The organism is Novosphingobium silvae (assembly GCF_009856825.1).
Taxonomy (GTDB): Bacteria; Pseudomonadota; Alphaproteobacteria; order Sphingomonadales; family Sphingomonadaceae; genus Novosphingobium; species Novosphingobium silvae.
In genome coordinates, this window is the sequence record NZ_WVTD01000006.1 from 1 (window position 1) to 227,473 (window position 227,473).

Sequence of the window (227,473 nt, forward strand, 5' to 3'; positions counted from 1 at the left end):
AAAACGCGCTGATCTTCGCCCTCGTCGGCCAAGTCGCAGCCGAAGCCGGCGTGCTGCTGATCATCATGTCTGCGGGGCCGGGCTGAGCGCCGTCCCGAAAAATCGACTTCGGCAGCGGGCTGTTAAGGGCCGATGATCGACAGCTGGAACAAGCGTGACAAGAGCCGGAATCGCATGCTCAGTTGCCGTTCTGTCACTCGGGAACTGCTGAGCCGTGCGTGTCCCCGATTGGGCGAGGCGTGGTTGCACCCTTGTCGCAGCAGCGCTATATATGTCCCTCCGGGCAGCGTCAGCCGAGCTTCCACTCCCACCCGAGCGAATCGCCGTCCATCACCTCCACGCCCTTGCCCGCAAGCTCGTCCCGCAGGTGATCCGATGTGGCGAAGTCCTTGTCGGCTCTTGCCTGCCGGCGCCGCGCGAGCACGTCCTCGATCTCGCGTTCTTGCACACTCGCAGTGGTGGGACGCAGGCGCAAGTCGGCCCGGGAGGTTCCGAAAAGATCGAGCCCCAACACCGCGTCCATCGCCTCGACAGCCGCCCGTTTCGCCGCCGGGTCCACTTTCTTGGCCCCCAGCACGTCTTCCAGCGCCGTAAGCGCGATGGCCGTGTTCAGATCGTCGCCGATCGCCTTCTCGAATGTTTCGAGCATGGGCGCCAGCTTAGGATGCGCCGGGTCCCCGGGTTCCACGTCCTGAAGACGTTCGGCCACGATGATCATCCGCTTGAGGCGCACCAGCGCGGCCGCCAGGCCTTCCCAGCTGAATTCCAGCTCGCTGCGGTAATGCGCCTGCAGGCACATCATGCGATAGCCCAGCGGATGATACCCCCTGTCGATCAGGAGCTGAAGGCGCAGGAACTCACCCGAGGACTTGCTCATCTTGCCCGAGCGCTCGACAAGAAAGTTGTTGTGCATCCATATCTTAGCGCCGGAATTTGCGGGCGCATCGAGGCCGTTGGTGCAGCAGAACGCCTGGTTCTGCGCAATCTCGTTGGGGTGATGGATTTCCCGGTGATCGATGCCGCCGGTATGGATGTCGAAGGGGAAGCCGAGGAGATCCCCGGACATCACCGAACATTCAAGATGCCATCCCGGAGCGCCCCTTCCCCATGGCGAATCCCACTCCATCTGCCGCGTCTCGCCCGCGGGGGTCTTTCGCCAGATTGCAAAGTCCGCAGCGTTGCGCTTGCCTTCCACCGCTTCGATCCGGCCCTCGCCCTCCTCTGTCACGGCACGCGCAAGGCGCCCGTAGTCCGAGACGGTGGAGACATCGAAGTATAGGCCGCTTTCCAGTTCGTAGCAGTGCCGGGCGGCGATCTTCTCGGCGAACGCGATCATCTGCGGCACGTAATCGGTGGCGATCGACCATCTGGCGGGCTGGCGGATGTTAAGCGCCTTGATATCCGCCCAGTAGGCGTGCGTGTAATGCGCGGCGATGTCCCAGATGGATTGCGCCTGCGCCCTCGCCATCTTCTCCATCTTGTCCTCGCCCGCATCGGCATCGTCGGTCAGATGGCCGACATCGGTGATGTTGATGACGTGGGTGAGCTTGTAGCCCTTGTGGCTCAGCGTGCGGCCGAGGACATCGGCGAAGACATAGGCACGCATATTGCCGATATGCGGGTAGTTGTAGACCGTCGGCCCGCACGTATAGACCCGCGCCTCGCCGGGATGGACCGGCTCGAACGGTTCGAGCCGGCGAGTGAGGCTGTTGAAAAGCGTGAGATGCGGTGCGTCGGTCATGGGCTGCGGAATAGGCGGCGGACTGCGGCAGTCAAGCCGCGCCGCGCCGCGCCTCGACTCACTCTTCCTCGAACAGACCTGCCAGTTGCTCGATCATCGTGCCGCCAAGCTGCTCCGCGTCCATGATCGTGACGGCACGGCGGTAGTAGCGTGTGACATCGTGACCGATGCCGATGGCGACAAGCTGGACCGGCGACTTGCTTTCGATCCACTCGATCACGCGGCGAAGATGTGCCTCCAGGTAGCCTGCGGAGTTCACCGAGAGGGTCGAATCGTCCACCGGTGCACCGTCCGAGATGACCATGAGGATACGCCGGTCCTCGGGACGCGCCAGCATCCGCTGGTGTGCCCACATCAGCGCTTCGCCGTCGATGTTCTCCTTGAGAAGCCCTTCGCGCATCATCAGGCCCAGGTTCTTGCGAGCGCGCCGCCAGGGTTCGTCTGCCTTCTTGTAGATGATGTGGCGAAGATCGTTGAGGCGGCCCGGATGCTGCGGTTTCCCGCTTGCAAGCCATGCCTCCCGGCTCTGCCCGCCCTTCCAGGCCCGCGTGGTGAAGCCCAGGATCTCAACCTTGACCCCGCACCGCTCGAGCGTGCGCGCAAGAACGTCTGCGCTGATCGCCGCGATGGAAATTGGCCGCCCGCGCATGGAACCGGAGTTATCGAGAAGGAGCGTGACGACGGTGTCCTTGAACTCGACATCCCGCTCGACCTTGTAGGACAGCGACTGCCCGGGCGAGACGACCACGCGGGCAAGCCTCGCCGCATCGAGGAGGCCCTCTTCCTGGTCGAAGTCCCATGACCGGTTCTGCTGCGCCATCAGCCGGCGCTGCAACCGATTGGCGAGACGCGTCACCACGCCCTGCAGCCCTTTCAGCTGCGCGTCGAGATAGGCGCGAAGGCGCGTGAGTTCCTCCTCGTCGCACAGTTCCGAAGCGACCACGACTTCGTCGAACGTCTCGGTGAAGACCTTGTAGTCGAAGCTGTCGGGGATGTCGGTCCAAGGGCGGTTCGGACGGACCGGGAGCATGCCCTCGTCCCCTTCCTGGCCCTCCTCGCCTTCCTCCATGTCGTCGGAGGTCTCGCCTTCGGCTTCGCTCTCGCCTTCGTCGTCGCCCTGCGCAGGCTCCGCCGCCATTTCGGCAGGCTGCTGGTCCTGCCCTTCGTCGCCGCCTTCCTCCTGCTCCTCGGTTTCCTCGTCGCCGTCCATGTCATCGGCGTCGTTGGGTTCCTGCGGCATTTCCTCGGCACGGGTAAGTTCGAGGTGCTGCAGCATGTCGAGCGAAAGCGACTGGAAGGCCTGCTGATCGTCCAGCGAAGTCGCCAGCGCGTCGAAGTCGGCACCGGCCTTGCGTTCAATCCACTGACGGACCAGCTCGACACCGGGCAGCGCAACATCGGGGATCGGTTGCCCGGTCAGCCGTTCACGCAGCAGCAGCGCGAGCGCGGCCGGGATTGGAACGGCGTCGGGTGTATCGGCGCGGGAGATCGGGTCGGATGCGATGCGCGCCATGAGCGCCGCATCCAGGTTTGCCGCCATTCCCGAATAGGCGTTGGCCCCCAGCGCCTCGTAGCGCACCGCCTCTACGGCGTCGTAGGCCGCGCGTGCAGACGGTTCGGAAGGAGCCTTGCGCATGTGCAGGCGATCGTCGTGGTGGCGCAGCTTGAGCGCGAAGCTATCGGCGTAACCGCGCGCCTGCATGGCAGCGGCATGAGGCAGGCTGCGGCCCGGCATCGGCACACGGAAGGTCCCGCCGGTGGAACTGGGCGCATCGGCGGTCCAGTTGACCTCGATCTCCCTTTCCTGCGCGATCGCGCGCGAGGCGCCGGCCAGGACGGACTTGAAGCGATCTGCAGGGGATTCGTCGGACATGCTCTCCGCCTAGCGCATCGGCGGGACATGCTCAAATAGGCTATGGCGCGGAAAAACCGTGCTCGCCCCTGCCCCCTCCCCTACAGCGGGAGGAGGCGGAGGCTTTCCCGGATCAGATCGACTGGCCGGTCTTCGCCCAGTCGGCCATGAAGCCTTCGATGCCCTTTTCGGTAAGGACGTGCTTGAACAGGCCCTTGATGACGGCGGGAGGCGCGGTCATCACGTCGGCACCGATTTTTGCGGCCTGCAGGACGTGCACACCATGACGGATCGAAGCCGCCAGGATTTCCGTCTCGAATGCATAGTTGTCGTAGATCAGACGAATGTCGCTGATCAGGTCCATGCCATCGAGGCCATTGTCGTCGTGCCGGCCGATGAAGGGTGACACGAAGGTCGCGCCGGCCTTGGCGGCAAGCAGGGCCTGATTGGCGGAGAAGCATAGCGTCACGTTGACCATCGTGCCCTCGCCGGAGAGCGCCTTGCAGGTCTTCAGACCGTCGATGGTGAGCGGCACCTTTATGCAGACGTTATCGGCGATCCTGCGCAGGATTTCAGCCTCGCGCATCATGCCGGCGTGATCGAGCGCCACCACTTCGGCGCTGACCGGCCCATCGACGATCCCGCAGATCTCGCGAGTCACTTCCATGAAGTCGCGGCCGGATTTGGCGATGAGCGAAGGATTGGTGGTGACACCGTCGAGCAGGCCCGTTTCGGCGAGCTCGCGGATGTCGGCGATTTCTGCGGTGTCGACGAAGAACTTCATGGCGATATGATCCTGCAATACCGGCTCGCCCGGCGATTCTGGCCGCCCCTATAGGGAAGGCGCAGCGCCGGGGCCAGCACGCGTTTCTCCGCGTTAGAGAGCCTTGAGCGCTCCGATCAGCATGGGATCGTTGGTGGACTCCGGGTTTCTCCGGATTTCACCTTCCTGCGCTCCGATCTCGTACCAGATGGCATTGTCCGCGGCGAGCGCGAGAGCATGTGCGGCATCGCCGATGTTCACGCCGGCAAGCGCGGATATTGCCTGATTGAGCAAGGGATCTTCCGTGGCCTGCATGACCCGGCCGAGCTCCGGGATCATGGCATTGACGAGCGATGCGCCCATCGACTGGCGCAGGAAAGTCGTCGCAGCCGTATCGCCGCCGCGCAGGATAGCAAGCGCGTCCGAGACGGTCATCCCGCGAACGGCGTCGTAGACCAGCGGAGCGGCGACACGGGCGCCGTCCTCGGCAATGGTGTTGAGTTCGTGCTGCAGCCTTTCCCGGAAGAGGGGTGACTTGAGCACTTTGGCCACGCGCGACCCCGGCTTGCCGAACAGCACGGGCAGGTCGATCCGGGCGACGGTGCTGTCCCAGAAGCCGTCCGGTTGCGTCAGGCGGGCAAAGGCGCGCTGCGTGGAAACGAGCATGAGGCGTTCGATGACGTCGGTTTCGCTCGGGCGACCCAGCGTTGCGCAACCAGGCAGCGCAAGCGCGGCGGAAGCCATGATTCCCCCCAGGAACGTGCGGCGCCCCAACCCGCTCTTGAAAGCTTCATCCACGCACGATCCCCAATTGCCCATCTCGAACTCCTTCACGAGCCATTCCGCCAGTGCCTATATGGCGCCAGATGAACCGCGTCCGACTCCTCGTCTTCAACGCCGCCCTTGGCGTCCTCGACTATCGCGTGCCACCGGGAATGACGATTGAATTCGGATCGATCGTCATGGCCCCGCTCGGCCCGCGACAGGTGCTGGGCATTGTCTGGGAGCCTGAACGCCTCAATGCGCAGGAAGTGCCTGAATCGAAACTGCGAGCCCTGCTCGACGTCATGCCGGTCCCTTCCATCCCGGAACGCCTGCGACGGCTGATCGAATGGACGGCGGATTACTACTGCGCGCCGCTCTCGGCAGTGGCTCGCATGGCGCTGGGGAGCATGGCCGCCCTCCGGGGCGGCGGCACCACTACCGAGTACCGCCTTACGGGCGCGGAGCCTGCCCGCATGACGCCGCGGCGCGCTGCGGCGCTGGATGCGCTTCAAGGCGAGCAGGCATCCATCCGCGAACTGGCGGAGCTTGCCAGCGTTTCCGAAGGCGTTCTGCGCGGCATGGTGGGAGCAGGGCTGCTGGAGCCGGTGACGGTGGACCTTGATCGGCCCTACCCTGCCGCCTGGGCCGACTTTGCCGCTCCTGACCTGAGCGCCGAGCAACGCGCGGCCGCGGACACTTTCGTGACGGCTGTCCGCGATGGGGAATTCGCGCCGTTCCTCCTCGATGGCGTCACCGGCTCGGGAAAGACGGAGTGCTATTTCGAAGCGGTTGCCGAAGCGCTTCAGCTGGAACGGCAGATACTTGTTCTCCTTCCCGAGATCGCGCTCACCGAGAACTTCCTTAGGCGTTTCGAGCATCGATTCGGCGTTCCCCCGCTTCTTTGGCACTCATCGCTCAAGTCGAGCGAAAGGCGGCGGGCGTGGCGTGCGATCGTCCGCGGAGAAGCGCAGGTGGTCGTGGGCGCACGTTCCGCGCTGTTCCTGCCATACGCAAGGCTCGGCCTCATAGTCGTCGACGAGGCCCACGAAGTCTCGTTCAAGCAGGACGACGGCGTGCGCTACAACGCGCGCGACGTGGCGGTGATGCGAGCCAAGTTCGAGAGCATCCCTGTGATCCTCGCGAGCGCCACTCCCGCCCTCGAATCGATGCAGCTTGCCGAGGCCGGAGTGTACCGGAAGCTGGAACTGCCGAGCCGTTTCGGCGGCGCCCAGCTGCCCGATATTCAGATACTCGACTTGCGCAGCGAAGCGCCGGAACGAGGACGGTGGCTGGCTCCGCGACTTGTCGAGCAGATGAAGGACCGGCTCGCCAAGGGAGAGCAGTCCCTGCTGTTCCTGAATCGGAGAGGCTATGCCCCGCTCACGCTCTGCCGGCATTGCGGCTATCGCTTCCAGTGCCCCAACTGCACGGCCTGGCTCGTCGAGCACAGGTTCAGCAAGCGCCTGGCCTGCCACCATTGCGGCCACGAGGTCCCTGTGCCCGAGGCATGCCCCGAATGCGGCACCGGAGACTGTCTCGTCGCCTGCGGCCCCGGCGTGGAGCGCATCGCCGACGAGGTGGCGGAAATCCTGCCTGAAGCGCGCACCGCGCTGGTGACTTCCGATACCATGAACACGCCCGAGGCGATCGGCGATTTCGTCGCCATGGCGGAAGGGCGTGCCATCGACGTGATCATCGGCACCCAGTTGGTGACGAAAGGTTATCACTTTCCGGAACTGACTCTGGTCGGCGTGGTCGACGCGGACCTGGGTCTTGAGGGTGGCGACCTGAGAGCCGCCGAGCGGACCTACCAGCAGGTCGCGCAGGTCGCAGGGCGAGCCGGGCGCGGCGAGAAGCCGGGAGTCGTCCTGATCCAGACCCGGCACCCCGAGGCCGCTGTCATCGAAGCGCTGGCGAACGGCGACCGTGATGCCTTCTACGCGGCGGAGACAGAGGCTCGCCGGGATGCCGGTGCGCCTCCCTTCGGGCGTTGGGCCGCCATAATCGTCAGCTCGGAAGACCAGGCGGAAGCCCTTGCCGCCGCGCGAGCGATCGGCGGAACCGCGCCCAACCTGCCGGACATGATGGTGCTGGGCCCGGCCCCTGCCCCGCTATCCCTGCTGCGTGGACGTCACCGCTTCCGGCTGCTCATCAATGCCCGCCGCTCCGCGGAATTGCAGAAGACGCTGCGCGAGTGGCTGGCCCCGCTCGAGTTCCCTCGCGGCGTAAGGGTCAACATCGACATCGATCCCTATTCATTCGTCTAGCCGCGACCGGTCGCCCCCCTGCTCCCGGCGCAGGAGGTCGCGCTTGAGCGCCTCTCCATAAGCATAGCCGCCAAGGGTGCCGTCGGAGCGCACGACCCTGTGACAGGGGATCAGGACCGCCACGTTGTTGGCCGCGTTCGCCGAGCCTGCGGCGCGCACCGCACCCGGGCGTCCCACTGCAGCGGCCAGCTGCGCATAGCTGCGGGTCTCGCCCGCAGGAATGCGCTGCAGTTCGCGCCAGATCGCTTCCTGGAAGACGGTCCCCTGCACGTCGAGAGGTATGGTCCGTGAACATCCGGGCTGCTCCACCGCGCTCACGACGTCCTGCAGCAAGCCCTCGAAGGCCTCGCCTCCTTCGACGAGATCGGCCCGGGGAAAGCGCGCGCGCAGATGGTCCGGCTCCTCCGAGAACGACAGGCGACAGATCCCCTTCTCCGTCGCGGCGACGAGCATCCTGCCAAGAGTGGTCTCGACGACCGCCCATCGGATAGTGACGCCCGAACCGCCGTCGCGCCATGCAGAGGGCGTCATGCCCAGCCTGTCTCGGCTGTTCTCGTAGAAACGGGACGGTGCGCCAAAACCCGCTTCGTAGATCGCTTTCGTCACGCTGTTACCGCCACTGAGGACCTCGCCCGCCCGCGCCATGCGCTGCGTGCGGACATATTGTGCGGGAGTGACCCCGACCGCGCGCTTGAACACTCGCTGGAAGTGCGCCGGGCTGTAACCCACCTCGCTGGAAAGCTGCGCCAGCGTCGGCGCGTCTGAGCCATCGCCAATGCGCGCGAGCGCCCGGGCCACCGCTTCTTCCTCGCGGGAGACACTGCGGGGAGAGCAGCGAAGGCAGGCGCGCAGTCTCGCCTCTTCCGCAGCATCCGGCCCCGCAAAGAAGCGCACGTTCTCTCGCCGGGGGTGGCGCGCCGCGCACGAGGGGCGACAGTATATGCCCGTGGAAAGCACTCCGGTGACGAACCGCCCGTCGAACGTTCCGTCACGCGCGAGCACAGCCTGCCAGGCTGCTTCCTCGGACACCTGCTCATCAGACATCATCATTTTCGCCCTTCCCGATTGCTGGCAGCACGATCCCTGTCCTGTTTCCTCGAGTATCGTTGCCGTCGTCTCGGCCCGGCCGGACGGATTGGTCTTTTCGAAGCGCTGCCACATATCGCGTCTGCGCTACGTGGCTACGTGGCTCGGTTTCTGCAAACACCTATCTTGGGGCACCTGTTTTCACCGCTCCGGAAAGTACCCGGCTTCATATTTCACCACCCTCGAGACCAAGGCCCAGCGCGGCAGGACCGTTCATCCGGCGAAGTTCCCGCCCTCAGGACAACGGCATGGCACTGCCCTTGCCCGGGCGCTTCCCGCATCTTGCGGTCAAACCAAATACCGGCCCTTTACCCCGGATCACCAAGCCGCACCTTGCATCGTAACAGTATCGTCGCTATGCGCGCCCCGTCTGCGGGCCGGGGGAGCGCGCTGTCGCGTCGTACCCCCAGTGCCTCAGCCCACCCGATGTAAGGATAGGACGCGCGTGGAGAATTCCGGGGGCATCAAGGCCAGCTTGCAAGGACGCTACGCTTCGGCGCTGTTTGATCTTGCCAGCGAAAATGGCACCGTTTCGGCGGTGGAGACCGACCTCGACAATATCGGCCAGGCAATCCGCGAGAGCGACGAGTTTGCAGCGCTGATTCGCAATCCGCAGGTCAGCCGCGAAGCCGCGGCAGCAGCGATGGATTCGGTCGCCGGCGTACTGGGGCTTTCGCAGCTCACCCGAAACTTCCTGGGCGTCCTGGCCGGCAACCGCCGCCTTTCGGCCCTGCCCCAGATCATCCGCGCTTTCGCGGCCATCGCAGCCGCCCAGCGCGGCGAGGCGACCGCTGAAGTCACTTCGGCCCACGCCCTCAACGACGAACAGGTCGAACAGCTGCGCCAGAAGCTCGAGGCGCGAGAGGGCCGTTCCGTCAAGATCAGGACCAGCGTCGATCCCGAGCTGCTCGGTGGCCTCGTCGTCACCATCGGCTCCAAGCGCATCGACAGCTCGATCCGCACCCGTCTCAATTCGCTCGCCCAGGCCATGAAGGGCTAAGAAAGGCAGAACAATGGATATCCGCGCAGCAGAAATCTCGAAGGTCATCAAGGACCAGATCGCCAGCTTCGGCACCGAGGCCCAGGTTTCCGAGGTCGGTTCGGTTCTGTCGGTCGGCGACGGCATCGCCCGCATCCATGGGCTCGACAATGTTCAGGCCGGTGAAATGGTGCGCTTCGCCAACGGCGTGCAGGGCATGGCTCTCAACCTCGAAGCGGACAACGTCGGCGTCGTGATCTTCGGCTCGGACGCCGAGATCAAGGAAGGCGACAGCGTCAGCCGCACCAACACCATCGTCGACGTACCCGTAGGCAAGGGCCTGCTCGGCCGCGTGGTGGACGCACTCGGCAATCCGATCGACGGCAAGGGCCCGATCGTCGCCGAGAAGCGCGCCCGCGTCGAAGCGAAGGCTCCCGGCATCATCCCGCGCAAGTCGGTGCACGAGCCCGTTCAGACCGGCCTGAAGGCGATCGACGCCCTCGTCCCCGTGGGTCGCGGCCAGCGCGAGCTGATCATCGGTGACCGCCAGACCGGCAAGTCGGCCGTTGCCATCGACACCTTCATCAACCAGAAGGAAGCGAACAAGGGCGACGACGAGAGCAAGAAGCTTTACTGCATCTACGTCGCCGTCGGCCAGAAGCGCTCGACCGTGGCGCAGATCGTGCGCCAGCTGGAAGAGAACGGCGCGATGGAATATTCCATCGTCGTCGCCGCGACCGCTTCTGAGCCCGCACCGCTGCAGTACCTCGCGCCCTACACCGGCGCTGCCATCGGCGAATTCTTCCGCGACAACGCCATGCATGCCGTGATCGTCTATGACGATCTCTCCAAGCAGGCGGTCGCCTATCGCCAGATGTCGCTCCTGCTGCGCCGCCCGCCGGGCCGCGAAGCCTACCCCGGCGACGTCTTCTATCTCCACAGCCGCCTGCTGGAGCGCGCCGCCAAGCTTAACGACGAGAACGGCTCGGGCTCGCTGACCGCGCTGCCGATTATCGAGACGCAGGCGGGCGACGTGTCGGCCTACATCCCGACCAACGTGATCTCGATCACTGACGGCCAGATCTTCCTTGAGACCGGCCTGTTCTACCAGGGCATCCGCCCCGCCATCAACGTCGGCCTGTCGGTCTCGCGCGTCGGCGGCTCGGCCCAGACCAAGGCGATGAAGAAGGTTGCCGGCTCGATCAAGCTGGAGCTCGCGCAGTACCGCGAGATGGCGGCTTTCGCGCAGTTCGGCTCCGACCTCGACGCCTCGACCCAGAAGCTGCTCAACCGCGGCGCGCGCCTGACCGAGCTGCTCAAGCAGAAGCAGTTCTCGCCGCTCGCTTTCGAGGAGCAGACCGTGTCGATCTTCGCGGGCACCAACGGCTACCTCGATGCCCTGCCGGTGGACCGTGTCACGACCTACGAGACCGAAATGCTGACCTACATGCATTCGGAGCACCAGGACGTGCTGGACCTGATCCGCACCACCAAGGACTTCGGCGACGAAGCGAAGAGCAAGACCAAGGCCGCGCTCGACGCCTTCGCCAAGCAGTTCGCCTGATGAGCTATACGGTGTTCGCAACCATCCCGGTCAAGCCCGAGCATCTCGACGATGCCCGGGACGCCGTCGCCGCAATCGTGCCGCAAACGCGCGACGAGGCAGGTTGCGAGCACTTCGAGCCCTATCGGGCGGCTGATGGAACGTCGAACCTCTACATCTTCGAACGCTGGGCCGATCGCGCGGCGTTCGATTTCCACCACGCCCAAGACTACACCAAGGCCGTGTTCGCTCAGTACGAAGACTGGCTGCGAGATGCTCCCACGCTGGTGGAAGTGAAGGAATTGAAGGACTGACATGGCCAGCCTTAAAGAACTCAAGGGCCGCATCAACTCGGTCAAGTCGACCCAGAAGATCACCAAGGCCAAGCAGATGGTCGCCGCGGCCAAGCTGCGCAAGGCGCAGGCCGCCGCCGAGGCCGCGCGCCCTTACGCCGCACGTCTCGCCGAAGTGATGGGCTCGCTCGCCTCGAAGATCACCGTCTCCGAGAACAGCCCGAGGCTGCTCGCAGGGACCGGCAGCGACAAGGTTCACCTCCTCGTCGTCGCCAACTCGGACAAGGGCCTGGCCGGCGCGTTCAACTCGAACATCGTCAAGGCCGCCCGCGTCAAGGCGCAGGAACTGGAAGCGCAGGGCAAGACCGTCCTGTTCTACCTGATCGGCCGCAAGGGCCGCGCGGTGATCCGCCGCGAGTACCCCAGCCAGATCGCCCACATGTTCGACACCACCGATGTGCGCGATCCCGGCTTCAACGAGGCTGAGCGCATCGCTGACGAACTCGTCGCCATGTACGAGGCGGGCAAGTTCGACGTGGCGCACCTGTTCTACTCGAAGTTCCGCTCTGCGCTTCTGCAGGAACCCACGGACCAGCAGATCATCCCGGTTCCGGCTCCCAAGGCTGCTGCACCGGTCGCCGATGCCGTCACCGAGTACGAGCCGGACGAGGAGGAAATCCTCGCTGCGCTGCTGCCGCGCTACCTGAAGACGCAGATCTTCGGCGCACTGCTCGAGAACGCCGCGTCCGAACAGGGCGCATCGATGACGGCGATGGACAACGCCACGCGCAACGCTGGCGACCTGATCCGCAAGCTGACCATCGTCTACAACCGCACCCGTCAGGCTGCGATCACCACCGAACTCGTCGAAATCATCGCGGGCGCGGAAGCGCTCTAAGTCATCGCAGGCAAGGAAACCGAAATGGCCACTGCACCCGTGCTCAACCTCACCACTACCGGCAAGATCAGCCAGGTCATCGGCGCCGTCGTCGACGTGACCTTCGAAGGCGAACTGCCTGCCATCCTCTCCGCTCTGGAGACCGAGAACAACGGCCAGAAGCTGGTTCTCGAAGTCGCACAGCACCTCGGCGAGAACACCGTCCGCACCATCGCCATGGACGGGACCGACGGCCTGACCCGCGGCCAGGACGTGCGCAGCACCGGCCAGCAGATCTCGGTGCCGGTCGGCCCCAAGACCCTTGGCCGCATCATGAACGTCGTGGGTGATCCCATCGACGAGCGCGGTCCGATCGGCGCCGACCAGTTCGCCCCCATCCACGCCAAGGCTCCCGAGTTCGTCGATCAGTCGACCGAAGCGGCGATCCTCGTCACCGGCATCAAGGTCATCGACCTCCTCGCTCCTTACGCCAAGGGCGGCAAGATCGGCCTGTTCGGCGGCGCGGGCGTGGGCAAGACGGTTCTGATTCAGGAACTGATCAACAACATCGCCAAGGGCCACGGCGGCGTCTCCGTCTTCGCCGGCGTCGGCGAGCGCACCCGCGAGGGTAACGACCTCTACCACGAGTTCCTCGACGCGGGCGTCATCGCGAAGGACGCCGAGGGCAACGCCACCTCGGACGGTTCGAAGGTCGCGCTCGTTTTCGGCCAGATGAACGAGCCCCCGGGCGCGCGTGCACGCGTCGCTCTCTCGGGCCTGACCATGGCCGAGTACTTCCGCGACCAGGAAGGCCAGGACGTCCTGTTCTTCGTCGACAACATCTTCCGCTTCACGCAGGCGGGCGCGGAGGTGTCGGCGCTGCTCGGCCGTATTCCTTCGGCAGTGGGCTACCAGCCGACCCTGTCGACGGACATGGGCGCGCTGCAGGAGCGCATTACGTCGACCACCAAGGGTTCGATCACCTCGGTCCAGGCGATCTACGTTCCCGCGGACGACCTTACCGACCCTGCGCCGGCGACTTCGTTCGCGCACCTTGACGCAACGACGACTCTGAACCGCGCCATCTCGGAACTGGGCATCTACCCGGCGGTCGACCCGCTCGACTCGACCTCGCGCGTGCTGGAGCCCCGCATCGTCGGCGCCGAGCACTACGAGACCGCGCGCCGCGTTCAGGAAACCCTGCAAAAGTACAAGTCGCTGCAGGACATCATCGCGATCCTGGGCATGGATGAGCTCTCGGAAGAGGACAAGCTCACCGTCGCCCGTGCGCGCAAGATCCAGAAGTTCCTTTCGCAGCCCTTCCACGTTGCCGAGGTCTTCACTGGCATCTCGGGCAAGTTCGTGCAGCTGGAAGACACCGTAAAGTCCTTCAAGGCCGTTGTCGACGGCGAGTACGACCACCTGCCGGAAGCGGCTTTCTACATGGTCGGCGGCATCGACGAGGCGGTCGAGAAGGCCAAGAAGCTGGCCGCGGAGGCCTGATCCATGCCGCTGCACTTCGAACTCGTCACGCCTGCGAAGCTGGTCCGTTCCGAGGATGTCCACATGGTGGTCGTCCCCGGCACGGAAGGCGAGTTCGGCGTGCTCGCGGGCCATGCGCCTTTCATGTCGACCATCGCCGACGGTGCGCTGAAGGTCTATCGAACCGAAAACGGCGCGCCTGAGGAAATCCGCATCACCGGCGGCTTCGCCGAAGTGGGCGATGCGGGCCTCACCGTTCTGGCCGAGCACGTAGAGGGCTGATCGGCAGGCCCGCCGGGCTGATGGTCCGATGCGGCCTGGAAGATCGAAAGAGCGTCACCGGGAGACCGGCGGCGCTCTTTTCATGTCCGCCGCTGGCCCCCATCCCGATCGTTCGCAATGCCGTTCGCCCGATCGTAACACCTGCTGACTTAGCGTGCGGACCGTCTGGAGGTCGTGATGAAGGTACTGCTGGCGGATGACAGGCGGGACCGCCTTGCGCAGATCATCGCGCTTCTCGCCTTTGCGACTCTCATCCGCAGCCCGGCTTTCGGCGAGTGGAATTTCGGCATCGACGATCAGTTCTACGCGCTCGTGGGTGATCGCCTGCGTGGCGGCGATCTTCTTTACGTCGATATATGGGATCGCAAGGGTCCCCTCCTCTACCTGATCTTTGCGGGTATTGGGATGGTCTGGCCGTCCATGCTGGCCTACCAGCTCGCAGCGACGGTTTCGGCGGGACTTGGTGCTTATGGCGTCAGCCGCATCGCCCGCAGGATCGCCGATCCTGTTCCTGCCTTTCTGGCCGGGATCGTCTATCTCGCGCTCCTCGACCGCTTCGAGGGCGGCAATCTCGAGGCAGGCGTCTTCTTCAACTCGCTGACGATCGGCGCTGCGGCGCTGATAATCGCGCGCTTCGATCTGCTGCGCAGTGGCCGGATCGATGCCGGCCTGGTCCTGGCCTTCTTCTGTGCCGGACTGGCGATAGCCATCAAGCAGACGGCGGCATTCGAAGGCATCCTGTTCGGCTCGACGGCTCTCGTGCTGCTGTGCCGGTCACCCCTGCCCGCTTCCGGCGTGGCGTGGAGAGCGATGCTGCTTGCCCTTGCCGGTATGCTGCCGATGATCGCGACAGGGGGATTCTACTGGCTGCACGGGCACTTCGCCGAACTGTGGAACGCCATGGTCACTTCCAACTTCAGCCGCAGCTATGCCGATCCCGAAATTCGCGGCAGGCGCGTGCTGATCATGGCAGGCATGATGGCCATTCCGCTGATCTTTGCAGCGATGGGATGGCACACGCTGCGCAACGACGCACCCGAACGAGGCCCCATCCTGCGTTTCCTGGTCCTGTGGGCGGCAGTCGCGCTGGCTCTTCTCTTCCTGTTCCCGAACATCTTCGTGCACTATGCGCAGGCGGCCCTGCCTCCGCTCGCGATCCTGTGCACCGGGTACTTTGCGGGCCGTCGCAGGATCCTTCCGGGACTCGTCGCGCTCGTCGCATTGAGCCTGCTGCTGTCCGGAAGCTTTCATCTGCAGGACAGATGGCGTGCACGGCCGGCCGCGCAGGCTCTGCTCGACCATGTCCGCGAAGTGACGCCATCGCGCAGGCTCCTTGTCTGGGGCGCACCGAGCTACCTCTACTCTCTCGTCGGTGCCGAGCCGGTCACTCCCCTCGCCTTCGCTCCGCACCTGTACGAATCGCGTGAGTGGACCGGCTTCGATCCGGTGACGGAGGTGCGCCGCGTGCTCGCCTCCCGCCCCGAAAGCGTGATCGTTCAGGTTCCGCTTCCGTCTTCTCCGTTGAACCCGGCAACCGTACGCATGGTGGACGAATATGTGAGCGCGTGTGGACGCAAGCGCGGCTTCACCATCTACGACCACAATGGGCCCCAGCGTCAGCTTGTGTTCAGCGCATGTGCTCCTGATTGAGGCGAACCGTCCTGTTGCGTCTGCAGCAGGCAACGCTAGGTTGGCGGTTCAGCACTGGAGACCATGATGACTCTTCCCGCAAAGTCCTTCGTCGCCTCTTCCCTGTTGGCCATGGCGCTTGGCGCTTGCACGGGTGCGCAGCCCGAGGCGTCTCTGCCGGCTCCGCCGATGGAAGAGCCCGCCTGCGGCGCAGATCAGCTTGGCTCCTACCTTGGCCGGAAAGCCACCGATGAGGTCATCGCCGCCATCCAGGCGTGGCGCGGTAAAAGCCCGGTCCGGGTCCTGAAGCCCGGCTCTGTCATGACGATGGACTATCGACCCGATCGGCTGAACATCGAGGTCGATGCACAGGGGACCATCACCCGCTTCCGCTGCACGTGAAGACCGATCAGGGCAGGTGGGGCCTCCGCTAAGGTCTGGCCCCGCCAGAACCGAAGGTCTTCGTCTTGCGAACCCTGCACCTGAGTAGAGCGGATCGGCCGGACCTGGCTGATCCGTCTCTGGCCTTCGGACTGCCTTTGCGCCCAGGGCCGCCCTGCAAGGTGCAAGCGCTCCCGATTGTCTCTTTACAAGCTCGCCGCCGGTGACCATACGCTGGCCCCATGAAGCTCCTTCTCGGCCTTGCTCTGCGACTTACCCGCCCTTGGGCGTGAGGTGACGCGTCGGCCTGCGGCGCGCTCGGCGCTCAAGGGGACCTGACCTGAAGCATCCGGCCGTTGCGGCCTGTCACGCAGACACCATACCGAGCGAGTTTCCCTTCATGACCATGCTGAAAGACCCTTCGGTCAAGTACCGCCCTTTCCCGCAGATCCGGCTGCAGGATCGCCAATGGCCCTCGCGCGTCATCACCAAGGCGCCGCGCTGGCTTTCCACCGATCTTCGTGACGGGAACCAGGCGCTGATCGATCCGATGGGCGCTGAGAAGAAGAGTCGGTTCTTCGACCTGCTGGTGAAAGTGGGCCTGAAGGAAATCGAGGTCGGTTTTCCCAGCGCCGGTGCAACCGAGTTCGACTTCATCCGCGGCCTTGTCGATCAGGGCCGCATTCCCGAAGACGTCCTCGTGCAGGTACTGACCCAGTCGCGACAGGACCTGATCGAGCGCTCGTTCGAGAGCCTGGCGGGGGTGCATGCGGCCATCGTCCACTTGTACAACGCGGTCTCGCCGCTGTGGCGCACGGTGGTGTTCGGCATGGAACAGCACGAGATCCGCGCTATTGCCGAGAACGGCGCGAAAGTCCTGCGCGACCAGGCCGCGCGTTACCCGCAGACCAAGTGGCATTTCGAATATTCGCCGGAGACCTTCTCCACCGCCGAGCTCGATTTCTCGATCGAGTGCTGCGAAGCGGTAATGAATATCCTCCAGCCCACGCCCGAGCATCCGATCATCCTCAACCTGCCGGCCACCGTGGAAGCGGCAACGCCCAACATCTACGCCGACCAGATCGAGTACTTCTGCCGCAACCTGCCCAATCGCGCCTCGGCAGTGATCTCGCTGCACACCCACAACGACCGCGGAACGGGCGTGGCGGCGGCCGAGCTGGGCTTGATGGCCGGAGCCGATCGCGTGGAAGGCTGCCTCTTCGGCAATGGCGAACGCACCGGCAACTGCTGCCTGGTGACCGTGGCACTCAACATGTACACGCAAGGCGTGGACCCCGAGCTAGACTTCTCCGACATCGACGAAGTCATCCAGACGGTGGAATACTGCAACCAGCTGAAGGTGCCTGAACGCCACCCCTACGGCGGCGAGCTGGTCTTCACCGCATTCTCGGGTTCGCATCAGGACGCCATCAAGAAGGGCTTCGCGGCGCAGGAAAAGCGCAACGACGAGCTCTGGGCCGTGCCTTACCTGCCGATCGATCCCGCCGATCTTGGACGCGACTACGAAGCCGTGATCCGGGTCAACTCGCAGTCCGGCAAGGGCGGCTTTGCCTGGGTAATTGAACAGGACCAGGGCCTGAAGCTGCCCAAGCGCATGCAGGCACACTTCTCCAAGCATGTCCAGGAACTGGCCGACGAACTCGGCCGCGAGTTGCAGGCGACGGACATTTGGGACGTGTTCCAGAAGGCCTATCGCCTGAACGCGGGCCAGCGTTTCCAGCTGATCGACTGGGACGAGGCCAAGGGTCCGGACGGCACGCGTGTCTTCGCCGGCAAGATCGGCGTCGATGGCAAGGAACAGTCCGTATCCGGGCGGGGCAACGGCCTCATCTCCTCGGTTACAGCAACGCTGGCGGAGAGCTTCGGCGTCAATCTCGACGTGCGTGATTATGCGGAGCACTCGATGGGCAAGAGCAGCGATGCGCAGGCCGCCGCCTATGTGGAGTGCGTCCTTCCTGATGGCCGCACGGTCTGGGGCGTGGGTATCGACGAGGACGTCGCCACTGCCAGCGTCCGGGCCGTGCTGAGCGCCGCGAACGCAGCCTGAGCCGGAGCGCGAAACAAGCGAAAGGGCGGTCCGCTGGGCCGCCCTTTTTCATTCGTGCAAACACCAGTCGGTAGCCGGCGGAGGCAACCGCATCGGCTTCGGCACGTTCCTGATCGCTGCGGCCTGCAGCATTGGGGAGCTTCCGAAGTGACGATGACGACGGCAAAGAGCCATCTTGGAAGGCTGAGCCTTCTCGCCTCCAGCCTCGCCATCGCTCTGCTGTCGACAGGTGCGGAGAGCAAGGAACCCTCATCCAGCGTTGCGAGCAGGATTGCGGCGGATACGCCGGCGGACCTGTTTGGTGAATTGTTCGTCGCGGTACAGCAATCGCGCATTTTCGATGACGGCAAGACTTTCGTCGATGCCGTGCCGAGGCGTGATCCAGCCGTCATCATGGCCGATTATCGCCGCACTCGCCCCGCGACGCCAGATGCGCTGAGAAACTTCGTGCTGGCGAGCTTCGTCGTTCCCGGCGTCAACGACACAGATCCGGGTTCCCTGCGCGCCCATATCCGCAAACTCTGGCCGACACTGGCCCGCGATGGCGACGGTGAGCCAACGGCGCCGGGATCACGCATCACCCTGCCCCGACCCTATGTCGTACCGGGCGGGCGGTTCCGGGAAATCTACTACTGGGATTCGTACTTCACGATGCTGGGCCTGGTGGCGGACGGCCGCGACGATCTCGTCGAAGGCATGATCGACGATTTCGTCAGCCTGATCGAACGCTTCGGCCACATACCAAACGGCACCCGGACATACTACCTCAGCCGCTCGCAGCCGCCCTTCTTCGCATTGATGCTCGACCTGTCGAAAACGACGGAACCTGCTGTGCACGCCCGGCGACTGGCGGCACTCCGGCGCGAACATGCATTCTGGATGGCGGGCGAGCGCTGCGCAGGCGCCGCATTCGCGTGCGAGCGAATCGTGCGCATGCCCGATGGAAGCCTGCTCAACCGCTACTGGGACGGGCGCGACACGCCTCGCGATGAATCGTTCGCGGAGGATCGGGCCACCGCCGAAAAGGTCTCGTCCCGCCCACCCGCCGAGGTTTACCGCGATCTTCGCGCCGGAGCCGAAAGCGGCTGGGATTTCAGTTCGCGCTGGCTTTCCAATCCCCAGGACCTCGGCTCCATCCAGACGGGCAATGTCGTGCCCGTCGATCTCAACGCACTTATGTGGGCGATGGAGCGTCGCATCGAAACAGGCTGCAGAAAGGCGCAGGACCTTGCCTGCGAGCGGGAGTTCGCGGGTCGCGCAAAGGCCCGGCATAGCGCGATGGATCGTTACATGTGGGTCGCCCGGGAACGTCGCTTTGCAGACTGGCTCCTGCGCGAAGGCCGACCCGGCCCGGTGCTTTCGAGCGCCACGCTCTACCCGCTGTTCGTCGGCATGGCGAACTCGGCGCAGGCGCGAGCGGTGGCGGGAACGACGCGCCAGAACCTTGTCGCGCGCGGCGGCCTGCGCACCACCACCTTACGCACCGGTCAGCAATGGGACGCGCCCAACGGCTGGGCGCCGCTCCAGTGGGTCGGGATCGCGGGCCTGCGTCGCTATGGCGAGCACGCGCTTTCCCGTGAGGTCGCGTCGCGCTGGCTGAACACGGTCCATCGCACTTACCTTGAAACCGGAAAGATGCTGGAGAAGTACGACGTGGAGGACGTGCGGCCGGGAGGTGGAGGAGAATATCCGCTGCAGGATGGCTTCGGTTGGACCAACGGCGTCACGAGCGCCATCCTCGAGCAGTATACGCAGCTGATCGAGCGTTCAAACGGGCCCGGAACCGTCACCACACCTTAGCGCGAGGGAGGCCCTACAGAGCCTCCCTCGCGCTTTCTACCGTGTCATCAGGCCGGCTTTTTGGGCAGTTCGACTTCCGCCACGCCAAGGCACATCTTAACACCCTTCTGGTTCTCCATTAGATGCTTGACTTGAACGAGATGGCGGCCACCAGCGTCGACCATCTTGTCGACCACTTCCGCGGACTGAATGGTGACGTCACCTGAAAGCGCCGGGCCGCGGTAGTTTGCGGTGGAATGCACGACCATCCCCCACTCGCCTGCCCAGCCCGCTAGATAGTCCGTCACCCAGGCACCCATCGATGCCCCGTACCCATAGGCGCGCGGCATGCCGATCTTGCGGGCGTAGCGGGGGAACAGATGCCCGCGAGACGGCCCGAAGTAAGCCCCATCCGTCAGCTCGGGGTTGATACGCTCCATATGGGGATCGTTCTCGTGGCCTGCCATTTCCCTTGTGAAGCCCAGCGCTTCAAGGTCCAGCTCGCGCCGGTCCAGCGTTCCCCAGGTCGTGAACAGGAACGAGCGCCACTCGGTGGTGAAACTCGCTACGGTGTGCGGCCCGAAGACCCGCTCCGGCAGTTGGTCTCCCACAGTCACATCGTCCCACCAGCGCTCGCCATGGCCGAGATCGTGAAGCATCTGAATCCAGGTGAACTTGCGTTCCTCCAGGCGCTCCAGCTCTGCATCGGTCCATTCCGGCTCCTCGAACTCGGCGGTGTTCACGGTGTCGCCGCCCGCCGATGCGCGATACCGGATCGCGGTCGAGCGCTGTTTGGCGATGAGTTCCCCGTTCTGGTTACGGTAGTAGTTGTCTCCGCGCTGGAAGCAGGTAGGGCCGAAACCGGTCTGCTTGACGACGTAATCGAAAGGCACGCGCTCGTTCGTCACCGTGTCGCCGCCGAAAATGCGCGGCCCATAGTGCCAGAACTCGTCCCCGCCGAAGAGCAGGTGCGAATTCTCGATCCTGCCGACGCATGAGGGCGCGGTGCCATGGCCGTCATCCATCACGATCGGAAAGCTCTGCGGCGCCACCAGCTTACCCCAGCGCCCGGCTGCGGCGTAGGCAGGATCGAAATGCGCGAGATTGGGATAGTGCATCGCTTGCACCCAGCGGCGGATGTCGTTGTTCCCCAACGGCTCACGCAAAGGCGATGAGTCGATCACGTTGCCCAGATATTGATCGATGTCCGAACAATCGAACGATTCCACCGCCTGATCGGGGGCCGCTTGTGACATGGATTGATCCTCTTCCCGAAGGACGCTACCGCCCTATTTAATCGACAGTGATGTCTATTAAGGGGAAGTCGAGACGTCACGTTCAATCGCCGTACTCGATAACATCAACGCTCCAGCGCTATGCTCCCCTGCTCGACAGCCTTGCTTCGGAAGACTATGCGAGCCTTTAATCGTACGATTAAATGGAGCCGTGATGCCACTCCCCACGCTATTCTCCTCGCTGCGACTGCCGGTGATCGCAGCACCGATGTTCATCGTCTCGAACCCGGAACTGGTGATCGCGCAGGTGCGCGCCGGGATCGTGGGCAGCTTTCCGGCGCTCAACGCCCGGCCTGCCAGCCAGCTGGACGAATGGCTCGCCCGAATCACCGAGGAGACCCGCGGCTGCGGCGCACCCTTCGCAGTCAACATGATCGTCCACCGCACCAACGCGAGGCTGGAAGAGGACCTCGCCATTCTGGAGAAATGGAAAGTCCCGCTGGTCATCACCTCACTGGGCGCAAACACCGAGGTGAACGACGCTGTCCATTCCTGGGGCGGCATCGTGTTGCACGACGTCATCGACGATGCATTCGCCCGCAAGGCTGTCGACAAGGGAGCGGACGGGCTGATCGCCGTCGCGGCGGGAGCAGGAGGTCATGCCGGCCAACAATCCCCCTTCGCGCTCATGCAGGAAGTCCGGAGTTGGTTCGATGGCCCGGTCGCGCTTTCGGGCGCCATCGCGAGCGGTCGCTCGATCCTGGCGGCGCAGGCCATGGGCGCCGATTTCGCCTATATCGGCACTCCCTGGATCGCGACCGCAGAGGCGAACGCCGTCGAGGCCTACAAGCAGGCGATCGTGGAGAGTCGCGCGGCCGACATCGTCAATTCCAGTCTCTTCACCGGAATCCACGGCAATTACCTGCGCGCATCGATCATTGCGGCCGGCATGGACCCCGACAGCCTTCCGGAAGGCGACAAGAGCCAGATGAACTTCGGCTCGGGCGGGAACATGGACGCGAAAGCCTGGAAAGACATCTGGGGAGCCGGACAAGGTATCGGCGCGATCGAGACGGTCGAACCGGTCGAAAGCCGCGTGGCAACGCTGCTGGCGCAGTATCAGTCAGCCAGGAACGAACTGCTGCGCCGCACCGGCATGGGCTGAAGCGAGGGCGGCATGGGCCCAGCAGGAGCCGTGGCGCTCCACAGACCGTCCGCCACTTCGTCAAGCGCGGCGAAGCTTGCCGGCGCAAGGAACGGATCGTTGCGGTTGAGCCGCATGTTCCGTCGCTCCGCTGCAAGAAGATACCGCTTCAGGGCACGCTGCAGCAGGTCGAGCCGCATGTGCGCGGCTACTGCCGCAGCGCCGGCGTCATGGCGGCGTGCCCGCGCCCAGGCCGCCTCGATCTGACCCACGCGCTCCATGACGAGCTTGGTGTAGAGCGGGTGCGGCCCGCGATGGAGCGGCAGCGCCATGCGCAAGGCCGCCGCCTCGTCGCATGGCAGCAGCAGGCCGTTCTCGCGGAAGTCCTCGAACCGGGTGCGCTCGCGCCCGAGGCTCGAGAACATGCGTGCGAAGGCGGTATGGCCCAGCAACTGGCGCGGCAGGACATGGTGCCGCTGCAACCCCGGATCATACCCGGGCAGACCATTGCGGTTGACTGCGCGAAACGGCAGCCTGCTGCGCGCCTGCCGTTCCTCCGCAGCACTCAGCCGCCGCGCCAGACCAGCACCAGCTTGCCTACCTTTGAAGGCTCGAGAAGCAGCGCGTCGGACCACTGCCCGATCGTCTGCGCCTGCGCGATGCCGCCATGTCGCACCAGATGGTCGATCACCCGCACGGCCAGCCTGGCGGTATCGCTGTCGCTCTCGTGCAGGCTCGCCTCCAGCTGCATCTCCTGGCCTGTGAAGTGGGCAAGTCCGCGCGTGCCGATGCTTCCGTCCGGCGCCCGGGAGAATGCCGTCAGCCCCAGCGAAGGAAAGGCCCCGCCCGCAAGCCAGTTCAGCATCAGGCGCGAGAAGTAGCGCGGCTCCATCAGCGTCTGTGCCGCACCCCAGTGAACTGCCGCCACCGGCAGGTGCAGCACCAGGTTCGCGGCCAGGCCCATCATGGTACGCATGACCGGCAGCAGCCCCGCTCCGGACAGGATGTGCCCCGAGGGAACGAGTTGCACCGCCTCCAGCTCCGCCACGGCACAGGGCCGGTCGAACCCGAACGCCTGGTAAACCTCCACCGCAGGAGCGGGCCCGAGCGGAGACAGGCCCGCGAGATCGAAGGTCAGTCCGCTGGCGAGGAGTTCAAGCCATCCGGCGGCCGGATCGGGTCGATAGCTCACGCTGGCGACGAGGCCGCCCTCGCGCGCGGTTTCGACCGTGCGGGCAATCGCCTCGGCTTCCGGCCGCTCCCCTTTGCGGAACAGCAGCGAGAGACAAGCACCCGAACTCGTGCCGCTTCCTACATGCACATCGTCGTGCTGGCCGGCAGCGCCGGGTTCTTGGTCCACGCTCAGAATACCCCCAGCTCCAGACCTTCCGCAAAGGTCGCACCCAGATCCCTGCATGCCAGAATTTGAGGCGCCGGGACATGCTTTTCGCCAAGGATGGCCTCGGCCGTCTGTGCGCCGGTGTTCACGATCAGCGGCTCCGCCACGCGCCTCAGCCGCCAGCCTGCTGCGATGCGATCGATTTGCGCCTGCGCTCCCCGGCCATCTGATCCCGCGGCGATCGCCGTTGCATATGGGCGTCCTTCAAGGCGCCCGAGAAGCGGATAATACAACAGGTCGAACATCTCCTTCATCATGCCCGTCATCGTGCCGAGGTTTTCCGGGCACACGAAGACATACCCTTGCGCCGCGAGCAGATCGGGCGGAAGCGCATAGGCCGCGCGGATGAGGCGTGCGCGGCGCTCGCCGGCGCCGGCATGGACCGCCTCTGCCATGGCCCGGGCCGCGCCTGTGCGGCTGTGCCACAGGACTGCCAGCGAGACACCCTTCTCCTCAAGCAAGAACCTGACCTCCACCACGATCTCCGATGAGCGCCAGCGCGCCTGCCGTGCTCGGGCTCGTACGGGAGACAGCCCTTTCCGTCGCAGTACGCCTCGGGTATCGAGCTTGAATTATGGAATCACGATCCGCAAACGTCTTCGGGATCGATCGCTCGCTCACCGGCAAGGCCTGGCGCTGGCGCGGTGGCAACATGGACCTCAGCGATGGTCCGGGCGGCCTTGAAGACGACATCATCACCCAGTTGCTCCTCTCGCGCGGCGTTCGTCGCGACGATCTGGAACGCCACCGTAACCCGAGCCTGCGGGCCTTCCTTCCCGATCCCTCCGCCTTCCGGGACATGGACGTCGCGGCAGACCGGCTCGCGCAGGCCATCATGACCGACGAGACGATCACCGTCTACGGCGACTACGACGTGGATGGCGCCACCAGCGCGGCCCTGCTGATCCTGCTGGTTCGCGCGCTCGGCCATGATGCCCGCTACTACATCCCCGACCGCCTGCTCGAAGGCTACGGCCCATCGGGTGAGGCGCTCGTCAGGATCGCCGGTGAAGGCTCCAGCCTGATCGTCACCGTCGATTGCGGCGCAATGGCCCACGAGGCGCTGGACATGGCGCACCAGGCGGGCGTGGACGTCATCGTGGTGGACCACCACAAGTGCTCGCCCGAACTTCCGCGCGCGGCCGCGCTGGTCAACCCGAACCGCCTTGACGAGGACGTCATCGCCGCAGGCCACGGCCATCTGGCGGCGGTGGGCGTTGCCTTCCTGCTGGCGGTGGCGACCGTGCGGACCTTGCGCCGGCGCGGCTATTTCGAAACCCGGCGCGAGCCAGACCTGTTCGCCCTTCTCGACCTCGTGGCACTTGGCACAGTGGCCGATGTCGCAGCGCTGCACGGCCTCAACCGTGCCCTGGTGGCGCAGGGGCTGAAGGTCATGGCTCGGCGTGAGAACATCGGCATGTCGGCCCTGATCGACGCAAGCCGCCTTGGCCGTGCGCCCACCTGCAGCGACCTCGGCTTTGCTCTTGGCCCCCGGATCAACGCTGGCGGACGCGTGGGCGAATCGACGCTGGGCGTGCGCCTCCTCACCACCACCGACGCCGACGAGGCGCGGGAGATCGCCGCCCAGCTTTCGCGCCTCAACGACGAGCGGCGTGCGATCGAGCAGGCCGTGCAGGAGATGGCGGAAGCGCAGATCGAACGGCAGCACAACCGCTCCGTGATCGTGGCGGCGGGAGCCGGGTGGCACCCGGGCGTAATCGGCATCGTCGCCGGTCGCCTCAAGGAAAAGACCGGGAAGCCCACTCTCGTCATTGCGCTGGATGCCGACGATGCGGGCCATGGCAAGGGCTCCGGGCGGTCGATCTCCGGCGTCGACCTGGGCGCGGCGATCATCGCGGCGCGCGAGAACGGGCTTCTGGTGGCGGGCGGCGGTCATGCCATGGCGGCTGGCCTGACGATCGCACCGGGCAAGCTGGACGCGCTTTCGGACTGGCTGGATTCGCATCTCGCTGCGGACGTCACGCGCGCCAGTGCGAGCCAGTCTATGCAACTCGACCTGGCGCTTTCTCCCGGAGGGCTGACGCCCGGCCTTGTCGAGACGCTGGAAAGCGCCGGACCTTATGGAATGGGCTGGCCGGGCCCCCGCGTCGCTGTCGGGCCTGTAAGGATCGTGAAGGCAGATGTCGTGGGAGCGGATCACCTGCGCCTGATCGTCAGCGGACCCGATGGCGGCCGCTTCAAGGCCATGGCGTTCCGGTCGGCCGAGACGGAGATGGGCCAAGCCCTGCTCCACGCCAGCCAGGGCCGCCGCCTGTGGCTTGCAGGACGCGCTCGCATCGATGACTGGGGCAGCCGCCCGCAGGCGGAACTGCACCTGGACGATGCCGCTTTCTGCGATTGAATCTTCGAGTGAAAAAGGATTTTCATTTTTTCTCGTTCGAGGGGTTGACCCCCCTGCGGACCACCGCTAGAGGGCCGGTCCTGCCTCCGGCGCAACCCGGTACGGCCCCTTCGTCTAGCGGTTAGGACGCGGCCCTTTCACGGCTGAAACACGGGTTCGATTCCCGTAGGGGTCACCACCGAATGGTTGGTGAGGCACATCTGAAATGGCCTTCTGGCCCCTTCGTCTAGCGGTCTAGGACGTCGCCCTCTCACGGCGAAAACACGGGTTCGAGTCCCGTAGGGGTCACCATTTCCTTCATCCACCAATCGATCTTTGTCGATCAGCGGCATGCCGTCCACCCTCCTGTGCGTCTGGCCTGATCCAGGTGCAGGTGATCGGCATGGGCGGCGTTGTAGTCGGGTGAGAGCACCGTGGCGAAGGCGGTGCAGGCACTGTCGCGCACCATGTGCAGGAACGCCGACGCGTCCTGCGCCTCGCCACTTTCACCGGCCCAGTCGCGCCTCACGCTGATCCGCCTGCCGTCCTCCAGCACGAAGCCCGCGATGTCGATGGCATTGCCGGTCGCGTGCTCACTCCAGTTGCCATCGTCACCCCCGCCGATCCTGCGGCAGTTGGCGGTCCCCAGATGCTCCACGGCGATGACAGGCGATCCGAGCGCCGCCTGTGCGGCAGGTTGCACGCCGTGGCGCAGCCACCATCCAAGGGCAGCATCGATCCCGCAAGTCCCCTGAGCGCCTTCAGGACGCAGGGAAACATCGAGGCGGGCAGGAGAGGCCAGAACCTTGCGATCCTCGCGCCTGCAAGCCCCTGCCCCAGTCGGCGTCAGCGCAGTCGCGGAGATGCCGCTGCGATCCAGAAAGGCGCGGCACTCGGCCGCATTCGCGCGAAGATCCGCCAGCTTGCGCGATGTTGTCCATCCGGGCGGGTCGTCGAGCGCCAGCGGTGTCCAGGGATCGTGCTGGGGATGATCGCGAAGCCATGCCCTCGCGGACACGAACAGGCACGCCAGGATCAGCAACGTGAGGCCAAGGCGATCAAACGCGGAGAAAACCATAGAAGGGTAAGCCACGGCCCCTTTCTTCGTTGCGCGCGGCGGATCAAGGCACCTCTAAGCTTGGTCCGGGAGTGCACAGGTCTGTGGATAAGCCCGGGAGGGCTTGGGGACAGCACGTGAAAAAGGGGAGCGCCGCGAAGCGCTCCCCTTTGCATTTTCCGGAACGGAGTAGGGTCAGTTGATCGGTGGCACCGGCTGCGGCGGCGCGTCCGGGTCCTCTTCGTGGACTTCGACGAGGCCCCGTCCAACATGGCTCTGGCGGTATCCATAGGCGAAGTAGAACACGAGCCCGATGGCGCCCCAGATGGGCAGCACCAGCATGGCTTCCATGGGCAGGTTGAAGAACAGGATAACGCAGCCAAGCGCCGCGATCGGCGCCACGATCCAGACGAGCGGCGTGCGGAACGGACGGACCCGCTGCGGATCGCGCAGACGCAGGATCATCACCGCCACCGAGACCATGAAGAACGCGAACAGCGTTCCCGAGTTCGAGATGTCGGCGAGCTGGCCCACCGGCAGCAGCGCGGCGGCGATCGCCACAAACACGCCCGTCATCAAAGTAACGACGTGCGGAGTCTTCCACTTGGGATGGATAGTCGCCAGCTTCTCGGGCAAGAGGCCGTCACGGGCCATCACGAAGAAGATGCGCGTCTGGCCGTAAAGCATCATCAGGATGACCGAAGGCAGCGCGAGATTGGCGGCCAGGCCGATGAGATCTCCCGCCCGTGTGTAGTTGATCGAGCGAAGGACGTGGGCGAGCGCCTCGTTCGAACAGACGAGCGGGGTTTCGCCCTTGGCTGCGAGCGCGGCGCACTGCGCGGTGAACTCCGCCGAGCCGGGCTGCACGCCCAGCGCCGTCGGCTGCGCGCCGATCGCACCGATCGCGCCGCCTGCCACCAGAAGGTAGAACACGGTGCACAGGGCAAGGCTGCCGATGAGCCCGATGGGCACGTTGCGCTGCGGGTTCCGTGTTTCCTCCGCTGCGGTCGAAACGGCGTCGAAGCCCACGTAGGCGAAGAAGATCGAGGATGCCGCGCCGACGATGCCCATGCCGCTCGATCCGGCCGGGCCGAACCAGCCGTTGGGAGCGAATGGCGCGAAATGCTCGCCGTCCATTGCAGGCAGGGCGAGCGCGATGAACATCGTGAGCGCCGCGACCTTGATCGCCACCAGAATGGCGTTGAACGTGGCGCTTTCCTTGGTGCCGCGCATCAGCAGCAGGGTTACCGCGAGCGCCACGACGACGGCGGGCACGTTGATGATCCCGCTCGAGAAATCCACGCCGCTCAGCGACCAGGTCGGGCCTGCGGCCAGCGCCTGTGGTAATTCGAACCCCGTCAGACTTTTCAGAAGGCCCATGAAGTAGCCGGACCAACCGACCGACACCGCCGATGCGGCAACGGCATACTCGAGGATCAGCGCCCAGCCGACCATCCAGGCGAGCAGTTCGCCCACCACGGCGTATGAATAGGTATAGGCAGAACCGGATACCGGCACCATCGACGCCAGTTCCGAGTAGCACAGGGCCGCCACGGCGCAGACGAAGCCGGCGATGACGAAGCTCCACATCATGCCCGGGCCCGCCTTCTGCGCCGCCGCAGCGGTCAGCACGAAGATGCCGGTGCCGATGATGGCCCCGACGCCCAGGAGAGTCAGCTGCACGGGCCCCAGAGATCGGTGAAGAGATTTCTTTTCCGCCGTCGCCAGAATGGCATCCAGCGGCTTTACGCGTCCGAACATTTGGACCCCCGAATTGCGAATGGACGGACGCTAACGACAGACAAGCGCTTGGCAAGAGCTCTGTGCACCGGATTCCCCAGGTTCGTAATAAAATTGCCGCTCTGTGATAAGAAAGTCGCGGGTTGGCATGTGAGCGGGAGACGAGAATTGTCTGGCGCCGTCCACGGCGCTAGAAGGCCCGGCATGTCCACGACCTTCCAGCTCGACACCGCGACCAGCCGCGCCAATCCGACGCCCGCTCCCATGAAGCGTCTGACGATTCCCGCCATCCGGCGGCGCAAGCAGGATGGCGTCACCGCTGAGCCGATCGTCATGCTCACGGCCTACACGGCGCGTCAGGCGCAGTTGCTCGACGCGCACTGCGACCTGCTGCTGGTGGGCGACAGCCTGGGCCAAGTCATCTACGGGCTTCCCTCCAGCGTGCCCGTCACGCTCGAGATGATGATCGCGCACGGCGCCGCCGTCGTTCGCGGCAGCTATCACGCCGCGGTGGTGGTCGACATGCCTTTCGGCACGTACGAGCAGTCGCCCCAGCAGGCCTTCGCGAATGCCGCGCGCCTGCTTAAGGAAACCGGCTGCGCCGCCGTGAAGCTGGAAGGCGGAGCCGCCATGGCCGAAACCGTCGCATTCCTTGCCGAGCGCGGCATCCCGGTGATGGGCCACATCGGCCTTACTCCGCAGGCAGTGAACGTGCTGGGCGGCTACAACGCGCGGGGCCGCAGCGATGCCGAGGCGCAGAAGATCGTGTCCGATGCCGTCGCGCTCGACAAGGCGGGTGCCTTCTCGATCGTGATCGAAGGCGTGGTCGAGCCCATCGCCATCGCCGCGACGCAGGCGATCGCCTGCCCCAGCATCGGCATCGGCGGCTCGGCCCAGTGCGACGGGCAGGTCCTCGTCACCGAGGACATGCTCGGCATGTTCGAGCGCGTTCCCCGCTTCGTGAAGCGCTACGCCGATATGGCGACCGTGGTTTCCGAAGCGGCCGGGCAGTATGCTGCCCAGGTCCGCGATCGCAGCTTCCCAGGCGTGGAACAGACCTACCAGCCCAAGTAGCCGGGGTGGGACGACGGGGCTTGTTGATGAAACACAGGCGCTGGAGACGTTCCTTATAGCAATACGGAAGACAGGGGGCGGTCGGCCGAAAAGAACCTGCGCGAACGTAACGTGGCGGGTGGATGTAGGAAACGGGCGCTCAACGGGTCTCGCGCGGCATCGGGGGAAGCGGCATCCGCGCCTTGATCGCCCGTACCTTCTCCAGAAGCGCCCGTTCCTGCGCCAGGTGCCCGCCCGATGCGGCATAGCCGATGGCGAGCGCCTGCGTCGCCACAGGACTGGAGCGCTGCAGACGGTAGGCAGCGCGGGCGGCATCGACCGCCCTGGCACTGTCGCCGCCATGCGCTTCGAGGATCGCAAGGTCGGAGAGAAGCGCCACGTCGCGGTCTTGTCCGTTGTCGCGCAGCCAGCGCAGGATGGTGCGTGCGCGCACAGGATCACCGTCTTGGAGCGCCAGCCCGGCGGCTGCGCGCAAGGCGGGTCGGCTGGTCGGGTTCTGCCGCAGATAGCCCTCGACGAGTTCGCGTGCCCCTTTTGCGTCGCGGGCCATGGCGAAAGCCGCGAGCCGCCGCTCGAACAGGCTTTCCGACAAGCGGATTCGGGAGGCGAGGACATAGTGCTCCTGGGCCTCGACGGGATGGCCCATCGCCAGCTGGACATCGCCGGCAAGCGCCTGTGCGTCATAAGATCCAAGGTTGGAACGCCTCGCCTCTGCCGACGTCACTGGCGCCGCCTCGACTTCCGACTGCCCCTGCTCCAGCATTCGGCCAACAGGCCTCGACCGGCCGAGCGCCCAGAGCGAAGGCTCCGGGGGGCGGGCCGCGCGGTCGAGCAGTTCGCCCGCGCGCTGGCGGTCTCCGAGCAGTTCCCAGCCCCTTGCCACGGATAGCAGCAGGCCCGGCGACGCCTGTCCGGCGGCGATCTCTGGCGCAAAGCGCAGCGTGGCGTAGCGATACTGCCCCGCCATCAGGATGGCGCGCGCCAGCAGTTCGCGCGCGGTTTCGTTTTCAGGCCGCAGCCGCAGCACCGCCTCGAAAGCTTCGGCGGCAGCCGAAGGATTGCGCGCGGCCAGTTCCACCACGCCGCGCACCATCTGCACGCCAGGCAACGCGTCGAGCTTGCCACGGGTGCGCTCCAGCAGGCTGCGCGCAAGCGCGTGGTTCCCGGCACGCGCGGCGAGCACCGCCTGCAGGTAGTACGCCTTCGGGTTCGCTGGGCTGAGCTGCAGGACCCGGCGCGTCACCGTCACGCATTCGCTCGCACGGCCGAGTTCGCCCAGGGTCGCGGCATATTCCAGCAGCACCGGCACGTCCGCAGGATCGTTGACGATCGCGCGCTCGAACCAGGGCAGCGCCGCAAGCAGACCATACCGGTCGCGCACCAGCTGGCCACGGAACTCCAGCGCCCGTACGCTTGCCGGGTTGAGCGCCAGGGCATGCTCGGCCGCCTCGATTGCCAGAACGTGCTCGCCGCCTGCATAGCGCAGCCGCCCGATCTCCACCCAGAGCGCCGCATCGCGGGGGATGATCGCCAGCGCCCGGTCATAGGCCCGGCCGGACGCGGCAAGGTTGCCGTCCTGCCGCTCCAGCGAGGCCAGCGTGCGCCACCCCATCGCCGCCGTCGCGGGCGAGAACCGGCCGGTCTGCAGCCATGGCCGCGCGCGGTCGCGCCGGTGCTGGATCATGAGTGCCCTGCCCATGAGCGCGTTGACATCGGTCACCGGCACTCCGGCATTGAGCGCGGCCCTCAGCTTCACCTCCGCATCGATGCCGTCGCCGCGCGCGAGAGCGCCGCGCGCCTGATCCATCAACGCATCCGGACGCGCGCTTTCCCCATGTGCCGACTGAGCCCCCAGCGCGGAGAACAGCGCGGCAAGACACAGGACCGGCACGAGCGCGCAGGCCAGCAGCCAAGCCGTCCTGCTTCCCTCCCCCCTCTCGCGCCCTTCCCGCGACCGGGCCGGATCAGGACTGCAGGTCGTACTGCTTGAGGAGGTCATACAGCGTCGGGCGACTGATCCCGAGCATCCTTGCAGTGTTGGAGATGTTGCCTTCGCTGCGCGCCAGCGCGTGCCTGATGACCCGACGGTCGGCCTGCTCGCGCGCGGTCTTGAGGTTGAGAGCGTTGACCGTCTGCTCGTCAGGGTCGGCCAGGTCGAGGTCGGCGGCGCTCACCACCTTCTCGTCGGCCATGATGACCGCCCGCTTCACGCGGTTTTCCAGTTCGCGCACGTTGCCCGGCCATCCCCAAGCATCGATCGCGGCGAGCGCATCGGCGGCAAAGCCCCGCACGCGCGGGTTCATCTCCTTGGCGTAGCGGGTGAGGAATGCCTTGGCGAGAAGCGTGGGGTCACCCGGGCGCTCGGCAAGCGCGGGAATGCGCACGACGATCTCGGCGAGGCGGTAGTACAGGTCTTCGCGGAAACGCCCGTCGGCGATCATCGCCTCGAGGTCCTGGTGCGTCGCGCAAACGATCCGGGTGTCCACAGGGATGGACTCCCGGCTGCCCACGCGTTCGATCACCCGCTCCTGCAGGAAGCGCAGCAGCTTGACCTGCAGCTGGAGAGGGATGTCTCCCACTTCGTCGAGGAACAGCGTGCCGCCCGCCGCCTGCTCGATCTTGCCCGGCGTCGTCTTGATGGCGCCCGTGAACGCGCCCTTCTCGTGGCCGAAAAGCTCGCTTTCGAGAAGGTTTTCGGGGATCGCGGCGCAGTTGATCGCCACGAACTCGCGCTTGGCGCGGCCGCTGGCGTCGTGAAGTCCGCGCGCCAGCAGTTCCTTGCCGGTGCCACTCGCGCCAAGCAGCATGACCGAGACGTTGGCATTCGCCACGCGCTCGATCGTGCGGGCGACCCGTACCATCTCGGGGGCCGCCGTTATCATCCGGCCGAGAACCCGCTCGTCTTTCTCGACCCGGCCGGCGAGCCGCCGGTTCTCCTCCTCCAGCCGGTGCAGGTGCAGCGCCCGCCGCACGATGAGGCCGAGCGTGTCGATGTCGACAGGCTTCTGGTAAAAGTCGTAGGCTCCGCGCGCGATCGCCTGCAGAGCGCTCTCCCGGGCGCCATGGCCGGATGCCACGATGACCTTGGTATCGGGCTTGAGCGCCATGATCTCGTCGAGCACGGCGAAGCCTTCCGTCGTTCCGTCGGGATCGGGAGGCAGGCCAAGGTCGAGCGTGACCACGTCCGGCATTTCCGAACGCAGGAGGGCGATAGCCCCGGCCCTGTCCCCCGCCACGAAAACCTCGAAGTCCTCGTAGGCCCACTTGAGCTGCGCCTGAAGCCCTGCATCGTCCTCGACGATCAGGAGCTTCGGCAGTTTCCGGGCGGTTTCGGTCATCACGCTACCTTCTGGTCGGGGCGGGCTGGTGTGTCGTTGAGTGCCGGGGCGGCGGCGAGCGGCAGGCGCACCACGAAGCGCGAGCCGAACCCTTCGCGCGATTCGACCTCGAGCCGCCCGCGCATCGCGCGCACCAGTTCGCGTGCCTCGAACGCACCGATGCCGAAGCCGCCGGACTTGGTCGAGACGAAGGGCTTGAACAGGCGCGTGCGCACGAAGTCAGCGGTCATGCCGCAGCCGGAATCCAGCACGTCGAAGCGCGCGCTTGCCCCCTCCCGCGTGAGCGAGAGGAAGACCGGCACATCGGGGCGGCTCGCGTCGATGGCGTTCTGGACGAGGTGCATGAGCACCTGCTCCAGCGAATGGCGATGGGCCATGACCGTAAGATCGCAGCTTTGCGCCACGGTCACTTGCGGGCTCGCGCGGAAGCGCTCCATGACGACCGACAGCACTTGCCCCGCCGGCACCTGCTCCAGCTTCTCCACCGCGCCGGTGCCATAGCGCGAGAGACGCTGCAGCAGAGCGTTGAGCTTGTCCGACGAATTGCGCAGCGTCACCAGCATGTCTGCGCGAAAGGCTGGCTTTTCGGCGTGAAGCTCGGCGTTTCGTGCCAGCAGGCTGAACTGGCTGGCAAGGTTCTTGATGTCGTGCATCACGAAGGCGATGCGACGGTGGAAGTCGTCGAAGCGCGCGCTTTCGGCAAGCGCCTCCTGGCTGGAGTTCTCGGCCAGGTAGCTGGCAACCTGCTGGCCGATGACGCGCAGGAGATCGAAATCTTCCCAGTCGAACTTGCGGGCAAGTTGCGGCCGGGCGAGCACGACCATCCCCACCAGCCGTTCGTAGTGGATCAGCGGGATCATCGCCCAGGCGCGCGGATGGTCCAGCAGCCAGGCGGGCACGTCCTCGCGGTCCATGCCGGGGCCGATGGAGCGGCCGGCCCGCACGTCGTCGAGGTCGGCGATGTAGCCGGAGCGCTCGAAATGAGCCAGGCTGGGCGCGCCGAGAGCATCGGCGGGAACTTCGATCTCGGGCCAGTTCCACCGGGCGGCGAGCGTCAGCTCACCCTGGTCGCCAGGGGTCAGCAGCAGGCCGGCGGGACTGTCGAACACGTCGGCCACGGACTGGACGACCCGCTCGGCAAGCGGCGCGGACTGGTCGCCCCCGCTGCCGATCGTGCGGGTGAAGCGCAGCCACTCCTCGCGGTAGTCATAGCGGTGCTGGAAGAAGTGCTTGGCCAGCGTGACCTTGAGCCAGCCGCGAACGCGCCGCGAAGGCAGGACCACCAGCGCACCGGCCGTGGCGAGCGTAAGGAAAACCAGCTCGATAAGCCGCGCGAAATTGCCGCCGGCATACGAAAGCCACTGCGCCACCGCGACCATCGAGACAAGGTAGACGCCGATCACCAGCAGCGAGAAGGTCTGGAACGTCACCGCCCGCGAAGGGCGCAGGCGCACGTCGTCGCGGTTGCCGAAGGCGCCGATGGCTACGCAGGCCGCCAAGGCCCCGCTCGAGAGGCCGCGAAGCGCCGCGATCTCGTGCGGCCAGTTCCCTGCGAGATAGGCGATGGTGTAAAGGTTAAGGTCGAACGCCCAAAGCGCGGCCAGCCCTCCGGCAGGCCAGCGCAGCGCCGCCCGCGCCTCGCGAGGGGCGCCCGCGTAGAGGTTGTGGACCAGCACAAGGCCGCCCACGGTGACCAGCAGGCGGAACATGACGTTGAACTCGAACGCGATCCGCAGGATCTCGCCTTCCATCGTGAGGCGCGACAGGACGTAGTCCACGCCAAGGTGAAGGACCTCGACGAAGGCGAGTGCAACGATCACGGGGCGGATCGGCGCAAGGCTCGCATGGCGGCCGTCGCTGGCGAACAGGCGGTAGATGACGAAGAGCCAGCCGAGGTTGCGGGAACTTTCCGCAAGCGATGGAGCGAAGCTGACCGAGGCCGAGGCGGTCGCGGCCGCTTCGGCAAGGCTCCACAGCGCGGTCACGAACAGGGCAATGACCACCGCGCCGCCCGCCGTGCCGAAGCGTTCGCGCCGCGGCAGAAGCCACATGGCCACGGTTGCCAGCGCAATGGCTCCGCTCAGGTCGAGACCGACCCCGACGGTGGTCCAGACCGCAGCCGTGCCCAGCACCATCAGCGCGCGCCCTCGCTCCACAGCACCACGCGCAGCGTCTGCAGGATGATCAGGAAATCGAGGAACGGCGTGTAGTTCTTGGCGTAGTAGAGGTCGTACTCCAGCTTGTGGCGGGCATCCTCGATCGAGGCACCGTAGGGGTAGTTGATCTGCGCCCAGCCGGTGATCCCCGGCTTCACCATGTGCCGCTCCGCATAGTAGCGCAGCTGCTCCTCAAGGTCGGCCACGAACTCGGGACGTTCGGGACGCGGGCCCACGAAGCTCATCTCGCCCTTGAGAACGGTCCAGGCCTGGGGCAGCTCGTCGATCCGGACCTTGCGGATGAACCTGCCGACGCGGGTGACGCGCGGGTCGTCCTTGGTGGCCCACTGGGCCCCTGCGGCCTCGGCGTCGGTGCGCATGGAGCGCAGCTTGATGACGTCGAAGTTCTGCCCGAACAGGCCCACGCGCGGCTGCCGGTAGAAGGCCGGGCCACGGCTGTCGATCTTCACCAGCAGGGCGAACAGGGCGATCACGGGCGCCATGAAGAGCAGCAGCGTTGCCGCCACCACGATGTCGAACAGCCGCTTGGCGGCGCTCGAGAGCGCGCGGCCGGACGAGAACCCGTCGGAAAAGATCAGCCAGCTGGGGTTGACCGTGTCGAGATCGACGCGGCCGGTCTCTCGCTCGAGGAAGCTGGAGAACTCGTTGACGTGGACGCCGGCCGTCTTGATGCGCAGAAGGTCCTTCAGCGGCAAGGCGTTGCGCCGCTCCTCGAGCGCGAGGACGACTTCGCTGACGCCCAGGTTCTCGACATAGCGGGTAAGATTGCTGATGGCCCCGCGCGAGATCGCTTCCTCAACGACGGGCGTCGCTTCGCTCATGGCGACATAGCCCACGATCGCGAAACCGCTTTCGGGGCGTTCGCCCAGCGTGCGCAGGCGCTGCGCCCGGGCACCGGCGCCGAGCACGAGAACCCGCCGGCGAAACGCGTTGGTGCCCAGAAACGCACCCAGCAGCAGCCGGTTTGCGATCAGGAGGACGATGGCAAAGGCCATGGAATAGGCCAGGGTCGAGCGCCAGAAGTTCTGCCCGCCCACCAGGAAGTCCACGAAGGCCAGCGCGATGATGCCCAGCGATATGGCGACCAGCAGCCGCGCCGCGGCGAAACGGTTCGATCGCAGCGCATCGGCGCCGTAGACGCCCACCGAGATCATCGAGAGGGAGATGACGAAGGCGAAGGCCGCATGCGCGCCGAGCCTTTGCCCGAGCGCGCCGGGGTCGATGCCGATCTGGTCGGCCCGCAGGCGCCACGAGATCTCGTTCGCCAGCGCAAGCAGCGCCACGTCCACCAGCCAGAGCAGGATGACGGCATGCGGAATGTAGTGCTTGAACAGACGAATCATCGTCGTTTACGCCATCCTTCGCAGCCGGGAACCGGCTCTTGGCCGCTGCTTACGGCAAGAGCGTAAACCGTCGGTTACCTTAACAGTTGTCTGGACGACACGGGAATTTTGGGCGGCCCCGCACTCTGGCAGCCTGTCGCCGCCGCTTACAGTCAGGACGCTTACAGTCAGTGGCGCGGCATCAGGCGCAGGGAGGTCAGCGTCAGGGCCTCGGCGGCGGAGCCTATGACCTTGTCCGCGACCGGTGCCCAGAACGGGCTGTGAAGCGAAGGCATCGAAGGGCCGCCCGCCTTCGCCTGCGCCAGCTTGGCCGGGTCCGAACCGCCGACCCAGAGGATCAGCGACTTCACGCGATCCTCGTCGGCACGGCGAAACTCGCCGAAGTCCTCGCCGCCCATCACCGCCGGCGTGAAGACCACGCCGTCCGATCCCATCTTCGCCTTGAGATCGGCAATCGCCTCTTCGGTGAAGTCGGGCGTGTTCCAGGTCGCGCGGGTATAGGGTTCCTTGACGCTGACCTGCGGCATCCGGTCCTCCGGGATGTCCGCGGCGATCGCCTCGCCCCGCGCGATGCGGGCGATGCCTTCGAGCAGGCGTGCGCGAGTCTCGTCCGAATAGCTGCGAACGGTAAGCTCCAGCTTCGCCTCGGCGGGGATGATGTTGTGCTTGGCGCCTGCGTGAAACGAGCCGACGGTCACGACGGCAGGGTCCTGAGGGTTGTTCTCGCGGCTGACCAGCGTCTGCAGCTTCATCACGATCGCACTCGCCAGCACGATCGGATCGCGAGTGGTGTGCGGATACGCACCGTGACCCCCGGTGCCCCGCACGAGAAGATCGACGCTGTCTACATTGGCGAGCGCCCAGCCCTTTGCCGCACCCACGGTTCCCGCCGGCAGTTCGGGCGTGTCATGGAAGGCGAGCGCGTAGTCGGGCTTGGGGAAACGGGTGTAGAGCCCATCGTCCAGCATCGCCCGGGCGCCAAGACCCAGTTCCTCCGCAGGCTGTCCGATCATCACCAGCGTGCCCGACCATTCGGCCTTTCGCGCGGCCATCAGCCGGGCGGTCTCGATCCACGCGGTCATGTGGGTATCGTGCCCGCAGGCGTGCATGATCCCGCTTTCGACGCCCGCCGTCGAGGTTCCGCGCCGGGTGGATGCGAACGGCAGCCCGGTCTGCTCCGTCACCGGCAGGCCATCCATGTCGGCCCGGATGAGGACGGTAGGCCCCTGCCCGTTCTTCAGGACGGCCACCACTCCGGTGCGGCCCACCTTCTCCGTCACCGTAAAGCCGGCCTTGCGGGCGGCCTCGGCCATGATCCTGGCGCTGCGCACTTCCTGAAAGCTGAGTTCGGGATTTGCATGCAGGTCGCGGTAGATCTCCATCAGCCCCGGCATGTCGCGGGCGATGACCGAGCGTACCTCCTGCGCATGGACCGGCAGCGGGAACGAGACGAGGGCGAGAGCGGTGAGAAAGCGGCGCATGTCCGCAGGCTACGCGAAGGAAATGCGCCCGGCAATCGCATGCTTGCAAGGCGAGCCGGGCCTTTCTCCGTACGGTGAAGTTTTTCTCGCCCGCCGGATAGTATCGCCTGTGTGGACATTCTCTACTCGGTACGTAGATTGTCTATCGAGCGAAGGGTTCGCCTCTCGCTCCGCGGCATTTGATGGCTGTCAGCTTGCTCCGCGTCACCAACCGCTAAAGCGCACGAAACCCAGGCGACAACGCCGGCTTCGTGCCTCCCGTCATGGAGATACGAAATGCTCGATACCCTTCCCACCGACAGGTCCGCTCCACAGACACGCTCGAAAGTCCTGCGCGCCCATTCCGCGCCGGGAACGCGCCTTGCGCATCCATCCTGGCGCGCCGGCTTCGGGCCGCTCCCGGCCGATGGAAGCACCGCGATCCGCAGTGCAGGAGACTTCTGGTCCCGCCTCGGGCTGTAACCATGCCGCCGCCCGGTTCGAAGGCGCACGCTTTGCCGCCAGCGCCTTCGAACTCCACCGTTCAGACAGTTTGTGCCAGACAGGATTCGTGAAGACCGCTCTCATCATCCGCCACGTTCCCCACGAAGGGGTCGCCGGCTATCGCAAGCCTATCGAAGATGCAGGCTACCGTGTCTCGCGCATCGACGTGACGGACCCGCAGTTCTCGAGCCTCGACCTACGCGAGCCGGACCTGCTCATCATGATGGGCGGCCCGATGGGCGTCTACGAACAGGACCGCCACCCCTGGATCGCCTGTCAGCTCCGCCGCCTCGCCCTCAGGCTGGAGGCCGACCGTCCGACGCTGGGGGTATGCTTCGGGGCGCAGATGATTGCCGGGGCGCTTGGCGCCGAGGTTTACGCCGGACCGGCCAAGGAAGTCGGCTTCCATCCTGTCGAGATCCACGACCATGCCGCGCAAGGACCGCTGCGTCACTTGCGCGGCGTGCCCGTGCTCCACTGGCACGGCGATACCTTCACCCGCCCCGAAGGCGTGGAGATGCTGGCGTCCAGTGCACTTTACGCCCATCAGGCATTTCGACGCGGCAGGAACCTTCTCGCCGTCCAGTTCCATGCGGAGATGGGAGAGGACCCGCGCTTCGAGGCATGGATGGAGCAATGGCCCGAGGCCGTCCGCGAGGCGGGAGGCTGCCCCCAAGCTCTTCGGGAGGCGCACGACCGGCTGGGCCCGGGCGCCGTCGCCGCAGGACGAGCGATGATCGCGGACTGGCTCTCCGCCCTTTAGCGAGCACAGTAGCCGGGCCGGAGAAGCGCTCTTCCAGCTGCTTCAATCCCGGCGGATAGCCTCGCGGCGAAGGTCGTGGATCCGGCCGTCGCGATGCGCGATCACCGGCGTATCGTCGACCGGTTCGTTGACGAGATCGTCGAACAGCGTGCGATAATGGATCATCGCCTGGCGCAGTTCCTCGGTTCGTACCTCGCCGCGGGCATGACTCTCGGCGATGGCGTGAGCCGTGCGGTAATGCGCGACGACCTCGCCGTGATCGACCGAGAGATACTCATAGCGCTGCTCGAACTGCGCCATCGGGTAGCCGCGCGCCAGCATGACATCGGTCAGCAGGACGTCGGCGCGTGCGACCGCTCCTGCCGGATCGATGACGAAGAGCGCCTGCACGTCCAGCCAGTGATCGATGAAGTCATGGCGCTGCGCCGGGACCAGTGGATGAATGTCGAAGGCGGCGACCTGCTTTTCGCGCTCGCGCAGTTGCCGCTCCGCCTTGTGAGTGTCGCCGGCGCGCGCGACGGTGCGGGAGTATTCCGCTCGGTACCTGCCTTTGAGGCCCGCGCTGCGACGATTGCGCCGGAACGTGATCGCCGCGCCGACGAGTACGGCCACAAGCAGGAGGACGATAGTGACGATCGCGAGTGGACCCATGTCGTTCAAGATGCTTCTCCCGCACGTTGTCGCAGTGTTCGTGAGAGACAACCGGTGGTGACTTCCAGGGTTTCGCATGCCCGAACCGTCCGCCGCATCTGCCGCAACACTCACCTTTCGCCTCGGGTGGACGACCTGCGGGCGCGGATCCTACCCGCGCGGGTGATAGAAGTCGTAGATCGTCTGCGCGACCGTGCCGCTCACCCCCGGTGCCCGCTGGAGATCCTCCAGACTGGCCGCGCGCACCTTGCCCGCAGTCCCGAAATGCAGCAGCAGCGCCCGCTTGCGAGCGGGGCCGATGCCGGGGATCTCGTCAAGCGGGCTGGCGCTGATCGCCCGACTGCGCTTGGCCCGGTGTGCTCCGATTGCAAAGCGGTGGACCTCGTCGCGCAGGCGCTGGAGATAGAACAGCAGGGGTGAGTTGACGGGCAGCATCTTTTCCCGGCCGTCCGGGAAGTGGAACACCTCGCGCCCCTCGCGCCCGTGGTGCGGGCCCTTGGCGATAGCGATCAGCGGTACGTCCTCGATGCCCAGTTCCTCGAGCGCATCCTTCACCGCGCTCATCTGCCCCTTGCCGCCGTCGATCAGCACAAGGTCGGGCCACGTGCCGCCGGTACGCTCGGGGTCTTCCTCCTGCACCCGCCCGAAGCGGCGCGTCATCACCTCGCGCATCATCGCGAAATCGTCGTCAGTTTGCGCGGTCTTGATGTTGAACTTGCGGTACTGGTTCTTGATGAAGCCTTCGGGCCCCGCGACCACCATAGCGCCAAGCGCCTTGGTGCCCTGGATGTGGCTGTTGTCGTAGACCTCGATGCGCTGGGGCACGTCCGCCAGTTCCAGAAAGTCGGTCAACTCGCGAAGCGTCTTCGCCTGCGTTCCGCGCTCGGCGAGGCGACGGTCGAGCGCCTCCACGGCGTTGCGGGTGGCCTGCGCGATCAGGCGCCTGCGACTGCCGCGCTGGGGCACCGAAATCTCGACCTTGCCGCCCGCGCCTTCGCGCAGAGCCTCGGAAATCAGCTCGGCTTCGGGCAGCGCGCGGTCCACCAGGATGCAGCGGGCGGGCGGCACTTCCTCGTAGAACTGGGCAAGGAAGCTTTGCATCACCTCCTCTTCGCTCAGGCCCTCGGTGTGGGTCGGGAAGAAGGCCCGGTGCCCCCAGTTCTGTCCCCCGCGGATGAAGAACGCCTGCACGCCGATCTGCCCGCCCTTGCTCGCCATCGCGAAGATGTCGGCATTGTCGAGCCCTTCGGAGTTGATCGCCTGGCTACCCTGGATGAACGTCGCCGCACGCAGACGGTCGCGCAGCATGGCCGCCCGCTCGAAATCGAGGTTCTGCGCCGCCTGCGCCATCTGCGCCTCGATCTTGCGTTGGACCGCGCTCGACCGGCCGCCCAGAAAGTCCTTCGCCTCCTGCACGAGTTCGGCATACCCCGCCTCGTCGATACGCCCGACGCACGGCGCCGAGCAGCGCTTGATCTGGTAGAGGAGGCAAGGCCGGTCGCGCCGCGCGAAGAAGCTGTCGGTGCAGCTGCGCAGCAGGAACAGCTTCTGCAGCGCGTTGACGGTCGTGTTGACCGAGCCCGCACTGGCGAAGGGGCCATAGTAGTTGCCCTTGGCCTTGCGCGCGCCCCGGTGCTTCATGATGCGCGGGAAATCATGGTCGGCGCGCAGCAGGATGAAGGGGAACGACTTATCGTCGCGCAGCAGCACATTGTACGGCGGGCGGAATCGCTTGATCAGCTGCGCTTCCAGCAGCAGCGCCTCTGCCTCGGAATTGGTGGTGACGATGGTCATCGAGCGCGTCTGGCTGACCATCCTCTGCAGCCTTCCGGGCAGGCGCTCCCACTGTGTGTAGTTGGCGACGCGGTTCTTCAGCGCGCGCGCCTTGCCCACGTAGAGCACGTCGCCGCGCGCATCCTGCATCCGGTAGACGCCCGGCTTGGGCGGCAGCGTACGCACGGTGTCGCGGATCACCTGCACCCCGGCCTGGAGATCCGGCTGTTCGGAGCCGCGCATGGTCTGGGTCGCCCGATCCTCGAGGAATCGCTCGTTGCCCTGTGGATTGTCGGGAGTGCCGGCAGGAGTTCGCGCCATGCGCCTGCAGATAGGGAATGAAGCGCCGGATCGGTAGCCCCCCGACCCGGCGTATCCTCAGAACATCTTGCGGAAGTCTATCCCCAGCACCCGGCCCTGCGGATTGCGATAGGCCCGCTGGTAGGCGATCGGCGTGGCGCCGGTTCCGTCCGTCACCCTCTGGCGCGAATCGAGGAGGTTGTCGGCGACCAGCGACAGGCGGGCGCCCTTGAGGAACGGCATCCTGGCGACGAGCGCCTCGTTGCGGCCAAGGTCGGCGAATATGCGCAGCGACACGTCGAACGTGCTGCCGAAGCGCAGGTCCGAACTTCCCGGCTGGCCCGAACCGTTCACGCGTGCCGGCGCTTCCCATTCGGCCTTCAGGCGAAGGCCATAGCCGTTCTTGAACAGGCCCCCTTCGGCCTCGATCGCGTGGCGCGGCGTGCCGCCGGCCCCGATCGCGTCGCCGCCGAGCTGGTCGAGCGTCGGTACCCCCGGCGCGATGGTGACCGTGTCGGAGAACCGCCAGGTATGATAGACCGCAAGGTTCCACCGGCTTCCTCCGGGGCGTCCCCCCGGTCCGCCCGGGCCCATCGGCGGGCCGCCGGCTCCCGGCCCCATGCCCGGCGCTCCGGGACGGCGTTCGCCTGGACCGGTGCCTTCCGCGCGCGTTCCCCCGGGGCCACTTGCCGGTGCGGTCGCCCCGCCGCCTGCGAAACGCATCTCGCGCGCAGGGTCGCCGCTTGGCTGCCCGCCCGCGCCGGCACCCGGAGCGGCATCGGCACGGCAGAAGCGCTCGCGCAGGTCCGCAAGCTTGGCTGGATCGACCTTTCCGTCGGTCCCCATGATGCGCTCGCGCATGCGGTCGGGCAGGCTTGCGACATCAGGCGGCCCGCTGCCGCCCGCGCAAAGTGCGGTGCGGATGCGCTCGAAACGCTCCGGGTCGAAGCCGCCGCCCGGACCCGCGCCTTGCTGGGGCGACGCGCCCTCGGCGGAACATGCGCGCTGCTTGAACTCGGCGAGCTTCGCCGGATCGATCCTGCCATCCGTGCCGGTCATCCGCTGGCGCATGCCTTCGGGCAGCGAAGCGAGGTCCGGTTCGGCGGCGCCGGGCGCGCAAAGCTTTTCCCGGAGCGCCGCGAAACGCGAAGGATCGAAGCCGCGCCGCGTGGGCTGCCCGTCTGCCGAAGGCGCGCTCCCGGTTCCCGGCATCGGCCCGTTCGGTCCCGTGACCGGCGCGACGGGAGCGGAAGAACCCTGCGCCGCCCCCGACGAGGACGCACCGGAGCCGCCCCCCGGGGAAGCGGAGGAGGAGCCGCCAAGGCTGCCGGAGAGGTTCAGGCCCCAGCGAAGCGACGAAGTGCGAACCTCGTCGAAAGTCACCGGGCGACGGTCGATCGCGATGAGATTGCCTGCATCGTCACGGGTCACGCGCCCGGGGAACGCCGTCTCGATCTGCGGCGTGAGCAGCGGGAACGACTGCGTCACGTCGCTGGAGTGGTTGCGGAAATACTCGACCACGAGGTTCGAGCGCTGCATGAACGGAAGCTGCCACTGCGCCGAGATCTTCCAGTCACGCTGGGTCTCCTTGCGCAGGTCGGGGTTGCCGCCGCTCGTGACCGTCACCAACGAGGTCACGGAATTGGTGAAGTCGTAGACGGGCACGTTGTAGGTCACGATGTTCGGCGCGGCGAGCTGGGTGAGCTGCGGCGCCGCTTCATCGACGATATAGCTGGCCTGCAGCGTCAGCGTGTCGGTCGGAGACCAGGTGAGACCCGCGCTCCTGTCCTTGAGCGTGCCGAAATCCGAAAGATGGTCGATCCCGCCGCTGAAGTTCAGCGTGATGTCGCCCACGGCTCCCAGGAAGTCCTCGGCCTTGCTGGTCACCGGAAGCGCCAGGTTCACGCCGCCCAGAACGTCGCCGCGCTTGAGCGTGATCGAGCCGAGGGACGTGCGCGTATCCTCGCTGATCGAGCGGTCGAAGTCGTAGCCCGCCTTGACCGTCAGGTTCGCCTCGCCTGCCGGCGTGCGGAACGGCTTGCCCGAAATCGTCGCCAGGTTGCTGATCGTGAACTGGCGCGTGCGCGCCACGTCGACCCCGGCGCCCGGCACGGCAGGCAGCGCCCCGTCGATCGCCAGCGTTCCCGCTTCTGCGGCGTCGACCAGTGCCGAGGTGTCGCGCTCACGATCGACGCGGGTGTTGCTGTCGACGTAAGTGGCGTTGGCCGTCGCGCTCAGCTGCCATTCGCCCACCATGGTGCTGTAGCCCAGCCCGCCCTCGAAGGTGTCCGAGACGGCGCGCGTGGTCAGCGGATCAGGCAAGGTGCGGATCTCGCTCTCACCCTCCGGATTGGTAAGCGTCAGGGTGTCGAGGCCCGAAAGCGAGGTGGTCTGCGAGCGGGTGTAGCCGCCCGTCACGGTAATCGAGCCGCCCAGCCCGTTCTCTCCCACGCCCTGCGTCATCGTGCCTTCGAGCGTGAACTCGGAGTCCTTCGCCGCCAGACTGCGGTAACGTGCGGGATCAGGGTCGCCGGCCACCGTGGGAACACGCGATTCCTGCTGGATGACGTCACGCTCGCTCTCGGTGAGGATGCTCGTCTCGTCGAGCTTGACGTTGACGTTGTAGCGGCGCGGCCCGGCGATCCGGAAAAGCCCGCCTTCCAGCTCGTAGTTGTCATAGCCGCCATCGGTCGGCCGATTGTATTCACCCGATGCGGTGACCGCGGCGAACTGGTCCTTGAGGATGATGTTCACCACGCGCTGGTTCGCCGAATAACCGAAGCGCAGGGCCACTTCCTCGGGCAGCACCTCGAGCTTGCGGATCGCCTCGGGCGGGATGTTGCGCATTTCGCGGAAGCTGCTGATGCGCTGCCCGTTGAGAAGCATCACCGGCCGCCCGTCGCCGCGCCCGCGACCGCTGCCGGTCTGCGGGCTGATCGCGTCGAGCAGTTCCTCGATCGAGTTGACGCCATAGGAAGCAATGTCCTCTTCCGAGAACACTTCGATCGGCTTTTGCGGTGCGTCGATCTGGCCGATGATCCGGGGCGCGGTGACGATGATCTCGTCTCCTTGCACTTCGAGCGGATCGTCGTTGTCGTCGCTCACGACGATCGCGGAATCCTGCGCGTATGCGGCCGACGGCAGGGCCAGGCTCGCGACCAGGCTGATCAAGGGTAAGGAACGCAAATGCAATCTCCGCCTAAAAGCATCAGTGACAGACGTGTTGTTCCTTCCCCGAGGCTCCATTGCCCTCCCCGTCGAAGGACGACAAGCCGCACCGAGGTATCATTTTGTCGCAACCGTCTTGCGCGGTCATGAACGTCGGAGGCTTCCATTTGTGGCGAGTCGTGGCTATGTCGCGCCGCGACAGCCAACCAGAACATGGGTAAGATCGCCGATGGCGAAGGAAGAACTTCTTGAGATGCGCGGAAGGGTGGTCGAACTCCTGCCCAACGCGATGTTCCGCGTCGAACTCGAGAACGGCCACGAAATCCTCGGCCACACGGCGGGCAAGATGCGCAAGAACCGCATCCGCGTTCTCGTAGGCGACGAAGTCCTCGTGGAACTGACGCCCTACGACCTGACCAAGGGCCGCATCACCTACCGCTTCATGCCCGGCCGTGGCGGCCCAGGTCAGTTTGGCGGCTGATCCCCGGCTCATTCTCGCCTCCGCCAGTCCGCGCCGCCGCGAACTGATCGGACGCTTGAGCATCGAACCCGCCGCCATCCACGCGGCGGATATCGACGAGACGCCGCATCCGCGCGAGATCCCGCGTGAGTACGCAGCGCGCATGGCCCGCGAAAAGGCGCTGGCGGTCTCCACCCCGGATGCCCACGTGCTGGCGGGGGACACGGTGGTCGCCTGCGGCCGCCGGATCCTTCCCAAGGCGGAGGACGAGGCAACCGCGCGCGCCTGCCTTGCGCTGCTGTCCGGCCGGCGACACCGGGTGCTCTCCGCCATCGCCCTGCTTTCCCCCGACGGCACGCTGCGCGAGCGGCTGAGCGAAACCGTCGTGCGCTTCAAGCAACTCGACCATGACGAGGTGGAGGCCTACATCGCCGGCGGCGAGTGGGCGGGCAAGGCTGGAGGCTATGCCATCCAGGGCAGTGCCGAAGGGCTGATCGCGTGGATTTCCGGCAGTCACTCGGGCGTGGTGGGGCTTCCCCTGTTCGAGACGCGCGCGCTGCTGCGTTCGGCCGGGTTCGCCCTTGGCTGAATGGCTCGTAGAGGACGGGATTGGCGAGACACGCGCCATCCTCGTCGACAACGGCCGCGTCCTTGCGGCACGTCTGGAATGGCCCGGCGGCCTTGCGGCGGGGCAGATCGGCGATGCGGTGCTCGTCGCCCGCCGGCCCGGCTCAGCGCGGGGAACCGTCCGCTTCGATACGGGAGAAGAGGCCCTTGTCGACGGGTTGCCGCTCTCCGCGAGCCAGGGCGCGATGCAGCGCGTCATGGTGACCCGTTCGGCAATGGCGGAAACCGGACGGCTCAAGCGCGCGCAGGTTCGACCAAGCGAGCTTGACGTCCGCCCCGCGCCCGGCTTGGCGCAGGTCCTTGCAGCCGAGGGTCTTCCGGTTCGAGGCGTCCGCCGCTTTCCCCTCGACCCCTGGCCCGACATCGTCGCCGAGGCGCTCGACGGGGTTGTAGCCTTTCCCGGCGGCTCGCTGGTGGTGACCCCCACGCCCGCGATGACGCTGATCGACGTGGACGGCGCGCTCACCCCGGGCGCGCTCGCGCTTGCCGCGGTTCCCGCAATCGCGGAGGTGATCGGCCGGCTCGACCTTGCCGGCTCGATCGGGATCGACTTTCCCTCGCTGGAAGGCAAGGCCGACAGGCGCGCGGTGGACGAGGCGCTTGCCGCCGCCCTTGGCGACTGGCCGCACCAGCGCACCGCGATGAACGGCTTCGGCTTCGTCCAGATCGTGTCGCGGCTCGAGCGTCCATCCATCGCGCAGCGGATCCGTTCGGCTCCCGCCGGAGCCTCGGCCCGCCTGCTGCTCCGCCAGGCGGAAGCGGTCGCAGAGCCGGGCGCGCTGCTGCTCACCGCGCACCCCGCGGTCCATGCGGCAATCGCCGAGGAATGGCTTGCGCAACTGGCGCGGCGCACGGGGCGCACCATCCGCCTGCATGAGGAGCGGACGCTTGCGCTCTCAGCGGGATTCGCGCAGGCGGTGCCTCTATGACTTTTTCCGAACGCAAGTGCCCCATCTGCCGCAAGCCCCGCGTCGCGGAGCATGCGCCCTTCTGCTCCAAGCGCTGCCGCGACCGCGACCTGCTGCAGTGGCTCGATGACGGCTACGCCCTCCCCGGCCAGCCCCATGATCCTGAGGACTTCGCGGGCGCGCCGCAGAACAATCCACAGGACGATTGAAATTTGTTCGTCATTTAGGGGTTGCCAAGGTCTGCGCGCTTCGCCATAGGCCCGCCCACACCGCTCGCCGGTCTCTTCGCAGACCGCCGCCGATCGGATGCCCGAGTAGCTCAGTTGGTAGAGCATGCGACTGAAAATCGCAGTGTCGGTGGTTCGAATCCGCCCTCGGGCACCATCACCTCTCTTGCAGAGCCTGATGCGGTGCTTCTCCGGAAAATAGCTGGTTCTCAACCTTGACCCGCTCGGGCGGCTTGGATCGCATTTGCGTGCCGAGAGCTGCCTGCTCGCCGCGACCGCTTTTCTCCTTGCCGTCCTGAACCTTGCAGGCCGCTTGTCAGCATGGTCGCAAATTGTCGCACCTGCGAAATGCGCCCTTGCGAGGCTGCCGTATTGCTCGGATAGGGCAAGGCAGGATCAAGAAGGCGTGCGAATTGAAGATTCTCCCCCCCAGTGCCCTCCGCCTGCGGCCGCGCAGGTCCTTGCCCTTCGTCCTGATTGCGGCGGCTGCGCTTTCCGCCTGCTCGGGAGAGCCTGACCAGAGCCAGACCCAACGGCCCGGGGGAACCGTCGGCTACATCGTCGCGCAGACGAGCACCGTACCCGTTGGCGTCACGCTGAGCGGCCGCACGGTGGCGTTCGAAACTTCGGAAGTCCGGCCGCAGGTCACCGGCGTCATCCGCAAGCGCCTCTTCACCGAGGGAAGCTATGTGAAGGCCGGGCAGCCGCTCTTCGAGATTGATCCCAGCCTTTACCGTGCGGCCGTCAACCAGGCCGAGGCCAACCTTGCCAGTGCCCGGGCCACGGCCGAGGCAGCCACGGTGAAGGCGGACCGCTACCGTCCGCTTGCCGATATGGAGGCAATCGCCCGGCAGGACTATACCGACGCGCTCTCCGAAGCGCGGGTGGCCAAGGCCGCGATCGCGCAGAACGCAGCCACGCTCGACACCGCGCGCATCAACCTGAGGTTCACCAGCGTGCCCGCGCCCATCAGTGGCCGGATCGGCCGTTCGCTGGCCACCGTCGGCGCGCTTGCCAGCGCCACGCAGGCAGATCCTCTCGCCGTGATCCAGCGCATGGACCCGATCTTCGTCGACATGCAGCAGTCGGCCACCGAGTTGACCGCGCTGCGCCGCAGGCTTGCCGAGGGAGGCGTGATGCCCGGCAGCACCGCCGTGCGCCTGCAGCTCGACGGCGGCACGACCTATCCGATCACCGGCACCGTGCAGTTCTCGGAAGTGACCGTGGACCAGACCACGGGTACCGTCACCTTGCGCGCCCGCTTCCTCAATCCGAATGGCGTGCTGCTGCCCGGCATGTTCGTGACGGCCATGTTCGACCAGGCTTCCGATCCCAACGCGTTCCTGGTTCCCCAGAACGCCGTGCAGCGTGACTTCGACGGTACGGCCTTCCTCATGCTCGTCAGCGCGGATGGAAAGGCGGTCCGCCGCAAGGTCACCTCTGAGCGGACCTATGGGACCAATGCGGTCGTCACCTCAGGCCTGAAGCGCGGCGACAAGGTTATCGTCCAGGGCCTGAACGGCCTGCGACAAGGCACGCCGATCAAGGCCGTGCCAAGCACCGCGCCGCAAAAGGTGGTGCCGCCGCGCGAAGATGCCGGCGAAGGTTCGGGCCAAGGTTCCGGCGGTCGTCCCGGCACGAAGACGGGCGGCTGATACACGCATGTCGCGCATCTTCATCGACCGTCCGATCTTCGCCTGGGTCCTTGCGATCATCGTCATGCTTGCGGGCCTTGGCGCGCTGAACTTCCTGCCGAACGAACAGTACCCGGACATCGCGCCCGCGCAGGTCAACATCCGCGCGACCTACCAGGGCGCCTCGGCACAGACGATCGAGAACTCGGTCACGCAGATCATCGAGCAGCAGCTGACCGGCATCGACGGCCTGCTTTATTTCAGCTCCTCGTCCAGCAACCGCGGTCAGGCGACGATCAGCGCTGTCTTCGCGAAAGGCACCGATCCCGATATTGCCCAGGTGCAGGTCCAGAACAAGGTCCAGTCCGCCCTGCCCCGCCTGCCGCAGACGGTGCAGGCGCAGGGCGTGACGGTCACCAAGTCCAACCCCGACCAGCTGCTGCTGGTGGCCGTCTACGACGCGACCGATACGCGATCGAACATGGACGTGTCGGACTATCTGGCCTCAAACATCCAGGACCCCCTCTCGCGCGTGGAGGGCGTGGGCGAAGTCAACGTGTTCGGCGCGCCGCACGCGATGCGGATCTGGCTCGATCCGCGCAAGCTGGCAGCCGTGGCGCTCATGCCCGGTGACGTCACTTCGGCCATCCAGGCGCAGAACACCGAAGTTGCGGCCGGCGAAATCGGCGGCGTGCCCGCGCCCGAGGACCAGGCCATCAACGCCGTCGTCACCGCCGGATCGCGCCTGCAGACGGAGGAGCAGTTCCGCCAGATCGTGGTCAAGACCAATCCCGATGGCTCCACCGTCACCATCGGAGACGTCGCACGGGTAGAGATCGGGGCGCAGAGCTACACCACGGTGAGCCGCGTCAACGGCCATCCCGGCGCCGGTATCTCGATCTCCCTGTCGCCCGGCGCCGACGCGCTGCGCACGGCAGAGGCCGTGAAAGGCAAGATGAAGGAACTTGCGGCCGGAATGCCCGACGGGCTCGAATACATCTACGGCAGCGATTCGACCGAGTTCATCAAGCTTTCCGTCGAGGAGGTGGAGAAGGCGCTTTTCGAGGCGATCATCCTCGTCGTCATCGTCATGTTCGTGTTCCTGCAAAGCTGGCGCGCAACACTCATCCCGGCGATCGCGGTTCCGGTCGTGCTGCTCGGCACGTTCGCGGTGTTCTATGTCGCGGGTTTCTCGATCAACACGCTGACACTCTTCGGGCTCGTGCTCGCCATCGGCCTGCTTGTCGACGACGCCATCGTCGTGGTCGAGAACGTCGAGCGCCTGCTCGAGGAAAACCCCGGCATGTCCCCGCGCGAGGCGACGATCCGCTCCATGGAGGAGATCCAGGTCGCGCTCATCGCGATCGCACTCGTCCTTTCGGCCGTGTTCCTGCCGATGGCTTTCTTCGGCGGTTCCACCGGCGTCATCTATCGCCAGTTCGCGCTGACGATCGTCACGGCCATGGTGCTCTCGGTCTTCGTCGCGCTGGTCCTCAGCCCGGCGCTGACGGCGACGCTGCTCAAGCCCCGCGTACCCGAGCACGAGCGCCAGCCCACCTGGGTGGAGCGCCGCCTCCCCTGGCTGGCGCGCCTGTCGCACAAGGCGGCGACGAAGTTCAACAACGGCTTCGAGAAGACCACCCTCGCCTATGAACGGCAGGTCGGCCGCGTGGTCGAGCGCAAGTGGCGCTGGCTCGCGCTGTTTCTGGTCTGCTGCGCCGGAACTTTCCTGCTGTTCCAGCGCCTACCCACCGGCTTCCTTCCCAACGAGGACCAGGGCAACGTCATGATCCAGTGGCGGCTTCCCGCCGGCACTCCGCGGGCGCAGACCGAGGAAGTGCAGAAGCAGGTCGAGACGTACTTCAACACGCACGAGAAGAACAACGTAGCCGGCATGTTCACGCTCTCGGGCGGCGGCCAGGGAGCGTCCGGCCAGAACAGCGGTCAGGCGTTCATCAACCTGACCGACTGGAAAGAGCGCGAGGAAGACAGGGACGGCGCCGAAGGGATTGTCCAGCGCGCGAGCGGCGCATTCCGCAATCTGCGCGACGCCCAGGTCTTCGCGCTGGTCCCCGGCGCCGTTCGCGGGCTTGGCAGTTCGTCGGGCTTCACTCTCGAACTGCAGAACGCCAACGGCATGAGCGCCGAGGATTTCGCCGCCGCGCGCGACAAGCTGCTTGCTGCGGCCACCGCCAATCCGCAACTCGAAGGCGTGCGCCTGAGCAACCTTCCGGACGTGTCCACCCTCAAGATCGACACCGACACGCGCGCCCTCACCGCATTCGGCCTGAACCCGGGCGACGTGAACTCCACCCTCTCGACGGCGTGGGGCGGCAACTATGTCAACGACTTCATCGAGAAGGGCCGCGTCAAGCGCGTCTACGTGCAGGGCGATGCGCCGTTCCGCTCGCGTCCAGAGGACCTTGCCCAGTGGTTCGTACGCGGCTCCGACGGGCAGATGTCGCCCTTCTCCGCCTTCTCCACCGTGGGATGGTCAACGGCGCCAAGCTCCACCTCGCGGTTCAACGGCCTGCCGGCCTACGAGTTCTCTGGCGAGGCTGCCTCGGGCGTAAGCTCGGGCACCGCGATGAACGTGATGGAGCAGCTGGCTTCCGAGATCCCCGGCGTCAGTGTGGCGTGGGCCGGCTCCTCCTATCAGGAGCGCCTGTCTTCGGGCCAGGGGCCGGTGCTTTACGCGCTCTCGCTGCTGGTCGTCTTCCTGTGCCTTGCCGCCCTGTACGAGAGCTGGTCGATCCCGGTCGCCGTGATCCTGGTGATCCCGCTGGGCCTGCTCGGCGCTATCGCCTTCGTGACGCTGCGCGGGCTGGAGAACGACGTTTACATGCAGATCGGCCTTCTCACCACCATGGGCCTCGCCGCGAAGAACGCCATCCTGATGATCGAGTTCGCCGAACAGGCGGAACGGCAAGGCAAGCGCGTGATCGACGCCGCACTCGAAGCCGCGCGCATCCGTCTTCGCCCGATCCTGATGACCAGCTTCGCGTTCATCTTCGGCGTCCTTCCCCTTGCACTGGCAACAGGGGCCGGTGCCAACAGCCGCATCGCCATCGGCACCGCCGTTGTCGGCGGCATGCTGACGGCAACCCTCCTGGCGATCTTCTATATCCCGCTGTTCTTCGTTCTGGTTCGCCGGGGCGTGCGCGATGGCCTGGCGGCCGCGCGGCAGAAGCTGCAGAAGCGACGCCAGGCTGCGGGAGACCCGGCATGAAGTGCGGGCGGACAATGGCGCGCCTTGTCGCCGCGGCGCTTCCCGCCGTCGCTCTGGCCGCCTGTTCGCTGGCACCGAAGTACGTGGCTCCCGCGCCGCCGATGCCGGCCTCCTGGCCTGTTAGCGATGCCTATCTCGCCCGGAGCGAGGCTGCCCTGCCGCTCGTCAGCTATCGTGAGATATTCCGCGATCCCCGGTTGCAGGCCCTGGTGGAGCAAGCGCTCGACACGAACCGCGACTTGCGCGTGGCCGCTGCAAACCTCGCGGCGGCCCGGGCGCAGGTCCGCGTGACGCGCGCCAACCAGTTCCCGGCCGTCGACATCGGCGGATCGGCCACCGACAATGAAACCGGAGGCGGCTTCGGCCGCAACGGGATGCAGTATTCCCTGCAAGGCGGGATCTCGAGCTTCGAGGTCGACCTGTTCGGAAGGCTTGCGAATGCGACCGAGTCCCAGCGCAACACCGCGCTGGCGACGGAGGCGGCGGCCCGAACCGTGCGCCTCGGCCTTGTTGCAGACATCGCTCTCGCATGGGCGACCTACGCGGCGGACCGCGACCTTCTGAAGATCGCGCAGTCCACCGCGGCCAACGCGCGCGACAGTGTTCGACTGTCGAACGCACGGCTGAAGGGCGGCGTGGCGGCGCGTACGGAACTGCGCCAGGCCGAACAGGTGCTGGAGACCGCGAACGGCGACGTCGCCTTGCAGACTGCGCTGCTGGCGCAGGATGTCAACCTGCTGCGTCTCCTCGTCGGCGCGGACTTCGACCAGGCCCTGCTCCCCGGCGGGATCGACGAGGTCAATGCCAGCCTTGGCGAGGCCCGCGCGGGGCTCGACACGCAGATCCTGCTGCGCCGTCCGGACGTGGTCCAGGCGGAGTACCAGCTTCGCGCCGCGAATGCCGACATCGGCGTCGCGCGAGCCCAGCTCTTCCCGACCATATCGCTGAGCGCGCTGGTGGGTTTCGCCAGCACTTCGCTGTCTTCGCTGTTCGACGGCGCCTCGCGCACGACCACACTTGGCGCGGACGGCAGCTGGTCGATCTTCAATGCCGGCGGTCGCACCGCCGCCGTCGAGGTCACCAGGGCCCAGCGCGACGCGGCGCTGGCGACCTACGAAAGCGCGATCCAGACCGCCTTTCGCGAAGTGGCGGATGCGCTTGCAAACCAGGGCACGATCGGCGAACGGCTGCGCGCCGCCTCGGCGTTCACCGCCTCGGCGCAGGATACCGCGAACCTTACCGAGGCAACGTATCGGCGCGGCATCACCGGTTCGCTTGAAAATCTCGACGCCCAGCGAAGCCTCTATTCGGCCCGTCAGGCAGAGATCAACGTCCGGCTGCAACAGGCGACGAACCGCGTCACGCTCTACCGCGTACTCGGCGGCGACCAGGCGAGCATTCCTGCCGCACATTAGGTCGGGGGCCGCCTTCAGCCGAAAAGCGGCACGACCTGCGGAAGGTCCACGGTCGTCCGGATCCCGGGTTCGGCAACGCAGACGGCGGGGACCGCATTGATCGGTCGATGCGCCGTCAGACCTGGCGTATAGGCGGCGTAATTCTCCTCCGAGATCGGGAAGTAGATGTCGAGCTTTACCGGGGTGTCTCCCTCGGTAGAGCTGCGCCAGCCGGATTCGCGCAAGTTCCACTCGTGCTCGATATCGGGAGTGACGTACCAGTTCGCCCGGAACTGCAGGATGGGCCGGCCCCGGTGCTTGCAGGTGATAGTCGTGCGCATGGCGCCGACGGTGCCTGCCGGAACCCTGCCCGCGGCGATCTCGACATCGGTCCTTGCAGCGGAGAGTTCTCCCGCGGCCTCGATCTCGTCGGCGGGTAAGCCAATGGCGGCCGCGAGTTGTGCAAGGGAGCTTCCGAAGTCGCCCTTCAGGTGCTCGGCGCGGCGATGGTCGAAGGGTGCCATGGGCGCGGCGAACCCCATGATCCGGAACAGCATGTCCGGCGAGTCGCGGCTGGAGACATCGGCGTATTCGTCGATCGTCAGCAGGTCGTGCCGGCGCTGCAGCGAAAGCAGCGGGATCGCAAGCGCCTCGGTGACAAAGCCCGGGCTGGAACCCGTGGAGTAGATCGAAGTCCCGCCGCGCGCACATGCCTCCTCGATGCGTTCCCGGCGAGCAGGGTCCATCATCGGCGGATGATGGAAGTCCCCGCGCGTGGTGACCACGTTCTTGCCTGATGCGAGCAGCGCGCAGAGCGCGTCATAGTCGGTGCCTTGCGGCATGTACAACACGCAGTCCGCGTCGAGGGCGAGGATGGCCTCGATCGCGTTCGTCGCCTTGACGCCGGTGTCGGCGAGCCCGCAAAGCTCACCTGCATCCCTGCCCACCTTGTCCGGCGAGCTCACCCACAGACCGACGAGCTCCATGCGCGGATGCTTCGCCACCATCCGCAAGGCGCGGCTGCCAACGTTGCCGGTCGCCCACTGGACGACCTTCCATACCTTGTCCTGCGCCATCCTTGTCCCTACCTCCCGTTGCAATCCCTTCCGGCCAGGCTCGCCGACGCAGTGCCTTGATTCATCGGTCCGCCCCGGCATGGCCCGAACAACCCCCGGATGGGGACCCGAAGGCTCAGAACCGCACGCCCACTTCCAGGCCGTAGGTCGCTGGCTTGCTCCAGTTCGCGCCGATGCCGAAGCTGGAGTACTGGGCTTGGGTACGAAAGCGGCTGTCGGTGACGTTGTCGCCGTAGGCTGCGACGTGGAAGCGCTCGTCCGGCGCGGTCCACTGCGCACGCAGGGCCAGGGTCGCGTAGTCGCCCTGCTCGAACTGAATGCCCGAGGGGCCGAAAAAGAAACGGGACGAGTAGAACAGGTTGCCCGAAAGCGCGACCTGGCCGCCCGCCAATTCCGTTTCGTAGCGCCCGCCTAGGAAGCCGGTGAACTCAGGCGTGCGCTGCATCGTCACGTTCTCGAGCGTGGTAGGCACGACCACAAAGGTGACGCCGTTCGCCGCGCAGTCGGCGGCCGCTGCGCCCCCCAGTTCGGCACAGCGCACGTAGACGGGCGCCTCGTTGAACCGCTTGTACCGCGCATGGACCCACGAGGCACCGGCGGAAAGCTGGAACTCGGGCGTTATCTCGTAGCGCATCGAACCTTCGAGGCCGTAGATTTCGGACGTCGCTGCGTTGATGATCTCGGCGGTGCCGGTGCGGAAGATCGATACCTGCAGGTTCTTGTAATCGTAGTAGAACGCCGCAGCCTCGAACGAGAGACCCCGTTCCTCGTACTTGAACCCCACTTCGTAGGCGTTGATGTCCTCTGGCCTCACGTCGTTGCAGGTATAGTTGGTCAACGCGATCTGGCACGAGCCACCAACGTCGAGCACGGCCGCCTTGTAACCCTTGGTGAACGAGGCATAGATGCTCGTCCGGTCGGTAGGCTTGTAGCGCAGGACCACGCGGGGTGTCAGCTTATCGTTCGAGATGTCGGGGACCGGCACCTCTACCGCGGTAAGCTGGTGGTTCCAGTAGGCATCGACGATCTTGTCCTTCGAATAACGCGCGCCCACCGTGAGGAAGAGCTGCTGCGTGAATTCATAGGTAGCGTCGAGGAATGCCGCGTAGCTCTTCACCGTCGTGCTCGATCCTCCAAGCCGAACGCGCGAATTCCAGTCGTTGCCGGCATTGTCGAGATAGGTGAGGTAGGTGTCGGTGTTCTCGAAATAGAACAGCCCCGCCGTCCACTGCAGCCGCGGGCCAGCCTTGGAAGTGAGGAGAAGTTCCTGACTCCAGGTCTCGTTTACGTTGGGAAGACCGAGTTGGAAGATATCGGCGCCGGAGTAGTCGAGATCCTGCGACATGTCCGACTTTTCGCTGCGGTACTGGCTGTAGGAGGTCAGGTCTGCAAAGCCGATGTCGGCCCGGATGGTACCCTGCACCACGTCGCTGTTCGAACGGAACACCTCATCGACCGAGCCGGTGGCGATCCTGTTCCTGGCGGTGGTGTATGGCCCTGCGAGTCCGCCGAACGGAGCGCCGAGACCGAAGTCGCTTGTGTCGAGCGAGGCAGCCAGCATGGTCGAAGGGTCGTCCGTCTCGCCATGCTTGTAGCGCACCAGCAGTTCCACGCTGTCGGACAGTTCGGCCATCATGCTCAGGCGGAACGACCAGTTCTCGTAGTCGCCCACCCTTTCGCCGGTGGCGATCTCGCGCTGCCATCCATCGCCTCGCCGGTACTGCCCCTCGACGCCGAGGGCCACACGGTCCGAAACGACGTAATTCGCGATGGCCTCGGCGCGGGCCTCGTTATAGCGCCCGTATCTGACGCGTCCCTCGAAGGCGTTGGCGCTGGTCGAAGGCTCACGCGTGGAAACAAGGATCGCGCCACCGGTCGTGTTGCGCCCGAAGAGCGTTCCCTGGGGCCCTTTCAGGACCTGGATGCTGTCGACGCTGATGAGATCGAAATCGGCGGCCAGCGGATTGGGCGAGTAGAACCCGTCGATGTAGATGCCGACATTGCCGCCGCCGCCCGAGGTTGTCACGGCCGTGCCGATGCCCCGGATGGTGGGCTGGAAGAAGCCTCCGGCGAAGTCGAACCGCAGCGCAGGCGTGACTTTGCCGATGTCGGCGAGTTGCTGGATGCTGGCCGTTTCAAGCGCGGCGCTGGAAAGATTGGTGATCGAGATCGGCACGTCGACCTGGGCCTCGGCGCGGCGCTGCGCGGTCACGATGATGGCGCCTTCCCCGGCCGCTGCCGAATCCTGCTGGCCGGCAGCCCCATCGACCTGCGCCGCCGCGGGCAAGGATGCGAGCGCTGCGGCTCCGGCAAGCGCGAATACGGACGTACGGGTCCTAAGGTTCTTCACGGCACTCCTCCCCTGGCTTTTGCCCTGTCCTACATCCCGCCAGACAGGCTGGGCCAGTGCGCCGCCGCATACCCGTCGAGATATCGCGGCGGCAGATTTGCCTTGGGGGAACGTGACGCCAGAAAGCACCAAGTCAGGGTGCGATATAGCCGATCGTCTCCTGACGCGGGTCGTAGGACTCCGCTTTCCAGCGGACCGAGCCGAAAGGCCGCTCCAGCCGGCGGCGCACGCGGCGGCCGTGATCACTGCGGTTGAATGCGTCGGCCTGTGCCTGGATGTCGTAGTCGGCCTGGGTGTAGCGGTCGCGCATCCGCAGATAGTCGCCCCATGTGGGGCAGTGGTATCGCTCGGTCCAGAGCGCGAGGTTCTCGATGTCTCGCGCTATGCTCCAGTCGAACGCGCCGATGCGCTTGCGCACGCGTTGCATGGTCATCATGACGGCATAGAATTCCCGCGCGAGACCGGGATCGACGTCGTATTCCACTTCCACCACCACCGGCCCCGACCGAAGTGTGAGGGGAAGCGTGGCCTCGGGCTCGTAGCCGATCTCCACGGTGTCCAGATCGGCGTCGGAGTCTTGTCCGATGGGAAGCAGCACGCCCAGCAGCGAAGTCGCCCCGACTGCGATGCCCGAGGCGACGAGCGCGAAGGCCACGTCTTGCGCGGAGGCCACCATGCCCCAGGCCCAGGCACCGATCCCGATGCCCGCAGTGATGGCCGAGGAGAAGAGCGAGAGCGCCCGCGCCGTCACCCACCGGGGAGCCGACATCTGCACCGAGACGTTGAGCATCGCAATCGTCAGGATGTTGCAGGCCCCCACGACGAGGAACGCCGCGCAGGTGAGCACGAGCGAATGGCTCAGGCCGGTGATCACCAGCGCGATTCCGGTGCCGACGGCAAAGAGGCGCACCGCCCATTCCGTCGGAAGCGCCGCGCGGAGCTGGCTCACGAACAAGGCGCCCGCCACCGCTCCCACGCCCTGAGCGCCGAGCAGGATGCCGAAGGTCGCCGCGTTGCCTGCCAGCAGGTCCTTGGCGATCAGGGGGGCGAGCGCGGATGCCGTCGCGGTGGACAGGCCGAAGACCAGCACGCGCAACAGGGCGGTGCGCACAGCCGGCGCATGAAGCGCGTACCGCGCGCCTGTGAGGATCGCGCGGTCGATCCGCTCGGGCGGCAGGCGGGAGGGAACGTGCCGGCGCTTCCAGAAGAAGAATGCGGCTAGAAGCGGCAGGTAGAGCAGCGAGGTCATTCCGAACACCGCCTTGACGCCGTAGACCACCACGATCAGGCCACCCAGCGCCGGACCGAAGCTGCGCGCGACGTTGTAGCTGATCGTGCCCAGCGCCACAGCCGCCGGCAGGTGCGCGCGCGACACCTGTTCCGGGATCGAGGCCTGCCAAGAGGGCGAGAAAAGCGCCACGCCTCCGCCGATCAGCACACAGAACGCCAGCAGCACCCATGGCGTGGTGAGCCCCAGAAAGGTGATGGCAGCGAGCACCGCGGCACTCACCGCGCTGAATGCGAGCCCGGTCATCGCGATGCGGCGGCGGTCGAACATGTCGGCGATAGCGCCTGCGGGCAAGGTCACCAGCATGAGCGGGATCATCAACGCGGTCTGTACCAGCGCGACCATGCTGGCCGAAGTGCTCAGCCGGGTCATTTCCCATTGCGCCCCCACGCCAAGGAACAGCTGGCCGAAGTTCGAGAAAAGGCTGGCTATCCAGATATTGCGGAACGTGGGCTCCCTCAACGGGGCGAACGATCCGCCGCCGGTGTCCTCCGTCGCCGGCGACTGCCCGCCCCCTGCACTGCCAGCCATGACCATCCGTCCTTTTTTCCTTGTCAGGCACGATCTTGTCCGCATCGGCCTGGCCGTCAACCCGCCCGTTGCCCACGTGCCCCGCGCAGACCGCGCAGCGCACGCCAATATACTAACCAATATTAGCAATCGCTAGGGCGATAGCGATCCGCTCTCGATTGCAATCGCCCGGGTGCCCTAGCATGACCGCCGATGGAGCGACGCCGTTGACGTCGGACCGCCGCGAAATCAGGGAGATCACGTGTGAGCGAAGCCTACATCATCGACGCGGTGCGCACGCCTCGCGGCCTCGGCAAGATGGGCAAGGGCGCGTTGTCGCACATGCATCCCGAACATCTCTCCGCATCGGTGCTGGCAGCGCTCAAGGAACGGAACGACTTCGACACGGCAGAAGTGGACGACGTGATCTGGGGCGTTTCCGCCGCCCTCGGCTTGCAGAGCGGAGATATCGGCCGCATGGCAGCACTGGATGCAGGCTATGACGTGAAAGCGGGGGGCGTCACGCTCAACAGGTTCTGCGGTTCGAGCATCACCTCCACCAGCCTTGCCGCCGCGATGATCAAATCGGGCATGGCCGACCTTATGGTCGCGGGCGGGATGGACATGCTCTCCTATGCCAACATGTACGGCATGAAGATGCGCGAGGCGGGCCTTGGCAGCGCCGGGATGGGCGCGGCCAACGCTCGCCTGCAGGCCCGGCATCCGCAATCGAACCAGGGCATCGCGGCCGACGCCATCGCCGCCATGGAGGGCATTACCCGCGAGGAACTCGAGGCGCTGGGGGTAGAGAGCCAGCGCCGGGCAGCCCAAGCCATAGCTGAGGGTCGCTTCGACAAGTCTACGATCGTGGTGAAGGACGAAGAGGGCAACGTGATCCTCGATCATGAGGAATATCCCCGGCCCGAAACGACGGCGCAAAGCCTGGCCCAGCTCAAACCCGCGTTCGAGATGTTCTACGACATGCCCTCGGCGCCGGGCGGAAAGACCTATGTGGAGCTGATCAACCAGGTCTATCCCGATGTGGAGATCAGGCCGGTCCACCATGTCGGCATATCCTCGGGGGTGGTGGACGGCGCCTCCGCCATTCTCCTCGCATCGAAGGAGTACGCCGAGGCCCATGGCCTGCGGCCCCGCGCCCGCATCGTGGCCATGGCGGAGACCGGCGACTGCCCGACGCTCATGCTCAACGGTCCGGTTCCCGCAGCGCGCAAGGTGCTGGCAAAAGCAGGCCTTTCGATCGAGGACATAGACGTCTTCGAGGTCAACGAGGCCTTTGCCGTGGTCGTCGAGAAATTCATACGGGATCTTGACCTCGACCGCGCCAGGGTTAACCCGAATGGAGGTGCGATGGCGCTGGGCCATCCCATCGGAGGGACCGGCGCGATGCTCATCGGAACCGCGCTCGATGAACTCGAACGGACCGGCGGGCGTTACGGTCTCATCACGATGTGCGCGGCGGGCGGGATGGCCCCGGCCATCATCATCGAGCGCGTCTGACGACGCCCGGCATCATCAGGCGCGCCCGACCGCGCCCGGCAAGGAGCAATGCGTGGCCACCGAGGCGGAAGCGACATCCACGGGCAAGATCACCGACCCCTTCATCATGCGCGACGACACCCCGACGCGGCAGGTAGGTCTGCGCATGACCGTTATTGCCCGTCTGCAGCGCAACAACTTCGACCGCAAGGTTGCTGCCCTCAACGTTACGCGCTCGCAATGGGCGATGATCGCCACGGTCGCCCGCTATCCGGGGTCGACCCAGCGGACGATCGCCGAATACCTCGAGATGTCGGAGGCGTCGGCCGGTCGCCTGATCGATCGTCTTTGCGCCGACGGTCTGCTGGAGAGGCGCGATCGCCGCGACGACCGCCGGGCCAGAGCCGTCTACCTGACGGAATCCGCCAAGCCCCTCCTCGACCAGCTCGGCGTGATCGCGTCCGAAAGCGAGAAGCGCATGTTCGCGGGCTTCTCCGACGAGGAAGTGGGGCAGCTCCTCGATTTCATGACCCGTATCTACGATAACGTCAGCCGCGGCTGAGACGGCTGGCCGGCTACCCTGCATAGCCGTCCGAAACGCCCGCTTCTACAAGCCGAAACACGACCCCGGGACTGCCCTCTTCAACACTGCACGAACGAAAAGGGCGACGCCACAGGCGCCGCCCTTCTTCTTGAGAGCTCTCGTACGGCTTACTTGGCCGCGGCGATTTCCTTCTTTGACAGCGACGAAGTCACCTTGCCGGCCACGTCGCTCAGGCTCGAAGCAGGGACGGTGACCAGGCGGCCATTGAGGATGACCTGCGGGTTGCCCTCGGCAGTGACGCGGTAGATCGGTGCCAGGCGGTGGCCGTCCGCTGCATAGAGCATCTTTCCGGCGTTGAGCGCGAGGGGCGATGCCGCTTGCGCAGTGGCTTCACTAACCTGAGTCGTCTCGGCGAACGCTCCGGCAGGAACAGCCGCAACGGTTGCGAGAGCTACGAGCGAGGCGAACTTCTTCATCGAGTGTCTCCGGAAAATGCATCAACATGCTGCAGGAGCGCCTGCAATTACTAAGCTGAGTTAGTATTATTTGAACACCCGGTCAATTGCGATTTACGCATCTGATCCCTCCGGTTTGTCAACATCATCGCTCGTGCGAAAACGTGTTTGTTACGGCGTCTCTGCCGACGCTGGATCTGCCATGAGAGGCCTGATCGCAGGTCATGATCGTCCGCACGATGGGGTGGGCAGTTGATCCTCCATCCCTTTGCGCGCACATCGAAGAGCCTCGCGGAAACGGCTGAAACCCGGCCATCGTCCGTACTTCACAAGATAACGGCAGGGACTGGCAGCAGATGTCGACAAAGGTCATGGAGGGTGTGCGCGTCCTCGAGGTGGCGCAGTTCACCTTCACTCCGGCCGCGGGCGGAGTACTGGCGGACTGGGGCGCGGACGTCATCAAGATCGAGCATCCCGTGCGCGGCGACACGCAGCGCGGGTTCCTCAACATGGGCGGCGTCACCCTCGATCCGCTGCGGCACACCCTGTTCGAACACCCAAACCGCGGCAAGCGCAGCGTCGGGATCGACCTGTCCACCCCCGAGGGCCAGGAAGTCCTGTACGAGATCGCCCGTGAGTGCGACGTGTTCCTCACCAACTACCTTCCCCAGGTCCGCCAGAAGAACAAGTTCGACATCGAGCATATTCGCGCGGTCAACCCGCGGATCATCTATGCCCGCGGCTCCGCGCTCGGCAACAAGGGGCCGGAGCGCGAAGTCGGCGGCTTCGACGGCACCTGTTTTTGGTCTCGCAGCGGCATCGCATACTCGATGACGCCCGAGGAACTGCCGGGCCCGCTCTCCCAAGGCATCCCGGCCTTCGGCGATTCGATCGGCGGGATGTTCATCGCCGGCGGCATCTCGGCAGCGCTCTATCACCGGGAGAAGACCGGGGAGGCTACCGAACTGGACGTCTCGCTGCTGAGCACGGCCGCGTGGGCCTCGGGCGCGGTGATCGCGCAGGTTGCCGAGACGGGCGTGCTGACCCGCAACCCGATGCCGGGCTCCGGCGGCGCGGCGCGCAACCCCTTCATGGGCAACTACGAGGCGAGCGACGGCGGCACGATCAACTTGTGCACGATCTCGCCGACGGGGCACATCCGCAGCCTGTTCGAGCATGTCGGCGTGCCAGAAGCCGCAGACGACCCGCGCTTTTCCGAACCGCGTGCCCTGTTCGAGAACGCGGGCGCGGCAAGCGACATCCTGGTGAAGGCTTTCGCCGAAAAGCCGTTCGAATACTGGCGCCAGCATCTCAAGACCTTCTCCGGCCAGTGGGCTCCGATTCAGAGCTTCCACGACCTGCTTACCGACGGGCAGGCGCTCGCCAACGACATGATCCTCGAGGTCGAGGGGGCCGATGGCGGCGCGCCGCTCAAGCTCGTGCGCGGCCCCGTGCAATGGAACGGCGAGCCAGTGGAAACCACCCGCTCGCCCCAGGCGTCCGAGCATACCGAAATCGTGCTCATGGAAATGGGTGTCGAGTGGGACCGCATCGAGGAGTGGAAGGCAAAGGGCGCGATCGCCTGAGGCGCTCCGCCACGATCGACGGAAGCCGGCTGCCTCATCACGCGGCGGCTGAACGCAGGTCGATCCGGAACAACGACGCACACACGAGAGACGAGGACTGACAATGAAGCCTGGAACCCGCCTGAAGAGCGCTGCCTGCGACACCGAAGTCATGGTGATCCGCGCCGCCGAGGGCTTGATCGAGTGCGGCGGATCGCCCATGGAGGAGGCAAAGCCTACCCAGGCCGCCCCTCTCGCCGCCGATTTCTCCGCCGGAACGCTGATGGGCAAACGCTACGTCGATGCGGACGGCAGATATGAACTGCTCTGCGTCAAGCCCGGCAAGGGATCGCTCTCGGTCGATGGCATTGCGCTCGTCGTCAAGGATGCGAAGCCGCTCCCCGCGTCCGACTGAGCCCTTCCCTCCTTCCAAAAGGCGTCTTGCCCGAACGATGAATATCGCGCTTCTTCTCGAGATGGCCGCCGAGGCCGCGCCCGGGCGCACTGCCCTCGTTTGCGATGGCAAGCGCTGGACTTACGGCGACCTCCTCGCCGCCGCGCGCGGCGCTTTCGAGCTGATCCAGCAAAGCGGCGCCGAGTACGTGGCGCTGCTTGACGAGAGCAGCGAAGCGGCCGTGATCGCTGTCTTCGGCGCGGCCCTTGCAGGCGTGCCCTATTGCCCGCTCAACTATCGCCTTCCGGACGCTGACCTCGCCGCGCTGCTTGGCCGGATCGCCCCCGCCCTCGTTATCGGTGATGAGGAGCGGGTGCTGCGCATTGCAGGCGACCAGGACCACACCGTCCTCTCGCGCGAGGATTTTACGCTGAAGGCTCAGGAGACCGTGCCCGCGGACGACGCGCGCGAGTACGATCCCGGAGAGGGCGTCGCGATCCAGCTCTTCACCAGCGGCACGACGGCGGCGCCCAAAGCGGCGATCCTGCGCCATTCCAACCTGCTAGGCTACATCCTGGGCACCGTCGAATTCGCCAGCGCGGATGAGGCGGACGCGGCGCTCGTCGTCGTGCCGCCCTATCACATCGCGGGCATCTCGGCCCTGCTCTCCTCCATCTACGCGCAGCGCCGGATCGTAATGCTGCCCGGCTTTTCGCCCGAGCGCTGGCTGTCGCTCGTCGAGGAGGAGGCGATCACCAACGCTTTCGTAGTTCCCACCATGCTGGCGCGCATCGTCGATGCGATGGACAGGGGAGCGAGCGCCGCCATCGAGACGCTTCGCGCCATCGCCTACGGCGGGGGGAAGATGCCGCTCGAGGTGATCCACAAGGCGTTGGAGCGCTTCCCGCGCGCAGGCTTCACCAACGCCTATGGCCTGACCGAGACCAGTTCCACCGTCGCGCTGCTCGGCCCTGACGACCACCGCGCGGCGCTTGCCTCGAGCGATCCGCGCATCCGCGCCCGCCTGACCTCGCTCGGCAAGCCGATCCCGACGGTGGTGATGGAGATCCGGGGCGAGAACGGCGAGGTCCTTCCGCCCGGCGAAGCAGGCGAGATCTACGTGCGCGGCGAACAGGTCTCCGGAGAATACAAGGAGAAGAGCGCGCTCGATCCGGAAGGCTGGTTCCCCACGCGGGATGCGGGATACATGGACGAGGATGGCTATCTGTTCCTGTCCGGCCGGGCCGACGACGTGATCGTGCGCGGCGGAGAGAACATGTCCCCTGGCGAAATCGAGGACGTGCTACTCACCCATCCCGCCATCGCCGATGCCTGTGCCTATGCCATTCCCTCGGTCGAGTGGGGCGAGGCGGTCGGCGTCGCGGTGGTCACCCGCGAAGATCATGTCGCCCCGGACGAGGGCGAATTGAGGGAACTCGTGCGCGCGCGCCTGCGCTCCTCGCGCGTGCCGGAGAAGATCGCGTTCCTGCCCGAGCTGCCATATAACGAGATGGGCAAACTGCTGCGCCGCAAGGTCAAGGACGTCCTTGCCGGCTGAGCGGGCCAGCCGGGCGTCCACGTCCCCCGCTCCCGCGATCCCCCTTGCGCGCTGGGCAGATCGCCAGCTCAAGGCCATGGCCCGGGCCCACGCCAGCGCCGCGCTTTCTGCTCTGGACGGAGCGGCCATCATGGGAGAGCGTGCGTCAAACGGGGGCTTTTCCATTGCGGGCAGGATTTCGGCCGGGCCCGGTGGCAGCCGTCTCATGCCGACGCGAGACGGGGGATGGTTCGCGCTCACCCTTATCCGCGAGGTCGACCGCGAACTTCTCCCCGCCCTCTTCGGCAATGCGGAGATCGACCCGTCCGACTGGAATGCCATCGAAGCCGCCGCCGCCCGCCGAGATTGCATCGAGCTTGTCGCCAGAGGCCGGTTGCTGGGCCTCCCGGTCGCATCGGCCGACGAGCTTCCCGTGTCGCAGCCAGTGCAGGTCATGACGCGCGGACCACGGCGCGAACGCTCGCCCGGCCATCGGCCGCTGGTGGTGGACCTTTCCGCCATCTGGGCCGGACCGCTGGCCGGGCACCTGCTGTGGCAGGCCGGCATGGAGGTCGTGAAGGTGGAAAGCCCCAGCCGTCCCGACCTGATCCGCCGCGATGATCCCGACACGTTCGACCGGATCAACCAGGGCAAGGCGAGCGTCCTTGTCGATTTCACCTGCGCCGAGCAGAAGGCCGCGCTGGTGGCGCTCATCCGCCGTGCCGACGTGGTGATCGAATCCTCGCGGCCAAGAGCGCTTCTCCAGCTCGGGATCGACGCGGACCAGCTGGTGCGGGATGTTCCGGGGCTCGTCTGGCTCTCGGTCACCGGACACGGAGCCCTGGGCGAAGCCGCGCAGTGGGTGGGGATCGGCAACGACTGCGGCGTCGCGGGCGGCCTCTCGCGCGCGATGGCCGACCTCACCGGCGAGATCGGCTATGTCGGAGACGCCATCGCCGATCCCCTGACCGGCATCACCGCTGCCCGCGAAGGGCTTGCCGCCTACCGCAGCGGTGCCGCGCAGCGCATCGGCCTGTCGATGAGCGCAATCGTCTCCATGGCTCTTGCGGAGGAACGCGCGCACGACCGCGCCGCCGTCGACGACGAACTGCACGCATGGGGCTGCTCGGTCGGAAGCGCCTTTCGTCATGTCGCTCCGCGTCCACTGCAGGCGCCCGTGCACCCGCCGGGCGCCGACAACGAGAGCTACCTGCCATGCTGATCCGCGGAGCCGAGGTGAGCGGCGTGCTCTGCGACGTGCGCATCGCAGGCACTCGCATCGCGGAGATGGGCCAGCTTGCCCAGCGCGCGGGCGAGCCGCTGATCGAAGCGGGCGGCGGCGCCCTGCTGCCGGGCCTGCACGACCACCACATCCACCTTGCCGCCACAGCCGCGCGGCGGGCATCGATCCCTTGCGGCCCGCCCGGCGTCATGTCCTCCGAAGCCTTCGTGCGCTCGCTGCAGGTTCCGGGGAGCGGATGGCTCCGCGGCACCGGCTTCCACGAAAGCGTGCTCGGGGGCACTTTGCCGGACGCGTGCATGCTCGACCGCATCGTCGCCGACCGCCCTGTGCGCATCCAGCACGCGACCGGGCGCATGTGGCTGCTCAACTCGCTTGCGCTGGAGAAACTCCTCGCCGCCGCTCCGCCGCCGCCCGGCCTCGAGCGAAAGCATGGCCGCTTCACCGGCCGCCTGTTCGACGAGGACGCATGGCTGCAGAAGGCGCTCGGCAGCGTTCCACCCGATTTCATGGACGTGAGCGCCGAGCTTGCGCGCTACGGCGTCACCGGCATCACCGACATGTCGCCCGCGAACGGCACGGTGATGGCCCGCCACTTCACAGGCCAGGTGGAAGCCGGCCGATTGCTGCAGTCGGTCGTTCTGGCAGGCAGCCCGGCTCTTTCGCAGGCACCGCAGGAGCATTGGCGGATCGGCCCGCTGAAGCTGCACCTGCACGAAGCGGCCCTGCCGGACTTCGATGTTGCACTGGCGCTTGTCCAGAGCGCCCGCGCGCAGGGGCGTACCGTCGCGGTGCACTGCGTGACCGAGGTGGAACTGGTCTTCGCTCTCGCGCTTCTGGAGGCGGGAGAAGCGCGTCGCGGAGACCGTATCGAACACGTGTCCGTCGCCTCTCCCGATCTTGTCGAGCGCATGGCCCGGCTTGGCCTGGCTGCCTGCGTGCAACCGCATTTCATCGCAGAGCGGGGCGAGCGCTACCTTGCCGAGGTCGATGCCCGCCACATTCCGGATCTCTATCGCGTCAACACCCTGATCGAGGCAGGGATCGCGGTGGCCGGGGGAAGCGACGCGCCCTACGGCAGCGTGGATCCATGGGCGGCGATGGCTGCCGCCTTGCGGCGAATGACGTCGAACGGCACCGTTGTCGGCGCGGGAGAAGCCATCAGCCCCGAAGCCGCTCTCGACCTGTACCTGGCTGACCCGCTGGACTTTCGCCGGATACGCCGCGTCGCGCCTGGAGAGCCTGCCGACCTGTGCCTCCTCGCCCAGCCGTGGTCCCGCGCGCGCCAGCGGCTCGACAGCAGCGACGTGGCCGCGACGATCGCGAAAGGCCGGTTAATCCACCAGGCTGTCGACCAGTCCCCATTCGAGCGCCTGCCGCGCGCCGACGCGGCGGCCGGATAGGGCCAGGAAGGCCGTTCGCTGGCGGCCGATCCGCCGCGTCAGCGACACGCAGCCGCCAGCTCCCGGAAGAATGCCCATCGCAAGCTCGGGCAACTGGAACCACGAGCGCCGCGTCGCGCGAACGTGCCCGGCAAAGGCGGCAAGCTCCAGCCCCGCGCCCACACAGGCACCGTCGATCTCCGCCACGAACCGCTCCGCGCAGCGCGCAGCTTCCCACGCCGGCAGCGTCCGGCAGCGGATCATGTGGGCGGTGGCGGGATCGGTCGTGGTGCCGAACTCGGCAAGGTCGGCACCAAGGCTGAAAGCCTTGCCGCGTCCCCGCAGCGTTATGCGCGTGATGCTCGGGTCAAGGTTGACCAGCGCGAATGCTTCGTAAAGCGCATCGCGAAGCGGTCGGTCGATGGCATTGCCGGCCTCCGGCCGGTCGAGCATTGCGACCACTTCGTCGCCATTGCGCGAAAGCTTGAGCCTGCCGGGCGGCTGTTGCGCGGGCGTTGGGCGGTGCCCTGCGATCCAGGCGCGATGCCCCGCGCTGCCCTGAAGCGTTGCGTATGCCAGCGACTCGGCCGCAAGCCCGTCGTCTACGGAGAGACCCGGCAGCATCCGCAGCAGGTGAACCAGCGTCGCTGCGGCCAGAGGTTGTGCACGGATGGCCTCGACCAGCTGCTCCGCGTGGAATGCATCTTCGACGAGCACATCCAACCGCGAAGCCAGCGAATGCGAGGGATTGCCGATGCCGACGATGGGCCACGGGGGCAGCCGCAGGTCTTCCCAGCTCTCGCGCCGGGTATCGAGATCGATCACGGCGACCGGCTCGTGCCATGCGGCACCTGCGACTTCCGACTGCTCGCGCCGAAATGGGAGGCCCGTCAAATGCGCCGCTTCCATGCTGCCTCTCCCCTTCCGTTGGTCGTTCTCACCCATGCGACAGGACCGGGGAAGCGGAAATAGATCACTTAGTAGCGTGCAGCTCAAGTGCTGTCGGCGCACGAAAGAGGCGCTTGATGAACACCACTGTTGATGCTAACCCAAGTGAGCAAAAAACGAGAAAGACTCAGTTATCTGGGCAGCGACTCGGGGATTGAGGCGAACTCAAAGAAGCGAGTTCAACCACCAAGCAGAGGGAGGAGAGACCTCATGTCTGGCAAGACGTCGTCATCATCGAACAAGGCCAAGATCGCGCGGCGGGTCATCGAAGTTCTTGAGTACTTCGACGATGCCCACCGGGAAGCGACTGTGATGGATATCGTCAGGCGCTACAACCGGCCGCAGTCCAGCACTTCGGAACTGCTGTCGAGCCTGGTGGAACTTGGGCTGCTTCACAAGGACCCCTATTCGCGCGCCTACAGCCTGACGCCCCGGGCTGCCCTTATCGGCACTTCCGGCCAGCCCGAACTTGTTCGCGACGGCCGGATCGTGCGTCTAATGGACCGATTGGTGGCGCAGACCGGCCTTTCGGTCGCGCTGCATTCGATGGTCGGAATGGATGTGCAGATCGTCAACTGGCGTCACGGGCCAAGGGCGCTTGCCGCCACGCGCGAACTGGCAGGCGGCGTGAAGGAGCCGCTCGCCCGCAGCGCCGCGGGCTGGCTGATGTTGTCCACTATCGCGCGCCAGCGCTGCGAAGGCATGGTGCGCCGCCTCAACGCCGAAGCGGAAGAGCAGGCCAAGTTCGCCTTCCCGGAGATGATGGCGCGCATCGACGCTTGCCGCGAACCGCGCCACGCTTTCGGCCCGGCCGGTTTCGGCACAGGCGCGGAGGCGCTGTGCGGCCTTGTCCCACGCCAGCCTGACGGCCACCCGCTCGTCATCAGCCTGGTCTATGGCAAGGACGACAAGGTCAATCCCGAGGCGCTGTTCCAGTGCCTCCGCGATGCCATGGTCGCCTGCCTCCCGGATCCGGCACCGCAGCACCCGCAAGCATCCGTGGAGCATTTCTCCCACGCCGCCTGATTGCCTGAATGGTTTCGAACCATCTCACATGGCCTTGCGGGATCGCCCCGCAAGGCCATGCAGCGCACCTCTTCCCCGGCGAAAGGCCCGCACTCGCCAGCGGGCGACTTCGTGCGTCCGCACTCCTCCTCGGCAGGCTTGCAGGAGGCCTCCGGCAACGCGGCGAGGTGCCGGGCCCAAGCCTTCTGGCCCTTCTCCAGGCGCTAGCGGGGTCTTTCCCGTGCCATTGCAACGCGCCTTCCCGAATGGGAACTTGCCCAGCGCCCTCTCCACCCCCGTGGTCACGAACAAGGCGTGCGCATCGCGCCCGCGATTGCCTCGTGCGGTGGATTGAACGGCTCTAGCCGCTGTGTTCAGGACCTAGCATGAAGCCCTCAGGGCCGTCCGATCGCCACGGCTGCACCGACAACGATAAGCTCCGGGAAAGTCTGCCATGAACTTCGACCTGACCGATGAACAGGAAATGCTGCGCGACACTTTCGCGCGTTTCCTCGACGAGAACTCCAGTACCGCACGGGTGCGCCAGGCGCAGGAGACGGACGGTTTCGATCCGGCGCTGTGGAGCGAACTGGCGGAACTTGGTGCTTTCTCCATGCGCGTGCCCGCAGATGCGGGCGGCATGGACCTTGGCCTTTTCGACGCCGCCCTGCTGATGGAGGAAGCCGGGCGCACGCTCGTCTCGGGACCGCTCGCAGAAGCCCTCGTCGCCGCGCGGCTGCTCGGCCAGCTGGGTGGTCAGGATGAACTGCTGAGAACGGTGATCGCGGGCGAGGCGGTGGTGACCATCGCCGCCTTCGACATGGCGGAAAAGCCGCTCCAGTGGATCGCCGGCGGCGCGGTGGCGAAAGCGGTCATCGCACGGCGGGGGCTCGAAGTCGTGCTTGTCGCGCCGGCAGGCGGCACCGGCAAGGCGGAAGCCAACCTCGCGTCCACGCCGATCGCCGAGATCGACCTGACCGCCGGCGACATCGCCGTGCTCGGCGCGGGAGAGAAGTCTGTCTCCCTCTTCGCCGCCGCGCTGGAAGAGTGGAAGCTCTACATGGCTGCCGCCCTGTCCGGCATGGGGCGCCAAGCACTGAAGATGGCGAGCGACTACGCGGCCGAGCGCAAGGCGTTCGGCCAGCTCATCGGCACGTTCCAGGGCATCTCCCATCCGCTGGCCGATCTGCTCTGCGACGTCGACGGCGCCAAGTTCCTGGCCTGGAAGGCCATCCGCGACATTCACGATGCCTCCGACGAGGCCGGGCCGACGATCTCGCTTGCCTACTGGTACGCCTGCGATACCGCCGCGCGCGCGGTGGCGCAATCGCTTCACACCTTTGGCGGGTACGGTCTTTCGAACGAGTACGACATTCACCTCTACAACCTGCGGGCAAAGGCATGGCCGCTCATCGTTGGCGACCCCCAGCTTGCACTCGAGGAAGCGGGCCGGCGCCTCTACGCGGGCGAGGCAGCAACACTGCCGGATTCAGGCGACGTCCCGCTCGATTTTGATCTCGGGGACGAGGCTCGCCAGGTCTGCGCCGAGATCGCGGAGATCTTCGCCACCAAAGTCACGGCCGAGCAGAAGGCGATGTTCCACTATTCGTGGGAGGGGTACGTCCCCGAGGTACACAAGCTGCTTGCCGAGCACAGCCTCCTCTTCCCCGGTCTTCCCGAGCATCTCTCCGGCCGCAACATCACCCCCTACGCCCGGATCGCCGCGATGGGCGAGATGGAGCGGCAGGGCTACAACACGCCCGGCGCGAACGTGGCGGCGATGGTCGCCATGATGATCGACAAATACGGCTCGGACGAGCTCAAGGCCGAAGTGCTGCCCGGGATCGTCGGCGGTGATGTCCTCTGCTCGCTCGGCTACTCCGAGCCTTCCTGCGGGTCGGACGTATTCGCGGCGCAGTGCAAAGCGGTGCAGCAGGCGGACGGGTCTTGGCGGATCGACGGTACCAAGATGTGGACCAGCGGGGCCAACCTTGCCAGCTACGTCCTGATGCTCGCGCGGACGAACACCGAAGTGCCCAAGCATAAGGGGCTGACAATGTTCATCGTCCCGCTCAAAACCGAGCGGGTGACGGTGCAGGCCGTGCACACCTTCCAGGACGAGCGGACCAACATCACGTTCTACGACGGTGTGGTCATTCCTGATTCGTGGCGTCTGGGCGAGATCGACGGGGGCGTCAGAACAATGAGCGCCGCGCTCGAACTGGAGCATGGGGGTGGCTTCTCCAAGGTGATGAAGGCGATGATCGAGGCCGCAGAGGAATTGACCCGCGAACTCGGCATCGCGGGCGAGGTGCGCACGCAGTGCCGCCTTGCACGCAGTGTCGCTCATCTGTGGATATCCGACATGCTGGCGTACCGCTCGCAATGGGCCAGCGTCGAGAAGAAGCCGAACCACGGCTTCGGTCCGATGGCGAAGATGTATTCCTCGGAGAAGTTCCTGAGCGACAGCCGTGACCTGCTCGACCTTACCGCCCCTGCCTCGCTCTCCAAGCGCGAAGGGCCGGCGGGCTTCCTCAACCAGTGCTATCGCCACGCGGCAGGCACGACGATCTACGGCGGCACCAGCGAGGTTCACCGCTCGATGGTGGCCGAGCGCGGGCTTGGCCTGCCCCGCACGCGTGGCTGAAAGGAACGCCATGACCGAAGAAGCACCTCACCTGCTGACCGAGGAAATGGACGGGATCCTCGTCACCACGCTGAACCGACCGGACAAGCTGAACGCCATCAGCCGCGAGATGATGGACCTTCTCACCGAGGCGGTCCTTCGCCTGCGCGACAAAGCCGACCTGAATGTCATGCTGATCCGCTCGCAGGGGCGCTACTTCAGCTCGGGAGCGGACCTGCGCGGCGGAAGCCGCAACATCGCCTCGGAGGCGAACGTCGCCGCGAACACGGCTAGCAAGGTGCGCGAAAACCATCGCCTCAATCTCAACAATATGCAGCAGCTGTGGGACGAGATGGAGCATGTGGAGAAGCCCATTGTGGTCGCCCACCATGCCATGTGCGTGGGCGGCGGGCTGGAGATGAGCCTCTCGTGCGACTTCCGCCTTGCCTCCAGAAGCGCGGCCTATGCTTTCCCGGAGGGGCTCTTCGGCGTTCTCCCGGCCTCGGGCGGCGTGTCGCGTCTCACGCGGCTCTGCGGTCCGCACTGGGCCCGGTGGCTGATCATGGCGAACAAGCCGGCCAGCGCCGAAATGGCCTTCACCATGGGTCTCGTGCACCAGGTCTACGAGGACGGGGATTTCGAGGCCGAGGTCATGGACTTCTGTCGCCATCTCGCCAAGCAGAACGGCGAGCAGATGGGCGCCGCCAAAGTCGCGATAGAGCTCTGCGCCGAGGTGGGCCGCGATTCCGCCCGCCACGTCGAGCGCATGGCGAACAGCGCGCTCATGCTGAACCCGGACTACATCATGGGCATGGAAGCTTACCTGAAGGGGGTGGGCGGCAAAGGCGGGTAGCGGCCGGCGCCCCTTGCCAAGAGCAGATCATCGGGGCACTCCTGCCCTTGATGAGAGGTTACCTGACTGCAATGCTCCTGGCGCTGGCGACGGCTTCGCTGGGGGCGGCTCCGCTGGCGGCGAAGGAGCGGCCCGCGCGCGACGATACGAGCTGGGCTTTCGAGCACAGCGACATCCCGGTCGACGAGGCGTACCGTTTCGGGCGGCTCGGCAATGGCATGCGCTACATCATCCGGCGCAACGCGACACCTGCCGGCATCGGCGTGGTGCGCATGGACGTGAAGGCCGGATCGCTTGACGAGGCCGACCACGAGCAGGGCTTCGCGCATTTTGTCGAGCACATGGCCTTCAACGGCTCCGCCCGAGTGCCCGAAGGACAGATGATTCCCCTTCTCGAGCGCGAAGGGCTCGCCTTCGGCGCCGATACCAACGCCTCGACCGGGCTCGACCGGACGCTTTACAAGCTCGACCTGCCCCGCTCCGATCCCGCGCTTCTCGACACCGCGCTGATGCTGATGCGCGAGACCGCGAGCAACCTCACGATCTCGCAGGAAGCGCTGGAGCGCGAGCGGGGCGTCGTGCTGGCGGAAATGCGCGACCGCAACACCTGGTCGCTGCGCAACACGGTGGCGGCAACGCTCTTCTTCTATCCGCGCGCACGGTACGGGCAACGCTTCCCGATCGGCACGGCCGAGACCCTGAACGCCGCCAATGCCGAGGCGCTGCGCACCTTCTACGAGCGCGAATACGTTCCCGCCCATGTCACTCTCGTCGTCGTCGGGGATTTCGACGTGGCGGCGGTCGAGGCGGGCATCGTGCGCCACTTCAACGACTGGCGCGCAAAAGCGGCCGAGCCGCAACCCGGCGCAGGACCCGTCGATCCACGCGACCACGACCGTGCGGCCATCCACCTCGACCCCGCGCTGGCCGAGCGCGTCACCGTGCAGCGCAACGGCAAGTGGCTGGACCAGCCCGACAGCGTGGTGCGGCGCCGGGAAGGACTGCTGCGCTCGATCGGCTACGACATCGTCAACCGCCGCCTGCAGCGCCTGTCGCACACCGCCGATCCGCCGTTCCGCGGGGCGGGCTTCGGGACGGGCGACGTCTTCGAAGCCGCTCGCTCGACGCGGCTGATCGTGGACACCGTCGATGGCAAGTGGCGCGCCGGGCTGGATGCGGCGGGCCGGGAGTATCGCCGCGCCCTCTCCTACGGCTTCGAGCCTGTGGAAGTGGCCGAGCAGGTGGCGCAGATCCGCACCGCGCTCACCAACGCCGAAGCGTCCGCCGCAACGCGCAGCAATGCCGTGCTGGCGCAGCTCGCCCTCGCCCTTGTCGACGACGAGCTCGTGCCCTCCACGCCCCGGTCCGCGCGCGAGCGTTTCGATGCCTTCGCGCAAGAGATCACCCCGGCGGCCGTGCTCGCCGCCATGAAGCGCGAGGCGCTGGCGCTGGAAAAGCCGCTCATCCGCTTCCAGGGGCGGCAGGCGCCCGAAGGCGGCGAGCAGGCGCTGCGGGAGACCTGGCGCAAGGTCATGCGCGCGAAGATCGAGCCGCCGAAATCCGGAACTTTCGCCCGGTTCGGGTACACCGATTTCGGTACGCCCGGCACGGTGGCGAGCGACCGGACGGTTCCCGGGCTCGGCATCCGCGAGATCCGCTTCGCCAACGGGGTCATGCTGAACCTCAAGAAGACCGACCTCGAGAACGACCGTGTCAGGGTGAGCCTTGCCATCGATGGCGGCGACATGCTTGCCACCCGCTCGAACCCGCTGGCCGCCGAGATGACCGCGTACCTCGACGAGGGCGGGCTTGCCCTGCACAGCCGGGACGACCTCGAGACGATCCTGGCCGGGCGAACGGTCGGCTTCGGTCTGTCGCGCTCGGAGGCGAGCTTCGATTCGCGCGTGGCCACCACCCCGCGCGATCTGGAGCTGCAGCTGCAACTGCTGACCGCCCTCATCACCGCGCCCGGCTACAGGCCCGAGGGCGAAGTCCAGTATCGCCAGCAGATCAACAACTACTTCGCGCAGGCCCGCTCCACCCCCGCCTCCGCACTGCAGATGGAACTGGGCGCGATCCTTTCAGACCATGACCCGCGCTTCAGCCTGCAGAAGGTCGAGGACTATCGCCAGCTCACCTATGCCCGCCTGCAGGAGGACATCGGCGACCGGCTGGAGCACGGCGCCATCGAGGTCGGCGTGGTCGGAGACATCGACGAGGAGCGCACGATCGCCCTCGTCGCGGCAACGCTGGGCGCGCTGCCCGCGCGTGAGCCCGCGTTCCGCTCCCATGGCGAGCAGCCGCCCCGCACGTTCGCGAAGGATCGCAGGCCCCGCGTCATTCGCCACGCCGGGCCCGACGACCAGGCGTTGCTGCGGATCACCTGGCCTACGCGCGACGATGGCGATCCCGTGGAAGCGCTCGCCCTCGAGCTGTTGGAGCGCGTCATGCGCGTGGAGCTTACCGACCAGCTTCGCGAAGCGCTGGGCAAGGCCTACTCGCCATCGGCCAGCAGCTATCTGTCGCACGAATGGAAAGGCTACGGCGTCTTTGCGGTCAACGTGTCTGCCGAGGTGTCGGAAGTGCCGGCGGTGCGGGCAGCCGTTGCGCAGGTCGCGGCAGACCTGCGCAAGGCTCCGGTCAGCGACGATATCCTGCAGCGCGCGCGTCAGCCGCTGGTCGAGGGACTGCAGAATGCCCTCAAGAGCAACAGCGGCTGGATGGCGCTGGTCGACAGGGCGCAGACCCGGCCCGACACCATCGAGCGTTTCGAAAAGGCCAGGGCCCGCGTCCTTGCCCTCACTGCGGCCGACGTCCAGGCAATGGCGGCCCGCTACCTGGCGCCCGAGGCCGGCCTTGAAGTGCTGGTCCTGCCCGAAGGCGCATCGCAGGCCCGCTGACCGGCCACGTCACCGCGCGTGGTTTGGACGCGTCGGCCTGCCCGTCCGTTCGGCCCAGCCGGTGACGAGATCGTCGTAGAGGCTCTGGTCGACCAGGTCGTACTTTTCGGGGAAGCTGGTGAACGCCTCCATCGCGCTCGCCACCCTGCCGGTTTTCATCAATTCGCGCGCCATTCGCAGATGGTTCACCGCGGCTGACACCCAGCCCCATCCGGTGGACAGCGTAAACCGCGTGCCGGGCAGGTCGAAGCCGAGCGTGCAGACCGGGATCCTCACGTGCGGGATAACCTGCGCCTGTTGTTCGGGAGGAGCGCTGGCGAAGACGATGGCGTCGGCGCCCGCCTCGGCATAGGCGTGCGCGCGGCGGATGGTCTCCTCTGTGGAACCGCCGCCGCCGCCGCCGTTCGCACTGGTGTAGAGCTCGTCGCAGCGCGCGATGATGACAAGGCCTGAATCGCCCCGCCCCTTCACCCCCGCATCGATGCGGCACTGCATCTCCTCAATCGAGCAGAGGCCATTCACATGCTTCGAGTGCTTTGGGTTTACCTCGTCCTCGACGTGATACCCCGCGATCCCCGCCGCCACGTACATCCGGGTCAGGCGATAGGCATCGGCCACCGTTTCGCCCAGCGTATCGGCATCGGCGACAAGCGGTATGTCCATGGCCTGCGCGATGCGACCGGCCTGTTCGATCTGCTCGATCTGGCTGAAGCTGCCGTTGTCCGGGATGGCATAGTGGAAGGCGGAGCACGCGTGGCCGCCCAGGTACGCGGCCTTGAAGCCCACGTGCTCGACGATCCGGCCGGTCAGCGCGCTGTAGGCTTCCGCGGCGACGAAATGGTCGCCTCCCTCGATAAGGGCGCGCAGCTTCTCACCCGGTGTCGGCATCGCACTCTCCCTTTTCCCGCACACCTGTGCAGGACACGCCTGCGCAGGAGGGACTCGCACGGAAGCGCCGGGCCGCGCAAGCTTGGGCGCGCCGCCAAAAGTCTTATCGGCGGGGCGTTACGATCCGATCCGCTGGAGCGCGGGAACGAGTTCGTCGAAGTGGCCGATGACGGCGGCGGCGCCAAGCTCATCGGGCGCAAGGTCGTTGAACCCGAAAGCGACCGCGACGCACGGCAAACCTGCCGCCGCCGCTGCCCGCGTGTCGTAGCTGGTATCGCCCACATAGGCCGCGCGCCCGCCGCCGCCGCGCTCCAGCATGAGCTGGATCAGGTCGGGCTGGGGCTTGGCTCTTCCCGGGCCGAGCGTATCGCCGCCGATCACCGTGTAGAAGCGCTCCGACAGGCCCAGTTCGGCGAAGATCTTCACCGCCAGATGTTCCAGCTTGTTCGTCACAACCGCCAGCTTGGCGCCGCGCGCCGCCAGCGCATCGAGCATGGCCTCGCCTCCGGCGAAAAGCCGGGTCTCGACCGCGATGTTGGCGGTGTAATACTCCAGCAGCGCGGCATGCAGTTGCTCGAAGCGGTTCTCCTCCACCGCGCCGCCCGTCGCCAGCAGTGCATTGGCGAGCATCTTGCGGGCGCCCCCTCCCACGAAGCCACGGACTTCATCGCGCGGAACCGCCGGGCGACCTTCCAGCGCCAACGCGTGGTTCACGGCGTGGGCAAGATCGCCGAGACTGTCGAGCAGCGTTCCGTCGAGGTCGAACCCGACGATGTCGAAGGGAAATGAAGTCATCTTCGCTGCTGTGGCGGCTTGGTGTGGAAACCGCAATGATTTGCTGGCAGGAGTGCACCCATGACTCCTGACAGTACGCCTGCCGCCCCGTCCGCCGCCTCTGCCTCGGCGCCTGCTCCGGCCGCCACGCCGCTCGCCGTCGTGGTTCTTGCCGCGGGCAAGGGCACGCGGATGAAGAGCGACCTGCACAAGGTCCTTCATCCTGTCGCCGGTCGCCCGATGCTGGAGCACCTGCTCGCCAGCGCGGCCGAGCTTGCGCCCGAACGGCAGGTCGTCGTTGCCGGACACGGGCGCGATCAGCTGGAGAAGGTTCTCGGCCCGCGCGCCACGATCGCGGTGCAGGAACCGCAGCTTGGCACCGGCCACGCCGTCCAGCAGGCGCAGCAGGCGCTCGCGGACTTCTCGGGCGATGTGCTGATCCTCTACGCGGACGTGCCCTTCGTCAGCGCGGCCACCATGCGCGCCATGATCGAGCGCCTGCACGCACCGGACGCCCCCGCAGTCGTCGCGCTCGGCTTCGAGCCACAGGATCCGCTGCAGTATGGCCGCGTGCTGGCGCACGACGATGGGCGCATCGCGATGATGGTGGAATACAAGGACGCCACACAGGAGCAGCGCGCCTGCCGGTTGTGCAACTCCGGCCTGATGGCGGTGAAGTCCGCCGACCTCTTCGACCTTCTCGCCAGGGTTGGCAATGAGAACGCCCAGGGCGAATACTACCTGGTCGACATCGTCAATATCGCGACGCTCGAAGGACGGCCTTGCGCGGTCATCGTGACTGACGATGCGGACGAGGTGGGCGGCATCAACAGCCGCAGCGAACTGGCCGAGGCAGAAGCGCGCTGGCAGGCGCGCCGTCGCCAGCGTGCGATGGCCGACGGTGTCACGCTCATTGCGCCCGAAACGGTGTTCTTCGCCTGGGACACCCGGCTCGGCCGCGACGTCACCATCGAGCCCAACGTGGTCTTCGGGCCGGGCGTGAGCGTTGCCGACAATGTCGTGATCCATGCCTTCTCGCACCTTGAAGGCGCGACGCTGGAGAGCGGCGTCTCCATCGGCCCCTATGCCCGCCTGCGCCCGGGCGCGGTGCTGAAGACCGGGTCAAGGATCGGCAATTTCGTCGAGATGAAGAACGCGGTGCTGGGCGAAGGCGCCAAGGCCAACCACCTGACCTATCTTGGCGATGCGACAGTCGGGGCCGGCGCCAACATCGGCGCAGGCACCATCACCTGCAATTACGACGGCTATTTCAAGCACCGCACCGTGATCGGCGAGCGCGCGTTCGTCGGTTCGAACAGTGCTCTCGTCGCGCCTGTGAAGATCGGGGCGGATGCGATCGTCGCGGCCGGAAGCGCGGTGACGCGCGATGTGGCCGATGGCGAACTGCGCCTCGTACGCGGAGAGCAGCTGGTCAAGCCGGGCTGGGCCGACCGCTTCCACGATGCGATGAGGAAGAAGAAGGCCGAAAAGACGGACTGATCCCTTCCCGCCGCATGCCCCTCTCAGCGGCCATGCGCCCGGCGGGGATCAGCGCCGATCAGGAGCCGATGGCGCGCTTGCGGGCGATGTTGCCAAGTTCGACCCGGGCGATCTGGCTCTGCGGATCGTACTGGAGCGACTGCGTGTAAAGCGCCTCGGCCTCGTCGAACGCGCCCATCGCCGCCTTGCTGAAGCCCATCCCGCGCAACGCGCGCGCGGCGACGGAGGCATCCGGCCCGGAGGTGGAGCGATCGACCACCGCCCATGCTCGCGAGAACCCCTCGTAGCTCTTCTGCCAGTCGCGCCGCGACTTGAAGAGTTCGGCATATTCGTTGGCGAAGTGAGCGTTTGTGGGCGCCATCTCTGCGGCCCGGGCAAGCTCCGCCTCGGCAAGATCGCCGCGGCCGAGATCGATCAGAGCGTATCCCTTGCCGAAATGAGCATCGCAGATGGCCGGATCGACCGAGGCCGAACCGTCCGCCTCTCCCGCGACGCGGCACAGCCGGGGTCGTGCGTCGCCGGCTAGATGGGACTGACCTTGCGTGATGACCTTGTCGAACAGCTTCACCGCCTGTTCCTGCTTGCCGCGGCGCAGGAGGTTGAAGCCCTGCTTCACACTGGCACCGGCATCGAACTCGGCCACCGGCAGCCGGCGGGTCGGACTTTCCAGCGCCATCGCCACCAGCGCCGTGGGCGCCAGTGCGGCGCGATCCGCCGACGGCGTTCCCGCGAGTGCGGGCGAGGCCGCCAGAAGGATGAAGGGACCCGCCAGGGCCATCAGTGCTGCAGACGCAATTCTTGCGCTCATTCGCGGTTTTCCTCTCCCGTGACACTGTCTTTGCGCCGGTCTTCGCCGGCACTTCCTGTCGGATTGATCGCCAGACAGTGTTCGTTCAAGGATCGAGAATATCCGACCGACGCGGTTTGACAAGTCGGCTCGGCGAAATCACACCGTCGTTCATCGCTTTCGCGCCGCTCAAGGCGCCAGTACTGGAGATTTTGGATGTCCAACAGTCCCTGGAGCCACAGCCGAAGTTCCTCGATCGCCGACGACGTCGACTTCGAGATCAAGGGGCAGGAGCTTCAGTTCGTCGAGATCGAGCTCGACCCGGGCGAGAGCGCCGTGGCCGAGGCAGGCGCCATGGTCTGGAAAGATGCCGCGATCGAGATGACGACCGTCTTCGGCGACGGTTCGGCCGAACAGGGCGGCGGCTTCATGGGCAAGCTGCTTGGCGCAGGCAAGCGCCTCGTCACCGGCGAGAGCCTGTTCACCACCGTCTTCACCCATCGCGGCTCGGGCAAGGCGCGCGTTTCGTTCGCCGCCCCGGTTCCGGGCGCCATCCTGCCGATCAAGCTGGACGATGTGGGCGGCCGCCTGATCTGCCAGAAGGACGCCTTCCTCGCCGCAGCGCGCGGTGTCTCCATCGGCGTCCACTTCCAGCAACGCATCATGACCGGGATGTTCGGCGGCGAAGGCTTCATCATGCAGAAGCTGGAGGGGGACGGGTGGGTCTTCGTCCAGATGGGCGGCACGGTCATCGAGCGCGAACTTCGCCCCGGGGAGGAACTCCACGTCGATACCGGCTGCGTCGCGGCCATGACGGCAGGCGTCGAATTCGACGTGATCCGCGCCGGTTCGGTCAAGTCGATGATCTTCGGCGGCGAGGGCGTGTTCTTCGCGCGCCTGCGCGGGCCGGGCCGCGTCTGGATCCAGTCCCTGCCCTTCTCCCGCCTCGCCGGACGGATGCTCGCCGCCGCAGGCTCGCGCGGGGGGCAGAGCCGGGGCGAAGGCTCGGTCCTTGGCGCCTTCGGCGATTTCATCGACGGCGACTGATCGGCCCCGCAGGGTTCTTGACGAAAGCGAGCGGAAGTGAAACTGCCGGGTGCGATCGAACTCGCCCCGGCACAGGTGCGCGCGCGCATCCCCGTTACACGAAGCACCAGGGATTTCCGGCAGGCATGCCGGACATCCGCGTCTGTTAATCTTCTCTGATCTAAGGCATTTTCCCTCATGTGTGGCATCATCGGCATCGTCGGCAAGCAAGACGTCGCGGACCGCCTGGTCGACGGGCTCCGTCGCATGGAGTACCGCGGCTACGACAGCGCGGGCGTCTGCACCATCCATGGCGGCGAACTCGTGCGCCGCCGCGCCGAGGGCAAGCTGTTCAACCTTGTCAAGGAACTGGCCCGCGATCCCGCGCCCGGCCTTACCGGTATCGCTCATACCCGCTGGGCCACGCACGGCGCCCCCACCGCGGCCAACGCCCATCCGCACGCCACGTCCGAGCTCGCGCTCGTCCACAACGGCATCATCGAGAACTTCAAGCCGCTGCGCGAGGCACTGGAATCGCGCGGTCGCACTTTCGAGAGCCAGACGGACACCGAAGTCGTCGCGCATCTCGTTTCCGAGCGCGTGGAGGCCGGGTTTGCGCCCGAGGAAGCTGTCAGGGCCGTGCTGCCCCAGCTGCGCGGCGCTTTCGCGCTTGCCATCGCCTTCCGCCGCTTCCCCGACATGCTGATCGGGGCCCGCCTCGGCTCGCCGCTCGTCGTCGGCTATGGCGAGGGGGAAACCTACCTTGGTTCGGATGCGCTCGCCCTCGCCCCGCTGACCCAGAGGATCACCTATCTCGAGGAAGGGGACTGGGTCGTCATCACGCGCGAAGGCGCGACGATCTACAACGCCGACAACGAGCGCGTGGAGCGCGACATCGTGACCTCCGGCGCCTCGGCCGTCGCCATCGAGAAGGGCAACTACCGCCACTTCATGCAGAAGGAGATCTTCGAGCAGCCGACGGTGGTGGCGCAGACGCTACGCTCCTACCTGCGGCAGGTCGATCAGTCCGTGGCGCTGCCGCAGATCGACTTCGATCTTTCCACCATCAACCGTATTACCATCGTGGCGTGCGGCACGAGCTATTACGCGGGGATGGTCGCCAAGTACTGGATCGAGACCTTCGCGCGCCTTCCCGTCGATATCGACGTGGCGTCCGAGTTCCGCTACCGCGACCCCGTTCTCGAGCCGGGTGGCCTTGCCCTCTTCATCTCCCAGTCTGGCGAGACGGCCGACACGCTCGCCGCGCTGCGTCACTGCAAGGCGGCAGGGCAGACCATCGCCGTCGTCGTCAACGTGCCGACCAGCACCATGGCCCGCGAGGCGGACCTGCTCCTGCCCACCCATGCCGGGCCCGAGATCGGCGTCGCCTCCACCAAGGCGTTCACCTGCCAGCTGGCCGTGCTGGCCGCCCTGGCCGCCCATCTCGCGGTGAAGCGCGGCCGGATGGATCGGGCCGAGGAGATGGAGGTGGTGCAGCACCTTCTCGAGACGCCCGCCAGCCTCAACGCGGCGCTCGACCACGACGAGGAGATCGCCGCCATGGCGCACCTCATCGCCCCTGCCCGCGACGTCCTCTATCTGGGGCGCGGGCCGGACTACCCGCTCGCTCTCGAAGGCGCTCTCAAGCTGAAGGAGATCAGCTACATCCATGCCGAAGGCTATGCCTCCGGCGAGATGAAGCACGGGCCCATCGCGCTGATCGACGAGGCCGTTCCGGTCATCGTGCTCGCCCCGTCCGGCCCGCTGTTCGAGAAGACGGTGAGCAACATGCAGGAAGTGCGCGCGCGCGGCGGCAAGGTCGTCCTGATCTCCGACGCGGCCGGCATCGCCGAGGCGGGCGAAGGCTGCATCGCCACGATCGAGATGCCCAGAGTGCACCCGCTCATCGCCCCGCTGGTCTACGCCGTTCCCGTGCAGCTGCTGGCGTACCATGTGGCATGCGTGAAAGGCACTGACGTCGATCAGCCGCGCAACCTGGCGAAGAGCGTGACGGTGGAGTAGGAGCCCACAGCGACACCCATGACCATGCAGGGGATCGCGGCGGCGGCCGCGACCCTGCTGATGGCGCGACATTAGGCTATCCGCGATTTACAGGCCGATCGCAGCCCGGTTCAGAGCTCGGCGAGGATGTTCTGCCGGAACGTCGGCTTATCGGGAACGGCGCGGTCCGGCCGACACACCGGTCGGCGCGGACCGGGCAGGCTCAGGCGCCAACCAGACCCCTGATCGCGCTTTCAAACAGGCCGCGGCCATCGGTTCCGCCGTGTGTCGCCTCAATCGCGCGCTCGGGGTGAGGCATCATGCCCAGCACGTTGCCCGCGTCGTTGAGCACACCCGCGATCGAACGTGCCGAACCGTTCACGTCCTCGGCATAACGGAAAGCCACGCGCCCCTCGCCCTCGAGCCGATCGAGCGTTGCCTCGTCTGCGAAGTAGTTGCCATCGTGGTGCGCCACGGGGACGCGGATCACCTGCCCCGTCTCGTAAGCCGAGGTGAAGAGCGACTGCGCGTTGCCCACCTCGAGCGAGACTTCGCGGCACACGAAATTGAGCCCCGCGTTGCGAAGCAGTGCGCCGGGGAGCAGGCCGCTTTCGGTCAGCACCTGGAATCCGTTGCACACGCCGAGCACCGGCACGCCCCGCCCTGCCGCCGCGATCACGGCCTGCATGATCGGCGAACGCGATGCGATCGCTCCGCAGCGCAAGTAGTCGCCATAGGAGAAACCGCCGGGAACGGCGATGAAATCCAGCCCGTCCGGCAGTTCGCTGTCGCCGTGCCAGACGCGGTGCGGGGCCGTTCCGGCGACCTTCTCCAGCGCCACCGCCATGTCGCGGTCGCAGTTCGAGCCCGGAAAGGTGATGACGGCGGAGTTGAAGGCCATCAGGCGGCCACCTTCTCGATACGGTAGTTTTCGATCACCATGTTGGCAAGGAGCTTGCGGCACATCTCGTCGATCGCCTCGTCCGAGACGCTGTCGGCCACGTCCAGCTCGAACAGACGCCCGGCGCGCACGTCGTTCACGCCAGCAAAGCCCAGTCCCTCGAGCGAGTGATGGATCGCACGGCCCTGCGGGTCAAGGACACCGGGCTTGAGGCTGACGTGGACGCGGACTTTCATCGCAGGGCCTTTCGCTGGCGCAGATTCGTTATCCGGGCCTATGACCCCAGAGGCGCCGGGAAGCAAGTCGCCCGGCGATTGAACCCTTGGCCGCAACCTGCCATCTGCTGGGCGGCAGGGCGGCGTAGTCGCTCTTCGATATGGAGTTGCAGCACGACATGACCATCTCCTTTGCCGGGCAGGTCGCGGTGGTCACCGGCGCCGGAACGGGGCTCGGCCGGGCCTATGCGCTCGAGCTTGCCCGGCGCGGCGCGAAAGTGGTCGTGAACGACCTTGGCGCCGCGCGCGACGGAACGGGCCGCTCGGAAGCGGCCATGGCGGTCGTCGAGGAGATTCGCGCCGCGGGCGGCGCAGCCATGGCCGATGCGGGCGACGTTTCGGACTATGCCCAGATGGAGCGAATGGCGGCCCGCGCGAAGGAGGCATGGGGCGGCGTTCATGTCCTCATCAACAACGCGGGGATCCTGCGCGACCGCACTTTCGCAAAGATGGATCCGGCCGACTTCGAACACGTCATCCGCGTCCATCTCCTCGGCACGGCCTTTGCGACCAAGGCGGTTTGGAACATGATGCGCGAACAGAACTATGGCCGCGTGCTGATGACCACATCGTCCTCGGGGCTGGGCGGCAATTTCGGGCAAGCCAATTACGGCGCAGCCAAGGCCGGGACCCTGGGGCTCGCACGAACCCTGCGACTGGAAGGCGCCAAGTACGGCATCCGCGTGAACGCGATCGCGCCGACAGCGGGCACGCGCATGACGACCGACATCTTCCCCGAAGAGGCATTCCGCGCCTTCGAGCCGGAAAACGTGGTTCCCGCAGCTATCTTCCTGGTCTCTCGCGATGCGCCCAGCGATGCGATCGTCGCAGCCGGGGGCGGCGTCTTCCAGCGCGCCTGGATCACCATGAACGAAGGCGTGCTCCTGCCGGAAAACGGCCGCACCGCAGAGGATGTCGCCGCTGCATGGCCGCGCATCGCCGACCGGGCCGAAGACCATGTCTTCGAGAACGGCATGGAGCAGGCGCATCATGCCCTCGCCATGCTCCTCAAGGCCCGGGCCTGAGTTACTCACCCGCAGGAGCGCAAGGCGCGACGACCCGTTGCCCGAAGCAGAGCGCCCCGAGCCTAAGGCAAGCGCCTCAGTCCTCCACCACTTTCAGCAGCTTGCGTTCGAGCGGACTGAGTACGTTCGAAAGTTCGTGGCCCCGCTTGAGGACCTGCCCGACTTCGCCGAACAGCGTCCACATTCCCTGCTTGCCTCGCAGCGAGGGACGCTTCTCGATCCGCGCCTGCGGGCGCTCTGCCGCGCGGCGGAAGGCGCTGAAGCTCGCGGCCTCCCGCGCGAAATCCATGGCATAGTCGCGCCAGAGCCCCGCAGCGACCATCCGGCCGTAAAGATCGAGGATGCGCTGCAATTCCAGCCGATCGAACCCGACCTGAAGAACACCCGCACCCGCAGAGCCCGGGAAGGCGATCACGCTGCCGCTGGCGGAACTGCTACCCTGGGAACCTGCAGCCATCCAGATCAGATGCCCTTGAGCACCGGCTCGCCCGGACGCTCGTGCAAGCGGCCGGCATCCGCGCGTTCGTGCTCACGCTCGGCCAGCAGCGCCTCGACCTGGGCGGTCAGCCGCGCGACCTGCTGTTCCAGTTCGTCCACCCGCTGCTCGCGCTGTCCTCCGACCGGCTCGCAAGGCTCCTTGCACGGCGTGCCGTAGGGCATGAAGTCCTTGGCGTAAGTCTCTGCCTTGACGAGCGTGGAGCGGGCCTTCAGGCCGATCATCGTAGCGCCCTCTGGCACGTCCTCGGTCACGACGGCGCTCGCCCCGATGCGCGCGCGGCGGCCGATGGTGACCGGTCCGATGATCTGTGCGCCCGAGCCGACGATAACGTTGTCGAGCAAAGTGGGATGGCGCTTGCCGCCCACGCCGTTCGTCGGGTTCGATCCCCCAAGAGTGACGCACTGATAGATCGTCACGTTGTTGCCGATCGTGGCAGTCTCGCCGATGACGGTGAAGCCGTGGTCGATGAAGAAGTTCTTCCCGATAACGGCGCCCGGATGAATGTCGATCGCTGTCAGGAAGCGCGAGAGGTGGTTGACCACGCGGGCGAGAAGGAACAGGTCGGCACGGAAGAGCGCATGCGCGATACGATGCCAGAACAAGGCCCAAACGCCGGGATAGAGCAGCACTTCCCAGCGCGAGCGAGGCGCCGGATCGCGCGCGACGACGGAGTCCAGGTAGCGGACAACATTACCCAACATCGCCGCAGGCTCCCATCAATCCATCCGGTTTGCAACTGTCGCGTGACATAGCTGCCCTCATGCTTCGGCCTGGCCGCCGGCTTTACTCTCGATCAGGGCGTCACGCCAGATCGCCATCGTCGGCGCGGCCTTGCGTTCCAGACTGAGCCGATCGATCGCGGCGACGAGGTTTTCGACGCCGAGGTGGCTACGAGTACAACGTCCTGCAAGGTATTGAGTTGCCGAGTGGTCGAGCGGGAGCGAGCGCCTCTCGGCATGAACCTCGATGAGATCGGCCAGCATGGCATCGTCGGGCTCGCCGATCTCGAGGTCGAGCGCAGCGCCCAGACGCGAGGAGAGGTCGGGCAATGCCACGCGCCAGCGCGGCGTTGCTGTATCGTCGTTTTCGCTGTCCTCCGTCCTGCCGGGAGCGAACCGCCGGTCGGCGACGATCAGCAGCGGACGCCCGCTTTCCTGCGCCCGGTTCCAGCGGTGGAACAGGTCGTCCTCCGGCATTGCCTGGGCATCGTCGAGCGCATCGCCCGCTCCCGACTCACGGAACCAGCGCGCGAGCAGCGACTTCCCCGAACGCGCAGGGCCAGTGAGTATCGCGGTGTGAAACGGCCACTTGCCGGGTTCCAGCAACGCGTCGACCACGGCCGCGTTTGCATTGCCGACGACGATGCGCGGCGGGCTCTCGCTCGCGGCGGACAGCGGAAGGGCGATCTGCCTCATGCGCGGTGCGCAGCCTTAGCGGCTGATCCTCAGCACGCCGCCCCCGCCGGCGACTTTCCAGCCCTGGCCCCGCAAGGCGGCAGCCAGGCGGTCCCCACCGCCCGCGACGGTGACGCGCATGACCGACGTGCCGCCGATGGCGAGGCTTACGGTCGAGGCGCCCTGCACTCCGGGAACCCCGCGCACGGCTGCAAGGGCAGCATCGACGGCGGCGGCATCGGGTGTCGCGAACTGAACGGTGACCGGTTCGGCAGCGACAACGCCTGCCGCTTCTTCCGGACGGGCTGTCTCCACCACCGGTGGCGTGGCTACCGGGGGAAGATCGTCGCCCTTGGGCATGAGCTTGACGCGCAGTTCCTCGAACGCGCGGTCCAGCGCCGCCCCGCCGGCCACGATCGTGGGATCGGGCTGGAGCTGCCCTTGCGCCAGGGCATCGCGGTACAATGCGTCGATGCGCACGATAGCCTGATCCATCATGCGCGGCAGTTCCTGCTCGCTCGCGGCGGTCAGGGTGAAGCTGCCCAAGAACGTGTTGTCCGGGCCGTATCGAGCGGTGAAGGTACCGTTGATGGGCCCGCCGGGCCACTGCCGTTCGATCCGGGCGACCGGGCTGAGTACGTCGGACGTGTCGAACTGGCCCAGCACCGTGCGCCACCACAGGCGGCTTCTGCGGCCTGCCTGCCCCGCCGTCAGGATAAGCGATTCGCCGCCGGAACCGGTGGGCCGCACATAGTCCACGGGGCTGGTCGAGGTCTGGAATTCAGCCCAGGCGCGTTGCCATGGCCCGCGCACCTCGAAGACCTGCCGGACCCCGCCCGACTGCAAAACCGGGATCAGCAGCAGCGGCGCCGAGCGCGGGCCGACCCCGGCCGAGCCGCTGCCCACGTACTGCCCTGCCTTGGCCTTGTCGAAGATGACGCCAAGCGTCGCGATGTAGCGCCGGGGACCCACCTGCTCATGGCCGATGACGATGGAGGAGACCATCGCATCGATCGATTCGAGCGGCATGTCGGGTCCGCCCAGTTTCTTCCACGCGATCTTCTGCGCCTGCTTCCAGCCGGCGATGCGGGCCTCGGCTCCGGTCTTGCCGGTGACATCCACCTGGATGCCGTTGACCTGAATGTCCTCGGAATTGGCGAGCGGGGGAATGCCGCGGTCGCCTTCGACCTGCGCGATAAGCTGTGCGCCGCCCAGGATGGCGAGCGCAAGCGCCGCAGCGCCGCCCCACGCCATCGCGCGGTTCCTGTCGAGGCCCTTGCGGGCGGCCCGCGGGATTTTCTGGGAGATCGTGAACGCCATTGTCGAAACCGGGGGCCTTTTGCCCAAACGAAGATGGAAATCCAAGTCACAAAGCGCTAGGCGCGCCCAATGTCCGACGATAACTCCACGAAGAGCTACAGCTACGAGCAGGCAGGCGTGTCGATCGCCGCCGGAAATGCGCTGGTGAAGGCCATCGCGCCGCTCGCGAAATCCACCGCCCGTCCGGGCGCCGACGCGGAGCTGGGCGGCTTCGGCGGCTTCTTCGACCCGCGCGCGGCGGGGTACAAGGACCCGCTGCTCGTCGCCGCGAACGATGGCGTGGGCACCAAGGTCAAGCTCGCCATCGACCACGACCGGCACGACCACATCGGGATCGACCTGGTGGCCATGTGCGTCAACGACCTGATCGTGCAGGGCGCCGAGCCGCTGTTCTTCCTCGACTATTTCGCGACCGGCAAGCTGGAGAACGGCGTTGCCCAGCGAGTCGTCGCCGGGATCGCGGAGGGCTGCAAGATCTCGGGCTGCGCGCTGATCGGCGGCGAGACCGCGGAGATGCCGGGCATGTATGCGGCCGGCGACTACGACCTTGCCGGGTTCTGCGTGGGCGCGGTGGAGCGCGGCGAGCAGTTGACCGGCGACAAGGTTGCCTCGGGTGACGTGCTGCTGGGCCTCGCATCCTCGGGCGTGCACTCCAACGGCTACTCACTGGTCCGCCGCCTGGCGCAGGACAAGGGCTGGAAGCTGGACCGCCCTGCCCTTTTCGACCAGGAAACGCTGCTGATCGATGCGCTGATCGCGCCCACGCGCATCTACGTGAAAAGCCTGCTGCCGTTCATCCGCGCGGGCCGCATCCACGCACTGGCACATATCACCGGCGGCGGCCTGCTGGAAAACATCCCGCGCGTGCTGCCCGAGGGCCTGCACGCCCGCATCGATGCCGACGCATGGCCGCAGCCTCGCCTCATGGCGTTCCTGCAGGCCCAGGGCCACATCGAGCCGGCAGAGATGGCGCGCACCTTCAACTGCGGAATCGGCATGGTCCTCGCAGTCCCGGCAGACGAGGCTGCAGGGCTCAAGGCCGAACTGGAAGCCGCCGGCGAGACGGTCTTCGTCATCGGCGCGATCGAACCCGGCGACAAGGGCTGCACCGTACAGGGTTCGGCCGAGGCATGGTCCGCGCGCGAGAAGTGGGAGGCGGTGCACCTTGGCTGAGGCCCCGGTGCGCCAGAAGGTCGCCGTCCTGATTTCAGGAAGCGGCACCAACATGGCCGCCCTGCTCTACGCAAGCCGCGCAAGCGACTGCCCATACGAGATCGTGCTCGTCGCTTCCAACGATCCCGAAGCGCGCGGACTGCGACTTGCCGAGGCGGAGGGCGTGGCAACCTTCGCGCTCAGCCACAAGGGCATGAAGCGCGCGGAACACGACGCCGCGATGGACGCTGCCATCCGTGCCAGCGGTGCCGGGTGGGTGGCGCTCGCAGGATACATGCGCATCCTGACGGCACAGTTCGTCGGCAAGTGGGAAGGCCGGATGGTCAACATCCACCCCTCGCTTCTTCCGAGGTATACCGGCCTGCACACTCACGAACGCGCGATCGAGGCGGGTGACAGCCATGGCGGCGTCACGGTCCACCTCGTCACCGCGGAGCTGGACGACGGGCCGATCCTGGACCAGATCCCGGTGGCGATCATACCGGGCGACACTGCCGACAGCCTTGCCGCCCGCGTCCTCATAGCCGAGCACCAGCTTTATTCCCGCTGCCTCGCCCGCCTCGTCACGGGCGAGACGCAGCCCGGCGATCAACATCGTCGCCTGCTGAAGGCTCAGACCTCGGAGTAGTCCACCTGCGGCCTGCTCTCGCGCGTCCCGCGATAGAGCTTCCCCGGGTCCTGCGGATCGCCGGCGATCATCACGTGGTCGTCGTGCACTTCCACGAGAGTGCCCGCGAAAGGGAATCCCTCAAGGCTGCCGTTGACGCGGAAGCTCACGGTGTCTCCGGCCTTGAAGGTCTTCTCGTCGAAATTGAATTCGAAGGGGCAGTTTTCGCCGTCTCCCATGCCTTGCATCGCGCCTCTCCTTTGCGGGAGATGGTAACGCGGCGATCGAACTCGGATCAAACGCAAACTCACGCCATCCCTCAGACGCTTCGCCGATATCGCGCCTGTGTTCCTCTTGTCCGGGCAGGACGGGCCGCGAATGACGCGGCTCAGCGCGCGACCGCAGGTCCTGCTGCCGGCGCCGCGCGCGCAGCGATCGAGCCCAGTTGCGGTGTCCTGTCCATCCCTGCCGCGAGCGACACGAGGACCGCGCCGAGGAACGATACCGCAGCGGCAATCACGATAGTCTTTCCCATCCGGCCCACCTCCGGCGCGAAGCATCCGCGTTCCAGTCGCGCGGGAATCTATGTCACGCCTTGATGCAGGGCAAAGAAAAAGGCCGCCGATAAGGGCGACCTTCCTCTGCATTACCAAGATTTAATCGCGGGCGATCAGCCGACGATCTCTTCCGGCTTGAAGAAGTAGGCGATCTCGATCGCGGCGTTCTCTTCCGAGTCCGAACCGTGGACCGAGTTCGCCTCGATCGATTCGGCGAGTTCCTTGCGGATGGTGCCCGCATCGGCGTTCTCGGGGTTGGTGGCGCCCATGATGTCGCGGTTGCGCTTCACGGCGTCTTCGCCCTCGAGCACCTGCACGACGACCGGGCCCGAGATCATGAACGAGACGAGATCGTTGAAGAAAGGACGCTCGGCGTGGACGGCGTAGAAGCCCTCGGCCTGCTCCTTGGTCATCTGGATGCGCTTGGAAGCGACGACGCGCAGGCCGGCTTCCTCAAGCATCCTGGTGACGGCACCCGTCAGGTTGCGGCGCGTGGCGTCGGGCTTGATGATCGAGAAGGTGCGGGTGACGGCCATGGGACGGTTCCTTGCAAAAATGTCAAAGCGTGGATTGTTGCGCGCGCCCCTAGCCGGGAACGATGCGCATCGCAAGAAGGGCTTGGCGGGAGCGACCTATTCCCTAGCCTTCCCTTATTCCTCGGCCTTCTTGGTCCAGCGGCCGTCTTCCTGCGCCCAGTATTCCTTCTTCACGCCCTCGCGGCCACGCAGGTCGCGCCAGACCTGCCGCGCCTGCGCCTTGGTTTCGTCGTCGAACAGGTAGAAGGTCCGCTCGAACGGCTCCTCGCCCTCGCACCAGACACCGTCGGCGATGACAAGGAACCGGGCGCCGTTCACGGGATCGGGAATGTCGGCCAGGAGGATTGGCTGGCGGTCTTCATGACCCTCGCCCATCTGCCCGTTTGCCAGGAAGCTGTCCGGCCGCGCCTGCCAGAGCGCGGCCGAGATGCGTGCGCGCTGCTGCTCGTCCGCGGAGACGATCAGCATGCGGCCGGACTGCTCCAGGATGCGCCGCGCCAGAAGCGGCACGACCAGGTGGGCCGGGTCGCGGCTGAGTTCATAGAACATGACCTGCATCGGCCGCGATCCCTGCCCTGTTCCTGCTTCCTGGCTCTGTCCCTGTCCTCAGCCTTCGAGCGTATCGCGCACGAAGCGGTCCAGCAGGCGAACGCCGAAGCCCGATGCGCCCTTGTCCCAGGTGGCGCCCGGCTTGTCGGTCCACACCGTGCCCGCGATGTCGAGGTGGGCCCAGGGCGTGTCGTTCTCGATGAAGCGGAGCAGGAACTGCGCCGCCGTGATCGAACCGCCGAAGCGCGGCCCGACGTTGCGGATGTCCGCGATCGGGCTGTCGATCAGCTTGTCGTAGGCAGGTCCCATCGGCATGCGCCACAGCCGCTCGCCCGAGGCATTGCCCGCCGCGTCAAGCTGGCCCGCCAGTTCGTCGTTGTTCGAGAACAGGCCCGCATACTCATGCGCGAGGCTGAGGATGATGGCGCCGGTCAGGGTGGCGAGGTCGACGATCTTGGCGGGGCTATATTCGCGCTGCACGAACGTGAGCGCGTCGCACAGGACAAGGCGGCCCTCGGCGTCAGTGTTGATCACTTCGATCGTCTGGCCCGACATCGAAGTCACGACGTCACCGGGACGCTGCGCGTTGCCATCGGGCATGTTCTCGACAAGGCCGCAGACGCCGATGACGTTGGCCCGGGCCTTGCGCAGCGCCAGCGCGAGCATGGTTCCCGCGACCGCACCCGCGCCGCCCATGTCCCACTTCATGTCTTCCATGCCGGCGGCAGGCTTGATGGAGATGCCGCCGGTATCGAACGTCACGCCCTTGCCGACGAAGGCCACGGGCTTTTCGCCCTCCTCGCCGCCGAGCCATTCCATGATGAGGATCCGCGCGGGCCGCACCGACCCCTGCGCCACGCCAAGCAGCGAACCCATGCCGAGCGCCGTCATCTCCTCCACGTCGAGGACGCGGATGTTGAGGCCGGTGCCTTCCATGCGCGCCTTGCAGCGCTCGACGAAGCTTTCGGGATAGATGACGTTCGCAGGTTCGGTGACCAGTTCGCGCGTGAAGGAGACGCCCTGCACGATCGCCTGTTCGATGTTCCACACCGCTTCGGTGCCCTCGGGCGCGCCGATCACTGCGATCTCGGACAGGCTCGGCCGCGCATCGTCCTTCAGCTTGGTGCGGTAGGTGTCGTGGCGCCAGGAACGCAGCACCGCGCCCAGCAGCGCGCCCGCCGCTTCCTCGGCGCTCAGCCCGGCGCCCGTGAGATCGAAGGTCAGCGCCGTCTCGCCGCTGGTGAGATACCGCGCGACGACGGAGGCGCCTGCACGCTCGATCGCGCCCTTGCGGTCCTTGCCCGAGGCTTCGCCGATGCCTGCGAGAACCACGCGCACGACCTTGCCGCCGCGGTCGGCGAAACCTTCGAAGACCTGCCCGGGCTTGCCCGAGAAGCGCGCACGCCTGGCTCCTTCCGCCAGCACCGGCTCAAGGTCGGCAGGCACGGCGTCCTGGTTGACGAAGCGGGCGACGAGGCGCGCATCGGAGGCTGCCGCCGCGTCAAGGAACTGGATCTTCATGAATTCTCCTGGATTCTAGCGGTGAAGTACCGAAGCTGTGCGCTTCGCCGCATGACTGGATTGCAGTTAGGCACAGGCGATGCGATAGGCAAGCCATGCTCCCCGCCGCGCAGATTCCGCTGCAAGCCCCGACCCGTCGCCAGGACCGCCGCTTGCGCAGCCTCTCCCTGCGCGATCTGGCCGCAGGCGTCGTCGCAGCCCCTCTCCTGGTCATCGCTCCCGGAACCGCTCAGGCACAGGACCTTTCCCGGCCTGTCGACGTCGCTCCGATCGAGGGGGCGCCACCCGCTCCGCCCGCCGCTGCGCCGGGCGCGGAGAGCGAGCCGGTCGCGTTCGAGGCGGACAACGTCCAGTATGCGCAGGACAGCGAAAAGGTCACGGCCAGCGGCAATGTCGTCCTGCGCCGCCGCGACGAGAAGGGCAACCAGCAGTCCGTCCGTTCCGACACCGTGACCTGGGATCGCGAAAGCGGCAAGATCCTCGCCACCGGCAACGTGCGCATGGTGGACCAGGATGGCAACCAGCTCTACACCGAAAGCGTCGAGCTGACGGACGAACTCAGGACCGGCATGATGGAGAACCTGCTCCTCGTCATGCGCGAGGGTGGGCGTCTTGCGGCGATCAATGGCGAGCGGATCGCCAACGGCGACGTCATCCTGAACCAGGCAGCGTACACCGGCTGCGACGTCACCGACGATGATGGATGCCCCAAGAAGCCGACCTGGCGGATCGTCGCCAAGCAGGTGATCTACTCCGATGCGCAGAAGCAGGTGAACTTCAAGGACGCGCGGATCGAGCTGTTCGGTCTCGTCCAACTGCCGTTGGTGGGGATGACCATCAGCACCGACGGCCACTCGGTTTCGGGCTTCCTGGTGCCGGACATCAAGTCGAGCCCGTCCAACGGCTTCGAGCTGGCCCAGTCCTATTTCTGGAAGATCGCGGAGAACCGCGACCTCACGGCCACGCTCTCGGCCTTCACCGAATCCGCGCCCATGGCAGGGGGGCAGTACCGCGCGCTGATCGACAACGGCGCGTACCAGATCACCGGCTATGCCACGGCCAGCAGCAAGATCCCGATCTTCGGCGGCGAGAATGGCGGCGTGGACGGGCAAAAGGCGTTTCGCGGCTATATCTTCGCCAACGGCCGCTTCCAGCTCGACGAGAACTGGAGCGTGAACGCATCGATCCGCCGCGCCACCGATCGCACTTTCCTGCGCCGCTACGACATCAGCCGCGACGACCGCCTGCGCTCCCTGATCGAAGTGGAGCGCATCGACCAGGACAGTTACCTCTCCATCGCCGGCTACTCGACGCAGACCATGCAGTCCGACCGGGCGCAGGGACAGCTGCCGTTCGCCCTGCCGGTGATCGACTACCGCCGCCGCTACGACGATCCGCTGCTGGGCGGCAAGTTCGAGACCCAGCTCAACACACTCGCCATCACCCGCGCCGACGGACAGGACACCCAGCGCGCCTTCGCCATGGGCCAGTGGTCGCTGCGACGGCTGACGGGGATGGGCCAGGAAGTCACGCTCACCGGCCTTGTGCGGGGCGATGTCTATCACTCGGACGAGAACGAGGACACGCTGACCTCGCTCTATCGCGGCACCGAAGGATGGCAGGGACGCGGCGTCGCGACTGCGGCGGTGGACGTGAAGTGGCCGCTGGTCGGCCAGTTTCTCGGCGGAACGCAGGTCCTCACGCCGCGCGTCCAGCTGGTCGCCAGCCCGAGGCTCAAGAACCTCGACATCCCGAACGAGGATTCGCGCGCCATCGACCTCGACACCGGCAACCTGTTCGCGATCAACCGCTTCCCCGGTTACGACCGCATCGAGGACGGCGTTCGCTTCACCTACGGCTTCGACTGGAGCTTCGAGCGGCCGCGCTGGCGCATCAAGACGACGCTCGGCCAGTCCGTCCGTCTCAGCAACCGCGCCACCGTTCTGCCCGACGGCACCGGTCTTGCCAACAAGACCTCGGATATCGTCGGGCGCACCGAAATCCGCTATCGCGACTTCATCAACTTCGTCCACCGCTATCGGGTGGACAAGGACTCGCTGGCTGTCCGGCGCAACGAGTTCGACGCGGTGATCGGCAACACCCGGTCATACATCGAGGTTGGATACACCAAGCTCAACCGCGACATCTCGGCCGACATCGAGGACCTTCAGGATCGCGAGGAAGTGCGCGCCGCGGGCCGCATTGCGTTCGCGCGGTACTGGTCGCTGTTCGGTTCGGCCGTGGTCAACATGACCGATCGGCGCGAGGATCCGAACAACGGGTCCGACGGCTTCCAGCCCCTGCGCACCCGTCTTGGCGCTGCCTACGAGGACGACTGCCTGGAGATCGCGGTAACCTGGCGGCGGGACTACGTGGCCCTTGGCGACGTTCGACGAGGCGACTCGTTCCAGCTGCGTTTCAGCCTCAAGAACATGGGAGCATTCTGAGCACCCGCGCTTGACCGCCTGAGGGCTCCAGCCTCCATCCGCCCAGAACCATTGGCACGCCCGGGCAAAGCCGCTATCGGGAGTGCTCATTTTCAGTTAAGCCGCCGCCGGGCAGGAGCACGGGCGCGGTGCGGCAGCCGCATCTTCGAACACGCGGCTGCCCGATTGTGATCCGGCGCGACCGGTCGAACACGGGATTGAAATCACGGTGCAAGCAGTAATCAGGCCGAACCAGACGATGATCGGGACGAAGCAGTCGGGCCGCAAGACGTTCATGCGCCGCGCCCTCCTTTGCGTCGGGAGCCTGGCCGCCCTGTCGAGCGCGATGGGCGCGGGCGTGGCGAGCGCCCAGTCCGCTCGTCAGGGCGACATCGTCATTCCCGACGACGTCAAGATCTTCGGCAACGACAACCCGAACATGCGCCGTGCCACCGCCGTGGTGAACGGCGATGTCATCACCGGGACCGATGTCGACCAGCGCCTGGCCCTTATCGTCGCGGCCAACCAGGGCAAGATCGACGACGACGAGATGAAGCGCCTGCGCCTGCAGATCCTGCGCAATCTCATCGACGAAACCCTGCAGATCCAGGAGGCCAAGGCCGCCGACATCGAAGTGGCCCAGGCCGAAGTCGACCAGTCCTATGCCCGGGTGGCGACGCAGAACTTCAACCAGAACATCACCGCGATGGACGCCTACCTGAAGCGCGTCGGTTCCTCGCCGGAATCGCTGAAGCGTCAAATCCGGGGCGAGCTTTCGTGGCAGCGCCTGCTCCAGCGCAACGTGCAGCCCTTCATCAACGTCTCGGACGACGAGGTGAACGAGAACCTGGCCCGGCTCAAGGCGGCCAAGGGAACCGAGGAGTATCGCCTGGGCGAGATCTACCTTTCGGCCACTCCCGAGGCTCGCCAGCAGGTCTACGAGAACGCCACAAAGATCGTCCAGCAGCTGCGGCAGGGCGGCAGCTTCGTCGCCTATGCACGCCAGTATTCCGAAGCCACCACGGCGTCGGTCGGCGGCGATCTTGGCTGGGTTCGCCTGGCTCAGCTGCCGGCGGAGCTGCAGGTCGTCGCTCGCGAGATGGAGACGGGGCAGCTGGTCGGCCCGGTCGAGGTTCCCGGCGGGTTCGACATCCTCTACCTGATCGACAAGCGCCAGGTCCTCACGGCCGACCCGCGCGACGCGATCCTGGCGCTCAAGCAGATCTCGCTCCCCTTCCCCAAGGGCATCAGCGAGGCTGAGGCGGGCAAGCGGGCCGAAGCCTTCTCCAAGGCCATGAAGGCCGCCAAGGGCTGCGGCGACGTGGACGGCGTGGCGAACGGGCTTGGCGCCCAGGTCGTCACGAACGACCAGGTGAAGGCGCGCGATCTTCCGGGCCAGATCCAGAACTCGATCCTCCAGCTCTCGCCCGGCGAGACGCTGCCGCCGTTCGGTTCGCTCGAGGATGGCGTGCGCATACTCATGCTTTGCGGCCGCGACGATCCGCAGACCGACACCGGCCCCAGCTTCGAACAGCTTCAGGCCCAGCTCGAGGACGACCGCGTCAACAAGCGCGCGCAGACCTATCTGCGCGACCTGCGCCGCGATGCCGTCATCGAGTATAACTGACGCACCTGCGAGGCCGCTGACATGACCCCACCGGTGACTGGGGCGGCCTCGATTGCCGTTGCGCCTCTTGCCGTCTCGCTCGGCGATCCGTCAGGCATCGCCCCCGAAGTGATAGCAGAGGCCTGGGCGAGGCGCGGCGACAGCGCGCTTGCCCCCTTCTTCTTGGTTGGCGGCGCGTCCGTACTGCGCGCGGCGGCGGCAAGCCGGGGCATCGACCTGCCGGTGTCGCCGATCTCCTCCCCCGACGAGGCACGCGTCGTTTTCGAAACCGCGCTGCCGGTCCTTGGCGACGAGGACTGCGCGCCATCGCCCGGCGAGCCCACGCTGGACGGCGCGCGCCTCGCCCTGCACTCGCTTACCCGGGCCGTGGAACTTACCGTTTCGGGAGAGGCTTCGGCCATCGTTACCGGCCCTATCGCCAAGTCGAAGCTGGCGCAGGCAGGCTTTGCCCAGCCCGGCCAGACGGAGTTCCTCGCGGACGCCTGCGGCCTTCCTCATGCGGATGCCGTCATGATGCTTGCCGGGCCTTCGCTGCGCACCGTGCCGCTGACGGTCCACGAACCGCTCTCCGCCGTGCCCGGCCTCGTCACGCGTGAACTCATCGAGCGCAAGGCGCGCATCGTCGCGCTTGCGCTGGCGCGTGACTTCGGCCTTTCCGCTCCGCGTATCGCCATCACCGGGCTGAACCCCCATGCAGGCGAGGATGGACGCATGGGGCGCGAGGAACTCGAGGTGATCGCGCCCGCCATCGCCGCGCTTCGCTCGGAAGGACTTGCCGTGACGGGCCCCCACGCCGCCGACGCCCTCTTCGCCGCGCACGAGCGTTCCGGCTACGACGTGGCCTTGTGCATGTACCACGACCAGGCGCTGATCCCCATCAAGACGCTCGACTTCGACCAGGGCGTGAACGTCACGCTCGGCCTGCCGATCGTACGCACGTCTCCCGATCACGGCACCGCTTTCGCGATCGCCGGCAAGGGCAAGGCCAGTGCCGGCGCGATGATCGCGGCAATCCGCATGGCGAGCCAGTGCGCGGCGGCGAGGGCAGCATGAGCGATCCTGTCCTGCCCCCACTGCGCGAAGTCATCGCCCGCCATGGCCTTTCCGCTTCGAAAGCGCTGGGGCAGAACTTCCTCTTCGACGAGCAACTGCTCGACCGCATCGCGGCGATTCCGGGATCGTTACAGGACCGGCACGTCCTCGAGATCGGTCCGGGCCCCGGCGGCCTGACGCGCGCGCTGCTGCGCGCCGGGGCGAACGTCACCGCGATCGAGATGGACCGGCGCTGCCTGCCGGCGCTCGCCGAACTGGAGGCTGCGTTCCCCGGCAAGCTCCGGGTGATCGAGGGCGATGCGCTCAAGATCGATCCGGCTACCTTGTTCGAGGGGCCGTACCACATCGTCGCCAACTTGCCGTACAACGTGGGCACGGCGCTTTTCACGGGCTGGCTTTCCGGCGAGGCTTGGCCGCCGCAATGGGCCTCGCTGACGCTGATGTTCCAGGAGGAAGTCGCGCGCCGGATCATCGCCGAGCCGGACACGTCGGCATATGGCCGCCTCGCGGTACTGGCGCAGTGGCGTTCCCATGCGAAGCTGGCGATGAAGGTTCACCGCAGCGCCTTCACCCCGCCGCCCAAGGTCATGTCCGCCATCGTCCACGTGACGCCGGGCGCGGCGCCGGCAGGTGTCTCGATGCGTATGCTCGAACGGGTGACGGAAGGTGCGTTCGGTCAGCGCCGCAAGATGCTGCGCCAGAGCCTCAAGGGCGTGCCCGGCGCGCTCGATGTTCTGGAGGCGCTGGGCATCGATCCCCAGCGCCGCGCCGAAACGCTCTCGGTAGCCGAGTTCGTGGCCGTGGCCGAAGCGCTTACCCGCAAGAAGTAAGACCTCGGGGCGGCAGGTGCCGCCCCCGCGCACGAGGCTTCACCGGCCGGGCGGACCTTCCGCACCGGGCCGGCGAAGTGTCACCCAGGAGCGCCGTTCAGGCCGCCTTCTTGCGCAAGCGCCACTCATGCAGCAGCGGTTCGGTATAGCCGCTGGGCTGTGCCGCGCCCTTGAACACGAGATCGCAGGCAGCCTGGAAGGCCATGCTGGTATCCCAGTCGCCGGCCATCGGCTCGTAGTGCGGGTCGGCCGCGTTCTGCGCGTCCACCTTGGCCGCCATGCGCTTCAGCGCATCCATCACCTGCTCCTCGCTGCACACCCCGTGCAGCAGCCAGTTGGCCATATGCTGGCTGGAGATGCGCAATGTCGCGCGGTCTTCCATCAGGCCGACGTCGTCGATGTCGGGCACCTTGGAACAGCCGACCCCCTGGTCGATCCACCGAACGACGTAGCCGAGCAGCCCCTGGGCGTTGTTGTCCAGTTCATCGCGCACTTCCTCCTCGGACCAGTTCGTGCCGTCCGCGAGCGGAACCTGCAGCAACTGGTCGAGCCCGGGAATGTCGCTCGCGGCCAGTCCTTCGCGAAGACCGAAGACGTCGACCTGGTGATAGTGCATCGCATGCAGCGTCGCGGCCGTGGGCGAGGGAACCCAAGCGGTGTTGGCGCCGGTGCGCGGGTGAGCGATCTTCTGCTCCATCATGTCGCGCATCATATCGGGCGCGGCCCACATGCCCTTGCCGATCTGCGCCACGCCCGAGAGCCCGTGGCGCAACCCGATCGCCACGTTGCGCTTCTCGTAGGCCTGGATCCACGTCGAACCCTTGATCGCGGCCTTCCGGATCATCGGCCCGGCGTGCATCGAGGTATGGATCTCATCACCGGTCCGGTCGAGGAAGCCGGTGTTGATGAAGACGATCCTTTCCCGCACTTCCCGGATGCAGGCCGCGAGGTTGGCGGACGTGCGACGCTCCTCGTCCATGACTCCGACCTTGATGGTGTGGTGAGCAAGGCCAAGAAGGTCCTCGACCGCATCGAACAGGTCATTGGCGAAGGCGCATTCCTCGGGGCCGTGCATCTTCGGCTTGACGATGTAGATCGAGCCCTTGCGGCTGTTGCCGTACTTCGTGAGACCCTTCACGTCCTGCGTGGAAATGGCGCTGGTGACGACCGCATCGAGGATGCCCTCGGGTATCTCGCCGCCATCAGGCAGGAGGATCGCGGGGTTGGTCATGAGATGGCCCACGTTGCGCACGAACAGCAACGAGCGGCCGGGCAGCACTGCCTTTTCACCCGTCTGCAGAGTGACGGCCTTGTCCGCCGCGAGCGTGCGGGTCAGCGCGCGGCCGTTCTTCTCGAACGTGTCGGTGAGGTCCCCCCGGATCACGCCGAGCCAGTTGGCATAGGCGGCGAGCTTGTCCTGCGCATCCACTGCGGCGATCGAATCCTCGAGATCGACGATCGTGGTAAGCGCCGCCTCCAGCACTATGTCCGAAATTCCGGCCCGATCGGTACTGCCGACCGCGCTCGTGGCATCGAACTGAACCTCGATGGCAAGACCGTTGTTGCTGAAAAGCAGCCCCTTGTCCGTCTCGCCCAGATACTGCCGGTCATCGGCGAGTTCGAGGAACTCGGGACTTTCCAGATCGGCCCATGAACCGGCCTTGAGCGGAACGGCCTCGTCCAGGAACGCCCTTCCCGCCGCGATCACCGCCGCGCCGCGCGCCGGGTCGTAGCCGGGGCCCTGCGCCGGCGCGGCATCCAGAGCGTCAGTGCCGTACCATGCGTCGTAGAGGCTGCCCCAGCGGGCATTGGCCGCGTTCAGCAGGAAGCGGGCATTGAGAACCGGCACGACGAGTTGCGGCCCGGCCATGTTGGCGATCTCGGGATCGACATCGCGGGTGGAAATCGTGAAGGCGTCCGGCTCCGGGACAAGGTAGCCGATCCGGCGCAGGAAGGCCTGGTACTCGTCCTGGTCGATCCCGCGCCCGGCCCTGTCCACATGCCAGGCGTCGATCTGGGCCTGCAGCAAATCGCGCTTGTCCAGAAGCTCGCGATTGCGCCGCGCGTGGACGGCGGCGAGCTGTGCGAAACCTTCCCAGAACGATGCTGCGTCCTGCCCGATGGGCGGCAGGACCTGCTCCTCGATGAACGCGGCCAGTCCCGCGTCGACCTTCAGCCCGGAGCGATCAACCCTTTCAGTCATACTTCCTCGCACTGTTTTGCCTCGCACGGTCTCGAACGCACAGGCCGGACGCACCGGCTGCAACGTCTTTTGACGAATACCAAAACTGCCCTGGGGAAGGAGTTGAAGCGATATGGCCCAGCGGCACCGACTTGGCAACACTTCGCGCATCCTGAAACGGCTACCCTGTTGCCCCCCCGGGTTTCCCACGATTTACACCGCGAGTCGGAAACCCTTACACTTTGGGCGGCGCACCGGCTTCAATGCCGCGGGAACGCGTGCTTGGCACGGTCGTTGCTAAACGGGGACCAGGACAAAGGGATGGAAATGCTCCGGAAAATCGGTCGCCTGTTCGTGATCAAGACGAACTGGGAGGCGTACATGATCATCTACGCCCTCGCCTTGGGCGCGGTCGAACGCGGGACCGTCTATCTGTCCCGCTTTCCCGGCGTTGGCGGCAAGCTGCTGTTCCTCGCCTGCACCGGAGCCGTGTTCATGGCGGGCGCGAAGATCCTGGACTGCATCAAGTACGAGAAGGCAGCTTTTCTGGAGAAGCAGGCAGGCCTCGCGGACGAGCATCCCGAGATTCGGCGCAAGGCCGCGTGAAGCGCGGACGGCGCGCAAGGAGCAGGGCGAAACCGGGCGCCTGCATCGACGATATGGGAAGGTGGGGTGATTCTGTTGACAGGCTCACCCCGGGCCCCTGGAATCCGCTTCTGTTACCCGGTGGGTCCAACCGTGTTCTGGCTTTGTAACTTCGGGGCGTTAGCCCCTAGAATTACGCTGCGAGAGCAAGTGCGTCGTTGTCGTTGGCACTTATGAGTTTTGAGCCTTGAACGGGTTACTCAGCCCGGATGAAAACAACGCTTTTCAACACACGTCGATCCTAGTTCGGCCCCGTCAACACCCCTGCGACAACAGGGTAGCCTTCCAAGGAAGGCGGGTGATGGTGGAGCCGCCGGGTACCGCCCCCGGGTCCGCTGCATCTATTGCACGCTGCAATTTATCATCATAGCCGACCAAAGCCGGCAGGTGCCCATATAGAGCCTCGATCCTGAATGTGAAGTGGCCGCATGCAGCGGCTTGCATCCCGGAACATCTCCCTGCACCGCTTTCAGCCCTGCGGCTTGCGCAGTTCCGCCAGGATTTCCTTGAGCGTGTCAAGCTGCGGGTCGGTCGGGGCGGCAGGCGCGTCGGCGGTGGCGTCGGCCTTCGCCTGCTCGTGCTTGGCGGCCTCGACCATCTTGTTGATCGAGCGCACCAGCAGGAACAGCACCAGCGCAATGATCAGGAAGTTCACGACCTGCGTGATGAACTCGCCATAGCCGATCATGGGCACGCCCGCCGACTTGAGCGCCGCATAGTCGGTAACACTGCCGGTGTAGCCCGCCGGGATCGCTCCCAGTCGGAAGAAGTAGTTCGAAAAGTCGATGTCGCCGAAGGCCCATCCGATGACCGGCATGATGAGGTTCTCGTTCAGGGAGGTCACGATCTTGCCGAACGCCGCGCCGATCATGACGCCGACGGCCAGATCGAGCACGTTTCCGCGCGCGATGAACTTCTTGAATTCGTCGACGATTGCCATTCGCAAGCAAGCTCCTGTTGAGACGCGTGCCCTATGAGCGAGCACTTTGGCACAGTCACGCCTTCCGCTCGCCGGATTGTCAACCCTCTCGAACCGAGCGGAACGGCGGTTATCCTTGCGCGAAGCCGCGTCTTGATCCGTCATGGAGGTGCGCTATCTATCGGACTTGGAAGCAGCCGGCAGCCCCGGCCTGCGCTGGAGGAACGAAACCGATGACGCTCGTGAACGCCGCTCCCGTTGCCAACGGCCGTGGCCGCAGGATGCTTGCCCCCGGTCTGGCCCTCGCCGCGGCGCTGTCGCTTTCCGCGTGCGGCTTCAACTCGGTCCCTACCAAGCAGGAGGCCGCGAAGGCCAAGTGGGCGGACGTCGAGGCGGCATTCCAGGAGCGCGCCAACCTCGTTCCGAACCTCGCTGCCGTCGCCAAGGGCGCGGCCGAGCAGGAGAAAGGCATTCTCGTCGGCGTCACCGAAGCGCGGGCCAAGGCCACGTCGATCCAGGTGACGGGCGAGGATCTCGGCGATCCCGCGAAGATGGAGCAGTTCCAGCAGGCGCAAGCCGCGCTGGGCGCAAACATCGGTCGCCTGCTGGCCAGCGTGGAAGCCTATCCCGACGTCAAGTCCAACGCCAACTACCAGATGCTCCAGAGCCAGCTGGAAGGGCAGGAAAACCGCATCCGCATCACCATCCGCGACTACAACGCGGCCGTGCAGGACTATAACACCGAAGTGCGCACTTTCCCCTCGATGATCGGCGCGCGCCTGCGCGGGGCCGAGCCGCTGGTGCCGTACAAGTCGGTCACCCCGGGCGCCGAGGCCGCCCCCAGCCTCGAAGGCAAGATCTGATCCGGTGAACCGTTCCCGGGTCGTTCTGACGGCCGCGATCCTTGCCCTGTGCTGCCTCTTTTCGGCAGTGCCGGGCGCCTGGGCACAAGAAGGCGGCGGACCGCAGTTTCCGAAGCTGAGCGGGCGCGTCGTCGATGCGGCGAACGTGATCCCCGATGCCGAGGAAGCGCGCCTCGTACAGAAGCTGGAGGCGCTGGAGAGGCAGTCCCGCCGCCAGTTCGTGATCGCGACCGTGCCCAGTCTGGGCGGCTACGAGATCTCCGACTACGGCTACCAGCTCGGCCGCGCATGGGGCATCGGCCAGAAGGATGCCAACGACGGCGCCATTCTCCTTGTCGCCCCGAATGAGCGCAAGGTGCGGATCGAGGTCGGCTACGGGCTCGAGCCGATCCTGACCGACGGCATGAGTTTCCTCATCATCAACCGGCAGATCCTGCCCCGGTTCAAGGCCGGCGACATGCTCGGCGGCATCGAGGCGGGTGCCGACGCGATTATCCGACAGCTTACCCTGCCGCCCGAGGAAGCACAGAAGATCGCCGCGCAGGCCGATGCCAGGCGCGCGGACCAGGGCGACGACATATCGCTCGGCACCGTGATCTTCATCCTGATGATCATCTTCTTCTTCGTCCTGCCGATCCTGCGGTCGGTTGCGGGCGGCGGAGGCCGGCGCCGCAGCGGCTTCGGTGCGCCCATCATCTGGCTGCCCGGCGGTTTCGGCGGCGACGACGACCATGGTGGCTGGGGCGGCGGTGGATGGGGCGGCGGCGGCTTCTCGGGCGGCGGCGGCAGCTTCGGCGGCGGCGGTGCGAGCGGGAGTTGGTGACGATGGCCAAGGCGAAATACCTGTCGGAGGCGGATCACCAGCGCATCAGCGCCGCCGTGGCCGAGGCCGAGCGGCTCAGCTCGGGCGAGATCGTGACGATCCTGGCCGACCGTTCGGACGGCTACACCGATGTGGCGCTGGCGTGGGCGGCCCTGGTCGCCTTCCTTGCGCTCGGCGCGCTGGCGATCGCGCCGGACTTTCACATGGACCTTTACGACCGGCTTTTTGCGGACTGGGGGCATGAATGGTCCGCGCGCATGATGTTCTCGCTCGCTTTGGGGACTGCGGCGCTGGCGTTCGCGGCGATGATGATGCTGCAGCTGTGGCAGCCGCTGCGGTTCCTCCTCATCCCCGGTCCCATCCGGACGATGCGGGTCCACGAGCGCGCCCTGCGCGCGTTCCGCATCGGGGCCGAGCGGCGCACCTCCGGCCGCACCGGCATCCTCATCTATCTGTCCATGCGCGAACACCGCGCCGAGATCCTCGCCGACGAGGCCATCGCCACCAAAGTGGAGCCGGGCGTGTGGGCCGAGGCGATGACCGCCATGCTCGCGCACTTGCGGCAGGGTGACAATGCAGAGGCCATGATCGCGGCCGTCGCGAAAGTGGGCCCCGTCCTTGCCACTCATGTGCCCCGGATGGAGGGGGACGTGAACGAACTTCCTGACAGGCTGATCGAAGTATGACCAATACGAACGCCGCCCCTCTATCGGATCACTACGACGCCGACAAGCCGGTGGAGGTGATGTGGGAAGGCCGTTTCATCACGGCCAAGCGGCAGGGACGGTGGGAATACGTCAGCCGCTCGCGCGGTATCCGTGCCGCCGTCATCCTCGCCGTCGACAGCGAAGGCCATGTCATCCTCGTCGAGCAGTTCCGGGTGCCGCTGGGCAGGCGCTGCATAGAGCTTCCCGCCGGGCTGGTCGGCGATCACGAGGATCATCTGGACGAGGAATCGGCGCTCGCCGCCGCCCGCGAGCTGGAGGAGGAAACCGGCTATCGTGCCGGGCGGATGGAGATGATCGGCGACTTCCACTCGTCGCCCGGCATGGTGAGCGAGAGCTTCACGCTGTTTCGCGCCCACGATCTGGTCAAGGTCGGCGAAGGCGGCGGCGTGGACAGCGAGGACATCGTCGTGCACCGCGTGCCCGTTTCCGACATTGCGCAGGCCCTCGGCCGGTGGCGGGCGGAAGGCTATGCGATGGACGTGAAGCTGCTCGCCCTGCTAGGCCCCGTCCTGCTCGGGCCCGCCCTGCTCGAGACTACGCCGCTCGGCTGAGATGCGAACGAGCCCGGGCATCTGCCAGCGCAAGGCGCAATACCCGGACGAGGCGGCGGCGCTGACGGTGGCGGCGCGGGCGCCCTTTCCCTTGCGCCCCTATCGCTGCGAACTTTGCCGCCACTTCCATCTTACCGGCCGGACAAGGGGCATGAAGCTGCCGCAGTTCGAACTGGAGCGACGCCGGAGCGCGGCGCCGCGCTGACCGGCGCCGACAGACCCGGCACCGTCAGGCCTATGGTCAAAGCGTCTGGAAGATCGCGCCGAAGTCCTTCCCCCCGTTTCCAGCCTCGACGAAAGTCTCGTAGATCCGGGTCGCGTGCTCGCCCATCGGCACGCTGGCGCCCGCCGTTCCCGCGCCCGCCATGGCGAGGCGCAGGTCCTTGAGCATCAGCGCCGAGGCAAAGCCGCCGGCATAGTCGTTGTCCGCAGGGCTTGCGGCACCCACGCCGGGCGCCGGAGTATAGTCGTTCAGCGACCAGCAGTAGCCCGTGGACTTGGAACTGATCTCGTAGAACTTCTGCGGATCGAGGCCGGCCTTCTCCGCAAGCGCCAGCGCCTCGCAGGTGCCGATCATGTGGATGGCAAGGAGCATGTTGTTGCACATCTTGGCGACCTGCCCTGCCCCGATCTCGCCCGCGTGGATCACCGCCTTGGCCATCGGCTCGAGCACGGCGCGCGCGCGCTCGAACACCGCATCGCTTCCTCCGACCATGAAGGTCAGAGTTCCGCCGTTGGCAGCCGCGATCCCGCCGGAAACCGGCGCATCGACCATCTCGTATCCCGCCTCGTGCGCAAGGGCAGCCACGGCGCGGGCCGTCTCGAGGTCGATCGTGGAGCAGTCGATGAACAAGGCGCCGGTCGGTGCCTTGCCGATGACCTCGTCGGTATAGACCGATCGCACGATGCCGCCGTTGGGCAGCATCGTCACCACCGCATCGACGCCCTGGACCGCTTCGCCGACCTTCGTGAAGGCCGCGCATCCGCTCTCCTGCGCCCGGGCAAGCGCTTCGGGCGAAAGGTCGAAGGCATGGACTTCATGTCCTGCCTTGACGAGGTTTGCGGCCATGCCTCCACCCATGTTGCCGAGGCCGATGAACGCGATCTTCATTGCATGCTCTCCATGGATTACCGACCAGCCTTTCGGCAGGTTTCCAGTGTTCCTTGCCCTGCCGCCCCGCGCATTGCGCCTGTTCGAAGGAGGAGCTTCCAGGGCTTTACTTGCCCTTCCACACTCCGGGGCGCTTTTCGACGAAGGCTGCCATGCCCTCCGCCTTGTCCTCGGTGGCGGTGAGCACCTGGAACATGCGCCGCTCCATCACGAGGCCGGTCTCGAGCGTCGTCTCGAACGCGATATTGACCATCTCCTTGTTCATCGTCGCGGCGAGCGGGGGCATGGCGGCGATCGTCTCGGCGGACTTGAGCGCCGTTTCCAGCAGCCTGTCGAGCGGCACGACCTGGCTGACCAGACCCGAGCGCTCGGCTTCGGCGGCATCCATCATCCGCCCCGTCAGGCACATGTCCATTGCCTTCGCCTTCCCGACCGCCCGGGTCAGCCGCTGCGAGCCGCCCATCCCCGGCGCCACGCCGAGCTTGATCTCGGGCTGGCCGAACTTCGCGGTGTCGGAGGCGATGATGAAATCCGCCATCATTGCAAGTTCGCATCCGCCGCCAAGCGCGAACCCGTTGACCGCGGCGATCCAGGGCTTGCGAGTGGCTTTGACGATCCGGCTTGTCCAGCCGGCGAAGAAGTCCTCGGCATAGAACTCCGCGCTCGGCTTGTCGGACATCTCCTTGATGTCGGCGCCGGCTGCAAAGGCCTTCTCGCCCGATCCCGTGATGACCGCGCAGCCCTGCGAGCGATCCGCTTCGAACGTGGCAAAGGCTTCGATCAGTTCCGCAAGGACTGTGGAGTTCAGCGCGTTCAGGGCCTGCGGGCGGTTCAGCGTGATGAGAGTGACAGCGCCCCTCTGTTCGACCAGGATCGTTTCGTAAGTCATAGCGGCTTCCATTCCTCTTCGGGGGAAAGCGGGGCGAAGATCGCCTCCAGCATGTCATCAGTGACGCCCTCGGGCGTGGCGGGGTGCCACTTGGGCGCATGGTCCTTGTCGACGATCACCGCGCGCACGCCTTCGGCGAAGTCGGGCAGCACGAGGACGCGGCCGCCAATGCGGTATTCCATAGCCATGTTCTGCGCGAAGGTCTCCAGCCCCAGCGACTCTTCGAGCTGGCGGAGCGATACCTTGCACGCCTGCGGGCTTTTGGTGCGCAGCGTGGCGAGTTCCTTTGCCGCCCACTCGCTGTCGTCCTCCTCGAGCGAGGCGAGCACCTGTTCCAGCGTGTCGAAGGCGAAGTGGCGGCGGATCGCACCGGCGTGTTCGGCGATCCTGGGTGCAGGCGCGCTCACCGCAAGCGAGGCGAGCACACCGCCGATCTCGTGCCCGCCTGCGATCCGTGCCTTGGCCTGCGCCAGCGCCTCGGCGGGAAGGTAGTGGGTCGCAAGGCCGGCCCAGAGGCACTCCCCCCCGTCCAGCCGGGCGCCGGTGAGTGCCAGGAAATGTCCCACCCTGCCCTCGAGGCGCGAGAGGTACCAGCCTCCGCCCACGTCCGGGAACAGGCCGATCCCAGTCTCGGGCATCGCAAAGCGGGTGTTCTCGGTCGCCACGCGGTACCTCGCCGGCTGCGAGATGCCGACGCCGCCGCCCATGGTGATGCCGTCCATGAAGGCGACGACCGGTTTTTCGTAAGTGAACAGCTGGTGGTTGAGGCGATATTCCTCGAAGAAGAACCGGCGCCCGGCCTCCCCTCCATCGCCAAGGGCCGAATGGCGCAGGAGGTTGATATCGCCGCCCGAGCAGAAGCCCCTGCCCTCGGCATGTTCGATCATCACCACCTTGACGGCATCGTCGCGGGACCACTGCGCCAGTTGGCCGATCATCGCCTCGCACATGCCGAGCGTCAGCGCATGGATGGCCTTGGGCCGGTTGAGCGAGACGATCCCTGCGACGCCTTCGCGCCGGAACAGCACTTCCTCGTTCATGGGGTTCCCTTACTTCAGCAGATCGCGGCCGATGATCATGCGCATGACCTCGTTGGTCCCCTCGAGGATACGATGGACGCGCAGATCGCGCCAGAAGCGCTCGATGGGGTAGTCCTTCAGGTAGCCATAGCCGCCGAAGACCTGCAGCGCACGGTCCACCACCGATGAACCGGTGTCGCTGGCGAGCAGCTTGGCCATAGCGGCGAAGCGGGTCTTGTCGGACGCGCCGGAGGTGACTTTCGCCGCGGCCATGTAGAGCAGCGCCCGTGCCGCTTCCAGTTCGGTCGCCATGTCGGCCAGGCGGAACTGCGTGTTCTGGAACTCGGCGATGGGCTGGTCGAACTGCCTGCGCTCCCGGGAGTACCCGATCGCCTCGTCGAGGCAGCGTTGTGCCCCGCCAAGCGAGCAGGCGCCGATGTTGATGCGCCCGCCGTCGAGTCCCGCCATGGCGAACCTGAAGCCGTCGCCTTCTGCTCCGATGCGGTTCTCGGCCGGCACGCGGCAGTCCTCGAAGATGACCTGCGCGGTGGGCGAGGCATTCCAGCCCAGCTTCTTCTCGGGCGCGCCGAAGCTGAGGCCCGGCGTATCCTTGTCGACCACGAAACAGGAGATGCCGCGCGACTTGTGCTCGCCGGTGCGCGCCATCACCACGTAGACGTCGTTCACGCCGCCGCCCGAGATGAACTGCTTGGTGCCGTTGAGGACGTAGGCGTCGCCCTCGAGCCGCGCGGTGGTCTTCAGCGCGGCCGCATCCGAACCCGAAGCCGGCTCGGTCAGGCAGTAGGAGACGATCTTTTCCATCGTCACCAGCTGCGGCAGATAGCGGTCCTTCAGGTGCTGGTCGGCGAAGGTGTCGATCATCCACGCGCCCATGTTGTGGATCGAGATGTAGGCGCTCGTGGCCGGACAGCCATAGGACATGGCCTCCATGATGAGCGCCGCCTCAAGCCGCCCGAGCCCGATGCCGCCGCTCTCTTCCGAGAGGTAGATCGCCCCGAAGCCCAGTTCTCCTGCCGCCTTCCACACATCGACGGGATAGTGGTGCTTCTCGTCCCACTCCGCCGCGAAAGGCGTGATCCTGTCCGCCGTGAACTTGCGCGCGGTCTCCTGGATCGCAAGCTGGTCTTCGGTGAGGCCGAATTGTTCTGTCATGGTGCCCTACGATTGAGGAGCCTCGTCATCCACGCGAGGCGCCGGTTATACAATTTCCGTCAACGATCCAGTCTTGGCCCGGCGACGAAGCACAGTCCCCGAGGCAGGCGAGCATGACCCGGCGCGGGTGCGGCGCGGTCACGCCCTCCCCAGTCAACGGCCGCAACGCGTGTACTTGAGCGGGCCGGGAAGCGCGTCCCTGCCATAGTCGCGCCGGATCATGGTCTTGCCATCGTCCTGCACGTCAAGCACCACGTCCTGGCTCCAGCTCTGCCCCTCTCCGGTATAGGCGAAAGTCGCGCGTATGCGGCTCTCGCCCGCTTCCCTGATCTCTCCCAGCTCCGCGACCGATTCGTAGAACTTGAGCCGCTTGGCCGACACTTCCAGCAGGCCCTTGGCATCGCCCTTGCTGCTGGTGCAGTCGGCGGGAACCAGGCCCCAGCGGCCACGGATGACTTCCGGGATCTCCGACATCGCCGTCGCCTCTCCGCCTGCGTCCGCCTTGGCCGCCTCCCTGGCCTCGTCCGGCTCAGCCTCGCCCGCTTCGGTGGTTTCCACCGGCGCGGGCGACTCCTGGAACACCTCCTCCGTCTGCGTCGCCTGCGTCGCGGTGGCGTCGGGCTCCTTGGAGCAAGCACCCAGCGTCAGCGCGGTCGAAGCAGTTATCAGGAAGAGCGTGCGGGTCATCGGTCGTCTCCATTCACGGCACCGGATAAAGGTGGAAGAAACGCTCCTCCACCCCTCCGGTTGCCTCGCGAAGGTCAGCCGACAAGCTCGATGATGTCCCTGCCGAACAGTTCCTCGTCCGAAGGGATCACCTTGTTCTGAGCCAACGGCTTCGACACCCAGGTTTCGTTGATGAGGTCGCGCCAGGTCACGTTGTTGTTCGTGGCGTTGCCGCCCCACGAGCCGCAGCCGAGCGAGAACGTCTGGCGCATGCCGTTCCACAGGTTGCCCGAGTTCGACGCCGATTGGGGTTGGTTGACCATCACGCGACTGGTCTTGGTGCCGGCGGCCAGCTTCATGATGTTCTCGTCGCTGGTCGAGTAGATGCCGCAGGAATGGCCCTGCCCCTGATAGCCCTGGATCGCGTTCGTCAGCCGGATCGCCTCGTCAATGTCGCTGGCGCGGTAGAGCGCCATGGTGACGGTCATCTTCTCGCCGGAGAACTTGTGGTCGGGGCCATAGCCGGTCTCGGGCACGATGAAGAAGGCGGTGCCTTCGGGGATCGTGAAGCCGGCATAGTCAGCGATGAACTGCGGCGACTGGGCGACCACCTTGGCGTTGATGTGCTCGCCGTCCTCCCATATCGCGTTCTCCAGCCTCGTCTTGTTCTCGCCCTCGACCACGAAGCCGCCCTTGGCTTTCAGCTTCTCCAGCATCTGGTCGTAGATCGCGTCGAGAAGAATGACGGAGTTGTCCGACGAGCACGAGGCCGCATAGTCCAGCGTCTTCGACAGGAGGATCTTCGCCGCCGCGTCGTCGAGATCGGCGGTGTCGTCCACCGTGATGACAGCATTGCCCACGCCCACGCCGAGCGCCGGAGTGCCCGAGGAATAGGCGGCCTTCACCATCGGCGTGCCACCGGTCGCAAGGATGCGGTCGCACTGCTTCATGACCTCGTTGGTCTTCTCCACCGAAGGCTGCTCGATCGGGATCACGAGGTCGGCAGGCGCGCCCATCTTGACCAGCGCGTCGCGCATCAGGTTGCAGATCTTGGCGTTGACGAACTTGGCGCGCGGGTGCGGGCAGATGATGATCGAATTGCGGCCCTTGACCGCGCTGATCGCCTTGATGACCGGCGTCGCCTCGGGGTTGGTCGAGGGGCTGAGGGCTCCGATCACGCCCACCGGCTTGGCGATCTTGACGATGTTGCGCTCGCGGTCCTCCTCGATGATGCCGACGGACTTGTCGCCGAGGATGTCCATCAGCGTGGCGCGCGTCTTGATCGAGATTTTCTTGAACTTGCCCTCGTAGTTGCCGAGCTGCGTTTCCTCCACCGTCTCGCGGGCGAGCTCCTCGTCCATCCCGGGCCGGCACACGGCGTAGACCATGCCGCGGATCCAGCGGTCGACATCCTCCTGCGTCGCGTTCTCGATCGACGCCTGCGCAGCGCGCGAGCGGGCGACCAGCGCGGCGACCTCGTCGGCGACCGGACTCGGAGTTTCGGCGATCAGTTCGGCAGTGGCCATTATCCATCTTCCCTTTGTTTACGCACGGTTTCCGGGCCGACAGGCCCCGCAGTAAGCAAGCGTTCGATCGTCCTTGACCCTTCGGGCTTTCAGCCCCGCAAGCGACAGGCGATCCGTTACACCCTCGTTACCTGCCCTTTCCGCAAAGTCAGAGCAAGCTTTTTAAGCGCGCGATTAAATTGCATCGACTATCCTTAATCGGAGGCTTCCGTCGATAAACCAGTCCCGAAAAGCAGCGCCGTTCTCACAGATGACCTTGCCCTATTGCCCAGCACAGTCCTTGCGGGCACTAGGGCATGGCGATATCGCGGCGGCGCGTTCTTTGCGGGGCTCAGCAGAAAAAGGGTTGTGGGTGTGAGTGAGACGACGATCGATCCGGCTGCCTTCCGCAAGGTCCTTGGAAGCTATCCCACGGGCGTGTGCGTGATCACCGCTCTTGCGGACGGAAAGCCCGCGGGCATGGTGGTCGGCAGCTTCACTTCGGTCTCGCTCGACCCGCCGCTGGTAGGCTTCTTCCCCGACAAGTCGTCCACCTCCTGGCCCCTGATCGAGAAGGCCGGACATTTCTGCGTCAACGTCATGGCGAGCGACCAGGGCGATGTCTGCCGTGCCGTCACCGCCCGGGGCGAGGCGAAGTTCGTGGGCGTGGAGTACGCGGTTTCGGAAAACGACCTGCCGATCATCGCCGATTCGATCGCCGCGATCGAGTGCAGGCTCTATTCGGTCACCGAGGCGGGCGACCACTGGTTCGTGCTGGGCCAGGTCCTGCGCATGGAAACCGTGCGCGAAGACGATCCCATGCTGTTCCATCGCGGCCGCTACGGCAGCTTCGCCGAGCGCATGTAAGGGCGGTATCGCGCCAGCGGTTTGATTCTACCGGCATCTGTGCTGTTCATCCGTTCAGCACATTCAATCCGGGAGAGCCCTTCGCATGACACGTTCGCTTGACGGCAAGGTTGCCGTGATCACCGGCGCCGGCTCGGGCATCGGCAGGGGCATCGCCCTGCGCCTTGCCGAGGACCGCGCGGCCATCGCCGTGTGGGACCTCAATCCCGACGGCGCGGCCGAGACAGTCAGGATGGTCGAGGACGCAGGCGGCAAGGCGATCGCCATCACGGTCGACTGTTCCGACCGTGCGGCAATCAGGGCGGCCGCCGACGCGACCCGTTCAACGCTGGGGCCGATCACCATTCTGGTCAACAACGCCGGCATCGCGCCTTTCACCCCTTTCGCCGACATCGAGGAGGAGGAATTCGACCGGGTGATACGCGTCAATCTGAAGGGGCCCTGGCTGGTCACGAAGGAAATCGTGCCCGACATGCTGGCGGCCGGATGGGGCCGCATCATCAACATCACGTCTTCCTCCACGCAGTCGGGCTCCTTCGCACAGAGCCACTACGTCGCCTCGAAGGGAGGACTGCTCGGTCTCACCAAGGCGCTCGCGCTGGAACTGGGCAAGACCGGCATCACCGCGAACATGATCCCGCCCGGATCGATCGACACCCCGATGCTGCGCGGCGCGCCGATCGATGCCGAAGCCTATGGCGCATCGCTCCCCGTTGATCGCCTCGGCAAGGTCGCGGACATCGCTGCGGCGGCGGCTTTCCTCGCCTCCGACGAAGCGGGCTACATGACCGGGCAGACGATCAGCACCAACGGCGGGCGCTACATGGGTTCGGCCTGACGCGTCTTTACTCCAGCTTTACTCCGGCGAGCGGCGAGCTAACCTGTCCGCATGGATCTGGCACCATTTCGCGTCGAACTCGATCAGGCGGAAATCAGCGGCGTGCGGCGGGCAGGCACCGGCACGCCGCTTGTGCTGCTCCATGGCTTCGGCGGATCCTGGCAGGACTGGCGCCAGGTGATCGCCGCCCTGCCTTCCGGGCGCCCTCTGGTGGCCTATGACCAGCGCGGTTTCGGAAACTCGCGCGCGGAGCCGGGGACGCCCTTCTCCCATGCCGAAGACCTGCTGGCCGTTCTCGACGCGCTTGGGATCGACTGCGCGCACCTTTGCGGCATGTCGTTGGGCGGAGCGAGCGTGCTGAACATGGCGCTGGATGCGCCCGATCGGGTGGCGCGTCTCGTGCTCGTCAGCCCCCTGATCGTGGGATGGTCCTGGTCGGCCGAATGGGTCGAGCGGTGGAAGCAGATCGGGCGTGCGGCGCGTGGTGGCGACATGGCCCACGCCCGTGAACTGTGGTGGCGTCACCCGCTCTTCGACAGCGTACGCGAGAGTGCCGGGGGGCAGGCGCTGCACGATGCGGTCATGGCTTTCCCCGGCCGCCAGTGGGTGCAGGACGACCAGCGCCCCGCCCTTCCCGACGTCGACCGCCTCTCCAGCCTGGCGCTGCCGACGCTGCTGCTCACCGGCGCACGCGACACAGAAGACTTCAGGCTCATCGCCGACGCGATTGCGGCCTTGGCCACGAACGTCACGCGCATCGACCATGCCCACGCGGGACACATGCTGAACCTCGAAAATCCTGAGAGCATCGCTGCCGAGATCGGGCAGTTCCTCGAAGCCGAGGGCTGATCCCGACTGCCTCTTCCCCGCCGCGCGAGCGTGGGCGCGATGAGTGGAAGGGGTGCTATTGACGAGCCCGGCGCCAGACGGAACTGATCGCCTCCAGGTACGGGAGACGAGAGCATGAACCCACCGCGGCCCAGGCCGAAGCTGGACGAGGAAAACACCGCCTTCTGGACCGGCGGTGCGCAAGGGCGCCTCAATATCGTGCGCTGCGGTGACTGCGGACAGTTCACCCATCCTCCCCGCGTCCTGTGTCGCCACTGCCAGTCCGAGAACATCGAGCCGCACGCTGTCGCCGGCACCGGCGTGATCGACACGATGACGATCAACCACCAGCCCTGGGCCAAGGGCCTCGAAGTGCCGTACGTCATCGCCCGCGTGGCGCTGAACGGCGTGCCGGGCGTCTATCTTACCACCAACATCGTCAATTCCCCGGTCGAGGATGTCGCCTTCGGAGACCGCGTCAGGGTCGTATTCGAGGAACAGGACGGCATCTTCTATCCGCTGTTCGAGAAGGTGGGCTGAGCCATGGCAAGCAAGGAAGCCTACATCACCGGCGTCGGCCAGTCCGAAGTAGGCGTGCGCCTGCCCCGCCATCCCCTGCTCCTCACGCTGGACGCGGCCCGCGAAGCCGTGGCCGAGGCGGGACTGACTTTCGAGCAGATCGACGGGGTTTTCTCCTTCCCGGGCAAGGCGAACGGGTACCTCGCCTTCTCGCCCGTCGGCACGGACGAGGTCATCGAAGCGCTGGGGATCAGGTCGAAATGGCAGATGGGCGCCATGGAGCAGCCCGCCCAGCTTGCCGCCATCGCGATGGCGGCCTGGGCCGTGAAGCAGGGCATTTGCCGCCACGTCCTGTGCTTCCGAACCGTCTACGAGGCGGGCGGCATGGCCGATCCCGCGCAGTACATGCCGCAGCGCTCCGAAACCGTGTCGGGCGCCTCGCAGTGGACCAGCCCGTTCTGGGCGACCTCGGCCGCCTGCTGGACCGCGCAGTACGCCGCGCGCCACGTCCACAAGTACGGCATGACCCGCGAGCAGCTGGGTCAGATCGCCCTCAACGCATCGCGCAACGCCATGCTCAACCCGCGCGCGAGGGCGATCACGAAGGAGGAGCTGACGCTCGACAGGTACATGGACGCGCGGATGATTTCGACGCCGCTGTGCCTTTACGATTGCGACAGGTTCTCCGATGCCTCCACCGTGGTCATCGTCTCTGCGGAAGACGCGCTGGACGAGGTGACCTGCCGGCCGGTGCGGATCGCCGCGATGTCCGGTTCGGTCGACCGCTACTCATGGGACCAGGCGGAGTGGCCCGCCGCCTATGACGCCGGGCGCGACCTGTGGCAGCATACCGACTACACCGTGGAAGACGTCGACACGGCGCAGTTCTACGACGGTTTCGCGTTCCTGCCGATTACCTGGCTGGAGGGCCTGGGCTTTTGCGAAAAGGGCGAAGGCGGTCGCTTCATCGAGGGCGGCACGCGGATCGCGCGCGACGGGGAACTGCCGCTCAACACCTCGGGCGGACAGCTTGGGGCAGGCCGCCTACACGGCTTCGGCTTCGCGCACGAGGCCGTGACCCAGTTGCGCGGGAAGGCCGGAGAACGCCAGATCCCGGGAGACCCGAAAGTGGCCGTGGCGACTTCGGGCGGCGGGCCGCTGGCGGCAGCGCTGCTCCTCGCCCGGGACTGAGGCAGAGGTCTGAGACAAGACAGGCCGGCTCCGACCCCGCGGGCTCTCCTCCCGCGGGGTCGGGGACGACGATGGCAGATCGCACGCGCGCTGCCCTGCCCGCCTCAGGCAGCGGTGGAGGGAATGGGAATGGCCTTCGCCCGGCGCGGGGTCTTCGCGCGCTTGAGCCCGATGAGCGGACGCAAAGGCCCGATTTCGCGCCCGGCGAGGTAGAACAGCCAGGACCCCACCGCCACCGAGGCGCACAGGACCAGGAACTCGGGCAGCGCGGTCAGCCCCTTGTCGCGCAACCAGTAGCTGACCAGCACCATCACCGTCTGGTGGGCGATGAACACCGGGAACACCGCTTCCACCAGCGTGGCGCGCCAGCGTCCGTCGCGGTTCCAGAAACGGTCGGCGATGCCGAACAGCGCGATCACCGTGCCCCAGCACTGCACCGCCTTGGCGAAATCCAGAGGCTCCAGCCACACGCGCGGGGTTCGCACGTTGCCGGGGAAGTACCACGCCTCGAGCGCGACGAAGGCATAGCCGGCAAGGCCGAGCAGCAGCGCAGGCTTCCACTGGCGGGCGACCGTGCGGTGCAGCGGCCCGGACCGGCGCAGCAGGAAGCCGAACAGGAACATGCCACCGTAATGGAGATGCGCTGCAAAGTCGGTCAGGATCGCGTGGGTATCGGTCCACTCGCCGCCCACCGAGCGCGCCGTATAGACGAGGCCGCAGCCGATCGGCAGCAGCCATCCCCCGGCCAGCAGCCGCTCGGAAATCAGGTGGAGGCGCACCCGCCAGCGGGCCGGCAGCGCCATCTGCGCAAGGCACAGCGCCACCGTGTAGGCGAGCAGGTAGATGACGAACCACAGGTGCATGACGGCAGGCAGGTTCTCGTGGATGACCCGCCGGAAGCTGAACGCGTCGTGGAGGAGGAAGTAGCCGTAGCCGTGCGCATAGCCGCTGTTGACGAGCCCCATGTAAGGCTGGGGCGGCACGATCACCGTCAGGCCGAACAGCAGCGGGATGCCCAGGCGCAGCAGGCGGCTCTTCAGGAACGAAGCGGCATCCGCGTCGCGCGTCAGAAGCGCCGCGCTGGCGTATCCGGATATCGCGAAAAGCAGCGCGAGGCGCCATGCGCTGAGGCCCAGCAGCGGGATCTCGGCCCAGGGCACGACACCGCGCGTGGGCGTCTGGTATCCCCATGGCGTGAACGAGAAGCCGACGTGATAGAAGATCAGCATCACGAAGGCGCCGATGCGCAGCCAGTCCATTCCATAATGGCGATGGGGCCGGGCCGGCATGGGGCGTAGGGTGGAAGCGGGCTGCATCTCTTTCCGTGGGCGATGTGCGACCCGGCGTTTCGCCCGGGCATTATCGCCGGCTCAATAGGCTGGTTGCCACCGGTCTGCAATCAGACGCTTGTAATAGAGAGTAACGCCGCTGTCGCGCTTTTCCGATCCGCTTCGGACGAGACTGGGGTTGGAGCGGCCTCAGCAACGCCCGATGATCGAACCATGCGCGCCCCTCGCCCTTCCGATCCCGACAGCGCGGGCCGTCCCGCCTCGCTGATCGAGCGCGCGGGGTTTGCGCCTGCGCCCCCGCCTGTCCTGCCATCGGCACCGATGCCTGCCGCCGCGCGGGAGACTGGCGCCCCTCCCATGCCGGTCCCGGCTGCGCGCGCGGCTCTGCGCCCTTCGTCACGGCCCGCGCCTGCCGCCGGAGGCGCCCTGCTCGCCCTCGTGCACGACGGCAGCGATCGCGGCGTACTCGAGGCGGTGGAAGCGGGCATGGCCGAGGCGCTGGATGGCAGCGTTGCCGCGCTCGTCGTGCTTGCGCTGCCGAACGGGGATGCCGCGCCGCGCCTGCGCGCCTTCCTGCAGCGTCACCGTCCCGCCGGCGTGGTGCTGCTGCCGCCCTCGCCCGAGCGCACCGACCTTGCCCATCTCTGCGCCGAGGCCGGGGTGCCCTGCGCCCGGCTCGGCCCCGCTCGCGGGCACGACGGGGCGGACGGCCAGCACGCCATCGCCTCGGACGAGCGGCGCGCCGCCCGCGATCTCGTGACCTGGCTCGTGGCGCAGGGCCATGCCCGCATCGGCTTCGTCTCGGGCCCGGAGGATTCGCTGGCCGCCCAGCAGCGCGAGCTCGGCTACCTCGATGCCATGGCAGACGCCGGACTCGACCGGGGACCCGCACTCATCGTGCCTGGCGACGATTCCTTCGTTTCGGGGATCGAGGCGGGGCGCCTCCTGCTAGAGATCAGCCCGAGGCCGACCGCGGTCGTTTCCTCGAACGACGAGATGGCGGCGGGCCTGCTCCATGCAGCAGCGCAGATGGGGGTTGCGGTGCCGGGGGAGCTCTCGGTCGCCTGCATCGGCGACTCCGCGCTGCTCGCGCGCACTCTCCCGACGCTGACGGCGATGCACATCCCCTGGGACCTCATGGCCGCCGAGGCGGTACGCCTCGTTACCGGAGAGGATGCTCCGCGCGAGATGGAGTTCTTCGCAAGTCTCGTGGTGCGCGATTCGGTGGCGGCGCTTTGAGGGGTCCACGCGTCGGCCGAAGGGTGCATCCCGGCTCGGCAAGGCGGTGACCTTGCGCCTGCAACAATGAGTGCCGGAGATGGAATGCGAGCGGGCGCGCCTGATGGCCCGCTGGCGAATGCGGGATAACGCCGGGGAAGGGTTCAGCGGACGGCGAGGCGGTCGGCGCTGGGGGTTCCTTGCGGGCATCACGCAAGGACTGCCGCTTCAAACCTTTTATTCGCCGAGGGTCCCGGGAGAGGCAAAGAAACTCCCGATGGCCGAGCCCGTGCGGTGCGCGGGGGTGACGGGCAGGGCTCGCATCCCATGCCATCTTACCTGAGGGCATACCCTCATCTTCGTCCGCGCATCCTCTTGTGGCTGTTCCGGTGTCCACGACCGAAACGCCGACCGCGCCGGGAACGAAAGAAGCGTCAGCTACACGCTCCCGGCCCGCCGCTTGCTCGATCGTGATCCTGGAATCGCCATCGATGCTGCGACATATAACCTAAATGGTTATTCATGTCAAGCCGGAGCGCTGTTTTCCGGCTCTACCCAGGTAGTTCGAGTGACGCGAGGGCTCAGGTATTTCGTGGCCGTCCACCCGCCATCGACGACGATGGATTGCCCATTGATCATCTCGCTTCCCGGAAGGCACAGGAACGCGATCACCGAGGCTACGTCGCGGGGCTGCGCCAGCCGGGGATAGGGCGTGGTCTCCACGTTGGCGCGCTTGAAGCCTTCGTCCTCGAAGCGGTGGCGCACCATGTCGGTCATGGTGACGCCGGGCGCCACGCAGTTCGAGCGGATGCCGCGCGGGCCATATTCGCAGGCCATGTGCTCGGTCATCGACTTCAGTCCGCCTTTCGCGGCCGAGTAGGCCCCGCCGCGCCGCCCGCCGATATGCGCGAAGGTGCTCGTCACGTTGACCACGCTCGCGCCGGCGGAAAGGTGCGGGATTGCGTCGCGGCACAGGCGGAACGGGGCGACGAGCATGATGTCGAGGAAGTCGTCCAGCGTGTCGTCGTCCGTCTCGTCGAGCGGCCTGGGGCTGCCGACGCCTGCATTGTTGACCAGCGCGTCGATGCGCCCGAAGCGGGCAAGGGTCTGCGCCACCACCGCGCCAGGCGCCGCGGGGTCGGTCAGGTCAGCGCTGATCGCCAGCACGTGCGCGGGATCACCGATCTCGGCCTCCAGCGTGGCGAGCTTTTCCTTCGAACGGCCGACGCCGCAGATCGCGAACCCCTCCTGATGGAGAATCTTCGCCGTCTCGAGGCCGATGCCGCTGCCCGCCCCCGTGATGATCGCTACCTTCACTTCACCCGCTCCCTGCCGAGATATTGTCCGCTCGCGGTGTTAGCCGCGCCGCCGCGACTGGCGAAACGCCCCGGCGGTATTGCCCGGGCGCGCCTTTGCCAGGCGCCGGCCTCTGGCTAGGCAGGACGCGAAATCAGGACAGCGACCACAGGCCATGGACAACGACAACCCCGCGCCCTCCCAACTTCCGACAGCCGCTCTCAATGGCATCCGCGTGATCGACATGAGCCGCGTGTTCGCCGCTCCGGTCGGCGCGCAGATCCTGGGGGATCTGGGAGCCGACGTCATCAAGGTCGAGCGGCCGGGTGTGGGCGACGACGGGCGCGGTTATGGCTTCTCGTGGGTGCCGGGAAAGGACGGAATCGAAACGCGCCACTCCAGCTTCTTCACCGTCTCAAACCGCAACAAGCGGTCGATCACTCTCAACCACGCCGCGCCCGAGGGGCAGGAAATCCTGCGCGAACTGGTGAAGGGCGCCGACGTGCTGATCGAGAACTACAAGGTGGGCGACCTGAAGCGCTTCGGCCTAGACTACGACAGCCTGAGGGCCATCAACCCGCGCCTCGTCTACTGCTCCGTCACTGGGTTCGGGCAGACAGGCCCGATGGCCGCGCTGCCGGGCTATGACGGGTTGTTCCAGGCGACGGGCGGCATGATGGCGGTCACCGGCGTTCCAGATGGCCAGCCCGGCGCGGGGCCGCTGAAGACGGGGCCCAGCCTGGTCGATTTCGTGACCGGCCACAACACCGCGCTCGCCATCCTGGGCGCGCTGATGCACCGCCACGCGACGGGCGAAGGGCAGTACATCGACATCGCCCTGCTCGACAGTTCGGTGGCGATGGTCAGCCACATCATGCAGGACTACCTCATCAGCGGCAACGCCCCGCCTCGCCTTGGAAACGGCGGCAACGGCGGCGGCCCGGCGGATCTCATCCACTGCTCGGACGGGATCATCTACCTAACGGCGGGCACCGACGAGCACTGGCGACGCCTGACCGTGCTGATGGAGCGGCCCGAACTGAACGAGGACCCGCGCTTCGACACCAACCTCAAGCGCGGCAAGACCAGCCGGGCCGAGCTGATGGAGATCATCAACGCCTGGAGCCGCCGCTTCACGACGCCCGAGATGCAGTCCATGCTCGACGGCGCCGGGATCCCGGCCGCGCGCTATAACGAGCTGGCGGATGTGTGGAAGGACCCGCAGGTGCAGCACCGCGGTCTTCGCGCGACCACGCCGCACGCCTATGCGGCCAGCGGCTCGGTCGATCTCATCGCCAGCCCGCTCTCCCGCATGTCCGCAAGCCCCGCCACGATCCGGATGGCACCACCGATGCTGGGCGAGCATACGGGCGAAGTGCTGGGCGAACTCGGTTACGACACGGCGCGCATTGCCGCGCTACGCGAGGCCGGCGTGCTCTGACGCGCAAGCGGGCTGCCGGCGAGGATTGCCGGGAAACGAAAAGGGCCGGAAGCGATGCTCCGGCCCTTCCCTGTTCCTGTTCCTCGCGCCGGGTCAGACCCGCATCGGCATCAGCACGTAGAGCGCGGGGCTCTTCTCGTCCTGGCGGATCAGCGTGGGGGCAGCGGCGTCGGCGAGGTGAAGTTCCACCGTGTCACCGTCGATCTGGCCCAGGATGTCCTTCAGGTAATTGGCGTTGAAGCCGATCTCGAAACCTTCCGAGCGATAGTCGGCAGGCACTTCCTCGGCGGCGGTGCCGTTGTCGGGCGAGGTGACCGAGAGCGTCACGCGATCCTGGTCGAGCGCCATCTTCACCGCGCGGGTCTTTTCGGTAGCGATGGTGGCCACGCGGTCCACGCCCTGGAAGAAGCTCTTGGGATCGACCTTGAGCAGCTTGTCGTTGCCGGTGGGGATGACGCGGGTGTAATCTGGGAAGGTCCCGTCGATCAGCTTGCTGGTCAGCACCACGCCATTCTCGCCGCCCAGCGTGAAGCGCACCTTGCTGGCCGACAGGTCGACCAGCACGTTGGTGTCGAGCGCTTCTTCCAGAAGCTTGCGCAGTTCGCCCACACATTTGCGCGGAACGATCACATCGGGCATGCCCTGCGCGCCGTCCGGCCGGGCCAGCGTGAAGCGCGCGAGGCGGTGGCCGTCGGTGGCGGCGGCCTTGAGTTCCTCGTCCGTGACGTGAAGGAAGATGCCGTTCAGATAGTAGCGCGTCTCCTCGGTGGAGATGGCAAAGCGCGTGCGATCGATCAGCTGGGCCAGAGTGGCGGCGGGGATTTCGAAGCTCGTCGGCAGTTCGCCTTCCGCGATCATCGGGAAATCGTCGCGCGGGAGCGTGGGCAGCTGGAAGCGGCTGCGCCCGGCCTTGACCACCATCCGGTTGTCGGCCGCGTCCAGGCTGACCTGACTGCCTTCGGGGAGCTTGCGCGCGATATCGAAGAGGAGGTGCGCGGAGACGGTGATCGCCCCCTGCTGCTCCACCGAGACGGCGCCGAGCGTTTCCACCACCTGCAGGTCGAGGTCGGTGGCCATGATGCGCAAGGACCCGGTCGAGGAAGCCTCGATCAGGACGTTCGAGAGGATCGGGATGGTATTGCGGCGCTCGACGACCGACTGCACGTGGGAAAGGCAGCGCAGCAGCGTGGAACGTTCGATAGTGGCCTTCATGGCAGCCTCAGGTCCCCCTTGGTCGGGCTAGGGTTCGCGAAAAACCCGAAAATCGGACGACTATCTCTAACGCGAGTCGGTGCGTCGGCAAGCGGCATATGCGGGAGAACCCGCGAAACTGGGGATAAATGAGCGGTTCCTCGGGAGAACCCGCTCGCAACCTCCGCGTCCCGGGCGGATTCGATCCGCCGGATCGCGGCGCTTCCCTGCCGCCGCCAACGCTTCGCTAATCGCGACCTCGGCACCAGCGGCAAGGCCGCCGGTGCCATGTGCCGCGAGACCGGCGCGATCAGACCATCACCATGCCGCCGTTGACGTGGATCGTCTGGCCGGTGACGTAGCCTGCCTCGCGGCTGGCGAGGAACACGGCGGCCGATGCGATGTCCTCGCCCTCGCCCATGCGGCCCATCGGGATGCGGCCGTTGAGCGCGTCCTTCTGCGCGTCGGGCAGGACGTCGGTCATGGCGGTGCGGATGAAGCCGGGCGCGATGCAGTTCACGGTCACGCCGCGCGTCGCCAGTTCCTGCGCGAGGCTCTTCGACATGGCGGTGATGCCGCCCTTGGCCGCGCAGTAGTTCATCTGCCCAGGATTGCCCGTGGTGCCGACCACCGAGGTCACGTTGATGATGCGTCCGAAACGGGCCTTCATCATCGGCTTGGTGACGCCGCGCATCAGGCGGAAAGTCGATTCCAGGTTCACCCGGATCACCGCGTCCCACTCCTCGTCCTTCATGCGCATGGCGAGGTTGTCGCGCGTGATGCCGGCGTTGTTGACGAGGATGTCGATCTTGCCGAGCGATTCGAGCGCTGCGGGCACCAGCTTCTCCACCTGCTCGGCGTCGGAGAGGTTGCAGGCGATCGCCACGTGATCGACCTCCTGCGGGGCCTGCGGGCTGTGCTCGTCCAGCTCGTCGCGAAAGGCGCGCAGCTTGTCCGCGTTCGAGCCCGAGATCGCCAGCCGCGCCCCTTGCGCCGCCAGCGCGCGGGCCACCGCCGACCCGATCCCCCCGCTTGCGCCGGTCACCAGGGCAGTCATTCCATGAAGGTCGAACATGTCAGTCTCCGTAATCATTTTTCACGCGGAGGCGCGGAGACGCGGAGCGGCCTGCGGCCGGTTCATACCCGTTGACGACGCGCCGGATACCGCTCTTCATGGTCTCGCCACCAAAGTTCAGCAGCAGCCCTACGGGCTGATTGAGCAAACGCAAGTAAGTGAGCAACTGCTTGCCATGGACGCGGGTCAGCTGCTCGACGGACTTTATCTCGACGACCAGCCGATCATCGACGATCAGATCGGCGCGGAAGGCAGCCGGGAAGTGCAGACCTTCGAACGTGATGGCGACCGGCTTCTGCCGGTCAGCCTTCCATCCCGCCCGCTCAAGGCTCGCGGCAAGCACGGTTTCATAGACGCTTTCCAAAAGGCCCGGCCCGAGGTCTCGATGGATGCGCAAGGCTGCATCGACGACCTCGGCGCTCAAACGATCGATCTCGGCCATCTTCTCTCCGCGTCTCCGCGCCTCCGCGTGCCTCCTTCTATTCAGGCTCGCTCATCCTTGCCAATCAAAGGGTTTTAACCAGCTCCTCGATCTCGGCCATGGTCGAGGCGGAGGTCACTTCCACTTCGCCGGCCGAGCGCTTGATCATCGGGCCAACGACCTTGCCGCCCAGTTCCACGAAGCGCTCGACGCCGGCGGCGTGCATGGCGATGGCGCTCTCGCGCCAGCGGACGCGGCCGGTGACCTGTTCGACCAGCAGGCGCTGGACCTCGGATGGGTCGGTGACCACCGATGCGGTCACGTTGGCGAAAAGCGCAACCCGCAGCGGTCCCGGAGGCGTTGCGGCCAGCGCCTCTGCCATGGCATCGGCGGCGGGCTGCATGAGCGGGCAGTGGAACGGCGCGGAGACAGGAAGCGCGATGCCGCGCTTGATGCCGTGATCCTTGACGAGCGCGATTGCCCGCTCGATCGCTTCCTTGTGGCCGGACAGCACGACCTGCGTGGGATCGTTGTCGTTGGCGACGGTGCAGACCTGGCCTTCCGCGGCTGCCTGCGCCAGCGCGCTCGCCTTCTCAATGTCGGCGCCGAGCAGCGCGGCCATGGAGCCCACGCCCACCGGCACGGCGGCCTGCATCGATTCGCCGCGAAGCTTGAGAAGGCGCGCGGTGTCGGCCAGGCTGAAGGCGCCTGCGGCACACAGCGCGGTATATTCGCCCAGCGAGTGACCGGCGACGTAGTCCGCCTTGTCGGCCAGCGAGATGCCGCCCTCCTTCTCCAGCACGCGCAGCACCGCAATGGCGTGCGCCATGATCGCGGGCTGGGCGTTGGCGGTGAGCGTCAGCTCGTCTTCGGGGCCCTGCGTCATGATGCGGAAGAGATGCTGGCCGAGCGCTTCGTCAACCTCCTGGAAAACCTCGCGAGCGACGGCGCTCGCCTCTGCGAGTTCGGCGCCCATGCCGACCTTCTGGCTGCCCTGTCCCGGGAAAACGAATGCACGCATCTTGCGACCGTCCTTGCCTTGTGCGGCGAGCGGCGCGGCGCGAACGGCCCGCCACCCGCGCGAATCGAGTGTGGCGCAGCGGGTTATTGACCTTGTTGGCTCGGGGCAAGCCCTGGCGCGGCCACGCTCAACCGAAAGGCACGATCCGGTTGCCGCTGTCGTGCCCGATGTCGGCCTCTCCCAGGAATGCGATGGAGTGCCGGTCGCACCAGTAGCGGGCGATACCTTCCGCCTCCGCGCCGAACGGGCGATCGTTGCGGGGAACGTCGCTGACGCGCCCGAGACGAAGGCCCGCGATACCGCCAAGGTGCGCCGTCACGTGGAAGAACAGGCGGTCGACGGCATAGAGGTATTCCGAAACCTCCTCCACCATGACGACATGGTTGGCGAGGCCCGGCATCAGCCGGGTGCCGCACAGCATCCCCAGCGTCATGAGGTTGAACGCGGCGACCGGGTGACGCTCCCCGGCCAGCGAGGGCTCAAGCCCGTCCTGCCGGCCGGACAGGTATCCAAGCGCCCGGCGAACGGCCTCGTCGCCGCCGGGGCGCCTCGCATCCGCAGGCATAGGCCCGTGGACCGGTCGGCCGATGCGCTCGCGGTAAAGCGCGCCCAGCAGATAGCCCGCGTCCGAATAGCCCAGATAGATCTTGTCGCCGGCGGCATGGGTGAAAGCGGCGATGGCGTCCTCAGCGATCCGGCAGGCGCCATATCCTCCGCGCGCGAACCAGACCGCATCGACCGAGGGATCGTTCGCGCACTCCACCAGGGCATCGGTGCGCAGCCTGTCGCTTCCGGCGAAATGCCCATCGGTTGCGAAGCACTGTTCGTGTACGACGATCTCGACGTCTGGAAATTCTGCGCCCGCGAGCGCGATCACTCGCGCGGCATCCTCGCGCGTGATCGGTGTGGAAGGCGCACAGACGGCGATGCGTGTCATGGCATGCACTCTACTCACGCCGCATTCCTTCGCGAAGGCGCGCCGCACCGCTTATCCACCAGCGAAATCGGGGCGGACCGTCACGCGCAAAGGGATGCCGGTTGAGTTTGGCCGGTCCAGCGAATACCCCTTCGCCATGATAGACGATACCGACCTTACCGCCCACCCCTGGTTCTTCTGCGGCATCGGCGGGTCCGGCATGCTGCCGCTCGCGCTCATCCTCAAGGGGCACGGCGCCCGGGTCGCAGGCTCGGACCGCAGCCGCGACCAGGGCCGCACGCCCGAGAAGTTCGCCTGGCTGGAGCAGCTCGGCTTCGATCTCCATCCGCAGGACGGCAGCGGCGTGACGTCACCCGACCAGACCCTCGTCGCCTCGGCCGCGGTGGAGGATACCGTGCCCGAAGTGGTGCGCGCGCGCGAACTCGGATGTCCGCGCATGAGCCGCGCGCAACTCCTGGCGCGACTGTTCAACGCCGCGCCTTTCGGCATCGCCGTGGGCGGCACCTCCGGCAAGTCCACGGTGACGGGGATGATCGGATGGATCATGACCGAGGCCGGGCGCGATCCCACGATCATGAACGGCGCGGTGATGAAGAACTTCGCCACCGCAGACGCGCCCTTCGCCAGCGCACGGGTCGGACAGGGAGCGGTCTTCGTCTCGGAAGTCGACGAAAGCGACGGCTCGATTGCGCTGTACCGGCCCAAGGTCGCCGTGCTCGGCAACGTCAGCCTGGACCACAAGAGCCTTGAGGAGCTGCGCGAACTTTTCGGAGATTTTCTCAATCAGGCAGAGGCTTGCGCCATAAATCTCGACGACGTTGAAACACGGGCTCTCGCGGGCTCTGCGGCGCAGCGGGTCACTTTCGGCATCACTTCGCAGGATGCGCATATCCACGCGCGCGATGTGCAGGAAGGCCCGACGACGCTCACGGCTACCGTGGTCGACCGGCGCGAGGGCAGCGCTCATCCGCTCACCCTGCGCGTGCCCGGGCGCCACAATCTCTACAATGCGCTGGCGGCGATCGCCGCGGCGAGCGCGGCGGGGGTCCCCGTATCGCAGGCAGTGGCCGCTCTTGGATCGTTCGCCGGACTGGCCCGGCGCTTCGACGTGGTCGGCACCTCGCCGTCCGGCATCACGGTGATCGACGACTTCGGCCACAACCCGGACAAGGTCTCGGCCACGCTGGCGACCCTGAAGGCGCATCCCGGCCGCGTGATCGCGTTCTTCCAGCCCCACGGTTACGGCCCGCTGCGGCAGATAGGTGCGCAGCTCGCGGAAGTTCTCGCCACAAGGCTCGGCCCCGATGACGTCACTGTGCTGTGCGATCCCGTCTATTTCGGCGGCACGGTAGACCGCAGCCAGGGAAGCGAGCGGATCGCCGGTCTGATCCGCGAACATGGCGGCAATGCGCAGTACATCGCCGCGCGCGCCGAGTGCGTGGCCTGGATCGCGGCGAACGCGCGCCCCGACGACCGTATCGTCGTCATGGGCGCGCGGGACGACACGCTCACCGCCTTCGCCAAGGACATCCTCGCGGCGCTGCCCTAGCGGGGACACCGGGCGCGCGATCGCCCGGCGGGCGCTATCGCCGCTCCAGTCGAAGCGAGCGCCGGAGGCTCAATGCGCCTTGCCGCGCGCCTTGGCGAAGAGGTGGACGACCATTGCCACCAGGCCGCCCAGCACCAGGCCGACGAGCGCCGAAGCCACGGCATAGGCCAGCCACCCTGCCACCGGCCCCAGCGGTCCGGTCGCGGCTTCGAGCGCGTGCTGGATGTCGTGCGCCACATGGGCGGGCTGCGGCAGTCCCAGTTCCTCAAGGCCATGGAGGATGATCCCGCCGCCGACCCAGAGCATGGCCAGCGTGCCGACGCTGCCCAGGAGCTTGAGCACCACGGGCATTGCCTTCAGCAGCATGCGCCCTGTCGCCTGCGCACCGGCGCCGGGCTTCTTCGCAAGGTGCAGGCCCACATCGTCCATCTTCACGATGAGCGCCACGGCCCCATAGACGGCAACCGTGATCGCAATGCCGACCAGCGCCAGAGTGACGGCGCGGGCGAACAGGGTTCCTTCAGCGACTTCGGCCAGAGCGATCGCCATGATCTCGGCCGAGAGGATGAGGTCCGTGCGGATCGCGCCCGAAACCCGCGTCTTCTCGAAAGTGGCGATGTCCTCGACCGGATCTTCCAGCGTCTCGCCGTGCTTTTCGCCGCCGATCTTCTCGATCACCTTTTCCGCGCCTTCGAAGGCCAGATAAAGGCCGCCGATCATCAGGATCGGGGTGATGGCCTGGGGCAGGAACGCGCTCAGCAGCAGCGCGATCGGCAGCAGGATCAGCAGCTTGTTGCGAAAGGACCCCTTGGCGATCTTCCAGATGATCGGGAGTTCCCGGTCGGGCGTGAAGCCGGTGACGTAGCCGGGGGTCACGGCCGCATCGTCGATCACCACGCCCGCCGCCTTGGTCCCGGCCTTGGCGACCCCGACGCCGACGTCATCGAGCGAGGCGGCGGCGGCACGGGCGATGACGGACACGTCGTCAAGCAGGGCGACTAGGCCGGAAGGCATCGGAAATCCTTTTGTTTGCAGATGCGAAGCGAATGCAAGCCATGCGGGGGAAAAGAGTTCCGATCAAGCGAAAGACGCGGCGCTTAATTGTAGAGCGGCCGCGCCGTTCTCTTTCCTGTACGAAGGAGGCGCCAAGCTCGGAGCCTTCACGATCAAGGCTTTACCGGGGAAACTTCATGTCTGTCATCAACACCAACATCAGCGCTGTTCGCGCCTCCAACGCTTCGAACTCGGCCAACAAGATGCTCGGCACCGCGATGGAGCGCCTGTCGACCGGCAAGCGCATCAACTCGGCCAAGGACGATGCCGCGGGCCTCGCCATCTCCACCTCTATGACCTCGCAGATCCGCGGCATGAGCCAGGGCATCCGCAACGCCAACGACGGCATCTCGCTCGCCCAGACCGCTGAGGGCTCGCTCTCGGAAGTCAGCAACATGCTCCAGCGCGTCCGCGAACTGGCGATCCAGTCGGCGTCCGGCACCTACCAGTCCTCCGACCGCGCCGCGATGCAGCAGGAAGTGACCGCGCTCACCTCGCAGATCAGCGACTCGCTGACCCAGACCAAGTTCAACGGCAACACCCTGCTCTCGACCACCTCGGGCAGCGACCTCAGCTTCGACATCCAGACCGGCGCGAACTCGGGCGAGAAGGTCACGCTGACGTCCAAGGCGATCGACGGCGCGAACCTCAACGCCTCGGCGCTCGACGTGACCGACGCCACCAAGGCTGCCACCACGCTGACCAAGGTCGATGCCGCGCTCAAGGACGTGAACGCCACCCGCGCCTCGCTCGGCGCCGGCCAGAACCGCCTCGAATCGGCGATCAACAACCTGACCAACAACGTCACCAACCTGTCGGACGCGCGTAGCCGCATCGAGGACGCTGACTATTCGGCCGAGACCACGCAGATGGCCAAGGCGCAGATCCTGAGCCAGGCCTCGACCGCCATGCTCGCGCAGGCCAACCAGAGCCAGCAGAACGTCCTGTCCCTGCTGCGCTAAACACCTGACTTCGCGTCGCCGCGCCCTCCTTCTCGCGGCGACCCGATGAGGCCTCCCGTCCCCCCGGAGGGCCAGCCCGGCGGTCAGTCCCTGACCGCCGGGCGTTTCGGTTTCCGCAGGGCAGGTCCGGGGGCGCGGCTTCCAGAGGCGCGCACCAAAAGACAACGCCGCCCCTGCTAGCGCAGGGACGGCGTTGCTGCGTTTCCATGTAGGTGGGACGCTTCGGGGAAGGCCGCTCAGTTCGAGAAGCGGGCCTTCCTCAGCCACGTGTCCACCTCGCCCATGCGGGTTTCGCGGACCTTGATGCGATCGCGGATGCGGGCGATCGCCTCGTCCACCGGGCGGCGGGCTCCGGCGGGCAGGTGCGCGTCAGCATAGGCGCGCAGCTTGCCTTCCATCGCCGGATCCGAGCTGCCCTGCGCAAGCCGCGCGACGTAGCGCGTGGCACCCGAGACGTCGACGCGGGCCATGACGGCATCGTGATTGGCCGCTACGAAGTCGAACGCCTTGTCGGGCTGGCCCACGGCGACCGAGCTGATGATGACCGGGCTCGTCGTCACACCCGGCTCGTCGGTGAGCGCGAGCGCGAGGGCCTTGTCGGCAAGCGCCGGATCGCGTGCCATGCCGAGCAGCGAGTAGAGCGTCGTCTTCACCTGCGCCGAGCTTTCCTCGCGCGCCATGGCGTGAAGCGTCTCCCAGGTCTGCGCATCGGCGTTCTTGGCGACAACGGTGAGGATCGCGACCCTGAGCGAAGGATCGATCGCAGCCGCGTCCGTCTTCGAGGCAGCGAAGCGGCGGCGCGCTTCTGCGACGACGGTGGGCTCGCCAAGGCCGCCCAGCGTCTCGATAAGGGCGGCACGCAAGTCGCCGTCGGTCACGGGCTCGTCGGCGCGCGGCGTCCAGCCCAGACGCTTGAGGACGGGCAGCAGGCGCGCATTGCCGAAGCGCGACAGGGCGGCCTGGCGCTTCTCGTCTCCGGCCGCATAGCCGCCCAGATCGGCGATGACCTTGGCGGCCCGCTCCATCACCTGCGACGAGGAATCCGCAGGAAGGCCCTTCACCACGTCCAGCATGTCGGCCATAGGCTGGCGACCGGCATAGCCCAGCGCCACCGCATCGTTGAGGATGCCCAGCTGGTCGACCGGCTTCACCTTCGCGATGGCCTTTGTGAGGCCCGCGAAAGTCGCCGGATCGTAAAGCACGCGATAGTAGCCCGACTGGCCTGCGTTCACGACCACCGGGCCGCACCCTGCAACCTTGAGCGTCCCCCTGCCCTGCAGGAGCGTTTCGGCGCCCTCTCCCGTCAGCCCCGCGGCACGCACGGGCACGCGCCAAGCAAGCGGCTTCTTGTCCGCCCGGTCGCGGGTGAACTCACCCTGTTCGAGCGCCAGGCTGGTCTCGCCCCCGGCGCAGGAGGCAGTGGCTGTTACCAGCGGAATGCCGGACTGCAGCGTGAAGTCGTGCGCGATCTGCGCGATCGGCTTGCCCGAAGCCGTCTCGATCTCGCGCCAGAGGTCGTCGGTCACCGTGTTCGAGTTCTTGTAGCGGTTCATGTAGGTGCGCACGCCCGCGCGCCACTGGTCCGAGCCCGCATAGGCCTCGAGCATGCGGATCACCGCCTCGCCCTTGGAGTAGGTGATCGAATCGAAGGCCTGGCTGGCCTCCTCGACGGTCTTGATCGGGTGGATGATCGGGTGCGTGGTCACATAGGCATCCTGCCCCATCGCCGCCTCGCGCGAGGCCAGCGCGGTCAGTTCAGGATGCCATTCGGGGTGGAACTTCTCGGTCGCCCGGCTCTCCATCCACGAGGCGAAGCCCTCGTTCAGCCAGAGATCGTCCCACCACGACATCGTCACGAGATCGCCGAACCACTGGTGCGCCATCTCGTGCGCGACGACGGTGAAGATGCGCTCGCGAAGCGAGTTGGACGCGATCTTGGGATCGAGCAGCATCGCGTTCTCGAAGTAGAAGATCGCGCCCCAGTTCTCCATCGCGGAGAAGAACTGGCTGCGGCCGGGCGCCGCGATGTGGTCGAGCTTGGGCAGCGGATAGGGCGTGCCGAAGTAGTCGTTCATCCACGGCAGCAGGTCCGCCGAAGCGCCTAGTGCATAGTCGGCCTGCGCAAGATCGCCGCGCTTGGTGAGCACGCCGATCTCGGTCCCTGCCGCGTTGGTCGTCTTGCGCTCGAAATCGCCGAGGCCGAAGAAGAGCAGATAGGTCGACATCTTCGGGCTCTGGCCGAACGTCACCAGCGTCTTGCCGCCGCCAAGGTCCTTGCGGCTTTCGACCGGCAGATTGCCCACCGCGACCTCGTCGGACGGCACGATCGTCTTCAGGCTGAACGTCGCCTTGTAGAACGGCTCGTCCCAGGAAGGCATGAAGCGGCGCGCGTCGGAATTCTCGAACTGCGTGAACAGCGCGCGCTTGCTGCTGCCGTCCGCCGCCTTGTAGTCGAGCGCGAAGAGGCCATAGGCCTGCGTGTTGATCTTGCCCGCATAGTCGATCGAGAGGACATAGCTTCCCGGAGCGATCGCCTTGGCAAAGGTGAAGGTCGCCGTCTGCGCCTTTTCGTCGAGTTCGACGAGCGGCGTGCCGAGCGCCTTGCCGGCGAGCGCTGCCCGGGCGATCGTGAGGTCGGCCGCCTGAAGCGTAATCGTGCGGGTCTCCGCCAGCACGTCCACGGTGATCGCGGCCTTGCCGGTGAAGGTCAGCGCCTTGGCGTCGGGCGTGACCGTCACGTCGTAGTGGCTGGGGCGGACGGTGCGCGGAAGCTGGGTGGTGACCGTCTCTGCGGTCGCGCCCTTGCTGGTGGAGGCATTCGTCGACTGCGCGGCCGCCGGAAGCGTAACGAACGTCGAGAGGGCAACGCCGGCAAGAAGCACCGGCATGGCGCAGCGAACATTGATTTTCATGGACGACTCGTATTTGGGAAAGGACGACCTGTGCTAACGTGCGTACCAAAGGGCGCAACAAAAATGCCATGATGGGCAACACTGTGCCCGAACAGGCACCCGAAAGCGGCCTCCCGCGTGGCGGGCATGCGGGTTGCACTTGCATTGTCGCCCGATTCCGCTATGGGCCCGCCTTCGCCCCGGCAACGAGCCCGGGCGAGACCCGAAGAAAGCCGGAGGGGCCCCGCAATCCCGCGGACAAGCCAGCGATCGGTTAGATTGAGAAAAGGAAGCTGCCGTGGCTCTATATGAGCACGTGTTCCTGGCACGCCAGGACCTCAGCCAGGCGCAGGTCGATGCGCTTGCTACCGCCGCCACCGAGATCGTCGAGTCGAACCAGGGCAAGGTCGTCAAGACCGAGACCTGGGGCCTCAAGAATCTCGCCTACAAGATCAAGCGCAACCGCAAGGCGCACTTCGTGATGCTGAACATCGAAGCCAACGGTGCCACCGTCGCCGAGCTCGAGCGTCAGACCTCCATCAACGAAGACGTCATCCGCTACGTCACCATCCGCGTCGACGAGCACGAGGAAGGCCCTTCGGTCATGATGCGCAAGAGCGACCGCGAGCGTACGCGCCGTCGCGAACGTGAAGGGAACTGATTTCCATGGCACGTGCATTCTTCCGCCGCCGCAAGTCCTGCCCCTTCTCGGGCAAGAACGCGCCGAAGATCGACTACAAGGACGTCCGTCTGCTCCAGGGCTTCATGTCCGAGCGTGGCAAGATCGTCCCCAGCCGCATCACTGCGGTTTCCGCCAAGAAGCAGCGTGAGCTGAGCCAGGCCATCAAGCGCGCCCGGCACATCGGCCTCCTGCCCTTCATCGTCAAGTAAGGGAGGACAGACCTCATGGACATCATCCTCCTCGAGCGCGTCGAGAAGCTCGGCGCCATCGGCGACGTCGTCTCCGTCAAGGACGGCTACGCTCGCAACTACCTCCTTCCCAACAAGAAGGCCCTTCGCGCCAACGAGCGCAACAAGAAGGTCTTCGAGGCCAACCGCGCCAAGATCGAGGCCGACAACGCCGAGCGTCGCACGGCCGCGCAGGCTCACTCGGGCGACGTCGAAGGCAAGCAGGTCGTCCTGATCCGCGCTTCGTCGAACTCGGGCCAGCTCTACGGTTCGGTTTCGGTGCGTGACATCGTCGACGCCCTGAACGCCGACGGCGCGAACGTTGCCAAGAACATGATCGTGCTCGAGCGCCCGATCAAGACGCTCGGCATCTTCGACGTCAAGGTCAACCTGCACCCCGAAGTCTCGGTCAACGTCAAGGTCAACGTCGCACGTTCGTCCGACGAGGCCGAACTGCAGTCGCAGGGCGTGGACGTGATGGCCGCGATGTTCGAACAGGACGTCTCGGGCTTCACCGAAGCCTACGACCCGAACGCCGAACCCGGCGAGATCGCGGTCGAGGAAGAAGCCGAGGAAGGCGAAGCTCAGGCCTGAGCTTCGCGTCCGGCGACTTTGCGCCAAGCATGAAAAGGCCCTCGCTCCTGCCGGAGCGGGGGCCTTTTTCCGTTCAGGGGCTGCCCGAGCGTCACACCAGTGCCTCCAAGCCCCCCTATTGCGCTGCGGCGGGGAATGCGTAATAGATCGCCATGCAGATGATGAAAGAAACTCTCGCGGAACTGGTCCGCGTCTACGAAGCCGCCGTCTCCACTCTCAAGGCCGACATCACCGCCTTTGTCGAGCATGGCACTCTCCCGCCTGCGGATCGCCGCAGCGCCCGGGTCTGGACTTATCCCGAACTGCGCATCACCTATCGCGGCACTGAGCGTGCGGCTAGGGCCTCGCGCGCGTTCGGCAGGCTCGAGATGGCGGGCACTTATGCCACCACCGTCACGCGCCCCCATCTTTTCGCAGACTATCTCGAAGAGCAGCTGGCGCTGATCGAGGCAGAGTACGAGGTGGAATTCGCCGTTGCTCCCTCGGCGCAGGAGATCCCCTTCCCCTACGTGCTCGACGGCGTGCCGGTCGGCGCGGTGACGCCGCAGGAACTCGCCACCCATTTCCCGAGCACCGAGCTTGCCATGATCGGCGACGAGATCGCCGACGGCACGTTCCTTTGCGGCGAGGACGATCCTCATCCCCTCGCGCTGTTCGACGGGCTTCGCACCGACTTCAGCCTGGCGCGGCTTGCCCACTACACCGGTGCCAGCCCCGAGCATTGCCAGCAGTTCATCCTGTTCACGAACTATCACCGCTATGTGGACGAATTTGTTGACTGGGCCGGCCGGCAGATCGGCACGGACGGATATGTCGCGCTTTCCGGCGCGGGCGGGCTCTACCTCGATGCGCCGGTCGACAATGCCCGCGCACGGCTGTCGGACACGGCCTGGCGCCGGCACCAGATGCCCGCCTATCACCTCATGCGCGAGGATCGTTCGGGCATAACGCTGGTGAACATCGGCGTCGGGCCTTCGAACGCGAAGACCATCACCGATCACCTTGCGGTCCTGCGCCCGGAAGCCTGGCTGATGATCGGCCACTGCGGCGGACTTCGGGAAAGCCAGCGCATCGGCGACTACGTGCTTGCCCATGCGTACCTGCGCGACGACCATGTGCTCGACCCGGTCCTTCCGCCCGAGATCCCGCTTCCCGCCATTGCCGAGGTCCAACAGGCGCTGGCCCAGGCCGCCGAGATCGTGAGCGGCGGCGGCGGCGCGAACCTCAAGAAGCGCATGCGCACCGGCACCGTCGTCACCACCGACGACCGCAATTGGGAGCTGCGCTACACCGATTCGGCCAAGCGCTTCTCGCTCAGCCGCGCGATCGGCATCGACATGGAAAGCGCCACGATCAGCGCGCAGGGCTATCGCTTCCGCGTGCCCTACGGCACCCTGCTCTGCGTCTCCGACAAGCCGCTCCACGGCGAACTCAAGCTGCCCGGACAGGCCAACCGCTTCTATGAGGAGGCCATCGCCAGCCATCTCAAGATAGGTCTCATCACCTGCGATCTCCTGCGCGAACAGGGGGACCGGCTGCATTCGCGCAAGCTGCGCGCTTTCAACGAGCCGCCTTTCCGCTAAGGCTCCCGCCCGGCACCAGGCGGCGTGACGGTCGCGCCCGCCCGCCCGGTGCCGGCTGCAACATTGCGAAATCTCGTGCTGATCTTGCAACCTTACGCAAGGCGGCATGTCTTCGCAGCCCCTGCCCGCCGCCGGCACGTCCGGCCTCAACCGCCTTGTCGCCGCCGCGTTCGGCGTCCGTCTCGTGAGCGACGTACCCGAACGCCTTGCCCGGTGGCGAATGCCCTACCCGCCCAACCTGCGCCGCCGCCGTCGCATCGCGGCGATCCGGGATTGCGGAGTGCTGTTCATCCACGTGCCCAAGAACGCGGGCACATCGGTAAGCGAAGCGCTCTACGGCCAGCAGATCAAGCACGAGACGGTTCGCTACTACGCCATGGTGGCGCCCGACGTACTGGAGTTGCCGAGCTTCGCCATCATCCGCGACCCCGTCTCCCGCTTCCTCTCCGCCTTTCGCTATGCACGAGGCGGGGGCACTGCGGATCGCGCCGTCGCTCGCCCGTTCAATGCCCGCTACCGCAGCTTCGCGTGCGTCGACGATGCGATCGACCATCTGGCCAGCGCCCGCAGCCTGTTCCAGATCGACCACATCTTCCGGCCACAAAGCTGGTATCTGACCGATCGCTCGGGCGCATGCCGGGTGGATACCCTCGTACCTTACGAGGCGCTGGGTGCGCTGGGCGATCTCGTTCCCGCGCCCGGCCTGGCGGACCTCCCCCATCTCAACCACGGCGCGGGCGCGCCGATACCCCGGCTCGATCCGAGCCAGGAGGCGTTCGTCACCCAGTTCTATGCCGCGGACATCGCGCTAAGGCAGCGCGCGTTCCTTGCAGCGTCGCGCGCCGGCAGCGCGCAATGCGGCGGCCGGCGCGCCGCACGGGCATGATCCCGCCCGCGCGGCGTTCCGGCAAGGCCCGGCCTTACCAGCCGGACTTCTCGCCCTTGTTCTGCTCGTCCAGCCACTTCTGGAGCGGCGCGAAGTAGTCGAGCATCGGCTTGGCGCTCATCTTCGGAGAGCCGGTGAACACCTTAAGCGCCTCGGGCCAGGGCTTCGACTGGCCCATCTCCAGCATGGCGTTCAGCTTCGCGCCGACCTGCTTGTTGCCATAGAAGCTGCAGCGGTGGAGCGGCCCTTTCCAGCCGGACTGTTTGCAGGCCGCCTGGTAGAACTGGAACTGCAGGATGCGGGCAAGGAAGTAGCGGGTATAGGGCGTGCTGGCGGGCACGTGGAACTTGGCGCCCGCGTCGAAACCGTCGTCCGGCCGGGCCGAGGGCGGCGTAATGCCCTGGTACTCCAGCCGCATGCGCGTCCATGCCTTGTTGTAGTCCGCGGGCTTGATCGAGCCATCGAAGATGTTCCAGCGATAGCGGTCGATCAGGAGGCCGAACGGCAGGAAGGCCACCTTGTCCATCGCCTGGCGCAGCAGCAGGCCGGTATCCTTGTCGGCGCTGGGGACCTTCGCCTTGTCGAGCAGGTTGATCTGGACGAGGTACTGCGGCGTGATCGAAAGCGCCACGAAGTCGCCGATCGCCTCGTGGAAGCCGTCGTTCGCGCCGTTCAGGTAGAGGAACGGCTGCTTGTTGTAGGCCCGCTGGTAGTAGTTGTGGCCTAGCTCGTGGTGGATCGTCGTGAAATCGTCGGCGGCCACCTTGGTGCACATCTTGATGCGGATGTCGTCCTTGTTGTCCACGTCCCACGCCGAGGCATGGCAGATCACCTCGCGGTCGGCGGGCTTGGTTATCATGGAGCGAGTCCAGAAGGTATCGGGCAGCGGGTCGAAGCCGAGCGAGGAATAGAAGCCTTCGCCCGCCTTCACCATGTCGATCGGGGTCTTGTCCTGCGCTTTCAGCAGGTCGCCCACGTCGTAGCCGAGATCACCTGCTCCGGCAGGCGCCACGAGAGGATAGATGTTGCCCCATTCCTGCGCCCACATGTTGCCGAGCAGGTCGGCCCGGATCGGGCCGGTGCGCGGCTGCACGGCATCGCCGTACTTCTCGTTCAGCTTGCGGCGCACGTAAGTGTGAAGCGCGAGGTAGAGCGGCTTGGTCTCTTCCCACAGGCGCTGCGTTTCGGCCGCGAACTGCTCCGGGCTCATGTCGTAGCCCGAGCGCCACATCGCGCCGACATCCGCGAAGCCGAGTTCGCGCGCGCCTTCGTTGCCGATCTCGACCGACTTGGCGTAGTCACCCTTCATCGGCTTGCCGACGCTGTCGTGCCAGGAAGTCCACATCTCGGCGAACTGGGCAGGGGTGTGCTCGAGATTGCCCATCTCGGCCTCGATGTCGGACCCGTTGATGGGCTTGCCGCCCAGCGTTCCGCGCCCCTTGCCGTAAGTCGACGACATTCGCGTCGAAAGCTCGCTCAGCTGCGCGGCGGCACCCGGCGTCGTCGGAGCGGGAAGGACGATGCCCTGGCGCAGGATCCCCAGCTTGCGCGACACGTCGGCGTCGAGGCCGCCCAACTTCGCGAACTTCGCGGCCTCCACCGCATAGGCGACCTGCTTCTCGGTAAGCTCGCCGTTCGACTTCGCCGCGAGCGCATCGGTGTCGTCGGTGATGTAGGTGTAGTTGACCCAGTTGATGCGGGCATTCTCCACCGAGGAGGCGAAGAGATCCTTCTCCACGTCGGCCACGAAACGCGCGGCTCCTTCGGCCGTCATCGGATAGGCGGGAGCCTGCTGGGCCACGGCAGGCGCGGCGGCGAACGACAGGCCGGCGGCAAGCGCTGCCAGCGCGTTGGGAGCGAATTTCATGGAATACCCCTCTGGACTTGGATCGCACGACACTAGAGCGCCCGCACGCCAGATCAACATCGGCGCGAGGATTTCCCCGGCAGGAGCAGCGCGCCCGAGTGTCCGGGCAGCCTTAGTCGGTGTCTGTCAGGCCAGGAAAGCGGCGATCGCCCGGCCCATGTCCTTGAAGGTCACGGATGACATGTGATTGCCCGGCGTTTCCGCGTAGGTTCCCTGCGGAAGCGCCTCGGCAAGGTCGCGCGCCGAGCCGTTGTCATGGTCGTCCGCGCCGCAGACGCACAGGGTCGGCATCGTCACGTTGGCGATCGCCTCGGGCGAGGTGTCGTCCACCGATCCGAGCAGCAGCCGCGCGGCGACCCGGTCGATCTTCATAGTCTTCATGAACGCCTGGGCGACGAAAGCCTTGTCGCCGCGCTCGATGGTGCCGAAGCGGTCGATGGCGTCCACGAAGTGCGCGCTGCGCCGGGCCCATCCCGAAAGCCCGGTCAGTCCCATCCCGCCAAGCACCAGCCGGCGCGGAGACAGCCCTGCCAGAACGCCGCGTACAGCCGTGCGCGCGCCGAGGGAAAATCCGCAAAGATCATAGTCCGACAGCTCGCACGCCGCGATCACCGCCGCGAGGTCCTGCACCAGCACGTCGCCAGGATAAGCGGCGGGATCGTGAGGCCCCTCGCTCTGCCCATGCGCGCGAAGATCGGGCATGATCACGTGAAAACCGGCCTCGGCCAGTATCCCGGCATTGCCGAACTTGATCCAGTTCACCTCGGCGCTGGAGAACAGTCCGTGAAGGAGGACCAGAGGGCGGCCCGTGGCCTCCCCCATGCGGTGGACGGCAAGCCTTGCGCCGCCGAACCCGTCGACGAACTCGGTCATGACTTCACTCAACGGCAATCTCGCTTCTGTCCGGCTCGTCATGCGGGTGGCTGGAGCCCGGCGTCCTTCCAGCGTTCCGCGACTTCCGGGTTCTCCCCGGTGGTCGAGCCGGGCAAGTGCCGCACATCGGTCCAGGCGGTCAACATGCTTTCGATGGCGTAGTTGTGATCCGGCCTGAACGGCGCGGGATCATCGAAGCTGCCCACGGTCAGGTCGATGTTGTCGCCCTCGACGAAGGCGAAGCCGAGCGGCGTGCCGCATGCCGAGCAGAACGGGCGGCGCGCGATGGGGGATGACGGGTACCAGTCAGGCTCGCAGTGCCAGGTCAGCTTGGCGCGGGCGAGGTTCGAGTAGGCGACCGATACGCCGCCCGTCGCGCGCCGGCACATCCTGCAGTGACACAGGTACGCCTTCTCGGGCTCTACTTCGGCCGTGTAGCGGATGCGGCCGCACTGGCAGCCGCCGGTCATCGTGGCGCTCATCCCGCCAGCCTAACGGTGCACGATACCTTACGAAAGACGCGCACGATGCACCGGTATTGGCATGCGCCGGGCTGGCGCGGCCTGCCCGGATCGGCAAAGAGAGACCATGGAACTGGAAACGACAAGCCCGGACGCGGGCGAGCCCCAAGCGTTGACGCGCCAGCAGCGGCGCCTGCTTCGCCGCATCTTCAACGGCCGGACCGTCCCCCTCGTCACCGAGGGCCGGTCATTCCTGACCTACAGGGACGCGGCGCGCCATCTCCTGTCCCTTCCGGACGAGGCGCGCGAGAGCACCTACGCAAGTATGAAGGCCGCCGCTTCAGAGCCGTGAAGGGGCAGCGTCCGGCTTTCGCAGCTGTCAGCCCTTCTTCAGGTGACGGCGTCCCAGCAGTTCGGCGATCTGTACCGCGTTGAGCGCTGCGCCCTTGCGCAGGTTGTCGGACACGCACCACATCGCCAGGCCGTTCTCGACCGTCGAATCCTCGCGCACGCGGCTAACGTAAGTCGCGCCGTCGCCTACGGCCTCGACCGGGGTCACGTATCCGCCGTCCTCGCGCTTGTCGACGAGCATGACGCCCGGCGCCTCGCGCAGGATTTCCTGCGCTTCCTCGGCGCTGATCTCTTCCTCGAACTCGACATTCAGCGATTCGGAGTGGCCGACGAAGACCGGCACGCGAACGCAGGTCGCCTGCACCTTGATGCGGGGATCGAGGATCTTCTTGGTCTCGACGACCATCTTCCACTCTTCCTTGGTGGAACCGTCATCCAGGAAGACGTCGATGTGCGGGATCACGTTGAAGGCGATCTGCTTGGTGAACTTGCGCGGCTCCACGCTGTCGCCCACGAAGATGCCGCGGCTCTGCTCGAACAGCTCGTCCATGCCGTCCTTGCCCGCGCCGGACACCGACTGATAGGTCGAGACGACCACGCGCCTGATCCTGGCCTTGTCGTGCAAGGGCTTGAGCGCGACGACCATCTGCGCGGTGGAGCAGTTGGGATTGGCGATGATGTTGCGGACGGTGTAGCCGTCCACCGCCTCGGGGTTCACTTCCGGCACGACGAGCGGCACGTCCGGGTCCATGCGGTAGAGCGAGGAGTTGTCGATCACCACGCAGCCCTGCGAAGCGGCACGCGGCGCATGGACCTTCGTGGCGGCAGAGCCTGCCGCGAACAGCGCCATGTCCCAGCCGGTGAAGTCGAAATGCTCAAGGTTCCTCACCTTGAGCATGCGCCCGGTGTCGCCATACTCGATCTCGGTGCCGACCGAACGCGAGGAGGCAACGGCTGCGATTTCCTCCACCGGGAATTCGCGCTCCGCCAGGATGTTGAGCATCTCGCGGCCGACATTCCCGGTCGCCCCTACGACGACAACGCGGTAACCCATGGCAGTTCCTTCAAGCAGAGTTGGGGCAGCAGAATAGGGGCGGGTTACAGGCAGACCCCGGCAAGGGCAAGCACGGCCCGGTGCCTGGCGCCGGGCCGACTTATGCCTGTGGAATGAACACCCGCCTGTTCATGCCCACAGGCGTTCAGTGCGCGGTCGCGCCCGCCGAGGGAGTGTGCGGAGCCGGGGCAGCGGCCATTTCGTCAGCCTCGGTCCACTCGATCGCGGTAAGCGGCTCGGTCAGCGCCTTGGCCAGCACCTCGTCGACGTGGGACACCGGGATGATCTCGAGCCCCTGCTTCACGTTCTCCGGAATCTCGGCAAGGTCCTTGCGGTTGTCTTCCGGGATCAGCACCGTGGTGATGCCGCCGCGCAGCGCCGCAAGGAGCTTTTCCTTGAGACCGCCGATCGGCAGCACCCGCCCGCGCAGGGTTACCTCGCCAGTCATGGCGATGTCCTTACGAACCGGAATGCCGCTCATCGTCGAAACGATCGAGGTCACCATGCCGATGCCGGCCGAGGGGCCATCCTTGGGCACCGCGCCTTCGGGCAGGTGGATGTGGATGTCCTTCTTGTGGAACACGCTCGGCTTGATGCCGTAGGCAGGCGAGCGGGCCCGCACGAAGCTGAACGCGGTCTGGATCGACTCGTTCATGACATCGCCCAGCTTGCCGGTTGCCTTGATCTGTCCCTTGCCGGGCACCGTCACCGCCTCGATCGTGAGCAGTTCGCCGCCCACTTCCGTCCAGGCAAGGCCGGTGACCGCGCCGACCTGGTGCTCTTCCTCGCCCATGCCGTGGCGATACTTGCGTATGCCCGCGAAGTCCGCGAGGTTTTCGGGGTTGATGACCACCTCGCTCGCCTTGCCTTCCAGGATCTGGCGCAGCGACTTGCGGGCAAGGCGGGCGATCTCGCGCTCAAGCGTGCGCACGCCGGCCTCGCGGGTGTAGTAGCGGATGAGATCCCGCAGGCCCGCCTCGGTCAGCGTGAACTCGCCCTTCTTGAGGCCATGCGCCTCGATCTGCTTGGCGATCAGGTGGCGCTCGGCGATCTCGACCTTCTCGTCCTCGGTGTATCCCTCGAGGCGGATGATCTCCATGCGGTCAAGCAGCGGCTGCGGCAGGTTCAGACTGTTCGCGGTGCACACGAACATCACGTCCGAAAGGTCGATGTCGACCTCGAGATAGTGATCCTGGAACTTGGCGTTCTGCTCGGGATCAAGCACTTCGAGCAGGGCCGAAGCCGGATCGCCGCGGAAGTCCTGACCCAGCTTGTCGATCTCGTCGAGCAGGAACAGCGGGTTGGACCGGCCCGCCTTGCGCAGGTTGGTCACGATCTTCCCCGGAAGCGAGCCGATGTAGGTACGGCGATGCCCACGGATCTCCGCCTCGTCGCGCACGCCGCCGAGCGACTGCCGGATGAACTCGCGGCCGGTCGCCTTGGCGATGGACTTGCCCAGCGAGGTCTTGCCGACGCCGGGCGGCCCCACGAGGCAAAGGATCGGCCCCTTCAGCTTGTTGGTGCGCGCCTGCACGGCGAGGTACTCGATGATGCGGTCCTTGACCTTGTCGAGCGCGTAGTGATCGGCATCGAGAATGTCTTGCGCCGCGGAGATGTCGCGCTTGAGCTTGCTCTTCTTGCCCCAGGGCAGGCCCAGCAGCACATCGAGGTAGTTGCGGATGACGGTTGCCTCCGCGCTCATCGGCTGCATCGACTTGAGCTTCTTGAGCTCGCCGGTGGCCTTCTCGCGCGCCTCCTTGGAAAGGCGCGTCTTCTCGATGCGATCGGCGAGTTCCTGAAGCTCGCTCGCCTCGTCGCCCTCGCCGCCGCCCAGCTCGGACTGGATCGCCTTGAGCTGTTCGTTGAGGTAATACTCGCGCTGGGTCTTCTCCATCTGCCGCTTGACGCGGCCACGGATCTTGCGCTCCACCTGCAGGACGCCGAGTTCGCCCTCCATGAAGGAATAGACCATTTCGAGCCGCTTGAGCGGATCGGGTTCCGAAAGCACGGCCTGCTTGTCCGACACCTTGGCGGAAAGCTGCGCTGCGACGGTATCGGCGAGCTTTGCCGCATCCTCGATGTCGCCCAGCTGTTCGCCCGCGTCCTGGCTCAGCTTCTTGTTGAGCTTCGCGTATTCGCCGAACTGATCGACGACCGTGCGCATCATCGCGGCAACTTCGGTGCCTTCGCTTTCCACCGGGTCGAGCAGTTCGACGCCGGCTACCAGCATCTCGCCTTCGTCCGTGATCTCGCTGCGAAGCGTCTCGAGGCGCGCACGGTCCTGACCTTCGACCAGGACGCGCACGGTTCCGTCCGGCAGCTTCAGCAGCTGCAGCACGCTGGCGATCACACCTGTATCGTAGAGATCGTCCCGATCGGGATCGTCGCAGCCGGGATCGAGCTGCGCGAGCAGGAAGATGTCCTTGTCTCCGGCCATCGCGGCTTCGAGCGCGGCCACGGACTTCTCACGGCCCACGAACAAGGGCACGACCATGCCCGGGAAGACGACGATATCACGCAGAGGCAGAAGCGGAAGCAGGTTCAAAGCACTTGTCCAATCATCACGCACCAGAGGCCACATGCACCGCTGCCCCCGGGCTCAGTGCGCAGGATATGGGGGGTTTGGCGGCCCTTGCAATCTCTTGTAGGCGAAAGGGCGTGGAAACCCGCTTGCCCGCTACAGGAAATTGCCCACCTTCGCGCGCCAGGACAGCAGGAAGTGGGTCCGGATGGGAGGCAATCGTGGAACGTTGCAACCGGAGCAGACCCATCCTTGCCCGGCGGGGAACCTCCCGCCAGTGTCAAAGTGCGTGAGTCAGCGCATTTCACGCAAGAGCCGCTCCCGGGGACGCCGGAAACGGCCCTGAGCGCCCTGCCTCAGAACGGCAGCTTGAAGCCCGGCGGCAGGCCCATGCCCTGCTGCGCCTTGGCGAGTTCCTCGTTGGCGACGGAGTCCGCCTTGACGCGGGCGTCGTTGTAGGCGGCGGCGATCAGGTCCTCGAGGATAGACTTCTCGCTGGCCTGCATCAGGCTGTCGTCGATCGCCACCCCGATCACGCGGCCCTTGGCGGAGCAGCGAATCTTGACGAGACCACCACCCGACAGCCCCTCCACCTCGAGCTGGTCGAGCTTGCCCTGAGTTTCGTTCATCTGCTTCTGGATGGTCTCCGCGGCCTGCTGGGCGGCCTGGATCATCTCTTCCATCGACTTCATTTCATCGTCTCCAATTTCGACCGCCGCCGCCGATCGCGGCCGGACGCTCGTCCTGAATCAGTTCCGCCCCCGGAAAGGCGGCAAGCGTCGCCTCCACCAGGGGCGAGGTGCGAAGCGCCTCGGCATCGGCATTCTTGCGCGCGTCGGCGACCTCGACCAGGGTCGGCCGCCCCTCGGCCTCGACACGCTCCACCTGCCAGCGCTCGCCCGTCGCGGCCTGCAGGCCCGCCCGGACGACACCGGCAATGTCTTCCCTGAACGCCGGCGGCTGGCTGTAGCGCAAAAGGCCGGGCGCAAGTTCCACCACCCTCACCTGCAGCCGCATCGTGTTGGCGGCCGAGATCTGGTCTGCATGCTCGACATCGTCGACCAGCGCCTCCCAGTCTGGCACATTCGCAGCGGGCGCCGGGCCCGCGTGAGCGCTCGGAGCGCCGGCGGCGCCCTCCACTGCAGCCGCGACCGGCGCGGCGGGCGCACGGGCGGCGATCTCCTCCAGCTTGCGGACCAGCGAGCCGGGATCGGGCATGTCGCTGGCATGCATGATGCGCAGCAAGGCCATCTCCGCCGCCACCAGCGGGTCGGGCGCGGAGCGAACCTCGTCGTGCCCCTTCAGGAGCAGTTGCCAGAGCCGGTGCAGTTGACCTGCGCGAAGTCCCTTGGCCCAGCCCTCTATCGCGTCGCGTTCCTCGGCCGAATGCGCGTCGGCCGCATTGCCGGCGACCTGCGCCACGGCGATGCGATGCGTGAGGTCCATCAACCCGCGCATCATCGCGATGGGCTCCACGCCAAGGGCGAACTGGTGCGCGACGATGTCGAGCAGGTCCGCACCCTTGCCTTCAAGAATGGCGGCGACGAGGCGGCGCTGCACGGTCTTGTCGGAAAGGCCCAGCATGTCGCGGACCTTGTCGGCCCCGACCCGGCCCTCGCCGTCGAGGTCGGCATGGGCGATCGCCTGGTCGAGGATGGAAAGGCCGTCGCGGACCGAGCCTTCCGCCGCCGCTGCCACCATGGCAAGCGCCTCGTCCTCGGCCTCGACGCCTTCCTGTCGGCAGACATGCGCGAAGTGGCCGGCAAGCATCGGCGCGGGGATACGGCGCAGGTCGAAACGCTGACAGCGCGACAGCACCGTGACGGGGAGCTTGTCCACCTCGGTCGTCGCGAAAAGGAACTTCACATGCGCAGGCGGTTCCTCAAGTGTCTTCAGCAAGGCATTGAAAGCATTGCGCGACAGCATGTGGACTTCGTCGATGATGTAGATCTTGTAGCGGGCGGAGACCGCCGAGTAGCGGACCGCTTCGATGATCTCGCGCACGTCGTCGACGCCGGTGTGGCTGGCGGCGTCCATCTCGATCACGTCGATATGGCGACCTTCGGCGATGGCCAGACACGGCTCGCACCGGCCGCACGGGTCGATGGTGGGGCCGCCCTGCCCGTCCGGACCGATGCAGTTGAGAGCTTTCGCGATGAGCCGCGCCGTGGAAGTCTTGCCCACGCCGCGCACGCCGGTCATCAGGAATGCATGGGCCAGACGGTCCCGCTTGATCGCGTTCGCCAGCGTCTGGACCATCGCTTCCTGGCCGATCAGCTCGGCAAAGGTCTGCGGGCGGTACTTGCGCGCAAGCACCCGGTAAGGCTGCGCTGCGGCGGCAGGCTTTGCGGCGGGCGCCGGAGGGGCAGCGACTACGGACGATGCCTGCGTTACCGGATCGGCCTGCACGGGAGTCGCAGCGGGCGCAGCGCTCGCCCCAACCTGTGGCTCTCCCTTTGGCGTGGCCGCGGGCGTGCTGTCACCGAACATTGACTGCTGCCCTGCCGCTTCCAGTCCGGCAGCGTCGGGGCCTTCGTCGTCGGGATCTTCTTCGTCCCAGGGAGGCGTGTCGCCGAACATGTCGCGTGAATCGTCCATCGCCTGCCAAACTAGGGGCTGGCGCACCGGATGTCAGGGGGAAAGCGTCGAACCAGCGTCCACGTTCCACAGCCTTCACCGCCAGTGGGGCACGAAAGCCGCCGCAAAGGCGGAAATCCGGCGATGTGATGATGAAGGAGCCGGACGACCCGCCGCAACCCGTTGTGGCTGCTTCCTTCCGGACCTGACCAGGTTGGCGGACGCAAGCGCCCGTCCGACTCCCGGGCGGGCATATGGCGGGGGTTCCACAGGATTGCAAGCGATTAACCGCCGCCTGTCGCTGACGGTCGATCCTGGAGGCGGACGGCCCACTCACTCTCGCTCACCGTTGCCAGAAAAGCCCGGCGAACCTCTGAAGTCTTGAGGGAATCGCACGCCGCTTGCGCAGCGCGGCACGAAAAACGGGCGCGCCCTTTCGGACGCGCCCGTCTTATCTCGCAATCGCGAGGGATCAGTAGCGGTAGTGATCCGGCTTGAACGGCCCCGCCTCGGGCACGCCGATATAGTCGGCCTGCTTCTTCGAGAGCTTGGTCAGCTTGACGCCCAGCTTCTCGAGATGGAGCGCGGCAACCTTTTCGTCGAGATGCTTGGGCAGCACGTAGACGCGGTTCTCGTACTCGTCGTTCCTGGCGAACAGTTCGATCTGCGCGAGCGTCTGGTTGGTGAAGCTGGACGACATGACGAAGCTGGGGTGGCCGGTGGCGCAGCCCAGGTTCACCAGACGGCCCTTTGCCAGCACGATGATCTGCTTGCCGTCCGGGAACGTGACCAGGTCGGTGCCCGGCTTCACTTCCTTCCAGTCGTAGTTGTCGAGCGCCGAGATCTGGATCTCGGAGTCGAAGTGGCCGATGTTGCAGACGATCGCCTTGTCCTTCATCGCGGCCATGTGCTCGCCGGTGATGACGGCTTCGTTGCCGGTCGCCGTCACGAAGATGTCGCAGCGGGTGACGGCTTCTTCCATGGTGACGACTTCGTAGCCCTCCATCGCGGCCTGCAGTGCACAGATCGGGTCGATCTCGGTGACCATCACGCGCGCGCCGCCCTGGCGCAGCGATGCGGCCGAGCCCTTGCCGACATCGCCGAAGCCGGCGACGCAGGCGACCTTGCCGGCCAGCATGACGTCGGTGGCGCGGCGGATCGCGTCGACCAGCGATTCACGGCAGCCGTAGAGATTGTCGAACTTCGACTTGGTGACCGAATCGTTCACGTTGATCGCAGGGAACGGCAGCTTGCCGTCCTTGGCGAGGTGGTAGAGGCGGTGCACGCCGGTGGTGGTCTCTTCCGAGACGCCCTTGATGGCTTCGACCGAGGCGGTCAGGTAGCCCGGCTTCGCCTTGAGGAAGGCGTTCAGGGCGCGGACGAACTCGATTTCCTCAGCATTGGTGGGCTCGAACAGCGGCTCACCGGCTTCGACACGTGCGCCCCAGAGCGCGAACATGGTGGCGTCGCCGCCGTCGTCGAGGATCAGGTTGGCGGTGAGGTCCGGGTTTTCCTCGGTCGACCAGTCGAAGATCTTGCCGACGTAGTCCCAGTAATCGGCCAGCGATTCACCCTTGATCGCGTAGACCGGGATACCGGCGGCGGCGATGGCGGCCGCGGCGTGGTCCTGGGTCGAGAAGATGTTGCAGGTGGCCCAGCGCACGTCGGCGCCGAGCGCCACCAGCGTCTCGATCAGGACGGCGGTCTGGATGGTCATGTGCAGCGAGCCGGTGATGCGCGCGCCCTTGAGCGGCTGCGACGCGCCGAACTCCTCGCGCAGCGCCATGAGGCCCGGCATCTCGGTCTCGGCGATGGCGATTTCGGTGCGGCCGTAGTCGGCAAGCGACAGATCGGCGATGGCATAGTCTTGGGCGGTCGTCGGGGCAGTGGCCACTGGCGATAACTCCTGGAAGTGTCGAACCGTCGCCGCGTCCTGCGGCTTCGGCATTGGTGCGTCCCTACCGTTTCGGCCCGGCGCTGGCAAATATAAAGGTATCTTTATATCCCTGGGCGCGACCATCCGTGCACCGCATTGCCGCGCGGGCTCGCGACCCTATATTCGCGGCCGACACGATTCCCGTGCAGGAAAGGACGAAGTGATGACCATCGCCGTTGGAGACAAGCTGCCCGACGTCAAGCTGATCAAGGTCGGCGAAGGCGGGCCCGAGCCAGTCCAGGCCGCCGAGTACTTCGCGGGCAAGAGGGTGGCGCTGTTCGCCGTGCCCGGCGCCTTCACCCCCACCTGCTCCGCCAAGCATCTGCCGGGCTTCGTGGAGAAGGCAGCCGAGTTGAAGGCCAAGGGCATCGACGAGATCGCCTGCACCTCGGTCAACGATGCCTTCGTGATGAGCGCCTGGGCAAAGTCCAGCGAAGCGGCCGACGTCACCATGCTGGCGGACGGCAACGGAGAGTTCGCGAAAGCGGCCGACCTCGTGATGGATGGCTCGGGCTTCGGCATGGGCCTTCGCAGCCAGCGCTATTCGATGGTGGTGAACGACGGCGTGGTCGAACAGCTCAACGTCGAGGCGCCGGGCACGTTCGAAGTCAGCTCGGCCGATTACCTCCTCGGCAAGCTCTGAGCGCATCCGCATAAACCCGGGAGCGGCCATCCGATGGATGCGCCGCCCCTACCCTCGCGCCGACTGATCGGCCCTGCGGTAAACCGCCGCCCCGACTTTCTTCTAGTACCGGCACGGGTTAGCAGGCGCGTACATCCGTGAATGTCGATGGGAAAAGCGCATGGTACGTTCGGTAATCGTCACCGGGGGTTTTGGCGTGCTGGGCCAGGCGGTGGCCCAGGCGTTCGCCGCGGCCGGCGACAAAGTGGCGCGGATCGATTTCGCGAGCAAAGCCGGAACGCCCGTCGCAGGTGCGCTCGACATCGGCGGCATCGACCTGACCGACCCCGAGGCGACCCGGGCCGCGCTTGACGACATCGTCGCCGCGCATGGCTCGATCGACGTTCTGGTGAACGTTGCGGGCGGCTTCACGTGGGAGACGCTGGAGAGCGGCTCCATCGACACATGGGCGCGAATGCACGCGATGAACCTGCTGACGGCGGCAACGATCACCAGACTTGCCCTTCCCGAACTCCGCAAATCCGCAGCGGGCAGAATCGTCAGCATCGGAGCAGGCGGCGCGGTCAAGGCCGGGATGGGCATGGGGGCCTATGCCGCGTCCAAATCGGGCGTCCACCGCATGACCGAGGCACTGGCAGAGGAACTGGCCGGAACCGGCGTGACCGTAAACGCGGTGCTTCCCAGCATCATCGACACGCCCACGAACCGTGCGGACATGCCGGACGCGGACTTCTTAAGCTGGGTTCAGCCGGGCGCCATCGCCGATGTCATCGTCTTCCTCGCGTCGAACGAGGCCCGGGGCATCACCGGAGCACTCGTTCCGGTAACTCGCGGTGGCTGAGCTTCAGCGCCTGCGCGGGACATAGACCACCACTCCGGCGCGGGACCAGATACGCTGCCAGTGCGGGCTACGGGCAAGTTCGGAAGCGAGCGGCGCGTTGTGCCGTTCATCGAGCACGAATGCGGCCGGGTCCCACTTTCGAACCACGTCGACAAGCGGGACGATGCCGTTCTCGATCCCTCCGTTGTAACGCCATTCCTTTCGTGAATAGCGATAGTACCGGCCATCGTAGGCGACCTGCCAGCCGGGATAGCCGGTGTCGATGATCACGCCGCCGAAAGGGAAATCGCCATAGACGGTGCCGCGAACGCCTTCCTCGCGCAGTCGGCTGACGGCGTCGAGCGGAAGCGTTCCCGCAAAGCGCGTCGGCAAGACGAGCGGTACAAGCACGGCGACGAGAAGAATGGGCAGTATCACCCGCCCAGCCGCCCATGGGGACTTGTCCCGGGCCTGCGGCTCGCCTGCGACGCGCGCGATCACCGGAACCATCGCCACCGCCCAGAACAGCACGAAGCGATAGGCGGTCATCGTCAGCAGGAGCAGCGCCAGCGCAACCGCGAGTTCGCCGGGGTCGATGCGGGAGCGGTGCGCCAGGATCAGACGCCCCGCGACGAGCGCCACAACCAGAACCGGGATCGCGTTCAAATGGTTGCCCGGTATCCACAGGGGAAGCCACTCGCTCGCACCGATGGCGATACTTGCCTCCGCATTGAGCGCGGAGGTGTGGAGAATGGAAAACCCGTCCGGCGTCGCGAACATTGCCGCCAGGGCCACGAACGCGAGTATGCTTTCCGCAACGGGGACAGGTCGGCTGCGATCCCGCAGCCAGCCCGCCCAGCCGGGAAGCGCCGACAGTCCCAGCGCTATGGCAGCGACACTGACCGACGGATGAAGGTTCTGCCAGAGCACCAGCAACGGCGCGCCCAGCGCGATAGTGATTGCGGGGCGCCGTTCCAGCCGCCGAAGGGCAAGCAACAGTCCGAAGCAGAGGCAGGCAAAGCTTTGCGGGCGGATGCTGGCAGTCGGCAATGCCGCGACGAATGCCAGGATCAGGGCAAGCGCCACCGCGGTGATTGGGGCGCCGCGCCGGGAGCACGCCCAGCCCACAGCCCAGAAGCCGCCGAGCCAGCACAGCGCATCGGCCACGCGCAGCAGGTCCCATCCGCCAAGGCGGCGCGCCAGTGCCATGGTCGCCTGCCCGGCCCATGCAACGGCCGGCATCGGCTCTCCGATGTGCAGCGCGGCGAAGGGCTCGCGCAGCACCGGACCACCGCGATCGAGGATCATCTCGCCCAGCTTCAACTGCCAGAAGATGTCCACGTCCCACACGCTGCGGCCAAGCAGCACGAGCAGCAGGCCCGCCGGAACCAGCGCGGCCAGCATGTTCCGCCCGCGCGCCCTGCCGCCTGCTTCGTTGTGACTGTGCTTGATCATCCGCCCGACTGCCCCGGAATTTACCGCGTCTCTTGCCGCAGGCGCCGCCGGGTTCAAGCGTCTTTATTCTCTCGAAACTCCCCGTGACGGAAAGACCGTCTCAGTAACCCATCAGGCTGAGCACTTCCTTGCGCGAGCGCTCGTCCTCGAGAAAGGTCCCCATCATGCGGCTGGTGATCATGCCGACGCCCGGCGTACGAACGCCGCGCGCGGTCATGCAGGCATGGCTCGCCTCGATCACCACGGCCACGCCCTGCGGCTTGAGGTGGTCCCAGATGCACTGTGCGACTTCGGCGGTCAGGCGCTCCTGGATCTGCAGCCTGCGGGCATAGCCGTGCAGCACCCGGGCAAGCTTTGATATGCCCACGACATGGTTGCGCGGCAGGTATGCGATGGCGGCCTTCCCGATGATGGGCGCCATATGGTGTTCGCAATGGGACTGGAACGGAATGTCCTTGAGCAGCACGACCTCGTCGTAGCCGCCCACTTCCTCGAAGACGCGCGACATGTGGACCGCGGGATCCTCGTTATAGCCCTGGCAGTATTCCAGCCACGCGCGGGCGACGCGCTTGGGCGTGTCGATCAGGCCTTCGCGCTGCGGATCGTCGCCGGCCCAGGCGATCAGCGTGCGGATGGCGTCCTGAACGTGTTCGGGGACATCGGGCTTTCCAAGAGGGTTGTCCTCATCAGGACCGACTAGACTGCTCATCCCTCTTGCTCCTTCTCAACTTTTTTATCAGGCGCATACGCATCAACCGCCCCCTGCGCCGGAACAACCCACGGTGCTCCACCGGCTCGAACATTTCGCCCGGGCGTTCGGGATCGAGCACTCCGCTCTGGCCGATTGCTCTTTCAGCTTCCGACAGGTCTTTCAAGGGCAAGGGCTCACAATATTTCCCGACGCGCGGGCCTTCGCGGTTCAGCGCATCGATCATCGCCGCCATCGAGCCATGGCGCTCGATACCTGCCACCACCTCCTCCTCGGAAATGCCGCAGTGCTCGGCCAGGAGGCGCAGGCGCAGCGCCGTGATCTGCGGCCCCACGTGCGCATTGGCCGGGCGGGCCATGTCGATGAAGACATCGCACTCGCTGTCGAGCCCCATGGAGCGATTGTTCATGTTGGCCGAACCGACGCGCAGCAATTCGTCGTCGACGATCATGAGCTTGGCGTGGACGTAGATCGGCGTACCGTCCGCCGCCATGGGATTGAAGATGCGGAAGCGGCCGTGCCGGTCCGCCTCCTCAAGCACCTCGACAAGCTCCACTCGCGCGGTATCCATGGCCTTCTGCTCCAGCCATCCGTCTGCCGTGCGGGGGTTCATGATGAGGAATTCGGGCGGATTGTCCTCCGCTAGTCGCTCGCATATGGCCTCCGCGATCGCGCGTGAGGCGAAGTACTGCGTTTCGGCATAGATGAAGCGCCGTGCCCTGCGGATCTGCTCGATGAACAGCTTCTCGATCTCGCTGACCTGGGGGCAGCCCCCATATTCGGCGCGGGTGCGCGCAATGCCGATCTCGACGTTCTCGAACTGGGGCTCCAGTCCCTCGGGCCAGGGCGAGTCTTCCTGCGGCAGGCACGGCTGCAGTTCCTCGCCCCCTGCCGCCTTCCACCGTTCGCGGCCCAGTTCCCCAAGCGCGCCTGCCACCTCGCCCTCCATCAGCATGGTGATGTCGTGCCATGGGCCGTAAAGCCGGCCGCTTGGCCTGCGCCTGCGTGTGTCGTCCGGAAGGTGGTCCGGCGTGTCCCACCGGTCCGAGGTCATGTCGATGCCGCCGCACGCCGCCAGCACATCGTCGATCACGACGATCTTCTGGTGGTGGCTGCAGCCGACCGGATGCGCCGCGTCGAACTTGAAGTCGATGCGCGGGTGCTTTGCCCAGCGCGCCAGATCGAACAGCATCGTTCCGCGCAGCATGTACTTGAAGACCGCGAAATTCCACTTGAGCAGCCGGATCTCCAGCCGAGGATTACGTTTCACCAGCCACAGCATGTATGAACCCAGGCGCGCCGGGAACTTGCGGCGGCGTCCGCGCTGCCACCAGCGCCGTCCGGACGACAGCAGGATTCGTGAATCGAAGTCCCACCCGATCAGCGAAATGCGTTGCCGCGCTTCGCCCATTGCCTCGCGAATGGCCTCGAAGTAGTCGGCAGCGTCGATGATCACGCGCGCGCGCCGTGCATGAACATACCGCCAGACCGAGGGCGAGACGCTGTCGTCCCACCCTTGCGCCTGTGCGGTCGGCGCCCCCTTGCATTCCCGGTTCATCGATAGCCTTGCTGAACTTCCACCACGCGCGATCGAGCTTTCACCCTTGGGGTTGTTCCCGATCCAGGCGAGCGCAAACCTGCTCCCTGAACGGCGCAGCGCCTTGATCGAGCAACCTGATTCTCCCGGAAAACCGCATTCCTCTGATTGTGAAACGGCGGAATACCGTCAGTTATTCACAGGCACAGGGCCGTTCATCGTGCAGGAGGGGCGATTTGCCCCTTGTTTTCGAAACCGTTCAGCGGACGGCGCATTCGATCCTTATATCCGTTCGTCACCCCGCCCGCCGATCCGCGAAGCTGCTCGCGAGGCGGACCCGGCTCTGTCGGACGGGGTAGTGGCCCGGTGTGCAGTGGAATCGGTCCGGGCCAGTCATAGCGCCCCAGCAGGGGGCTCGTAACGGGGTCGCCCTCCCACGGCCCCGCCAAGAAGGAGTACGCCATGAAGAAATCCCTCATCGCCGCAGCCATCGCTGCCGCAAGCATCGTCCCGGCCGCCGCCATGGCGCAGGAAGCGGCTGCACCGGCGGCAGCCGCCGCTGCCACTCCGACGGTGGGCGCCAAGGTCTTCGACGCCGAGGGCGGCGAAGTCGGTACGGTCGAAGCAATTCAGGGCAACGTCGTCACCGTGTCCACCGGCACCGCGCGCGCCGGCCTTCCGGTGACCGCCTTCGTAACCCGTGAAAAGGGCCTGACGATCGGCATGAACAAGGCCCAGCTCGAGGCGGCCGTTAACGGCGCCTCGGCTCAGAACGATGCCGCCAAGGACGCGGCGCTCGTCGCCGACGCTCCGGTCAAGAGCAGCGACGGCGTCGTGCTTGGCACCATAAGCAAGGTCGAAGGCGAAAATGTCACCGTCGCTCTCAGCAACGGTTCGGCCGTTGCCCTTCAGAAGTCGAACCTGGGCCTTGGTACCGACGGTTCGCTTGCGCTGGGCATGACTGCGGCTGACTTCACCAAGGCCGCCCAGGCTGCCGGATCGGCGCAGGCCAGCGCAGATGCCGGTGCCGCTGCCGGTTCGGCCGCCGCGGCGACCGAAGGCACCGAGCAGTAAGCCAAGCCTCACCGCTCTTCCTTCAGGAAGGCTGACGATTGAGGGCCGGGAAGCGGGAACGCTTTCCGGCCTTCTTTCATGCGCGGTGGGGGCGCGGAGTGGCCCTCCTCGAAGGGATCGGCCCTGCATTGCGGAGAAGCGATCGTACGCCTGCGCAAGACGCTTCAGGCGCGGCCAAGCTCATGGAAAAGGAAGAAAGGCCGAAAACGAAAAAACCCCGCCAGTGGCGGGGCTTGCTCGAGCAGTGATGGTGCGCCCGGAACGATTCGAACGTCCGACCCTCAGATTCGTAGTCTGATGCTCTATCCAGCTGAGCTACGGGCGCATACCATCAATGTACCAACTGACACCATTTTCCCGGTGGGGGAGAATGGTGCGCCCGGAACGATTCGAACGTCCGACCCTCAGATTCGTAGTCTGATGCTCTATCCAGCTGAGCTACGGGCGCGTTGGAGTGGCGCCTTTAGAAAGGGAATCGACTCCGGTCAACGCCTATATCGCTTTCGTCGTCACGAATTTTTCATTTCCCTGCGAAAGCCTTCGACACAGCGCCTCCGCCAGCGGGTAGTCCAGCGGCGGCATGTCCAGCGTCGCCAGCTGACAGGGAGGAACCCACGCGATCCCGGCTGCCTCCAGCGCCTCCGGACTGCCAGACCACCGCCTGCACGCATAAAGGAGGATGACAAGAGGCCTCGAAGGCCCCTTCCCTCCATGTTCGGGAGTGGCGGTGCGGCCGCTGGCGAACCCTACCGCCTCCAGATCGTCGGCAGCGACGGCCAGGCCCAGCTCTTCGGCGAGTTCGCGCACGGCGGCCGCCTCCGGGGTCTCCCCAGGCTCGACCTTCCCGCCGGGAAATTCCCATAGGCCGCCATGTACGGCGGTGAAACCGCGCTGCTGCATAAGGACTTCGCCCGTGGATCGCACCAGCGCCACGGCAACCACCAGCATTGCTGTCGGGATTTCTTCCAACTCCCCCTCCCGGCTTAAATGCAAATTAACGCTCCGGTGCGATCCGGCGCAGACTTGAGAACCATACGGTGAAAATGCGGCTGCTGCGCTTCCTTTCGAAAATCACCCGAAGCGAAGGCGGCACGTCGTCGATCGAGTACGGCCTGATTCTCGCGTTCGTCGTCCTTGTGATGCACCTCGCGTTACAGGCGCTCGCGGGAGAGACGGTGACCATGTGGTCGAACGTCGCGTCGAAGTCTTCGAAAGCCGCCCTTGGAAATCAAAACTAAACAGCCTTAAGCCTTTATCAACGATTGCAGTGTAGAGAACAACGTGTCCAAGGCGCAGAAGAGAAACTGAAGCGATGAGGACCGGGTACACAAGACTGCTTACACACGGAGACAATTCATGAAGTTTCTCGCCAAGCTGCGCCGCAACGAAAAGGGCGCAACTGCAATCGAATACGGCCTGATTGCCGCTCTCATCGCCGTTGCCGCGATCGCCGCGATGCAGGGCATGGGCTCGCAGCTGATGTCGACCTTCAACAAGACTTCTTCGAAGATGTCGCAGGGCGTCGGTACCGCTTAATAGCGGCCCTCGATACTTCAGTTTTCGGAAAGGGCGGCAGGGAAACCTGCCGCCCTTCTCGATTCCGCGCCTCGCTTCAGGAAAACGAGGCCCGCGGCAAAGCTCAGTAAGTCACGATCTTCAGCTTCTGCCCCGGCGTTAGCGTGGAGTTCGACTGCAATCCGTTGAGCACAAGAAAGCGCTGAAGCTTGGCATCGCTATAGGCCATCCGGGCGGAGAGCGACTGCAACGTGTCGCCGCTCTTTACAGTCACCACATCGAGTACCCTGGGCTTCACCGAGCCCGCATCGGCAGCCGATATCTTGCGCAGCGAGCGGAACATGGGCGTGAACACCTCCGCCCCGCCCGCCTGCGCCAGCGCCATGAAGTGATAGGCCTGTCCGTTCCCGAAATCGTAGGCGAAGACCACGACATCGACCGGGCCGCTCGAATTCTGCACCCGCGCGACGCCGTAGGCGGCCGGAATGCCGTTCACGCTCGTCCTCTCGATCGACGAAGGCGCGATTCGCGTCTGGCCCGAACCGCTCAGCGTGCCGAACACGGTGGTGATGTACGAATCGAGGCTGCCGCCCAGCTTGCCGCCCGAGAATTGCGCCTTGCCGGAAGAGCCGCTGATCGAGACGGCGCTCGTTCCGTTGACCATGAAGAAGCCATCGGGCGCATCGAATGCGAAGCGTAGGACCGGATGGGTGAAGCGGCGGCCGTCCACCACGCCCTGCTTGGGATCGTCACCATAGACGAGCCCGTCGATTCGCGTGAGGAAGGCGTCGCGGTTGGTGATGCCCGCCGCCGTGCTACCCGCATACGTCATCGCCGTTCGAACACGGGAGGCAGGGTCGGGGTGAGTCGAGGCCCATTCCGGCGTCTGGTTGGCGCTGCCGCGCAGCTGCGCCTCAAGCGCATTCTGCCGCGCGAGGCTTTCCAGCACCGTCGCCATGGCCCGTGGGTCATAGCCGGCGCGCTTGAGGTAAGTGATGCCCAGCTGGTCCGCCTGCAGTTCCTGCGAGCGCGAGAACTTGAGCGTCAGCAGCTGCGAGCCCTGCGAGAAGAGGTTCTGCCCAAGCCGCCCGAAAGCATTGTCGCCCAGCACCGCGCCGGAAAGGATAGAGCCCAGCACGCCGATGATCTGGTTTCGCTGTGCCGCCTTCTGGCGCTGCGCCGAGTGCCGCGCTGCGACATGCCCGACCTCGTGCCCGAGGACGCCGGCAAGCTCCGCCTCGTTGTTCATCAGCGCGGTCAGCTGCCGCGTGACGTAGACGTAGCCACCCGGAATGGCGAAAGCGTTGTTCACGGGAGAATTGAGGAGCGTGACCGTGAAGTCACCGGTCGCATTGGAAAGACCGGACTGCACCGCGATCTTCTTGCCCACCTGCTCGACGTAGCTGGCCTGCGTACCCGTGATCGCGCCGCCGAACTCGGCCAGCAGTTCGGGATGCGCCTTGGCGCCTTCGGTCTTGTCGCTTGCCGTGATCGCATAGACCCGCGGCGCCTTGGAACTTTGCGCCTCCACCGCGGGCGCATGCAGGAGGCCGGGCGCCGCGGCCAGGATGCCGATCGCCCCGATCGCGCTGGCGGCGCGCATGGCCTGTTTCTTCGTCATAGCCATCTCCATCCCTTCTTCAGCCTTGCTCTGCGACGTCAAACGAGGTGCTCAAGCCCTTGTTCCTCATGAGGCATCGGCCCCTGCAGCACCGCCAAGCGGATGGCGCGCGTTGACCAGAGCGACGAGGCGGGCGCTGTCGACATGAGTGTAGATCTGCGTCGTCCCGATGTCGGCATGGCCGAGCAGCATCTGCAGCACGCGCAGGTCCACGCCTCCTTCCAGCAAGTGAGTGGCAAAGGCGTGGCGCAGCACATGCGGAGACACCTTGGTGGGATCGAGGTCCGCCCGGACCGCCAGCGCCCTGAGCAGCTGGAACAGCCGCACCCGCGTCAGGTGTCCGCTGGCACCGCTGGAAGGAAACAGGAAGCGCGATCCGCCTCCCCTGCGCACGGCGAGCCAACGGGTAAGCGCCAGGCGCGAGCGGGTGCTGACCGGCACCATGCGCTGTTGCCCGCCCTTCCCGGTCACATGCAGAAAAGGCGCATCCCGCGGGACCGCCGCCAGAGGTAGCGACACCAGTTCGGTTGCCCGCAGCCCCGATCCGTACAGCAGTTCGAGCAGCGCAAGCAGGCGAACCGCATCGGGACGATCTCCGATAGCTTCCTCCTCGGCCCGCGCAAGGAAGCGGTCCACCTGCTCCCTCGTCAGCAGGCGCGGCAACGGCCTGCGGGGACGCGCCTGCGGAAGAGCGCCAGAGGGATCATCGAGCCGAAGACCTTCGTCGACGAGGAAGCCATAGAACTGCCGCAGCGCGGAACAGCGCCGCGCAAGGCTGGAGGCGGCAAGCCCGCTCCACGCCGTGCCGAGCCCCTCCAGCGCCTGCGCATCCGCGCCTGCCACATCGCCCAGAACTTCGCGCGCCGCCTCGAGATCGCGCCGGTAGGCGGCCAGCGTGTTCGCCGCCGCCCCGCGCTCCGCCGCGAGCATCGACAAGAAGCGTTCCGGAAGTTCCGCTTCCTTCATGCGCTCAGACCCGGGCGACTGCCTCGGCTGCGATCATCCGTGCCTCCGCCTCGAGGCCAACCTCCCGCAGGGCCGAGACGATGTGGAACAGGAAGCGCGGCGTCATCCTCTGCCAGTCGTCTCCCTGCATGCCGAAGCCCGCAAGAAGGACGACGCTTGCCGCATCGCCGCGCCTGGCGGCGCTTTCGATCGCCTGCGTCCAGCGCGTGGTTCCGCCGATGCCCGCTCCGGTCTCGGACGAAACCCGCTGCGCCACGCCCTCGTCCAGCCGGCCGAGGCCCGCAAGCCCGGCGACCAGGAAGGCCGACCGGCGCTTGCTGGCACTATCGTCGTCGTCCATGTAGCTTTCGATCGCGCCGCTTTCGACGCCGGAGACGGTGCCAGGCGCGGCCAGCACAAGCAGGCCCCAGCCGCGCGATCCGGCGCTTACCACGCTGGACCAACGCAGCGCATTGGCATCGTAGCCGGCCGAAAGCATTGATGCGATCAACAGGGGCGCGCTGTCCGCAAGGTCTGCGCTGGGTGCCATGCGCGCGGCTGCAGCCGCCGTCAGCACCTGGCGCGCATAGCCGGCGTTTCCACTCACCTTCCAGAGCGACTGCATCGCCGCGAGGCGGCCGGCCGGGTCCTGCAGCGTATAAGCATCGCGCAGGGATTCGGCGCGGTCCTGCCACTCCCCGGTGACGTCAGGGTCGGCATATATCTGCGAGTAGAGATCGACCATTGCCGCGTTGGACAGGACGCCGGCGGCGGCCGCGCGATCCGCTGCCGCAGCACGGCGCGCCAGCCCGACCATGGGCGCAAGAGCCGTGACGTAGTCGTACGAGGGCCCGGCGCTCTTCATCAGGGATGCCGGAGGCTCAAGCCCCACGCCAATCGCAAGCCCGTAGCGCCAGGGATCAAGCTTGGTCACCTTGTCCCACTCGATCGTCACGGCACGGCGGGACTTGCCGGCAGCGGCAGCATATTTCTGCGCCAGCAGCATGTCGATCTGGTCCATCGTGCCGCGATTGCGGTCACGCTCCAGACGCGAGATGGCGGCAGTGCTGTTGCCTCGAAAGGCATCGCACATCGTGCGCGTCACGCCCCAGGCCGGATCCGCCCGGAGGGAGCCCTGCGTCGCCATGACCGGGCACATGCCGGTGAAATCCGCGTTGCGGGCATAGACGTCGAGCACCACGGCTCCGACTGCCGGCGTGTAGTCAGCGATGTCCATGTCCTGCAGCACGGCGCGAGCCGCATCGGTTTCTCCCATGCGCAGCAAAAGCGACACGCGAAGCGCCAGGAAGTCCTGCGCGCTCATGCCTTGCGGCGGCTGCAGGCGCGAGGCGAGCGCGCGGCGCAAGAGGATGTGCCCCCACCGCGAAACGAGAGTGCCCCGGTTGCCCGCCAGTGCGACCTGCACCAGCCGCCCGTTCTGGACCGCCAGCGAATCCATCGCAAGGCCGCCCTCGTCGGACCCGAGCAGCCCCGCTTCGGCGATCGAGCGGCGCGCCTGCGGCGGCATGTCGATCACGATCTTGCTGCCCAGCAGCGCCTCGAAATCCTCGGGCGACATGCGCTCGAGTTCCTCTAGGGTGGGAATGCGGGTGAGCGCATTCTCATCCTTCGCGGCCACGGCGGCGAACGTGAGCGACTGGGGCGCCCCGCTCGGCAGAGCCTGGATCACAGGCGTGGAGGTTGCGACCACCCGCGGAGCCGGGGAGCTTGCCGGCTGGGCCGGCCGGGGGGCAGCCGTCCGGGTGGGCGCCGGGCGCGGAGCCGCAGTGCGGGCAGGCGCGGGCGCCGGCTCGTCGAACATCTTGGGAAGCAGGGATTCGGGCGCGTCCTGCGCAGCGACCCACACGGACGTCATCGCAAGCGCCGCACCCGCGAGCAGATGAACCGCCCTCATCGGGCAGCCTCCGCAGGAAGCGGGACAACGATGGTCTGGTCTTCCACCGGCTGAGTGCCGCCTCTGTTCCATGCAGCGAGCCCCAGCGCAACCACGGCAATCGGTACGGCGATGGCGATTGCCCTTGCAAGCCTGCGCCTGCGCATTGTCGTCGTCACTCGAATTCCTTCATCATGCCGGACCCGGACCGCCCACTTGTGATGCTTGCACTGCGACCTAGCGCAACTATAGGCGATGGGGCAATGGACGTTCAACAGACCCGCTTTTCCGCGCAGGAGATCACGACCCTTGCGCGCCGCATAGATCGTCCGATCGTGCTCGTGGGCATGATGGGCGTCGGCAAGTCGAGCGTGGGCAAGCGGCTCGCCTCGCTTCTGGATTGTCCTTTCGTCGACGCAGACGAAGAGATCGAGCGTTCGGCGCAGATGACCATCCCCGAGATCTTCGATACGTTTGGCGAAGACTATTTCCGCGATGGCGAGCGCCGGGTGATCGCGCGTCTGGTCACCGAAAGGGCGGACAGCCCTTCCCGCACGGTCGTGGTCGCCACCGGCGGCGGAGCGTTCTGCAACGCCGAAACCCGGGCGCTGATCCTCGACAAGGCCGTGACCGTATGGCTCGACAGCGACGTCGACACACTGGTCGAGCGCACGTCGCGCAAGGAGAACCGGCCGCTTCTGCGGGGTGGGAACCCGCGCGAGATCCTCGCCCGGCTGCGTGCCGAGCGCGAGCCTCATTATCGGCAGGCCCCGATCCACGTGGTCAGCGGCGCGGGCCCTCACGTCCACACCATCAACAAAGTCCTTCAGGAAATCTCGCAATGGCTGTGATCCCGGTCGAAATCGCATCACGGCCCTATGAAGTGCGCGTGGGCGCCGGACTGCTGGCCGACCTTGCGCAGAACTGCAGCGGCCGGTTGCGCAAGCGGGGCGTGCCCATCGTCACCGACGCCAACGTTCATGCCGCATGGGGAAGCCTGGTCGAAAGGAACCTGCGCGAGAACGGCCATGAACCGCAGTGGCGCATCCTGCCTCCCGGCGAGCAGACGAAGTCCTGGGCAGAACTCGCCGCGACGGTCGACTGGCTGCTGTCCCTCGAGGTGGAGCGGGGCGACCACGTCATAGCTCTGGGCGGGGGCGTCATCGGCGATCTCACGGGCTTTTGCGCGGCGGTGCTCAAGCGTGGGTGCCACTTCATCCAGGTCCCCACGACGCTGCTGGCCCAGGTCGATTCGAGCGTCGGCGGCAAGACCGCGATCAACACGCCCGCGGGCAAGAACCTGGTGGGAGCGTTCCACCAGCCCTCGCTCGTGCTGGCGGACCTCTCCGTCCTCGAAACCCTGCCGCGACGAGACCTGCTGGCCGGCTATGCCGAAGTGGTGAAGTACGGATTGATCGACGATCCCGCCTTCTTCGACTGGTGCGATGAAAACGCCTCGCGCATGCTTTCGGGGGACCGGGACTTGCGCGAATATGCGGTGGCCCACTCCGTCGCATCCAAGGCGCGCATCGTGGCCGAGGACGAGTTCGAGACCACGGGGCGCAGGGCGCTCCTCAATCTGGGCCACACCTTCGGACACGCGCTTGAGGCGGAAACCGGCTTTTCCGATCGGCTGCTGCATGGAGAGGGCGTGGCGCTCGGAATGGTTCTGGCCGCCCGCTACTCCGCCCGGCGCGATCTGATGCCGCATGGCGACGCCGAACGCGTGGAAAGGCATGTGGCAGAGGTCGGGCTTCCCGCCAGCCTCGCCGCACTGCGCCTTCGCTGCGATGGCGATGCGCTGGTGCAGCACATGCTCCACGACAAGAAGATGGACGCGGGCACCCTGCCCTTCCTGCTGATGAAGGGCATTGGCCGGACCTATCTCGACAGGCAGGTCTCGTTGGACGACGTCGCGAGATTCCTGGACGAGGAACTTGCTCGCGAGCCCGCCTGACGGGAACTATCGCGCATGCCGCACTGCCGCGGCACGACAAACAGGATGACGGGCCAAGATCCTTGCCATGACAGCACCCGAAGCTACCCCTGAACTCGATTTTGCCGAACAGGCGACGCAGGACGATCGGGCCTTCCTCGGCCATCCCAAGGGTCTGGGATACCTTGGCCTGGTGGAGGGTTGCGAGCGCTTCTCCTACTACTCGATGCAGACGCTGCTGACGCTGTACATGGTCAAGTACCTGCTGCAGCCGGGGCGGCAGGAAACCGTCATCGGCCTCGAATGGATGCGCACGCATCTGTTCTCGGGCATGCAGGGCCAGCCGCTCGCCTCGGAAATCTTCGGTCTCTACACCGCTCTTGTCTATCTCACGCCAATCCTGGGCGGCCTGCTGGCGGACCTGTGGCTCGGACGCCGGGCGGCCCTGATCGCTGGCTGCGTCATCATGTCCCTTGGTCACTTCCTCATGGCCTTCGAGGGCGCATTCCTGCTAGCCCTCGGCTCGCTCGTGGTGGGCGTCGGCCTCTTCAAGGGCAACATCGCCAGCCAGGTGGGTGAACTCTACCGACCGGGCGACATTCGCCGGGCCATGGCGTTCCAGATCTTCTACATCTTCATCAACGTTTCCGTGATCGCTGCACCGCTGGTCTCGGGAACCCTTGGCGAGAAGGTCGGCTGGCACTGGGGCTTCGGCTTTGCGGGGGTGGTCATGGTCGTCGGGCTGCTGATCTACCTCGCCGCTCGGCGGCACCTGCCGGCCGACCCCGCGAAGGCTTCCAGGGAGAGCCAGCCCCGCGCCCGCTTCGAGACGGGAGACGGGCTGCGCCTTGCGGCAGTCCTGGTGCTTGTCCCCATCATGGCAGTCTCGCTGCTCACCAATCAGCAGATCTTCAACGCCTATCTCGTCTGGGCCGACCAGCAGTTCCAGCTCACGTTCCTCGGAACGAGCCTGCCGACCAGCTGGATGATCACGCTGGATGCGACGCTCAGCTTCTCGATGCTGGTGGCAGTGGCCGCCTTCTGGGCCTTCGTGGGCAAGCGCACGGGCCGCGAGCCGGACGAACTGGGCAAGATGATCATCGGCTGCGCCTTCATCATCTGCGGCGCACTGTGCCTCTACATGGCCGCGCTGACACAGGGTTCGGCCAGGATCGGGCTGTTCTGGCCGGTGCTGTTCCACCTCTTCAACTCGATCGGCTTCTCGCATCTCCTGCCGGTCAGCCTCGTCCTGTTCACACGTCTTGCCCCCAAGGCGCTCAACGCCTCGATCGTGGGCATCTACTACCTGGCGTTCTTCGGGGCCAACCTCGCCGTGGGCAAGATCGGTACGCTGTTCGGGACCATGCCGGCGACCCAGTTCTGGCTGCTGCACGCGGCAAGCGCGAGCGTGGGCCTTGTGGGCTTCGGCGCGTTCAGGCTGCTTCTGGCGGGCAAGCTGATGCCCCGCTCACCCGGCCCCCGCTCACACCGCCAAGCCTGATGCCCGTCATCGGCTGCCTTCTGATCATCGTCCTGCCTTTGCTGGGACTGGCGGGAGGCGGCCTCCTCGCAGGAGCCGAAGGCGCGACATGGGGCGCCATTGCCGGCTTCGTCATCGCGGTTGCAGTCTTCGGCAGCGGCGTTTTCGCCTTGCTCAAGACGACGCGGCGGCGCTGAACATCAGCCAAACACCGCGACGGACTGCATTCCTGCAATGGCGGGCACGCCCTCGCTGTTCCACTGCATGATGTGCTCGCTCGCCCCGCCATGCGCTGCATACCCGCTGGTCGAGCGGATCAGCCACCAACCATCTGCCCCCGGCCGTGGATCGAGCATGTTGACGTGCCATTGCATCGAAGAGATCGGCACCTTCAGCCCGACCAGCGGCAAGACCGCCACCGGCAATGCATCCCCGCACAGCAGGCATTCGAGCTGGGGATCGAGACCTTCGCGGTTCCGCAAGCGGATCCACCAGGCGAGGTCCGCTTCCCCCAAGGCCGACTTGGGCAGGGCGAACCGCGCTTCGAAGTGATTGCGCAGGAAGGCCGGGGCATTTTCCATCGGCACGGACCTTGCCTCGCCCGGCGCAATCAGGCCCCCGGGAAGCGGGTAATGGTCGAGGCTCAGCGCGCTCTCAATCTGGCGCATGAACACGAAGGCGGCAGTGAAGCCCACGCCTTCCAGGCCCGACAGTTCGACCGAGACCCATGTAGCGTTGCGCCCCTGCCGCAGCATCCGGGCCCGAGCCTCGATACGGCCCGCAAGCGGGCCGACCATCGACAGCTGTCCCGAGCGCAGCGGCGGAAGGCCCACCGCAGCGCCCTGTGCGGCCGCCAGTGCAATCGCCGAAGTCAGCCCGCCGTAAGCCGTGCGTCCCTGGAGCCAGTCCTGATCGATTTCGAGAACAAAGCCGTTTTCCAGCGGCTCCGCTCTCGCCAGCATTTCTCCAAGCGACAGCATCAGAACAGCCGCGAACCATCGGGCACGCGCTTGTCGGGCGAAAACAGCGTCACTCGCCCTTCCTCGTCCGCAAAGCCCAGCGTCAGGACTTCGGACACCGCTTTGCCGATCTGGCGCACGGGAAAGTTCACGACAGCGGCCACCTGCCTCCCGACCAGCTCCTCGGGCGCATAGAGCGCGGCCACCTGGCCCACGCTCTTCTTCTCGCCGATGGCCGGACCGAAGTCGATCCGTAGCTTGTAGCTCGGCTTGCGCGCGCCTTCGTAAACCTCCGCCGCGACGACTGTGCCGACGCGGATGTCGACTTTCAGGAACTCGTCGAAACCGATCGTCTCGCCCGCAGGCGCGGCGGGGTCATGGTCGAGATGCATGTCACTCCATCTCGAGGATGATCGCGTCCACGGCAAGGCTTGCGCCCGGCGCCGCGTTGACGGACTTGACCACACCCGCCTTCTCGGCGCGAAGGATGTTCTCCATCTTCATGGCTTCCACCACCGCGAGCGGCTGTCCCGCCTCTACCCTGTCGCCCTCGGTCACGTTGAGCGAGACCAGCAAACCCGGCATCGGGCAGATGAGGAACCGGGAAAGATCGGGCGGGATCTTCTCGATCATGTGCTGCGTATACCCTGCGAGGTGGGCGGGCAGACAGGTCACCTTGTGGGCTGCCCCGCGCGTAGTCATCCGAAAACCCGTGCGAGTGACTTCGAGCTTGAGCGTCAGGTCCTCACCATCAACCTCGGCATCCACGAAGCGGTCGCCCGGCGTATATTCGAGTTCAAGCTCCACTTCCTCGCCGTTCACCGTCAACAGGTCTTCGTCGAGTTCGACGGCATACGTGGTGCCATCGATGGTGATCGTCCACTCGCCCGGCGGGTCGAGCGGAGCGCCAAGCTGGCCCTCCACGCGGCGCGCGCGATCGGCCCTGGCCGTGGCAATGAACGCGGCGATGGCGGCAAGCTTGACCTTGAGCTCGTCCGAGCCGGGTGCGCCGTGAAAGCCTTCCGGGTACTCCTCGGCGATGAAGCCGGTGGTCAGCTCGCCCGAGCGGAAGCGCGGGTGCTGCATGATGGCCGAGACGAAGTCGATGTTATGGCCCAGCCCTTCGATCTCGAAAGCGTCGAGCGCGGCGATCTGCTTGTCGGCGGCCTCGTCGCGCGTCTCGCCCCAGGTGATCAGCTTGGCGATCATCGGATCGTAGAACATCGAGACTTCGCCGCCTTCGTAGACGCCGTCGTCCACGCGGATGCCCTCGATACCCCGGCGCCCGTTTTCCTGGCCGTCGTCCGTCCAGCCTTCGACCGGCGGATTGTAGCGCACAAGGCGTCCGGTAGAAGGCAGGAAGCCTCGATAGGGGTCTTCGGCGTAGACGCGGTTCTCGATAGCCCAGCCATCGATCTTTACATCGTCCTGTGTCATCTCAAGCTTCTCGCCAGCAGCGACACGGATCATCTGCTCGACAAGATCGACGCCGGTGATCGCCTCGGTGACCGGGTGCTCCACCTGCAGGCGGGTGTTCATCTCCAGGAAGTAGAAGCTCTCGCCGCTCGGGTCCGCGCCCGAGACGATCAGTTCCACCGTTCCGGCCGAATAGTACCCCACCGCGCGCGACAGGGCGACGCACTGCTCGCCCATGGCCTTGCGCATGGCAGGCGTGACGAAGGGCGACGGCGCTTCCTCCACCACCTTCTGGTGGCGGCGCTGGATCGAGCATTCGCGCTCGTTCAGGTAAAGGATGTTGCCGTGCTTGTCGCCGAGGATCTGGATCTCGATGTGGCGCGGGTTGAGGATGAACTTTTCGATGAAGACGCGGTCGTCGCCGAACGAATTCAGCCCCTCGCGCTTTACCGCCTCGAAACCTTCGCGCACGTCCTGCTCGCTATAGGCTAGGCGCATGCCCTTGCCGCCGCCGCCGGCAGACGCCTTCATCATCACCGGATAGCCGATCTCGGCGGAGATGCGCACCGCGTGCTCGGTGTCCGCGATCTCGCCGACGAAGCCGGGCACGACATTGACGCCCGCTTCCTTGGCCAGCTTCTTCGACTCGATCTTGTCGCCCATTGCCGCAATCGCGCCCACGGGAGGACCGATGAACTCGATGCCCTCTGCGGCCAGGGCTTCGGCGAACGAGGTCCGCTCCGAGAGGAAGCCGTAGCCGGGATGAACCGCTTCGGCGCCAGTCTGCTTGCACGCCGCGATGATCTTGTCGGCGATCAGATAGGACTGCGCAGCCGGCGCCGGGCCGATGTGAACCGCCTCATCCGCCATCTGCACGAACGGCGCGCGCGCGTCGGCGTCGGAATAGACGGCGACCGTGGCAATGCCCATGCGACGCGCCGTCTTGATGACGCGGCAGGCGATCTCACCCCGGTTTGCAATCAGGATCTTTTTGAACATGGCACCTCGAAGCCCCATTCGGGTTCTTGTTTGTTTGCGGTCGGAAAAAGGAACTGCAACGCCTGTGGCGAAAGGACATGGTAGGCCGTCGCGTGGGTCAGATCTTCCCGCGCGGCGAGGCACACGAGCGGTCCGCCCGCGGCGGCCACCTGCCTTGCCGCTTGCGCCGTCTCCGGCCCCTCGTTCGAATAGGTGAGATACATTGGAGCGTTGCGCGGCCGGGCCTTGAGAAGCGAGGAGGCCGAGTGCGCAAGAGCGGCATCATCCCACCACAAGCTCGCATCTATTGCGGCGTAGCGTTGGAACAGGGCTGGCTCGCGCAGCCACGTCTCGACGATGAACAACCCCGCCAGCGATTCCCCTATCACGCCATTGTCGCCACTCGTGCGGTAGTTCGCCTCCACCAACGGCTTCACCTTGTCGCGCAGGAACGCGCGGAACAGGGCTGAACCTCCTGCCGTTGGATACTGCTTGTGCTGTGCGGCCGTGCCCGGACTGCCGATCAGTTCGGCCCGCCGATCCCTGCTCTCGATCCCGACGACGATGACCGGCAGCGAGCGCCCCCAGATCGCGTTGAGCGCACTGGTACCGGCGATGTGCAGGAAGTCCTGCGAAAGGCCTCCGTCGATGACGTAGAGCACCGGATAGCGCTTGTCCCCGGCTGCGTAGCCATCCGGCAGATAGACGTTGACCTGCCGCTGGTCGTCAGCGGCAAAATCAACGAGATGCGTTTGCCCGATCGTGATCGGGGTCGGCGCGGAAGGTGCGGCCCTCGCAACATGCGCGCCGGAAACGAGGCAGGCCAGAGCCAGCAGCATCAAGCCTGCCCGCTGGATCACTCGGCCGCTTCCAGCTTGGCGCAGCCCTTGGGCATGCGCTGGGCTTCGACCTGCGCGGGCGTCAGTTCGATCGCCATGGGCTTCAGCCCAAGCCGCGCGAACATCGCCATGTCGTTGTCGTCTCCGGCGTTGGGCGCGGTCAGCAGCTTGTCGCCGGTGAAGATCGAGTTGGCACCGGCCATGAAGCACATCGCCTGCGTCATCTCGGACATGGATTCGCGTCCCGCCGACAGGCGCACCATCGAACCCGGCATGGTGATGCGGGCGACCGCCACGGTGCGCACAAATTCCACGTCGTCGATCTTGGCCAGCGGGGTGTCGGCCAGCATGTCGCCCAGCACGGTGCCCTTCACCGGCACCAGCGCGTTCACCGGCACCGACTGCGGGTGGTCCGGGAGCGTTGCGAGCGTATGGATGAAGCCCACGCGGTCGGCGCGCGTCTCGCCCATGCCGACAATGCCGCCGGAGCACACGTTGATGCCCGCCATCCGCACGTTCGACAGCGTGTCGAGGCGGTCCTCCATCGTGCGGGTGGTGATCACCTGGTCATAGCGCTCGGGCGAGGTGTCGATATTGTGATTGTAGTAGTCGAGCCCCGCTTCGCTCAGCATGTCCGCCTGCTCGGGCGTGAGCATGCCCAGCGTCATGCAGGTCTCCATGCCCATCGCGCGCACGCCCTTCACCATCTCGATGATGGCGGGCATGTCGCGGTCCTTGGGGTTGCGCCAGGCGGCGCCCATGCAGAAACGGGTCGAGCCCTGGTCGGCCGCCTGCGCCGCACGCTGGAGCACCGCCTGCACTTCCATCAGCTTCGTCGCCTTGACGCCGCTTTCCGCGTGAACCGACTGCGAACAATAGCCACAATCCTCAACGCACCCGCCAGTCTTGATCGAAAGCAGCGTCGAAAGCTGCACTTCGTCTGCCTTGTGGCTCGCGCGATGGACCTGCGCCGCACGAAAGACCAGTTCCGGGAACGGCAGGTCGAACAGGCCTGCGATCTCCTCGCGGGTCCAGTCGTTTCGGGGTGTGATGGCAGGGGTATCGGTCATGATCATTCCTCAGCTGGCGAAAGCCAAACCAGCGCCATACGCGCCGATGCGGGCCTGATCCAGCGTCAGCATCATTCCGCCGCCTGCAACTCGGAAGCGGCGGGAGGCATGTTGTGTCCCAGCAGGCGAAGAACGTCGGCCGCGCACTCCACTACGTTGGAGCCGGGGCCGTAGATGCCCTGGACGCCTGCATTGCGCAGGTACTCGTAGTCCTGCGGCGGAATGACGCCGCCCGCGATGACCTTGATGTCGCTGCGGCCCTGTTCCCGCAGCTGTCGGATGAGTTCGGGGATCAGGGTCTTGTGACCCGCCGCGAGGCTCGACGCGCCGACGACATCGACCTCGTTCTCCAGAGCCAGCACCACCGTCTCCTCGGGTGTCTGGAACAGCGGCCCCGACACCACGTCGAAACCCATGTCGCCAAAGGCCGAGGCGATCACGTTGGCACCTCGGTCGTGGCCGTCCTGCCCCATCTTGGCGACGAGCAGCTTGGGCTTGCGGCCGAGGCGGCGCTCCACCGCGGCGACACCATCGAGCACCTGCTGCCAGCGGCTGTCACCTTCGTAGGGCGCGGAATAGACGCCCTTTACTGGGGTAGGCTGAGTACCGTAGCGCTGGAAGCTTTCCTCCATGGCAGAGCTGATCTCGCCCAGCGTGGCCCGGGCACGAGCCGCATCGACGGCATGGGCAAGCAGGTTCGTCTCGATGGACTGCGGCGCGGCGGCAGCCTTGCGCAAGGCGTCGAGCGCGGCCTGGCAGGCAGCTTCATCGCGCGTGGACTTCACCTTGTTGATGCGGGCGATCTGCGCTTCGCGCACCTTGGTGTTGTCGACTTCCAGCGTCTCGAGCAAGTCCTCGTTGGCGAGGCGGTACTTGTTGACACCGACGATCACGTCGTCGCCGCGATCGACACGCGCCTGCCGGGCGGCGGCAGCGGTCTCGATCATGGCCTTGGGCCAGCCTGCGGCCACTGCCTTCGCCATGCCGCCTTCCGCCTCCACGCGGTCGATGATCGCCTGCGCCTCGTCGACCAGTTGCTGCGTCAGAGCCTCCACATAATAAGAGCCGCCGAGCGGATCGACCACCTTGGTCATCCCGGTTTCTTCCTGGATGATGATCTGGGTGTTGCGGGCAATGCGCGCCGAGAAGTCCGTCGGCAGCGCGATCGCCTCGTCGAGCGCATTGGTATGCAGCGACTGGGTGCCGCCCAGCATCGATGCCATGGCCTCGATCGTGGTCCGGATGACGTTATTGTAGGGGTCCTGCTCGGTGAGCGACACACCGGAAGTCTGGCAGTGCGTGCGCAGCATCTTGCTGCGCTCGTTTTTGGCGCCAAGCTTCGTCATCGCCCGGTGCCACAGCACGCGGGCGGCGCGCAGCTTCGCCACTTCCATGAAGAAGTTCATGCCGATCGCGAAGAAGAACGACAGGCGCCCGGCGAAATTGTCGAGGTCTAGGCCCGAGGCCACGCCGTAGCGGGCATATTCGATGCCGTCGGCGATGGTGAAGGCCAGTTCCTGCACCTGCGTCGCGCCGGCTTCCTGCATGTGGTAGCCGGAGATCGAGATCGAGTTGAACTTGGGCATCTCGCGGCTGGTGTAGCCGAAGATGTCCGAAATGATCCGCATGCTCGGCTCGGGCGGGTAGATGTAGGTGTTGCGGACCATGAACTCCTTGAGGATGTCGTTCTGGACCGTACCGTCGAGCAGCTTGCGGTCGACGCCCTGTTCCTCGCCCGCGACGATGAAGAACGCCAGGATCGGGATCACCGCGCCGTTCATGGTCATGGAGACCGACATCTGGTCAAGCGGGATGCCGTCGAACAGGATCTTCATGTCCTCGACCGAGTCGATGGCGACGCCCGCCTTGCCGACGTCGCCGACCACGCGCGGGTGATCGCTGTCGTAGCCGCGATGGGTGGCCAGATCGAAAGCGACCGACAGGCCCTTCTGCCCGGCAGCCAGATTGCGGCGGTAGAAGGCGTTCGATTCCTCGGCCGTGGAGAAACCTGCGTACTGGCGGATCGTCCAGGGACGGCCCGCGTACATCGAGGCGCGAACACCCCGCGTAAAGGGCGCGAAGCCGGGAAGGCCCGGATCGACGGACACGTCCTCGGCAGTGTAGAGCGGTTTGACCGCGATACCCTCGGGCGTGTTCCAGGTCAGGTCCTTGCCCTTGACCTCCTTGTCCGCCGCTGCCTGCCAGTCGTTGATGTCAGCCATGTCCCGTCTTCCCGTTATTCCGCATCATCCGGGCAGAAGCCCGGACAGCGCATTCTCAGTGCGCCTCCTTGGGCGTCTCCATGATCTCGGTAAGCTGCCCGCCCATGTCCTTCGGGTGCACGAAGAAGATCGGCGTACCGTGCGCGCCGATGCGAGGCTCGCCCAGCACTCGCTTGCCGAGGCTCTCGAACCAGGCTTTCGCGGCATGGATGTCCGCGACTTCGTAGCAGATGTGGTGCTGGCCCCCGAGCGGGTTGCGCTCCAGCCACTTGCCGACCGCCGAATCGGCAACCGTAGGCTGGAGCAATTCAATCTGCGTACCCGCCGTTCCGCCTTCGCCCGGCGTGTTGACGAAGCAGACGCGCACCTGCTGGCTTTCGAGCACGAACGGCTCGGTCACGTCGGTCGCGCCCATCACGTCCCTGTAGAACGCGATAGACGCGTCAAGATCGGGCGTGGCAACGCCGATGTGATTGAGACGGCCGAGCTTCATGCACCCGTCTCCGAGGCATTCTCGATCACCAGCGCGATGCCCTGCCCGCCGCCGATGCACATGGTGATCAGGCCGTAGCGGCCACCGACGCGCTTCAGTTCGTACATACACTTGATCGTGAGCATCGTGCCCGTGGCGCCGACCGGGTGGCCGATGGAGACGCCCGAGCCGTTCGGATTAACCTTCTGCGCATCGAAGCCGAGCGACTTTGCAACGGCCGCCGCCTGCGCCGCGAAAGCCTCGTTGCTTTCGATCACGTCCATCTGGTCGAGCGAGAGGCCGGCGCGCTTGAGGGCGATCGGCACCGCCTGGATGGGGCCCTCGCCCATGTATTCCGGCTCCACGCCCGCGTGCCCCCAAGCAACGATCCGGGCCATGGGCTTTAGGCCCCGGCTCTCGACCTCGGCGCCGGTCGCCAGCACCACGGCGGCGGCGCCGTCGTTGATGCCGCTGGCGTTACCGGCGGTGATCAGGCCCTCCTTCTTGAAGGCGGGCTTCATCTTTCCGAGCGTCTCGACGGTGGTGTCCTCGCGGACATGCTCGTCGGTATCGAAGATCACGGTGCCCTTGCGGGTCTTCACCTCGACGGGGAGGATCTGCTCCTTGAAACGGCCTTCCGCGATGGCTCGTGCGGCGCGCTGGTGGCTGGTTGCCGCAAGCGTGTCCATATCCTCGCGGCTGATGCAGTGCCGCTCCGCCACGTTCTCCGCCGTGACGCCCATGTGGTAGTCGCCGATCGCGTCGGAAAGACCCAGCGTCAGCGCGTCTTCCTGCGTGTTGGCGCCCATCTTCCGACCCCAGCGAACTCCGTGATCGTGATAGGGCACGTTCGACATCGATTCGGCGCCGCCCGCGAGGGTGATCGAGGCTTCGCCCAGCTTCATCATCTGCGCCGCCGAAACGATGGCCTGCACGCCCGAGCCGCAGAGCCGGTTAAGCGTAAGCGCGGGAACGGCAAGCGGCACGCCCGCCTTGATGCCGATCACGCGGGCCAGCATCTGATCGCGCGCACTGGTGGGCATGACCTGCCCGATCACGATGTGCTCGACCCCCTCGGCCTCCACCCCGGCCCGCTCCAGAGCCTCGGCGGCGACAAGTGCGCCAAGTTCTGCGGGCATGAAGCCTTTAAGCGAACCGCCAAAGTCTCCGACAGCCGTCCGTACTCCGCTGACGATGTAGACGTCTTCCATGACCTGTTTCCAATCCCTTGCAGTGCGGGCGAGGTCCTATTCGGCTCCCGCCCGCGATCACGGTACTCTCAAAAAGGCCATCCCTCAGAGCGGGATGTTGTCGTGCTTCTTCCAGGGGTTCTCGAGGCTCTTGTTGCGCAGCTTCCTGAGGCCGAGCGCTATGCGCCGACGCGTGGAATGCGGGTAGATGACCTCGTCGATGTAGCCTCGGCTCGCGGCTACGAAGGGGTTGGCGAAGCGCTCCTCGTATTCCCTGGTCTTGGCGGCGATGCCTTCGGCGTCCTGGCCGCGGAAGATGATCTCCACCGCGCCCTTCGCGCCCATCACGGCGATCTCCGCAGTGGGCCATGCGTAGTTGAGGTCACCGCGCAGGTGCTTCGAACTCATGACGTCGTAAGCGCCGCCATAGGCCTTGCGAGTGATGACGGTAATCTTGGGCACGGTCGCCTCGGCATAGGCGAACAGCAGCTTGGCGCCGTGCTTGATGATGCCGTTGTGCTCCTGGTCGGTGCCAGGCAGGAAGCCCGGAACGTCCACGAAGGTGATGATGGGAATGTTGAAGGCGTCGCAGAAGCGCACGAAGCGCGCGGCCTTCTTCGACGAGTTGATGTCGAGCACGCCTGCTAGCACCATCGGCTGGTTGGCGACGATCCCCACGGTCCTGCCCTCCACACGGCCGAAGCCGATCAGGATGTTACCTGCATGAAGCGGCTGCAGCTCGAAGAACTCGCCCTCGTCCAGGGTCTTCCGGATAACCTCGTGCATGTCGTAGGGCTGGTTTGCCGAGGGCGGGATGATCGTGTCGAGGCTGTGCTCGGGACGGTCCCATGGATCGGCGCAGGGGCGTTCCGGCGCATCGTCACGGTTGGACGAAGGCAGGAAATCGAAGAAGTCGCGCGCGGCGAGCAGCGCCTCGATGTCGTTCTCGAGCGCAAGGTCTGACACCGACGTCTTGCTGGAGTGAGTGATCGCGCCGCCCAGTTCCTCCTGCGTGACGACCTCGTTGGTGACTGTCTTCACCACGTCCGGCCCGGTCACGAACATGTAGGAGCTGTCCTTCACCATGAAGATGAAGTCCGTCATCGCCGGCGAATAGACCGCGCCGCCCGCGCACGGGCCCATGATGAGGGAGAGCTGCGGCACCACGCCCGAGGCAAGCACGTTGCGCTGGAACACGTCGGCATATCCGCCGAGCGAGGCGACGCCTTCCTGGATGCGCGCACCGCCAGAATCGTTGAGCCCGATCACCGGCGCGCCCACTTTCATCGCCGCATCCATGACCTTGCAGATCTTCTGCGCATGGCGCGCCGAGAGCGAACCACCGAATACGGTGAAGTCCTGGCTGAAGACATAGACGAGGCGGCCGTTGATGGTGCCCGAACCCGTGACCACGCCGTCGCCGGGGATCTTCTGGTCCTGCATACCGAAGTCGACGCAGTCATGCTCGACGTAGAGATCCAACTCCTCGAAGCTGCCTTCGTCCAGCAGCACGTCGAGCCGCTCGCGCGCGGTCAGCTTGCCCTTGGCATGCTGGGCATCGATCCGCTTCTGCCCGCCGCCCATCTTAGCGGCATCCCGGCGCTTCTCCATTTCAGCGATATTGGCCGACATCCGGATTCCCTTGTCCCAGTGATTCCAACCTGCGGTTCCAGCGAGGAATGCGGCTCCTTAAAGGCATCTGGCACAAGTCAGGTCAACCGTTTTAATCGCCCGGTTAAAACAAATCACAGGTGAGCGCAGGCTATATCTGCCACGCGATATTGCGGCGGGAGGTTCGCAGACCCGCGCCCCCCCGCCGCCCGCGCTCACTTGAGCAGCACGAGTTCCTCCGCCATCGTCGGGTGGATGGCGACAGTCGCGTCGAAGTCGGCCTTGGTGAGCCCTGCCTTCACTGCAACCGCTGCGGCCTGCATGATTTCCGGCGATTCGGAGCCGATCATGTGGATTCCCAGCACCCGCTCCGTCGATGCCTCGCAAACCATCTTGTACAGCGAGCGCTCGTTCCGGTGGGCGACCACGTTCTTCATCGCCCGGAAATCGCTCGTATAGACCTTAACCGATCCGTACTTCTGGGTAGCCTCGGCCTCGGTCAGGCCAACTGCGGCGATCGGCGGATGGCTGAAGACGGCCGAGGGGATGCACGAGTAATCGACCGTGGTCGGCTTGCCTCCGAACACGGTGTCGGCGAAGGCCTGCCCCTCTCGGATTGCAACCGGGGTAAGCTGCACTCGATCGGTGACATCGCCGACGGCATAGATGCTTTCGATGTTGGTGCGCGAGTGTTCGTCGACAGCAATGGCACCGCGCTCGTTCAGCTTGACCCCGACATCCTCGAGCCCCAGGTTCTGGGTGTTCGGAACACGTCCGGTCGCGAACAGGACGCAGTCGACCTCCATCGGATCGTGATTGCTCATGTGAACCACGAGCGAGCCGTCGCCGTTCTTCTCGATCTTCTCGAAGTTGGCGTTGAACCGGAAGTTGATGCCCTTGATCATCGAGATCTGGAGAAGCCGGTCGCGAATGCTCTCATCATAGCCGCGCAGCAGCTGGTCCGAGCGGTTCATCAGCGTGACCTTGGCGCCGAACTGATGGAAGATGCCGGCGAACTCGTTGGCGATGTAACCGGCTCCCGCGATCAGGATACGCTTTGGGATCGCGTCGAGGTGGAAAGCCTCGTTCGAGGTAATGCCATGTTCGTGACCGGGACACGAAGGCACGTGCGGCCGGGCACCGGTGCAGATGAGGATGTGCCTGGCGGTCTTCTTCTCGCCACTGGCAAGAGTGACCTCGTTCGGGCCGGTGAGCGTCGCCCGCTCGTGGAAGATCTCGACCTTGTTGCTTTCCAGCGTCTGGGTATAGAGCCCGTTGAGCCTGTCGACATCACCCAGCACGTTGTCGCGCAGCTTGATCCAGTCGAACCTGCACTCGCCCATTTCCCAGCCGAAGTGCCTTGCATCCTCCAGGTCTTCCGCGAAATGGGCCCCGTAGACGAGCATCTTCTTAGGCACGCAGCCCCGGATCACGCAAGTTCCACCGATGCGGTACTCCTCGGCGACGGCCACTCTCGCTCCATGCGCCGCAGCCACGCGGCTGGCCCGCACGCCGCCCGAACCTGCGCCGATGGTGAAGAGGTCGTAGTCGTAGTCGGCCATGCGAGATTGCTCCCCGAATAGGTGTGGAGCCCGGACGGGCTGCTTTGCGATGGGTCGCGCCGCATATGGTACGTCCCCCGGCCGATTGCCAGCGAGGAGCGCTCGTCCCGTTCGGCCGTCGGCGTTTCATTCCGCCGTGAAACCGGCTCCTCCAGCCGCTGCCGATATTGTCAACCCGATTGGTTGAGTTTACATCGAGAGCATGGCTGCTTCTTCATGAAGGAGGCACTGGAGATCGGGAGACCACCGATGACGTTTTCACATGACGAGAACATGAGCAGGAAGGAACCTTTGGTCCTGATGGTTCCCGGCCTCGAAGGGAGTGGGCCGGGGCACTGGCAGCGCCGCTGGGCGGAAGAGCTCGACAACTGCGAGATCGCCGAACTGGGCAGCTGGAGCACTCCGCATCGCAATACCTGGATCAACCGCCTCAATCTTGCCGTGCATCGTGCCGGGCGACCGGTGATCATCGTGGCGCACAGCCTTGGCTGCATCCTCACTGCATGGTGGTCGAAATTCGAGCAGCCCGCCTGGGGAAGTCCCGTGGCCGGTGCACTGCTGGTCGCCCCGCCCGAGGTCGATTTCTTCCCGCGCGACGACAGGCTGACGGGCTTCGCGCCCACCCCCGGCGATGCTCTGCCTTTTCCCTCGATCCTCGTGGGCAGCCGCAACGATCCCTGGATCGGCATCGAGACTGCAAGGCGCATGGCGCGGCAATGGGGCAGCGAATTCGTGGATGTCGGCAATGCCGGGCACATCAACGCCGATTCGGGGCTTGGAAGCTGGGAGGACGGCAAAGTCCTTCTAGGCAGGTTGATGGACCGCGTGCCTGCGCAGGTGGGGCCAAGCGCGCCAATTGCAGCTTCGGCGGTAAACGCGGACTGGGCGGAAGGTCTCGAGTTTCGCGCCTGACGACCCGGCGATGTGGCAAGCTGCGGGGGCGGCGGGCGTACGCCGCCCCGCAGGTTCTCAGGGCAGCATGAGCCGCCATGTGCCAAGCGCCCTCACGTCCCCGCCGTCGACCGCACCGGCAACGCTCAGCCGAAGCTGCGAGCGGTCCGCGCCCCGAACGTAACCCAACGTGAGAAGCGGATCGATCCGTCCGCCAAAGTCCACCATGCGATCGGTGAACAGGAGCGAGCGGCTGGCTATGTCATAGCCCGAACCCACGGTGTAGGTTCCCTTGCCCGCCACCACGGTGAGAGGCTGTGCGACACCGAACGTCATCCGGCCTCCTGCCAGATCGCGGCCCGCCGTCAGGCCGAACCTTTGCGTCAGCATCGTACCGGCCCGGGTCAGCAGCATGTCCTGCGCCAGATCGAGCCTCGTCGCACCCAGACTCGCATAGCCGGAAAGCTCCCATCGCCCCACCGCTGCAGCCTGGGAGACCTCGGCGAAGAACGTGCGCGCGCCGTCACCGAAGCGCAGTGCCCCGCGCCCCGTGGGCGTGCCGAAGACGGTGCCTTTCTCATCGATCATGCCCGCCTTGATCGTGCTCCCGTGGGTTCGCCATGAGAGCACGGCTCCGCGTGCCGAACCATAATCGGCGCGCCCGCCCACGGTGTCGATGCCCAGCATCCCCCCTGCGAGGGGATAGCGCGCGCCGACGGAAAGCTCGGCGACGGGGCTATAGGCGAAAACGGCGTCCGCGCTCGGGGCCAGTCCCATGAACTCGTCGGCCACCGCGTCCACGGAGTTGAGCGATGCGGTGAACCAGCCCTTGCCACTGCGCACCGCAATCTCGCCGCTGGTAAGAATCGTGCGTGTCTGCTCCACGCCCGAGCCGTCGCGCAATCCTGTTCGGAGCGAGGTAAACCCCGCGCTGGCCTTCAGGTTGGGAGTGGCGAGCGAAGTGCCGCCGGCATTCGCCTGCACCTGCATCCGCCGGTCCAACCAATGGCGATCCTTGCCCGTGCGCACCACCAGTCCCGAAAGATCGCCGCTGAAATCACGCTCGTAGGCGTCGAGAACCGTCACGTCGCCAAGCGCCTTAGACGCGAAGTCCGCAGTACCGACGGCACCGGGCAGGACCATGGCCGATCCCTCTGCTGCCGTCTGCGCGACGCCATTGGAGAGGGTCGGGTTGACAGGTGAAAGCGCCGCCCGCACGTCGATCAGCCCGTGGCCGAAGATCGGGTCCACGCCGGGAGCGCCGATGTCGCGCGCCGTATTAAGGATGACCTGCCCGGCTTGCACGCCCGAAAGCTGTGGCCACTTGCTGAGGATCAGTGCGGCCAGCCCGCTCACCTGAGGCGCGGCCGAACTGGTCCCGCTGAACAGCACGAACGAGCCGTCCACCGCTTGCGCCGCGTTTGTGCCCATCGCTCCCACGCAGCGGTCCATTGCTGCCGCCCCGCACCGGTTCGAATAGCTGGCAAGCTGATAGCTCGTCTCGTTCCCGTCCAGCGCCACCACGAAGAGCCAGCCGGAGCGATTGCTGTCGTCGAGATCAAGATAGCCATCCGCATTCGCGCGGCCCTCGTTACCGGCCGAGTTGACGAAGAGCCCACCCGTTGCCGTGTAGCGAGCGACCATGCGTTTCCATGCTTCGCTGCCGACGTCCGCGTCGATCTTGGCGATGGAGGCGTTGACGACCTTGATGCCGTTCGCTCCAGCATAGTTCATCGCCTGCTCGAAACCGATCCCCAGCCGCTCGCGGTTACCGGCATTGTCCGTGTCCAGATCGATCTCGCTGATGCGCAACGCCACGATCTCGGCGCCCGGAGCCATTCCCTGGATGCCACGTCCATCGTTGAGGCCGGCGATCACGGTTGCCACCGCCGTGCCGTGATCGGAGTCGTCGTCGCCCACCACGTTGCGCTGGAGCGTGACACCGTTCTTCGTGACTGTTCCAAAGTCGCGGCTCAGGGCCGAGATCTTGCCCGCAAGCTCGCCGACTTCCTTCACGCCGTCGTCCAGCACCGCGACCTTGACGCCCTGCCCGGTCCATCCGGCGTCCAGAGCGTAGAGCGCGTTGACGTACTCGAACGCCGCGTAATTGCGGCGGTACTCGGCGTCGTCCTGAGAAGATCGTGATGCCTGAAGCGCTTTGGGATTGATGAACGCGGGCGCGGGTCCGGGCACCACGGGCGTGGCGGTTGGCGCAGGGGTCGTTGTTGGCGCAGGCGTCGGCGCAGGCGTCGGCGTTGGTGCCGGAGTTGGCGCAGGCGCTGGAGTCGGCGACGGAGTGGGGCTTGGAGCGGGCGTTGGCGCCGGTGTTGGCGACGGAGTGCCGCCGCCGGGTGCCGGCAGGGGAGCAGGAGTCGATCCCACCTGGCCGCCACCGCTTCCGCCGCCCCCGCATGCGCTCAGCGCCATGGCCAGCGCGCCCACCGCAACCGCGTTCCGCAGGTCACGAACCGATCGCGCCCCACCTTCCCTCAATGCCTTCGTCATGTATCCACGTCGCCCGTTTGGACCGCAGCCGCTGCTGAACGCGAATGGCTTCGGTCGATGTACCCGATGTCGACGCTTTAGCTGCAATTGATTGCAGCTTGCCAAAGCAGCTCCGGGGGCGGTTACTTACGAGCGGGAAAAGGCCGGGGAAGGCACAGATTTTAGGAAAGGGCGCCGCCGACCGGACGGCGCCCTTTTTCAGGGTCAGGAAATACCGGCGAGCGCGAGCAGCGCCTCGGTCGAAGGGTCGAAGGTAGTGTTGCCCTGCTCGATCTGCTTGGCGATTTCCTTGCCCAACTCGACGCCGAACTGGTCGAACGGATTGATGCCCATCAGCACCGCATTGGCGAAAGTGCGATGTTCATGGAAAGCAACCAGCGCGCCGAAAGTGGCGGGGCTGACTTCGTCGAGCAGGATCGTCGCCGAAGGGCGGTCCCCCGGGTATGCCCGTGCCGGATCTTCGCTCGCCTTGCCGGCCATCAGCGCCGCGCCTTGCGCAAAGCAGTTCGACAGCAGAATGCGGTGGTGATCGAAGGCAAGGTCGTGCCCCGGCGCGATCGACGCGATGAAATCGACCGGCACCACATTGGTGCCCTGGTGCAGCAGCTGGAAAACGGCGTGCTGGGCGTCGGTACCCACCCCGCCCCAGGTGATGGGCGCCGTCGGACCGTCCACCGGCGAGCCGTCGGCCTTCACGCTCTTGCCGTTCGATTCCATCTCGAGCTGCTGAAGGTAGTCGGGAAGCAGCGCAAGCCGCTCGTCATAGGCAAAGACCGCGCGCGTCTGGCAGCCCCGCAGGCGAGTATAGTACTGGTCACCAAAGGCCGCGCGGAGAGGCAGGTTTGCCATGCCATCCGTGTCACGGAAGTGCTCGTCCATGGCTGCCGCACCGGCAAGGAACTCCGCGAAGTCCGGCCAGCCGAGCGCCATCGCCACCGGAAACCCGATCGAGGACCAGAGCGAGTAGCGCCCGCCGACGCTTTCCGAGAACGGCAGGATCCGCGTCTCGTCCACGCCCCACTCGATCGCCTTGCGAGGCGAGGCGGTCAGCGCGACGACGCGGCCATAGGGATCCTCAACGCCGCTCTCGCGCAGCCAGGAAATGGCGCTCTCGGCGTTGGTCATGGTCTCGATCGTAGTGAAGGTCTTGGAGGCGACCGCCAGCATCGTCGTCGCCGGATCGCACGCCGCGAATGCCTCTTCCAGCGCGCAACCGTCGATGTTCGAGACAACATGCACGTCCACCAGCGCGCCTTCCCGCGCCAGCGCATCCACCGCAAGTGCCGGCCCCAGCGCCGAACCACCGATACCGATGTGGATGAGGTGCTTCACCTCGCCCATCGCGCCCCGGTGGATGGCCTCCACGATCGCGGCCATGCGGTGGTGGTTCTCGGCGGCGAGGCGGACGCTCTCGTCCTTGCCCACGCCCCGCTGCGCCGTGTGCTCCGCCGCGCGGCCTTCGGTCGGATTGACGATCTCGCCCCCGAAAAGAGCTGCGCGGCGCCCGTCAAAGTCCATCGCCTCGGCCAGTTCCTCGAAAGCCGCGACATGCGCTCCATCGAGGTGGGTCTTGGACCAGTCGAAACGAATGCCGGTGGAGCTTTCCTCGTCTCCGAGCTCGATGCGGGAGGCGAAAGTGTCCAGCCGGTTCGGGTCGGCGTCGAACAGCGCCTTGAGAGTCGGCTTCTCCAGCCCCTGCAGCTTCGTCCAGACCGCTTCGCTCATGCCGTGCATCTCCTCTTGAGCATTCGGCGGCCTTATGCGTGCCGCAACTGCGAAATCCAAGCGCGAGTTGTACAATAATCGGTCGCCATGGCACCTTGGCAGGGATCGCACTTGACGGGAGCGGGCCCGCGTGGGCAAGGGTCTGAGCCATGAGCGACACGCACAGCGCCACCAAGACCGAGGCACCCGACACCGCCTCCGCAGCCGCCGGCGCGAAGCCCGCCGCAACGCCGCAGAAGGACGAAAGCTTCTTCTCCTTCCTGGCCTGGCTCGTGCTGGGAGTGCTGATCCTGCGCAGCTTCATCATCTCGCCGTTCAACATCCCGAGCGAGTCGATGCTGCCGCGTTTGCTGACGGGCGACTATCTGTTCGCCACCAAGTGGTCCTACGGCTTTTCGAAGTATTCGCTGCCTTTCAGCGTTCCGATCATTCCCGGCCGCATCCTCGCCAGCCAGCCCGAGCGCGGCGACGTGGTGATCTTCAAGGCTCCTCCGGGCAACGACGTCGATTACATCAAGCGCGTCATCGGCCTGCCGGGCGACGAAGTGCAGATGAAGGCCGGGCAGGTGTGGCTCAACGGCAAGGCCGTCCCCAAGGTGAAGGTCGCCGACTTCGTGGTTCCCGTCAGCCCCAACACCGACTGCGGCCCGGGCTTCGACGGCACCGACAACGGAGTGGCGGTGTGCCGCTACCCGCAGTTCCGCGAAACGCTTCCCAACGGCAAGACCTATACCGTGCTCGACATGGGGCAGACGCCGCAGGACGACACGGGCGTGTTCATCGTGCCCGAGGGCCACATGTTCCTCATGGGCGACAACCGCGACAATTCCATGGACAGCCGCTTCCCCGCGGTCGAAGGCGCCGGCATCGGCATCGTCCCTCAGGAAAACCTCGTCGGCAAGGCGGCGGTCATGATGTTCTCCACGGACGGCTCGTCCGAATGGATCAAGCCATGGACCTGGTTCACCGCAGCGCGCTGGAACCGCATCGGGAGCGTCATCTGAGTGCTTGACGCGCAGACCCGCGCTTTCCTCACCGAACACGCCGGCTACACGCCGGTCGATGAAGGTCTCTGGCTTGCCGCCCTTACGCACGGCTCCACGGGCGAGAAGCGAAACTACGAAAGGCTCGAGTTCCTGGGTGACCGGGTCCTGGGGCTTTCCGTCGCCGACTGGCTCTACCGCAACAGCGAGGAGGCCGAAGGCCGCCTTTCGCAGCGCCTCAACGCGCTGGTCAGCCGCAGCACCTGTGCCACGATCGCGCGGGAGATCGGCCTGGGAAGGCACATGCGCCTTGGCAAGCAGGCCCGGGACGATGGCGGCGAGGATTCGGAAAACATCCTGGGCGACGTGATGGAAGCGATGATCGGCGCCTGCTTCACCGAGCGGGGCTTCGACACGGCACGCGACATGGTGCTGGCACTCTGGGGCGATACCCTTCAGGGCAAGACCGGCAAGCGCAAGCATCCCAAGTCCGCGCTCCAGGAATGGACGGCCGGCAACCGGCGCCGGATGCCCGAATACAAGCTGGTCCATCGTTCCGGACCGGACCACGCGGCGCGCTTCACCGTCGAGGTCTCCGTCCACAACGTGGGCGCCGCGCAGGCCACAGCCAATTCAAAGCAGGACGCCGAAACGCAGGCGGCCGAAGAATTCATGAGGAAGTTCGGATGACGCAATCCTGCGGTCTCGTTGCCGTGCTCGGCGCTCCCAATGCGGGCAAGTCGACGCTGGTAAACGCGCTGGTCGGCCAGAAAGTGGCGATAACCTCGGCAAAGGCGCAGACCACTCGCGCCCGCCTGCTCGGCATCGCGCTTGAGGGCGAGACGCAAATCATTCTCGCGGACACCCCGGGCATCTTCGCGCCCCGTCGCCGCCTCGACCGGGCGATGGTTGCCGCGGCATGGGAAGGCGCGCAGGAAGCCGACGCGATCCTGCTCGTCGTCGATGCGGTCAAGCTGCGCCGCCACGAACTTGCACCTCTTCTCGAGACGCTGAAGGACCGGCCCGAGCGCAAATTGCTGGTGCTCAACAAGGTGGATACGAGCGCCAAGGAAAAGCTGCTGCAGCTGGCGCAGGAATTCACCGCCGAGGTCGCGTTCGACGAGGTGTTCTTCATCTCCGCCCTGACCGGCGATGGCGTACCCGAACTCAAGACCTGGATTGCCAAGCAGATGCCCGAAGGTCCGTGGCACTATCCCGAGGACCAGGTCTCGGATGCCAGCGAGCGTCTTCTCGCATGCGAGATCACGCGCGAGCAGCTTTACCGCCAGCTCCACGAGGAACTTCCCTACGATGCCGCCGTCCGGCCCGAGAGCTATACCGTGCGCAAGGACGGCTCGGTGGAGATCCGCCAGCAGATTGTCGTCGCACGCGATGGGCAGAAGGCTATTGTCCTTGGCAAGCGCGGCGCCCGGATCAAGGCCATCGGCGAGGCGGCGCGCAACGAACTTGCCGAGGTGCTCGGGCAGAAGGTCCACCTGTTCCTCCACGTCAAGGTCGAGGAGGACTGGGCCGAGACCGCGCGCGACATCTATGAGGAAATCAGGCTGGACTGGGTGAAGTGATGAAGGCGGCCCTGGGCACGGTGGCGGCGACGGCGCTGCTCCTGGGCGGATGTGCCACGCCTTACATGAGGGCGGTGGCCGCCGAGAAGACGCAGGTCGCGGCGCTGGAGGAAAGCCTGGTAGGTGCGCGCTACGTCGCCCTTGGATCCTCCTTCGCGGCAGGGCCGCAACTTCCCCCTGCCAAGCCCAGCTGGCCGGCGCGTTGCGGGCAGAGCCTCAACAACTATCCCACGCTTCTTGCCGAACGCTTCGGGATGGTCCTGATCGACCGTACCTGTTCGGGCGCCACGACCGACAATGTGCTTGGCCCCTGGAACGAGATCCCGCCGCAGATCTCAAGCGTGACGGCTCAGACGCGGCTCGTCACCGTGACGATCGGCGGCAACGATCTTTCCTACATCGGCAACCTCTTCTCGGCGACCTGTGCCTTCAATTCGCGGATCATCGCCGCTTCGGGCGCGAAGACCCGCGCCTGCGGCCCTGTTCGCGTGCCTACAGAGGCGGACTACACGCGCGACGAGGCGCAGCTGAACGAGATCGCCCGTCGCCTGAAGGCCGCAGCCCCGCAGGCGCGCATCGTCTTCGTGCAGTATCTGACCCCCCTGCCGAAACCCGGAGCCCTTTGCGCGGCCACCCCCGTGAGCGAAACCGATGCCGCCATCGTGCGGGAGATCGGCCGCCGCTTGGCCGAGATCACCGGCCGGGTCGCACAGGCACACGGGATCGTCACGGTCGAGATGAACCAGGCATCCGCCACGCATACGCCTTGCGACAAGGAGCCCTGGATGATCGGCTCGCCGCAGGGCTATGACGGCAGGCAAGGGCTGCAGTGGCACCTCAACAAGGCGGGCATGCAGGCGACGGCAGAGGGCATCGCGTTCTGGCTGATCAAGGCCGGCGTCAGGCCTGCAAAGCCGAGCGTCACGGTGGAGCCGGGCTCGAATCCCCCGGGGCAACCCGCGACGATCCCCGCTCCGGGAGCACCTAGGCCTGCGGTCCCCGTACCGGGCCCTACTCCCGACGCCAGGCCTGCGTCGGGGCCTCGCGGCTGATCGACTGCAGCGGCCCCTCGAGGCACGGCCACATCTCGCGTCGTATTTCTGCAACCTCGAGGCCGTAAGCGCCGCCTGAAACGAGCGTCCCTTCGGCCGCGTCGGAGAAAGGGTCGCAGATGGTCGCGCGGATCGCCGCCACAGCGCATCGAGCCGCGCAGGCGACGCTTGCCCCGGCCGGCCGGCGCAACTGGCCTGCCTCGCTGGGGCTTTACGTGCTGGCGGGCTTTGCCCTGCGGCTCATCATGCTGGGCAAGCCCGCGTTCCAGTCGGACGAGCAGTTTTATCTCCTCGTCGGCCAGCGCATGGCTTCGGGCGCGATCCCCTATGTCGATATCTGGGATCGCAAGCCATGGGGCCTGTTCGCGATCTTCCGCAGCGTCTACGCGCTCCCGATCGATCCGGTGCTCGCCTACCAGATCCTTGGCCTCGCATTCTCCGTCCTGACCGCGCTGGTGATCGAGCGGATCGCCCGGTTCATCGCTCCACCTGCGGCGGCCCGCCTTGCTGGGCTGGCCTATCTGGTCTGGCAGCCGGTATTCAACGTCGCGCTCGGCCAGTCCCCGGTCTTCTACAACTTGCCCGTCGCACTCGCAGCCCTCATGGTTCTGGAGGCGCGCATTCGTGTGAGGAGCCCCGCCCTTGCCCGCCGTGGGCTGGAGGCCATGCTGCTGGTGGGCCTTGCGATGCAGGTGAAGTACACGGCCATGTTCGAAGGCGTGGTCTTCGGCCTCATGCTGCTGGCGCGTGGGCGCGCGGATGGCTGGACTGCCGGTCGCCTCGCCGTGGTCGGCACGGGCTGGGTGGGCGCTGCGCTCGCGCCGACGCTTGCGGTCCTGCTCTGCTACCACTTGGCCGGCCATGGCGAGGCCTTCGTGCAGGCGAACTTCATCTCCATCCTGGGCCGATCTACCGACATCGGCGAAGCGTTGGTGCGGTTGACCAAGGAAGCCCTGGCTCTACTCCCTTTCGGGCTCGCGATTTTCCTGGCCCCTCGCTTGATCAGCCCGGCACGGGGAACGCACGGAGCGGTATTGCCAGACCTGCGGCTCTGGGGGCTGGCGGCGCTTGGCGGATTCCTCATCTTCGGTACCTGGTACGATCACTACCTTGGTCCCGTGCTCGTGCCCCTTTGCGTGCTCGCCGCGCCGGCCCTGGGCCGAACGGCTGCCGGCGAACGCTGGTTCGGTCAGGTGCTGCTGGGCTTTGGGCTGCTGGGCGGGATCGCCGTCCCGATGGCGCAAGTGGTGGAGCGTGGCACGGCGGCGCAATTCGCCTCTGCCAGCGATGCAGTCGCGCGCGAACTGCATGGCCGCTGCCTGTTCGTGTATGAAGGCGACAGCGCGCTATACCGCACGACGCAGGCCTGCATCCCCAGCCGCTTCGCCTATCCCAGCCACCTCAACGCGCTGAACGAGGCACGGGCTCTTGGCACCGACCCGGTGGCCGAAACGCAGCGCGTCCTGACAAGCCGCCCCGGAGTGATCGTCACGGCAGAGACAGGCCGGCCGAACCACGTGAACGAGGCGACTCGCGCACTCGTTCGTGACACCGTGCGCAGGCATTACCGCAAGTACGCTGTGGTCGCGCTCGGCACCCGCAAGTTCGCCCTGTGGAAGCTTGGGGACGATAACGTCAGGAGGTAGCCTCGGGACTCCGGCTCCGGCCTCGTCCTATCGCGCCTTCGCGATGTTCATCCCGTGCTGGCGCGCGGCATCCTTGGTCGATTCCTCGGTGCGGTTGAGGGCTTTCGCGATCTCCTTGAGACCCTTGCCCTTGCCGGCAAGGGTCTGGAGCTTCTGCAGTTCCTCGGGCTTCCAGGGCTGCTTGTGCTTGGCGACCTTGTCGCTCATTCCGCTGCTTCCTTCGCCTTGCCGACTTCGGCTTTCTTCGCGCCGGCTTTCTTCGCCGGCGCTTTCTTCACCGCTGCCTTCTTTGCAGGCTCCTTCTTTGCCGGAGCCTTCTTGGCGGCCGCCTTCTTGGGCGCGGCCTTCTTCTTGCCCTTCGCCGGACCCTTGGCCGCCTTCTCGTCGATCAGGGTGATCGCCTGCTCGGCGGTCAGGTCCTCGGGCTTTACGTCGCGCGGGAGAGTGGCGTTGGTGGTGCCATCGGAAACGTAGGGGCCATAACGTCCCTCCATCACCTTGATCTCGCCGCCGTTGGTCGGGTGCGCGCCAAGCAGCTTGATCGGCTCCGCCTTGGCGCGGGCAGCGCCTCCGCGGTTGGCCGCATCCGCAAGCATCGATACGGCCGCGTTCATACCGGTGTCGAAGACTTCCGCGGTGGAGCGCAGCTTGGCGTACTTGCCGTCATGCGCAAGGTACGGGCCATAACGGCCGATGCTGGCGGTGATGTCCTTGTCCGTCTCGGGATGCCTGCCGACCGTGCGCGGCAGGCTCAACAGCTTGATCGCCCATTCGAGGGTCAGTTCGTCGATGTCCTTCGGGATCGAGGCGCGCTTGGCTTCCTTGCCTTCGCCGAGCTGGATGTAAGGCCCGAAGCGGCCGGAACGGCGCGTGATCTCCATGCCCGTTTCCGGATCCTGGCCAAGGCTTTCGTCGTCCCCGCCGTCACTGGCGCCACCGGGCTGTGCGAACTTGCGAGTGAACTTGCACTCCGGGTAGTTCGAACACGCCACAAAGGCGCCGTATCGCCCTCCGCGCAGGGACAGGCGCCCCTGCTCGCACTTGGGGCACAGGCGCGGATCGCTGCCGTCCGCCTTGGGCGGGAACAGGTAGTCGGACAGGAACTCGTCCAGAGCCTCGGTCACTTCCGAGGGCTTCTTCTCCATGACTTCGTCGGACTTCGGCTTGAAGTCGCGCCAGAACTGCGAAAGCAGCTCCTTCCACTCCTGCCGCCCGCCCGAGACATCGTCGAGCTCATCCTCCATGCCGGCGGTGAAATTGTAGGCGACGTAGCGCGGGAAGAAGCGCTCGAGGAAAGACGTGAGAAGCCGTCCGGATTCCTCGGCGAAGAAGCGGTTCTTCTCCGTGCGGACGTAGTTGCGGTCCTTGATGACCTGGATCGTCGCTGCGTACGTCGAGGGGCGGCCGATGCCCAGTTCCTCCAACCGCTTGACAAGGCTGGCCTCGGAAAACCGTGGCGGCGGCTGGGTGAAGTGCTGCTCGGCCGAAACCGACTTCTTGGCCGGCATGTCGCCCGCCTTCATGAACGGCAGCAGGCCGCCGTCGTCGTCCTCATCGCCCTTGTTGTCGCGCCCTTCCTCGTAGACCGCGAGAAAACCGGGGAACTTCACGACCTGTCCGGTGGCGCGCAGTTCATGCCGCCCGGTGCCGTCGCGCAGAGTGACAGTGGTGCGCTCCAGCTGCGCAGAAGCCATCTGGCTCGCCATGGCTCGCTTGAAGATGAGATCGTAAAGGCGCGCCTCGTCGCCCGAGCCGAAGCGATCCCGGGTGAAGTCGGTAGGGCGGATCGCCTCGTGCGCTTCCTGCGCGTTCTTGGCCTTGGTTTCGTAGTGCCGAGGCTTCTCGGGCAGATAGTGCCCGGAGTAGCGGTCGTTGATCGCGGCGCGGCATTCCGAAATTGCGCTGGGATCCATCTGCACGCCGTCGGTACGCATGTAGGTGATCGCACCGGCCTCGTAGAGGGACTGCGCAACCCGCATCGCCTGGCTGGCCGAGAAGCCGAGCTTGCGGGCGGCTTCCTGCTGCAGGGTCGAAGTGGTGAACGGCGGCTGTGGATTGCGGCGATGGGGCTTGGTTTCCACCCCTTCCACCTTGAACGCGCCCTGCTCCACCGCGGCCTTGGCGCGCATGGCGACGCCCTCTTCGCCAAGGCTCAGGCGATCGAGCTTCTGCCCCTCGAACGTCACCAGCTTGGCAGAGAAGTCCGTGCCGTCGTGCGCCATGAGGGCAGCGACTGACCAGTACTCCTGAGGACGGAACGCCTCGATCTCACGCTCCCGGTCGACGATCAGGCGCAGCGCGACGGACTGGACGCGGCCCGCCGACTTGGCTCCCGGCAGCTTGCGCCACAGCACCGGCGAAAGCGTGAAGCCGAACAGGTAATCCAGCGCGCGGCGCGCCAGGTAGGCGTCGATCAGGTCCTGGTCCAGCTCACGAGGCTGGGTCATCGCCCTGGTGACGGTGTCCTTCGTGATCGCATTGAAGGTGACGCGCTGCACGTCCTTGGGAAGCGCGCGGCGCTTGGCAAGCAGTTCGCGCACGTGCCACGAGATCGCCTCGCCTTCGCGATCAGGGTCGGTCGCAAGGATCAGGCGGTCCGCGGTCTTCGCGGCGTCGGTGATCGCCTTCACCTGCCGCTGCTTGTCGCCGTAAAGCTCCCAGTCCATCGCGAACTCCTCGTCCGGGCGGACCGAGCCGTCCTTGGGCGGCAGGTCGCGGACGTGGCCGTAGCTTGCGAGGACCTTGTAGTCCTTGCCCAGGTACTTCTCGATGGTCTTGGCCTTCGCAGGCGATTCGACGATTACAAGCTGCATTCTATTCTCGATCTGCCCTTACGCGTGCGCACGCATGCATACACGTACAAGGTGGGTCCCGGTCCGCCGGGGCGTCAACCCCTGTAGTGACTGGGCCCTGCGGTGATTGGGCCCCTGTCGTGATCAGACCCCTTCCGTGGTTGGGCCCTGCGCTTCCTCCTTGGCGCATTCGCGAGGCGGGATAAAGCCGCTCAGCCGTTTTCTCGGCCGAAATCGGGCGGAAGGATGCACTTGCCGGCATCGTACCGGCCGACGGACCGGATCACATCCGCCTTTTCGGGCTCTATGCGCCGGCCTGAGATCTGGCTGTCGATGATGCGGGTCAGCAGCTTGTCGAGGCGCGTGACCAGGTAGCAGTCGATCGCAGGCGGCGCGTGCGGATCGCCGATGCCGGAATCGTCGGTGAGGAACGCGTAGCGCGACTGTGTGGCGGCAGCCATCGCGCGCATCACGTACTCGGCAAGGTCGCCTACGCCCGATGCACCCACAGGCACAACCTGAACGCGCTGCGCACGCAAGTGCTCGGCCGCGAGCCAGGCGCGCGGCACATCCTCGGCATGGGGCGGAGCATCCGCCACCAGCACCAGCGTCTTCACCGCATCGCGCCGCCACTCCAGCCCGGCGGCCCGGACGAGAGCGTCCTGCATGGCCTCCTCGTAGTCCCCGCCGCCTCCCGCGAATTGCCGGCCCAGATTGCCGCGCGCTGTCGCGCCGTCGCCGGTGAAGGGAAAGGTCCGGGTGACGAACTCGTCGCCCTGGTCTCGATAGAAGGTCATGCCGATGCGGATGTCGAGTTCCGGATGGCGCTGGTTGAGGCTGGCCACGATGGAATCGAGCTCCGCCTGGAGGAACTGTAGCTCGTCTGACATCGATCCGGTCACATCCACCACGAGCGCAAGGTCGAGGCGCGTCACTTTGGCAGCCGCTCCTTCGATGGTGAAGCCGACGCGCGCCTTGCCCGCCGTGCGCGGCACATCCACCACGCGCCAGTCGCTCCCGCCTGCCCGGATGCGAACACTGGTGGAAAGCCGGTCCAGTCCGGGGAAGAAGGCCACGGTGCCGTCCGCCTGCGTGGTCAACGTCAAGCTGTTCCCGTCCGAACAGCGCAGCTCCACAGGTACGAACGGCGCTGGACGACCGCTTGCATCCTCGACCGCGACGGTCAGGAGCCTGGCCGTGTCCAGGACCGGCAGTGCCTTCACCTGCTGCCCGAGCCCTGAGCGGCGGACATAGGAGGCATAAAGCTCGGGATTGAGCAGATCGTCGTGCTCGCCCGCAGTCAGCATGCCGCTTTGCACCTGCTCGCGAGGACGCGAAGGATAGGAAGGGGAGCCGGCAGCGCTGCGGGCTGGAGCGCCAGTCGTCATCGCGACCGGTGGCGGCGCCGGCGCGGCAACTCTCGGTGCCGTCCCTGCGGCCGAGCTCCCGGGTGCTGGCGGGGCAGGCGGCGGCGGAGGAGGAGGTGGTGGTGGCGGCGGCGGCGGCGCCTCTCCGCTCGTTACCCGGCTCCCGGTGGTGACGATCTCCGCGTCCACCGGCGCGGAAGTGGGCGCCGATGTCGGCGTTCTTGCGGCCTGCTGCAAAGCGCTTTCCGCCTCAAGGCGTGGGAGTGGGTCGGGGCGGCGGCAATAGCCGCTGGCAGAGGATTGCTGCGGCGAGGCTCCCGCAGAAAGGGCTGCTGCATGGATTGGCACCGGCACTGCTGTACCCGAGATTGCTGCCATAAGCACTGCGGACAAGGTCTTACGCATTCAGCTTTCCCCTCTGTACTCACTTGCGTCAGCGGTGTCGCCGACGAAGCGCCACCGCGCCCATCTCAGCCAAGACTTACCCGTCCCCCTGCGTGGCGGACGAGTTGCCCGGACAGTTCCAGCTCAAGCAGCGCCAGCTGGACTGCAGAGGCGTTCGTATTCGACTGGCGGATCAGTTCGTCGACCGTGACCGGCGCCACGGAGAGGATGCCGGCAATATCCGCGGGACCTTCATCCTCCGCATCCGGATGGCTCGCGATGTTCCAGGCGAAGCTGTCCGCGCCGCCTTCCCGCAGCATCGCGCGCGGCTTGCCGGTGAAGCCCGAGAGCAGCTCGATCACGTCGGCCGCTCCCTGCACGAGGATGGCGCCGTCGCGGATGAGCTGATTGCATCCGTGCGAGCGGGGATCGACCGGTGAGCCGGGTACGGCCATGACTTCACGCCCCATCTCTCCCGCCAGGCGCGCGGTGATCAGCGAACCCGATTTGGGCGCCGCCTCGATAACGAGAGTGCCTGCGGCAAGTCCGGCGATGATGCGGTTGCGGGCGGGGAAGTGGCGGGCCAGCGGCTCCGTGCCCGGGGGCTGCTCGGCCAGCAGGAGCCCGCGTGTCGCGACCTCTTCCTGAAGGTTCGCGTGTTCGGGCGGATAAGCGACGTCGATGCCGCTGGCGATCACGCCGATGGTGGCGCCCGCCGCCAGCGCGCCCTGATGAGCCGCCCCGTCGATCCCTCGGGCAAGTCCGGAAACGACGGTCCAACCCTCACCCGCAAGGTCGTGCGCGATGTCCCGGGCGAACCGGATGGCGGCGGCCGATGCGTTGCGTGCACCGACAATGGCGACACACGGCTGCAGCGCGATCGAAATGTCACCCCTGAAGGTCAGGATCGGCGGAGCACCGTCCGCCTCGTTCAGGAAGGGAGGATACTCGGGCGAATCGTGAAACAGATAGCGCGCGCCGGCCTTGCGGACGGCCGCGATCTCGTCGTGAACACGGCGCTCGGGCGCGGCGGAATAGGGGCGGCCTGTCCGACCGGCGATCTGCGGCAGGGCCTCGACAGCGGCCACGGCATCGCCGAAGCGGGCCAGAAGCTGGCGATAGGAAACCGGGCCGACATTGGGCGAGCGCAGCAGGCGGATGCGCGCGAACGCTTCTTCCTGCGACAGCGTGCCGCGTGCTGGCCCGCCCGTGCTCATCCCTTCTTGCCGCTGCCGACGCGCGGCTCGGTTCCCGCGAGCAGGCGAGAGATATTCTCGCGATGCTGGAACAGCACCAGCGCGGCGATGAGCCCGAGCACCAGCGCCGCTTCCCGCTCTCCCAGCGCCAGCGCGGCGAGCGGCGCGACGATGGCCGCTGTCATCCCGGCGACGGAGGAAATGCGGATCGATGCCAGCAGCCCGATCCACGTGAGCGCGTAGGCAAGGCCAACCGGCCACGCGAGGCCGAACGCGATGCCGGCTGTGGTCGCCACGCCCTTGCCGCCCCTGAACCGCAGCCATACCGGAAAGCAGTGGCCCAGGAACGCCCCCAGGCCCGCCAATGCCGCCCAGTCCGGCCAGAGACGGCTGGCGATCAACACTGCGGCAAGTCCCTTCGCAAGGTCGAGCAGCAGTGTTGCCGCAGCCAGTCCCTTGCGTCCGGTGCGCAGCACGTTGGTGGCGCCGATATTCCCCGAACCGATGGCGCGCAGATCTCCGGCTCCGGACAGACGGGTGATGATGAGACCGAACGGTACGGAACCGAAGGCATAGCCGAGCGCAAGTGCGAGAATCCACTCCATGGGCATGGTCTTAGCGCCCTATCGCGCCAAGCAGAAGACAGGTTGCAGCATTGGACGTTGCCCTGTCCACGCCGAGGCGGTTAACAGGCAGCAAGGTCCAGGGACGAACAATGGCTTCCGATACGATGCGCGCGCCCACCGGCGCCACCTTCAATGCCGCCAATATAGAGCCATCCGCGCCGATCCTGCTGTTCGACTCAGGCGTTGGCGGCCTCACGGTGCTGGAAGAGGTCCGCAAGGCCCTACCCGACGCGCCAATCATCTATGCCGCCGACACGGCAGGGCTGCCCTATGGCACCAAGACAGAGGCGCAGATCGCCGCGCGGGTCGCGGGGCTGCTCGGCCGGCTGACCGAAAGACTGCGCCCGCGGCTCGTCTGCATCGCCTGCAACACCGCCTCCACGATCGCGCTGGGCATGGTGCGCGACGTTCTGGAAGTGCCGATCGTCGGCACCGTTCCGGCAATCAAGCCCGCGGCGGCGATGACGCGTACGGGCGTTATCGGCCTGCTCGGAACCGAGGCGACTGTGCGCCAGGCCTATGTCGACCGGCTGGCGCACGAATTCGCCTCCGACAAACGCCTGCTGCGCTACGGTGCGCCCGGCCTCGTCGAGGCGGCGGAAGCCAAGCTGCGCGGCGAACCCGTAGATCCCGCCGCCATTCGCCACGCGGCCGAAGCCCTGCGCGGCCAGCCCGGCGGAGAGCGGATGGATACCGTCGTGCTGGCCTGCACCCATTTCCCGCTGGTTCAAGCGGAACTGGCGGAGGCCTTGGGCAGCGACGTCCGCTTTGTCCATGGCGCACCCGGGATCGCCCGGCAGGTCGCACGTCTCACCGCGGGACAGGAATACGCTCGCCAACGCCCCGACATGGCGCTATTCACCGGGGCGGGAGACGTGTCCGACGCGCACCGCACGAAGCTGGCGCAGTACGGGCTGCTTGAGGTCGAGAGATTTTGACGCGACGCCTGAACATCTGGTTGCTGTCGCTGCTGATCATCGTTGGAATTCCTTACTACTGGTACCTGATAGATCCGGACGCCGGATCGGGTCCGGGGGAAGTGAATGCCGGCACGGGACAGGCAGCGGTGACTATGCCGCGACTGCGCGCGCTCGCCGCCGCATCGGGAGCGCCGCTGCCTCGTGCCCTGCGGGTGGAAACGGTGGGCGAGCGTTCGATCTCGGGCAACATGCTGGTCGCGGGCGGCGGGCTGCGGCCGGTGCCCACGGCCGTGCGCGCCTATCAACTGGTGATGCCGGGCACAGGACCGATCGTCATCGATGCCGGCGTCGCGCCGGAAGCCGTATCCGCGCACGATGTCGAGGAATTCAGGCCGGCGGCCCAGCGCCGGGTCGAACTCGCGCTTCGCCGTGCCTCGGCGATGGTCCTCCTCTCCGACCGTCCCGTGCACAACGGCGGGAAGGCTCCTGGCGCCCAGCATCCGCCCGGCGACCCCGCCCTGGCTCCCTACGCGCTCGCTCCTGGGGTGGTCGTCATTCCCGCCGCCGGTCTCGAGCCCGCGACCCGGATGATCTACGTCAGGCTCGCCGGTGGACGCGAGTACCTGTTCACGGGAGACGTGGCCAAGATGGATGCAAACTGGCGCAAGAGCCGCCTGCCCGCCCGTTTCGCCACACGGGACGAGCCGCCCGGTTTCCGCCGTGCGAACCTCGCTTGGTTGACCACGATCAATGCACTACACCGCGCCGCGCCGCAGATGGTCATCGTCAGTGGTCACCAACCGGGCAAAGTTCCGTTTTCCGCAGGCACGTTTTCCGATTAGACCTGCGGCACAAGCGGCTGGCATTGAATAACACGATAAGGTATTGGCCCCCGGAAAAGCTGTTCGCACCGTTGGTACGGCAAGCCGGGCAGGCAACGCAGGACACAGTCTCAACCGTGAACTACGAGCATATTTTCGACCAGGCGATCGAGCGGCTTCATTCCGAGGGCCGTTATCGCGTCTTCATCGACATCCTGCGCAACAAGGGTGCCTATCCCAACGCGCGCTGCTTTGCCGGCCACAACGGCCCGAAACCGATCACGGTGTGGTGCTCGAACGACTATCTCGCGATGGGCCAGCATCCCGAGGTGATCGAGGCCATGGAAGAGGCGCTGCACGACGTGGGCGCCGGCTCGGGCGGAACCCGCAACATCGGCGGCAACACGCACTACCACATCGAACTCGAGCGCGAACTCGCCGACCTTCACGGCAAGGAAGGCGCGCTGCTGTTCACTTCGGGCTACGTCTCGAACGATGCCACGCTTTCCACTCTGGCCAAGCTGCTGCCGGGCTGCGTGATCTTCTCGGACGAGCTGAACCATGCCAGCATGATCGCCGGCATTCGCAACTCCGGCTGCGAGAAGAAGGTCTGGCGTCACAACGACCTCGAACACCTCGAGGAACTGCTCGCCGCGATAGATCCCGCGGTGCCCAAGCTGATCGCGTTCGAGTCGGTGTACTCGATGGACGGGGATGTCGCTCCGATCCACGAGGTCTGCGACCTCGCTGAAAAGTACAACGCGCTCACCTACATCGACGAAGTCCACGCGGTTGGCATGTACGGCCCGCGCGGCGGCGGCATCACTGACCGGGACGAGGCCGCGCACCGGATCGACATCATCGAAGGCACGCTGGGCAAGGCATTCGGGGTGATGGGCGGCTATATCGCCACCAGCACCAAGATCATCGACTGCATCCGGTCCTATGCGCCGGGCTTCATCTTCACGACCTCGCTCTCGCCGGTGCTGGTCGCGGGAGTGCTGGCCTCGGTCCGGCACCTCAAGAGCTCGAGCGAGGAACGGGACGGGCAGCAGCGCTCCGCCGCGACGATGAAGCGGATGTTCCGCGACGCCGGCCTCCCCGTGATGGCTTCGACAACCCACATCGTGCCGCTCATGGTGGGGGATCCGGTGCGGGCCAAGCAGATCAGCGACATCCTGCTGGCCGAGTACGGCGCCTATGTGCAGCCCATCAATTTCCCCACCGTCCCGCGCGGGACGGAGCGCTTGCGGTTCACCCCGGGCCCTGCACATACCGAAGAGATGATGCGCGAGCTGACAGACGCCCTCGTCGAGATCTGGGAACGACTGGAACTGCGTCAGGCGGCCTGAACCACTCCGGGCGACGACCTCGCGCTTGATGCGCCCGGCGTACCTGCAACGCGCAGCCGGGCGGTTCCGGGGTTCTTCTTGTCGGGCGACCGGCAGCTCACTGCAAAGGCGGGCAGGCATCTGATGGCCGCGTGGAAGCTCTCACTGGCGGCGGTGCGCGGGTTGCAGTTGCCCTGCCGCGCAAGACCCGCAAGCTACCGGCCATGAACTTTCGCCCCACGCTTTCGCAGTTGCAAGATAATCTATCCTGAAATGCGGCATCGCGGCGAACGCGGGTCTTTTTCCAAGCCGGGTGCGTTCCCAAGTGAGCAGCCGTTGCCGCGCGCGGCAGTTCGCCGCGCTGCTTCCTGGCAACCGCAGGACTTGAGGAACAACCATGGCCAAGCTCTTCGAGCCGATCTCCATCGGCGATCTTACCCTTTCGAACCGGATCGTCATCGCGCCCATGTGCCAGTATTCCGCCGAGGAAGGGCGGATGACCGACTGGCACGCCATCCACCTTGGCCAGCTTGCGCTTTCCGGCGCGGCCCTGCTGACAATCGAAGCCACCGCCGTCACGCCGGAGGGACGGATCTCCTATGCCGATGTCGGGCTGTGGGACGATGCCACCGAGGAAGCGATGGGCAAGGTCCTGGAGACGGTGCGGCGCTGGTCCGACATGCCCATCGCCATCCAGTTGGCCCATGCCGGCCGCAAGGCGAGCACGGCCAGGCCGTGGGACGGGGGCGCCCAGATCGCGCCCGAAGCGCCGAATGGCTGGCAGACGGTCTCGTCATCCGACCTTCCGTTCGAAGCGCACGAGCATCCGCCCGTAGCCCTCGACCAGGAAGGCCTTGCCCGCATCCGGGAGGCCTTTGCCGATGCGGCGCGGCGATCCGACCGCCTGGGCATCGATGCGATCCAGATCCACGCGGCCCACGGCTATCTGCTCCACCAGTTCCTCTCGCCGCTCTCGAACCAGCGCACCGATGAATACGGCGGATCGCTGGAGAACCGCATGCGCTTCCCGCTGGAGGTCTTCGATGCGGTAAGGGCCGCCTTCCCTGCCGCCAAGCCCGTGACCGTGCGACTTTCCGGCACCGACTGGGCCGACGGCGGATGGGACGTCGAGCAGACGGTCGCGTTCTCGAAAGCCCTGGAAGAGCGCGGCGCTGCCGTCATCCATGTCTCGTCGGGAGGTCTGGCGGTGCAGCAGAAGATCCCCGTCGGCCCGAACTACCAGGTCCCTCTGGCCCGCAGCGTGAAGGAAGCGGTATCGATCCCGGTCGTCGCCGTTGGCCTCATCACCGAGCCCGAACAGGCGGAGGCGATCGTCGCGACCGGTGACGCCGACATGATCGCCCTCGCCCGCACGGTGCTTTACGATCCCCGCTGGCCCTGGCACGCGGCGGCTGCCCTTGGTGCAACGATGAAAGTCGCGCCGCAATTCCTTCGCAGCCAGCCCCGGCAGTTCAAGGATCTTTTCGTCAGTTCCTGACCATAGGAATGTGGACGCCGCTCCCTTGAGCCATGGGGAGCGGCGCCTCGCGGCTGCCGTCACGCGTCCCGGAGTGGTCCAGTTCGGGACGAAGGCTTGACCGCGCCCGTTAATCCGCGCCTTGGTGTGCCACGAAGGCCGGGCACTGCGTTCGGTGCGGCGGGGGCGCGCGGATGACGACACGGTGGCACGGCGGGAGCAAGGCGGGTTGGCTTCCGTGGATCTGCGCGACAGTGGCCGCGGCGTTCTTCGCCTCGACCATCCTGCAGTTCTTCCCGAATTCCAACGGTCGCCTGGGGTACGACTACGGCCTGTTCCTCCCCTGGATGACCGCCGGGCACTTCTGGTACACCGTCAACGGCCCCTTCGTGCCGCCGGAGTTCGTGCCCTCGTTCTGCGGGGGTATTCCGTTCCTGTTCAATCCGCAGTCGGTCTACTGGTCGCTGCCGCAGGCGCTGATGACGGTCCTGCCGCCGCTCGCAAGCCTTGCGGTGTCGTGGATCACCTTCGGCGTGCTTGGCGCGTTGGGCATGTTCCTGCTGCTGCGCCGCACATTCTCCGTCTCCTGCCCTGCCGCGCTGGCGGGAGCATCGATCTTCCTGTTGAACGGGTTCTACATCGATCGGATGATCGTTGGCCACGTGACATTCCACGGGGTCATGCTGCTTCCCTGGATAGCGTTCCTGCTTTTCGCCCGAAGTGGCGGGCGTCGGCGACTTGCACCTGCAGCCCGGGGCATCGGCGCGGGCCTGATGCTGGCGTATCTCTTCTACAGTGGCGGCACGAACACGATCCTGCCGATGCTGTTGGCGCTGGCGGTCCTCGCTCTGCTGCTGGTGCATCAGGGGCGTTGGCATCGCGGGATCGTCTGGGTCACAGTGCTGGCTTTTGCCCTCTTCCTGGCCCTCAGCGCTTACAAGCTCGTCCCGGCGCTCGCCTTCGCCGGCAACGTCGTGCGGCCGGTCAGCCTGCGGATGACGGGCAGCCTGCCCGCACTGGTGAGCGGCGCAGGTCTGTCGCTCTTCGTTCCGCAACTGCTTGCCTACCTTCCTGCCGAGACGCTGGTGCTCGACCGGGTGGAGTTCGAGTACGGCGTCGGCATCATGCCGCTGATCGCGGTCGTCTGCGGTATCGTGTGCGCTGTCCGACGCAGAGAGCTTGCGCCTCTGCTGAAGGGCTCATGCGCCCTGCCGCTCGCAGCTGGCGCGGTCCTCCTGACTGTGCCGATCCTCGTCAACTGGGATGCCTTGGGCCTGCGCTGGCTGGTGCTGCACGTGCCGGTCCTGAAGATGATGTCGGTCATGCTGCGCTTCTGGTTCGCCTACGTGCCGCTGCTTTGCGTGCTGACGGCTCTCCTACTGGACTATGTGATCCATGACCCCGCCCGCCGCGCAATCTGGTCGAGCGCTGCGATCGCGCTCACCATCGGGCAGAGCGCGCTGACCGACATGGACTACTACGCCTCGCAGCAATACGATCCGTCGGCGCTGGTTGCCGCACACGCGCGCATCCGCGCGGGCGGAACCGTGCCGCCGATCGGCCGCATCGCCGACCCCTGGGCGCCGTCCAGCGCTGCTCAGCAACGCCGCCTGACTGCGCGCAACGATGCCATGAGCTTCGGAGTCAGCGCCTATCCCTGTTACGAGCCGATGTTCGGCTACCGCATGGAAGTGTTTCGGCCGGGGCGGCTCGCCACCGGCCCTGCGCTGGAAGACCGCAACGGCCTGCTCAACCTGAAGAACCCATCCTGCTACGTCTACCCGCGCGAGAACCAGTGCCGTCCCGGCGACGAGTTCACGCGTCGACAGCGCTTGCAGGCCGAAGCATTCAGCCACTACCGACCGTTCCCTTACGAGCGTCCCTTGCGCCAGACTGTCGCGGGCTGGCTGAGCCTCTTTACGTTCATCGGTTGCCTCCTGGCGCTGGCTGCGATTGCCGCCCTCACCTGGAAAGCCCGCCGCAGCCCAGTGCCCTCCCGTCCCTGACACACGAAAAATCCCCCGGAACCGCAGTTCCGAGGGATTTTTCGATGATTCAGGCGGAAAGCCGATCAGCGCAGGCTGACGACGTTGTCCGAAACTCTGGGGTCCTTGCGGCCGGTGTACAGGCTCGCCATCGGCTCGTCCTGCGCCATCACGACCTCACCGCCACCGAAGCCGTTGAACGCCGTGCGCATGGCCGCGCCATAGGCGCCCAGCATTCCCACTTCGATCCAGTCCCCGGCCTTGATGTCGGCAGGGAGCATGAACGGGCCTTCCATGAAGTCGGCATCGTCGCAGGTGGGGCCGTAGAACGAGAATTCCTGCAGCTCCGACGACCGCTCGCCCTCGCGCCCGATCGCCTTGACGGGGAAGCGCCAGGCGACATGGGCGGCATCGTAGAGGGCACCATAAGCGCCATCGTTGATGTAGAGCTCGTCGCCGCGGCGCTTCTCGACCTTGACGATCAGCGAGTTGTACTCTGCCGAAAGCGCGCGGCCGGGTTCGCACCACAGCTCGGCGTTGTAGGCGATCGGCAGCGCCTCGAAGTGCCGGTGGATGATCGCAAAGTAATCCTCGAGCGGAGGCGGCTCCATGCCCGGATAGGACGAGGGAAAACCGCCGCCCACATCCACCATGTCGATGACGACGCCGGCTGCAGCGATCGCCGCGCGAGCCCGCTCCAGCGCCTGGACATAGGCGAACGGCGTCATTGCCTGCGAACCCACGTGGAAGCACACGCCGAGCCAGTCGGCCACCTGACGCGTCGCCTGCAGCAGTTCGCCCGCGTCGGCCACGTCGATGCCGAACTTCGACGCGAGGCTGAGTTCCGAATACTCCGACGAGACACGCAGCCGCACGCAGAGGCGAAGGTCACGCGCCGCGTTGCCTTCCCCGTCGGTGGTCGCGGCGACAATCTTCTCGACCTCTTCGAGGGTGTCGAGGCTGAAAGTGCGCACGCCATGCTGGAAATAGGCTTCGCGGATGGCGCTTGCCGTCTTCACCGGGTGCATGAAGCACAGGGTCGCCTCGGGAAGCGTCGCGCGAACCATGCGCACTTCGGTGATCGAAGCGACGTCGTAGTGCGTGATGCCGTTGTCCCACAGGATCTGGATGAGATCCGGCGAGGGATTGGCCTTCACCGCATAGAGCGATTTGCCCGGGAACTTCGATGCGAAGAAACGCGCAGCGCGAGCCGCCGCGTGCGGGCGGTTCAGGATGACGGGTTCGTCGGGCGCCAGGGCGCGCGCTACAGCCGGTGCGTCAGGGAAAATGTGCAACTCAAGGGACCCCCAAACGGTGTGTTACGACAGAAGCTGCCTTGCGGTTTGGAAGTCCCCATGGGGCAGCGAGGGGCGGATATAGGGGCGGCGAGATGAATCGCAAGTGAAAATCTGACCCCTTCACAAAAATGTCATACAGCGTCACAATCCCGTGCAAACCCATGGCTCACGCGCGAGATTTGGCGAGCTCCTACAGGCAGTTAGGCATTCGATCGCTTCAAGCACTGAAGTTCTGGATAAGCGACCGAACGCGGCATTCATGACGTGAAACGAGCGGCCGGCTCCATCGCTCCCGCCGACTCGTCCCGGCAGGACTGAACGGCGCAGGTGCGCGGTGGATTGCGTCCACTGCAGCCGTTTCAGGATATGCGCCGCGCCGAGCGATCGAGGCAGCATGTGAGAGCGGCGCGTCAGCTCAGGCGCGTGCGGAAATCCTCGTACCCGAAGCGTCGGACGCACTCGAGAGCGTCGGTCTCTGAATCCCAGAGCCAGATGGACGGCAAGGGCACACCGTTGAACGTGGTCGTCTTGACCATCGAATAGTGCGCCTGGTCGAGGAAGGCGAAACGAAGGCCCGGCTCGGGCGGCGCGGGCAGGCGATAGTCGCCGATCACATCCCCGGCAAGGCACGAGGGCCCGCCGAGCCGCACCGCTCCGTCGGCACCTGCTTCGACCGGGCCTTCCTCCAGGAAGTCTTCGTCCGCCACACGTTCGCCCAGCATGGCGGGACGATACGGAGCCTCGATCACATCGGGCATGTGGCACGTTGCCGATATGTCGACGATGGCGACGGGCATTCCGTTCCAGCCCACATCGAGCACGGTGCCGACAAGGATGCCTGCGTCCAGCGCCACGGCTTCGCCCGGTTCGATGTAGATCTGGGCGCCGGTGTCCTCGGCCATGTCGCGCAGGAATTCGACCAGTTCATCGCGCTGGTAGTCGGCGCGGGTGATGTGGTGCCCACCGCCAAGGTTTATCCACTTCAGCTCGCCGAAGTAGGGCTCGAGGAAATCGAACACCTTGTCCCATGTCCGGTGCAGCGGCTCGAAGTCCTGCTCGCACAAGTTGTGGAAGTGGATGCCGTCGATCATGCCCACGTGCTCGGCCGTCAGCTGGTCGATGGGGAAGCCCAGCCGCGAGTGCGGAGCGGAAGGGTCGTACTTCGCCACCTCGCCCTCGGGGTGGAGAGGGTTGATGCGAAGGCCGATGTCGAAATTGTCGCCGCGCGCCCGCGCCATTTCGATGAAGGGCCAGAACCGCTCGACCTGGGCGGGAGAGTTGAAGATCACATGGTCGGAGAGGCGCAGGATCTCGTCCATATCCTCTTCCTTGTAGGCAGCGCAGTACGTCGCGATCTCGCCGTCGTAGAACTCGGAAGCGAGGCGTGCCTCCCACAGGCCGGAAGTGCAAACGCCGTCCAGGTACTCTCCCACGATCGGGGCCGTGGACCACATCGAGAATGCCTTGAGCGCCGAGAGGACCTTCGCGCCCGAGCGCTCGCCAATGTCGGCAAGCACGCGCAGGTTATCGCGCAGCTTGGCCGCGTCGACGACGAAGGAAGGGCTGTCGACCCGCGAAAGGTCGAACTTGGCGAAGGCGCCCGGATCCCCGGCTCTGGTTTCCATGCGTGTCAGTCCTGAACTGGCCGCCGATCCTGTCGACAGGCCCTTGAAGTAGACGTGCGGCCTGTCGCGACCGCAAGGAAGCTCTCGGTGAAGGCGAGTGCCCGCTCAGGAGCACCGCCGTTTCACCGCAGCGTCAATCGACGCAGATGGCGTTCACGGCCTTGCCGCCCTTGACCTCGGCATAGCAGCCGAACAGCCGGTCGTCGGCCTGGCACTGCCCGGTGACGGCACCGCCCGTTGCAGCCGCGCCGGCATCGCCAACACACTTGCCTTGGCATTGCGCGCTGTCGGTGCACTGCTTGCCCGCGTCGGCGAAGGGGCGCACGCACTGCTCGACACCGGCCCGCCCGCGCCGCTGCACGGTGCCGCCGCCTGCGGTGCACGAAGCCTTGTCGCCTGCGCTCATGTCGCGGGAAAACGACTGACCGGCAGCATCCTCAGGCGCAGGCGTGCCCTCGGACGGGGCGGGCTGTGGCGTGCAGGCGCCGAGCACGATTGCCCCCAGCGCCGCCACGGCGAGATAACGAAGTCCGCGCATCAGAACGGCAGCGGGGCCGGGAGTTCTTCCACGCTCCAGGGCAGCCCGTGCTTGTTCAGCATGTCCATGAAGGGATCGGGGTCGAACTGCTCCATGTTGAACACCCCCTCACCCGACCAGGCGCCGGTCAGCACCATGGCCGCGCCGATCATCGCCGGGACGCCGGTGGTGTAGCTGACGGCCTGGTTGCCAGTTTCCGCGTAGGCATCCTCGTGATCGCAGATGTTCTTGATGTAGAACGTCTTCTCGCCCGACCCGTCGAGCGCCTCGCCGGTTGCGATGTCGCCGATGTTGGTCTTGCCCCTCGTCGTCGGCCCGAGCGAGGCTGGCTCGGGCAGCACGGCCTTGAGGAACTGCAGCGGCACGATCTCGACGCCGTTGTAGATCACCGGATCGATGCGGGTCATGCCCACGTTCTGCAGCACGGTCAGGTGCTGGATATAGGCATCGCCGAAGGTCATCCAGAAGCGCGCGCGCTCCATCTCGGGGATGAACTTGGCGAGGCTTTCCAGCTCCTCATGGTACATCATGTACATGTTCTTGGGGCCGACGCCCTCGAAATCGAATTCCACCTTCTTGCCCATCGCCGGGGTCTCGACGAATTCGCCGTTCTCCCAATGGCGCGCGGGCGCGGTCACTTCGCGGATGTTGATTTCCGGGTTGAAGTTGGTGGCGAAAGCCTGCCCGTGGTCGCCGCCGTTGCAATCGAGGATGTCGAGCGTGCGGATGGTCTTGAGCTTGTGCTTCTTGAGCCACATCGCGAAGACGCTGGTGACGCCGGGGTCGAAGCCCGAGCCGAGCAGCGCCATCAGGCCTGCCTGCCTGAACTTGTCCTGGTAAGCCCACTGCCAGTGGTACTCGAACTTGGCCACATCCTTGGGCTCGTAGTTCGCAGTGTCCATGTAGTGCGTGCCGGTCGCCAGGCACGCGTCCATGATGGCAAGATCCTGATAGGGCAGCGCAAGATTGACGACGAGCTTGGGCTGGATCTGGCGGATCAGCGCCGAAGTCGCCTCCACGTCGTCGGCGTCGATCGCGTAGGTGGCGACGGTGACGCCGGTGCGCTGCATGACCGAATCAGCGATCGCCTCGCACTTGGACACCGTGCGGCTGGCGAGATGGATATCCGAGAAGATGTCGGGATTCATCGCCATCTTGTGGACCGCGACCGATCCGACGCCGCCCGCGCCGATCACCAGAACCTTGCTCACCAACCTGTCTCCTTAGGGAGGAAAATCGAAAGGAGGCCATATAGGGCCGCTGTGTGACAACTCAACTGTTGTGCGCTGGCTCCCTCGTCGCCAAGCTGGGAAACGGGCGCGTTCGACAGCGCGACGCCTCTGCTCTCTGAAATGTCGGCGGGCATGGGGCCATCAACTGTCACAAACTGCCATCGCCGCGTCATCACGCGGTCACCGCAAGGGAGCATCAGCGCCACAACTCCTACGAAGGGATCCGGCCCCGATGAACACCTCCCGCTCCAGCCTCATCGAGGGCGCTGTCGTCCGCGAGGAGAGCTCCCGCAAGGCGCGGCTGCTCGACAAGGCCTTCGCCCTTGCCTTCAAGGGGCTTGTCTACGCGCAGATCTGGGAAGACCCGGTCGCCGACATGGACGCCATGCAGATCCAGCCGGACAGCCGGATCATCACCATCGCGAGCGGCGGCTGCAATGCCCTTTCGTACCTCACGGCGAACCCCGCCCACATCACCGTGGTGGACCTCAACACCGCGCACATCGCGCTGAACAACCTCAAGCACGCAGCCGTGCGCCACCTCGACTACTCGGACCTGCGCAGGTTCGTGGCCGAGGCCGATCACCCCGAGAACCTCGCGCTCTATCGCGAGCGGCTCGCGCCCCATTTGGACGAGGCGACGCGGCGATACTGGGAGGGCCGCGACCTCGTGGGCCGTCGGCGCATCGGCGCCTTTACGCGCGGCGTCTATCGCCACGGACTGTTGGGCGGCTTCATCGGCGCGGCGCATCTCATCGCTCGGCTGCACCGCATCGATCCGGCGGAGATCCTCGAGGCCGGCACGTTGGAAGACCAGCGCCGCGTCTTCGACGAGCGCTTCGCCCCCGTGTTCGAGCGCCCGCTGGTTCGCTGGCTGACCAAGCACCCCGCGTCGCTCTTCGGACTGGGCATCCCGCCTGCGCAATACGATGCGCTCGCAGGCGGGCACCGCATGGCCGACGTACTGCGCGCCCGTCTGGAAAAGCTGGCATGCCACTTCCCGGTCAACGACAACTACTTCGCCTGGCAGGCCTTCTCGCGCGGTTACGGCAAGGGCGTGGAGGCACCGTTGCCGCCCTATCTGCAGGAAGCGAACCTGCCGCAGGTGCGCGAGCGGCTCGGCCGGCTGGAGCTGCGCCACGCGAACTTCACGCATGTCCTCGCCGATGCGGACGCCGCCAGCTACGATCGCTACGTCCTGCTCGACGCGCAGGACTGGATGACCGATGCCCAGCTGACCGAACTCTGGACCGAGATCACCCGGACCGCCCGGCCCGGAGCGCGGGTGCTGTTCCGCACCGCGGCCGAACCCTCGCTCCTCCCCGGGCGCGTGCGGCAGGACATCCTTGATCGGTGGGACTACCGCGAGGCCGAATCGCTGGCCGCCAACCGCGCCGACCGCTCGTCGATCTACGGCGGCGTCCACCTCTATGTGTTCCGGGGCTGACGCCGTTGAACCAGGCCGCATCTCACCCCGTTTCCGGCCATGCCGCGCTGATGGACCGCATCTATCGTTGGCAGCGCCCGATCTATGACCTGACCCGCAAGTACTATCTCTTCGGCCGCGACCGCCTTGTCGACGAACTCGACTGCAGGCCGGGGATGGCGGTGCTGGAGATCGGCTGCGGAACCGGTCGCAACCTGGCCCTGGTGCGGCGGCGGTGGACGGGGACACGGCTGCATGGCCTCGACATCTCGGCCGAGATGCTGCGGGAAGCGCGCCGGAAGCTGGGTCATTCCGGCACGCTGGCGCTGGGCGACGCAGCCGCGTTCGACCCGGTGCAGCTGTTCGGGCGTTCGGGGTTCGAGCGGGTGATGCTGTCCTATGCCATCTCGATGATACCGGAGTGGGAGGCGGCCCTGCACCAGGCTGCGTCAACCCTGTCGCCGGGCGGCTCGCTCCACGTCGTCGACTTCGGGGATTGCGCCGGCTTGCCGCGCCCCTTGCGTGCCCTGCTGAAGGGATGGCTGAGCCGCTTCCACGTCTCGCCCCGCCTTGATCTTGGGGAAGTGGCGGCGCGGGTGGCGGACGAGCTGGGCCTCACGCTGGAGCGCCGGCGGGGGCCGCTCGGCTACTACCAGCTGGTCCGCCTCTCGCGCTGACGGAATAACACGCAGCCGGCGTTGCGATTCCAGCTGCGGTCCCGCTAAGGCGTGGGCATGATCCCGACCCGCGCTCCCACCACCGAAGGCGTTGCCCTCGCCGCCCGCAAGGTAGCGGAAATCCTCCCCGCGCCCCCTCTCCTTCCGCTCGAGGTCGAAGGGCGCACCATCTGGTGCAAGGCCGAGTGCCTGCAGCCGGTGGGCGCGTTCAAGATCCGGGGCGCCTGGCATCGGCTCACCGCGTTGACGCAGGCGGAGCGCACGGCCGGCGTGGTCGGAGTGTCCAGCGGCAACCATGCACAGGGCGTGGCCTGGGCCGCGCGGCGCCTTGGGGTGAAGGCCGCGATCGTCATGCCGGTCGACGCGCCGGAGGTGAAGCTCGCCAACACCCGCGCACTCGGCGCTGAAGTCGTGCTGTACGACCGCCCGGGCGGCGAGGACCGCGACGAGGTGGCCGAGCGGCTTTGCAAGGAGCGCGAAGCCACTCTGGTCCACGCCTATGCCGATCCCTGGATCATCGAGGGCCAGGGCAGCACAGGGACGGAGATCGCCGCGCAGATGGCCGTGCTTGCCGGGGGACCGCCCGAGCTGATCGTCGCCCCGTGCGGCGGCGGCGGCCTGACGGCAGGGCTGGCGCTTGCCTGCCCCAATGCCCGGATCGTACCCGTCGAGCCCGAAGGCTGGGACGATGTATGCCGCAGCCTTGCAGCCGGGCGCATCGAACGCGTCCTGCCCGATGCGCCGGCCACCGCGTGCGACGCCTTGCAGACCCCGGCTACCCGCCCGATCAACTTCGCCATCCTGCAGGAGCGCTGCCCCTTCGGCGTGGCCGTGAGCGCGGCGGAGGTAAGGGCGGCGCAGCGCCTTGCCTTTGCAAAACTGCGCCTCGTGGTGGAGCCTGGCGGGGCGGCGGGTCTGGCCGCGGTGCTTGCCGGAAAGATCACCCTATCGGAACGGAGCGCTGTCGTACTTTCGGGCGGGAACACCGATGCACGGGCCTTTGTGCGCGTGCTTTCGACTGCCGACTGAACTGGCGATCTACCGCGCAAATCAGTGGAACCTGCCCATCCCGCAAGGTATATGACGGGATAACGACACGTTAGAGAGTCGGGAGCAGGTATGCCAAAGGGACTTTCCGGCCAGGCCGCAAGGCCGTTCAAATTCGCTTTCATCGGTGTGGAGGCGCTGTTCGTCCTCGTCACGCTGGTGGCCCTTGCGGATATTCTCGTGGCCGAGAATTACGGCCTCGGCTGGACGACATTTTTCCTCGGTTTCATCGCCAGCGCCTGGGGCGCCGTCGCCTATCCGGTTTGCGGAGGCTGCTGCGGCTGGGACCGGCGCGAAGATTGAGCACTGCACGCACGGTGCGGGCATGGCCCCGGCGCGAACGCCTTGCCGAAGTACCTTCGCGTGATCTGACGTCGATCAGATCGGCAGCGCGGTCGTGGCCTTGATCTCGGACAGGGCGACGGTGGAGGTGATTTCCTGCACGCCGGGCAGCTGCGAAAGCTTCTCGAAGAAGAAGCGTTCATAGGCGCTGATGTCCTCGGCCACCACGCGGATCATGAAGTCCACCGAACCGAGCAGGACGTAGCAGTCGAGCACCTCGGGAAACTCGCGGATCTTGGCTGCGAATTCGTCGAGGTTGGCCCGGCCGTGGGCGTTGAGCTTCACCTGCGCAAACACGTGCGCGTTCAGCCCCACCTTGTGCCGATCGACGATGGCAACGCGGCGCTGGATGAAGCCGTCCCTCTCAAGCCTGTCGATACGCCGCCAGCACGGGGAGGCCGAAAGCCCGACGCGCTCGGCGATCTGCGCCGTGGTCTGATTCGCATCGCGCTGAAGCTCGCGGAGAATTTTTCTCTCATAAGGGTCGAGATCGGTCATTTCCGCCCGGTAACACGGGTTTGGCGAAAGCGTCTCGCTAAATTGATCTCTGCAGACCCTTAACAAGGAGAGATTGCCCTGCACTCCCCTGCGATAATAAGGCGGCAAGGCTCGCTGAGGAGCGTAAATGATGGTTGCAAGGACAAGTCGCATGATGCCGCCGATGGAATATGTTCGCCTTCTCGACGAAGATGCCGGCCTCGACGGGGTGATCGCCATCCACTCGACAGCGCGCGGCCCGGCGGCCGGCGGCTGCCGACTGTGGTCCTATCCCGATCCGGCCGATGCGATGGCCGACGCCTTCCGGCTCGCCGAGGGCATGAGCTACAAGAACGCCATGGCCGGTCTTCCCCTTGGCGGCGGCAAGGCCGTGCTTCGCCGCCCTGCCGGAGAGTTCGACCGTGTCGCCCTGTTCGAGGCTTTCGGACGCGCGGTCGAGAAGCTGGACGGCCGCTACGTCACGGCGGAAGACGTGGGCACCGGCGTGTCCGACATGGAATGCGTGGCCCGCCACACCCGCCATGTTGCCGGCCGCACCGCCCTTCCCGGCCTCGCCGGCGGGGACCCCTCTCCGTGGACGGCGCTCGGCGTGTTCGAGGCCATGAAGGAGGCCGTTCGCCTGCGTCACGGTTCCTCGCTTTCCGGTGTCACGGTCGCGGTCCTTGGCGTCGGCAACGTCGGCGCCGGGCTTGCCCGCCTGCTTGCCGCTGACGGCGCCCGCCTCGTCATCGCCGACATCGACCCGGCCCGCTGCGACCGGCTTGCACAGGAAACCGGCGCAAGCATCGTCGCCATCGACGAGATCGCCGGTGCGGACGCGCAGGTCTTCGCGCCTTGCGCGCTGGGCGGCGCGCTGGATGACGCGACCGTCGCAGCGCTTCGCGCGGGCATCGTGTGCGGCGCCGCGAACAACCAGCTGGCCGCGCCGCACCTTGCCGAAGTGCTGATGGCGCGCGGCATCGACTATGCGCCCGACTATGTCGTCAATGCCGGCGGCATCATCAACGTCGCTGCCGAATACCTCGGCGAGAGCGCGGAAGAAGTGCGTGGCCGCGTCATGCAGATCGGCCCGCGCACCCGCGCCATCCTGGAGACGGCCAAGGCCGGGAACCTGCCGCCACCGGTCGTGGCGGACCGCATGGCAGAAAGCCTGATGGTCAGCCCGGCAGCACTCGAAGAAGCGTGAGAAGAGTGAGGGGCGGCCTCGCGCCGCTCCTCAGTCGCGGACGAAGTAGCTTGCCAGTTCCACATGGGTCGACCAGCGGAACTGGCCTACCGGGCGCAGCTCCACCAGGCGGAAACCCGCCTCGACAAGCCGCGCCGCATCGCGCGACCAGCTCGACGGGTTGCAGCTGATGTAGACCACCTGCCGCACGGTCGAGCTTGCTATGCACTCGACCTGCTCGCGCGCGCCTGCCCGGGGTGGATCGAGGAGAACGGCGGCGAAACGGGCGAGTTCGTCTGGCTGCAGCGGATTGCGGAACAGGTCGCGATGCGCGCAGAAGATCTGTAGCTGGGCCCGGTCCGCCGCAGCCTTGCAGGCCAGATGAGCATCGCGGGCAGCCTCGGCCGCGTAGATACGGGTCTCGGGCCCCGCCAGTGCGAACGCGAAAGTGCCAAGGCCGGAGAACAGGTCCGCGATGGTCGGAGCTTCCGCCAGCCATTCGCGCGCCGCGGCGACGAGTGCGTCCTCTCCGTCCTTCGTTGCCTGCAGGAACGATCCCGGAGGGAACGGCACCTGCACGGCGCCCAGCGTCGCCGTGACCGGCATCGGCTCCCAGACGGTCTCGAAGCCGTAGCCGCCGTCCATGGTCAGACGGGCGAGGCGATGTTCGCGCGCGAAATCGAGCATTGCCTCAGTCGCGGCAAGACCCTCGGCGGTCAGGCCCTTGACGCCCACGTCCACGCCCTGATCCACCAGCGTCAGTTCGATATCGGCGGCCATGCGCGCGGCAGGGTGCTTCGCCGCTTTCCCCGGACGGCCGCCCTTCTTGGGAGGCGCGGCCTTGCCCATGGTGATGAGCAGCTTGCGCAGTGGCGCCAGCAGCGCCACGAACTCGGGCACCATGACGTGGCATTCCTCCAGCTCGACGAGCCGGTGCGATCTGGCCTCCCGAAAGCCGATCACCACTCGCCCGCCCGAACTTTCGGCCCGCAGCGAAGCACGGCGCCGGGTCATCGGCGGCGAGAGATACGGCGGCGCGACATGCTCTGCCCCCAACCCCTGCGCGACCGAGGCGTTGGCGACCCGCCCCTCCACGAAGGCATGCAGGCTCTCTTCGTCGAGCTGCTGCAGCTGGCATCCGCCACACCGGCCGAAGTGCGGGCACGGCGGCTCGACATGGTGCGGCCCCCATTCGAGCGTCCCGTCGATACCCAGCATGTCGCCCGGAGCCGCGCCCCACGCAAAGCGGCCGGACGCGGTGACGCCGTCGCCCTTGGAGGCGATGCGCAGGATTTCCTCGGATTCGTTCATGCCGCGCGCCTAGCAGGATGGCGGCGGATCGTACATGCCCGGTCGGCCGCCCGCGATCAGAGACAGGCGGCAAGCGCCTCCGGCACCTTCTCGGCAAGTTGTGCCGCAGTGAACGCCGCCGGGCACAGCCTCGCCGCTTCGCCATGGAGCCAGACGCCCTCGCACGCAGCCTGGAACGCATCCACCCCGGTCGCGACGCGGCTGGCGATGATGCCTGCAAGCACGTCGCCCGTTCCCGCAGTCGAGAGCCAGGACGAGGCCCGCGACGCGCATGCCAGCCGTCCATCGGGAGCGGCCACCAGCGTGTCGGGCCCCTTGGCGACGACGACCATCCCGCTTGCCCTCGCCAGCGCGAGCGCCCGCGCCGGGCGGCTCCCCGTTCCGTCGAGGTCGAAGGCGCGCTCCAGCGCGACGAGTTCGCCGTCGTGCGGGGTCGCGATCACGGGTGCCGTCCGCTCGGCGAGGTGGCGGGGCGAAAGCAGCACGAGCGCATCGGCATCCGCCACGACCGGAACAGGATCGGCCAGCGCCACGCCAAGCCGCTCGCGCGCGGTGGCGTCGCGGCCCAGCCCCATGCCGGTGAGTACGGCGGTGTTGCGGTCGTCGGTCAGCACGTCGGTGAGCGGGCCGGTATCGACCACGAGGTCGGCGGGTGCGTTCCGCTTCGATTCGGCGAAGAGCTTGACGTAGCCTGCGCCGGCGCCTTGCGCGGCCGTAGATGCCAGGATCGCGGCTCCCGGCATTGCGCCCGCCACCACGGCCAGAAGACCACGCCGGTACTTGTGCGAATCGGCCGAGGGCGCCTCGATCCTGGGACGGCCGATCGCCCGCGCGGCGCCTTCCACCGCTTCGACGCCGATGGAGACGAGCCGCAGCGCCCCCATGCGCGCCGTAGCGGGCATGAGGAAATGGGCGAACTTCCAGGCTCCCAGCGCGATCGTGAGGTCATAGAGAGGCAGGCCCTCGCCCAGCAGCATGCCCGAATCCGCCTGCACACCGCTCGGCACGTCGATGGCGATGCGCCGGGCATGGCTCGCAGCCAGCGACGCGAGCAGGCCCGCGTCCTGCGACGTCAGCGGCCGGGTCAGCCCACTACCGAAGAGGCAGTCGACGAAGACTTCTCCGTGGAGCTGCGTAGTCCCCTCAAGATCGTTGCCGGTGAGCACCTCTCCGCCGAAGCGAGCCCGCGCGGCGGCTGCCGCCTTGGTCGCCGGTTCACTCGCGGCGACGACCACCACGTTCCCGCCCCGCTCGCGAAGGGCCTCGGCGATGACATAGCCGTCGCCGCCGTTGTTGCCGGGACCGCAGAGCACCGTGACCTTGTGGCGAGCGGCGACCCGCCAGATCCACTCGGCAGCGCCGCGCCCGGCGATCTGCATCAGCGCATCGACGCTCGATCCGGCCGCGATCAGCCGCTCTTCCGCATCGCGCATCTGGGCGACGGTGAGTATCTGGTCATTTTGCGCCATGGGATTTCTCCGTTGCGGGAAACAGGTAGCGATCCGGGCCCACGGTAACGTCGAGCTTGCCGTCCACCAGGCGCGTCTGCGCCTTCTCCGCGCCATCCGAGACGGCAAGGCCAGAGCCGTCCGTCGTCACGTCGAATCGCCGGAACGCACCGTCCGGATGATGCACGACCAGCGTCAGCCTGCCGCCTGCCTCCGCCCGCTCCACCGAACAGACCGGCTTCAGTTCGGCGGCACCGCCCACCGCACAGGCGATGTGCTCCTTGCCCGCGGCGACCGGGGGCGGCTCGCTGTTCGAGGAACAGGCGGCCAGCAGGAGCGCCGTCACGGCCGTGAACGCGCCCAAAGGCGCGGAAACAATGGATCTGGTCTGCATCGCCGCCTTGGTAACGCGAAGCGCCGGGGCGGGGAAGCCCCGGGCGCCCCGGCCCGTTACTTGCGCCGCAGCTGGGTCACGTCCCGGATGGCGCCGCGCGCCGCACTGGTGGTCATCGCGGCATAGGCCTGGAGCGCTGCCGAGACCTTGCGCTGGCGCGGGTGGACGGGCGACCATGCGGCGTCGCCGCGCGCTTCCTGCTGCGAACGGCGGTGCGCCAGCACCTCGTCCGAGACCATCAGGTTGATGGTCCGGCCCGGGATGTCGATCTCGATCGTATCGCCGTTCTCGACAAGGCCGATCTCTCCGCCCTCCGCCGCTTCGGGCGAGGCATGGCCGATCGAAAGGCCCGAAGTGCCGCCCGAAAAACGCCCGTCGGTCAGCAGCGCGCAGGCCTTGCCCAGCCCCTTCGACTTCAGATAGCTGGTGGGATAGAGCATTTCCTGCATGCCCGGCCCGCCGCGCGGCCCCTCGTAGCGGATCACCACGACATCGCCCGCCGCGACCTGCCCGCCCAGAATGCCGGCCACGGCCGCATCCTGCGATTCGTAGACGCGGGCGGTTCCAGTGAACTTCAGGATGGAATCGTCCACCCCCGCGGTCTTCACGATGCAGCCCTCGCGGGCGATATTGCCGTAGAGCACCGCAAGGCCGCCGTCCTGGCTGAAGGCATGCTCCTTGCTGCGGATGACGCCGTTCTCGCGGTCGAGGTCGAGTTCCTGCCAGCGGCGCGACTGGCTGAACGCCGTCTGCGTGGGCACGCCGCCGGGTGCCGCCCTGTAGAATTCCTGAACCGATGGCTCGTTGGTACGGCTGATGTCCCACCGGTTAAGCGCATCGCCCAGCGTGCGGGTGTGGACGGTCGGCAGGTCCGCGTGGAGCAGCCCTGCACGCTCAAGCTGGCCCAGGATCGCCATGATGCCCCCTGCCCGGTGGACGTCCTCCATGTGGACGTCGGACTTGGCGGGAGCCACCTTGGAAAGGCACGGCACCTTGCGGCTGAGGCGATCGATGTCGGCCATCGTGAAGTCCACCCCTGCCTCGGCGGCGGCGGCGAGCAGGTGAAGCACGGTGTTGGTGGATCCGCCCATCGCGATGTCGAGGCTCATCGCGTTCTCGAACGCCTTGAAGCTGGCGACAGAGCGCGGCAGGACGCTCTCGTCCTCCTGCTCGTAGTAGCGGTGGCACAGGTCGACCGAGAGGCGTCCGGCCTCCAGGAACAGCCGCTCGCGGTCGGAGTGAGTGGCCAGCGTCGATCCGTTGCCCGGCAGCGAAAGCCCGAGCGCCTCGGTCAGGCAGTTCATCGAATTGGCGGTGAACATGCCCGAGCACGATCCGCAGGTCGGGCAGGCCGAGCGCTCGATCGCGGTCACTTCCTCGTCGGTGTAGCTCTCGTCCGCGGCGGCGACCATCGCATCCACTAGGTCGAGCGCATGCTCCTTGCCCCTGAGCACGACCTTGCCCGCCTCCATCGGCCCGCCCGAGACGAACACGGCCGGGATGTTGAGGCGCATGGCGGCCATCAGCATGCCGGGGGTGATCTTGTCGCAGTTGGAGATGCACACCATCGCGTCGGCGCAATGGGCATTGACCATGTATTCGACGCTGTCGGCGATGAGGTCGCGGCTTGGCAGCGAATAGAGCATGCCGTCATGGCCCATGGCGATGCCGTCGTCGACCGCGATGGTGTTGAATTCCTTGGCGACGCCGCCCGCCGCCTCGATCTCGCGTGCGACGAGCTGGCCCAGGTCCTTGAGGTGGACGTGGCCGGGCACGAACTGCGTGAACGAGTTGACGACCGCGATGATCGGCTTGCCGAAATCGCCGTCCTTCATGCCGGTGGCCCGCCAGAGGCCCCGCGCGCCCGCCATGTTGCGGCCGTGAGTGGAAGTGCGCGAGCGATAGGCGGGCATTGTCAGGAACTCCGGGATCATGGGCGCGACTTCGCGCGCTGGACTGAACCGGCCCCTACACGGTGCTTGATTTCACTTCAACGCCCGTTTGAGAAACTTTATTTCAGACCAAGGTGACCCGCGCGGTCCAGTTCAGCCGCTACCACGGCGCAAAGCCGCGTCATGCACCCTGCCCATTCGACCTGCCCCGCATCGTCCGCGATGAGGTCCTGGCGGATCTCGATGCTGAGGTACGGCAGGCCCACCGGCTCGGCATGGCGGTTCATCGATGCGTTGAGCAGCTTGCCCGAGTACGGTTCCTGGTCCCCCACCACGAGGCCTTGGGCTTCCAGCCAGGGGATCGCGATGCGCGCGGCGCGCTCGTCCTGGTTGTAGAGCACGCCGACCTGCCATGGACGGGGGCGGTCGCAAGTGGCGAGGCCGGGCGTGAAGCTGTGGAGCGACAGGATCAGCGCCGGCGGCGATTCTCGCAGCAGCCGTGCAAGAGCCGCGTGATAGGGATCGAAGAAGCGCGCTGCGCGGGCGGAGCGCTGCTGCGCGGTGAGGATGTTGCCGGGGATCGCATGGCCGTCGCTCTCCCTGGGCATCATGCCCGGCGCGTCGGACTGGCGATTGTAGTCGCACACGAGGCGGCTGACATTACCGAGCCACGCCGCCGTCCCCGGCGCCACCATACGCTCCGCAATGGCGGCCACGCCGATGTCGATGGCGATATGCTCGTTCAGCAGGGCGGGATCGATGCCGAGGTCGACATCCTCCGGCACGCGGTTCGATGCGTGGTCACAGACGACCAGGATGCCGCCGGGCGCAGGCGTGCCGAGCAGGAGGTGGTATTCGGTTTCCAAGTCGGACCTCCGGTTGCTGAACTGGGATGCTATCTCAACCTGCCCTGCATTTGCCACCACTCCGGGCGGCTTGCGGCGATGGTTTCCGCAGCCCGGGCCGCTTGCGCGGCGTCGTCGTAGAGCGCGAAGCAGGTGGCGCCCGAACCGGACATGCGCGCCAGGAAAGGTCGGGTGCCCCGCAGGGCGTCCAGCACTTGCGCCACGGGCGGGCAGATCGCGATGGCGGGCTGCTCGAGATCGTTGCGGCCTTCAAGGGCGATGGTGCGGGCCGTTCCTTCGGGCATGGCTCCGCGATCGATCCCGTCCCACGCCTGGAAGACCGGGCCCGTCGGAACCGCCACGCGCGGATTGACGAGAAGGACCGCCGTACCCGCCAGATCGCTGTCGAGCGGTTCGAGGTCGGTTCCCGTGCCGCGGCCGATGCAGGTGGTCGAAAGCACGCAAGCGGGGACGTCGGCGCCAAGACGGGCGGCCCGCTGCTGCCAGTCGTCGGGCAGGCCATGCGCGCGCTCGACCATGCGGAACACCGCGCCCGCGTCCGCCGAGCCGCCGCCGAGCCCCGCCGCTACCGGCAGCCGCTTTTCCAGCTCCACCGCCCAGCCCTTTCCGTGTGGAAGGGCGCCGAGCGCGCGGGAGACGATGTTGGCGAAGGGATCCTCGATCAACGATGCGAACTCGCCATGGGTGACGAGCCGATCCTGCTCGGCTGGTGCTGCATGCAGGCGGTCGCCTTCATCCACGAAGGCGAACAGGGTCTCGAGTTCGTGGTAGCCGTCTTCGCGGCGGCGGCGCACGTGAAGGGCAAGGTTGATCTTGGCGTAAGCGGTTTCGGTCAGCATTGCCCCATCCATGGCGCGGCCACGGGCGCGAGGCAAGACGGCCCTTGCGCCGGCCCCTGGCCACGCAGGCGTGACACCCGCAGGCCTCTGCACGAAAAAGGGGAGGCGGTTGCCTCCCCTTTTCCTCACATGTTCGGGTAGTTGGGTCCACCGCCGCCTTCGGGCGTGACCCAGGTGATGTTCTGGTTGGGATCCTTGATGTCGCAGGTCTTGCAGTGGACGCAGTTCTGGGCGTTGATCTGGTACCGGGGCTGGCCGGTCGCATCGTCGGTCAGCCATTCGTAGACGCCTGCAGGACAGTAGCGCGCGGATGGCCCGGCATAGACGCCTAGTTCGCTGGTCTTCTGCAGGTCCATGTCGGCCACCTTGAGGTGGACAGGCTGGTCCTCCTCATGGTTGGTGAAGGAATAGGAGACACTGGTCAGGCGGTCGAAGCTGATGACGCCATCGGGCTTGGGATAGGTGATCGGCTTGTAGAGGTCGGCGCGCTGCGTGGCTTCGCTGTCGCGGTGGTGCTTCATCGGCCGGGCGAGGCCGAAGCCGAACAGCGTGCGCAGCCACATGTCCGTGCCCGCCAGCACCGTGCCGAGTTCGCCGCCCCACTTCGCCACCATCGGCTCGGCGTTCTGGACGAGCTTCAGTTCCTTGGCGATCCAGCTGGAACGCACGGCATCGTCATAGTCCTGCAGCGTGTCGGCCTCGCGACCGGCCCTGATGGCGGTGGCGATGGCCTCGGCGGCCAGCATCCCGCTCTTCATCGCGGTGTGCGTGCCCTTGATGCGCGGTACGTTGACGAAGCCGGCCGAGCATCCCGCCAGCACGCCGCCGGGGAACGCCAGCTGCGGCACCGATTGCCAGCCGCCTTCGTTGATCACGCGCGCGCCATAGGCCACGCGCTTGCCGCCTTCGAGGATGGCACGGATTTCCGGGTGCTGCTTCCAGCGCTGGAATTCCTCGAACGGGTAGATGTAGGGGTTCTTGTAGTCGAGCGCGGTGACGAAGCCCAAGGCCACCTGGTTGTTGGCCTGGTGGTAGAGGAAGCCGCCGCCCCAGGCGTCGTTCTCGCTCAGCGGCCAGCCCTGGGTGTGGATGACGCGGCCGGGGACATGCTTGTCCTCCGGGATGTCCCACAGCTCCTTGATGCCAAGGCCATAGATCTGCGGCTGGCAGTTCGCCTCAAGATCGTACTTCGCCTTGAGCCGCTTGGTCAGGTGACCGCGCGCGCCTTCGCAGAAGACCGTGTACTTGCCCAGCAGGTTCATGCCGGCCTGGAAGTCGCCCTTGGGCTCACCCTCGCGGTCGATGCCCATGTCGCCGGTCTGCACGCCGATCACGGCGCCTGCCTCGTTGTAGAGGATCTCCGCCGCCGGGAAGCCGGGGAAGATCTCGATCTCCAGCGCTTCCGCCTGCTCGGCCAGCCAGCGGCACAGGTTGCCAAGCGATCCGGTGTAGTTGCCCTTGTTCGACATGAAGGGCGGCTGGATCGCATGGGGCAGCGCGAACTTGCCCTTCTTCGTCAGGTGCCAGTGCCAGTTGTCCGTCACCGGCGTCTCGGCCAGCGGGCAGCCGTCCTCGCGCCAGGTGGGAAGCAGCTCGTCCAGCGCCTTCGGGTCGATTGTCGCGCCGGAAAGGATGTGCGCGCCGATTTCCGAGCCCTTCTCCAGCACGCAGACCGCAAGTTCAGGGTCCACCTGCTTGAGCCGGATCGCCGTCGCCAGACCCGCAGGTCCGCCGCCGACGACCACCACGTCGTAAGGCATCTCTTCGCGTTCAATCATGGAAGCCCCGTCCAATGGTATTATGGCCCCCAGCCTTCTTGCGGCTTAGTCGGGCGATTAAATCATCTTGTGCCTTGATTGCTCCCGCGCGGCAGGTCAAGACCCCCGCGATGGATCACCGGCCAAATCCTGAATTTCTGCTCGATATCACAGGTGCGCTCGACTGGTGGCGCGACGCAGGCGTGGACGCCGACTTCCTCGACGATCCCGTCTCGTGGCTTGCTCCGTCCGAGGAGGAGGTCGAGCGCAGACCCGCGCGCACGCCGGTCGCCCCCAACCCCGATGCGCCGCCCCCGCCCGCCGCTCTCGATCCCGCAGCCCTGCCGACCGACCTTGCCGCCTTCACCGCGTGGTGGATGAGCGAGCCGCTGCTCGTCGAAGGGGACCTCGCCGCGCGCGTGCCGCCTCGGGGGAAGGCGGGGGCAAGGCTCATGGTCGTGGTCGAGGAGCCCGAGGCGGAAGACGGCGATACCCTGCTGGCCGGAGTGCACGGCCGCCTGCTCGATGCCATGCTCGCCGCTTTCGGCACCCGCCGCGAGGATGTGTATCTTGCCAGCGCGCTTCCGCGCCACATGCCGGGCGCGGACTGGCAAGCGGCGCGCGAGCGGGGGCTCGGCCGGGTGCTCGCCCACCATGTCGCGCTCGTGGCTCCCGAGCGGCTTTTCGTGATGGGGAGCAACGCCTTGTCGTTAATCGGCCACGAATCGCCGCAACGTCCTGCCGTTTTGCAAAGTTTCAACCATGAAGGTGGCTCGATACCCCTGCTCGCCTCCTGGGCGTTGCCTTCGCTGCTGAACCAAGCGCGCGCGAAGCCGGCGTTGTGGAGGGCCTGGCTGGAATGGACGTCGGGTCGGGCAGGCGCCTGAAAGCCGCGTCCGTCCATCCGGGGCGGGGCATCGCACAGGATCGCGGGGATAAGACTTGAAACGAATCACCAGGGCCGGCCTCATCAAGGCGGGAATGTGGACGGGGGTCGCTCTTGCGGCGTCCGTGCCGGCAGCACCGGCTTTCGCCAACAGCGCCGCGGTCGATTACTTCCGCACCCGGGCCGACCGCACTGCCGTTCCCTCGCTGCTCAGCCAGGATGACCGCTCGTACTACCGGCAGGTCTTCGACGCGATCGACGGGAAGGACTGGGTTGCCGTAAGGCAGCTCCTCGCCCAGCGGCCGGACGGCCCCCTGCACCAGCAGGCCCGCGCGGAATACTACCTTGCCGCCGGATCGCCCAAGATCGAGCTGGCCGAGCTGCAGGACTGGCTTTCCCGCGGCGCCGAACTGCCGGGGGCGGACCAGATCAGCCGCCTTGCCCTTAAGCGCGGGGCGGGAAGCGTCCCCACCCTGCCCAGCGAACAAAGCTTCGCGCGCCTGCCCTCGATGTCGAAGCGCGTGCGCCCCTCCTCGATCGAGGACGGGACGATGCCGGGTTCCATCTCGGCCGGCATTCTCGATCGCATCAAGAACGACGATCCCATGGGCGCGCGCGTGCTGCTCGACGGGATCGATGCCAATCTCAGCCCGTCCACGCAGGCCGAATGGCGGCAGAAGGTGGCCTGGAGCTTCTATATCGAGAACCAGGACGCCGCCGCCTACCAGATGGCGCAGCTGGCGGCGCTGGGCACCGGGCCCTGGGTGGGCGAGGCATGGTGGACGGCCGGGCTCGCCGCATGGCGGCTGGGCGACTGCGAAGGTGCGGCGGACGCCTTCGGCAAGACCGCGCAGACGTCCGAGAACGCGGAACTCACCGCCGCCGCGCACTACTGGAACAGCCGCTCCCTCGTGCGCTGCCGCAAGCCGGAGAAGGCCGCCGCCGCGCTTCGCCTCGCAGCCGCGCGCGACGAGACGCTCTACGGCATGCTAGCGGCGGAGCAGCTTGGCCTCAGGCTACCCGAGCAGCACGCCGCCGCCGACTTCACCCAGGCGGACTGGCAGCAGCTTCGCGCCAACCCGAACGTGCGCACGGCGGTGGAACTAGCAGAGATCGGCAAGGACAGCCTGGCCGATGAAGTGCTGCGCCATCAGGCCCGCATCGGCGACGCGTCGCAATATGCCCCGCTGACCCGGCTCGCGCGCGATCTCGGCCTTCCGGGCACGCAGCTTTGGATGGCCTACAACGCACCTTATGGCGGCAAGCCGGAACCGGCGACGCGTTTCCCCACGCCGAAGTGGACACCGGTGGGTGGATGGAAGGTCGACCCCGCGCTGGTCTATGCCCATGCGCTGCAGGAATCGGTGTTCCGCGCCAGCGTCGTCAGCCCGGCGGGTGCGCGCGGGCTCATGCAGATCATGCCCGCCGCCGCGCAGGACCATGCCGGATCGCTGGGCTATTCGGGCAATGCGTCAGACCTCAACAAGCCCGAGGTGAACCTTGCCTTCGGCCAGCGCCATCTCGAAACGCTGCGCAACGATCCGGGCACGCAGGGGCTGCTGCCCAAGGTCATGGCCGCCTACAACGCCGGGCCGCTGCCGGTGCGCCGCTGGAACACCGAGGTGAACTGCCAGGGCGATCCGCTGCTTTGGATCGAGTCGCTGCCCTATTGGGAGACGCGCGGCTACGTGAACATCGTCATGCGAAATTACTGGATGTACGAGCGCCAGGCCGGCGGCGCATCGGAAAGCCGCATGGAACTGGCGCAGGGCCAGTGGCCGACCTTCCCCGGCCTTGCCGGTTCGAAGGGCGTGCGCATGGCCTCGAACGGAGCGCTGCTGCGTGGCCATTGATCCTGCGCGCACGTTCAGGCCCATCAACATCGCTCTCCTCACCGTCTCGGACACGCGGACGGCGGAGAACGACACTTCGGGCGATATCCTGGCCGAGCGGATCGAGGGCGCGGGCCATCGCCTCGTTCGCCGCACGATAGAGCGCGACGATGCCGGAAAGATCGCGGACCTGCTGAACGGCTGGATCGACGATCCCGAAGTGGATGCCGTCGTTTCCACCGGCGGCACCGGCCTCACCGGCCGCGACGTCACGCCCGAGGCGCTCGGCCGCCTCGGCGGGCGGGAGATCCCCGGCTTCGGCGAGCTGTTCCGCTGGCTCTCGTACAAGACCATCGGCACCTCCACCGTGCAGAGCCGCGCAATGGCGGTGGTCGCGCGCGGAACCTACCTTTTCGCGCTTCCGGGATCCAACGGCGCGGTGAAGGACGGGTGGGACGGCATCCTTGCCGAGCAGCTCGACAGCCGCAATCGCCCGTGCAACTTCGTGGAACTGATGCCCCGCCTGCTGGAGGTGTGAACCGGCCCACCGGCTCCGGCGGGCAGCCCGGCCCTCATCCGAAAAGCGGGAGCGAACGCACCTCCTCCTCGGCCAGTGCGATCCTGAACACCTCGCGCAGGGTGCGCGCATAGTCGGCGGCGTCGTCGATGGTCCGGCGCTGGGTCTTTCCGCCGCCATGCACCGTCAACTCCCGGTCCACCATCGAGGCGAAGCCGCCGGGCAGCGGGATGCTCGCCACATGCAGGCTGGTGAAGCGTGTTTCCGGGCGTGTCGAAGTCCAGTGGCTGGCCTGCTCAAGATCGCCCGGCGCCACTTCTCCAAGATCGAAGCTGTACTGCGCCTGCCAATCGCCATCACCGGCGGCGCGTCCGTCGGTGGCGGCGGCCGGCCCTGCCCGCTCCAGCAGCCATTCGCCGCGCAGGCTTCCCCGCTCGCCGATGCGGCGCAGGCGGTGGCGCGCGCCGTCCGCCGTGCGCCCTTCTGCCCCGTCCCGCAGCGGCAGGGGCGCAAGGTCGCTGCCGCCAAAACCCGCGTCGGCAAGCCAGGGCACTCCGTTCAGCCGGGCGAGCAGGCAGGTGTGGGTGCGCGGCGGCATCGCATCCTCCGGCTGTCCCAGCCACACGCGTGCGAGCAAGGGTCGGTTCTCCACGCCAAGCTGCGCGAGCGCGTCGGAGAACAGGCGGTTGTGCTCGAAGCAGTAGCCGCCGCGCTCGCGCTCCACCAGCTTGGCGAACACGGCGGGCCCATCGATCCGGATCGGGCGGCCCAGCATCACGTCGAGGTTCTCGAACCCGATCGCCAGTCTGTGCGCCGACTGTACGGCCGCAACCCCTTCGGGCGTCGCGGTGGGCCTATGGGAAATGCCGATGCGAGCGAGATAGCGGGAAAGATCCATCCGGAGCGACCTACAGGCTGCAATGGCGAAGGAGAAGACCGCTGCGCGGCAGTTGCGGGCACGCTCCTCTTCCGTAGCGGTGCGGCTTGTGGACAAGTTCGGCAAAACGGGTGGAACGAGAGGTGAGAACCTGTCGACGGAACTGCCGCGCGTAAGTCCGATGGTGGGCCTCGGCAAGCGCTAGCGTTTTGTGTCCGGCTGCGGGAACACTCGCGCGCGCTGCGCCCTTAGGCGGAAGGGCACTTTCTTCGCCCCTATGGAACCCAGCCCGAATGCCGCAGACGTCCGACGACCAAGCTCTTCATGCTCTCGCCGCCGAGATCGGTGTCTCCCGCATCTGGCATGATGCACAGGGGGAGGAGCGGACGGTCGGCGATGCCTCGCTGGTCGCGATCGCCGAGGCACTCGGCTATGGCGCGCGGACGCCGGGCGAGATTGCAGCTAGCCGCGACCGGGTCCGCCGCGAACAGGCCGAGCCTCCGGCCATGCTCGTCACCGAAGCAGGCACGCCGACACATCTTCCGCCGGGCCTTGCACCCACGGGGACGAGCACTCTTCAGGCCGAACTGACTGCGCCTGACGGCACCGTGCGGGTGTTCGATCTCTCCACCCCCATGCTGCCTGCTTTGAACGAGCCGGGCTATTATGCGCTGAAGGTGAGCGGCCGGGCGCTGACCCTTGCCGTAGCACCGCGCGAAGGCTCGGCGTCGGGGCTTCCTGGAGAGGCGCGGATATGGGGGCCGGCCGTTCAGATCGGTGCCCTGCGCGCAGAGGGTTCGCACCCGTTCGGCACGTTCCGCGAGCTTGCCGAAGCGGTGGACGCCTTTGCCGCGCAAGGGGCGGACGTCATTGCGATCAACCCCGTCCATGCCTTGTTCGCGGGAGTGGGCGAAGGCTTCAGCCCCTACTCGCCTTCGAGCCGGCTTTGCTTCAACGGGGCTCTGGGCGATCCTGCCCTGCTCGGCCTGCCCCTGCTGCCGCAGGACGCTTCGGACGGCGAGTTCGGGAGCGAGTTAGGAGCGGGTAGCGAAGGCTCGCTGATCGACTGGGAAGCCGCGCTTCCACGCCGCCTCGTGCAACTGCGCGCCTACTTCTCCGCGCTGGACGAGAAGACCCGCGCACGCATTTCCCGCGACAATGCGCGGCACGGAGAGAAGCTGGTCCGCCAGGCACTTTACGACGCGCTGGACGTGCACTTCCGCAGCCAGGGGCTCGAAGGATGGCAGGTCTGGCCCGAAGAGTTCCGCGATCCTGGCAGCGCCGCCGTCGCCGCCTTTGCCCTCGAGCATGACGACGAGATCGCCTTTCATCTCTTCACCCAGTGGCTGGCGCGCGAAAGCCTTGCGGCGGTGCAGGCCCGCGCGCGGGCCGGGGGCATGGCGGTGGGGCTCCTCGCCGACCTTGCCGTCGGCGTGCATACCCAGGGCGCGGACGCCTGGAGCATGGGCGATTCCCTGCTGCAGGGATTGACCATTGGCGCTCCGCCCGATCCCATGGGGCCGCTGGGGCAGAACTGGATGCTCACCAGCTTCAGTCCGCAGGGACTGGCGCGCAGCGGCTATGCTCCCTGGATCGAGACCATCCGCGCCGCGCTGAGGACTTCGGGGGCGCTGCGGGTGGACCACGCCTTCGGGCTGGCCCGGCTCTGGGTCGTGCCTGGAGGCAAGCCGTCCAGCGAGGGCGCCTACCTCGCCTATCCTTTCGCCGACCTGGTCCGCATCCTCGCGCTCGAGGCACACCTTGCGGGCGCGCTTATCGTTGCTGAGGATCTTGGCACCATGCCGCAGGGCTTCGGCCCGGCGATCGCCGCGCGCGGGATCCTTGGCATGCGCGTCCTGTGGTTCGAGCGCTCGGGCGATGGCGGCTTCCTCGGCGCGTCGCAATACGATGCCGCGGCGGTGGCGATGACCGGCACGCACGACACCGCCACCATCGCAGGCTGGTGGAGCGGGCGCGACCTTGACTGGGCGGAGAAGCTCGGCCGCCTTCCCGAAGGCCTCTCGCGGCAGGAAGCGGAAGAGCGGCGCGACCGCGAGCGGAACCTGCTCTGGACCGCGCTCACGCACGATGCCGGGCCACCACCGCCTGCCGACGAGCCGGAAGCCGTGGTGGAAGCGGCACTGCGCCACATCGGCCGCACCCCTTGCGCGCTGGCCGTCGCCCCGCTGGAAGACCTGCTGGCCGCGCGCGAGCAGCCGAACCTGCCCGGCACCGTTACCGAGCATCCGAACTGGCGGCGGCGCCTGTCGGCCCCGTTGCCCGCCTTGCTTGCCGAACCGGCCACGGCCCGGCGGCTGCAGGCGCTGAACGAGGCGCGGCGGCAGTCCTGAGCCTGAAGCGTGGCGCCGCGCCAGCAGGAAACGCGCGCGCCGGACATGCCGAATGCCCGCTGGCGAGTGCGGGCGTAACGCCGGGGAAAATGCGCGGGGAACTTGATACCCGCAAAGGGGTATCGGGCCGGCTTCGTGAGCGCCCCTGTCGGGCACTCGGTAACTGCGGCTCCTTGCGAACGGCCCGGTAGCGGCATGGCAGCCCGGCTCGACCCTCAGCGAAAGCGTTCGGAACTGGCGCGCGGGCTCGCGAAAAGGCACCGGTTCCAAAGCTTGGCGGGAAGCGTCCTCTTATCAGGAGTCACGCCGTTTGCGCCGCGCCTTGCCTGTCTTCCCCGGAATGGAGAGCAGGCGGATGAACGCTTCCGGTGGCACACGGGGGCCTTGTGCCCACGATGCCGACCCGATGATCCTCCAGCCGTGTACCTCGGCCGGAAGATGTCGGAGCTTATAACCTAATTGGTTATGTCTGTCAAGACTGCGGACCGCCTGTCACTCGCTCGCGGTCATCCCGTGGCGGCCATTGCTTTCCGGCGCTGCCGTCGCCCCGCAGGCCGACGGAGCTTGGCCGGCAGCATCGTTTGAAGTCGCGGGCAACCTCAGGTGATGACGTCGGGCGCCGTCCGCCCGGTATGGCGCACGATCTCCGCTATCGCCTCGGCGGCCGCGATCTGGGGCTCGAGCATAGCCCCTGTCTCGGCATCGAGGTTGCCCGAGCGCGGTTCGTAACGCTCGAGATAGACCCGCAAGGTCGCCCCTTGCGTGCCGGTGCCCGACAGGCGGAACACGATGCGGCTGCCGTCCTCGAACAGCACCCGGACGCCCTGGTTCGCGCTGACGGAGCCATCGACCGGATCGGTGTAGGAGAAGCTGTCCGCATGGGAGACGACCTGCGGGCCGAAGCTCCTGCCCGGCAGCCCGGCCAACTGCGCCTTGAGGCCGTCCATCAGGGCACTGGCGCCGGCGGTCTCGATCCCTTCGTAGTCGTGGCGGGCATAGTAGTTGCGGCCATGCCGGGCCCAGTGCTCCTTCGCGAGCGCGTCCACGCTGATGCCGCGCACGGCAAGGATGTTGAGCCAGAGCAGCACCGCCCACAGCCCGTCCTTCTCGCGCACATGGTCGGAACCGGCGCCCGCGCTTTCCTCGCCGCAGATGGTGACCTTGCCCGCGTCGAGGAGGTTGCCGAAGAACTTCCAGCCGGTCGGCGTCTCGAAGCAGGGGATGCCCAGCGCCTCGGCCACGCGGTCGGCGGCGGCGCTGGTCGGCATCGAACGGGCGATCCCCGCCAACCGCCCGCGATAGGCCGGGGCGATCTCGATGTTGGCAGCCAGCATCGCAAGCGAATCGGAAGGCGTGATGAAGCGCCCGCGTCCGATGATGAGGTTGCGGTCTCCATCGCCATCGGACGCCGCACCGATGTCGGGCGCCTCGTCCGACATCATGAGGTCGTAGAGCTCGCGTGCGTGGATCAGGTTCGGGTCCGGGTGGTGGCCGCCGAAATCCTCCAGCGGGACCGCATTGACGACCGTTCCAGGCGCGAAGCCCAGCCGCCGCTCCAGGATCTCGACGGCGTAGGGCCCGGTCACGGCGCTCATCGAATCCATGCGCATGGTGAAGCCCGAGGCGACCGCCTTGCGGATCGCGTCGAAATCGAACAGCTCTTCCATGAGGTCGGCATAGTCCGCGACCGGATCGAGCACCTGCACGGTCATCGCGCCCACCTGCACTTCGCCCAGTGCATCGAGATCAACGTCGTCCGCCTCGACCGTCAGCCAGCGATCGATCACTTTCGTCCGCTCCAGAATGGCGCCGGTCACGCCTTCGGGCGCCGGGCCGCCGTTGGAGATGTTGTACTTGATGCCGAAGTCCTCGTCCGGCCCGCCGGGATTGTGGCTGGCCGACAGGACAAGCCCGCCGCTCGCCCCGTACTTGCGGATGACGTGGCTCGCCGCCGGGGTGGAGAGGATGCCCCCCTGCCCCACAAGCACGCGGGCATATCCGTTCGCCGCCGCCATGCGGATCGCCTGCTGGATCACCGTGCGGTTGTGAAAGCGCCCGTCGCCGCCGATCACCAGCACCGCACCCGCGCCGCGTTCCACCACGTCGAACACCGACTGGATGAAATTCTCGGCATAGCCCGGCTGCTGGAACACCTTCACCTTCTTGCGCAGGCCCGACGTGCCGGGCGCCTGGCCTTCAAAGGGCTGGGTCGGGACTGTGACGATCTGGGTCAAGCAGGGATCTCCAAGTATCAGGCCATGTGCATGCGGCAACGGCATGTGCGCGGCAAGCGACACTTTCGTGTCGGCCGGCGCATTGTCAAACGGTAGATGCGGCAATGCGGCAACGGCTGCGAAGTTGCCGGCTTTCGCACTTCCTTTACCGATTCCCCCTTAAAGGTGCGAGATTAGCCACCACATAGCCCCTGCGCCGGGAGCGCACACATAACGAGACGCCTGAAAAAATGTACGCCGACAATGCCCTAGCTGACGAAGCCGCCCGGCTTTCCGCGTTGCGCCGCCTGGAAATCCTCGACACTGCGCCCGAGGAGCCATTCGAGAACGTGGTCAACCTGGTGCGCACGATCCTGCACGTGCCGATCTCGACCGTGACCCTGGTCGATGCGGATCGGCAGTGGTTCAAGGCCAAGGCTGGGCTCGAGGCAACCGAGACACCGCGCAGCGTCTCTTTCTGTACGCACGCGATCCAGCAGCGCACGCCGCTGGTCATACCCGACGCGAAGGCCGACCCGCGTTTCTCGGGCAATCCGCTGGTAGAAGGCGACCCGCACATCCGCAGCTATGCCGGGGTGCCTCTGGTCACTTCGGACGGGTACAACGTGGGCGCTCTGTGCGCGATCGACACTCGGCCGCGCGAGTTCTCCGAGAGCGAACTGGCGATCCTGCGCAACTTCGCCGGGATCGTCGTCAACGAGATGGAACTGCGCCGCATTGCCGAGCGCGACCAGCTTACCGGCG

General features: G+C 66.3%; 198 protein-coding genes, 5 tRNA genes and 2 other RNA genes (1 of these 205 cut by a window edge). 98 read left to right on the forward strand and 107 right to left on the reverse strand.

Annotated features, from left to right (window positions below; all coding sequences use genetic code 11):
- Positions 1 to 289: 289 nt before the first annotated feature.
- From cysS to GR702_RS09590, 4 genes are all read right to left on the reverse strand, one after another.
- The gene (gene cysS, locus GR702_RS09575) at positions 290 to 1,741 is read right to left on the reverse strand and encodes a cysteine--tRNA ligase (protein WP_160985680.1); all 1,452 of its coding nucleotides are present in this window, start codon (positions 1,739 to 1,741) and stop codon (positions 290 to 292) included.
- A 58-nt stretch (positions 1,742 to 1,799) separates the two neighbouring features.
- Positions 1,800 to 3,614 (reverse strand): cobaltochelatase subunit CobT, encoded by a 1,815-nt coding sequence (gene cobT / locus GR702_RS09580; RefSeq protein ID WP_160985681.1) that lies wholly within the window; start codon positions 3,612 to 3,614, stop codon positions 1,800 to 1,802.
- A gap of 112 nt (positions 3,615 to 3,726) precedes the next feature.
- A complete protein-coding gene (fsa, locus tag GR702_RS09585; RefSeq protein ID WP_160985682.1) occupies positions 3,727 to 4,377 on the reverse strand; it encodes a fructose-6-phosphate aldolase in 651 nt (216 codons plus the stop codon).
- 93 nt (positions 4,378 to 4,470) lie between these two features.
- On the reverse strand, positions 4,471 to 5,190 hold the full coding sequence (locus GR702_RS09590) for a DUF4197 domain-containing protein (RefSeq protein ID WP_337192564.1): 720 nt from the start codon (positions 5,188 to 5,190) through the stop codon (positions 4,471 to 4,473).
- A 32-nt stretch (positions 5,191 to 5,222) separates the two neighbouring features.
- Between GR702_RS09590 and GR702_RS09595 the strand changes: the two genes are divergently transcribed.
- Positions 5,223 to 7,388, forward strand: coding sequence for a primosomal protein N' (locus GR702_RS09595; protein ID WP_160985683.1), 2,166 nt, complete (start codon positions 5,223 to 5,225; stop codon positions 7,386 to 7,388).
- Here GR702_RS09595 and GR702_RS09600 read toward each other — a convergent pair.
- Entirely contained in the window at positions 7,377 to 8,438 is a 1,062-nt protein-coding gene (locus GR702_RS09600; RefSeq protein WP_419880289.1) for a bifunctional transcriptional activator/DNA repair enzyme AdaA, read from the reverse strand. The two genes, GR702_RS09595 and GR702_RS09600, sit on opposite strands and share 12 nt — an antisense overlap.
- 481 nt (positions 8,439 to 8,919) lie before the next feature.
- On the opposite strand from GR702_RS09600, the gene GR702_RS09605 reads away from it, so the two are divergent.
- The 10 genes from GR702_RS09605 (at position 8,920) to treF (ending at position 19,808) form a co-directional block, all read left to right on the forward strand.
- A complete protein-coding gene (locus GR702_RS09605) occupies positions 8,920 to 9,474 on the forward strand; it encodes a F0F1 ATP synthase subunit delta (protein WP_160985684.1) in 555 nt (184 codons plus the stop codon).
- A 13-nt stretch (positions 9,475 to 9,487) separates the two neighbouring features.
- Complete coding sequence (gene atpA / locus GR702_RS09610; RefSeq protein ID WP_160985685.1) at positions 9,488 to 11,017, forward strand: F0F1 ATP synthase subunit alpha; 1,530 nt, start codon at positions 9,488 to 9,490, stop codon at positions 11,015 to 11,017.
- Positions 11,017 to 11,310, forward strand: a complete 294-nt coding sequence (locus GR702_RS09615; protein ID WP_160985686.1) for a putative quinol monooxygenase — start codon at positions 11,017 to 11,019, stop codon at positions 11,308 to 11,310. Before atpA ends, GR702_RS09615 begins: the two co-directional genes overlap by 1 nt.
- 1 nt (position 11,311) lies before the next feature.
- Positions 11,312 to 12,187, forward strand: a complete 876-nt coding sequence (locus GR702_RS09620) for a F0F1 ATP synthase subunit gamma (protein ID WP_160985687.1) — start codon at positions 11,312 to 11,314, stop codon at positions 12,185 to 12,187.
- A gap of 24 nt (positions 12,188 to 12,211) precedes the next feature.
- Entirely contained in the window at positions 12,212 to 13,669 is a 1,458-nt protein-coding gene (gene atpD / locus GR702_RS09625) for a F0F1 ATP synthase subunit beta (RefSeq protein WP_160985688.1), read from the forward strand.
- Positions 13,670 to 13,672: 3 nt separating this feature from the next.
- Positions 13,673 to 13,930: an ATP synthase F1 subunit epsilon gene (locus GR702_RS09630; protein ID WP_103095732.1), complete on the forward strand. Its 258-nt coding sequence runs from the start codon at positions 13,673 to 13,675 to the stop codon at positions 13,928 to 13,930.
- A 177-nt stretch (positions 13,931 to 14,107) separates the two neighbouring features.
- Positions 14,108 to 15,580, forward strand: a complete 1,473-nt coding sequence (locus tag GR702_RS09635; RefSeq protein ID WP_202408183.1) for a hypothetical protein — start codon at positions 14,108 to 14,110, stop codon at positions 15,578 to 15,580.
- Positions 15,581 to 15,646: 66 nt separating this feature from the next.
- On the forward strand, positions 15,647 to 15,961 hold the full coding sequence (locus GR702_RS09640) for an I78 family peptidase inhibitor (protein WP_160985689.1): 315 nt from the start codon (positions 15,647 to 15,649) through the stop codon (positions 15,959 to 15,961).
- A gap of 379 nt (positions 15,962 to 16,340) precedes the next feature.
- On the forward strand, positions 16,341 to 18,008 hold the full coding sequence (gene leuA / locus GR702_RS09645) for a 2-isopropylmalate synthase (RefSeq protein ID WP_160985690.1): 1,668 nt from the start codon (positions 16,341 to 16,343) through the stop codon (positions 18,006 to 18,008).
- 153 nt (positions 18,009 to 18,161) lie between these two features.
- Positions 18,162 to 19,808, forward strand: coding sequence for an alpha,alpha-trehalase TreF (treF, locus tag GR702_RS09650; protein ID WP_160985856.1), 1,647 nt, complete (start codon positions 18,162 to 18,164; stop codon positions 19,806 to 19,808).
- 47 nt (positions 19,809 to 19,855) lie between these two features.
- Here the strand turns inward: treF and GR702_RS09655 are convergent, their stop codons facing one another.
- Positions 19,856 to 21,043, reverse strand: coding sequence for an FAS1-like dehydratase domain-containing protein (locus tag GR702_RS09655; protein ID WP_160985691.1), 1,188 nt, complete (start codon positions 21,041 to 21,043; stop codon positions 19,856 to 19,858).
- Between the two features lie 193 nt (positions 21,044 to 21,236).
- On the opposite strand from GR702_RS09655, the gene GR702_RS09660 reads away from it, so the two are divergent.
- The gene (locus GR702_RS09660; protein WP_160985692.1) at positions 21,237 to 22,187 is read left to right on the forward strand and encodes an NAD(P)H-dependent flavin oxidoreductase; all 951 of its coding nucleotides are present in this window, start codon (positions 21,237 to 21,239) and stop codon (positions 22,185 to 22,187) included.
- Here the strand turns inward: GR702_RS09660 and GR702_RS09665 are convergent.
- Genes GR702_RS09665 through GR702_RS09675 form a run of 3 tightly spaced genes read right to left on the reverse strand, consistent with a single transcriptional unit; the run spans position 22,142 to position 23,960 of the window.
- Positions 22,142 to 22,747, reverse strand: coding sequence for an AHH domain-containing protein (locus GR702_RS09665; protein ID WP_337192579.1), 606 nt, complete (start codon positions 22,745 to 22,747; stop codon positions 22,142 to 22,144). The genes GR702_RS09660 and GR702_RS09665 overlap by 46 nt on opposite strands.
- Positions 22,732 to 23,526: a hypothetical protein gene (locus GR702_RS09670; RefSeq protein ID WP_337192565.1), complete on the reverse strand. Its 795-nt coding sequence runs from the start codon at positions 23,524 to 23,526 to the stop codon at positions 22,732 to 22,734. Before GR702_RS09670 ends, GR702_RS09665 begins: the two co-directional genes overlap by 16 nt.
- 2 nt (positions 23,527 to 23,528) lie before the next feature.
- A complete protein-coding gene (locus GR702_RS09675; RefSeq protein ID WP_160985859.1) occupies positions 23,529 to 23,960 on the reverse strand; it encodes a flavodoxin family protein in 432 nt (143 codons plus the stop codon).
- A 179-nt stretch (positions 23,961 to 24,139) separates the two neighbouring features.
- On the opposite strand from GR702_RS09675, the gene recJ reads away from it, so the two are divergent.
- The 3 genes from recJ to GR702_RS09690 all read left to right on the forward strand — a co-directional run bounded on the left by recJ (position 24,140) and on the right by GR702_RS09690 (position 26,218).
- Complete coding sequence (gene recJ, locus GR702_RS09680; protein WP_160985693.1) at positions 24,140 to 25,927, forward strand: single-stranded-DNA-specific exonuclease RecJ; 1,788 nt, start codon at positions 24,140 to 24,142, stop codon at positions 25,925 to 25,927.
- A 103-nt stretch (positions 25,928 to 26,030) separates the two neighbouring features.
- Positions 26,031 to 26,105 (forward strand) — tRNA-Glu (locus GR702_RS09685).
- Positions 26,106 to 26,142: 37 nt separating this feature from the next.
- Positions 26,143 to 26,218 (forward strand) — tRNA-Glu (locus GR702_RS09690).
- 31 nt (positions 26,219 to 26,249) lie between these two features.
- On the opposite strand, the gene GR702_RS09695 is transcribed toward GR702_RS09690, so the two are convergent.
- Positions 26,250 to 26,999, reverse strand: a complete 750-nt coding sequence (locus tag GR702_RS09695) for an extensin-like domain-containing protein (protein WP_337192566.1) — start codon at positions 26,997 to 26,999, stop codon at positions 26,250 to 26,252.
- Positions 27,000 to 27,158: 159 nt separating this feature from the next.
- Positions 27,159 to 28,724 (reverse strand): amino acid permease, encoded by a 1,566-nt coding sequence (locus tag GR702_RS09700; protein ID WP_160985694.1) that lies wholly within the window; start codon positions 28,722 to 28,724, stop codon positions 27,159 to 27,161.
- Positions 28,725 to 28,907: 183 nt separating this feature from the next.
- Here GR702_RS09700 and panB point away from each other — a divergent pair, with 183 nt between their 5' ends.
- Entirely contained in the window at positions 28,908 to 29,777 is an 870-nt protein-coding gene (gene panB / locus GR702_RS09705) for a 3-methyl-2-oxobutanoate hydroxymethyltransferase (protein WP_160985695.1), read from the forward strand.
- 139 nt (positions 29,778 to 29,916) lie between these two features.
- Here panB and GR702_RS09710 read toward each other — a convergent pair whose 3' ends face one another.
- From GR702_RS09710 to GR702_RS09730, 5 genes are all read right to left on the reverse strand, one after another.
- A complete protein-coding gene (locus tag GR702_RS09710; RefSeq protein WP_237449645.1) occupies positions 29,917 to 31,584 on the reverse strand; it encodes a tetratricopeptide repeat protein in 1,668 nt (555 codons plus the stop codon).
- 157 nt (positions 31,585 to 31,741) lie between these two features.
- On the reverse strand, positions 31,742 to 33,115 hold the full coding sequence (prsR, locus tag GR702_RS09715) for a PEP-CTERM-box response regulator transcription factor (protein WP_160985697.1): 1,374 nt from the start codon (positions 33,113 to 33,115) through the stop codon (positions 31,742 to 31,744).
- The gene (gene prsK, locus GR702_RS09720) at positions 33,115 to 35,250 is read right to left on the reverse strand and encodes an XrtA/PEP-CTERM system histidine kinase PrsK (protein WP_160985698.1); all 2,136 of its coding nucleotides are present in this window, start codon (positions 35,248 to 35,250) and stop codon (positions 33,115 to 33,117) included. The genes prsR and prsK overlap by 1 nt, the downstream gene beginning before the upstream one ends.
- Positions 35,250 to 36,635, reverse strand: a complete 1,386-nt coding sequence (locus GR702_RS09725) for a TIGR03013 family XrtA/PEP-CTERM system glycosyltransferase (protein WP_160985699.1) — start codon at positions 36,633 to 36,635, stop codon at positions 35,250 to 35,252. Before GR702_RS09725 ends, prsK begins: the two co-directional genes overlap by 1 nt.
- A 167-nt stretch (positions 36,636 to 36,802) precedes the next feature.
- Positions 36,803 to 38,116 (reverse strand): amidohydrolase, encoded by a 1,314-nt coding sequence (locus GR702_RS09730; protein WP_160985700.1) that lies wholly within the window; start codon positions 38,114 to 38,116, stop codon positions 36,803 to 36,805.
- 276 nt (positions 38,117 to 38,392) lie between these two features.
- Between GR702_RS09730 and GR702_RS09735 the strand changes: the two genes are divergently transcribed.
- Both GR702_RS09735 and GR702_RS09740 read left to right on the forward strand, forming a co-directional pair.
- On the forward strand, positions 38,393 to 38,578 hold the full coding sequence (locus GR702_RS09735) for a hypothetical protein (protein ID WP_160985701.1): 186 nt from the start codon (positions 38,393 to 38,395) through the stop codon (positions 38,576 to 38,578).
- An 88-nt stretch (positions 38,579 to 38,666) separates the two neighbouring features.
- Positions 38,667 to 39,362 carry a glutamine amidotransferase gene (locus GR702_RS09740; protein WP_160985702.1) on the forward strand — a complete coding sequence of 232 codons (696 nt, stop codon included), beginning with the start codon at positions 38,667 to 38,669 and terminating at the stop codon, positions 39,360 to 39,362.
- A 42-nt stretch (positions 39,363 to 39,404) separates the two neighbouring features.
- Here the strand turns inward: GR702_RS09740 and GR702_RS09745 are convergent, their stop codons facing one another.
- The 3 genes from GR702_RS09745 to GR702_RS09755 all read right to left on the reverse strand — a co-directional run bounded on the left by GR702_RS09745 (position 39,405) and on the right by GR702_RS09755 (position 45,191).
- A complete protein-coding gene (locus GR702_RS09745; RefSeq protein WP_237449661.1) occupies positions 39,405 to 40,013 on the reverse strand; it encodes a hypothetical protein in 609 nt (202 codons plus the stop codon).
- Between the two features lie 150 nt (positions 40,014 to 40,163).
- Positions 40,164 to 42,107: an excinuclease ABC subunit UvrC gene (uvrC, locus tag GR702_RS09750; protein WP_160985704.1), complete on the reverse strand. Its 1,944-nt coding sequence runs from the start codon at positions 42,105 to 42,107 to the stop codon at positions 40,164 to 40,166.
- 57 nt (positions 42,108 to 42,164) lie between these two features.
- Positions 42,165 to 45,191, reverse strand: a complete 3,027-nt coding sequence (locus tag GR702_RS09755) for a TonB-dependent receptor domain-containing protein (protein WP_337192567.1) — start codon at positions 45,189 to 45,191, stop codon at positions 42,165 to 42,167.
- 292 nt (positions 45,192 to 45,483) lie between these two features.
- Between GR702_RS09755 and infA the strand changes: the two genes are divergently transcribed.
- The 8 genes from infA (at position 45,484) to GR702_RS09795 (ending at position 53,754) form a co-directional block, all read left to right on the forward strand.
- Positions 45,484 to 45,735 (forward strand): translation initiation factor IF-1, encoded by a 252-nt coding sequence (infA, locus tag GR702_RS09760; protein WP_160985706.1) that lies wholly within the window; start codon positions 45,484 to 45,486, stop codon positions 45,733 to 45,735.
- On the forward strand, positions 45,707 to 46,303 hold the full coding sequence (locus GR702_RS09765) for a Maf family nucleotide pyrophosphatase (protein WP_160985707.1): 597 nt from the start codon (positions 45,707 to 45,709) through the stop codon (positions 46,301 to 46,303). Before infA ends, GR702_RS09765 begins: the two co-directional genes overlap by 29 nt.
- Positions 46,296 to 47,270, forward strand: a complete 975-nt coding sequence (locus tag GR702_RS09770) for a ribonuclease E/G family protein (RefSeq protein ID WP_160985708.1) — start codon at positions 46,296 to 46,298, stop codon at positions 47,268 to 47,270. The genes GR702_RS09765 and GR702_RS09770 overlap by 8 nt, the downstream gene beginning before the upstream one ends.
- Positions 47,267 to 47,458 carry a DNA gyrase inhibitor YacG gene (locus tag GR702_RS09775; RefSeq protein WP_160985709.1) on the forward strand — a complete coding sequence of 64 codons (192 nt, stop codon included), beginning with the start codon at positions 47,267 to 47,269 and terminating at the stop codon, positions 47,456 to 47,458. Before GR702_RS09770 ends, GR702_RS09775 begins: the two co-directional genes overlap by 4 nt.
- A gap of 99 nt (positions 47,459 to 47,557) precedes the next feature.
- Positions 47,558 to 47,633, forward strand: a tRNA-Phe gene (locus tag GR702_RS09780).
- Between the two features lie 256 nt (positions 47,634 to 47,889).
- Positions 47,890 to 49,131 carry an efflux RND transporter periplasmic adaptor subunit gene (locus GR702_RS09785; protein WP_160985710.1) on the forward strand — a complete coding sequence of 414 codons (1,242 nt, stop codon included), beginning with the start codon at positions 47,890 to 47,892 and terminating at the stop codon, positions 49,129 to 49,131.
- Between the two features lie 7 nt (positions 49,132 to 49,138).
- Positions 49,139 to 52,339 (forward strand): multidrug efflux RND transporter permease subunit, encoded by a 3,201-nt coding sequence (locus tag GR702_RS09790; protein ID WP_160985711.1) that lies wholly within the window; start codon positions 49,139 to 49,141, stop codon positions 52,337 to 52,339.
- Between the two features lie 14 nt (positions 52,340 to 52,353).
- Complete coding sequence (locus GR702_RS09795) at positions 52,354 to 53,754, forward strand: efflux transporter outer membrane subunit (RefSeq protein ID WP_160985712.1); 1,401 nt, start codon at positions 52,354 to 52,356, stop codon at positions 53,752 to 53,754.
- 14 nt (positions 53,755 to 53,768) lie between these two features.
- Here GR702_RS09795 and GR702_RS09800 read toward each other — a convergent pair whose 3' ends face one another.
- From GR702_RS09800 to GR702_RS09810, 3 genes are all read right to left on the reverse strand, one after another.
- A complete protein-coding gene (locus GR702_RS09800; protein WP_160985713.1) occupies positions 53,769 to 54,809 on the reverse strand; it encodes an NAD(P)H-dependent amine dehydrogenase family protein in 1,041 nt (346 codons plus the stop codon).
- A 115-nt stretch (positions 54,810 to 54,924) separates the two neighbouring features.
- Entirely contained in the window at positions 54,925 to 57,159 is a 2,235-nt protein-coding gene (locus tag GR702_RS09805) for a TonB-dependent receptor domain-containing protein (RefSeq protein ID WP_160985714.1), read from the reverse strand.
- A 133-nt stretch (positions 57,160 to 57,292) separates the two neighbouring features.
- Positions 57,293 to 58,978, reverse strand: a complete 1,686-nt coding sequence (locus GR702_RS09810; protein WP_160985715.1) for an MFS transporter — start codon at positions 58,976 to 58,978, stop codon at positions 57,293 to 57,295.
- Positions 58,979 to 59,221: 243 nt separating this feature from the next.
- On the opposite strand from GR702_RS09810, the gene GR702_RS09815 reads away from it, so the two are divergent.
- The gene (locus GR702_RS09815) at positions 59,222 to 60,475 is read left to right on the forward strand and encodes an acetyl-CoA C-acetyltransferase (RefSeq protein WP_160985716.1); all 1,254 of its coding nucleotides are present in this window, start codon (positions 59,222 to 59,224) and stop codon (positions 60,473 to 60,475) included.
- A 52-nt stretch (positions 60,476 to 60,527) separates the two neighbouring features.
- The gene (locus GR702_RS09820) at positions 60,528 to 61,016 is read left to right on the forward strand and encodes a MarR family transcriptional regulator (protein ID WP_160985717.1); all 489 of its coding nucleotides are present in this window, start codon (positions 60,528 to 60,530) and stop codon (positions 61,014 to 61,016) included.
- A 149-nt stretch (positions 61,017 to 61,165) separates the two neighbouring features.
- On the opposite strand, the gene GR702_RS09825 is transcribed toward GR702_RS09820, so the two are convergent.
- The gene (locus GR702_RS09825) at positions 61,166 to 61,474 is read right to left on the reverse strand and encodes a hypothetical protein (RefSeq protein ID WP_160985718.1); all 309 of its coding nucleotides are present in this window, start codon (positions 61,472 to 61,474) and stop codon (positions 61,166 to 61,168) included.
- 335 nt (positions 61,475 to 61,809) lie between these two features.
- Between GR702_RS09825 and GR702_RS09830 the strand changes: the two genes are divergently transcribed.
- From GR702_RS09830 to GR702_RS09850, 5 genes are all read left to right on the forward strand, one after another.
- Positions 61,810 to 63,039 (forward strand): CaiB/BaiF CoA transferase family protein, encoded by a 1,230-nt coding sequence (locus tag GR702_RS09830; RefSeq protein WP_237449648.1) that lies wholly within the window; start codon positions 61,810 to 61,812, stop codon positions 63,037 to 63,039.
- Between the two features lie 103 nt (positions 63,040 to 63,142).
- Positions 63,143 to 63,433, forward strand: coding sequence for a hypothetical protein (locus tag GR702_RS09835; RefSeq protein ID WP_160985719.1), 291 nt, complete (start codon positions 63,143 to 63,145; stop codon positions 63,431 to 63,433).
- Positions 63,434 to 63,470: 37 nt separating this feature from the next.
- Positions 63,471 to 64,970: a class I adenylate-forming enzyme family protein gene (locus tag GR702_RS09840; RefSeq protein ID WP_160985720.1), complete on the forward strand. Its 1,500-nt coding sequence runs from the start codon at positions 63,471 to 63,473 to the stop codon at positions 64,968 to 64,970.
- Complete coding sequence (locus GR702_RS09845) at positions 64,960 to 66,171, forward strand: CoA transferase (RefSeq protein ID WP_237449649.1); 1,212 nt, start codon at positions 64,960 to 64,962, stop codon at positions 66,169 to 66,171. Before GR702_RS09840 ends, GR702_RS09845 begins: the two co-directional genes overlap by 11 nt.
- Positions 66,165 to 67,592 carry an amidohydrolase family protein gene (locus GR702_RS09850; RefSeq protein WP_160985721.1) on the forward strand — a complete coding sequence of 476 codons (1,428 nt, stop codon included), beginning with the start codon at positions 66,165 to 66,167 and terminating at the stop codon, positions 67,590 to 67,592. The genes GR702_RS09845 and GR702_RS09850 overlap by 7 nt, the downstream gene beginning before the upstream one ends.
- On the opposite strand, the gene GR702_RS09855 is transcribed toward GR702_RS09850, so the two are convergent.
- Complete coding sequence (locus tag GR702_RS09855; RefSeq protein ID WP_160985722.1) at positions 67,524 to 68,480, reverse strand: enoyl-CoA hydratase/isomerase family protein; 957 nt, start codon at positions 68,478 to 68,480, stop codon at positions 67,524 to 67,526. The genes GR702_RS09850 and GR702_RS09855 overlap by 69 nt on opposite strands.
- Positions 68,481 to 68,729: 249 nt before the next feature.
- Between GR702_RS09855 and GR702_RS09860 the strand changes: the two genes are divergently transcribed.
- From GR702_RS09860 to GR702_RS09875, 4 genes are all read left to right on the forward strand, one after another.
- Positions 68,730 to 69,545, forward strand: a complete 816-nt coding sequence (locus GR702_RS09860; RefSeq protein WP_160985723.1) for a helix-turn-helix domain-containing protein — start codon at positions 68,730 to 68,732, stop codon at positions 69,543 to 69,545.
- Positions 69,546 to 69,978: 433 nt separating this feature from the next.
- On the forward strand, positions 69,979 to 72,171 hold the full coding sequence (locus GR702_RS09865; protein ID WP_160985724.1) for an acyl-CoA dehydrogenase family protein: 2,193 nt from the start codon (positions 69,979 to 69,981) through the stop codon (positions 72,169 to 72,171).
- 10 nt (positions 72,172 to 72,181) lie between these two features.
- Positions 72,182 to 73,003, forward strand: a complete 822-nt coding sequence (locus tag GR702_RS09870) for an enoyl-CoA hydratase/isomerase family protein (protein ID WP_160985725.1) — start codon at positions 72,182 to 72,184, stop codon at positions 73,001 to 73,003.
- 50 nt (positions 73,004 to 73,053) lie between these two features.
- Positions 73,054 to 75,903 (forward strand): M16 family metallopeptidase, encoded by a 2,850-nt coding sequence (locus GR702_RS09875; protein WP_160985863.1) that lies wholly within the window; start codon positions 73,054 to 73,056, stop codon positions 75,901 to 75,903.
- Between the two features lie 9 nt (positions 75,904 to 75,912).
- Here the strand turns inward: GR702_RS09875 and GR702_RS09880 are convergent, their stop codons facing one another.
- Together GR702_RS09880 and GR702_RS09885 are read right to left on the reverse strand one after the other, a co-directional pair.
- Entirely contained in the window at positions 75,913 to 76,791 is an 879-nt protein-coding gene (locus GR702_RS09880) for an isocitrate lyase/PEP mutase family protein (protein WP_160985726.1), read from the reverse strand.
- A 117-nt stretch (positions 76,792 to 76,908) separates the two neighbouring features.
- The gene (locus tag GR702_RS09885) at positions 76,909 to 77,586 is read right to left on the reverse strand and encodes an HAD-IA family hydrolase (protein ID WP_160985727.1); all 678 of its coding nucleotides are present in this window, start codon (positions 77,584 to 77,586) and stop codon (positions 76,909 to 76,911) included.
- Between the two features lie 60 nt (positions 77,587 to 77,646).
- On the opposite strand from GR702_RS09885, the gene glmU reads away from it, so the two are divergent.
- On the forward strand, positions 77,647 to 79,065 hold the full coding sequence (gene glmU, locus GR702_RS09890) for a bifunctional UDP-N-acetylglucosamine diphosphorylase/glucosamine-1-phosphate N-acetyltransferase GlmU (RefSeq protein ID WP_160985728.1): 1,419 nt from the start codon (positions 77,647 to 77,649) through the stop codon (positions 79,063 to 79,065).
- Between the two features lie 58 nt (positions 79,066 to 79,123).
- Here glmU and GR702_RS09895 read toward each other — a convergent pair whose 3' ends face one another.
- Complete coding sequence (locus GR702_RS09895; RefSeq protein ID WP_160985729.1) at positions 79,124 to 79,873, reverse strand: tetratricopeptide repeat protein; 750 nt, start codon at positions 79,871 to 79,873, stop codon at positions 79,124 to 79,126.
- A 195-nt stretch (positions 79,874 to 80,068) separates the two neighbouring features.
- Between GR702_RS09895 and GR702_RS09900 the strand changes: the two genes are divergently transcribed.
- On the forward strand, positions 80,069 to 80,899 hold the full coding sequence (locus tag GR702_RS09900; RefSeq protein ID WP_160985730.1) for an AIM24 family protein: 831 nt from the start codon (positions 80,069 to 80,071) through the stop codon (positions 80,897 to 80,899).
- Positions 80,900 to 81,076: 177 nt separating this feature from the next.
- On the forward strand, positions 81,077 to 82,900 hold the full coding sequence (gene glmS, locus GR702_RS09905) for a glutamine--fructose-6-phosphate transaminase (isomerizing) (RefSeq protein ID WP_160985731.1): 1,824 nt from the start codon (positions 81,077 to 81,079) through the stop codon (positions 82,898 to 82,900).
- Positions 82,901 to 83,102: 202 nt separating this feature from the next.
- On the opposite strand, the gene purQ is transcribed toward glmS, so the two are convergent.
- Positions 83,103 to 83,780, reverse strand: a complete 678-nt coding sequence (gene purQ / locus GR702_RS09910; RefSeq protein ID WP_160985732.1) for a phosphoribosylformylglycinamidine synthase subunit PurQ — start codon at positions 83,778 to 83,780, stop codon at positions 83,103 to 83,105.
- Complete coding sequence (gene purS / locus GR702_RS09915; RefSeq protein ID WP_043975373.1) at positions 83,780 to 84,016, reverse strand: phosphoribosylformylglycinamidine synthase subunit PurS; 237 nt, start codon at positions 84,014 to 84,016, stop codon at positions 83,780 to 83,782. Before purS ends, purQ begins: the two co-directional genes overlap by 1 nt.
- A gap of 158 nt (positions 84,017 to 84,174) precedes the next feature.
- Between purS and GR702_RS09920 the strand changes: the two genes are divergently transcribed.
- Positions 84,175 to 85,080, forward strand: coding sequence for an SDR family NAD(P)-dependent oxidoreductase (locus GR702_RS09920; RefSeq protein WP_160985733.1), 906 nt, complete (start codon positions 84,175 to 84,177; stop codon positions 85,078 to 85,080).
- Positions 85,081 to 85,156: 76 nt separating this feature from the next.
- Here the strand turns inward: GR702_RS09920 and GR702_RS09925 are convergent, their stop codons facing one another.
- From GR702_RS09925 to GR702_RS09940, 4 genes are read right to left on the reverse strand one after another with little or no spacing between them, the layout of a single operon-like run.
- Positions 85,157 to 85,537 (reverse strand): DUF2794 domain-containing protein, encoded by a 381-nt coding sequence (locus tag GR702_RS09925; RefSeq protein WP_160985734.1) that lies wholly within the window; start codon positions 85,535 to 85,537, stop codon positions 85,157 to 85,159.
- A gap of 5 nt (positions 85,538 to 85,542) precedes the next feature.
- Positions 85,543 to 86,280 (reverse strand): serine O-acetyltransferase EpsC, encoded by a 738-nt coding sequence (gene epsC / locus GR702_RS09930; RefSeq protein WP_160985735.1) that lies wholly within the window; start codon positions 86,278 to 86,280, stop codon positions 85,543 to 85,545.
- Positions 86,281 to 86,337: 57 nt separating this feature from the next.
- Positions 86,338 to 86,994, reverse strand: a complete 657-nt coding sequence (locus GR702_RS09935) for a P-loop NTPase family protein (protein ID WP_160985736.1) — start codon at positions 86,992 to 86,994, stop codon at positions 86,338 to 86,340.
- 15 nt (positions 86,995 to 87,009) lie between these two features.
- A complete protein-coding gene (locus GR702_RS09940; protein ID WP_160985737.1) occupies positions 87,010 to 88,293 on the reverse strand; it encodes a heavy-metal-associated domain-containing protein in 1,284 nt (427 codons plus the stop codon).
- A gap of 69 nt (positions 88,294 to 88,362) precedes the next feature.
- Between GR702_RS09940 and purM the strand changes: the two genes are divergently transcribed.
- Both purM and purN read left to right on the forward strand, forming a co-directional pair.
- Positions 88,363 to 89,466, forward strand: coding sequence for a phosphoribosylformylglycinamidine cyclo-ligase (purM, locus tag GR702_RS09945; protein ID WP_160985738.1), 1,104 nt, complete (start codon positions 88,363 to 88,365; stop codon positions 89,464 to 89,466).
- Positions 89,459 to 90,094 (forward strand): phosphoribosylglycinamide formyltransferase, encoded by a 636-nt coding sequence (gene purN / locus GR702_RS09950; RefSeq protein WP_237449650.1) that lies wholly within the window; start codon positions 89,459 to 89,461, stop codon positions 90,092 to 90,094. The genes purM and purN overlap by 8 nt, the downstream gene beginning before the upstream one ends.
- On the opposite strand, the gene GR702_RS09955 is transcribed toward purN, so the two are convergent.
- From GR702_RS09955 to GR702_RS09975, 5 genes are all read right to left on the reverse strand, one after another.
- A complete protein-coding gene (locus tag GR702_RS09955; RefSeq protein WP_160985739.1) occupies positions 90,079 to 90,321 on the reverse strand; it encodes a hypothetical protein in 243 nt (80 codons plus the stop codon). The two genes, purN and GR702_RS09955, sit on opposite strands and share 16 nt — an antisense overlap.
- A gap of 140 nt (positions 90,322 to 90,461) precedes the next feature.
- Positions 90,462 to 90,608: a hypothetical protein gene (locus GR702_RS09960; RefSeq protein WP_160985740.1), complete on the reverse strand. Its 147-nt coding sequence runs from the start codon at positions 90,606 to 90,608 to the stop codon at positions 90,462 to 90,464.
- 135 nt (positions 90,609 to 90,743) lie between these two features.
- A complete protein-coding gene (ndk, locus tag GR702_RS09965) occupies positions 90,744 to 91,166 on the reverse strand; it encodes a nucleoside-diphosphate kinase (RefSeq protein WP_160985741.1) in 423 nt (140 codons plus the stop codon).
- A 114-nt stretch (positions 91,167 to 91,280) separates the two neighbouring features.
- A complete protein-coding gene (locus GR702_RS09970) occupies positions 91,281 to 91,724 on the reverse strand; it encodes a DNA polymerase III subunit chi (protein ID WP_160985742.1) in 444 nt (147 codons plus the stop codon).
- Positions 91,725 to 91,772: 48 nt separating this feature from the next.
- Positions 91,773 to 93,236, reverse strand: a complete 1,464-nt coding sequence (locus GR702_RS09975; RefSeq protein ID WP_160985743.1) for a leucyl aminopeptidase — start codon at positions 93,234 to 93,236, stop codon at positions 91,773 to 91,775.
- A gap of 95 nt (positions 93,237 to 93,331) precedes the next feature.
- Between GR702_RS09975 and GR702_RS09980 the strand changes: the two genes are divergently transcribed.
- From GR702_RS09980 to rsmA, 4 genes are all read left to right on the forward strand, one after another.
- A complete protein-coding gene (locus GR702_RS09980) occupies positions 93,332 to 95,683 on the forward strand; it encodes an LPS-assembly protein LptD (protein ID WP_160985744.1) in 2,352 nt (783 codons plus the stop codon).
- Positions 95,684 to 95,891: 208 nt separating this feature from the next.
- Complete coding sequence (locus tag GR702_RS09985; protein WP_419880290.1) at positions 95,892 to 97,289, forward strand: peptidylprolyl isomerase; 1,398 nt, start codon at positions 95,892 to 95,894, stop codon at positions 97,287 to 97,289.
- Between the two features lie 21 nt (positions 97,290 to 97,310).
- Positions 97,311 to 98,342 (forward strand): 4-hydroxythreonine-4-phosphate dehydrogenase PdxA, encoded by a 1,032-nt coding sequence (gene pdxA / locus GR702_RS09990; protein ID WP_160985745.1) that lies wholly within the window; start codon positions 97,311 to 97,313, stop codon positions 98,340 to 98,342.
- Positions 98,339 to 99,172, forward strand: coding sequence for a 16S rRNA (adenine(1518)-N(6)/adenine(1519)-N(6))-dimethyltransferase RsmA (gene rsmA, locus GR702_RS09995; RefSeq protein ID WP_160985746.1), 834 nt, complete (start codon positions 98,339 to 98,341; stop codon positions 99,170 to 99,172). The genes pdxA and rsmA overlap by 4 nt, the downstream gene beginning before the upstream one ends.
- 97 nt (positions 99,173 to 99,269) lie before the next feature.
- Here rsmA and GR702_RS10000 read toward each other — a convergent pair whose 3' ends face one another.
- On the reverse strand, positions 99,270 to 101,375 hold the full coding sequence (locus tag GR702_RS10000) for a malate synthase G (RefSeq protein ID WP_160985747.1): 2,106 nt from the start codon (positions 101,373 to 101,375) through the stop codon (positions 99,270 to 99,272).
- 306 nt (positions 101,376 to 101,681) lie between these two features.
- On the opposite strand from GR702_RS10000, the gene GR702_RS10005 reads away from it, so the two are divergent.
- Positions 101,682 to 101,960: a hypothetical protein gene (locus GR702_RS10005; RefSeq protein WP_160985748.1), complete on the forward strand. Its 279-nt coding sequence runs from the start codon at positions 101,682 to 101,684 to the stop codon at positions 101,958 to 101,960.
- 99 nt (positions 101,961 to 102,059) lie between these two features.
- Here GR702_RS10005 and ssrA read toward each other — a convergent pair.
- Positions 102,060 to 102,423: a transfer-messenger RNA gene (gene ssrA / locus GR702_RS10010) on the reverse strand.
- A gap of 45 nt (positions 102,424 to 102,468) precedes the next feature.
- Positions 102,469 to 102,939, reverse strand: a complete 471-nt coding sequence (mscL, locus tag GR702_RS10015; protein ID WP_202408185.1) for a large conductance mechanosensitive channel protein MscL — start codon at positions 102,937 to 102,939, stop codon at positions 102,469 to 102,471.
- Positions 102,940 to 103,199: 260 nt separating this feature from the next.
- Between mscL and GR702_RS10020 the strand changes: the two genes are divergently transcribed.
- The 5 genes from GR702_RS10020 to GR702_RS10040 are packed head-to-tail and all read left to right on the forward strand — an operon-like array spanning position 103,200 to position 106,088.
- Positions 103,200 to 103,781: a LemA family protein gene (locus GR702_RS10020; RefSeq protein WP_237449666.1), complete on the forward strand. Its 582-nt coding sequence runs from the start codon at positions 103,200 to 103,202 to the stop codon at positions 103,779 to 103,781.
- A gap of 4 nt (positions 103,782 to 103,785) precedes the next feature.
- On the forward strand, positions 103,786 to 104,604 hold the full coding sequence (locus GR702_RS10025) for a TPM domain-containing protein (RefSeq protein ID WP_160985750.1): 819 nt from the start codon (positions 103,786 to 103,788) through the stop codon (positions 104,602 to 104,604).
- 2 nt (positions 104,605 to 104,606) lie between these two features.
- Positions 104,607 to 105,290, forward strand: a complete 684-nt coding sequence (locus GR702_RS10030) for a TPM domain-containing protein (protein WP_160985751.1) — start codon at positions 104,607 to 104,609, stop codon at positions 105,288 to 105,290.
- A complete protein-coding gene (locus GR702_RS10035) occupies positions 105,287 to 105,883 on the forward strand; it encodes an NUDIX hydrolase (RefSeq protein ID WP_237449651.1) in 597 nt (198 codons plus the stop codon). The genes GR702_RS10030 and GR702_RS10035 overlap by 4 nt, the downstream gene beginning before the upstream one ends.
- A gap of 1 nt (position 105,884) precedes the next feature.
- Entirely contained in the window at positions 105,885 to 106,088 is a 204-nt protein-coding gene (locus tag GR702_RS10040) for a hypothetical protein (protein WP_160985752.1), read from the forward strand.
- 36 nt (positions 106,089 to 106,124) lie between these two features.
- Here GR702_RS10040 and mmsB read toward each other — a convergent pair whose 3' ends face one another.
- The 6 genes from mmsB to GR702_RS10070 form a co-directional block, all read right to left on the reverse strand.
- On the reverse strand, positions 106,125 to 107,012 hold the full coding sequence (gene mmsB, locus GR702_RS10045) for a 3-hydroxyisobutyrate dehydrogenase (RefSeq protein ID WP_337192580.1): 888 nt from the start codon (positions 107,010 to 107,012) through the stop codon (positions 106,125 to 106,127).
- A gap of 88 nt (positions 107,013 to 107,100) precedes the next feature.
- On the reverse strand, positions 107,101 to 107,883 hold the full coding sequence (locus GR702_RS10050) for an enoyl-CoA hydratase-related protein (protein WP_160985754.1): 783 nt from the start codon (positions 107,881 to 107,883) through the stop codon (positions 107,101 to 107,103).
- Positions 107,880 to 108,923, reverse strand: a complete 1,044-nt coding sequence (locus GR702_RS10055) for an enoyl-CoA hydratase/isomerase family protein (protein ID WP_160985755.1) — start codon at positions 108,921 to 108,923, stop codon at positions 107,880 to 107,882. Before GR702_RS10055 ends, GR702_RS10050 begins: the two co-directional genes overlap by 4 nt.
- A gap of 9 nt (positions 108,924 to 108,932) precedes the next feature.
- The gene (locus GR702_RS10060) at positions 108,933 to 110,075 is read right to left on the reverse strand and encodes an acyl-CoA dehydrogenase family protein (RefSeq protein WP_160985756.1); all 1,143 of its coding nucleotides are present in this window, start codon (positions 110,073 to 110,075) and stop codon (positions 108,933 to 108,935) included.
- Between the two features lie 153 nt (positions 110,076 to 110,228).
- Complete coding sequence (locus GR702_RS10065; RefSeq protein ID WP_160985757.1) at positions 110,229 to 110,762, reverse strand: hypothetical protein; 534 nt, start codon at positions 110,760 to 110,762, stop codon at positions 110,229 to 110,231.
- A gap of 74 nt (positions 110,763 to 110,836) precedes the next feature.
- A complete protein-coding gene (locus tag GR702_RS10070; RefSeq protein WP_160985758.1) occupies positions 110,837 to 112,267 on the reverse strand; it encodes an aldehyde dehydrogenase family protein in 1,431 nt (476 codons plus the stop codon).
- Between the two features lie 354 nt (positions 112,268 to 112,621).
- On the opposite strand from GR702_RS10070, the gene GR702_RS10075 reads away from it, so the two are divergent.
- The 5 genes from GR702_RS10075 (at position 112,622) to GR702_RS10095 (ending at position 116,489) form a co-directional block, all read left to right on the forward strand.
- Positions 112,622 to 113,113, forward strand: coding sequence for a flavin reductase (locus tag GR702_RS10075; RefSeq protein WP_160985759.1), 492 nt, complete (start codon positions 112,622 to 112,624; stop codon positions 113,111 to 113,113).
- Between the two features lie 85 nt (positions 113,114 to 113,198).
- Positions 113,199 to 113,951 carry an SDR family NAD(P)-dependent oxidoreductase gene (locus GR702_RS10080; protein WP_160985760.1) on the forward strand — a complete coding sequence of 251 codons (753 nt, stop codon included), beginning with the start codon at positions 113,199 to 113,201 and terminating at the stop codon, positions 113,949 to 113,951.
- Positions 113,952 to 114,002: 51 nt separating this feature from the next.
- The gene (locus GR702_RS10085; protein ID WP_160985761.1) at positions 114,003 to 114,800 is read left to right on the forward strand and encodes an alpha/beta fold hydrolase; all 798 of its coding nucleotides are present in this window, start codon (positions 114,003 to 114,005) and stop codon (positions 114,798 to 114,800) included.
- Positions 114,801 to 114,914: 114 nt separating this feature from the next.
- Entirely contained in the window at positions 114,915 to 115,319 is a 405-nt protein-coding gene (locus GR702_RS10090; RefSeq protein ID WP_160985762.1) for a Zn-ribbon domain-containing OB-fold protein, read from the forward strand.
- A gap of 3 nt (positions 115,320 to 115,322) precedes the next feature.
- Positions 115,323 to 116,489 carry a thiolase family protein gene (locus GR702_RS10095; RefSeq protein WP_160985763.1) on the forward strand — a complete coding sequence of 389 codons (1,167 nt, stop codon included), beginning with the start codon at positions 115,323 to 115,325 and terminating at the stop codon, positions 116,487 to 116,489.
- Between the two features lie 104 nt (positions 116,490 to 116,593).
- Here the strand turns inward: GR702_RS10095 and GR702_RS10100 are convergent, their stop codons facing one another.
- Positions 116,594 to 117,805, reverse strand: coding sequence for an acyltransferase family protein (locus GR702_RS10100; protein ID WP_160985764.1), 1,212 nt, complete (start codon positions 117,803 to 117,805; stop codon positions 116,594 to 116,596).
- Positions 117,806 to 117,991: 186 nt separating this feature from the next.
- Between GR702_RS10100 and GR702_RS10105 the strand changes: the two genes are divergently transcribed.
- Positions 117,992 to 119,017 carry a substrate-binding domain-containing protein gene (locus GR702_RS10105; protein WP_237449652.1) on the forward strand — a complete coding sequence of 342 codons (1,026 nt, stop codon included), beginning with the start codon at positions 117,992 to 117,994 and terminating at the stop codon, positions 119,015 to 119,017.
- A 504-nt stretch (positions 119,018 to 119,521) separates the two neighbouring features.
- On the opposite strand, the gene GR702_RS10110 is transcribed toward GR702_RS10105, so the two are convergent.
- On the reverse strand, positions 119,522 to 120,313 hold the full coding sequence (locus GR702_RS10110; protein ID WP_160985765.1) for an SDR family oxidoreductase: 792 nt from the start codon (positions 120,311 to 120,313) through the stop codon (positions 119,522 to 119,524).
- 154 nt (positions 120,314 to 120,467) lie between these two features.
- Between GR702_RS10110 and GR702_RS10115 the strand changes: the two genes are divergently transcribed.
- Positions 120,468 to 121,733 (forward strand): CaiB/BaiF CoA transferase family protein, encoded by a 1,266-nt coding sequence (locus GR702_RS10115; protein WP_160985766.1) that lies wholly within the window; start codon positions 120,468 to 120,470, stop codon positions 121,731 to 121,733.
- A gap of 93 nt (positions 121,734 to 121,826) precedes the next feature.
- Here GR702_RS10115 and dnaN read toward each other — a convergent pair whose 3' ends face one another.
- The 5 genes from dnaN to GR702_RS10140 form a co-directional block, all read right to left on the reverse strand.
- Entirely contained in the window at positions 121,827 to 122,945 is a 1,119-nt protein-coding gene (gene dnaN, locus GR702_RS10120; RefSeq protein WP_160985767.1) for a DNA polymerase III subunit beta, read from the reverse strand.
- Between the two features lie 289 nt (positions 122,946 to 123,234).
- The gene (gene fabG, locus GR702_RS10125) at positions 123,235 to 123,999 is read right to left on the reverse strand and encodes a 3-oxoacyl-[acyl-carrier-protein] reductase (protein WP_160985768.1); all 765 of its coding nucleotides are present in this window, start codon (positions 123,997 to 123,999) and stop codon (positions 123,235 to 123,237) included.
- Position 124,000: 1 nt separating this feature from the next.
- The gene (locus GR702_RS10130) at positions 124,001 to 124,441 is read right to left on the reverse strand and encodes a GxxExxY protein (RefSeq protein ID WP_160985769.1); all 441 of its coding nucleotides are present in this window, start codon (positions 124,439 to 124,441) and stop codon (positions 124,001 to 124,003) included.
- Between the two features lie 64 nt (positions 124,442 to 124,505).
- Complete coding sequence (gene fabD, locus GR702_RS10135; RefSeq protein WP_160985770.1) at positions 124,506 to 125,441, reverse strand: ACP S-malonyltransferase; 936 nt, start codon at positions 125,439 to 125,441, stop codon at positions 124,506 to 124,508.
- A 127-nt stretch (positions 125,442 to 125,568) separates the two neighbouring features.
- Complete coding sequence (locus GR702_RS10140) at positions 125,569 to 126,378, reverse strand: LD-carboxypeptidase (RefSeq protein ID WP_160985869.1); 810 nt, start codon at positions 126,376 to 126,378, stop codon at positions 125,569 to 125,571.
- 136 nt (positions 126,379 to 126,514) lie between these two features.
- On the opposite strand from GR702_RS10140, the gene GR702_RS10145 reads away from it, so the two are divergent.
- Positions 126,515 to 127,927: a UDP-N-acetylmuramate--L-alanine ligase gene (locus GR702_RS10145; protein WP_419880293.1), complete on the forward strand. Its 1,413-nt coding sequence runs from the start codon at positions 126,515 to 126,517 to the stop codon at positions 127,925 to 127,927.
- A 69-nt stretch (positions 127,928 to 127,996) separates the two neighbouring features.
- Here GR702_RS10145 and GR702_RS10150 read toward each other — a convergent pair whose 3' ends face one another.
- Positions 127,997 to 128,941, reverse strand: coding sequence for a DUF808 domain-containing protein (locus tag GR702_RS10150; protein ID WP_160985772.1), 945 nt, complete (start codon positions 128,939 to 128,941; stop codon positions 127,997 to 127,999).
- Positions 128,942 to 129,117: 176 nt separating this feature from the next.
- On the opposite strand from GR702_RS10150, the gene GR702_RS10155 reads away from it, so the two are divergent.
- Entirely contained in the window at positions 129,118 to 129,942 is an 825-nt protein-coding gene (locus tag GR702_RS10155; RefSeq protein WP_160985773.1) for a flagellin N-terminal helical domain-containing protein, read from the forward strand.
- A gap of 236 nt (positions 129,943 to 130,178) precedes the next feature.
- Here GR702_RS10155 and GR702_RS10160 read toward each other — a convergent pair whose 3' ends face one another.
- On the reverse strand, positions 130,179 to 132,854 hold the full coding sequence (locus GR702_RS10160) for a M1 family metallopeptidase (RefSeq protein ID WP_160985774.1): 2,676 nt from the start codon (positions 132,852 to 132,854) through the stop codon (positions 130,179 to 130,181).
- A 277-nt stretch (positions 132,855 to 133,131) separates the two neighbouring features.
- Between GR702_RS10160 and rpsF the strand changes: the two genes are divergently transcribed.
- The 5 genes from rpsF (at position 133,132) to GR702_RS10185 (ending at position 136,805) form a co-directional block, all read left to right on the forward strand.
- A complete protein-coding gene (rpsF, locus tag GR702_RS10165) occupies positions 133,132 to 133,494 on the forward strand; it encodes a 30S ribosomal protein S6 (RefSeq protein WP_160985775.1) in 363 nt (120 codons plus the stop codon).
- Positions 133,495 to 133,499: 5 nt separating this feature from the next.
- Positions 133,500 to 133,724: a 30S ribosomal protein S18 gene (gene rpsR, locus GR702_RS10170; RefSeq protein ID WP_039284546.1), complete on the forward strand. Its 225-nt coding sequence runs from the start codon at positions 133,500 to 133,502 to the stop codon at positions 133,722 to 133,724.
- 15 nt (positions 133,725 to 133,739) lie between these two features.
- Positions 133,740 to 134,336, forward strand: coding sequence for a 50S ribosomal protein L9 (rplI, locus tag GR702_RS10175; protein ID WP_160985776.1), 597 nt, complete (start codon positions 133,740 to 133,742; stop codon positions 134,334 to 134,336).
- 152 nt (positions 134,337 to 134,488) lie between these two features.
- Complete coding sequence (locus GR702_RS10180) at positions 134,489 to 135,919, forward strand: AMP nucleosidase (RefSeq protein WP_160985777.1); 1,431 nt, start codon at positions 134,489 to 134,491, stop codon at positions 135,917 to 135,919.
- Between the two features lie 106 nt (positions 135,920 to 136,025).
- Positions 136,026 to 136,805: a sulfotransferase family 2 domain-containing protein gene (locus tag GR702_RS10185; RefSeq protein WP_237449653.1), complete on the forward strand. Its 780-nt coding sequence runs from the start codon at positions 136,026 to 136,028 to the stop codon at positions 136,803 to 136,805.
- A 34-nt stretch (positions 136,806 to 136,839) separates the two neighbouring features.
- Here the strand turns inward: GR702_RS10185 and GR702_RS10190 are convergent, their stop codons facing one another.
- The 3 genes from GR702_RS10190 to GR702_RS10200 all read right to left on the reverse strand — a co-directional run bounded on the left by GR702_RS10190 (position 136,840) and on the right by GR702_RS10200 (position 140,027).
- Positions 136,840 to 138,672 (reverse strand): M2 family metallopeptidase, encoded by a 1,833-nt coding sequence (locus GR702_RS10190; protein WP_160985778.1) that lies wholly within the window; start codon positions 138,670 to 138,672, stop codon positions 136,840 to 136,842.
- Between the two features lie 126 nt (positions 138,673 to 138,798).
- A complete protein-coding gene (locus GR702_RS10195) occupies positions 138,799 to 139,545 on the reverse strand; it encodes an alpha/beta fold hydrolase (protein ID WP_419880291.1) in 747 nt (248 codons plus the stop codon).
- Positions 139,546 to 139,583: 38 nt separating this feature from the next.
- On the reverse strand, positions 139,584 to 140,027 hold the full coding sequence (locus GR702_RS10200) for a GFA family protein (RefSeq protein WP_160985780.1): 444 nt from the start codon (positions 140,025 to 140,027) through the stop codon (positions 139,584 to 139,586).
- A gap of 106 nt (positions 140,028 to 140,133) precedes the next feature.
- Between GR702_RS10200 and GR702_RS10205 the strand changes: the two genes are divergently transcribed.
- Entirely contained in the window at positions 140,134 to 140,358 is a 225-nt protein-coding gene (locus GR702_RS10205) for a hypothetical protein (RefSeq protein WP_160985781.1), read from the forward strand.
- 27 nt (positions 140,359 to 140,385) lie between these two features.
- Here GR702_RS10205 and GR702_RS10210 read toward each other — a convergent pair whose 3' ends face one another.
- The 6 genes from GR702_RS10210 to ahcY all read right to left on the reverse strand — a co-directional run bounded on the left by GR702_RS10210 (position 140,386) and on the right by ahcY (position 148,457).
- The gene (locus GR702_RS10210; protein ID WP_160985782.1) at positions 140,386 to 141,411 is read right to left on the reverse strand and encodes an aspartate-semialdehyde dehydrogenase; all 1,026 of its coding nucleotides are present in this window, start codon (positions 141,409 to 141,411) and stop codon (positions 140,386 to 140,388) included.
- A 145-nt stretch (positions 141,412 to 141,556) separates the two neighbouring features.
- Positions 141,557 to 143,992: an endopeptidase La gene (lon, locus tag GR702_RS10215; RefSeq protein ID WP_160985783.1), complete on the reverse strand. Its 2,436-nt coding sequence runs from the start codon at positions 143,990 to 143,992 to the stop codon at positions 141,557 to 141,559.
- 296 nt (positions 143,993 to 144,288) lie between these two features.
- Positions 144,289 to 144,624 carry a YbaB/EbfC family nucleoid-associated protein gene (locus tag GR702_RS10220; protein WP_160985784.1) on the reverse strand — a complete coding sequence of 112 codons (336 nt, stop codon included), beginning with the start codon at positions 144,622 to 144,624 and terminating at the stop codon, positions 144,289 to 144,291.
- Between the two features lies 1 nt (position 144,625).
- On the reverse strand, positions 144,626 to 146,530 hold the full coding sequence (locus GR702_RS10225; protein WP_202408186.1) for a DNA polymerase III subunit gamma/tau: 1,905 nt from the start codon (positions 146,528 to 146,530) through the stop codon (positions 144,626 to 144,628).
- A 130-nt stretch (positions 146,531 to 146,660) separates the two neighbouring features.
- An RNA gene (ffs, locus tag GR702_RS10230) (signal recognition particle sRNA small type) lies at positions 146,661 to 146,755 on the reverse strand.
- A gap of 226 nt (positions 146,756 to 146,981) precedes the next feature.
- Positions 146,982 to 148,457, reverse strand: coding sequence for an adenosylhomocysteinase (gene ahcY / locus GR702_RS10235; protein WP_202408187.1), 1,476 nt, complete (start codon positions 148,455 to 148,457; stop codon positions 146,982 to 146,984).
- A 151-nt stretch (positions 148,458 to 148,608) separates the two neighbouring features.
- On the opposite strand from ahcY, the gene GR702_RS10240 reads away from it, so the two are divergent.
- Together GR702_RS10240 and GR702_RS10245 are read left to right on the forward strand one after the other, a co-directional pair.
- The gene (locus tag GR702_RS10240; RefSeq protein ID WP_160985786.1) at positions 148,609 to 149,088 is read left to right on the forward strand and encodes a peroxiredoxin; all 480 of its coding nucleotides are present in this window, start codon (positions 148,609 to 148,611) and stop codon (positions 149,086 to 149,088) included.
- 160 nt (positions 149,089 to 149,248) lie between these two features.
- Entirely contained in the window at positions 149,249 to 149,929 is a 681-nt protein-coding gene (locus tag GR702_RS10245; protein WP_160985787.1) for an SDR family NAD(P)-dependent oxidoreductase, read from the forward strand.
- Between the two features lie 3 nt (positions 149,930 to 149,932).
- Here the strand turns inward: GR702_RS10245 and GR702_RS10250 are convergent, their stop codons facing one another.
- The 3 genes from GR702_RS10250 to GR702_RS10260 all read right to left on the reverse strand — a co-directional run bounded on the left by GR702_RS10250 (position 149,933) and on the right by GR702_RS10260 (position 153,630).
- A complete protein-coding gene (locus GR702_RS10250) occupies positions 149,933 to 151,363 on the reverse strand; it encodes a hypothetical protein (RefSeq protein WP_160985788.1) in 1,431 nt (476 codons plus the stop codon).
- Between the two features lie 100 nt (positions 151,364 to 151,463).
- On the reverse strand, positions 151,464 to 152,072 hold the full coding sequence (gene folE, locus GR702_RS10255; protein ID WP_160985789.1) for a GTP cyclohydrolase I FolE: 609 nt from the start codon (positions 152,070 to 152,072) through the stop codon (positions 151,464 to 151,466).
- Positions 152,050 to 153,630 (reverse strand): phospholipase D-like domain-containing protein, encoded by a 1,581-nt coding sequence (locus tag GR702_RS10260; protein ID WP_160985790.1) that lies wholly within the window; start codon positions 153,628 to 153,630, stop codon positions 152,050 to 152,052. The genes folE and GR702_RS10260 overlap by 23 nt, the downstream gene beginning before the upstream one ends.
- Positions 153,631 to 154,071: 441 nt before the next feature.
- On the opposite strand from GR702_RS10260, the gene GR702_RS10265 reads away from it, so the two are divergent.
- Complete coding sequence (locus GR702_RS10265; protein WP_160985791.1) at positions 154,072 to 154,683, forward strand: hypothetical protein; 612 nt, start codon at positions 154,072 to 154,074, stop codon at positions 154,681 to 154,683.
- A 248-nt stretch (positions 154,684 to 154,931) separates the two neighbouring features.
- Here the strand turns inward: GR702_RS10265 and GR702_RS10270 are convergent.
- The 3 genes from GR702_RS10270 to GR702_RS10280 all read right to left on the reverse strand — a co-directional run bounded on the left by GR702_RS10270 (position 154,932) and on the right by GR702_RS10280 (position 155,631).
- Positions 154,932 to 155,008: transfer RNA gene (locus tag GR702_RS10270), tRNA-Arg, on the reverse strand.
- A gap of 46 nt (positions 155,009 to 155,054) precedes the next feature.
- A tRNA-Arg gene (locus GR702_RS10275) sits at positions 155,055 to 155,131 on the reverse strand.
- A 44-nt stretch (positions 155,132 to 155,175) separates the two neighbouring features.
- The gene (locus GR702_RS10280; protein ID WP_160985871.1) at positions 155,176 to 155,631 is read right to left on the reverse strand and encodes a (deoxy)nucleoside triphosphate pyrophosphohydrolase; all 456 of its coding nucleotides are present in this window, start codon (positions 155,629 to 155,631) and stop codon (positions 155,176 to 155,178) included.
- Between the two features lie 95 nt (positions 155,632 to 155,726).
- On the opposite strand from GR702_RS10280, the gene GR702_RS10285 reads away from it, so the two are divergent.
- Both GR702_RS10285 and GR702_RS10290 read left to right on the forward strand, forming a co-directional pair.
- Entirely contained in the window at positions 155,727 to 155,921 is a 195-nt protein-coding gene (locus GR702_RS10285) for a Flp family type IVb pilin (protein ID WP_160985872.1), read from the forward strand.
- A 118-nt stretch (positions 155,922 to 156,039) separates the two neighbouring features.
- Complete coding sequence (locus GR702_RS10290; protein WP_160985792.1) at positions 156,040 to 156,219, forward strand: Flp family type IVb pilin; 180 nt, start codon at positions 156,040 to 156,042, stop codon at positions 156,217 to 156,219.
- Between the two features lie 103 nt (positions 156,220 to 156,322).
- Here GR702_RS10290 and GR702_RS10295 read toward each other — a convergent pair whose 3' ends face one another.
- Genes GR702_RS10295 through GR702_RS10310 form a run of 4 tightly spaced genes read right to left on the reverse strand, consistent with a single transcriptional unit; the run spans position 156,323 to position 160,837 of the window.
- Positions 156,323 to 157,825 carry a M48 family metalloprotease gene (locus tag GR702_RS10295; RefSeq protein WP_419880292.1) on the reverse strand — a complete coding sequence of 501 codons (1,503 nt, stop codon included), beginning with the start codon at positions 157,823 to 157,825 and terminating at the stop codon, positions 156,323 to 156,325.
- A gap of 60 nt (positions 157,826 to 157,885) precedes the next feature.
- Positions 157,886 to 158,785 carry a tyrosine recombinase gene (locus GR702_RS10300; protein ID WP_160985793.1) on the reverse strand — a complete coding sequence of 300 codons (900 nt, stop codon included), beginning with the start codon at positions 158,783 to 158,785 and terminating at the stop codon, positions 157,886 to 157,888.
- Between the two features lie 4 nt (positions 158,786 to 158,789).
- Entirely contained in the window at positions 158,790 to 160,679 is a 1,890-nt protein-coding gene (locus GR702_RS10305; protein ID WP_160985794.1) for a hypothetical protein, read from the reverse strand.
- On the reverse strand, positions 160,676 to 160,837 hold the full coding sequence (locus tag GR702_RS10310) for a hypothetical protein (RefSeq protein ID WP_160985795.1): 162 nt from the start codon (positions 160,835 to 160,837) through the stop codon (positions 160,676 to 160,678). Before GR702_RS10310 ends, GR702_RS10305 begins: the two co-directional genes overlap by 4 nt.
- 84 nt (positions 160,838 to 160,921) lie before the next feature.
- On the opposite strand from GR702_RS10310, the gene GR702_RS10315 reads away from it, so the two are divergent.
- The 4 genes from GR702_RS10315 to GR702_RS22060 all read left to right on the forward strand — a co-directional run bounded on the left by GR702_RS10315 (position 160,922) and on the right by GR702_RS22060 (position 164,271).
- A complete protein-coding gene (locus GR702_RS10315; protein WP_160985796.1) occupies positions 160,922 to 161,509 on the forward strand; it encodes a shikimate kinase in 588 nt (195 codons plus the stop codon).
- A complete protein-coding gene (gene aroB, locus GR702_RS10320) occupies positions 161,500 to 162,615 on the forward strand; it encodes a 3-dehydroquinate synthase (protein WP_160985797.1) in 1,116 nt (371 codons plus the stop codon). The genes GR702_RS10315 and aroB overlap by 10 nt, the downstream gene beginning before the upstream one ends.
- A 67-nt stretch (positions 162,616 to 162,682) precedes the next feature.
- The gene (locus GR702_RS10325) at positions 162,683 to 164,095 is read left to right on the forward strand and encodes a peptide MFS transporter (RefSeq protein WP_160985798.1); all 1,413 of its coding nucleotides are present in this window, start codon (positions 162,683 to 162,685) and stop codon (positions 164,093 to 164,095) included.
- Positions 164,095 to 164,271: a hypothetical protein gene (locus GR702_RS22060; protein WP_202408188.1), complete on the forward strand. Its 177-nt coding sequence runs from the start codon at positions 164,095 to 164,097 to the stop codon at positions 164,269 to 164,271. Before GR702_RS10325 ends, GR702_RS22060 begins: the two co-directional genes overlap by 1 nt.
- A 3-nt stretch (positions 164,272 to 164,274) precedes the next feature.
- Here the strand turns inward: GR702_RS22060 and GR702_RS10330 are convergent, their stop codons facing one another.
- The 10 genes from GR702_RS10330 to gor all read right to left on the reverse strand — a co-directional run bounded on the left by GR702_RS10330 (position 164,275) and on the right by gor (position 176,393).
- Entirely contained in the window at positions 164,275 to 165,054 is a 780-nt protein-coding gene (locus GR702_RS10330) for a thioesterase family protein (RefSeq protein ID WP_160985799.1), read from the reverse strand.
- Entirely contained in the window at positions 165,054 to 165,425 is a 372-nt protein-coding gene (locus GR702_RS10335; protein WP_160985800.1) for a tRNA-binding protein, read from the reverse strand. Before GR702_RS10335 ends, GR702_RS10330 begins: the two co-directional genes overlap by 1 nt.
- Before the next feature lies 1 nt (position 165,426).
- Complete coding sequence (locus GR702_RS10340; protein WP_160985801.1) at positions 165,427 to 167,448, reverse strand: acetyl-CoA carboxylase biotin carboxylase subunit; 2,022 nt, start codon at positions 167,446 to 167,448, stop codon at positions 165,427 to 165,429.
- Complete coding sequence (locus GR702_RS10345) at positions 167,430 to 168,287, reverse strand: alpha/beta hydrolase (RefSeq protein WP_337192574.1); 858 nt, start codon at positions 168,285 to 168,287, stop codon at positions 167,430 to 167,432. Before GR702_RS10345 ends, GR702_RS10340 begins: the two co-directional genes overlap by 19 nt.
- Positions 168,284 to 169,336, reverse strand: coding sequence for a biotin synthase BioB (gene bioB / locus GR702_RS10350; protein WP_160985802.1), 1,053 nt, complete (start codon positions 169,334 to 169,336; stop codon positions 168,284 to 168,286). Before bioB ends, GR702_RS10345 begins: the two co-directional genes overlap by 4 nt.
- Positions 169,337 to 169,407: 71 nt before the next feature.
- Complete coding sequence (scpA, locus tag GR702_RS10355; protein ID WP_160985803.1) at positions 169,408 to 171,558, reverse strand: methylmalonyl-CoA mutase; 2,151 nt, start codon at positions 171,556 to 171,558, stop codon at positions 169,408 to 169,410.
- A 55-nt stretch (positions 171,559 to 171,613) separates the two neighbouring features.
- A complete protein-coding gene (mce, locus tag GR702_RS10360) occupies positions 171,614 to 172,051 on the reverse strand; it encodes a methylmalonyl-CoA epimerase (protein ID WP_160985804.1) in 438 nt (145 codons plus the stop codon).
- On the reverse strand, positions 172,048 to 173,241 hold the full coding sequence (gene bktB / locus GR702_RS10365) for a beta-ketothiolase BktB (RefSeq protein WP_160985805.1): 1,194 nt from the start codon (positions 173,239 to 173,241) through the stop codon (positions 172,048 to 172,050). Before bktB ends, mce begins: the two co-directional genes overlap by 4 nt.
- An 84-nt stretch (positions 173,242 to 173,325) precedes the next feature.
- Positions 173,326 to 174,852, reverse strand: coding sequence for an acyl-CoA carboxylase subunit beta (locus tag GR702_RS10370; RefSeq protein ID WP_160985806.1), 1,527 nt, complete (start codon positions 174,850 to 174,852; stop codon positions 173,326 to 173,328).
- Positions 174,853 to 175,046: 194 nt separating this feature from the next.
- Positions 175,047 to 176,393, reverse strand: a complete 1,347-nt coding sequence (gor, locus tag GR702_RS10375) for a glutathione-disulfide reductase (RefSeq protein ID WP_160985807.1) — start codon at positions 176,391 to 176,393, stop codon at positions 175,047 to 175,049.
- A 249-nt stretch (positions 176,394 to 176,642) separates the two neighbouring features.
- Here gor and GR702_RS10380 point away from each other — a divergent pair, with 249 nt between their 5' ends.
- Entirely contained in the window at positions 176,643 to 177,305 is a 663-nt protein-coding gene (locus GR702_RS10380) for an RBBP9/YdeN family alpha/beta hydrolase (RefSeq protein WP_160985808.1), read from the forward strand.
- Positions 177,306 to 177,362: 57 nt separating this feature from the next.
- Here the strand turns inward: GR702_RS10380 and GR702_RS10385 are convergent, their stop codons facing one another.
- Together GR702_RS10385 and pgi are read right to left on the reverse strand one after the other, a co-directional pair.
- On the reverse strand, positions 177,363 to 179,480 hold the full coding sequence (locus GR702_RS10385) for a S8 family peptidase (RefSeq protein ID WP_337192575.1): 2,118 nt from the start codon (positions 179,478 to 179,480) through the stop codon (positions 177,363 to 177,365).
- A gap of 513 nt (positions 179,481 to 179,993) precedes the next feature.
- Positions 179,994 to 181,514, reverse strand: coding sequence for a glucose-6-phosphate isomerase (gene pgi / locus GR702_RS10390; protein ID WP_160985809.1), 1,521 nt, complete (start codon positions 181,512 to 181,514; stop codon positions 179,994 to 179,996).
- 149 nt (positions 181,515 to 181,663) lie between these two features.
- Here pgi and lepB point away from each other — a divergent pair, with 149 nt between their 5' ends.
- The 5 genes from lepB (at position 181,664) to GR702_RS10415 (ending at position 186,778) form a co-directional block, all read left to right on the forward strand.
- Entirely contained in the window at positions 181,664 to 182,518 is an 855-nt protein-coding gene (gene lepB / locus GR702_RS10395; protein ID WP_160985810.1) for a signal peptidase I, read from the forward strand.
- Positions 182,519 to 183,187, forward strand: coding sequence for a ribonuclease III (gene rnc, locus GR702_RS10400; RefSeq protein WP_160985811.1), 669 nt, complete (start codon positions 182,519 to 182,521; stop codon positions 183,185 to 183,187).
- Positions 183,184 to 184,080 carry a GTPase Era gene (gene era, locus GR702_RS10405; RefSeq protein WP_160985812.1) on the forward strand — a complete coding sequence of 299 codons (897 nt, stop codon included), beginning with the start codon at positions 183,184 to 183,186 and terminating at the stop codon, positions 184,078 to 184,080. The genes rnc and era overlap by 4 nt, the downstream gene beginning before the upstream one ends.
- Complete coding sequence (locus GR702_RS10410; protein WP_160985813.1) at positions 184,080 to 185,132, forward strand: SGNH/GDSL hydrolase family protein; 1,053 nt, start codon at positions 184,080 to 184,082, stop codon at positions 185,130 to 185,132. The genes era and GR702_RS10410 overlap by 1 nt, the downstream gene beginning before the upstream one ends.
- Before the next feature lie 119 nt (positions 185,133 to 185,251).
- Complete coding sequence (locus GR702_RS10415) at positions 185,252 to 186,778, forward strand: hypothetical protein (RefSeq protein ID WP_160985814.1); 1,527 nt, start codon at positions 185,252 to 185,254, stop codon at positions 186,776 to 186,778.
- A gap of 27 nt (positions 186,779 to 186,805) precedes the next feature.
- Here GR702_RS10415 and GR702_RS10420 read toward each other — a convergent pair whose 3' ends face one another.
- The 5 genes from GR702_RS10420 to plsY form a co-directional block, all read right to left on the reverse strand.
- Positions 186,806 to 186,985: a hypothetical protein gene (locus GR702_RS10420; RefSeq protein ID WP_008828827.1), complete on the reverse strand. Its 180-nt coding sequence runs from the start codon at positions 186,983 to 186,985 to the stop codon at positions 186,806 to 186,808.
- Positions 186,982 to 189,591 (reverse strand): type I DNA topoisomerase, encoded by a 2,610-nt coding sequence (topA, locus tag GR702_RS10425; RefSeq protein WP_160985815.1) that lies wholly within the window; start codon positions 189,589 to 189,591, stop codon positions 186,982 to 186,984. The genes GR702_RS10420 and topA overlap by 4 nt, the downstream gene beginning before the upstream one ends.
- Positions 189,592 to 189,782: 191 nt before the next feature.
- Positions 189,783 to 190,877 carry a vWA domain-containing protein gene (locus GR702_RS10430; protein WP_237449656.1) on the reverse strand — a complete coding sequence of 365 codons (1,095 nt, stop codon included), beginning with the start codon at positions 190,875 to 190,877 and terminating at the stop codon, positions 189,783 to 189,785.
- Positions 190,878 to 191,407: 530 nt separating this feature from the next.
- Positions 191,408 to 192,538, reverse strand: coding sequence for a DNA-processing protein DprA (dprA, locus tag GR702_RS10435; protein WP_160985817.1), 1,131 nt, complete (start codon positions 192,536 to 192,538; stop codon positions 191,408 to 191,410).
- Positions 192,535 to 193,122, reverse strand: coding sequence for a glycerol-3-phosphate 1-O-acyltransferase PlsY (gene plsY / locus GR702_RS10440; RefSeq protein WP_160985818.1), 588 nt, complete (start codon positions 193,120 to 193,122; stop codon positions 192,535 to 192,537). The genes dprA and plsY overlap by 4 nt, the downstream gene beginning before the upstream one ends.
- 110 nt (positions 193,123 to 193,232) lie before the next feature.
- On the opposite strand from plsY, the gene murI reads away from it, so the two are divergent.
- From murI to GR702_RS10465, 5 genes are all read left to right on the forward strand, one after another.
- Positions 193,233 to 194,081, forward strand: coding sequence for a glutamate racemase (gene murI / locus GR702_RS10445; RefSeq protein WP_160985819.1), 849 nt, complete (start codon positions 193,233 to 193,235; stop codon positions 194,079 to 194,081).
- A complete protein-coding gene (locus GR702_RS10450; protein WP_160985820.1) occupies positions 194,078 to 194,905 on the forward strand; it encodes a hypothetical protein in 828 nt (275 codons plus the stop codon). The genes murI and GR702_RS10450 overlap by 4 nt, the downstream gene beginning before the upstream one ends.
- 116 nt (positions 194,906 to 195,021) lie before the next feature.
- Entirely contained in the window at positions 195,022 to 196,236 is a 1,215-nt protein-coding gene (hemA, locus tag GR702_RS10455; protein WP_160985821.1) for a 5-aminolevulinate synthase, read from the forward strand.
- Between the two features lie 376 nt (positions 196,237 to 196,612).
- Positions 196,613 to 197,713, forward strand: coding sequence for an NADH:flavin oxidoreductase/NADH oxidase (locus tag GR702_RS10460; protein WP_160985822.1), 1,101 nt, complete (start codon positions 196,613 to 196,615; stop codon positions 197,711 to 197,713).
- A 173-nt stretch (positions 197,714 to 197,886) separates the two neighbouring features.
- Entirely contained in the window at positions 197,887 to 199,698 is a 1,812-nt protein-coding gene (locus GR702_RS10465; RefSeq protein WP_160985823.1) for a hypothetical protein, read from the forward strand.
- Between the two features lie 65 nt (positions 199,699 to 199,763).
- On the opposite strand, the gene GR702_RS10470 is transcribed toward GR702_RS10465, so the two are convergent.
- The 4 genes from GR702_RS10470 to GR702_RS10485 form a co-directional block, all read right to left on the reverse strand.
- Positions 199,764 to 200,972: a type III PLP-dependent enzyme domain-containing protein gene (locus GR702_RS10470; RefSeq protein ID WP_160985824.1), complete on the reverse strand. Its 1,209-nt coding sequence runs from the start codon at positions 200,970 to 200,972 to the stop codon at positions 199,764 to 199,766.
- A 413-nt stretch (positions 200,973 to 201,385) separates the two neighbouring features.
- Positions 201,386 to 202,600 (reverse strand): carboxynorspermidine decarboxylase, encoded by a 1,215-nt coding sequence (locus GR702_RS10475; protein WP_160985825.1) that lies wholly within the window; start codon positions 202,598 to 202,600, stop codon positions 201,386 to 201,388.
- A 133-nt stretch (positions 202,601 to 202,733) separates the two neighbouring features.
- Positions 202,734 to 203,138: a hypothetical protein gene (locus GR702_RS10480; protein ID WP_160985826.1), complete on the reverse strand. Its 405-nt coding sequence runs from the start codon at positions 203,136 to 203,138 to the stop codon at positions 202,734 to 202,736.
- Positions 203,138 to 204,349 (reverse strand): saccharopine dehydrogenase C-terminal domain-containing protein, encoded by a 1,212-nt coding sequence (locus GR702_RS10485; RefSeq protein WP_160985827.1) that lies wholly within the window; start codon positions 204,347 to 204,349, stop codon positions 203,138 to 203,140. Before GR702_RS10485 ends, GR702_RS10480 begins: the two co-directional genes overlap by 1 nt.
- Before the next feature lie 253 nt (positions 204,350 to 204,602).
- On the opposite strand from GR702_RS10485, the gene GR702_RS10490 reads away from it, so the two are divergent.
- The 4 genes from GR702_RS10490 to GR702_RS10505 all read left to right on the forward strand — a co-directional run bounded on the left by GR702_RS10490 (position 204,603) and on the right by GR702_RS10505 (position 207,823).
- Complete coding sequence (locus GR702_RS10490; RefSeq protein ID WP_160985828.1) at positions 204,603 to 205,817, forward strand: BtaA family protein; 1,215 nt, start codon at positions 204,603 to 204,605, stop codon at positions 205,815 to 205,817.
- 50 nt (positions 205,818 to 205,867) lie between these two features.
- On the forward strand, positions 205,868 to 206,473 hold the full coding sequence (locus tag GR702_RS10495) for a class I SAM-dependent methyltransferase (RefSeq protein WP_160985876.1): 606 nt from the start codon (positions 205,868 to 205,870) through the stop codon (positions 206,471 to 206,473).
- A 57-nt stretch (positions 206,474 to 206,530) separates the two neighbouring features.
- Entirely contained in the window at positions 206,531 to 207,502 is a 972-nt protein-coding gene (locus GR702_RS10500; RefSeq protein ID WP_160985829.1) for a threonine ammonia-lyase, read from the forward strand.
- 90 nt (positions 207,503 to 207,592) lie between these two features.
- A complete protein-coding gene (locus GR702_RS10505) occupies positions 207,593 to 207,823 on the forward strand; it encodes a hypothetical protein (RefSeq protein ID WP_160985830.1) in 231 nt (76 codons plus the stop codon).
- A gap of 75 nt (positions 207,824 to 207,898) precedes the next feature.
- Here GR702_RS10505 and GR702_RS10510 read toward each other — a convergent pair whose 3' ends face one another.
- Positions 207,899 to 208,360 carry an Lrp/AsnC family transcriptional regulator gene (locus GR702_RS10510; protein ID WP_160985831.1) on the reverse strand — a complete coding sequence of 154 codons (462 nt, stop codon included), beginning with the start codon at positions 208,358 to 208,360 and terminating at the stop codon, positions 207,899 to 207,901.
- Positions 208,361 to 208,490: 130 nt separating this feature from the next.
- On the opposite strand from GR702_RS10510, the gene GR702_RS10515 reads away from it, so the two are divergent.
- Entirely contained in the window at positions 208,491 to 209,546 is a 1,056-nt protein-coding gene (locus GR702_RS10515) for a Leu/Phe/Val dehydrogenase (protein WP_160985877.1), read from the forward strand.
- 30 nt (positions 209,547 to 209,576) lie between these two features.
- On the opposite strand, the gene GR702_RS10520 is transcribed toward GR702_RS10515, so the two are convergent.
- The 7 genes from GR702_RS10520 to GR702_RS10550 all read right to left on the reverse strand — a co-directional run bounded on the left by GR702_RS10520 (position 209,577) and on the right by GR702_RS10550 (position 218,053).
- A complete protein-coding gene (locus GR702_RS10520) occupies positions 209,577 to 210,836 on the reverse strand; it encodes a class I SAM-dependent RNA methyltransferase (RefSeq protein ID WP_160985832.1) in 1,260 nt (419 codons plus the stop codon).
- A 56-nt stretch (positions 210,837 to 210,892) separates the two neighbouring features.
- On the reverse strand, positions 210,893 to 212,305 hold the full coding sequence (locus GR702_RS10525) for an NAD(P)H-hydrate epimerase (RefSeq protein WP_160985833.1): 1,413 nt from the start codon (positions 212,303 to 212,305) through the stop codon (positions 210,893 to 210,895).
- Positions 212,292 to 212,678 carry a hypothetical protein gene (locus GR702_RS10530; RefSeq protein WP_160985834.1) on the reverse strand — a complete coding sequence of 129 codons (387 nt, stop codon included), beginning with the start codon at positions 212,676 to 212,678 and terminating at the stop codon, positions 212,292 to 212,294. The genes GR702_RS10525 and GR702_RS10530 overlap by 14 nt, the downstream gene beginning before the upstream one ends.
- 56 nt (positions 212,679 to 212,734) lie before the next feature.
- Positions 212,735 to 214,591: a dihydroxy-acid dehydratase gene (gene ilvD / locus GR702_RS10535; RefSeq protein ID WP_160985878.1), complete on the reverse strand. Its 1,857-nt coding sequence runs from the start codon at positions 214,589 to 214,591 to the stop codon at positions 212,735 to 212,737.
- A gap of 98 nt (positions 214,592 to 214,689) precedes the next feature.
- Positions 214,690 to 215,436, reverse strand: a complete 747-nt coding sequence (locus GR702_RS10540; protein WP_160985835.1) for an N-formylglutamate amidohydrolase — start codon at positions 215,434 to 215,436, stop codon at positions 214,690 to 214,692.
- 29 nt (positions 215,437 to 215,465) lie between these two features.
- Positions 215,466 to 216,275: a 4-(cytidine 5'-diphospho)-2-C-methyl-D-erythritol kinase gene (locus tag GR702_RS10545; protein WP_237449657.1), complete on the reverse strand. Its 810-nt coding sequence runs from the start codon at positions 216,273 to 216,275 to the stop codon at positions 215,466 to 215,468.
- Positions 216,276 to 216,400: 125 nt separating this feature from the next.
- Positions 216,401 to 218,053: an electron transfer flavoprotein-ubiquinone oxidoreductase gene (locus GR702_RS10550; protein WP_160985836.1), complete on the reverse strand. Its 1,653-nt coding sequence runs from the start codon at positions 218,051 to 218,053 to the stop codon at positions 216,401 to 216,403.
- Positions 218,054 to 218,163: 110 nt separating this feature from the next.
- Between GR702_RS10550 and GR702_RS10555 the strand changes: the two genes are divergently transcribed.
- From GR702_RS10555 to moaB, 3 genes are all read left to right on the forward strand, one after another.
- The gene (locus tag GR702_RS10555; RefSeq protein ID WP_202408191.1) at positions 218,164 to 218,919 is read left to right on the forward strand and encodes a uracil-DNA glycosylase family protein; all 756 of its coding nucleotides are present in this window, start codon (positions 218,164 to 218,166) and stop codon (positions 218,917 to 218,919) included.
- A gap of 94 nt (positions 218,920 to 219,013) precedes the next feature.
- Positions 219,014 to 220,771 carry a lytic transglycosylase domain-containing protein gene (locus GR702_RS10560; protein ID WP_160985880.1) on the forward strand — a complete coding sequence of 586 codons (1,758 nt, stop codon included), beginning with the start codon at positions 219,014 to 219,016 and terminating at the stop codon, positions 220,769 to 220,771.
- A complete protein-coding gene (gene moaB, locus GR702_RS10565; RefSeq protein ID WP_160985838.1) occupies positions 220,761 to 221,288 on the forward strand; it encodes a molybdenum cofactor biosynthesis protein B in 528 nt (175 codons plus the stop codon). Before GR702_RS10560 ends, moaB begins: the two co-directional genes overlap by 11 nt.
- A gap of 34 nt (positions 221,289 to 221,322) precedes the next feature.
- Here moaB and GR702_RS10570 read toward each other — a convergent pair whose 3' ends face one another.
- Both GR702_RS10570 and GR702_RS22760 read right to left on the reverse strand, forming a co-directional pair.
- Entirely contained in the window at positions 221,323 to 222,165 is an 843-nt protein-coding gene (locus tag GR702_RS10570) for an arylamine N-acetyltransferase family protein (protein WP_160985839.1), read from the reverse strand.
- 254 nt (positions 222,166 to 222,419) lie between these two features.
- On the reverse strand, positions 222,420 to 222,812 hold the full coding sequence (locus tag GR702_RS22760; protein ID WP_419880294.1) for a hypothetical protein: 393 nt from the start codon (positions 222,810 to 222,812) through the stop codon (positions 222,420 to 222,422).
- On the opposite strand from GR702_RS22760, the gene malQ reads away from it, so the two are divergent.
- The gene (gene malQ, locus GR702_RS10575) at positions 222,780 to 224,495 is read left to right on the forward strand and encodes a 4-alpha-glucanotransferase (RefSeq protein WP_419880295.1); all 1,716 of its coding nucleotides are present in this window, start codon (positions 222,780 to 222,782) and stop codon (positions 224,493 to 224,495) included. The two genes, GR702_RS22760 and malQ, sit on opposite strands and share 33 nt — an antisense overlap.
- 599 nt (positions 224,496 to 225,094) lie before the next feature.
- On the opposite strand, the gene GR702_RS10580 is transcribed toward malQ, so the two are convergent.
- A complete protein-coding gene (locus GR702_RS10580; RefSeq protein ID WP_160985841.1) occupies positions 225,095 to 226,729 on the reverse strand; it encodes an alpha-D-glucose phosphate-specific phosphoglucomutase in 1,635 nt (544 codons plus the stop codon).
- Positions 226,730 to 226,959: 230 nt separating this feature from the next.
- On the opposite strand from GR702_RS10580, the gene GR702_RS10585 reads away from it, so the two are divergent.
- Positions 226,960 to 227,473, forward strand: the 5' portion of a protein-coding gene (locus tag GR702_RS10585) for a sensor domain-containing diguanylate cyclase (protein ID WP_160985842.1). The gene runs 476 nt beyond the window's last position; only the first 514 of its 990 coding nucleotides appear in the window; its start codon is at positions 226,960 to 226,962; its stop codon lies beyond the right edge, outside the window.

What these genes read in the sequence shown, in the direction of transcription:
- cysS (WP_160985680.1), bottom strand. Translation starts at nt 1,741, where the DNA reads ATGACCGACGCACCGCATCTCACGCTTTTCAACAGCCTCACTCGCCGG.
- cobT (WP_160985681.1), bottom strand. Translation starts at nt 3,614, where the DNA reads ATGTCCGACGAATCCCCTGCAGATCGCTTCAAGTCCGTCCTGGCCGGC.
- fsa (WP_160985682.1), bottom strand. Translation starts at nt 4,377, where the DNA reads ATGAAGTTCTTCGTCGACACCGCAGAAATCGCCGACATCCGCGAGCTC.
- GR702_RS09595 (WP_160985683.1), top strand. Translation starts at nt 5,223, where the DNA reads ATGAACCGCGTCCGACTCCTCGTCTTCAACGCCGCCCTTGGCGTCCTC.
- GR702_RS09600 (WP_419880289.1), bottom strand. Translation starts at nt 8,438, where the DNA reads ATGATGATGTCTGATGAGCAGGTGTCCGAGGAAGCAGCCTGGCAGGCT.
- atpA (WP_160985685.1), top strand. Translation starts at nt 9,488, where the DNA reads ATGGATATCCGCGCAGCAGAAATCTCGAAGGTCATCAAGGACCAGATC.
- GR702_RS09615 (WP_160985686.1), top strand. Translation starts at nt 11,017, where the DNA reads ATGAGCTATACGGTGTTCGCAACCATCCCGGTCAAGCCCGAGCATCTC.
- GR702_RS09620 (WP_160985687.1), top strand. Translation starts at nt 11,312, where the DNA reads ATGGCCAGCCTTAAAGAACTCAAGGGCCGCATCAACTCGGTCAAGTCG.
- atpD (WP_160985688.1), top strand. Translation starts at nt 12,212, where the DNA reads ATGGCCACTGCACCCGTGCTCAACCTCACCACTACCGGCAAGATCAGC.
- GR702_RS09630 (WP_103095732.1), top strand. Translation starts at nt 13,673, where the DNA reads ATGCCGCTGCACTTCGAACTCGTCACGCCTGCGAAGCTGGTCCGTTCC.
- GR702_RS09635 (WP_202408183.1), top strand. Translation starts at nt 14,108, where the DNA reads ATGAAGGTACTGCTGGCGGATGACAGGCGGGACCGCCTTGCGCAGATC.
- GR702_RS09640 (WP_160985689.1), top strand. Translation starts at nt 15,647, where the DNA reads ATGACTCTTCCCGCAAAGTCCTTCGTCGCCTCTTCCCTGTTGGCCATG.
- leuA (WP_160985690.1), top strand. Translation starts at nt 16,341, where the DNA reads ATGACCATGCTGAAAGACCCTTCGGTCAAGTACCGCCCTTTCCCGCAG.
- treF (WP_160985856.1), top strand. Translation starts at nt 18,162, where the DNA reads ATGACGACGGCAAAGAGCCATCTTGGAAGGCTGAGCCTTCTCGCCTCC.
- GR702_RS09655 (WP_160985691.1), bottom strand. Translation starts at nt 21,043, where the DNA reads ATGTCACAAGCGGCCCCCGATCAGGCGGTGGAATCGTTCGATTGTTCG.
- GR702_RS09660 (WP_160985692.1), top strand. Translation starts at nt 21,237, where the DNA reads ATGCCACTCCCCACGCTATTCTCCTCGCTGCGACTGCCGGTGATCGCA.
- GR702_RS09675 (WP_160985859.1), bottom strand. Translation starts at nt 23,960, where the DNA reads ATGGCAGAGGCGGTCCATGCCGGCGCCGGCGAGCGCCGCGCACGCCTC.
- recJ (WP_160985693.1), top strand. Translation starts at nt 24,140, where the DNA reads ATGGAATCACGATCCGCAAACGTCTTCGGGATCGATCGCTCGCTCACC.
- GR702_RS09700 (WP_160985694.1), bottom strand. Translation starts at nt 28,724, where the DNA reads ATGTTCGGACGCGTAAAGCCGCTGGATGCCATTCTGGCGACGGCGGAA.
- panB (WP_160985695.1), top strand. Translation starts at nt 28,908, where the DNA reads ATGTCCACGACCTTCCAGCTCGACACCGCGACCAGCCGCGCCAATCCG.
- GR702_RS09710 (WP_237449645.1), bottom strand. Translation starts at nt 31,584, where the DNA reads ATGGATCAGGCGCGCGGCGCTCTCGCGCGCGGCGACGGCATCGATGCG.
- prsR (WP_160985697.1), bottom strand. Translation starts at nt 33,115, where the DNA reads ATGACCGAAACCGCCCGGAAACTGCCGAAGCTCCTGATCGTCGAGGAC.
- prsK (WP_160985698.1), bottom strand. Translation starts at nt 35,250, where the DNA reads ATGGTGCTGGGCACGGCTGCGGTCTGGACCACCGTCGGGGTCGGTCTC.
- GR702_RS09725 (WP_160985699.1), bottom strand. Translation starts at nt 36,635, where the DNA reads ATGATTCGTCTGTTCAAGCACTACATTCCGCATGCCGTCATCCTGCTC.
- GR702_RS09730 (WP_160985700.1), bottom strand. Translation starts at nt 38,116, where the DNA reads ATGCGCCGCTTTCTCACCGCTCTCGCCCTCGTCTCGTTCCCGCTGCCG.
- GR702_RS09735 (WP_160985701.1), top strand. Translation starts at nt 38,393, where the DNA reads ATGCTCGATACCCTTCCCACCGACAGGTCCGCTCCACAGACACGCTCG.
- GR702_RS09745 (WP_237449661.1), bottom strand. Translation starts at nt 40,013, where the DNA reads ATGGGTCCACTCGCGATCGTCACTATCGTCCTCCTGCTTGTGGCCGTA.
- uvrC (WP_160985704.1), bottom strand. Translation starts at nt 42,107, where the DNA reads ATGGCGCGAACTCCTGCCGGCACTCCCGACAATCCACAGGGCAACGAG.
- infA (WP_160985706.1), top strand. Translation starts at nt 45,484, where the DNA reads ATGGCGAAGGAAGAACTTCTTGAGATGCGCGGAAGGGTGGTCGAACTC.
- GR702_RS09775 (WP_160985709.1), top strand. Translation starts at nt 47,267, where the DNA reads ATGACTTTTTCCGAACGCAAGTGCCCCATCTGCCGCAAGCCCCGCGTC.
- GR702_RS09790 (WP_160985711.1), top strand. Translation starts at nt 49,139, where the DNA reads ATGTCGCGCATCTTCATCGACCGTCCGATCTTCGCCTGGGTCCTTGCG.
- GR702_RS09795 (WP_160985712.1), top strand. Translation starts at nt 52,354, where the DNA reads ATGGCGCGCCTTGTCGCCGCGGCGCTTCCCGCCGTCGCTCTGGCCGCC.
- GR702_RS09800 (WP_160985713.1), bottom strand. Translation starts at nt 54,809, where the DNA reads ATGGCGCAGGACAAGGTATGGAAGGTCGTCCAGTGGGCGACCGGCAAC.
- GR702_RS09810 (WP_160985715.1), bottom strand. Translation starts at nt 58,978, where the DNA reads ATGGCTGGCAGTGCAGGGGGCGGGCAGTCGCCGGCGACGGAGGACACC.
- GR702_RS09825 (WP_160985718.1), bottom strand. Translation starts at nt 61,474, where the DNA reads ATGAAGAAGTTCGCCTCGCTCGTAGCTCTCGCAACCGTTGCGGCTGTT.
- GR702_RS09830 (WP_237449648.1), top strand. Translation starts at nt 61,810, where the DNA reads ATGTCGACAAAGGTCATGGAGGGTGTGCGCGTCCTCGAGGTGGCGCAG.
- GR702_RS09835 (WP_160985719.1), top strand. Translation starts at nt 63,143, where the DNA reads ATGAAGCCTGGAACCCGCCTGAAGAGCGCTGCCTGCGACACCGAAGTC.
- GR702_RS09840 (WP_160985720.1), top strand. Translation starts at nt 63,471, where the DNA reads ATGAATATCGCGCTTCTTCTCGAGATGGCCGCCGAGGCCGCGCCCGGG.
- GR702_RS09850 (WP_160985721.1), top strand. Translation starts at nt 66,165, where the DNA reads ATGCTGATCCGCGGAGCCGAGGTGAGCGGCGTGCTCTGCGACGTGCGC.
- GR702_RS09855 (WP_160985722.1), bottom strand. Translation starts at nt 68,480, where the DNA reads ATGGAAGCGGCGCATTTGACGGGCCTCCCATTTCGGCGCGAGCAGTCG.
- GR702_RS09860 (WP_160985723.1), top strand. Translation starts at nt 68,730, where the DNA reads ATGTCTGGCAAGACGTCGTCATCATCGAACAAGGCCAAGATCGCGCGG.
- GR702_RS09865 (WP_160985724.1), top strand. Translation starts at nt 69,979, where the DNA reads ATGAACTTCGACCTGACCGATGAACAGGAAATGCTGCGCGACACTTTC.
- GR702_RS09870 (WP_160985725.1), top strand. Translation starts at nt 72,182, where the DNA reads ATGACCGAAGAAGCACCTCACCTGCTGACCGAGGAAATGGACGGGATC.
- GR702_RS09875 (WP_160985863.1), top strand. Translation starts at nt 73,054, where the DNA reads ATGAGAGGTTACCTGACTGCAATGCTCCTGGCGCTGGCGACGGCTTCG.
- GR702_RS09880 (WP_160985726.1), bottom strand. Translation starts at nt 76,791, where the DNA reads ATGCCGACACCGGGTGAGAAGCTGCGCGCCCTTATCGAGGGAGGCGAC.
- GR702_RS09885 (WP_160985727.1), bottom strand. Translation starts at nt 77,586, where the DNA reads ATGACTTCATTTCCCTTCGACATCGTCGGGTTCGACCTCGACGGAACG.
- glmU (WP_160985728.1), top strand. Translation starts at nt 77,647, where the DNA reads ATGACTCCTGACAGTACGCCTGCCGCCCCGTCCGCCGCCTCTGCCTCG.
- GR702_RS09895 (WP_160985729.1), bottom strand. Translation starts at nt 79,873, where the DNA reads ATGAGCGCAAGAATTGCGTCTGCAGCACTGATGGCCCTGGCGGGTCCC.
- GR702_RS09900 (WP_160985730.1), top strand. Translation starts at nt 80,069, where the DNA reads ATGTCCAACAGTCCCTGGAGCCACAGCCGAAGTTCCTCGATCGCCGAC.
- glmS (WP_160985731.1), top strand. Translation starts at nt 81,077, where the DNA reads ATGTGTGGCATCATCGGCATCGTCGGCAAGCAAGACGTCGCGGACCGC.
- purQ (WP_160985732.1), bottom strand. Translation starts at nt 83,780, where the DNA reads ATGGCCTTCAACTCCGCCGTCATCACCTTTCCGGGCTCGAACTGCGAC.
- purS (WP_043975373.1), bottom strand. Translation starts at nt 84,016, where the DNA reads ATGAAAGTCCGCGTCCACGTCAGCCTCAAGCCCGGTGTCCTTGACCCG.
- GR702_RS09920 (WP_160985733.1), top strand. Translation starts at nt 84,175, where the DNA reads ATGACCATCTCCTTTGCCGGGCAGGTCGCGGTGGTCACCGGCGCCGGA.
- GR702_RS09925 (WP_160985734.1), bottom strand. Translation starts at nt 85,537, where the DNA reads ATGGCTGCAGGTTCCCAGGGTAGCAGTTCCGCCAGCGGCAGCGTGATC.
- epsC (WP_160985735.1), bottom strand. Translation starts at nt 86,280, where the DNA reads ATGTTGGGTAATGTTGTCCGCTACCTGGACTCCGTCGTCGCGCGCGAT.
- GR702_RS09935 (WP_160985736.1), bottom strand. Translation starts at nt 86,994, where the DNA reads ATGAGGCAGATCGCCCTTCCGCTGTCCGCCGCGAGCGAGAGCCCGCCG.
- GR702_RS09940 (WP_160985737.1), bottom strand. Translation starts at nt 88,293, where the DNA reads ATGGCGTTCACGATCTCCCAGAAAATCCCGCGGGCCGCCCGCAAGGGC.
- purM (WP_160985738.1), top strand. Translation starts at nt 88,363, where the DNA reads ATGTCCGACGATAACTCCACGAAGAGCTACAGCTACGAGCAGGCAGGC.
- GR702_RS09955 (WP_160985739.1), bottom strand. Translation starts at nt 90,321, where the DNA reads ATGCAAGGCATGGGAGACGGCGAAAACTGCCCCTTCGAATTCAATTTC.
- GR702_RS09960 (WP_160985740.1), bottom strand. Translation starts at nt 90,608, where the DNA reads ATGGGAAAGACTATCGTGATTGCCGCTGCGGTATCGTTCCTCGGCGCG.
- ndk (WP_160985741.1), bottom strand. Translation starts at nt 91,166, where the DNA reads ATGGCCGTCACCCGCACCTTCTCGATCATCAAGCCCGACGCCACGCGC.
- GR702_RS09970 (WP_160985742.1), bottom strand. Translation starts at nt 91,724, where the DNA reads ATGCAGGTCATGTTCTATGAACTCAGCCGCGACCCGGCCCACCTGGTC.
- GR702_RS09975 (WP_160985743.1), bottom strand. Translation starts at nt 93,236, where the DNA reads ATGAAGATCCAGTTCCTTGACGCGGCGGCAGCCTCCGATGCGCGCCTC.
- GR702_RS09980 (WP_160985744.1), top strand. Translation starts at nt 93,332, where the DNA reads ATGCTCCCCGCCGCGCAGATTCCGCTGCAAGCCCCGACCCGTCGCCAG.
- pdxA (WP_160985745.1), top strand. Translation starts at nt 97,311, where the DNA reads ATGACCCCACCGGTGACTGGGGCGGCCTCGATTGCCGTTGCGCCTCTT.
- rsmA (WP_160985746.1), top strand. Translation starts at nt 98,339, where the DNA reads ATGAGCGATCCTGTCCTGCCCCCACTGCGCGAAGTCATCGCCCGCCAT.
- GR702_RS10000 (WP_160985747.1), bottom strand. Translation starts at nt 101,375, where the DNA reads ATGACTGAAAGGGTTGATCGCTCCGGGCTGAAGGTCGACGCGGGACTG.
- GR702_RS10005 (WP_160985748.1), top strand. Translation starts at nt 101,682, where the DNA reads ATGCTCCGGAAAATCGGTCGCCTGTTCGTGATCAAGACGAACTGGGAG.
- mscL (WP_202408185.1), bottom strand. Translation starts at nt 102,939, where the DNA reads ATGGCAATCGTCGACGAATTCAAGAAGTTCATCGCGCGCGGAAACGTG.
- GR702_RS10020 (WP_237449666.1), top strand. Translation starts at nt 103,200, where the DNA reads ATGCTTGCCCCCGGTCTGGCCCTCGCCGCGGCGCTGTCGCTTTCCGCG.
- GR702_RS10030 (WP_160985751.1), top strand. Translation starts at nt 104,607, where the DNA reads ATGGCCAAGGCGAAATACCTGTCGGAGGCGGATCACCAGCGCATCAGC.
- GR702_RS10035 (WP_237449651.1), top strand. Translation starts at nt 105,287, where the DNA reads ATGACCAATACGAACGCCGCCCCTCTATCGGATCACTACGACGCCGAC.
- GR702_RS10040 (WP_160985752.1), top strand. Translation starts at nt 105,885, where the DNA reads ATGCGAACGAGCCCGGGCATCTGCCAGCGCAAGGCGCAATACCCGGAC.
- GR702_RS10050 (WP_160985754.1), bottom strand. Translation starts at nt 107,883, where the DNA reads ATGACTTACGAAACGATCCTGGTCGAACAGAGGGGCGCTGTCACTCTC.
- GR702_RS10055 (WP_160985755.1), bottom strand. Translation starts at nt 108,923, where the DNA reads ATGAACGAGGAAGTGCTGTTCCGGCGCGAAGGCGTCGCAGGGATCGTC.
- GR702_RS10060 (WP_160985756.1), bottom strand. Translation starts at nt 110,075, where the DNA reads ATGACAGAACAATTCGGCCTCACCGAAGACCAGCTTGCGATCCAGGAG.
- GR702_RS10065 (WP_160985757.1), bottom strand. Translation starts at nt 110,762, where the DNA reads ATGACCCGCACGCTCTTCCTGATAACTGCTTCGACCGCGCTGACGCTG.
- GR702_RS10070 (WP_160985758.1), bottom strand. Translation starts at nt 112,267, where the DNA reads ATGGCCACTGCCGAACTGATCGCCGAAACTCCGAGTCCGGTCGCCGAC.
- GR702_RS10080 (WP_160985760.1), top strand. Translation starts at nt 113,199, where the DNA reads ATGACACGTTCGCTTGACGGCAAGGTTGCCGTGATCACCGGCGCCGGC.
- GR702_RS10085 (WP_160985761.1), top strand. Translation starts at nt 114,003, where the DNA reads ATGGATCTGGCACCATTTCGCGTCGAACTCGATCAGGCGGAAATCAGC.
- GR702_RS10090 (WP_160985762.1), top strand. Translation starts at nt 114,915, where the DNA reads ATGAACCCACCGCGGCCCAGGCCGAAGCTGGACGAGGAAAACACCGCC.
- GR702_RS10095 (WP_160985763.1), top strand. Translation starts at nt 115,323, where the DNA reads ATGGCAAGCAAGGAAGCCTACATCACCGGCGTCGGCCAGTCCGAAGTA.
- GR702_RS10100 (WP_160985764.1), bottom strand. Translation starts at nt 117,805, where the DNA reads ATGCAGCCCGCTTCCACCCTACGCCCCATGCCGGCCCGGCCCCATCGC.
- GR702_RS10105 (WP_237449652.1), top strand. Translation starts at nt 117,992, where the DNA reads ATGCGCGCCCCTCGCCCTTCCGATCCCGACAGCGCGGGCCGTCCCGCC.
- GR702_RS10115 (WP_160985766.1), top strand. Translation starts at nt 120,468, where the DNA reads ATGGACAACGACAACCCCGCGCCCTCCCAACTTCCGACAGCCGCTCTC.
- dnaN (WP_160985767.1), bottom strand. Translation starts at nt 122,945, where the DNA reads ATGAAGGCCACTATCGAACGTTCCACGCTGCTGCGCTGCCTTTCCCAC.
- fabG (WP_160985768.1), bottom strand. Translation starts at nt 123,999, where the DNA reads ATGTTCGACCTTCATGGAATGACTGCCCTGGTGACCGGCGCAAGCGGG.
- GR702_RS10130 (WP_160985769.1), bottom strand. Translation starts at nt 124,441, where the DNA reads ATGGCCGAGATCGATCGTTTGAGCGCCGAGGTCGTCGATGCAGCCTTG.
- fabD (WP_160985770.1), bottom strand. Translation starts at nt 125,441, where the DNA reads ATGCGTGCATTCGTTTTCCCGGGACAGGGCAGCCAGAAGGTCGGCATG.
- GR702_RS10140 (WP_160985869.1), bottom strand. Translation starts at nt 126,378, where the DNA reads ATGACACGCATCGCCGTCTGTGCGCCTTCCACACCGATCACGCGCGAG.
- GR702_RS10145 (WP_419880293.1), top strand. Translation starts at nt 126,515, where the DNA reads ATGATAGACGATACCGACCTTACCGCCCACCCCTGGTTCTTCTGCGGC.
- GR702_RS10150 (WP_160985772.1), bottom strand. Translation starts at nt 128,941, where the DNA reads ATGCCTTCCGGCCTAGTCGCCCTGCTTGACGACGTGTCCGTCATCGCC.
- GR702_RS10155 (WP_160985773.1), top strand. Translation starts at nt 129,118, where the DNA reads ATGTCTGTCATCAACACCAACATCAGCGCTGTTCGCGCCTCCAACGCT.
- GR702_RS10160 (WP_160985774.1), bottom strand. Translation starts at nt 132,854, where the DNA reads ATGAAAATCAATGTTCGCTGCGCCATGCCGGTGCTTCTTGCCGGCGTT.
- rpsR (WP_039284546.1), top strand. Translation starts at nt 133,500, where the DNA reads ATGGCACGTGCATTCTTCCGCCGCCGCAAGTCCTGCCCCTTCTCGGGC.
- rplI (WP_160985776.1), top strand. Translation starts at nt 133,740, where the DNA reads ATGGACATCATCCTCCTCGAGCGCGTCGAGAAGCTCGGCGCCATCGGC.
- GR702_RS10180 (WP_160985777.1), top strand. Translation starts at nt 134,489, where the DNA reads ATGCAGATGATGAAAGAAACTCTCGCGGAACTGGTCCGCGTCTACGAA.
- GR702_RS10185 (WP_237449653.1), top strand. Translation starts at nt 136,026, where the DNA reads ATGTCTTCGCAGCCCCTGCCCGCCGCCGGCACGTCCGGCCTCAACCGC.
- GR702_RS10190 (WP_160985778.1), bottom strand. Translation starts at nt 138,672, where the DNA reads ATGAAATTCGCTCCCAACGCGCTGGCAGCGCTTGCCGCCGGCCTGTCG.
- GR702_RS10195 (WP_419880291.1), bottom strand. Translation starts at nt 139,545, where the DNA reads ATGACCGAGTTCGTCGACGGGTTCGGCGGCGCAAGGCTTGCCGTCCAC.
- GR702_RS10200 (WP_160985780.1), bottom strand. Translation starts at nt 140,027, where the DNA reads ATGAGCGCCACGATGACCGGCGGCTGCCAGTGCGGCCGCATCCGCTAC.
- GR702_RS10205 (WP_160985781.1), top strand. Translation starts at nt 140,134, where the DNA reads ATGGAACTGGAAACGACAAGCCCGGACGCGGGCGAGCCCCAAGCGTTG.
- GR702_RS10210 (WP_160985782.1), bottom strand. Translation starts at nt 141,411, where the DNA reads ATGGGTTACCGCGTTGTCGTCGTAGGGGCGACCGGGAATGTCGGCCGC.
- lon (WP_160985783.1), bottom strand. Translation starts at nt 143,992, where the DNA reads ATGTGGCCTCTGGTGCGTGATGATTGGACAAGTGCTTTGAACCTGCTT.
- GR702_RS10220 (WP_160985784.1), bottom strand. Translation starts at nt 144,624, where the DNA reads ATGAAGTCGATGGAAGAGATGATCCAGGCCGCCCAGCAGGCCGCGGAG.
- GR702_RS10225 (WP_202408186.1), bottom strand. Translation starts at nt 146,530, where the DNA reads ATGGACGATTCACGCGACATGTTCGGCGACACGCCTCCCTGGGACGAA.
- ahcY (WP_202408187.1), bottom strand. Translation starts at nt 148,457, where the DNA reads ATGCCGAAGCCGCAGGACGCGGCGACGGTTCGACACTTCCAGGAGTTA.
- GR702_RS10240 (WP_160985786.1), top strand. Translation starts at nt 148,609, where the DNA reads ATGACCATCGCCGTTGGAGACAAGCTGCCCGACGTCAAGCTGATCAAG.
- GR702_RS10245 (WP_160985787.1), top strand. Translation starts at nt 149,249, where the DNA reads ATGGTACGTTCGGTAATCGTCACCGGGGGTTTTGGCGTGCTGGGCCAG.
- GR702_RS10250 (WP_160985788.1), bottom strand. Translation starts at nt 151,363, where the DNA reads ATGATCAAGCACAGTCACAACGAAGCAGGCGGCAGGGCGCGCGGGCGG.
- folE (WP_160985789.1), bottom strand. Translation starts at nt 152,072, where the DNA reads ATGAGCAGTCTAGTCGGTCCTGATGAGGACAACCCTCTTGGAAAGCCC.
- GR702_RS10260 (WP_160985790.1), bottom strand. Translation starts at nt 153,630, where the DNA reads ATGAACCGGGAATGCAAGGGGGCGCCGACCGCACAGGCGCAAGGGTGG.
- GR702_RS10265 (WP_160985791.1), top strand. Translation starts at nt 154,072, where the DNA reads ATGAAGAAATCCCTCATCGCCGCAGCCATCGCTGCCGCAAGCATCGTC.
- GR702_RS10280 (WP_160985871.1), bottom strand. Translation starts at nt 155,631, where the DNA reads ATGCTGGTGGTTGCCGTGGCGCTGGTGCGATCCACGGGCGAAGTCCTT.
- GR702_RS10285 (WP_160985872.1), top strand. Translation starts at nt 155,727, where the DNA reads ATGCGGCTGCTGCGCTTCCTTTCGAAAATCACCCGAAGCGAAGGCGGC.
- GR702_RS10290 (WP_160985792.1), top strand. Translation starts at nt 156,040, where the DNA reads ATGAAGTTTCTCGCCAAGCTGCGCCGCAACGAAAAGGGCGCAACTGCA.
- GR702_RS10295 (WP_419880292.1), bottom strand. Translation starts at nt 157,825, where the DNA reads ATGGCTATGACGAAGAAACAGGCCATGCGCGCCGCCAGCGCGATCGGG.
- GR702_RS10300 (WP_160985793.1), bottom strand. Translation starts at nt 158,785, where the DNA reads ATGAAGGAAGCGGAACTTCCGGAACGCTTCTTGTCGATGCTCGCGGCG.
- GR702_RS10305 (WP_160985794.1), bottom strand. Translation starts at nt 160,679, where the DNA reads ATGAGGGCGGTTCATCTGCTCGCGGGTGCGGCGCTTGCGATGACGTCC.
- GR702_RS10315 (WP_160985796.1), top strand. Translation starts at nt 160,922, where the DNA reads ATGGACGTTCAACAGACCCGCTTTTCCGCGCAGGAGATCACGACCCTT.
- aroB (WP_160985797.1), top strand. Translation starts at nt 161,500, where the DNA reads ATGGCTGTGATCCCGGTCGAAATCGCATCACGGCCCTATGAAGTGCGC.
- GR702_RS10325 (WP_160985798.1), top strand. Translation starts at nt 162,683, where the DNA reads ATGACAGCACCCGAAGCTACCCCTGAACTCGATTTTGCCGAACAGGCG.
- GR702_RS22060 (WP_202408188.1), top strand. Translation starts at nt 164,095, where the DNA reads ATGCCCGTCATCGGCTGCCTTCTGATCATCGTCCTGCCTTTGCTGGGA.
- GR702_RS10330 (WP_160985799.1), bottom strand. Translation starts at nt 165,054, where the DNA reads ATGCTGTCGCTTGGAGAAATGCTGGCGAGAGCGGAGCCGCTGGAAAAC.
- GR702_RS10335 (WP_160985800.1), bottom strand. Translation starts at nt 165,425, where the DNA reads ATGCATCTCGACCATGACCCCGCCGCGCCTGCGGGCGAGACGATCGGT.
- GR702_RS10340 (WP_160985801.1), bottom strand. Translation starts at nt 167,448, where the DNA reads ATGTTCAAAAAGATCCTGATTGCAAACCGGGGTGAGATCGCCTGCCGC.
- bioB (WP_160985802.1), bottom strand. Translation starts at nt 169,336, where the DNA reads ATGACCGATACCCCTGCCATCACACCCCGAAACGACTGGACCCGCGAG.
- scpA (WP_160985803.1), bottom strand. Translation starts at nt 171,558, where the DNA reads ATGGCTGACATCAACGACTGGCAGGCAGCGGCGGACAAGGAGGTCAAG.
- mce (WP_160985804.1), bottom strand. Translation starts at nt 172,051, where the DNA reads ATGAAGCTCGGCCGTCTCAATCACATCGGCGTTGCCACGCCCGATCTT.
- bktB (WP_160985805.1), bottom strand. Translation starts at nt 173,241, where the DNA reads ATGGAAGACGTCTACATCGTCAGCGGAGTACGGACGGCTGTCGGAGAC.
- GR702_RS10370 (WP_160985806.1), bottom strand. Translation starts at nt 174,852, where the DNA reads ATGTCGGCCAATATCGCTGAAATGGAGAAGCGCCGGGATGCCGCTAAG.
- gor (WP_160985807.1), bottom strand. Translation starts at nt 176,393, where the DNA reads ATGGCCGACTACGACTACGACCTCTTCACCATCGGCGCAGGTTCGGGC.
- GR702_RS10380 (WP_160985808.1), top strand. Translation starts at nt 176,643, where the DNA reads ATGACGTTTTCACATGACGAGAACATGAGCAGGAAGGAACCTTTGGTC.
- pgi (WP_160985809.1), bottom strand. Translation starts at nt 181,514, where the DNA reads ATGAGCGAAGCGGTCTGGACGAAGCTGCAGGGGCTGGAGAAGCCGACT.
- lepB (WP_160985810.1), top strand. Translation starts at nt 181,664, where the DNA reads ATGAGCGACACGCACAGCGCCACCAAGACCGAGGCACCCGACACCGCC.
- era (WP_160985812.1), top strand. Translation starts at nt 183,184, where the DNA reads ATGACGCAATCCTGCGGTCTCGTTGCCGTGCTCGGCGCTCCCAATGCG.
- GR702_RS10410 (WP_160985813.1), top strand. Translation starts at nt 184,080, where the DNA reads ATGAAGGCGGCCCTGGGCACGGTGGCGGCGACGGCGCTGCTCCTGGGC.
- GR702_RS10415 (WP_160985814.1), top strand. Translation starts at nt 185,252, where the DNA reads ATGGTCGCGCGGATCGCCGCCACAGCGCATCGAGCCGCGCAGGCGACG.
- GR702_RS10420 (WP_008828827.1), bottom strand. Translation starts at nt 186,985, where the DNA reads ATGAGCGACAAGGTCGCCAAGCACAAGCAGCCCTGGAAGCCCGAGGAA.
- topA (WP_160985815.1), bottom strand. Translation starts at nt 189,591, where the DNA reads ATGCAGCTTGTAATCGTCGAATCGCCTGCGAAGGCCAAGACCATCGAG.
- GR702_RS10430 (WP_237449656.1), bottom strand. Translation starts at nt 190,877, where the DNA reads ATGCTGACTGCGGGCGAGCACGACGATCTGCTCAATCCCGAGCTTTAT.
- dprA (WP_160985817.1), bottom strand. Translation starts at nt 192,538, where the DNA reads ATGAGCACGGGCGGGCCAGCACGCGGCACGCTGTCGCAGGAAGAAGCG.
- plsY (WP_160985818.1), bottom strand. Translation starts at nt 193,122, where the DNA reads ATGGAGTGGATTCTCGCACTTGCGCTCGGCTATGCCTTCGGTTCCGTA.
- murI (WP_160985819.1), top strand. Translation starts at nt 193,233, where the DNA reads ATGGCTTCCGATACGATGCGCGCGCCCACCGGCGCCACCTTCAATGCC.
- GR702_RS10460 (WP_160985822.1), top strand. Translation starts at nt 196,613, where the DNA reads ATGGCCAAGCTCTTCGAGCCGATCTCCATCGGCGATCTTACCCTTTCG.
- GR702_RS10465 (WP_160985823.1), top strand. Translation starts at nt 197,887, where the DNA reads ATGACGACACGGTGGCACGGCGGGAGCAAGGCGGGTTGGCTTCCGTGG.
- GR702_RS10475 (WP_160985825.1), bottom strand. Translation starts at nt 202,600, where the DNA reads ATGGAAACCAGAGCCGGGGATCCGGGCGCCTTCGCCAAGTTCGACCTT.
- GR702_RS10480 (WP_160985826.1), bottom strand. Translation starts at nt 203,138, where the DNA reads ATGCGCGGACTTCGTTATCTCGCCGTGGCGGCGCTGGGGGCAATCGTG.
- GR702_RS10490 (WP_160985828.1), top strand. Translation starts at nt 204,603, where the DNA reads ATGAACACCTCCCGCTCCAGCCTCATCGAGGGCGCTGTCGTCCGCGAG.
- GR702_RS10495 (WP_160985876.1), top strand. Translation starts at nt 205,868, where the DNA reads ATGGACCGCATCTATCGTTGGCAGCGCCCGATCTATGACCTGACCCGC.
- GR702_RS10500 (WP_160985829.1), top strand. Translation starts at nt 206,531, where the DNA reads ATGATCCCGACCCGCGCTCCCACCACCGAAGGCGTTGCCCTCGCCGCC.
- GR702_RS10505 (WP_160985830.1), top strand. Translation starts at nt 207,593, where the DNA reads ATGCCAAAGGGACTTTCCGGCCAGGCCGCAAGGCCGTTCAAATTCGCT.
- GR702_RS10510 (WP_160985831.1), bottom strand. Translation starts at nt 208,360, where the DNA reads ATGACCGATCTCGACCCTTATGAGAGAAAAATTCTCCGCGAGCTTCAG.
- GR702_RS10515 (WP_160985877.1), top strand. Translation starts at nt 208,491, where the DNA reads ATGGTTGCAAGGACAAGTCGCATGATGCCGCCGATGGAATATGTTCGC.
- GR702_RS10520 (WP_160985832.1), bottom strand. Translation starts at nt 210,836, where the DNA reads ATGAACGAATCCGAGGAAATCCTGCGCATCGCCTCCAAGGGCGACGGC.
- GR702_RS10525 (WP_160985833.1), bottom strand. Translation starts at nt 212,305, where the DNA reads ATGGCGCAAAATGACCAGATACTCACCGTCGCCCAGATGCGCGATGCG.
- GR702_RS10530 (WP_160985834.1), bottom strand. Translation starts at nt 212,678, where the DNA reads ATGCAGACCAGATCCATTGTTTCCGCGCCTTTGGGCGCGTTCACGGCC.
- ilvD (WP_160985878.1), bottom strand. Translation starts at nt 214,591, where the DNA reads ATGCCCGCCTATCGCTCGCGCACTTCCACTCACGGCCGCAACATGGCG.
- GR702_RS10545 (WP_237449657.1), bottom strand. Translation starts at nt 216,275, where the DNA reads ATGCTGACCGAAACCGCTTACGCCAAGATCAACCTTGCCCTTCACGTG.
- GR702_RS10550 (WP_160985836.1), bottom strand. Translation starts at nt 218,053, where the DNA reads ATGATTGAACGCGAAGAGATGCCTTACGACGTGGTGGTCGTCGGCGGC.
- GR702_RS10555 (WP_202408191.1), top strand. Translation starts at nt 218,164, where the DNA reads ATGGATCACCGGCCAAATCCTGAATTTCTGCTCGATATCACAGGTGCG.
- GR702_RS10560 (WP_160985880.1), top strand. Translation starts at nt 219,014, where the DNA reads ATGTGGACGGGGGTCGCTCTTGCGGCGTCCGTGCCGGCAGCACCGGCT.
- GR702_RS10570 (WP_160985839.1), bottom strand. Translation starts at nt 222,165, where the DNA reads ATGGATCTTTCCCGCTATCTCGCTCGCATCGGCATTTCCCATAGGCCC.
- malQ (WP_419880295.1), top strand. Translation starts at nt 222,780, where the DNA reads ATGCTGCCTGCTTTGAACGAGCCGGGCTATTATGCGCTGAAGGTGAGC.